Origin of the sequence: Nocardia sp. NPDC052566, assembly GCF_044547285.1 — a bacterium.
Taxonomy (GTDB): Bacteria; Actinomycetota; Actinomycetes; order Mycobacteriales; family Mycobacteriaceae; genus Nocardia.
Window position 1 is genome coordinate 475766 of the sequence record NZ_JBIUAF010000005.1, and the last position, 230686, is coordinate 706451.

Sequence of the window (230686 nt, forward strand, 5' to 3'; positions counted from 1 at the left end):
GTGCGGCGGGGGATCCGGTGCCTCGGCATCGAACCCTCGGTCAATGTGGGCGCCGCAGCGCGAGACAACCAGGTTCCCACGGTGACCGGATTCCTGGATCCCGAACTCGCCGTACGCATTCGGAACCAGGCCGGGCGGGCGGATCTGGTGGTCGCCAACAATGTCTACGCGCATGTGCCCGACCTGCTCGGCTTCACCCGCGCGCTGCGCGAACTACTCGCCGATGACGGCTGGCTGTCGATCGAGGTGCATCACGCGCTGAATCTGGTGCGGCACGGTCAATTCGACACGATCTACCACGAGCACTTCCAGTACTACACGCTGCTTTCGGCGCAGAATGCGCTGGCCACCGCGGGATTGACCGTCGTCGATGTGGAACTGCTCGAAACGCACGGCGGTTCGCTGCGCATCTGGGCGCGCCCGGACGAGGTCGCCGAGCCGAGGCCCTCGGTGGGCGAGGTACTTCAGCTGGAAGCCGATGCCGGATTGCACGAGGTCGACGGCTATCGCCATATGCGGACGCGCACCGAGGAAGTGCGCCACGAGTTGCTGCGGTTCCTGCTCGCGCGGCGCGCCGAAGGTAAGCGGGTGGTCGGCTACGGTGCGCCGGGCAAGGGCAATACGCTGCTGAACTACTGTGGTATCCGCGCGGACCTGCTCGAGTACACCGTCGACCGAAACCCTTACAAACACGGCAGATTCACGCCGGGTACCCGCATCCCGATCTATCCGCCGGATCGGATCGATGTGGATCGGCCCGATGTCGTGGTGGTGCTGCCGTGGAATCTCGAAAAGGAGATCACCCCGCAGTTGGGCCACATCGCGGCATGGGGTGGCGAGATCGTCTACCCGCTGCCCGATCTGCACCGCGCGCGACCCGGAGGCGGATCGCGATGAAAGTGGTGCTGTTCTGCGGCGGTTACGGCATGCGGATGCGCAACGGCAGCGACGACACGGTGCCGAAGCCGATGCAGATGGTCGGGCCACGCCCGCTCATCTGGCACGTCATGCGCTACTACGCCCACTACGGGCACAAGGATTTCATTCTGTGCCTCGGCTACGGCGGCAACCACATCAAGGACTACTTCCTGACTTATCAGGAGGAACGATCCAACGACTTCGTGATCCGCCGCGGCCGAGTCGAATTGCTACAGGCCGATATCAGCGACTGGACGATCACCTTCGTCGACACCGGCATCGAGTCGTCGATCGGTGAGCGGCTGCGCCGGGTGCGCGAGCATGTGGCGGGCGAGGAGTACTTCCTGGCCAACTATGCCGATGTACTCACCGACGCACCGCTGGATCGGATCGTGTCCGGCTTCGCCGCCTCGGGCGCGGCGGCGGCGATGACGATCGTGCCGCCGCAATCGTCGTTCCACTGTGTCGATGTGAACTCGGCGGGAGAGATCAAGACCATCACCCCCGTCTCGCAGATGCGGATCTGGGAGAACGGCGGGTATTTCGTGCTGACGCAAGACGTTTTCGCGCTGCTTCCGCCCGGCGGCTGTCTGGTGGAGGACGCCTGCGGCGCGCTGGCCGCGGAAGGCAGGCTCTTCGGCTATCAGCACCTCGGATTCTGGAAGCCCGCCGACACGTTCAAGGAGCGCGCCGAACTCGACGAGGGCTATCGGCGCGGCGACCGGCCGTGGATGGTGTGGGACGCACCGACTTCCGCGGGGGAGTGCCGATGATCGATCTGCACAGCGGGCGGATCAGCGAGATCGTGGTATTGGGCGCGCATTGCGACGATATCGCCATCGGTATCGGCGGCACGCTGTTGACCTTGGCGAAAACACAGGCGCCGCTGCGGATTCGGGCCCTCGTGCTGAGCGGGAACGGCACCGAGCGGGCCGGGGAGGAAGCGGCCGCGCTGCACGCGTTCTGCCCCGGCGGCACGGTCGAGCTCACGGTGCTCGACATTCCGGACGGTCGCGCCCCGGCGCACTGGAACCGAATCAAGGACGCGCTGCACGAGTTCCGCGTCGCCGCCGATCCTCAGGTGGTGTTCGCGCCGCAGTGCGCGGACGCGCACCAGGATCATCGGCTGCTCGCCGAACTCGTGACGACCGAGTTCCGTGACCACCTGGTGCTCGGCTACGAGATCGTCAAGTGGGAGGCCGACACCCCGCGACCGACGCTGTACCACCGGCTCGGCCTCGAGATCGCGCGGAGCAAGGCCTTACTGCTCGCCGAACACTATCCGTCGCAACGGGATCGGGACTGGTACGACGACGAGGCGTTCCTCGGGCTTGCGCGGCTGCGCGGCGTGCAGTGCCGTTCGACGTATGCGGAGGCCTTCGTCGTAGGCAAGGCCGTCATCACTTTCGGAGGTCGGTGATGCGCGTGCTGGTGACCGGGCATCAGGGCTACCTCGGCACAGTGATGGCGCCGATCCTGCGCCAGCGTGGCCACGAGGTGACCGGACTGGATACCGGATACTTCGCCGAATGCGTCCTCGGCGAGGTCGCGCCCGATCCGCCGACGCTGCGCCGGGATATCCGCGATGTCACCAGCGCCGACCTCGTGGGCTACGACGCGGTGATCCATCTCGCCGCGCTGTCCAACGACCCGCTCGGTGCGCTCGCGCCGCGCATCACGCACGCGATCAACCATGCGGCGTCGGTGCGTTTGGCCGAGGCGGCCAAGGCGGCGGGGGTGCGGCGGTTTCTGTACGCCTCGACGTGCTCGGTCTACGGCGCCGCGGGCGAGGAGTTCGTCGACGAGGACGCGCCGGTGCGCCCGCTGACCCCGTATGCCGAGAGCAAGGTGCGCGTCGAGGATGACGTTGCCGCGCTTGCGGATTCCGGCTTCTCGCCGGTATTCCTGCGCAACGCGACGGCTTTCGGCTTCTCGCCGCGGCCGCGCGCGGATATCGTGCTGAACAATCTGGTCGGCTACGCGGTGCTGACCGGTGTGGTGCGGGTGGCTTCGGACGGCACCCCGTGGCGGCCGCTGGTGCACGCCGCCGATATCGCCGACGCCTTCGCCACCTGCCTGACGGCGCCGACGGCAGCGATCCACGCCCGTGCCTTCAATATCGGCGCGGCATTCAACAACGCCTCGGTGGCCGAGATCGCCCAGACGGTGGTGGACGTCGTACCCGCCTCGCGGCTGGTTATCACGGGGGAGTCCGGGCCGGATCCGCGTTCGTATCGCGTCGATTTCACCAGGGCCGGTACGGAATTGGGCTTTCATGCGCGGTGGGGTGTGCGTGACGGCGCGGCGGAGCTGTATCGAGAGTACGGTGTGCGCCTGCTGAGCCCCGTCGACTTCTTCGAACGTTTCACCCGGTTGACGTGGCTGCAGCGGTTGCGCGATTCCGGTGGACTGGACGGCGAACTGCGTTGGGTGTCATGACGACCGGACGTGGTCGAGTGTGCCGAGGTTGCGTGAGCCCACTGCTGACCAGGGTGCTCGATCTCGGCAATGTCGCGGTGTCCGACGAGTTTCCGTTCGCGACGACGCCGGTGACCGCCGCGGAGACCGCCCACCCGCTGGCCATGGATCTCTGCGCAACGTGTGGTCTGGCTCAGCTGGCCGAGGACGACACGATGCCCGCGGAACCGCGCGGCGTCGAGCCGAGGGCGCTACGCGACCAGGCGGCCGACGCGGTGACCCGGGTGGCCGCGGCGGGCTGGCTGCGGGGCGCGACCGTACGCGAATTCGGCAGCCCGCACGGCGGCACCTGGCTGCCGCTGCTCGGCGCGCACGGGTTCGAATCCGTGGCCGGGCAGGCGGATCTCGTGCTCGACTGCTTCGGCGTCATACACGAACCCGACCAACGCGCCGCCTTCGCCGCCCGCGCCGCGGCCACCGCGCCGGACGGTGTGCTGCTGCTGCAATTCCACTCGCTGCGCGCGATCGTCACGGGCGGGCAATGGAATGCGTTGCGGCACGGGCATTTCGGTTACTACTCGCTGGGCGTGGTCGGACGGCTGCTCGCGACGGCCGAGATGAGTGTCGCCGCCGCGTGGGAGTTCGATCTCTACGGCGGCACCATCCTGGTCGCCGCCGTGCATGGCGGCGCCGCGCCGACCGCGGAGGTGATCCGCATATTCGCCGATGAGGCCGGCCTGTCCGACCCGCGCGTGGTCGGCGGACTCCAGCGTGCGGCGGATTACGACATTCGGTTCCTGCGCGATTGGCTGCTCGCGCAGGCCGCACTCGGCCGCCGGGTGTACGCCTACGGCGCCGCGTCGCGCGCGGTGGCGCTGTTCGCCGCGGCGGGTGTGCGCCGGGAACTGCTCGCGGGGGTCGCGGATGCCGCCTCGGCGAAACACGGCAGGCGCATGCCGGGTACCGATGTGCCGATCATTTCGCCCGAGGAACTCGTCGCCGCACGCCCCGATCAGGTGCTGCTCACGCTGCCCGATCTGTTGCCGGAATTATATGACGAATTCGCAGAATTGCGTGGGAAATGGGTCGTGCCGGGCGTCAGAGAAGGGCCGATCCGGACAACTGCCGCTTTGTGAGATGGATCATTGATTGCCGCTCGGGTTTTCGCGTACCCGAATAGCGAGGTAACTTGAAATTCGCCGGGTCTCTGGCGAATTCGTAAGAGGGGTAAAGAGAATCATGGCTATTCGAAAAGTGCTCGCAATTGTCGCGACCTCGATCATGATCCCGATGATCGGCGATGGCGTCGCGGGTGCGGTGGACGGCACCAACCAAATCGTCGACACGCAGCAGCGAACCGTGCGTGCCGTGTTGTTCGACACTCGAATCGCCGCTGTCCCACCGCTGGACGGAAATCCGACGACGCGCGAATGGTTCCACGACGGTGTGGTCGGCTTCGATATCTCCGGACCGAACGCCGATTCGTGGAAGGGAAAGATCACGATCGGTTATCAGGTCGGCTATCCCGCCGCGCTCACCGGCCGCCTGAAATTCGGCTACAAGACCCCCGGCCTCGGCGTGAACCTGGGTGGTACGGGCGGGCCGCAGTTCGCGCTGACGGATCTCATTCCCCAGGGCGGCATCGAAGCCGAGGTCAGCATCGGGCCGGGCATCAAGGAGATCGCCGTCGCCACCGGCGAAATCTCCGGTGCGAGTGGGCAGGTGCGCATCGCCGGGGTACACGGCACGGTGTCGGGGGTCGTCGGCCCGGCGAACATTCGCCCGTTCGTCTCGGTGACGACACCGACCGGCGACACGGTGGTCGCCTACGGTCCGATCTGGTCGTTGTGATGGAGACGCTTTCCATCTGCGTGCCCGCCTACAACGCCGAACGCACACTCGCGGCGACGTTGCAGTCGATTCTGCGCACGGACGACGAATTCGAACTCGTGGTGCTCGACAACGCGAGCACCGATAAGACCCGCGCGATCGCGGAGTCGTTCGATGATCCGCGCATTCGGGTGCATGCCAACGACGATATGCTGCCCATCGGCGCGAATTGGAATCGCGCCGTGCGGCTTTCGACCGGAAAACTCGTCAAGGTGGTATGCGCCGACGATGTACTGCTGCCCGGCGCGCTCACGGCACAGCTGAAGATCATGTCCGATCGGTCGATCGCGCTGAGTTCCGGCCGGTATCAGGTGATCGATGCCGAGGACGTGATCGTCGAATCCGGACTCGGCATCTGCGGGCTGGAAGGGCGTCGCGAAGGGCGGGATCTGATGCGGGCCATCGTGCGCGGCGGCCCCATGCAATTCGGGCCGACCGCCGCCGCGATGTTCCGCCGCAGCCATTTCGATCTGGTCGGCGGAATACGCGGTGATCTGATTTTCCCGATGGATGTCGACCTGTTCGCCAGGGTCGGTGCGTTCGGTGCGTTCTTCGGTATGCCGACGGTGCTCGCGGCCTGGCGGACGTCGCCGTTCAATCTGTGCAGCCGGACCTCGACGGTGAGCAAGCTCTCGGAGATGTTCCGCTTCCATCATCGGCTCGCGGCCGACTACCCGCAGGTCGTGCGGCAGCGGGACGCGCTGGCCGGCGATCGGCGCCTGGCGCGCGCCGCGATGGAACGCCTGCGTGTGCGCATGGCGACGGGCGTGTGGCACCCGAGCGGAGGGCCGCGTTGACCGGAGAGCCGCTGCGCATCCACATGACCGGCGCGGAGTGGTTCGCCTCCGCGCCGGGCGGTTTGAACCGCTACTTCACCGATCTGCATGCTGCACTTGCCCGCCGCGGCGACGCGGAGGTCTGTGCGACGGCATTCGGCGATCCGCCGCCGGGCGGGCGGTCATGGGGACCGGTCGGCGGTTCGACACTGCGCCGCGCGAGCCTGGCCTTCGCTGATCGTGGCGGCCGGTGTGCCCCAGCGGTTCTCGATCGCCACTTCTGTCTGTACGGGCCGCCCGCCGCCGGAGCGCGCGGCGGCAGGCTGGTCGTGCACTTCCACGGTCCGTGGGCGGCGGAGAGTCGCGCCGCAGGCGCCGCACCGGTGCACGCGCGGGCGAAATACGCGCTGGAACGTTTGCGCTACCGCGGCGCGGACCGCTATGTGGTGCTCTCGGAACGTTTTCGGGATCTGCTGGTCGCCGACTACCGCATCGAAGCGGACGCGGTGCGGGTGATCCCGCCCGGTGTCGATCTGGATCGGTTCCGGCCGACGCCGCGGCAGCCATCGGACGCCGAGCGCATCGTGCTGTGCGTGCGCAGGCTCGAGCGTCGGATGGGCATCGACACACTGTTGCGTGGCTGGGCGACGGTGGCCGACCAGTGCCCCGAGGCGCGGTTGGTCATCGTCGGAACCGGCACGGCGGAGCGGGAATTGCGTGACCTGGCGACATCCTTGGGACACACCGATTCGGTCGAATTCCTCGGGCGGGCGGGCGACGAGCAACTCGTGCGGCTGTATTCGCGCGCGCACTGCACGGTCGTGCCATCGGCCGCGCTCGAGGGTTTCGGGCTGATCGCGCTGGAATCGCTGGCCGCGGGCCGTGCGCCGATCGTGACCGACTGTGGCGGGCTGCCGGATTCGGTCCGCGGCCTCGATCCGTCCTTGATCGTGCCGGTGGGCGACGCCGACGCGCTGGCCGCGCGCCTTGTCGTCGCGCTGTGCGGTGCCGTGCCGACCCCGCGGCGCTGCCGCGCGCACGCCGAATCGTTCTCCTGGGATGTCGCGGCCGAGCGGCATATGGCCGTGTACGCGGAGCTGTGCCGATGATCAGAGCCTGCTTCCTCGTACACAGCGCCGCGCCCTCCGGCGCGGAACTGGCCACGCTGCGGTTGCTTTCGGCACTGCGACGGCCCGGACACCGCCGCATCGACACCGTGCTCTGCTACACCGAGGGCGGGCCGATGGTGCGCCGCACCCGTGACCTTGGAATCGAAACCTGGGTCGTCCGTGGACCTTTCGATTCCCGGACGCTGACGATCGATGGCGCCGATGTGCGCGGGCTGCTGCGCGCCTGCCTGGGGTTGCTGCGCACCGGCTGGACACTCGGCGCCGCGGTGCGCGATGGTGGGGCCACGGTGATCGTGGCGCAGAGCACGAAGGCGCTCGCGATGGGTGCGATCGCGGCCAGGCGTGCCCGCGTACCGCTGATCTGGCAGGTGCACGACCGCGTATCCGCCGAGTACTTCGGGCGCGGGCTGGCGCGGGCGATCCGGGGTTTCGGCTGGCTCGTCGCCGACGGCTACCTGGTCAACAGTTATTCGACGCTCGCATCGCTCAGCACCTGGCGCCGCAGGCACGCGGTCGCCTATCCGGGTGTCGAATCCGGCGGCGCCGCAGGCGAACAGCGCAGCGCGCAGCGACCGGCGGCGCAGACCGTGCTCGTCGTCCTCGGCAGGCTGACGCCATGGAAGGGACAGCACGTGCTGCTGCGGGCACTCGCCGAGGTGCGGACGCGGCCACGCGAGGTGTACCTCGTCGGCGGCACCTTCTTCGGTGAGGAGTCCTATCGCGCCGAACTGGCTCGGCTGGCCGTCGCGCTGGACATCCCGGTGCGTTTCACCGGTCACGTCGACGATCCGGGCGAATACCTGCGCCGCGCCGACATTCTGGTGCACTGCTCGGTGCTGGCCGAGCCCTTCGGGCAGGTCGTGGTCGAGGGGATGCGCGCGGGCTGCGCGGTGATCGCCACCCGCCCCGGCGGACCCGAGGAGATCATCGAGCCCGAACGCAGCGGGCTGCTCGTCGACGGTGGCGATCAGGCAGGGCTGACTCGCGCGCTGGACCGGCTCATCGGCGATCGGGCGCTGCGCGAACGATTGTCGGCCGCGGCCGTGGCGCGCGCCGCGCGCTTCGATATCGCCGAAACCGCGACCGTGGTCGCCGGGTTTCTCGACGGAGTGCGAGGCGCGCATGCCCGGTAATCGCCCGATCGTACCGAAGGTGCTGCGCGACAGGGGTATCGGCGGCGTACTGCGGGATATCGGCTACGTCAGCTTCGGCAAATACGGCCAGTATCTCGTCACGGTGGTCACCCTGCCACTGGCCGCGCGCGTGCTCGGCCCGCCGGGGATGGGGCTGCTCGCCATCGGCATGTCGGCGTATTTCGTCGGCACACTGGTGGTGGATCTCGGTATCACCGCCTTTCTCGCGGCCCGGGTACACGATGCGGCGCACAGCACGCGGGCCATCAACGAATTGCGGGGCAGCTACGCGGCGGTTCGCGCGGTGACACTGTCGATGATCGGTCTGGTCGGTCTGGTCGGCCTGGCGCTCGATGTGCCCGCATACACCCGGATGATCCTGCTCGGTCTGTTCGCGGGCGGGCTCTGGTCGCTGTCGGAGGACTGGCTGCTGATCGGTCAGGGCCGGTTCGGCGCCTCGATCCTCTATCAGTCGGTGGGTCGCATCGCCTATCTCGCGCTGCTCGTCGTGCTGCTGCCCAGGCACGCCACCGCGGCGATCGCGGTGCTGTGCCTGCTCGTCTCGTCGATCCTCACCGTCGCGGCGACCTGGCTGGACGCGTGGCGTACCTTCGGGCCGATGGGCAGGCCGCGGGATATCCGCGGTGTATTGCGCACCGGCGCACCGGTATTGACCTCGCGACTGCTGGTGACCAGCTACGGCCAGGGCGCGGCGGCGATATACGCGGGCATCTTGAACACCGCCGCGCTCGGTTTGTTCACCGCGGCCGACCGGCTGGTGCGCGCGGTCCAATCGCTGCTCGACCCCATCGGTTTCGCGTTGCTGCCGCGGATGGCGCGGCGCAGCGGCGAGGCCGGATTCTGGCGGCACTCGCTGCGGGCGCTCGGCGCCGCCGTCGGTGCCGCGGTGCTGGCGACCACGGTGATCTGGCTGCTCGCGCCGGTGGCGATCGGACTGGTCTTCGGCGCCGAGTTCACCGGCGCGGTACCGGTGTTGCGTGTCGAGGTGCTGATCCTGCCGGCGACGACGGTGAGCTCCTACATCACCACGGCGGTGCTACCGGTCCAGCAGGACACCCGGGGCGTGCTGATCGGCGCCGCCCTCGGCACCGGCGTCGCCGTGATCGCACTGCTCATCGCCCTGCGCACCCATTCGGTGTGGACACTGGTCTGTGGTGTGGTCGCGGCCGAATTCTCGGTCGCCGCCTGGTATCTGGCGCGGATGTGGCAACTGTCGCGGCGGAAGGCGGTGGCATGAGGATTCTCTACCTCGGCGACGATTGGCTCGGCAGCAACGCCCGCTCGCTGGCCGACGGATTCCGCAGGGCCGGACACGATGTCGTCGTCATCGACTCGACCGAGGTCACACTGCCGACGAGATTGTCCGTGCCGTGGTGGTATTCGAAGCTGGCGCGGCGGCGTGCGCCATGGCGCGTCGCCGCCGTGCACGAACGCCTCGAGGCGGCCGCGGCCGAATTCAAGCCCGACCTGTTGTTCGCCTTCAAGGCCGTACATCTCGATCAGCAGCGGTTGCTGTCCACGCCTGCGCCGCTGCGGGTGCACTACAGCCCCGACGATGTCGCCAACGCGTACAACACGACCCCGGACTACCTTGCGTACGAGCGCGATTGGGACATGGTCGTGACCACCAAGTCCTACAACGTCGCGGAGTTGCACGCACGGGGGGTCGCGGCCGCGTTGTTCGTCCGCAGCGCCTACGACCCCAGCCTGCACTATCCGTGCGCGCGCCGCGACACCCGGCGCTTTCTGGCCGGCTTCATCGGCGCCTGCCGTCCGGATCGCCGCGCGGCCGTGATCGAGCTGGCCGATACCTACGGTGAGCGACTGCTGGTGCGCGGGCCCGGCTGGCGGCGGGTGCCGTCGCTGCGCCGCACCGACGCGGTGCTCGGTGGCGCGGTCTACGGCGCGGACTTCTCGGCCGCGGTCGCCTCGGTGACCGCCAACCTGGTGCTGCTCAACTCCGACAATCGCGATACCCAGACCTGCCGCACCTTCGAAGTGCCCGCGGCGGGCGGTCTTTTCGTCGGTGAACGTACCGATGAACACGCCGCGCTGCTCGACGACGGCACCGAGTGCTTCCTGTTCTCGGAACCGGCGGAGCTGCACGACATCCTGGGGCGCTGCGCGGCCGATCCGGCACTGGCGAGCCGTGTCGCGGCCGCCGGATGCCGGCGCATTCGGACGGAATGGCACAGCTATGTGGACCGGGCCAGGGAGATCATCGATGCGCTCGGGTAGCGGTCAGCGTGTGTTCCGGACCGGTGCGCGATGAGCAACGGTGGCGAGATCGCGCTGATCATCGCGGGATTGACCGCGATGGTGATCGCCGCGTCGATGCTGCCCGGCGTGCTGCGCGTGCTGCTGATCGGTCAGTCCGTGTACTGGGGTATGTCATATGTGGCGCGGCCGCTGGTGTTGCTGTCGACGCGGCCCGCGCCCCACTTCGGTGACAATGTCGCCGACCCCCGCCTGGCCTCGCTCGGCTACGACCGCGCGATCGCGGGCGCATTGCAGCCGGTGGTGTACGGCGTCGGGGTCTACGCCGCACTCGTTGTGGCGCTGGCGATCTGGGTCAGGTACCGCGGCGCGATGGTGCGCGAGGTGCCGATGGCGGGTCATCCGGCGTTCTGCGCCACGCTCGGGATCTGCTACGTCGTCGGCTCGCTCGGCCGGGCGGCCTCGGTGGCCGCGGGCACGACCGCGAAGGCGGGGGAGGTCGAAACATCCAGTCCGATACTGGCATTGGTCACCCTGCTGGCCTCCATCGGGTCGCTCGGCTTGATCGCGCTCGCGCGCCCCGCCCGGGGCGCACACACCGTGCTGCTGATCGCCGGGCTGATGGCGGGTGAACTGCTGTGGACCGTCGCCATCGAATCGAAGACCCCGATCATGGGCGCGGCACTCGCCGTCGCGGTCCGCTTCGCGCTGACCGGCTGGAACCGCGCCAAGGCCGCCGGAGTCGCCGCGATTTCGGTGATCGGCATCGGCGCCTTCGGCTGGCTGCAGTCGCTGAAGGAATCGCCGTACCTGAAATCGCTGTCCACCGAGGTCAATTCCAGCTATCCACCGGCGGTGCAGCCGTTCTTGAGCCTGCTGCGGCGTTTCGATCTGCTCGAGGCCGCGACCGACGCCTACTACGCCGGGCCACACTCGTGGCTCACGCCGGGACAGGTCGTGCAGCACGGGCTGACCAGCCTGCTGCCCGCCCAGGTGCTCGGCGCGCCGAAGATGCAGGCGGGCACCGCGTGGGCGAGCGAGGTCCGCGGCGCCTCGGTCGATATGAACGGCCTCACGGTCTCGCTGGCGGAGGGAAATGTCAACGAGGGCTACGTACTCGGCGGCTACGCCGGGGTCACCGTCGGCGTCGTTTTCACCTTCGTCGTCCTGCTGCTGTGGGCCGCCGCGCTGTACAGCCGCCGGGTCGTTCCGGTGGTGCTCGGACTGGCGCTGAGCGAGATTCCGGTGGTCTTCGAGCGCGGCATCCTCGGCACCTTCGAGGTGGTCGGCAAATACCTGCAGGCCGTGGTGCTGGTGTGGCTCATCTACCAGGCGGTACTGGAGTACCAGCGCCGCAGGCGGTCGCTCGTGCCCGCGACCGGAGCGATGGCGATCGCGACATGAAGGACAGGACAATGACTTTGACCGACTATGGGCGGATCGCGCTGCGCCGCTGGCCGATCGTACTCGCCGGATTGCTGCTCGGGCTCGTCGTCGCCGCCGGATACGCGCGGACGGTGCCGGTCACCTATACCGCCTCGAGCACCATGTACGTCTCGATGGCGACGGGGACCTCGGTGAACGACTCGTACCAGGGTGGGCTTGCCGCGCAGCAGCGGGTGCGCTCCTACCTGGAGCTGGTCGGCAGTGCGAACGTCGCGCAGCGGGTGCACGACGAGTTGGGGCTCACGGATTCGGTGGATCAGGTGCGCGCCCGGGTGAGTGCGGCCTCTCCGCCCGCGAGCACACTGATCGTCATCTCGGCGCGCGACGGCACCGCCGACGGCGCGCGCCGCCTCGCCGACGCCGTCGTCGCCCAATTCCGCAGGCTGGTCGGGGAACTGGAGACGATCGAGCGCGATACCGCGCCCGCCGCGCGAGTCGCGGTGGTGGACAAGGCGAGGGAGCCGGTCGCGCCCGGCGGTGCGAAACCGTCGCGCCTGGTCGCGCTCGGCGCGGTCGCCGGGCTGGCACTGGGTTATCTGGCGGCCTTCGTCAGAGACCGGCTCGACGGCAGGGTGCGCACCGCGGACAGGCTGGCGGACGTGCTGCCCATCGCGGTGCTCGCGCGGATCGGCGGCGGGGGAGACGATGCGGCGCAGGTGCGGCTGCTGCGAACCCGACTGTCCGGCAACAACTCCACGGGCGGACCGCTGCTGCTCATCAGCCTGACCGCGGGCACAGGGGCCGAGGTACCGCTCGGGCTCGCCCGCTCGTTCGCCGCCGCCGGTGATTCGGTGGTGCTCGTCGACGCGGACGCCGGCGGGCGCGGCATCTCCGTGCTCCTGCCGGACGATTCGACGGCCGGACTCGCCGATGCGTTGCGCGCGGATACCCCGGCGGCCGATGTGGTAATCCCATGGCCGGAAGGCGATTTCAGCGTGCTGCCGATCGGTGCGGTGGACGCCGCGACGCCGGAGTTGCTCGCGTCGGCACGGTTCACCGCGGTGCTCGCGGAGCTGCGGCAGAAATTCGACGACGTCATCGTCTGCACAGGCGCCGCCGAGGAGGCGCGGGCGCTGGCGTCGCGCTGTGGACCGGCGATCGCGGTCGTCGATATCGAGCGGGCGCGGATCAGCGGGGTGGCCGCCGCGCTCGCCGCGTTCGGCTCGCCCGCCCCCCTCGGTGCGGTGGCGCTGCTGCGGCGCGGTACGCGGCTGCGCCGGACCGTCGAACGGATTCGCGAACGAACTCGGCAGGCAGGGAGGTCACGAACATGAGCGACGATTTCCTCGATCGGCGCGTGTTGCTCGCCTCGCTCGGCGCGGCCGTGACCGTGCCGATACTGGCCGCGTGCGCGGAAAGCGAGCCGGCCGCGCCCGCCGAGTTCAGGTCGCCACGGGGCGCCGAACCACCCGCGGGACGCAACGTGCGTGACTTCGGCGCGGTGGGCGACGGCAGGACCGACGACACCGACGCCTTCGCCAGAGCCGCGTCGGCGCCGAACCGGCCGGTGGCCCTCTATCTCCCCGCGGGCACCTACCGTGTGCGTTCCTGGCCCGAATTACCGGACTTCAGCAGTGTTTTTGGCGACGGCGGTGATGTGTCGACCGTACTGTTCGAGGAGAACGGGACGCTGATCGCGCTGAAGGATCGCCAACGGGTGCGGTTCGCCCGGTTCGCGGTCTTCGCCACCGGCACACAGGCGACGGCGGTTTCGCTGTCCAATTGCTTTCGCTGCACCTTCGATTCGGTGGTGCTGCGGGGTAATCACCTGAGCGGCAACTATCCGCGTTTCCTGCAGCAGCGCGGTGTGGTGCTCGACAAGAACACCGGCGGTACCACCTTCACCAACTGCGATATCAACAACTTCGGCTACGGGATCGTCACGTCGTGTATCCAGAACTACGTCACGGCGAGTAAATTCGCCAGCAACCACATCGGCGTGCTCGGCACCGGCAACGACCACAACGCCGGACTGTCGCTCGCCAACGTGGAATTCGTCTCCGATCTCGACCCGCGTACCACCACACAGCATGTGCGCGTCGACGGCGCGGCCAACGACTGGTGGCTGACGAACGTGTGGTTCGAGGGCGCCGACACCGCGGTGTCGATCGGTGATCCGAAGCGGGGCGGCCCCGCGCAGTTCGGTATGATCAACTGCAAGGTGGCGGCCAGGAAGGTCTGCCTGGACCTGATCTATTGCCGTCGGCCGTATCTGGCGAACATCCTGTTCGATCCGGACGGCGGCGAACCGCCCACCGCGCTGCGGATCGATCCGGCCACCTGCCAGGAGGGCACCGCGATCAATCTGCTCTCCGGCTCCGCCGAGGATATCGACCCGCGCGTCATCCCGGGTGGCTGGCAGGTGATCGGCTGCGGGCGCGGGCGCGGCGACCGATTCGCCGGAACGCTCGTCGCGCGCAGCGCGTCCGGTGCGGAACCCCTCCAGGCGCAAACCCCGCAGGGCGATATCGTGTCGGCCGTATTGCCCAGCGGCGCATGGTTATCCGATCGCAGCGATGCCGGGGTCATCCTCAAGGACGCGCAGGACGGCTATTGGCGGCTGGCCGTGACACCGGACGGCCAGATCACGACGAGCGCGCTCGGGCGCGAGCGGCCGCGGCGGTGAGCGCGATGGCGGTATCAGGGAACCCGCTGGCGCGGGTCCGGCTCGGGCCGGTGGCGCTGGACGGCGGTGTCGTCGTCTTGCGACGCATCCGGCTCGACGACTACGCCGAATGGCGTCGCATCCGGCTGCGGGACCGGGAGCGTATCGAACCCTATTGGCACAGTTCCGATCTCGACTGGTCGCAGCGGCACACCCAGCGGCAGTGGGCGCACGAATGCGTGATCGCCTCGGAACAGGCGTGGTCGGGACGCCGGCTGCCGCTGGCGATCGAGATCGACGGCCGCTTCGCCGGTCAGATCGAGCTCGGCTCGATCGACAGACGGTGCGGGACCGCGGAAATGGCGATCTGGCTCGATGCGCGGCAAGCGCGCAAAGGGTTCGCTCAGGTGGCCGCGGCGATGGTGTTCGACTACGCGTTCGGGCCACTCGGACTGACCCGGGTCACCGCGCCGATCTCGTCGGACAACGCCCCGCCCGCGCGGACCGCGGCGGCGGTCGGGTTGCGCAGGGAAGCGGTACTCGCCGAATACTTCGACGCGGGCGGAGGACGACGCGATCACGACCTGTGGGCGGCCACGCGCTCGACCGCGCCCGCGGCCGGCTACCTGGACAGATGGCTGGACGGCCCGGACACGCCACGCGCCGCGGCCGCCACCTGGTCCGGCCGCCCGCCCGCGGCGCGCAGATCTCCCGGTGGCGTGCTGCTCGCCAGGACCGTGCTGCGCCACGGTGCGAGCAGGCTGTGGCACCTGTTGGATGGTCTGCGACACGGCGAACAGGTGCGGCTGGCGGATCCGGAGCACGCCGAGGTGCTGCTGCGCAGCCGGGGCTGGTCCGATCGGCGATCGCTGCGTGGTGCGGTGGACATGGTGCGCGGCAGGAGTATTCGATCGGCGGACGGGCTGGTGCTCGTCGTCGAGGCCGGCGGTGTGCCGATCGGCGCCTGCGGACTGCGCGATCTGGACATGTTCGATCGCAATATCACCTTGTTCGTCCAGCTCGACCCGCATCGTGCCGACGTGCGGCTGCTGACCACGACGATCCGGCTGCTGCTCGGCTACGCGGCCGAGCACGGCATCGAACGTGTCGCGCTGACCGTCGAAGTCGGCGATTCGGCCGGCGCGGCGGCGGCGCAGGCCGCCGGTATGCGATTCGAGGGCACCGCGGCAGACCTGCGGGTGGACGGGCGCGAGCCCGGCGACTACCAGCTGTGGGCCTACCTCGCCCGGCACCAGTGAGAGGACCGACGATGCCGGACGCCACAGAGCTCATCGCTCAGCGAAGTTTCACCCGCAGCAATGAATTACAGGATCGGCTGCACGATCTCGTGCCCGGCGGCGCGCACACCTACGCGCGGGGCGCCGATCAGTATCCGGAGCGGATGGCGCCGATTCTGGTGCGCGGCAGCGGCTGCCGGGTCTCCGACAGCGACGGCAACGAATTCATCGAGTACGGCATGGGTTTGCGTGCGGTCACCCTGGGGCACGGCTATGGCCCGGTGGTCGCCGCGGTGTCGCGGGCCATCGCCGACGGCGTCGGCTTCACCCGGCCCACCGAACTGGAACTCGAAGCGGCACAGGACTTTCTGTCCCTCGTCCCCGGTGCGGACATGGTCAAGTTCGCCAAGAACGGTTCCGATGTGACCACCGCGGCGGTCCGGTTGGCCCGGGCGGTGACCGGTCGCGAGACGGTCGCGGTGTGCGCGCAGCCGTTCTTCTCGGTCGACGACTGGTTCATCGGCACCACCGTGATGGACAGCGGCATCCCGGCGGTGGACACGGTCCGCTTCGCCTACAACGACCTCGATTCGCTTGCGGGCGTGCTGAGCTCGTACGACGTGGCATGTGTCGTCATGGAGGCGGCGACCGCGGTGGCGGAGCCGGCGCCGGGCTATCTGGAAGGTGTTCGCGCACTGTGTGATCGGCATGGCGCGCTGCTCGTCTTCGACGAGATGATCACCGGCTTCCGCTGGTCGGCAGGCGGCGCGCAGCAGGTGTACGGGGTGGTGCCGGACCTTTCGTGCTGGGGCAAGGCCATGGGCAACGGCTTTCCGATCGCGGCGCTCGCGGGTAAGCGCGAATTCATGGAACTCGGCGGTCTGCGCACCGATCGCGATCGGGTCTTCCTGCTGTCCACGACGCACGGGGCGGAATCGGGCGGGCTTGCGGCGTTTTGCGCGGTGGCGCAGGCCTATTCGACGCTCGATCCGATCGGGCGGATGGAACAGGCGGGCAGGCAGCTGGCCGAGGGCGTGCGCGCGGTCGCGGACGAACTCGGGATCGGCGAGTATCTGCAGGTGCTCGGCCGCCCGTCCAACCTGGTATTCGTGACCCGAGACCGGGCGGGCGAACCCTCGCAGGCATTCCGGACGCTGTTCCTGCGGGAACTGCTGCGCGGCGGGGTGCTCGGCCAGTCGTTCGTCACCTCCGCCGCGCACACGCCCGCCGATATCGAGCAGACGGTCGCCGTCTGCCGCCACGCCGCGCACACCTATCTGCAGGCACTGGAGCAGGGCGATGTCACGGGCTTTCGGATCGGACGTCCGGTGGCGCCCGCGCTGCGGCGGCGCGCCGAACCGCGCCGGATCGAGGAGATGCGGCAATGACACCCCGTATCGCCCTCGTGCACGAACGCCTCACCGAATTCGGCGGCTCCGAGGCCGTCGTCGCGGAGTTCATGCGGACCTGGCCCGCCGCGCCGGTGTACGCGCCGATCGCCGACCAGGCCGGTATCCGCGCATTGCACGCGGCGGCGGGGGATGGGCACGCCGTGCACGACACCTGGCTCAGCCGTATCGGCGCCCGCTCGCACGCCCCACTGTTGCCGCTGGTGCCCGGCGCGATGCGACGACTCCCGCTGCGCGGCCGGTTCGATGCGGTCGTGGTCAGCCATCACGCCTTCGCCACCCAGGCGGTGTTCGCCACCGATGCCCCGGTGATCGCCTACGTGCACAGCCCGGCGCGCTGGGCATGGGATCGCGCGTTCCGCGCACAGGAGGCGGGTGGGCGGGCCGGTCAGCTCGCGCTCGCCGGACTCGGCGCGCTGGCGCGTCATCACGAGCGCCGCGCCGCGCCGCGGCTGGCGCACGTGATCGCCAATTCGCACGCGGTGGCGCGGCGCGTGCGCGACTGGTGGGGTCTGCCCGCGACGGTGATCAATCCGCCGGTGCGCGTGGACAGCTACTTTCCCGACCCGGCCGTGCGGCGCGAGGACTTCTACCTGTTCGCCGGTCGTCTGGTGCCGTATAAACGCGCCGACCTCGCGATCAGGGCGGCGAAGGCCGCAGGTGTCCGGCTGATCGTGGCCGGCGACGGCCGATTCCGGCCCCAGCTGGAATCGATCGCCGGGCCTGAGACCACCTTCCTCGGCGCGGTGCCCGACGTGATGCTGCTCGACCTGTTCCGGCGCTGCCGTGCGCTGCTGATGCCGGGTATCGAGGACTTCGGCATCGTACCCGTCGAGGCGATGGCCTGTGGCGCACCGGTTTTGGCGGTCGGTGCGGGTGGCGCGCTGGATACCGTCCGGCCCGGCAGCACCGGCGAGTACGTGCCGGGCGGCACCGACGACGAGGTGACGCGCGCGCTCGCGAAGCTGCTCGGCGAACACGACCCGGCCCGCTACGACCCGGCAGTGGTGCGCGCACATGCCGTGTCCTTCGCGCCGGCCGCCTTTCGCGCGCGGATCGCGACGGTCGTCACCGGCGTGCTCGACGCGAGCGGGGGATAGGCGGCCAACAGGGTGGGCCACGCGGTCGAGTCGCCCGAACCCCGCACCTCGGCGCACCGCCCGCCGGGACACTGGTGCGGTTGCCGCGAGTCATGGCGTGGCAAGTAGAACGGAGGAGAGAGCAAGGTTGGCAGCAGAGGGGTCGCGCGAACGGTTCGCCGCTCGCTTCGCCGCCTTGTTCGCCGCCGCGGGCGCACCGCCGGTGAAATCCGTGGTGCGACGGGCGAACGCCAGGATGACCGGTGGTGACACGCCGGTCACCGCGCAGCGCATCAGCGACTGGCGTCGCGGCAGTCACCTCCCCGCGTCGTTCGAGGTGTTGCTGCCGGTGCTCACCATCCTCAGTGCGGACGCGAAGGCCAGGACCACCGACGTGCGCGGCGATTCGGACCTGTTCGACTCCGTGATCTGGCGCGCCGACTGGGAGGCGGCACGCGCCGCCTCGTCGACGGCGGGTGAACCGCCGTATCGCGGCCTCGCGCCGTACCGCGCCGAGGATGCCGATCTGTATTTCGGTCGCGCCGCCGTGCGCGACGAGCTCGTCGCGGCGATCGAACAAGCGGGCGGCGCGGGCCTGATCCTGCTGCTCGGCGTGCCGGGCGCGGGTAAGTCCTCGCTGCTCGCCGCTGGGTTGTCCGGACACGTGCGGGGGTACACGCCGGTGCGGATGTGCCCCGGCGCCGATCCGGCCGCCGCGCTGGCAGCCGCGCTCGCCGAGGCGCCCGCGCACGGCCGGGTGCTGCTGTTGATCGATCAGGGTGAGGAGATGTTCAGTCGCTGCCCCGATCCGTTGCCGCGCCGCCGATTCGTCGAGGCGCTGCGCGAGCTGACCGTGGCGACCGACGACCCGCGCCAGGTGGCGGTGGTGATGGCGGTGCGCTCGGATTACTTCAACGATCTGCTCGAGTATCCATTCCTGTCCGGCGCGGTACACGACAGCTCGGTGTTCCTCGGGGCGATGTCGGACGATGAACTGCGCGAGGTCGTGCTGGAGCCTGCCGTCGCGCGCGGACTGCGCGTCGAACCCGCGCTGGTCGATGTCGTGCTGCACGATGTGGCCAGCGCGGCTTCCGAGGACGGCAGGGCCGCGCTGCTGCCGCTGCTGTCGCACGTGCTCGACACGACGTGGACGCGGCGGCGCGGCCGGACCATGACGCTGGAGGCCTACCGCGCGGTCGGCGGCATCGAGGGCTCGGTGGCCGCGGCCGCCGAACAGATGTGGGACGCGTTCTCGAAGAAGGAACGGCAGACGGCGCGTGGCGTGCTCATGGCGCTGACCCATATCGGTCCACGTTCGGTCACCCGGAACCGTTTGGCGCGTGAGACTCTCGTGCGGGAATCGCCGCGCCCCGAGCTGGCGGGCGCAGTCATCGAGCGCATCGTCGAGGCCAGGCTCGCGGTCATCCACAACGACGACGAGGTCGAGCTGCTGCACGACGCGCTGCTGCGGGCCTGGCCGCGGATGGTCGGGTGGATCGCCGACGAGCAGCAGTTCGCACTGGCCAGGCGCCGGGTGGAGGAGGACGCCCGCGCCTGGTTCGACGCGAACAAGCCGGTGGCGTCGCTGTATTCGCGCAGACGTCTGGCGGCGGTATCCGAATGGCTCGGCCGCGGTGGCGCACCCAACCCGGTCGTGCAGGAGTTCCTCGACGTCTCGCGGACCAGGCAGCGGCGGCGTACCCGGCGCCGCACGTGGCTGCGCGTCGCGGCGGCCATGCTGGTGGTCGTCGCGGTGATCGCCGCGGGCACCGCGGTCGTGCAGCACCGATCCGCGGTCGCCGATCGCATCGACGTCGCGGTGGGTGACCTCGTTTCCCAGTCACGCCAGCTCGGCGCCTTCGACCCGGCGCTGTCGGCTCGGCTGGCGCTGGCCGCCTACCGGTTGCGACCCGACAGCGCGGACACGCGGGCGCGGCTGCTCGCCACCCAGACCTACCCGACCGTCGCGACCTCGGCCGCTCAGCACTCGGGGCGCGTGTTCGGCCTGGCATCCAGTCCGGATCGCAACACTGTCGCCAGCGCGGGTGACGATTCGGTGATCCGGCTGTGGGACCTGACCGACCAGCGCGGCCCACGTCCCTGGGGCGAAGGGCTGCGCGGACACCTGGGCAGAGTCACCGCGGTCGCGTTCCGCCCGGACGGTGCGGTGCTCGCCAGTGCGGGTTCCGATGAGACGGTACGACTCTGGGATGTCAGCGATCGGGCGCGGCCCCGGCCGCTGGCGGTGTTCGGCACCGCCACGTTCAACCGGGCGATCACCTTCGCACCGGATGGGCGCACGCTGTTCGTCACGGGCGATAACGGGGCGCTGACGGCGCTCGATGTCAGCGATCCGGCGAATGTGCGTGTCCGGGTTTCGGTTCCGGTGCACGTCGAAATCGTCCGTGCGCTCGCCCTGAGTCCCGACGGCGCACTGGCCGCCACCGGCAGCGAGGACGGTTCGGTCCGGCTGTGGCGTGTCGACGATCCGGACCGCATCACCGCGGTAGGCGCACCGATCGTGGGTTCCGACGATGTGCTCACCGTCGGCTTCGGCCCCGGAAATCTGCTTGCCGCAGGCGATTCGGCGGGCAGGCTACGCACCTGGACGCTCGCCGATCCCACCGCGCCACGCGAATTCGGCACGCCGCAGACCCGGCACAGTGGTGCGCTGACCACCATGATGTTCGACGGCAGCGGCGGATTGGTGACCGGCAGCGTCGACGGCACCATGCAGACGTGGGATGTCACCTCCCTCGCGGGCCCTCGCCCGATCGGCGGCCAGTTGCGCGGAAACCACGGCGCGGTGCACAGTGTGCGATCGGCGACTAACGATCGCCTGGTCACGGCCGGAACGGACGGTCGGCTCCGCATCTGGACCAGGCCGCTCTCGCGACTTTCGGTGTCCTCGGACGCGGGACTCACCTCGATGGATCTGGACGCGGCGAGCACTCGGTTGGTGACCGGCGGCGAGGATGGCAGCTTCCAGGTGTGGACGCGCGGCGCCAACGACGATGTCGCGTTCGCCAGTCAGACCTCGGCGCAGCTGCCCGCGTCGCACGGCGTCCGTGTGCAACTGAGCGCGGACGGCAAGACACTGTCCGCCGCGGATCTGGAGGGCGGCAGTATCCGGCTGTGGGATATTTCCGAGCCCGCCCATCCGGTGCCGTTCGGACCGTCGCTGGTGCTGCCGACGAAGTACATCACCCTCAATCGCTTCAGCCCGGATGGCTCGCTGCTGGTGACCGGCAACGCGGACAACTCGCTGCGGTTGTGGGATGTGACGGATCGGCGGCGACCGCGCGCCTTTCCCGTTCCGCTGACCGGCCCGGCCCAGTCGATACGGTCGCTGGCGATCTCACCGGATGGCAACCTCGTCGCGGCGGGATCCAGCGATGCGACGATCTATCTCTGGGATATCGGCGTGCGCGAGCGGCCTGCGCTGGTCGCCCGGCTGACCGGTCATCACGCCGCGGTCAGCACCCTGGTCTTCGGCCGCGACGGCCGCTACCTGTTCAGTGGCAGCGACGACGAGACCATCCGGTCGTGGGATGTCGGTGATCCGGCGACCGCGAGGGTGGTGGGCACCGCACCGACGCTCAGCGCTACGGTCGCCACGCTCAGCCTGGATTCCCGCGGCGAGAAGCTCGCCTCGGCCGGGGAGAACCACTCCTTGCAACTGTGGGACGTCAGCGATCCGCGCGTGATCCGCTCGCTCGGCCGATCCATCTCGACCGATATCGGCTCGCGCTGGTTCATCCGCTTCGATACCCGCGATCCGCGCAGGCTGTTCGGTATCGGCGATCAGGTGGCCGAGCTGTGGACGATCGATCCCGCGGTGGTCGCGGCCGAGCTATGCCGCCGGGTGGTCGGGCTCGACGACGACAAGACCTGGCCACAGTGGGCGCCGTCGCGGCTCGGTGTCCGGCTCTGTAACTGAGCCTTCGTTTCTCCTCCGCGCGGTGGCGGTGTCCGGTTGATCTCCTGCGTGGCTGATCGGTCGTTCGCCCTGCCGTGCGGTGATTCCGGCTGATGCGCACCGAGCGGGGCAGTGGTGGATTCTTCGGTGAGCTTTGTTGCGTATCGATAACGGACTAGGCGTCGCTTAGTCAACCCTGTTCGGAATGTCAAGCAGATAGGCGTAAATATATCGTTAATCAAATCCGGTCCGGATTATCGCAATATGCGGCTCACCTGCAATAACGGCGAAGTTGCTGGAAGTTGGCTTGACCCTGAGGCAATGCTGAAGAACCATCGTCTCATCACCCGAAGTCGACTCGAGCTAGGGAAGAGTCCGCCCAAAAGATTCCATATGGAAGCAACTCGGGTGTGTTGCCGATAGAGTGCTCGACCGAAGGAGTCGTCCGAAAAATGGACATCTGTGATCCGCAGTTCAGCGCGGCCACCATTCCACCGACCATCCTGCTGCACCTGCACCGGCTCGTCACCGAGCGCGGTTTCGACACCGATCCCTGGTTCGCCGGGACGGGCGTGGTACCTGGACAACTCGACGGGCCGCAGACGCGGGTGTCCTACCGGCAGGCGACGACGATCATCCGGCGCGCATTGCGTGCGCTGCCGGACGGGCCGTGGGGTATCGAGGTCGGCGCGCGGAACGCGATCGTCGGTTTCGGCGTGCTCGGATTCGCGATGCGCTCCTGCCGCACTGGCGCCGAAGCCTTCGCGCTCGGCATCGAGATGCACCAGCTCGTCGGTAGCCTGCTCGATTTCGATCTGCACCGCGGCGCGGAGCTCAGCACGGTTCGGATCCACGAGCGCATCCCCGACCCCGAACTGCTGCGGTTCCTCACCGAGGAGGCGATGCTGACCACGCTGCTGTTCTCGCGGTCGGTGCTGGAGGACGAGGTCGTCCCGACGCGCGTGCGCATCGCCTATCCGGAACCGGCCTACGGTGAGCAGTACCGCGCATACCTGCGATGTCCCATCGAATTCGATGCGGGGATCACCGACGTCAGTTTTCCGAGTCAGCTGCTCGACCGGCCGATTCGAACCTATAACGAGGCCAGTCTGAACGCCTCGCTCGACGCCTTCAAGCGCATGGTCGAAGCCACCGAGGAGCGGCACGACACGGTCGCCTCGGTCGAGGCCATCCTCGGAGGGAATCTGCGCAAGGCGATGCCGATGGCCGAGGTGGCCGACCGGCTCTTCGTCACCGAGCGCACGCTGCGCAGGCAGTTGAGCGCCGCGAACGAGCGCTTCACCGATATTCGTGATCGGGTGCGCCAGCGCAGGGCGCTGTACCTGGTGCGCGAGACCGGCATGACGATCGCGCAGATCGCGGCCGAGACCGGGTACAGCGACGCGCGGGAATTCCGGCGCGCCTATGTGCGATGGAATGCCGAGCCGCCGAGTGAGACGCGCAAGTCGCGCGGGACCGGCCGCGCGGTCATCGGCCTCGCCGCCGAGCCGGGGCGTGCGGCGTCGTGACCGTGAACTAGCTGGGAATCAGCAGGTTTCGCAGCGGGGAGCCGGTGTGCGGCAGCCAGAGAGCCTGCGTCGGCACCTGCGGTGCGTCGGCCAGTGCGATGACGCGGACCCGTCCATCGTGGGCGGGTCCGGGGGCCGAGGTGACGAAGGCGATGCCGATATTGCCGGCGATCGCGAACAGTGGTGGCGTGTCGGCGACGGAGTGGACCGCCACCTGTGGTACGAAGCCCGCCACTCGGCAGATCCCGAGCAGGAAGTCGGTGTAGGCGGACGCGCCGGGTGGTGCGGCGACGAGTATCCGCTCGCCGCGAAGATCGTTCACGGTCAGCTGTTCGCGGTCGGCCAGCCGGTGGGTGGCGCCGACGGCCACCCGGAGCTGGTGCCGGGCGATCACCGCGCACGCGAGTCCCGGTGGTTCGACGACATCGCGGCGCAGCGCGAGATCGACCGACCCGTCGAACACCGCGGTGACCAACGCGTCGGGCAGCAGCTGCCACGCGGTCACCGAGGCCTCGGGCAAGGCGGCCCGCACGGGGTCGAGGAGTCGGTAGACCTCGTCGGCGGTGACCGGTGGCGCATGGCCGATCACGTAGGGATGGGGTGGTTCGCCGCCGGCGTCCCTGGTCTGGGTGATCAGTGCCTCGGAGGCCGCGAGCAGGATGCGCGTGCCGTCGCGCAGGGTGATGCCCGCCTGGGTCAGCGCCACGCGGCGCCGCGTGCGCTCGAAAAGTGTGACACCGAGCTGTCTTTCGAGCCGGCGTACCGCCATGCTCAACGCCTGCTGAGTGATGCGCAGTGTCTGCGCGGCCTTGGTGAAACTCAGTTGCTCGGCCACTTCGAGGAATTGTTCGAGTCGATACAGATCGAATGGTCTCTCGTGGGCACGATGCGAACCTGGGTCCATAACATCCACCTTTCTGCCGGACGCGGCGGGTGCTCGAACGGTTCGCCGAAGCGGGGGCCAAGTCAAGAACCGGCTCGGCGCGGTCCGCCTGCCTGTCCGCGTGCACCCCGAAGATGGCCGCCACCCCCCGCCGCCATGCGCAATTCGCCGGGCGCTCTGCTCAGTACGCGCCTTCGCCGCTGGTGACCGTACGTATCGTCTTGGCGATGATGGAAAAGTCCAGCCGCATCGACCAGTTGTCGACATAGAACGTGTCGAGTCCGATGGCTGCCGCGGGCGTCAGGTCCGAGCGCCCACTGACCTGCCACAGTCCGGTGATGCCCGGCTTGACCAACAGCCTGCGGCTGGCCACGGCGTCATAGGTCTCGACCTCGCGGCGCACCTGCGGGCGCGGTCCGACGACGCTCATATCGCCGCGCAGCACGTTGAGGAATTGCGGCAGCTCGTCGATGCTGAATTTGCGCAGCAGCCTGCCGATTTCGGTGATCCGGGGATCGTTCTTGAGCTTGAAGAACATCGGCGCCGCACCGTTGCTCGCGATCAGCGCCGCCATCTGGGCGTCCGCGTCGACATACATGGTGCGGAACTTGATCATGCGGAACGGCTTGCCGCGCAGGCCGATTCGCTCGGACAGATAGAAGACCGGTCCCTTGCTGGTCAGTTTGATCGCGACGGCGACGACGAGCAGGACCGGCAGCGTGCAGAGCACGGCGGTCAACGCGAAACAGCGATCGAAGATCATTTTGCGAATCGACATCGCACGGCTGTATTGCGGCTTATCGATCTGCACGACAAGCAGATCCGAGACGAAGCGGTTGGTCAGCCGGTCCTGTGCGATATCGGCGATACCCGGCGCGACGAGCAGGCCTGCGTCGACTGCCTCCAGATCCCAGGTGATGCGCCGGAAGTCGGTGGTGACGGCCGCGTCGGTGGCGACAACCGCCACTACGTCGGCGCCGGTGTGCCGTACCGCCTGCACTACCGAATCGGCGTCGCCGACCACCGGAATCGCGCGGTCGCCGACGCGGATATCGGCGTCGCCCCCGTCGCCCCTGCCGTCCGGTGTGCAGACCCCGACCACCCGGTATCCCGTACTGTCGCGGGCGAATTCGGCGGCCATGTCGTGCGCCGCGCCTTTGCTGCCGACCAGCAGTACCGAAGTCAGATACTCGCCGCGTGCCCGGCGCTGGGCGATATGCGTGCGCCACAGCCTGCGGCTGGCGATCAGTCCGAACAGGCCGAGCGGCAGGGCGATACCGAAATAGTCGCGCATGCCCCCGGTCTGCAGCACATGGGTGCCGATGGCGATGACGCCGAACAGGATCAGGGTGGCGGAGGTGACCGATCGGTATTCCGCGGTGCCGCTGCCGACGATCACCGTGGAGCGGGTGCCCCACAGCGCGAGACAAATCATCCACGCCACGGCGATGAGCGACGAGATGGGCAGGCTGCCCGCCTTGTCGGTCAGCTGCCATCGTAACGGGTTGTGCGTCGGTCCCTGAATGTGCAGCCACTGCGCGGCGGCCACCGCGATGAGCACGATGGCGAGATCGGTCACGAACAAGCGGCGAGCGAACTTCTCTTGCCATGAGATGCGTTCAGCGGATTCGGATGAGTTACCGGTGATCAGGTCGGAGCCGTGAATTTCGAATCCCAGTGACATGACGTACCTACTCGAGTCGGCGGGCGGTTTCGGAGAGGGTGGAACGTCGGATCGAAAAATGTCCGAATGGATCGAATCGGACATGCTGTCGAGGCGATGGATAATCGATACTGGCAGATGCTTCCGCGATTTGTGTCGAGTGTGGAAAGTATTGTGTCATGGATCACTCCAGAGGGTTTGCCTGCATATTAATTAACGGGGTAATGGTGGCGCTGAGCGGGGGTTTTGCGGACAACACTGTCGTTCGCCAACCGTTAGCTGAAGGACTGCTTAAAGGTCACTGCAGCCCTTCTCTTGGCGTTGTCGAGCATGTTGAATGACTATCGCGGAGCGCCAGTGTCGGCGCCCGGTCTGATCCCGAGCTTTTCTTCGCTGGAAGGTTCCCCCGATGACGGTAGATAAAATCGCAGTGCTGTTTCCCGGCCAGGGTGCTTATTTCGAAGGCGCGCTGGCGGAAGTAACTAATTCATATGCCGAAACCGGGGGGATTTTCGGTGAAATCGACGAGGTGGCGCAGCGGTTGTCGGGCGGCGCCATTTCCGGTCGGATATTCAACGCCGATGGCCAGGGCATCGACGATCTGCTGGAATCGGCGCCGGATCTGCTCCAGCTGGCGATGTACGGCACCTCGGTGGCCGCCTACCGCATGCTGCGCGCGCACGGACTCACGCCGGGTGTGCTCGTCGGGCACAGTTTCGGTGAGATCGCGGCGCTGGTGTGCGCGGGTGCGTTCTCGGTGGCCGAGGGCGCCGAGATCATCGCCCACCGCACCGCGGTGCTGCGTGCCGCGGGTGAGCTCGACGGGTACATGGCCGCGCTGAGTACCGATGTCACCAGGGCTGAACGGATCCTGCGGTTGATCGATGATCCGGACACGGTGGTCGCGGTCGAGAATCACGAGCGGCAGACCGTGATCTCCGGCAGGCGCAAGACGGTCGACGCGGCGACGGCCATCGCGGGTGTGCTCGGGCTCGGCATGGTCACACTGAAATCGCCGTATCCGTTCCACAGTCCGATGCTTGCCGATGCGGCCACCGAATTCGCCAGGCGCACAAGGCATATCCCGCAGCGCAGGCTGGAGGTCGAGGTCTATTCGCCGATCCTGGGCCGGGCGTACCGGGACACCGATGACTTCACCGCGGAACTGGCGGGTCATCTGACCACGCAGGTGCGCTTCGCCGACGCGGTGCGCAGCGTGCACGCGAGCGGTGTCGGCGCATTCATCGAATGTGGTGCGCTCGACGCCTTGACCAAGATCACCAAGCGGGTGCTCGCCGGACACGATCATCTGGCTCGGTCCGTGCTGCTGCCGACCTCCACCCTGTCGGTCGCGATCACAGAGCTGACCGACGCGGGCGTTCTGGCGACCGAGCGCCCCACCGACGCCATCCGGCTCGCACTCACCCCCGGTGTCGAGTCGGCCGAATTCGAGCGGCTGTGGGACGTCTGCGGTCCGCGCATCGCGCAGTTCGCGCGGTCGGAATTGCGGACAGCGGCGCGATTGCTCGACGTGGTTGACGCGCAAGAGGTTTTCGCGCCCGCCGACGCGGTGATGTATTCGAGGCCGACCATCGTGCCGGATCCGGTCGCGGCGCCCGCCGCGGCAGCGGCGCCGGTCACCGCACCGGCCGCACCGGAAGGCGGCAAGGAAAGACCGTCGCGTGCGGCATTGTTCGGCGAGTTGGTCCGCATATATGCCGACGCGCTGGAATATCCGCCGGAGGTCTTCGACGAGGAAACCGATCTGGAGGCCGAGCTCGGAGTGGACTCGGTCAAACAGACCGAGTTGCTCGGGCGGATCGGCGAGACCTACAACCTGGGGCCACTGCCCGCCGATTTCAAGCTCGGCGAGCACAACACCCTCGGTCGCATCGCCGACCTGATCGCGGCGGCGTAGGTGACGCGATGACGCGGATACTCGACGGAAAGATCGCACTCGTCACCGGCGGCGCGCGCAATGTCGGAAAGGCGATCGCGTTGCGGCTCGCCGCCGACGGCGCGGTCGTCATCATCAATCATTTCCGGTCACCGGCGCAGGCGCGGGCGACCAAGGCCGAAATCGAGGCCACGGGCGGTAAGGCGCATATCATCCGCGCCTCGGTGGCCAAGCGGGCGCAGCGCGATCGAATGTTCGACGAGATCGCGGCCGAATTCGGGGCACTCGACATCTTGGTGAACAGCGCGGCCGACGGCCGCCTCGCCGGATACGCCGATGTCGACGACGCGATGATCGATCGCGCGCTCGACACCAACCTCAAGGGCGGTCTCGGCTGCGCCCGGCGTGCGCTCGATCTGATGAAGGGCAGACCGGGGGCCAGCATCGTCAACGTGTCGACCCTCGGCGGCGGCCAGTTCGTGATGGCGAACTACCTTGCCTGTGGCCCGGCGAAGGCCGCGGTGGAGGCGATGACCCGATATCTGGCGGTCGAGTTCGCCGAATACGGCATCAGGGTCAACACCGCGGCCGCCGGCATGCTGGAAAGCGCTGTCGCCGAGCAGTTCCCGGACGCGGCGGCGATGCGGCGGGCGACCGTCGAAGCCACGCCGATGCGGCGGCTCGGCACCCCGGATGAGCTCGCCGCGGTGGTAGCGTTTCTCGCCTCACCGCAGGCGAGCTGGGTGACCGGCCAGGTGGTACTCGCCGACGGCGGGCTGTCCACCGGCGCCGCGCTGCTGTCGCCACCACGCGCCACGGTGCCCGACGGCGCCATCGACGGTGCGGCCGTGGTGAATTCGGCCGATACCGCCGTTGGTGATACCGATGTGGCCGATGCCGGCGAGTTCACCCACCACGACGACGAGGTGATCGCCGTAGTCGGCATGGGAATCACCGTCTCGGGCGCGAACGATCCCGCCGAATTCTGGCGTGAGCTCGTCGACGGCGACGAGCGTTTCGTCCATGTCCCACCGGACCGGTGGGACAACAGCAGCTTCCACGCCACGGACAAGTCCGCCCAGGACAAGACCTACTCCGAACATTCCGCGTTCATCACCGATTTCGTGCCGCATCCGGTACTGGCCGAGGAGCTGGCGTGCAGCGGGAAGACCGCCGACCAGGTCGAGTCGACCACTCTGTGGCTGCGGAATTCGGTACTGCAAGCATTGGATTCGGTAGTGCGGCGGCCCGAGGATCGGTACGGCTTCATCGTCGGCTACACCGCCGATGGCAACCAGCACGCCGAGGAGGCCACCGCGGTGACGGGTGTGCTGCAGCGCATGCGAAAGTCGCTGCGGCAGCGCGGTATCGATAACACCGACGCACAGCTGCGGACCATCGAGGCGCGACTGCTCGCCAGGTATCCGCGCAGCAGGCTCGCTCCGCAGCGGGCATTCCCGCACCAGGTCGGCGCGGGCGCGATGGCGGGCGTGCTGCCGGACGACACCGACATGACGATGGTCGACACGGCGTGCTCGTCCTCGCTGTACGCGATCGATATGGGCATCAAGGGACTGCTCGACGGCCGCCACGATATCGCGGTCTGCGGCGGCGCGTTCTCCCTCGGGCCGTGTGGCTCGGTACTTTTCGCCAAACTCAACGGACTCTCGTCCCGCGGCGAGGTGCGCTCGTTCGACGAGACCAGTGACGGGGTGCTGTTCTCCGACGGCGCGGCCACCGTCGTGCTGAAGACGCTGCGCCGGGCGCGCGCCGACGGTGATCGGATCCTGGGCGTGGTCAAGGCATTCGGCGCCTCGTCGGACGGCAAGGGCAAGGCGATCTACGCGCCGAGCGCCGCGGGCCAGGAACTCGCGATCCGGCGTGCCCAAGCACTGCCGGGCATGGCGGGAGTGATCCCGGACTGGGTGGTCGCGCACGCCACCGGCACCCCGGCGGGTGATCTGGCGGAGTTCACCACGCTGCGCACCACGATGGACGGCGAGAAGCCGGTCCAGATCACCTCGAACAAGTCGGTGATCGGCCACACCGGCTGGGCCGCGGGGACGACCTCACTGATCCAGGTGCTGCTCGGCTTCGAGCACGAGATGATTCCGCCGCAGCACCGATTCGAGCAGACACCACCGGAATTCATGATCGATGCCTGCAGCCTGGAGATTCCGAAGGTCGCGGTGCGCTGGCCCGCGGGCGGGCGTGCGCTGCGCACGGCGGCGGTGTCGGGCTTCGGTTTCGGCGGCACCAACGCCCATCTGGTGGTTCAGGAACCCGCCGCGGCCGCACAACTGCCGAGCGGGCCGAAGGCGTCGAAACCCGTTGCCGCGCCACAGCGTCTCGCCGTCGTTGCGGTGGCGGACCATCTACCGCCCGGCGGCGCGACGACATTCGGCGACCAGTACCCGCTGCCGACCATCCAGGAGGTCAAGCTGCCGCCCGCGCTGTTGCGCGCCGTCGACCGCGCTCAGCCGATGATCCTGGCGTGCGCGCGCACCATCCGTGCCGAACTCGGCGAGTTCTGGGACGACAACGCGGCCGAAACCGGCGTGGTATTGGGGCATTTCGGTGGCACAAGGAACGCGACGCTCTATGTCACCCGATGCTATGTCGACGACGTCGCGGCGGCATTGCACGGTGATCCTGACTGTGCGCGGATCCCGTGGCTCGACGAGGTCCTCGGCGATGTGGCCGAGGATGTCCGCGCGCTGGTGCCGCCCGCGAACGAGAACACCTTCCCCGGGATGATGCCCAATGTCATCCCGGCCCGGGTGGCGAACTACTTCGGCCTCAACGGTTTGAACATGACCGTCGACACCGGATTCACCTCCGCGGGGCGCGCCATCGAGGTCGCCGCGGGCTATCTGCGCGCGGGTGAGCTGCGGATGGCGTTGGTCGGCGGCATCAACGGCAATACGACGCCGGAACATCGGGAGGCGCTGGCGCGGCTGCTGCCGCCCGAGGCCGGGCTCGCGGAGGGCGCGTTCCTGCTCGCCGTGACCACCGAGGAGACGGCGAACAGGGCGGGGCTGCCGATCATGGGGTTCCTCGAGCCGGAACCCGAGGACGCTGCGGCGGATACCACCATCGAATGCGGCGCGCGAACCGGCGGGCGCGCCAATTATCTGGGCGGTGAAGGCGCGTTCGGTGTGCTCGCGGCGCTGCGTACCGTATCGGCGGGCGGATCGGCGCTGGTGCGGTGCCGAGGCGAGGACGGCGCGCCCGACCATTCGATTCGGGTGAGCGGGCCGGCCACGGGTGATGCGGCCACGGGCGTCGAGACCGACGCGCCCGAGATCGCACCGGAGTTCCTGGACGACAAGGCATTCCGTACCGCGGACGGCGTCACGGCCCCCACCAGGGTGGACAGCCACGCCTGGCAGCTCGAACCCGACCCCGGCGTCGTCGTCCGGCGGCCGACCACGTTTCTGCCCGATACGCCGACGCTGCTGCTGGTCGAGGATCCACGGATCCTGCTCGATCTGGTTACGCCGGAGGCGACGACGGTGTTGTCGACCAAGCCGGGCAAGGGCGTCGTCTATGTGCCCGAGGTGACGCCGGAGGCCGTCGCGGAACTGCTCGAGCAGTGTGACCATGGCGCCGACGTGCGGAATCTGCGCCTGCTCGTGGATGTTTCGGGCGCCGTGACGCCGCGGCGAACCGCCGACCTCGCCGCACTGCACGATCTGCTGTTCCTGGTCGCCAAGCAGCGCGCGGAGCAGCTGGCCGAACCGGACGCGTCGACGATCGCGGTGCTGTTCCACGCGATGGCGGGGAGCACGCCGCAACCGTACGCCGGTCTGTTCACCGGTGCGGTGAAGGTCGCCGCGCTGGAATGGCCGCGGAGTTCGACGTACGCGGTGGTCACCGACAAGGACGCGGTGGGTGCGGTCGGTGAGGCCGAGGCGGAGTCGGCGCTCACCCGCGGCCTGCCGATCGCCTACTACGCCGACGGTGTGCGCTACGGCTGCACGCTGACGGTGATCGAGGACGAGATCGACGTCACCGCCCGCCTCGGCCGGGATTCGGTGGTGGTCGCCGTCGGCGGCGGCCGCGGTATCACCGCGGAGCTGCTCGTCGCGGTGGCAGGTAACTTCGGCGGCCGGTTCTATCTGATCGGTACCACCGAGATAGCGGAGGTCCCGCAGCGCTATCGCGAGCTGGACGACGCCGAATTCGCCGGTGCGAAGCGGGATTACATGCGCGAACGGCTGGCCGAGGAGCCGTCGGCCAGCCCGCGCGCCATCAATGCCGAGTACGAGCGGATCGCCAACGCGCGCACCACGATCCGGAATATGGATCGGATGCGGGCGGCCGGCGCCGCGGCCGTCGACTACCTGGCGTGCGATATCCGCGATCGGGCGGCGGTCGATCGGGCGATGGGCCGGATCGGCGCGGAGGTCGGGCGGATCGACCTGTTGATCAACGCGGCAGGGCTCAACCGTTCCGCGCCCATCGCGGCCAAGGACTTCGCCGAGTTCCGGTTGATCCGTGATATCAAACTCCTCGGTTACACGAACCTGGTCGCGGCATTGCAGTCGTCGCCGCCGTGCAGGTGGTGCAATTTCGGTTCCCTGCTCGGCGTCACCGGGCAGCTCGGCGAGATCGACTACGCCGCGGCCAACGACTTCCTCGGCACCGCCGCCGTGCACAGCGCACAGGCCGTGGGGCGCGACGAGTTCACCATCGGCTGGACGCTGTGGGGCGAGGTCGGCTTGGGCGCGGGCGAGCTCATCAAGGCGTACTTCGAGAAGACGGGCCAGTACTCGAACATGTCGACCGCCGAGGGCGTGCATCACTTCGTCCGGCAGTTGCAATTGGGCGGGCGCCGACCATATGTCGCGCATCTGGGCACCGCGGAATACGGCGCGGCCGCCACGCTGCTGCCCGGATTCCTGACACCGATGTCGAGACCGTTCTACCTGGATCGCCTGCATTCCCGCGGCGAAAAGGACGGCAGGCCATGGGCCGTCTACGAACGCGACTTCGACCGGGCCACCGATGGCTATCTCGACGGGCATCTGGTCGGGGGCACGCCGACACTGCCGGGTGCGTTCGTCGCGGAACTCGCCCTGGAAGCGGCCGCCACACTGGTTCCGCGACGATGGGTGCACGCGGTCGAGGATCTGGTCTTCCACCATTTCCTGAAGCTGCCCCCGGCACAGCGCAAGGCGCGCAAGCGCATTCGCGCCGAGGTCGTCGACGACCGGCCCGATACGGGGACGGTGCGGGTGCGAGTCGAGGTCACCGGTGATGTCATCGCGCCCAACGGCACCGTATTGGTCAGGGACAAGCCACATTTCAGCGCCACCGTGCTGATGGCGAAGACCATGCCCGACGCGCAGCACTGGGCGCCCTGGTACCCGGCCGCCGAGCGGTCCGTCGCCGACCCGTACTACCGGGACGGGTCGCCGGTGCTGCTGAGCGGCGCCTTCGAATCGACCGTGGCGCACCGGCTGCATCCGCTGGGTAAGCGCTCGACGTACTCGTTGCGGTTGCCGCCCGGCGATCCGGTGTTCTCGCGCTTGCGTGTTCCGGTGATCCTGCTCGACGGTCTGCTGCGGACCGGTGTCCTCGCGGCGCCGGACGAGCACGGGCTGGTACCGATCGCGGCACCGCTGCGCATCGACCGGCTCGATCTCTACGAGTACACCAACGACGCACTGCTCGGCGGCGCCGGACCGATCGAGTTGTACGCCGTGGTGCCCGAGCATCCGGTACCCGGCGCACCGGAGAACCTGTTCGTCGCAGTGCGCCCGGATGGGCGAATCATCCTGGCGCTCAAGGGACTCGACTGGATCGTCACCGGACGGCTGAACATCGTCACCGGCGAGATCGCCGGCCCCGCCAACCCGAATTCGGAGGTCGAATGATATGTCGATGATCGACACCACGCCGCGACGGCTCGCTCCGGGACCGACCGCGCCGCATCGGATCCCGCTCAACGTCAAGTCCGTTCGTGGCAACGCTCCGGCGTTCTTCGAATCGCTGCGCCGCAAATTCGGTGACACGGTGCGCATGCCGGTCGGCATCTTCACCGTGACCTTCGCCTTCCACCCGGACGGCGTCAAACATGTGCTGCAGGAGAACAACGCCAACTACATTCGCGGCGTCGGATACAAGGCGTTCAAGATCTTCATGGGTAACGGCCTGCTGACCACCGACGGCGTCGATTGGCGCACCCGCCGGCGAACGGTCAATCCGCTGTTCCACCGCACCGCGATCGATTCGATGGTCACCACCATGGTGGACTCGACCAACGAGGTGATGCGGCGCTGGGAACAGCCGGGCGGCCGAGCCGGCGACATCATCCCCGAGATGATGCGAATCACCCTCGGCGCCCTGGGTGAAATCATGTTCGACACCGATCTCGAACTCGAGCAGGAACAGGTCGGCGTGGCGATGCGCGTCGCCATCGAGGCGATGGTGTACCGCGGCACGCTCCCGCAGTTGCTGCCCGCGTGGGTCCCGTTCCCGTCCCATCGGCGCACCGAACACGCGCGGGAAACCATGTACGCCATCGTCGGGCGCATCATCGAGGCGCACCGGACGGGCAGCCACGCCAATCGGCCGGATCTGGTGAACATGCTGCTGTCGGCGACCGATGACGCGGACCAGCCCACGTTCACCGACGACGATATCCGCGACGAGCTGATGACGATCTTCATGGCCGGTCACGAGACCACCGGCGCCGGATTGGCGTGGGCGCTGTACGAATTGGCGCACGCGCCCGATGTGCAGCGCAGGCTCTACGAGGAGACCGAGCGCGTGCTCGGCGGCCGCGACCCGGTGACGGCGGATCTGACGGATCTGGTCTACACCAAGCAGGTGACCGAGGAAGTGCTGCGGCTGCACCCGCCCATCTGGGTGTATCCGCGCCAGGCGGTGGCCGAGGACGAGGTGAACGGCTGGCACGTGCCCGCCGGTGAGTGCGTATTCATGAGTCCCTATGTCACCCAGCGACATCCGGACTTCTGGGTGACGCCGCTGCGCTTCGATCCCGATCGGTTCACCGAGGCGGCACAGCACGGCAGGCCGAAGTACGCGTACTTCCCGTTCGGTGGCGGGCAGCGCAAATGTGTCGGCGAGGCGATGGCCCTCACGCAGATGCACCTGACCCTGGCGATGATCGTCTCCCGGTTCGAGATCGAACCGGTCGCGAATACCAGCACGGATCTGGCGATCGCGGTGTCGCTGCGCCCGGTCGGCGGTATCGCGCTGCGGCTCGTGCCGAGGAAGTCATGACCACGCCCGCGCTCGAGCGCGCGACGGGCCTCGACTATCCCGACGACCGCACGGTGCTGCCCGTGCGCCGATTCGTCTGGCGGCCGAGGGAAGTGGCCGCGCTGCCGGACGACGTCAGTGACAAGCTGGCGGGCAGGCGCGTCGCGGTGATCGGTGGCGGCGCCGCGTCCGCGGCGAATGTGGTTACGGCGTTGGCCGCGGCCGGCGCACTGCCGGTGCGCCTCGACCCGGCGGCCGGTGACGACAGCGTCGCCGAGTTCTACGCCGCCGCCGGTGCGCTCGACGGCATCGTCGACTTGAATTACGAACGGCCGCTCGATATCGCGCGGCCGGATGGCTGGCAGCCGCACCTGCTGCAGACGGTCGCGTTGCTGCGGCACTGCTATGACGACTGGAGCACCGAGACCGACTGCGAGCGTCTGTTCTATGTCGCGCTCACCCGGCTGGACGGCAGGCACGGGTACTCCGGCTCGCGGATTGCCCAGCCGCTCGGTGGACTCTGGGCCGGCCTGGCGAAGAGCCTTCCCCGCGAATTCGACAACGTGAACATTCGCGTCCTGGACCTGCCGTCGGGCGCCGGTGCGGTGGACCCGGTCGATGCCGAGATGGCGGCGCTGCTGTGCCGAGAGCTGTACCGCTGGGGCTATTTCGAGATCGGGTATGCGGAGGGCGGGCGCTATACCCTCGTTCCGGAACAGGTCGACGTCCCGGATCCGGTGCTGGAGTTGGGATCCGGGGATGTGGTCGTCATGTCCGGCGGTGGCCGCGGCATCGGCTTGGCGCTCGCGCGCCGGTTGTGCCTGCGCTACGGCTGTCGATTGATCATCAGCGGCCGTAGCCCGGCCCCTGATCCGGACGACGAGCGAATCCTGTTCTCGGATAACGAATACAAGACCTACCGCGATCGCAGGCTCATCGAGGCCGCGAAGGCGGGCGCCCTGGCCGAGGTGCGCGCGGAACTCGCACGCGTGGAACAGAGTCGGGAACTGGCGGCCGAGCTGGCCGCGGCGCGCCGCGACGGGCTCGACATCACCTACCGGCGGTGCGATGTCGTCGATCCCGCGCAGGTGCGCGAGCTGCTGGCGGCGGCCGGGCCGCGACTGGCCGGCGTGGTGCACAACGCGGGGCTCGACGCACCGGTCCGGTTGCCCGCCAAGACTGCTGAGGTGGTCCGCGGCACGGTCGAGGTGAAGGTGACCGGGCTGTGCAACCTACTCGACGCTCTCGCCGAGCTGCCGCCGGTGCGATTCTTCAGCTCTGTCGGCTCGCTGTCCGGCCGCTGGGGCGGGATGGTGGGTCAGCTCGAATACGGTGCGGCCAATGACGCGCTCGCCCGGATCGGACTGTGGGCGGCCGCGCGGGCGGCGCAGTCCGGCCGCGCCGCGCGGGTGCCGGTGACCACCATGTGCTGGCCGACCTGGGAGCGGCTCGGCATCATCACCAATTACGAAGCGACGCTGGCCTATATGTCGGCTATGAAGGTCGACGACGGCCTCGATCACTGGGAACGGGAGCTGCTCGCCGACGATCCCGGTGAGCGAACCTTCATGGGCGAATCCGGCAAGGCGCTGCTGTTGCCCACGCTGCTGTGTGGCTATCCACCGAGCAGCGATGTCGCCGCCGTCGAGCAATGGGCCAACCGGTTGATACTGCTCGGCACGCCGATTCGTTTCGCGCGTGGCCGCGCGCTGGAGACCGAGATCGGCTTCGCCGCCGAGTACCTGCCCGCCTGCACCGATTTCCGGGTGGACGGCGCGCCTGCCATCCCGCTGAGCGTCCTGCTGGAATTCCTGCGCTCACTGGGGGATTGGGTGCAGCCGCACGGCGCGCCGCGGGCACTGTCGGCCATGCGGCAGGTGTGGATCGACCTCGCCGGGGTGCGGGCCGACGGTCGAGGAGCACACCTGCGCGCGAGTGCCGAGGGCGCGTGGACCGTGGATCGCACCTGGGTGGTGACTGTGCGGGTGACCCGGGGCGGCGCACTCGTCGCGCGCGGCGCGCTGTGCTACGGCACCGGTTCCGAAAACATTGTGGCCGAGAGGAATACGGAGCCCGCGCCGCGCGCCGGCGCACCGATCAGGGAGTTGCGCTGGAACGGCCAGGTGTTGCGAGTCGGCGCCTTGCCGACGGAAGCCGGCGGATCGGTGTGGGTGGAGGCCGACCGGCCGCGCGATCTCGTGTTCGCCGTACCGGCCCCCGCGCCGGAACTGCCGCTCAACCAGCTGGAGACGATGCTGCTCGCCGCGTATCGGCGCCAAGCGCCGGACCACGTGCGGCACTTGGACATCGCCGCGATAGACATCCTCGGACACGATCGCGCGACCTCGGGCCGGGTCGCGGGCGACGGCACGACTTTCGCCGCATATACCGAGGCCGGTCGGTTGCGGCTGGCCTTACATGGAACACGTTATGGGAGAGGGTGATTCGACTATGACCAGCATGCTCGAGTCGGCCGCGACCGACCGGGTCGAGGACCGTACCGGCCGATACTGCGTCATCGGCGCCGGCGCGTCGGGACTGACCGCGGCCAGGAACCTGCTCGAATACGGCTTCGAGGTCGACGTCATCGAGCGGTCCGCGGATGTCGGCGGCACGTGGAATGTGGAGTGCGCCACCAACAGTGCCTATCGGTCGCTGCACATGATCACCTCGAAGCCGTATATCCAGTTTCCGGACTTCCCGATTCCCGCGGACTATCCGACCTATCTGCCGCAGCACTACGCACAGCGGTATCTGCGTGCGTACGCGGAGCATTTCGGGGTAACGGCGCACATCGAGTTCGAGGCCGAGGTCGAGTCGGTGGATCGGTTCGACGGCGGCCCGGAGTGGATGGTGCGGGTGCGCGACGGCGCGGGTGTCGCGCAGCGCAGATACGGCGGGGTGGTCATCGCGAACGGTCACAATTGGCTGCCGAAGTATCCGCGGTATCCGGGCACATTCGACGGGCTGGTCCTGCACTCCGGGGAGTACAAGGCGCCGGATGTCCTGCGCGGCAAACGGGTTCTCGTCGTCGGGTCGGGGGTGTCGGCCTGCGATATCGCGGTGGAGAGCTCGCAGAACGCCGAGCGCACCCTGCTGAGCGTGCGGCGTGGCAACTACTTCTGGCCGAAGTTCATGTTCGGTATGCCCGCCGACGCGTTCTACGAATCCATCATGAAGCTGAACCTGCCGCGCACCGTGCGGCGCGCGTTCGGCTATCCGTTCCTGCGCATGAACATCGCGGGAAACCCGGTGAAATACGGTCTGCCACGGCCGGAGCACAAGATCTTCGACGAGCATTTCATCATCAACTCGACCCTGCTCTATCACCTCGGGCAGGGCGATATCGTGGTTCGCCCGGCGATCACCGAATTATGCGGGGACCGAGTGCGTTTCGCGGACGGGTCGGAGGAGGAGATCGATGTCGTCGTGTACGGCACCGGATTCCACAAGGCCGAATTCCCGTTCATCGACCGCAAACACCTGAACTTCGGTGACGGCCCGATTCCGCGGTTCCATCTACGCGCCTTTCATCCTGAGTACGACAACCTGTTCATGATCGGCTACTTCCAGACCTCGAGCGGCTATTGGCCGATAATGCACTATCAGGCCCAGATCATGGCCCGCTACCTGTACCTGCTGCGAACCGATCCACGGCGGGTCGCGGCCTTCCGCGACGCCAAGTCGGCGCCGATGTACGGGCAGCAGCTCAACGGCGGACTGCGGTTCTATCAGTCCGATCGCCATCTGGTGCAGGTCGAGCACTATTCATTCAGCAAGCGGTTGCGCAAGGTCGTATCGAGGCTCGCCGTCGATCCGCCGCACCGTGTGACGGTCTGAGGGGTATCCCATGTTCAGTGCAATCGGGCGATTCGTCGTGCGCAGGCCGCGGCAGGTGATCGTCGTCGCGTTGATATTCACCATTGCCGCAATGGCTTTCGGAGTGAGCACCATCACCAATCTGAAGCCCGGCGGATTCGTGCCGAAGGATGCGGAATCGCGGCGGGCCGCCGAATTCCTCACCGATCGGTTCGGGGCGGGCGAGGCCAATATGGTGCTCACACTGTCGAGCGCCCGCGGCGCCGACGCGCCGGAGGTGCGCATCGTCGCCGACGACATCACCGCGCGATTGCGGAGCGAGCCCGAGGTGAGCGCGATCAACTCCTACTGGGCGCTCCCGGCCGCGGCGGCCGCGCCGCTGCGCAGCGAGGACGGCAGGACCGCGCTGATCACGGCGCACGTCGCGGGCGGGGACAACGCGCCCAAGCGGGCGGCCGAACTCGCCGACGAATACAACGGTTCGGTGTCGGGCGTCGAGATCTCGGTCGGCGGTCCGGCGGTGGCGACCGGCCAGACCGATAATCAGGTCGCCGCCGATCTCATCGTCGCCGAGATGATCAGCGTGCCCATCACCGCGGTGCTGCTGATCATGATCTTCGGCAGCCTGATCGCGGCGCTGCTGCCGCTGATCGTCGGGGTGGTCGGCACCGCAACGACATTGGCGTTGCTCGGCGGGCTCGCCATGGTCACCGACGTGTCGGTCTTCGCGATGAATCTGACCACCGCGCTGGCCTTGGCGCTCGCCGTCGACTACTCCCTGTTCATCGTCAGCCGATACCGCGAGGAACTCGACAAGGGCGCCGAGGTGCAGGCGGCCGTGATCCGCACGGTGTCGACGGCCGGGCGCACCGTCGTGTACTCGGGTCTGACCGTTGCCCTTTCGATGACCGCGCTGCTGGTATTCCCGCAGTACTTCCTCAAGTCGTTCGCGTACGCGGGCGTCGCGGTGGTGTCGGCGGCCGTTGTCGCCTCGGTCGTGGTACTGCCCGCGGCGCTGGCCCTGCTCGGTCACCGGGTGAACATGTGGGATGTGCGGGCGTACGCGCGGCGGCGGTTGCGCGGCGAATCGGCAACCGCCCGGGCCCGAGTGCGACGCTCACGGTGGTTCCGGGCCGCCGCGTTCGCGATGCGGCATGCGGTGGCGACCACGTTGGTGGTTGTCGGCCTGCTGCTGTTCCTCGGCAGCACCTTCCTGTCGGTGCGGTTGGCCTCGGTCGACGACCGGATGCTCAACGACACCTCCGCGTCGAGCAGGCAGGTGGGCGAGCGGCTGCGCTCCGGATTCGCCGAGGACATGAGTTCGGTGGTGGTGGCGGCGCTGCCCGGATATCGCAGCGGCGTAGCGGGATTGGCGCAGTACGCCAGGGAGCTGTCCCAGGTTGACGGCGTCACCCGGGTGGTGAGCTCCGAAGGCGTTTTCGCCGGTGGTAACCGGGTTGGGCCGGGCAGGGCCGATATGTCGCGCGGGGACGACGCGTATCTGCTCATCGGCAGCGACACCGAACTGCACTCGGCGCCGAATGTGGCGCAGTTCGATCGGATCACCGGCATCGAGGCGCCGGCGCGGGTACTGTTCGCCGGCGCCGCCTCGGAGAATCGGGATATCCTCGCCGCGCTGCGCGGAAAGTTGCCGCTGGCGTTGACGCTGATCGCCGTCGCGACACTGATTCTGCTGTTCCTGTTCACCGGCAGCGTGGTGATACCGGTGAAGGCCCTTGTCATGAACATGCTTTCGCTGTCGGCGACCTTCGGGGCCATGGTGTGGATCTTCCAGGAGGGTCACCTCTCCGGCTTCCTCGGGTTCACGCCGACCGGATACCTGTTCCTGCCGATTCCGGTGCTGATGTTCTGCCTGGCGTTCGGCATGTCGATGGACTACGAGGTGTTCCTGCTCTCGCGGATCAGGGAGGAATGGCTGCGCGGCAATCGCTCTCATCGGGCGAACCTGCTCGCGATCGCCAACGGCCTGGATCGCACCGGCGGCATCATCACCGCCGTCGCCGCGGTGATGGCGGTCGTCTTCGCGGCGATGGTGACGGCGAACGTCGCGTTCATCCAGTTGCTCGGCTTCGGGCTCATGCTCGCGGTCCTGGTGGACGCGACCATCATTCGCGGCTTCCTGGTGCCCGCGGTGATGGCGATGTTCGGGCGGTGGAACTGGTGGGCGCCCCGCTCACTGGTCCGGCTGCACGACCGAATCGGCTTCAGCGAGAACTGATTCGGTTCACTCGGCCGTCAATACATATCCGCGTCCGCGGACGGTGCGCAGCAGCTGCGCACCGTCCGCGCCGAGCTTTCGCCGCATCGAGCAGACGAAAACCTCGACCAGATTGGTCTGATAGAAATTCGAACCCCAGACGGCGCCGAGTATTTGATTCTTGGACCTGGTCTGCCCCTGGTGCAACGCCAAATGGGCGAGAATCTTGAATTCGGTCGCCGTCAACGGGATCGGCGCGCCCGCCCTAGTGGCCTCCATCGCGGACATATCGATGACCAGATCGGCGACGGTGATCTTCGCATGGGTTCGCTTGGCCCGGCGCAGCAGTGAATCTATGCGCGCGCCGAGCTCTGCGACGGCGAACGGTTTGACGATGTAGTCGTCGGCGCCGGCCGTGAGGCCACGGACCCGCTCCTCGACCGCGCCGGTGCCGGACAGGATGACCGCGTGGGCGCCGGCATGGTGGCGTATCGCTTCGAGCAGGTCGCGGCCGCCCCACCGTGGTATTTCCGCATCGAATACGACGAGATCGGGGGAGAATATCGACAGATCCTGCTCGATGAGCTCACCGTGCTCCCGCGACAACACCACATGACCGCTGTCGACCAGATGATGCTCCAGCGATATCCGAATACTCTCGTCTTTCTCGACAAGCAGAATTCGAGACGACAATACCGTCACCAGTCACCCATCTGTCGGTCGTAGAGCCGAATACGGCTAAGCGATGATAACGCAAGGCCGCGAGCGTCCGGCATCTCGAAAACCCGGATTACGAGGTAGGCGTGGGACATTCGGCGATTTTGTCCGCCCGAGCCCCGTCCCGGTACCGCACTACCCGCACGGTCGTGGGGGGAGTCGCGGACAAACCAGGGCAGCCCGGGACAGCTTGTCGTCAGTCGATCCAGAGGCGGGGGTCGTTGGTGTCGACGAGGGTGCGGATTCGCGCTATCGCGTCGTCGGCCGGGAGGGACAGGCGGCGGCCGTCTCGGAGGCGAAGGGCGACAGTGCCGTTGGCCGCTTCGGCCTGGCCGATGATGACGTGGTATGGGACGAGGCGGTGGGTGCGGATGCGGGCGCCGAGGGTGCCGTCGTCCGCGCTGATCAGCTCGGTGCGCAGTCCGGCGGCTCGGCAGCGGTCACGCAGTTCCGCCGCGATGGGGTCCTCGGTGTCCGAGATCGGCAGGATGGCGATCTGGAGTGGGGAGAGCCAGGCGGGGAAGGCGCCGCCGTGCTGTTCGATCAGTTGGGCTACGGCGCGTTCGATGCTGCCGATGATGCTGCGGTGCACCATGACCGGGCGATGTTTGGCGCCGTCGGGGCCGATGTAGTGCAGGTCGAATTGTTCGGGCTGATGGAAGTCGACCTGGACGGTGGACAGGGTGGATTCGCGGCCCGCGTGGTCGGCCACTTGCACGTCGACCTTCGGGCCGTAGAACGCGGCCTCGCCCTCGACCGCCTCGTAGACCACCCCGGAGCGGTCGAGCATTTCGGCGAGCAGCTTGCTCGCGCGCTGCCACATCTGTGGCGCCGCAACGTATTTCCCGCCCGCGCCGGGCAGTGACAGCCGGTAGCGGGCCACGCTGATGCCCATGGCGTGGTAGGCGGAACGGATCATCGCCAGCGCGGCCGCGGCCTCGTCGGCGACCTGGTCCAGGGTGCAGAAGATATGGGCGTCGTTGAGCTGGATGGCGCGCACCCGCGCCAAACCGCCGACTACGCCGGACAATTCGGAGCGGTACATGCCGCCGAGTTCGGCCATGCGCAGCGGCAGTTCCCGGTAGCTGTGCGAGCGGGACCGGTAGATCACCGCGTGATGCGGGCACATGCTCGGCCGCAGCACCAGCTGCTCGTCGCCGACATCCATCGGCGGGTACATGTCGTCGCGGTAATGCGCCCAGTGCCCGGAGATCTCGTACAGCTCGCGCTTGGCGAGCACCGGCGAGTGCACATGCTGGTACCCGGCCCGCAGCTCGGCGGTGCGGATGTACTCCTGCAGGCTGTGGTGCACGATCGCGCCGTCGGGCAACCAGTACGGCAGCCCGGCGCCGATCAGCGGGTCGGTATCGAACAGGCCGAGTTCGCGGCCCAGTTTGCGGTGGTCGTACACGTGACTTTCCTCTCGGGAGAGGGCGAGTGACCACGCGAAAAAGCCCCGGGCACTCGCCCGGGGCTTGGCATCAGAGCATCGCTCAGCGCGCCGGGACGTAGTCCGGCGTCGTCGTGAACTGAGCGTGCTGCATGGCGAAAACGGTACACCCCGTGGGTGGGCCGGGCACAATCCGCCGGTCTTGCCCCCCGAATTGTTATGGCTCGCGAAGTACCGGGCGAGCCGGTTGGGTGATAGCGACAACCGATCACGATGAGGAGCTGTGCCTTGGAAGACCGTGCGACCGGGAACGACGAGCTGGCCGAGCGTCTGCGCGGACACCTGAGCATGCTCGCCGCCCAGGAGGTCGGTGTCGAGGACGATGTCTTCGAGCTCGGTCTGATCAACTCGCTGCGCGCGCTGGAGATCGTGCTGCACCTCGAGCAGGCCTACGGCATCGAGATCACCGTCGAGGACCTGGATCTCGCCAACTTCCGCTCCGCGGCCAGGCTCGCGCGGTTCGTCGAGGGCAAGCAGGCGGCCGGCGCATGCTGACCGGTGTCGAGGCACTGCTCGACCGGGCGCAGACCGAGGCCGCCGCGTGGGACCGGGACGGATTGCCCGGTGAGATCGTCGAATTCGCCGCGACATCGGGGTTGTTCGCCGCGGTCGCGGGGGCGGGTGCGCTCGATGCGCGCGAACTCGGTTCGCTCGCCGGGGAATTGGGCGCGCGATGCACCGGCCTGCGCTCCTTGCTGACCGTGACCGGAATGGTGAGCGCCGCCGTGAATCGCTGGGGGACAGCGGCACAGCGCGACGCCTGGCTGCCGAGGCTCGCCGCGGGTGCGCTCGTCGCCGGGTTCGCGGTGACCGAGCAGGACGCGGGCACCGATCTGACCGGCGTGCGCACCCGCTTCGACCGCGACGGCGGCGAATGGCGGATATCGGGCCGCAAGCTGTGGGTGACCTTCGGGCAGATCGCCGGTGCGCTACTGGTACTCGGCCGCACCGAGGGCGGCCTGGCCGCCGCGCTGGTGCCCACGAATGCGCGAGGTGTTCGAGTGGAGCCGGTGACCGATCCACTCGGCCTGCGCGGCAGCCTGCTGGCCAACATCGACTTCGACGCGGTCCGCGTCCCGGACGAAAACCTCATCGCACCAGCGGGTTTCGGGCTTTCGCACGTGGTGGCCACGGCGCTGGACCACGGCCGCTACACGGTGGCGTGGGGCTGTGTCGGCATGGCGCGCGCCTGCCTGTCGGATGCGGCCGCGCATGTGGCCCGGCGTCAGCAGAACGGCACCGCGCTGGCCGACCATCAGCTGGTGCGCGCGACGCTCGGCCGCGGCTGGGTCGAGGTGGAGAGCGCGCACGCCCTGTGCCTGCGCGCCGCCGACCTGCGCGCCCGTCGCGACAGCGGGTCGGTGCTCGCGACCATCGGCGCGAAGTACGCCGCCGCCGGGGCGGCGGCGCGGGTCGGCCACGATGCCGTGCAGCTGCTCGGCGCCGCGGGCTGCGCACCGGACGCCCGTGCGGGCCGGTTCTTCCGTGACGCCAAGGTCATGGAGATCATCGAGGGCCCGGCGGCCGTCGCCGAACTGCATCTCGGCGATCACGTGCTTGCCGCGACGAACCGGGCCGCGCGATGACGGGGGTACGCCTAGGTCCGGTCGCGACTTGGTTTCCGGACGGCAACGCGCTCGTTGCGGAGCTGCCCGAGCTCGCGACGCTGGACGAAGCCCGGCGCAAACACGCACTGGCGCTGGGCATTCAGCGTGTGCCCACCGCCGACGGCATCGGTGCGATCGATATGGCGCACCGCGCCGCGACCGAGGCGTTGCGCCAGGCCGGGCTCGACGCGGCCGATCTCGATGCCCTGCTGCTGGTGCAGGGGCGCGCGCCCGAGTACCTGCTCGCCTCGGAGGCGACCGCGTTGCAGTTCCGGCTCGGCGCGGACAAGGCGTTCACCGCGGGCGTCGGCGAACTCGGCTGCGTATCGATCGCGGCGGCGGTGGAAATCGGTGCGGCGCTGCTGCGTTCGGGCGGTCGATATCGCAACGTGCTCGTCGTCGCCGCGGCGACGACGCCGACCCCGGCGCGCTACCGGCCGCCGATGACCGTGCTCGGCGACGGCGCGGCCGCCGTGCTGCTCACCACCTCCGGACCCGGGACCTATGAGCTCGTCGACCACATCGTGCGCAGCAATGGGCGTTACGCCGATCTGTACCGGATCGACTACCGCGACGTGCCCACCGCGGACTGGGTGGAGCAGTGCGCGGACGAGGCGACGTACTCGTTCCGGCTCGCGGTCGAGAGCAGGCAGCGGTTCACCGAGATCAACGCGGAAATATTGGCGCGCAACAACTTACGCAGCACCGATGTGGCGGCCTATCTGATGCAGAACCTGAGCGCGGGCGCGATCGAGTTCTGGCAGCAGGCATTGGACGTGACCATCGATCCCGCCTGCGGCCGAAATCTGGCCCGCTACGGCCATCTCGGCCCGATCGATGTGCTGGTGAACGCTCAGGACGGCGCGGCGGCGCGTGCGCCCGGTGAGTATTCGATCGTGATGAATTCCGGACCGGTGGCCGCGTGGAGCAGTTGGCTGCTGCGCCGTCTACCGGATCCGGCGGGGGCGCAGGAGGTGCGGTGGACGTGGTGACGGTGAAATGCCTGGTCTGGGACCTGGACGACACCCTGTGGGACGGAACGGTTTCCGAGCGCGACGGCGCGGCGCCGAAACCGGCCGCACTGCGCGCGCTCGAAGCGCTCGACGGCCGTGGCATTCTGCACGCGGTCGCGAGCCGAGGGGAACCGGAGCTGGCGCTCGCGCATCTGCGCGCGCACGGTGTCGAGGACATGTTCTCCGCGATCGAGGTGGGTTGGGGGCCGAAATCCGAAGCGGTGCGGCGCATCGCCGCCGAACTCGGCATCGGCCTCGACACCGTCGCGTTCATCGACAACGATCCGGTGGAGCGGGCCGAGGTGGCCGCCGCGCATCCGCGGGTGCGCTGCTATCCGGCCGAACAGCTCGACACACTGCTCGATCTCGCGGAATTGAACCCGGCGGTGATCACCGCCGACGCGACGCAGCGCCGATCCCGCTACCGCGCCGAACGCGCGCGGCGCGACGATCTGCGCGAATTCGCGGGTACCGACCAGGAATTCCTCGCCTCGCTCGGCTTGATCATGACGGTGCGGCGAGCGGGCGAGGACGATCTGGCGCGCGCCAACGAGCTGACCGTGCGCACGCATCAGCTCAATACCACCGGCGTCACCTTCGACCTGGACGAGCTGCGCGCGCTGACGGTGTCCGACCGGCACGAGGTGCTGGTCGCCGAGCTGTCCGACCGGTTCGGCTCCTACGGCACCATCGGGCTGGCGGTGTCGGAGACGCGCGGCGATGACGCGGTGCTGCGCCTGCTGCTGATGTCGTGCCGGGTGCTCTCGCGCGGCGTCGGCACGGTACTGATCCGGCACATGATCGAGCGCGCCACCGCGGCGGGGCGGCGGATGGTCGCCGAATTCGTGCCGACCGAGGTGAACCGGGTGATGCTGGTGACGCTGCGGTTCGCCGGATTCGAGGTGATCGAGCCGGGCGAACAGCGAATGCTGCTCGCCTACAACGAGTCACGTGGGATGACCGGACCGGCGAACAACCACGTCGAGCTGCGGGTCGCCGACGAGGCGAGCCGATGAATGCTGTCGCGCGTGCGGGCGTACTGCCCGATCTGCTCGAACGTTTCGCCGACGCGCGCGACCGCGACGCGGTCGTCGTCGGCGATCATCGCCTGACCTTCGGTGAGTTGGACACCGCCACAGCGGCATTGGCGGCGCGGCTGAGCGGCGCCGGTCTCGGTCCCGGCCGCGTCGCTGTCATCCGGCTGCGGCAGAGCACCGACACCATGGTGGCGATGATCGCCGCGCTGCGCGCCGGCGGCGCCTGGTGCGTAATCGAGCCGGACTATCCGGACGCGTGGCTGCGCACGCTGCTGCGCGATATCGACTGCGGCGCAATCCTGTACGACGGCGCGACGGAAAGCGAGCTCGGTGCGGCGACGGCCGCGCTCGCACCGCCCGATCGAGTGCCGCCGGTGCTGGACATCCGCGCGGTGGACGGCCGCACCGGCCCGGTGGCGGATCGAGCGCCGGAACAGGCGCCCGCGTACGTGATCACCACCTCGGGATCCACCGGTACGCCGAAGGCGGTGGTGGTGAGCCGGGGCAACCTGGCGAATCTGGCCGCGTCGCGGAACTACCCGGTGCCCGAGGCGCTGATCACCTGCTCGGCGCTGCGGTTCACCTGGGACGGCGCCCTGATCCAATCGATCTGGACCCTGTGCCTGGGCGGCGCCGTCGTGCTGCCCGACCATCGCGGGCTGTCGGATCCGGAGGCGGTGGCCCGGTTGGTCCGCGACCGCCGGTGCAGCCATCTGTACGCGACACCCTCGTTCTATCGGCTACTGCTGCCGTATCTGGCCGGTGCGGAGGAGCATCTCGGCACGGTCGCGCTGGCCGGTGAGGTGCTGGCACCCGACCTCGCCCACCGCCATCGCGAGATGCTGCCCGGTGTCACGCTGATCAACGAGTACGGTCCGACCGAGGCGACCGGAACCGTTCTGGCCCACGAGATTTCCGGTGAGATCGGTGCCGTGGTGCCCCTCGGTGTTCCGCTCGGCCGGTCGGCGGCCTATCTACTCACCGATCGGCTCTCGGCCGCCGCGGACGGTGAACACGCCGATCTCGTGCTCGGCGGTCCACAGGTGGCCGACGGGTACGCGGGCAGGCCGGGGGATACCGCGGCTCGTTTCGTCGCGGATCCCTGCGGCGCCGGTGCCCGCATGTACCGCACCGGTGACCATGCGTCCCGGGATGCCAACGGCGACATCGTGTTCCACGGCCGGGCCGACGGTCAGGTGAAGGTGCGCGGCGCCAGGGTCGAATGCGACGCGGTGGCCGGGGTGCTGCGCGGGCATCCCGGACTTCGCGACGCGATCGCGTTCACGCTGCCCGACCGCGCGGGCGATCAGTTGCTCGCCGCCTGCTGGGTGGCCGACGACGCGGTGCTCGTGCCGCCCACAACCGCGGAGCTCATCGCCCATTGCCGTACGCACCTGCCCGCCTATTCGATTCCCGAACGCCTGCGACGGCTCGACTCGCTGCCGCTCGCACCGAGCGGGAAGGTCGACATCGCCGCGGTGCGCGCCGCGATGCGGGCCGTCACGGCGCGCGAGCGGGATCAGCGCCGCGCGCGCTGGCTCCCCGCACAGCGCGAGGTGGCCGAGATCTGGGACGAGGTACTCGAACACGACGATTTCGATCTCGACGATCCCTTCCTCGCCATCGGCGGAAATTCGTGGCGGGTCGTCGAACTGCACATCCGGCTGGAGCGCCGGTGGCCGGGCGCACTACGGGTCGGGCAGCTGTTCGACGAGGTGACGGTGCGCGCACAGGCCGAGATCGTTTCCCACGCACCGGAACTCGCGCCGACAGTGCCCGAACGGCCGGTCGTCTTCGAGCTGTGAGTCACCGGATTCCCACGGGTACAGAAAGAATCGACATGGAACGTGAGGATCGCGATATCGCGATCGTTGGTATCGGCGTGCGCTTTCCGGATGCCGAGGATCTGACGCAATTCCGCGCCAATCTGTGGGCCGGGCGCGACTCGATCGCGCCGATGTCCGAGCCGCGGGCGCAGCGGACCGGCGTGGATCCGCGTGCCGCGCGCCGACCGGCGGGCTACCTGGACGACGTCTCCACGTTCGACCACGAGTTCTTCGGCCTGTCCAAACACGAAGCGTCGCTGACCGATCCACAGCAGCGGCTGGCGCTCGTGGTGGCCGAGCGCGCGATCGCCGAGGCGGGCTACGCACCGTCGGTCCTGCGCGCGGTCGACACGGCGGTGGTTTTCGCGTCGTCGCCCGCGCCGCTGTACGGCGCCGCCGCCGGTGCGCACCCGCTCGGCATGCTCGGCAGCGCCGGATTCGGCGCGGCCGCGCGCATCGCCCACCTGCTCGGCCTGACCGGCCCGTGCTACGCGGTCGACAGCGGCTGCAACGCGGGTTTGCTCGCCGTCCATCACGCGTGCCGCGAATTGCGGCTCGGTACCGCGGAGTACGCGCTGGCGGGCGGCGTCAGCGTGCGTGCCTTCGGGATCGGCGCCGGTGAGGAGGCCGGTTTCGACGAGCTGGTCTCGGGCGACGGGCGGGTGCGCGCGTTCGATATCGCCGCCGACGGCACTGTTGTCGGCGAGGGCGGCGCCGCCGTGCTGCTGACCACGGTCGAGCGCGCCATCGCCGACGGCGCCCCGATCCACGCGGTGCTGCGCGGCAGCGCCACCGTGCACAACGGGCGCGCGGCCGCCACGATCAGCGCGCCGTCGGCGCGGGCGCAGGCCAAGGTGATCGCGGCGGCCTGGCGCGATGCCGGGCTGCCGCTGGAATCCGCCGGATATCTGGAGGCGCACGGCTCGGGCACGAGGCTCGGCGACGCCGTCGAGCTGGAGGCGATCGCGGCGACCTTCACCGGCCGCGCAGGCGCACCGCTGGCGATCGGCTCGGTGAAGACGAATATCGGGCACCTCGACCACGCCGCCGGAATCGCCGGCCTGGTGAAGGCGGTGCTCGCGGTGGAGCACGGTGAGCTGTATCCCTCGCTGCACTTCGAAAGGCCCACCGGCGGTATGGATCTCGCGGCCGCCGGGATCGAGGTGCTGACCGGTCCGCGGCACTGGCCGCAGCGGTACGCGGTGCGCAGGGCGGGGGTGAGCTCGTTCAGCCTCGGCGGCATGAACGCGCACTGCGTGGTGGAACAGCCACCGCGACAGCGGTCTTGGGCATCGACGTGGCCGGGGCGGACCCGGATGATCGGCGTCTCCGCGCGCACCGACGAGGCGCTGGCCCGGCTGTGCACCGAGCTGGCAGGCGCGCTGCGCGGCAGCGACCTCGCGCTCGACGATGTCGTGCGGACGCTGAACGACGGACGAGACCACCATGCGCGGCGTATCGCGCTGACCGTCACCGGCGTCGACGACCTCGCCGACCAGCTGACGGCGCGCAGCACGGCGATCCCCGCACCGGCATCGGGACGCATTCCCAAGGTCGTACTGCTGTTGTCGCCGGATGCCGAGGTGTCCGGCGGCGTCGCGCTGCCACCGGAGCTGCCCGCGCACGGTGCGGTGGCCGAACTGCTCGGGGCCCAGCTCGCCTTCCACGACGAGCTGCGCATGCACGGCGTCGGCATCGCGGCGGTGCTCGGTGCGGGCGTATCCCGGTACCTGGCTCGTCATCTCGCCGGCGCAGGGGAGCAGGTGGGCGCGGACGAGCTGGCGGCGGCCGCCGCCGACCACACCTTCGACGCCGACCGGTTGATCGCGGTCGCCAAGGAGTTGCTGGCGGACGGGCCGGTGCTCTTCGCGGAGACGCTGCCCGGCGGCAGCCTCGGCGCGCTGCTCGCGACCGTGCTCGCCGATGACGAGGACGCCGAAATCATTTGTCCACCCACCGTTTGCAACGGCCCGGCCGAGGTACTCGCGCGGCTGTACGAGCACGGCGCCGACCTGAATTTCGCGCTGGCCGGCCTGGAATCGGGTCGGCGAGTACGGCTGCCGGGGCATCCCCTGTCCGGTGCGCACTGCTGGGTGGACATCACCTGGCAGCATTCCGACTCCGCACCCGCGGCGGCGGTCGTAGCGAACATCGACGACCCGGTCGAATGGCTGCGCACCACGGTGGGCAGCCTGGTCGACGTCGATCGCGAGATCGCCTCGGACGACGACTTCTTCGCGCTCGGCGGCAATTCGATCCTGGCGCTGCAACTGCTCGACCGGATCACCGCCGCCTTCGGCGTGCGCCCGAAACTCATCGACGTCTACGAATATCCGACCATCGCGGAATTCGCCGCCTTCCTGACCACCGGCACGATCGCGCCGACCACTGGCCTGCCGCCGATCGTGCCGCAGGACGAGTGGGTGATCTCGTTCGGCCAGGCGCGCATGTGGTTCCACCATCAGCTCGATCCGGACACCACCCTGTACAACCTGCCGATCGTGATCCGGCTGGCGGGTGCGGTCGAGGTGGACGCGATCCGCGGCACCTTCGCCGATCTCGCACAGCGCCACGAGGTCGTGCGCTCGAACTTCGTCGACGCCGACGGTGTTCCCGCGCTGCGTATCCGGCCCGATCTCGGTGACTTCTTCCGCTTCGCCGACGTCAGCACCACGCCCGAACCCATCGCGGCCGCACGCGACTTGGTGGCCGAGGCGGGGCGGGTACGCTTCGATCTCGCGACGGATCCACTGCTGCGTGTGCTGCTGATCCGGCTCAGTGCCGACGAGCACGTCCTGCAGATCACCATGCATCACTCGGTGAACGACGGCGGCACACCACAGATCGTGCGCCACGAGCTCCCCGAGCTGTATCGCGCGCGAATGGAAGGCCGCGAGCCGAACCTGGCCCCGCTACCGGTGCAATATCGCGACTACGCGCGGTGGCAGCGGGATCTGCTGGCGGGCAACGCACTCGACGGCGAACTGCGCTACTGGATCGACCGGCTCACCGGCGCGCCCCGGCTGGACCTGCCGCTGGACAAGGTGCGCCCGCCGCGCAAGACCTTCGCGGGCGCGCTGCACATCTTCGAGATCTCCGTCGACGACCTCGCGGCGCTGCGGCTGCTGTGCCAGCGCGAATCCGTCTCGATATTCGTCGTCCTGCTCTCGGCGTTCCACCTGATGCTCGCGCGCTACAGCGGCCGATCCGACATCGTGATCGGCACGCCGACCACGGGCCGCAATCGTCCCGAATTGGCCGGGCTCATCGGCTATTTCAACAGCACGGTGGCCTTGCGCGTGGATATCGACGGTGCACCGGGCGTCGGTGAATGGTTGCGCAGCGTGCGTTCGGTGGTCCTCGACGCCCTGGAGCACCAGGAGATTCCGTTCGACCACGTGGTGCAGGCGCTCGGCGGTGAACGTGACCTGAGCCGTACGCCGATCTTCGATGTCTGCCAGATCCACCAGGAACTGCCCGCGGGCAACCGCGATGCCGAGGCGGTGACCGACTTCTTCGATCAGCACCGCACGGTGGCGAACCTGTTTCCCGGGATGCCGCTGGGCACCGCGAAATTCGACCTGACGCTGCTGACCATAGATCACGGCGACCGCTCCGTCATGGACGCGTGCATCGAGTACAGCACCGATTTGTTCGTCGAGGCGACGGTGGCCGATATGGCGCGTGCGTACCTGCGGATCCTGCGCGAGCTGGCCGACGCCGATCCCGCTCGCCCGATCCATGAGATCCTCGCGCCCGCAGTGGATTCGCCGCGGCTCGACTATCGGGCGCTGCTGGTGCCCGCCGACCGGCCGCGCCCGGCCGAGCCGCGCTATACCGCCGCCCGCGTCCGCCGCGACGCCGTGTGGTCGGCGACGAGCGATCTCGATGCGATCGTGCTCGCGGCGTGGGCCATGGTGCTCGGCTGGTACAGCGGCGAGGACGAGATCGATATCGATGTCGCGGTGACCGGCGGCTACCACCCGGTGCGTGTCGACCTCACCGACGATCCCACCCCGCGCGAGTTGTTCGCTCGGACAGGGCAACTCACTCGGGACGGTGCGGCGGCGCGTCTGCCGGTCCGCTACCTCGGCGGCCACGCCGCCGCATCGAGCGACGGGACAACGGCCGAACTGGCGCTGTCGGTGGACGCGTCGGATTCGCACGTAGCGCTGCGACTCGACTATGCGACAGAGCTTTTCGACGAGCCGACGGCGCACACCCTGCTCGCCGACCTACATCGGATGCTGGACGGGGTACTGCGCGAACCGGATCGCCCGGTCGCCGACGTCGCGCAGGACGCCATCGCCCGCGATATCGCCGAGCTCGAACAGAGCGCGGCGCAATGACCACGGAGGACCATCACATGACGATCGGTGTCGTCGGCGCGGGCACCATGGGCGCCGGTATCGCACAGTGCCTGGCGCAGTACGGGTTCCAGGTCGTGGTCGCCGAGTCCGATCCGGACGCCGTGACCAGGGCGCGTGCGGATCTGCGGCACCAGGTGCGGCTGGCGAGGCTGCTCGGCCACGGCGGCGCGGCCGATCCGGCCGTCGTACTGGAGCGCGTGCGGTGGGTGGACCGGATCGAGGCGATGGGCGCACTCGATGTCGTCATCGAGTCGGTGCCGGAACGCCCGGAGATCAAGGACGCGGTATTCGCCGCACTCGACCGGCACTGCGCCGCAGGCACGGTATTCGCCACCGGCACCTCGGCCATCCCGGTCGCCCGTCTGGCGCAACGGGTCTCGCACCCCGAGCGAGTGCTCGGACTGCACTTCATGAACCCGGCGCCGCTGACCGCCGCGGTCGAGGTCGTCCGCGGTACGCAGACGAGCGACGGCGCGCTGGCCACCGCGGTGGCGCTGGTCGAGGCGCTCGGCAAACAGGCGATCGTCGTCGGCGACGGGCCGGGCTTCGTGCTGAACCGGCTGCTGATGCAGACGATCGCCGCCGCGGCCGAGCGAGTAAGCGCGGGTACCGCCGATGCGGCGACCATCGACGAGATCTTCGAGAAATGCCTCGGCCATCCGATGGGCCCGCTGCGCACGGCCGACCTGATCGGCCTGGACAACGTGGCCGACACGCTCGAGGTGCTGCGCGCGGAGACCGGCGACGGCCGGTACGCCATACCGCGGGCGCTCGCGGAGCTGGTGGCCGCCGGTCGATTCGGACGCAAGACGGGACGGGGATTCCATGCTTATCGGTGACGAATCGCGCAGTGCTGCACTGAGCAGTGCCGAACTGAGCAGTGCCGAACTGAGATACCGGCAATCGGGCAAATGGTCGGCCGACCGGGCCTATTGGTCGACACGGCTGGCCGATGCGCCCCGGCCGGAACAGCCATCGGCCCTCGGGCCCACCGGGGTTCCCGGCTCGCTGCGGGTCACCATCGACGCCGCGTCGTTGACGCCGATCGCCCGGCGCGGCGGCGGTGGCACGGCGGCGGTGCTGCTCGCCGCGGTGGCCGCTTTCGCGCACCGGTGCACCGGTGCGGCCGAGATCGTGATCGCCTACCGCGCGGACGGTGCGCTCACGCCGATCCGGCTGGCCGTGACACCGCGAGATACGCTCGCGGCGCTGGCCGTTCGTGCCGGGGCCGAGTTGCGTGCGGCGCGGCGGCACCGGTTCCTGGCCGCCTTCGACGATCCGTGGCCGGAGCCGGACGCTCGGGTCTGGGGGCTGGTCGCCGAGGTGAACGCGGACGGGAACAACGGATTTCGTCCCGCCGAAGATTCGGCGCTCACCGTACTGCTGGACGATCGGCTCGCCGGACAGTGGACCGCCGACGTGCACGCGTCGGCGGGCGCCGTCGGACGCTTCGCGCGCTTGCTGAACTGGTGTGCCGGGCAACCGGATCGGGCGATCGGTGCGGCGGACCTCGACACCGCCGAGGAGCGCGACCGGCTCATCGAGTTCGGAAACACCACCGCGCACCCGGTGGATCCGGCGGCGACGCTGCTTCGCGCCTTCGAGGATCAGGTGCGGCGCACACCGGGATCGATCGCGGTGCGCGCGGATGGTCTCCTGCTCGACTACGCCGAATTCGCCGCCAGGGTGCACCGGCTGGCCCGCTGGCTGATCGACGCGGGCGTCGGACCGGAAACACTGGTCGCGGTGTCGATGGCGCGGTCGGTGGAACAGGTGGTCGCGCTCTACGCGGTGCTCGCCGCGGGCGGCGCGTACCTGCCGATCGATCCCGCCCATCCCGAGTCGCGCTCAGTCGGCGTACTGCGTGCGACACGCCCGGTGTGCCTGCTGACCCGATCCGGCGAACAGGCGCCCAAGGTCGACGGACTACGCGCCGTCGCGGTGGATGAGCTCGACACGGCCAGCTATTCCGTTGCCGCGGTGACCGATTCGGAGCGGCGCGCCCCACTGCGTCCGGACAATCTCGCGTACGTGATCTTCACCTCGGGTTCGACGGGCTCACCGAAGGGCGTGGCCGTCACGCACGCGGCGATCGTCAACCAGCTGGAATGGATGGCGGAACACCATCGCCTCGCGCCCGACGACGTGTACCTGCTCAAGACCGCGATGACCTTCGATCCTTCGCTGTGGGGCCTGTTCTTGCCGCTGCGGCTCGGTGCCGCGCTGGCGCTCGCTCGCCCGGACGGCCATCTGGATCCGGTGTACCTGGCGGAACTGATCGCGCGCGACCGGGTGACGGTCACCGATTTCGTGCCGTCGCTGCTGTCGGTGCTCGCCAGGCACCCGGCGATGTCGGCGCTCGGTACGCTGCGGCAGCTGTTCGTGATCGGTGAGCAGTTGCCGCCCGCGACGGTCGCGGCCGTCGGCGCCGGGGTGACCGTGCACAATCTGTACGGTCCGACCGAGGTCGCGGTGTCGGTGACCACGCACCGCAGCGACGCGAGCGACGCCGAGGTCGTCCCGATCGGCACACCCGCGTGGAATACCCGTGTCTACGTCCTGGATTCGAGCCTGCGGCCGACGCCGCCGGAGCTGGTCGGCGAGCTGTACCTATCCGGAATTCAGTTGGCGCGTGGCTATTTCGGCCGTGGCGCGGCGACGGCGGAGCGCTTCGTCGCCGACCCGTACGGCGGCGCGGGCGCACGCATGTACCGCACCGGTGACCTGGTGCGCCGGCGCGCCGATGGCGCACTGATTTTCGTGGGCCGGGCCGACTCCCAGGTGAAGGTGCGGGGCCAGCGCATCGAACTCGGCGAGATCGAGACGGCGCTGAGCGCGCATCCGGATATCGAACGCGCGGTGGTGATCCTGCGCGACGATCGGCTCGTCGCCTACCTGGTGCTCGCGCAGGGGCGGCAAGAACCGGCGCTTGCCGAATGGCTGTCCGGCAGGCTGCCCGCCGCCATGGCGCCCAGCGCCTTCGTCGTGCTCGACCGGATACCGCTGACCTCGAATGGGAAGCTGGACAAGCGCGCGCTGCCCGCACCGGTGGCTGATCTCCCCGAGTACCGGGCGCCCGCGGGCACCACCGAGGCGATGGTCGCCGACTCGTTCACCGACGTGCTCGGCATACCGCAAGTCGGCGCCCACGATTCGTTCTTCGCCCTCGGCGGCGACAGCATCATGTCGATCCTGCTGGTCGCCCGCGCGCGCGGCCGCGGTGTGCTGTTCACACCCCAGGACGTCTTCGAACAGCGCACGGTCGCCGGGCTCGCCGCGGTCGCGCGCACCGAGGGCGAACGCCGCGCCGACGTCCTCGCGGAACTGCCCGGCGGCGGTCTCGGCGAGATGCCGCTGCCGCCGGTGCTGCGGCACCTGATGGACCGTGCCGGCGGCCCCGAGCGGCTCGCCCAATCGCTGGCGCTGCGCTTGCCCACCGGAATCGACCGTGCGGCACTGGTTTCGACCCTTCGCACGGTCGTCGACCGGCACGACATGCTGCGCGCTCGCCTGTACCGGGAGTCGGGCGAGTGGCGACTCGCGGCCTCGGCCCCCGGCGCCGTCGACGTGGACGCACTGGTGCACCGGATCGTGCTCGATCCGCACGCGGAGACCGCCGCCGTGCTCGATATCGCGGCGGCAGCGCGGGATTCGGCGATCCATCGGCTCGATCCCGCGAACGGGATAGTGCTGCACTGTGTGTGGCTCGACCCCGAATCCGCCGACGCGCAGGGGTGGTTGATCATGGTGCTGCACCATGTGGCCGTCGACGGCGTGTCATGGCGAATCCTGGTCCCCGACTTGATATCCGCGTGGTCGCAGCTGCGGGCCGGGCGTATACCGGCGCTGCCTGCCCCCGGCACTTCGATGCGACGGTGGGCGCATGCGCTGACCGCCGAGGCGCACCGCGACGAGCGGGTCGCGGAGCTGACGCTGTGGCGCTCGGCGCTCGGCTCCGGCGAAACTCAGGTGGGGGAGCGGCCTTTCGATCCGGACATCGATCGGGCGTCGACGGTGCGGCACCGGAAGATCGAGGCATCGATCGAGCTCACCGCGCTGATCGACGCGGTCGGGCAGCGTCATCGGGCCGAACCACAGGAGGTGCTCGTCACCGCGCTGGCGCTGGCACTGGCGGCGTGGCGCGGCATCGGCGCCCGCACGCTGTGGCTGGAAAGCCATGGGCGCGAGCAGGAGGTGATCGACGGGGCGGACCTGTCGCGGACCGTCGGCTGGTTCACCACCGTCCACCCGGCACGGATCGACCTGGGCGGCATAGATATCGACGCCGCGCTGACGGGCGGGCCCGAGGCGCGTCGAGCACTACAGCGGATCAAGGAACAGCTGCGCGCGCTGCCCGATCACGGCATCGGCTACGGGCTGCTGCGCTACCTCAATGCCGAAACCGCGGCCCTGCTGCCCGCGTCCGCGACCGAGATCGGGTTCCGCTATCTCGGCAGGACGGCGAGCGGACACGCAGGCGGCTCGGCCTGGCTGCCCGCGGTGGAACTGTCCGAACTGCCCGAGCCCGCGATCGACGCCCCCGCCGCCGCGGCCATCGATGTGGCCGCGATCGTCGTCGACGACCGCTTGCACACCAGCTTCGCCTATCCGCGAACACTGCTGAGCGACAGCGATATCGGTGCGCTGGGCGAATTGTGGACCACGGCGCTCACGGCGCTGTGCGCGCCGGAGACCGCGCACGGCCACGGTGCGGGGCCGCTGGCCTCCGGCCGGACCTCGTCGGATCTGGCGCTGGTGCGGCCGGACCAGGACGAGATCGAGCGGTGGGAGCGGCGGTATCCGGGGCTGCTCGACGTATGGCCGCTCACCCCGCTGCAGGCGGGCCTGCATTTCCACGCGGTGCTGGCGCGCTCGTCGTTCGACGCCTACCACGTGCAAACCGTGTTCACCCTGACCGGTGCGGTCGAGCGGGCCCGGCTGCGGGATTCGTTGCAGTGCCTGCTGGATCGCCACGACAGCCTGCGCGGTGCGGTGGTGACCCGGGCGGACGGCACGGCGGTGCAGGTGGTGGTCGGCGCCGTGCCGATGCCGTGGCGCGAGATCGACCTGCGTGACCAGGCCGATCCCGAGGCGGCGCTCGCCGATCTGATCGACGCCGACCGCGGCGAACCGTTCCGCCTCGACACACCGCCACTGCTGCGTGGCATGCTGATCACGCTGCGCGACAACGACTTCCGCCTCATAGTGACCAACCACCACCTGCTGATGGACGGCTGGTCGATGCCGATCGTAGCGGCCGAACTACTGGCGCTGTACGCGGCGGATGCGGATCCCGCGGTGCTGCCCCCGGTGCGCGGCTACCGGGACTTCCTGGTGTGGCTGCGCCGCCGCGACACCGCTGCCGCCGCGCGGGCGTGGCGCGACGCGTTCGCCGACGGGGTGTCGCCGACGCTGCTTGCCCCGGAGGATCGCGGCCGCCGCATCGCCACGGCCGCAGGCCGATTCGACTGTGGTCTGGACGAGGCGGACAGCGCGCGGTTGCGTGCGCTGGCCGCCGCGCATCAGGTCACGGTCAACACCGTGCTCCAATGCGCCTGGGGCATAACGCTCGCCCTGAGCACCGGCCGCCAGGACGTCGTCTTCGGCACCACCGTGGCGGGTCGCCCCGCCGAACTGGCCGGTGTCGAATCGATGGTCGGGCTGTTCATCAACACCGTGCCGGTGCGGGTCCGGATACGCGAAGGCGACTCGATGGCGCAGCTGCTCACCCGGCACCAGGCCGACCAGACGGTGCTGGTCGCGCACCAGCACCTCGGGCTCCCCGAAATCCTCGACGCGGCAGGGCATACCGCGTTGTTCGATACCCTGCTGGAGTTCCAGTCCTATCCGCTCGACACCTCGGCGCTGGACGCCTACGAGGGTGTGCACGGTCTGTCGATCACCGATTTCGAGGTCAACGACGGCACGCACTACCCGATCACCCTGGTGGCCGCGTTGCGGCGGTCGCGGTTGTCGGTGCAGGTCGGCTATCTGCGGGAATGTTTCGACGAGCCGGCGGTGCGCACGCTCACCGACCGCTGGATGCGGGTGCTCGCCGCCATGGTCGCGAATCCGCGGGCTCCGATCGACTCGGTGATCTCCGCCGAGCCGCGCCGGATGCCGCAGGTGGGCACCGATATTCGCCGGTCCATCGATCCGGCGGCGACACTGCCCGCGCTGGTCGACGCGCAATGCGCGCGCACGCCGGACGCGGTGGCACTCGAATTCGACGGCGCCGTGCTCACCTACCGCGAGTTCGCCGATCGGGTACACCGCCTCGCACATTGGCTCATCGGATCCGGTGTCGGTCCGGAAACGATTGTCGGACTCTGTATTCCGCGCTCGATAGAGCTCGTCGTCGCCGTGCACGCTGTGGTCGCGGCGGGCGGTTGCTATGTGGCGCTCGACCCCGAGGATCCGAAGGAGCGCCACAAGCGGATCATCTCGGCGACGCGCCCGCTGTGCGTGCTGAGCCTCGGCCGGTCCACCGGCCTCGGAACACCGTGGGTGGTACTGGATTCGCTCGACCTGACCGAGTACCCGGTGTGGCCGGTATCGAACGCGCACCGGCGTGCGCCCTTGCGCGCCGCCAACACCGCGTATGTGATGTTCACCTCCGGGTCGACCGGCACGCCGAAGGGCGTCGCCGTCAGCCACGCCGCGATCGTGAACCGGTTGCTGTGGATGGCGGCCGAATATCCGGTGCGGCACGGCGACGCGGTGCTCCAGAAGACCCCGGCCACCTTCGACGTCTCGGTGCCGGAGCTGTTCGGGCCGTTGCTGACCGGAGCGCGGATGGTCATCGCCGCACCCGGCGGACACCGTGACCCCGGCTATCTCGCCGAGCTGATCCGGAGCGCGGGCGTGACCACCGCGCACTTCGTGCCAGGCCTGCTCGCCGCATTCCTCGCGAGGCCCGATGCGGCTGAATGCCGCAGCCTCACCCGCGTTTTCGCATCGGGGGAGCGGCTGTCCGCCGCCATCGCGCAGCGTGCGGTCGCCACCTTCCCGCAGGCCGCGGTGATCAACCTGTACGGGCCTACCGAGGCCGCGGTGGAAGTCACCGCGCACGAGGTGATCGAAACCGATACGCGCACGGTGCCGATCGGACTGCCGGTCTGGAACACCCGTGTCCACGTACTGGATTCGCGGCTGCGCCCGGCGCCTGTCGGTGTCGCGGGCGAAATCTATCTCGCCGGAGCGCAAGTGGCGCGCGGGTACCTCGGACAGTCCGGGCTGACGGCGGAGCGGTTCGTCGCCGATCCCTTCGACGCCGACGGCGCGCGGATGTATCGCACCGGCGATCTCGGCGCCTGGAACGCCGCGGGCGAGCTGGAATTCCTCGGCCGCAACGACGGTCAGCTGCAACTGCGCGGCAGGCGGGTGGAGCCGGGGGAGATCGAGGCGGCGCTGTGCGAACACGAGGGCGTCGCACAGGCCGTGGTGCTGCCGTGGCGCGCGCCGGGCGGTGACGACGACGTGCTCGTCGCCTATGTGGCGCCGGACGGGCGAGGAGGTACTCCGCAGGCCCAGCGCGCGCTGGTCGAGGAGTGGGCCAGGGTCCACGGAAGCCTGTACGACGATGGCGCGTCCGCACCCGGATTCGGCGCGGACTTCCGCGGGTGGACGAGCAGCTACACCCGGGCGCCGCTACCCATGGAGCAGATGCGGGAATGGCGCGACACCACGGTGGCGCGGATCCGTGCGTTGAATCCACGACGGGTGCTGGAGATCGGCGTCGGATCCGGTCTGCTGCTCGCACAGCTGGCGCCCGACTGCGCCGAATACGTCGCGACCGACGTGTCCGGCGCGGTCACCGAGGCGTTGCGCACCGCGCTCGGCGGGAGCCCGGAATGGGCGCAGCGCATCGCGGTGCACACCCGCCCCGCCGACGATTTCGACGGCCTGCCCGAATCGCATTTCGACACCGTCGTGCTGAATTCGGTGGCGCAGTACTTCCCGAGCGCGTCCTACCTGTCGTCGGTGATCGCCGGTGCTATGCGGGTTCTCACGCCGGGCGGCGCGCTGTTCATCGGCGACGTCCGCAACTTGACCTTGGCGCCCGCACTGGCCACCGGTATCGAAATGGCACGTACCACCGGCGATATCGATCCGGCTGTGCTGGCCGAGCGGGTGCGGCGCAGGCTGACCGCCGAGCGGGAACTGCTGCTGGCGCCCGAGTATTTCACCACGGTCACCGACGCGGATCCGGCGATCGGCGGCGTCGGCATTCACGTCAAGCGCGGCGCCGCGGACAACGAGCTCACCAGGTACCGCTACGACGTGGTGCTGCACAAGAATCCGGTGCAGGCGCGATCGGTGCGGTCCGCGCCGCGGCTCGACTTCGCCGGAATCGATACGCTCGCCGCCGAATTGCGCGCCAATCGCCCACAGGTGGTGCGAGTGAGCGGAATTCCGCACGCGGGGGTGCGAGCTGAGCTGGCGGCCGCCCAAGGCGGCGGCAACGCCGCCTCCGATGCCCCAGGCCTGTGGCCGGAGCAACTCCACCGGCTCGCCGCCGAATTGGGGCTCGCGGTGGTGGTGACCCTGTCGAGCACACCGGGACTGCTCGACGCGATCTTCACCGATCCGGCGATCGGCGCCGTGACCGATGGCTACCTGCCCGGTGACCGCACTCGGCATGCCAACGATCCCGCGGCTGCCTCGCTGGCCGCCGAGCTGCGGTGGTTCCTCACCGACCGGCTGCCCGCCGGGCTGGTGCCCGCGGCGTTCGTCGTGGTGGATCAGCTGCCGACCTCGGCGAGCGGGAAGCTGGACCGCCGCGCGCTGCCCGCGCCCGAATTCCCGCGCGGCGCCTACGAACCGCCGCACGGGCCGGTCGAGGCGGCGATCGCGGCGGCATTCGCCGAAACGCTCGGTGTCGCACAGGTCGGCCGCGCCGACGACTTCTTCGCCCTCGGCGGTCACTCGCTGACCGCGACCAGGGTGGTGAACCTGTTGCGCGGCGCCCTCGGCACGGAGGTGCCGATCGGAGAGTTGTTCGCCGCACCGACGGTCGCCGAATTGGCGGCACGGGTGGTGCTCGGCGGGCAGCGCCGCGATCGGCTCGTCCCGATGGCTCGTCCCGCACAGGTCCCGCTGTCGTTCGCGCAGCGGCGAGTGTGGTTCGTGCACGAATTATCCGACGGCGCACCGCTGTACAACATTCCGTTCGCACTGCGGCTGCGCGGAGCGCTCGATATCGGCGCGATGCGGGCGGCACTGGCCGATGTGGTGGCGCGCCACGAATCCCTGCGCACGATCTACCCCCAGGTGGACGGCCTTGCTTATCAGCACATCCTGTCGCCGGGCGCGGCGGCGGTCGACATCCCGCTGGTGGCGCTCGATCCGGCGGACCTGACGGCGGCACTGGCCGAGCGGGCCGGGCACCGCTTCGACCTGAGCGCCGACCTACCCTTGCGCGCCTGGCTGATTCGCCTGCGCGAGGACGAGCATGTGCTGGTCCTGGTGATCCATCACATCGCCGCGGACGGCTGGTCGATGGTGCCGCTGGCCCGGGATATGGCCACTGCCTACGCGGCCCGTGCGGCGGGCACGCCGCCGGGCTGGGATCCGCTGCCGGTGCAGTACGCCGACTACACACTGTGGCAGTGGGAACTGCTCGGCGCCGACAACAGCCCGACCCCGTTGCTCGAGGACCAAGTGTCGTACTGGCGAACCGAACTCGCCGCACTGCCGCCGCTGCGGCTGCCGATCGACCGGCCGAGGCCCGCGCGGCCGAGCGGGCTGGGCGGTCAGGTCGAGCTGGTGCTCGACGCCGAGTTGCTCAGTGCGGTCGAGCATTACGCGGCGGGCCGCAGGGCGACCACCTCGATGGCGCTGCAAGCGGCCTTCGTGGTGCTGCTGCGCCGGCTCGGCGCGGGCGAGGACCTCGCCATCGGCGGTCCGATCGCGGGGCGCACCGATACCGCGCTGACGGAGCTGGTCGGCTTCTTCGTCAACACCTGGGTGCTGCGCGTCGATCTGTCGGGCGATCCGTCCTTCGACACGGTCGTCGATCGGGTGCGGGCAAAGGCGCTGGCCGCCTACGCGAATCAGGACGCGCCGTTCGAGCGGCTCGTGGAATTGCTCGCTCCGCCCCGATCGAGGGGAACGCACCCGCTGTTCCAGGTGATGTTCGCGTGGCAGAACAATGCCGTTCCCGAGGTGGGCCTGCCCGGCGTACTAGCCACGCCCGTTCCCATTACCACCGGCACCGCCAAAATGGATCTGTTCTTCAACCTGAGCGCGCCGGCCGATCCGTCCATGCCCGCGGGCGGCGTGGTCGAGTACGCGACCGATCTGTTCGAGCGCGAGACCGTCGAAGCCATGGTGGCGCAGTATCTTCGGCTGCTCGCCGCGCTGGTCCGCGACCCGGAGCGCGGCATCGGCGCGCTCGATCCGGTTTCGGGCACCGACGCTCGATCCCTCACCGACGGGAGTTACACGTGACCGCCTCCGACGCCGACCGGCGCAGGCCGCTCACGGCCGCGCAGGCCGGAATCTGGTTCGCCCAGCAGCTCGACACCACCGGGCGGCGGTATGTGGTCGGCGGTCATCTGCACATCCGCGGCGCGCTCGACACGGACCTGTTCGAGCGGGCACTGCGGCACACGGTGGCCGGGAGCGAAACGATGCGGGTACGGTTCGCCGCTGAGGACGGCGCACCGGTCCAGGTACTGGAGGACGTGCGCGACTGGGTCTTGCGCAGGATGGACTTCGCCGACCGGCCGGATCCGCTCGCGGCCGCAGGGGCGTTCATCGATGCGGAGATGGACCGGCCCTACGACCTCACCGCGGCGCCGCTGTTCGACCACGCCCTGCTGCGGGTCGGCCCCGCGGATCACCTGTGGTTCATCAGGTTTCACCACATCATCTGTGATGGCGGCGCGATGGCGGCGTTCATGCGCAGGGTTTCGGATGCCCACCGCGCGCTGCGAGCCGGAGAAGCGTTGCCGGAGGGCGTATTCGACCGGCTCGACGCGCTGATCGACGAGGATGTGCGCTACCGGTCCGCGCATCGGTTCACCGCCGACCGCGATTTCTGGGCCGGACGGCTGGCCGGGCTGCCCGATGCCGCGATGCTCGCCGAGGACGGCGCGGGCGGCGCCGACGAATTCGTCCGCCACAGCGGCCATCTGGACCCGGACACGTGGAAGGCGTTGCGGCATCGGGCCGATGCCTACGGCGTGCGCTGGCCGGTGCTGGTGCTCGCGGCCACGGCGATCGCGCTCCAGGCCGACAACGGTGGCCGAGTGGTGGTGCCCGGCTTGACGGTTCCGGCGAAGCGCTCGTGGCACGCGCTCGGGATGACCGCCAATGTGGTGCCGCTGCGGCTCACGGTCGATCCGGCCGCGCCGCTGTCCGCGCTGGTGGACGCGGTCGGAGCGGAGAGCATGACGGTGCTGCGGCACCAGCGCTACCGATTGGCCGACATGCACCGGGATCTCGGCGCGCTCGACAGCGGGCGGCGGCTCGTCGGCCCCGTGGTGACCATCATGCCGATGGAAACGATGCGGGAGTTCGGCGGCCATCCGGCCGTCCCGCACGAGGGTTCGCCGGGCCGCACGGACGGGGTGACGATCGGCGTCTACGACAACGGTGAACCCGAGCTGCGCATCGATATCGATTCGGTGGCGGCGCGGCATACCGCGGCGAATCTGGCCGCCCAGCACGCACGGCTGCGCGCCGTCCTCGCCGCGATCGCGCACGCCGAACCGGACACCCCGATCGGCCGATTGCGGTACGACGCAGATGTTTCCGCCATCCCGGCCGTCCCAGCGGACACCGATGCCTGGCAGCCGCGCACACTGGTCGAAGCACTGCGGCACGGCGTGCGGACCTCGGGTGACTCCGCGGCCCTGATCCATGGCGAGGACGTTGTCACCTATCGCGAGCTCGATGAACGGTCGAATGGCCTGGCGGCCAGGCTCGTCACGCGCGGCGCGCGCCCGGGCGCTTTTGTCGCGGTCTTGCTGCCGCGGTCCATCGATCTGATCGTCGCTATGGTCGCGATCGTGAAATCCGGTGCGGCGTATGTGCCCTTGGATCCCGGGTATCCCACTCCGCGGCTGCGGATGATGCTGGACGAGGCCGCACCGGTGCTGGTGGTCACCGACGGCACGCACGGGGGAGTCCTCGCCCCGGCCGACCCCGTGGTGTCGATCGACGAGGGCGACTCGGGAGCGACGGTCGCGGTCGAGCCGCGACCGGACGATCCGGCCTACGTCATCTACACCTCCGGGTCGACGGGAACACCGAAAGGCGTTGTCGTCACCCATGATTCCGTCACCCGGCTGCTCGCTGCGACCCGCGGGGAGTTCGGCTTCGGCCCCTCGGATGTGTGGACGCTGTTCCACTCGACCGCATTCGACTTCTCGGTGTGGGAGATCTGGGGCGCGCTGCGGCACGGCGCGACGCTGGTGATCGTCGGCGAGCAGACCACGCGCTCACCGGAGGAATTCCTCGAACTGCTCGTCGCGCACCGGGTTACCGTCCTCAACCAGACCCCGGCGGCATTCGACCTGCTCACCACGACGCTGGCCGCCCGTCCGGAACTCGGGGCCGAGCTGGCGCTGCGGCTGGTGGTCTTCGGCGGCGACAAACTCGACGCGCGGCGGCTCGCGGGCTGGTTCGAGCGCTTCGGCGCGGCCGGGCCGCGCCTGGTGAACATGTACGGCATCACCGAGACCACGGTGCACGTGACCGCGGGTGAGCTCGGTGCGGACTCGGTGCGGTACCCGGGCAGCGTTGTCGGCCTGCCCATTCCGGGCCGGGCGGTGCGGCTGCTCGACACCGCGCTGCGTCCGGCGCCGCCGGGTCTGCCCGCCGAAATGTATGTGGGCGGCGAGAGTGTCGCGCGCGGCTATCTCGGCAGGCCTGGGCTCACGGCGGCGCGGTTCGTCGCCGATCCGGCGGGTCCGCCCGGTGCGCGCGTGTACCGCAGCGGCGATCTCGGGGTATGGCGTTGGCGCGGGCTGGAGTACCTCGGCCGGGTGGATCGGCAGCTGAAGATCCGCGGATTCCGCATCGAACCGGGTGAGGTCGAGGCCGCGCTGCGGGCCGTACCCGGGGTGAGCGCCGCGGCGGTGCGGGCCGCCGACCTGGGAACGGGCGACCGGCGGCTGGTGGCCTACGTGGTGGCGCCTGGGCTCGACGCGAGCCGAGTGCGCGACGAACTCGCGACGAGTCTGCCCGCGCATCTGCTGCCGTCGATCATCGAGCCGGTCGCGGCGCTGCCGTTGACGCCGAACGGAAAGCTCGACGATGCCGCGCTGCGGGCGCTGCGCCGAGCGGTCACCATGCCGTCGCGGCCGGAGGGCGAACCGGCGGCCACGGTGTACCGGCTGTTCGGCGAGGTGCTCGGGATCGGCGAATTCGACAGTGCGGAGGGCTTTTTCACCCTCGGCGGCGATTCACTGCTGGCGCACCGGCTCGCGGTGCGGATCAGGGCGGAGTTCGGCGTCGCCCTCACCCTGCGCGACCTGTTCGCTCGGCCGAGCGTCGCCGAACTCGCGGAGCTGATCGGCGGCGCGAACAGCGCGGCGCCACAGCCCGTTCCGGCCGCCGGTCCGCGGCCGCCGCGCCTTCCGCTGTCGTTCGCACAGCACCGGCTGTGGACGCTGTATCGGCTCGACCCGGCCGCGCCCACATATCACATCCCGTTCGCGGTGCGGATCCGCGGCGGACTCGATATCGAGGTGCTGAGCGCCGCCGCGGGCGATGTGCAGGCCAGGCACGAAAGCCTGCGCACGGTATTCACCGAGACCGACGGGCAGGTCTGGCAGACGGTGCTCGACGGCCCGCCCGCTCCGCTGTCGACGGTCCACGCGGGCGACCTGACGGCTCAGCTCGCGGACGAGGTCGCGCGCCCGTTCGAGCTGTCGTCCCGGCCACCGTGGCGTCTCGTCGTATTCGCCCGCGACAGCGGCGATCACGTGCTGCTCACGGTGCTGCACCACATCGCCGCCGACGAGCATTCGATGGGGGTGCTCGGGGCGGAGCTACGGACGGCATACGCCGCCAGGCTCGACGGTCACGCACCAGGCTGGGCGCCGATACCTATCCAGTACGCGGATTACACACTGTGGCAGCGCGATACGCTCGGCAGCGCGGACGATCCGGATTCGCCGCTGTCCGCCGAGCTCGCGCATTGGCGAAATACGCTGCGCGGCTTACCGGCCGGGTTGTCGCTGCCCTTCGACCGGGCCTCGACGGCGCTCACCCATCGCGGCGGCACCGTGCCGCTGCGATTCGACGAAGGGACGCGCGAGCTGATCGCGGCCCTCGCGGCGCGCCATGGCGCGACGGCGTTCATGGTGCTGCACGCGGCGGTGGCCTGCCTGCTCGGCCGCCTCGACGGCGGCACCGATATCGCCGTCGGCACCGTGACATCGGGACGGGACGCGGCGGGACTCGACGGGCTCATCGGATTCTTCGCCGAAACCGTGGTGCTGCGCACCGATCTGTCCGGCGATCCCGGCTTCGCGGCCGTCGTCGAGCGCGCCCGTGACGCCGATATCACCGCTTTCTCCCACCAGGCGCCGTTCGATCAGGTGGTGGCGGCACTGCGCCCCGAGCGCGCGATGGGGCAGCACCCACTGTTCCAGGCCATGGTGACCCTGCGTGCGGAGCGAGACCCCGTCCTGGACCCGGCGGGCCTGCGCGGTCGGCCGGTGCCGCTCGCGGCGACCCATGCGAAATTCCCGCTGCTGTTCGAATTCGCCTGGGGTGCGGGCAGTGTGGGCGGCGCACTGGAATACAGTGCGGAGCTGTTCGACCGCGAGACCGCCGTCGCGCTCGCCCGTGCCCTGCGGCTGCTGCTCGCCGCCGTGCTCGCCGACCCCGAAACTCCGTTCGCGGGCATGGAATTCCTGGACGCGGACGATCGGGCACGACTGTCGGTCACCGCCGAGGTGCGGAGCCCGGCGGCGCGGACACCGTCGGAGCCCGTCGATCCGGCCGTCGAGCAAGTGTTGCGCACGCTGGTCGCTTCGGTGCTCGGTGTGGACGACATCGGCGTGCACGACAGTTTCTTCCGGTTCGGCGGCGACAGCATCCTGGCCATCCGGCTGGTGAACCGCGCGCGGGCCGCCGGTGTGCTGATCACCCCGAAGGATGTGTTCGAACGGCAGACCGTGCGCGCGCTCGCGCGCATCGCGGCACCGGTCGCGGCGGTGCCGACGGATCCGCTGGCCGGTGTCGGACAGATCGAACCGACCCCGATCATGCGGGCGCTGCTCGACAATCCCACGCCCACAGCCGGATTCGGGCAGTACGTGATCGTGCCCGCACCGGACGGCGCGACCGAGGTGTCGCTGCGGGCCGCGCTCCAGACGGTGGTCGACCGCCACGACGCGCTGCGCATGCGGGTCGTCGGGGCGGCGGGACGGCGAGGTCTGGAGATCGGCGCGCCGGGCTCGGTGGCCGCGGGGCCGCTGCTGCGGCGGATCGAGACGGACGATCCCGAGGCTTGTCTGGACGACGAACGTGCCGCGGCCCGAGGCCGGTTGGCGCCCGAGGCCGGGGTGCTGCTCCAAGCGGTCTGGTTCGACGCGCGGCCCGGGCTGCTGCTGCTCGTGTTGCATCACCTCGCCGTCGACGGTGTCTCCTGGCGCATCCTGCTGCCCGAACTCGCCGCCGCCCACCACAGCGCCGCCACCGGAGCCGAGCTCGCGCTGCCGCCGGTGGTGACACCCCTTCGTGCCTGGGCCGGTGCGCTGGCCTCGGTGATCGTGCCGGAGGACGAGATTCGCTGGTGGACGCGGCTGGCGTCCGGTACGTCGTGGCTCGGCGACCGTGTGCTCGATCCGGCTCGCGACACCGTTTCCGCGGCCGAAATACACACGGTGACACTGGGTGTGGCACACACCGAGGCGTTGCTCACGCAGGTGCCGCATCGGTTTCACGGCACCGCCGCCGACATCCTGCTCGCGGCACTGTCGGTGGCGGCGGCGCGGTCGGCGGGCCGGGCGTGGGACGGTGTGCTCGTCGACGTCGAGGGACACGGCCGCGATCTCGACGCCGATGCGCTGGCGGGCATGGACGTCTCGGCAACGGTCGGCTGGTTCACGGTGATCCGCCCGGTGCGGCTGGACGTCGGCGTAGCGGACTGGGACACCATGGTGCACAACGGATCCGGGCTGGCCGATGCCGCGAAACAGGTGAAGGAGATGCTGCGCTCGGTGCCGGGCCGCGGCATCGGCCACGGGCTGTCGCAGCGCGGTGCGGTCAACGCGCCGTTCGGCTTCAACTACCTGGGGCGGCTCGGCGGCGAAACCGGTGCGCTCGGTGTGCGATTCGGCAGTGTGGCGGATCCGTCGATGGCGGTCTCCCATGCGGTGGAGATCAATGTCGCGGTCGACGAGACCGCCGAGGGGCCGGTACTGCGGGCCGAATGGGCATGGGCGCCCGGCGTCGTCGACGGTGCGGAGATCACCCGCCTGGCCGGCGATTGGCGAGCGGCGCTGACGGCCTTCGCCGTACATCACACCGATCCCGGTGGCGGGCACACCCCGTCGGACTTTCCGCTCGCGGAACTGAGCACCACCGAGCTGGCCAGGCTCGAAGGTGAATTCGGCGAGCTCGCCGACGTCCTTCCGGTCACCCCGCTGCAAGCCGGGTTGCTCTTCCACACGCTGTACCAGCGCGCCACCGAGGCCCGTGAGGACGCCTATGTGGTACAGCTCGTGCTCGACATGGAGGGTGTGCTGGACGAAGAGCGGTTGCGGGCCGCGACGGTCGCACTGCTGCACCGTCATCCACACCTCGGCAGCGCCTTCGTCGTCGAAGGTCTGGAACGCATCGTGGCCGTGGTGCCCGAGGGTATCGAACCGCCATGGCGGACAGTGGATCTGACCGATCTCGACGCAGCGGCGCGGGCGGCCGCCACCGAACGGACGCTGCGGGAGGAGCGCCGCCGGATCGATCCGGCGGCACCGCCGCCGCTGGCGTTCTGCCTGATCAGGACCGAGGCAGGCCGGTGGCAGCTGGCGTTCACCCATCATCATGTGCTGCTGGACGGCTGGTCCGTCGCCAATGTGCTGCGCGAGATGATCCTGCTGTACCTGGGCGCCGAATTGCCGCCAGCCCCACCGCTGCGCGACTATCTCGCGTGGCGGGCCACCCGCGACCGCGCCGCCGCGCAAGCGGCCTGGGCTGTCGCGGTGCGCGATTGCGGCCCGACCCGGGTCAGTCGCGCGGGCCGGGCAGGCTGGTCGGAGCAGCCCGAGGTACACGAGTTCAGCCTCCCCGATGCGCTGGCGGCGCGGCTGCTCGACCGTGCCGCGCGGGCGGGCCTGACGCTGAACACGATGGTGAACACCGCATGGGCGCTGGTGCTCGGCCACGTCACCGGCAGTCATGACGTCGTATTCGGCACCACGGTCTCGGTGCGTCCCGCCGAACTGGACGCCGAGCGGATGGTCGGATTGATGATCAACACCGTCCCGGTGCGGGTCCGGTTGCGGCCCGGCAGCACCCTCGGTGCGCTGGCCTCGGGTGTGCAGGCCGAGCGCGCGGCACTCTACGAACACGAACATCTCGGCCTGGACGAGATCGAGGAGCTCGCCGGCAGCGCCGAATTGTTCGACACCTCGGTGGTTTTCGAGAACTACCCACTCCAGGTCGACGATCTCGGTGCCGACGGCGCACTGCGGATGGATATGGCCGAGGTGTACGACCGGCCGCACTATCCGGTCGCCCTCGCGGTGGTGCCGCGCGAGGGGCAGCTGACCTTCCGGCTGTCCCTGCGCGCCGAACAGGTGGCCTGGTTCGGCGCGGCGGGCGAGTGGTGGGACCGGTTCCGCGCCGCATTGGCAGCGCTGTCCGATACGCCACAGCACACGGTGGCGGCCACCGACCTGCTGACCGGGGTCGAACGCGAGCTGGTGCTCGGGTGGAGCCGCGGGCCGGTGACCGAATCCGAAACCCGTTCGCTCGGCGTCGTTTTCGAGGACGTGGCCGCGCGGCATCCGGACCGGATCGCGATCCGCTCCGGTGCCACAGAGCTGACATATGGCGGGCTGAGTGACGAAGTGCGCCGTCTGGCAGGCTATCTGGCCGCGCGCGGCGTCGGCATGGGGACCGCGGTCGGCGTCACCCTGACGCGATCGATCGACGTTCCGGTGGCGTTCCTGGCGATCGTGCGACTCGGCGCGCTGATCGTACCGATCGATCAGCGCTTCCCGCCCGCACACCGGCGGACGGTGCTGGAGCGCACCGGGTCTCGTCTCGTGGTCGACCACGAGATGCTGGCCGACGCGGCGGCGAGCGATGCGCCGGCGGACGATATCGATGCCGTCGTCCCCGTCGACGCGCCCGCGTGCCTGATGTACACCTCGGGGTCGACGGGCGTGCCGAAGGGCGCTGCCGTCACCCATCGCAACATCCTGACGAGGGTGTTCGACCGCTTCTGTGCCGGTGACGGCAGTCGTGCCGAAGATGAGCGAATCCTGTTCCACTCGCCGCACTCCTGGGATTTCGCGACCTACGAGCTGTGGCTGCCGCTGCTGACCGGGCGAGCCATCGAGGTAGCACCGGCCGGAGATCTCGACGCCGCCGACTACGCCCGGCTGCTGCGGGATACCGGGATCACCACCGCGTCGATCTCGACCGGCCTGTTCGACCTGCTCACCGAGCAGATACCCGGCGACCTCGCCGGTTTGCGGCGGGTGATCGGCTGCGGCGCGGCGATGCCGCCCGGCGCGGCCGCGCGGCTACGCGCGGCGGGCGCCGAAGGCACGGTGCTCAACGGGTTCGGACCGGTCGAGGCGACGTTCTTCGCGGTGGCCCATCCGATTCCGCGCGACTACCGCGACGACGACGAGATGCCGATCGGGCGGCCCATCGACAATACGACGGCTGTCGTCCTGGATTCGATGCTGCGGCCGGTGGCGCCGATGGTGATCGGCGAGATCTACCTGTCCGGCGCCGGGCTGGCCGACGGCTACTACCACGCGCCCGCGGCGACCGCGGCACGGTTCGTGCCGAATCCGTTCGGCCCGCCAGGCTCGCGGATGTACCGCACCGGCGATCTCGGTCGCTGGGATCGCGGTGGCACCATGCATTTCCACGGCCGGATCGACCGGCAGGTGAAGGTGAGCGGATTCCGGGTGGAGCCCGCCGAGGTGGAGGCCGCGCTGCGGCGGCAGCCGGGGATCACCGCCGCGGTGGTCAGCGCGCGACCGGGCCCCGCCGGGACGACACTGATCGGCTATATCGTGGCGCGCACGCCGGTCGATCCCGATGCGGTGCGGGCCAGGCTGATCGAGGAGTTGCCGCGGTATATGGTGCCGTCGGCCATCGTGACGCTCGACGCACTGCCGCTGAACACCACCGGCAAGGTCGATTTCGCCGCACTGCCCGCGCCGTCGAGCGGGGGAGTGCGGCAGGCGCGCACCCCGCGGCAGCGGATTCTGGCCGAGATCTTCGCCGATGCGCTAGGCCTGCCCGAGGTGGCCGTCGACGACGACTTCTTCCTGCTCGGCGGAAATTCGCTGTCCGCCATGCGATTGGTCGGCCGGATCCGCGCGGCGCTCGGCCACGCGGTGACGGTGTACGACCTGTTCGAGGCGCCGACGGTCGTCGGCCTCGAGCAACGACTCGGCGCCAGGGTGGCCGCGTCGCCGGTCCAGCCCCGCCGAGATCGGCCCGCCGTGCTGCCGCTATCGCCTGCGCAGCAACGGTTCTGGGCAATCAACTACCTGGAGGCGCATCGACCGGACTATGTGATCGCGATGGCGGTCGAGTTCACCGGCGATCTCGATGTGCCCGCACTGCGCGCGGCCGTCGGCGACGTCGTGGCCAGGCACGAGGCGCTGCGAACGGTGCTGCCGTACACCGACACCGGGCCCGTGCAGCAGATCGTGCCCGCGGAATCGGTGCGCATCGGGCTGCGCGTCATCGATATCGCACCGGCGGACCTGGACGACGCGATCGCCGCCGAACTCGCGAAGGGTTTCGACCTGATGTCGGAACTTCCGGTGCGCGGCAGGCTGTTCCGGGTCGAACCAGAGCGGCACGTGCTGTTCATGATGTGCCATCACGTCGCCGTCGACGGCGAATCGCTGGCCATTCTGCGCCGCGAGATCGCCACGGCATACCTCGCTCGGCTCGGCGGCACCGCACCCGAATGGCGGGGCGCGGCAACGCAGTACGCCGACTACGCGCTCGCGCACCAGGCCGTTCTCGGGGACGAAGCGGACCCGGAGTCGGTGCTCGCGACGCAGGCCGCCCATTGGCGCACCACCCTCGCGGATCTACCCGGGGAGCTGTCGCTGCCGTACGACCGTCCACGGGCGGCGATGACCGACCGGACCGCCGACGCGGTCCCGATCGTCATCGACGCGCCGACCCACACCGTGCTGACCCGCACGGCCAGGGCAGGCGCGGCGAGCGTGTACACGGTGGTGCACGCCGCACTGGCCGCCACATTGACCGAAGCCGGTGCGGGGCACGATATCCCGATCGGCGTGGCCGTGAGCGGCCGCGACACCGACGAACTCGACAGCGTCATCGGCTGCCTGGTCGACCTCGTCGTCGTGCGCACCGACACCGGCACACCCGCGAGCGGTGCAGCGCTCATCCGCACGGTCCGCGACGGCCTGCTGACCGCGGTCGACAACAAGGACTATCCGTTCGATCGACTGGTCGAGACACTGAACCCGCCGCGCGTACCCCACCGTCACCCACTGGTCCAGGTCGCCGTTACATACCGCACCGAACCGGTTGCGCAGGAGGCTTTCCCAGGCGGTGCGCGCTACCCGCTACCCACTCGCACCGTCGAATTCGACCTACTCCTGGAACTCACCGAGCACGTCGAATCCGGCACCATCACCGGTGAACTCGTCTACCCCCGCCAACTGTTCGATCGACCGACGATCGACCGCTTGGTCGCGGCGATGCACACCCAGCTCGCGGCCCTCTCCGCGGAGTTCGCGATGTAGGGGCAGCGGTGGTGCGCTGGGCCGCGCCGACGGTGGTCTCGGTCGACGGGCGCGATTTCCTCATCGCTGATCGGTAGCGGCTCCCGCCAGGACGGCCTTCATGACCGCGCCCTCGGCGACCGCGGACAGTGCGTCGGTGCACTGGGTCAGCGGGAAGGTGGAGACGAGGGTCGGCAGGTCGAAGCGGGCGGCGAGGGTGGGCAGGAGGCGGACGTATTCGACCAGGTGGGCGCCGGTGAAGGCCCAGGAGCCCTTGACGTCCAGTTGCTGCCGGACGATGTGGTGCGGGTTGATGGATGTCGCGCCCGCGTCGGTGTACTGGCCGATGATCAGCACGGCGCCGCCGCGGCGGGCGAGGGAGATGCCCTGCTGGACGGCGGCCGGGACGCCGGTGCATTCGATGACCAGGTCGGCGCCGCGGCCCGCGGTGAGCTCGCGCGCCTGGTCGAGGACCGTGCTCTGGTCGGCGGCGCCGATGATGTCGAGATGGGTGTCGCCGATGCCGCAGGCCTTGGCGATATCGAGCCGGTGCGCCGGGCCACCCACGATGATCACCCTGGCCGCACCGGCGAGGTGCGCGAAGGCGGCCGCGGCCAGCCCGACCGGGCCGCTGCCCTGGACGATCACGGTCTCGCCGAGGCGGATCGGGCGGCGCTCGTACAGCGCGTGGATCAGCGTCGGGCCCGCGCACGCGAAAGACATTGCCGCCAGGTCGGATACGGCGTCGGGCACCGTGACGACGGTGGTGCCGGGATCGAGCAGGATGTAGTCGGCCCAGGCGCCGGACAGCGGTTCGGCGGTGGTCGGGCGGTTCACACCATAGGTCCGGCGCGATTCGCACAGCGTGGGTTCGCGATGCTGGCGGCACGGCACACAGACGCCGCAGGCGATCGAGGAAGCCCACATCACCCGATCACCCGGTTTCAGGTCCGCACCGAGCGCGTCGGTGGCCGTCGGCGACCCCAGCTCGTGGACGACGCCCAATCCCTCGTGGCCGAGCACGATCGGCAGCGGAATCGGCAGATGTCCCTGTTGCAGATGCAGATCGGTGCCGCAGACGCCGCCGTAGGAGCAGGCGATGACGATCTGCCCGGCATCCGGTCGCGGCACCTCGAATTCGCGGATCACCAGCGGTGCGCCGAACTGCTCCAGTGTCGCCGCGCGTGCTCGCCCGCTCATCCGAGATACCTTCCGTTCCAGTCGATCACCGTGCGCCACGCCTCGGCCGCGGGGCGGGAGGCGTCGACGCGGCTTCAGACTAATTGCCCGCCGTCCGTCATGGCAGTCGAACTGGGGTTCGCCCAGTGAACCGAGGGCTGGTAAGCGTTGTACATATCCGCAATGGTTGGTGAATCGGTTTCGCCGCAAGTGATTTCGAGGATGGGTCATGCTCGATCTGGACGAGTGGTTCGCGCCCGGTGGACTGGCGGAGTTCGCTCGAACTCGGCTCGGGCGGACGCCCTTCGTCGCGGCGGCACGGCCCGACTTGGCGCGGCGGCTCGGCGAGACGCTCGGCATCCGGTCGGCCGGTGATCTCTTCGCGCTGCGTGCGCCGGAGGTGACCGCGTGGCTGAACGGCCTCGACGGTGGGCTCACCGCGGCACCGGTCCCGATCGGCAGCGCGCAGCGGCTCCATGCCGCGGGTACGACGCTGCTGTTCAAGAACATCCACGAATTCGGCGAGCATGAACGGGCAATCGCCGGACAGTTGGGGTTGGCGGCGAGATCGGCCATGTTGCAGGTGTTCTGCAACCGGCAGGGAGCGGGCACCCGAATCCATTTCGACCCGCTCGATGTCATCAGCGTGCAGCTCACCGGCCGCAAGACCTGGCGGATCGCCCCCAATGACGCATGCAGGGAGCCGCTGGAAGGCTGGGCTCCCGGTGAGGACATCTATCCGCGGATGCGGACCTACGTCACCGAGGTGCTGCCCACCGCGATGCCCGCGGGAGCCACCGAGTATGTCCTGGAACCCGGTGCCGTTCTGCATGTTCCACGCGGCTACTGGCATGAGACCAGTTCCGATCGGGACTCGATATCGCTGCACCTGCTGCTTGTTCCGCCGTTGCGCATGGACCTGCTGATCACCGCACTGCGCAACGAACTCGCGCGATACCAGGAGTGGCGGGAGCCGATGTACGAAGCCGGAGCGGGGGACGTGGCCGCCGATCTGCCCGACTTCCGTTCCGCCGTCGCGCGACTCGACGCCATGGATCTGCGGCACCCACCCCGCCATGCGCACCCGGTGGGCACCGATACCCGATTCGTGCGCGCGGGGCAGGCGATGCTCGGCATCGACGCGGTGGCCGATGGCAGCGCGGGCATCACCGTCACCGCATACGGGCTCTACCGGAATCACACGGCCAGCATCGAAATGAGCGCCGACTTCCTCCCCGCGTGCCGCTGGGTGAACGACTTGCCGACCGGTTCCACGCTCGACGTCGCCGACCTGTTGCTCGCGGCGCCACAGCTCACCAAGTCCGAGGTGGGAAACCTGCTCGGCATCCTCGAACAGACGCGTCTGATCCGTCGACAGTAAATCCATGGAGGCACAACGATGTCCGATCCGATCATCAGCGAGACAGCCCGCGATGACGACAAGCAACTCGTGATCGTCGCGACCGAGACCACCGACGTCGATCCGCAGGAACTGACCGCGCTGCGCCCGGTGGGCGGCCTGGTCTTTTTCACCGAGTAGCCGATGGGTTCCACCACACTCGGACTGGAGACGTGGTTCGCCCCGCTCGGCATCGACGAGTTCGGGCCCGCGACCTGCGGTCGCCGACCGCTCTATGTCCCTCCGGATCCGGACGTCGCCGGTCGGGTCATGCGGGCGTTGGATATCGGCTCGGTGGACGAGGTACTGTCGTTCGGCGATGCCACGATGTTCGCCTGGTTCACCAAACTCGACGATCGGCAGACGGCGGCGCGCATCCCCACCGAGAGCGCCAGGCGGTTCTACGACGGCGGCACGACCATCTACGGCCCGGCGCGCTGACCCGCGGCCACTTCGATCCGGTCGACGTCGTCACCATGCAGCTGGCCGGACGCAAGACCTGGCGCATCGCCGCCAATACCTTTGCCCCAGTACCGAACTCCGGCTTCGCGCTGCGCGAACCGGTGCCGACCGGCATGCGCGCGTACGCGAGTGAGCTACCGCCCACCGAGATGCCGGGCAATGCGGAATCGTATGAACTCGAGGCGGGCGCGATCCTGCACATCCCGCGCGGCTATTGGCACGAGACCGGCTCCGATCGGGATTCGCTGTCGCTGCACATCCTGCTGCGGCCGACGACCCGGCTCGATCGCGCACTCGCCGCGCTGCGCAATGAGCTGATCCGCGACGAATCATGGCGCACGGCCGCATCCGCCTTGGCGGCAACGGATCTCGACGCACTGCGGGCCGCGGTGCGGCGGCTCGATCCCGCCGACCTCGGCCACCGTGTCAGGCCGGACGGGCCGATCGAGGCGGGCGACCGTGTCGCCCGCGCGGGCCAGGCCGCGCTCGGCATCGATGCCATCGCGGGCACGACCGCGCGGATCACCGTGACCGCCTTCGGCTTCCATCGCACCCGGACCACCACGGTCGACCTGGACACCGTCTTCGTCCCGGCCTGCCGCTGGATCGGCGCGCTGCCGACCGGCGCCACCTTCGGCGTCGCCGACCTGCTCGACCGTGGCCTCGCCGGCGAGCAAGCCGTGTCGCTCGTGCGCCTGCTCGAACAAGCCGGCCTGCTCCGGCGTCATCCTTGACGACGCCTACTCAGGGGGAGAAGTCTTGAGCAGCCCCGCGATTCGCGCGGTACCCGGTGCGCTGCGCCCGCCGGGACCCGGCCGGTATTCCACCGACTCCGCGGTCAGGTCGTCCCCGCACTGACGGCAGGTCACCGCGGCCTGGGTGGTGTGGTCGCAGTCGCGATGGTGCAGCAGCAGCGGTGGTCCCGCCGGCTCTGCCTCCCATCGATCGCCCCATGCCATCAGCGCGAGCAGGGCGGGCAGCAGGTCCCGGCCCTTCTCGGTGAAGACGTAGTCGAAACGGTCCGGTTGCTGTGCGTAGCGATGGCGGTGCAGCACATCGGCATCGACGAGCCGCTGTAACCGGTCGCTCAGCACGTTCGTCGCGATGCCCAGATCCTGTTGGATCTCGTCGAATCGGTGCAGCCCGACGGCGACATCCCGGAGCACAAGCAGCGCCCAGGCATCGCCGACGATCGCGGCCGAGCGAGCGATCGAGCACGCGATCCGGCCGAAGTCCGTTCTTGCCATATCAGTCCCTTGCTAGAAGCAAGTCAGCAGGTTAGCTTCAGTATATGTATCACGCTATCGTGCGGTCCCTGGTCCGGCGAACATGGCGCCGCGCCGGCGCGGGCGACTTCGGCGCGGCCGTCGCCATGGCCGCGCCCGATATCCGATTCCGCTTTCTCGGTGACACCCCGCTCGGTGCGGACGTGCGCGGGCGCCAAGCCTTCCGCGACTGGTTCGACACTTTCGAGCGACACCTGCCAGGTATCCGGCTCGAGCTCGAGGACGTCATCGCGAACGGCTGGCCGTGGCACACCACGGTGGCGGCGCGGCTACGGGTGCGTGGCACCCTCGCCGACGGAACGCCCTACCGCAACACCGCGATCCAATGGTTCACCCTGCGCTGGGGTCGCCTGACCGACGACCTGGTACTGGAGGACACCCTCGCGCTCGATGCGGCACTGCGCAGGCAGGACGCGGCGCGAACACCCGCCTGAGCGTCATTGCTCTATGGGCGACCAGCCGAATCCTCATGCGCGGTAAGTGATTCGCGCGGTCCGCCGGTAATGAACTCGACCATCTGATCGATGGCGCGGTCGGCCTCCGGAATCGGAAACAGCGGCCAGACATGCAGCATGCCGGGATACTCGTGCCACGTCAGCGGGAATCCCGCGCGGGATGCCGCCTGCCGCAACAGGTGTGCGTCGGCATTGAGGATCTCGCTGGTGCTGGTGAAGACGGCGACGGGCGCGAGACCGTCGAGGTTCCCGAACAGCGGGCTGACGATCGGGTCGCCCGGATCCAGCCCACCGGCGTATCTGTCGGCGAACGCTCGCAGCCCGCGCGCGGTGATGATCGAGTCGGTCCGGTCCAGCTCGGCGATCCGCGGGTCGGTGAGCGTCGCGTCCAGAAACGGGGAGAGCAGAACTATTCGCCCGGGCTGTGGCAGTCCGCGCGCCCTTGCCTGCAGTACCAGCGACAGCGCCACGTTGCCGCCGGACGAGTCGCCCATCACGGTCAGAGCGCCTGCGCCCCAACGGTTCACGAGATCCGCGTACAGCGGCAGCAGATAGGCGAAGACGCCCTCGGCGGTGTGCTCGGGCGCCAGCGGGTACATCGGCACGGTCACCGTGCAGCCCAGCCGCTGGACGAGCTTCGCGATGAGCTGCCAGTGCGGATCGGTGATCGAGATGGACCATCCGCCGCCGTGCAGGTAGAGCACCTGCCGATGGCCATCTCCGGTACGCGGGCCGACGATATAGACGCGTCGCCCGTCGAATTCCGCTTCGCGCACCGACATTCGCGCCACGAGCGCGCGCGGCGGCCTGGTAGGACCCTTCTTGCGATCCGCGGCGACAGCCCGCTCGATCCGCTCGGCACCGTCCCACGTGCGGCGCACGCGCATCCCCTTGACCATGATCGACAGCAGGTGTGCTCTGATACTTGGCATTTCGTTCTTCCCTGGGAGAGCGTCTCAGCGAGACAGGTACTTGTGCACGGCCGCGGCCGATCGACTGATCACGCCGACGTGCCCGTCGGGCCGGACGAGCACGTAGCTGCCCGGCGCGACGTCGTAACCGTCGGACGCCGACAGGGCGACCGCGGGAACGGAGAACTCGTCGACGGGAGCCTCGAACGCGAGGACGGTGTAGTCGGGTCCGCGGAAGGCGTCGAAAAGCCTTGTGCCGTCCGGCAAGACGCCATCCGGCGCCCGGTCGCCCGCGCGCAGCGTGCCGGGGTCGGTGCGGTCGTCGACCGCGAGCGGACCGCCCCGATAGGTGATATCGAGCTGGTGAATGGCAGGCGCCGCCGACCCGCCGCGGAAATCTTGCCGGTGCAGCTGGGTAGTGCGGCCGAGGACCTCGGCGGCGACCGGCATCCGTTCGGCCGCATAGGTTTCCAGGAGCGCCGGATCCGCGCCCCGATGAACGGCGGCGAGCTTCCAGCCCAGGTTGTAGGCGTCCTGCACCCCGGTGTTCAAACCCTGTCCGCCCGCCGAGGAATGGACGTGCGCGGCATCGCCCGCCAGCAGCACCCGTCCCACCCGGAACCGGTCGACCATGCGAATGTTGACCTGGTACAGCGAGATCCAGCGCAGGTCGTGCAGCTCGACATCGGTGCGGCCCGAGCGTTCGCGGCACAGCCGCCGTACCGCGTCCAGCGTCAGCTCCGGCACGTCGTCCGCCGCCATCGAGGCGACGAACTGGTAGTACTCGCTACCGGGCAGGTTCCACAGCGAGAACCGTTCGCCGATGTTCCCGGCCGCCGTGAGGATGTGGCAGAAACGGCCGTCCAGGCCATCGGCGCGCACGTCGCCGATGAGCGTGCGCTCGGAATCGAGTGTGTCGCCGTCGAAACCGACCCCGAGCGCCTTGCGGATCGTGCTGCGGCCGCCGTCGGCGCCGACGAGATAGGCCGCGGTGTGGTCGGCACCGGTCGCGGTGTGCGCGACGACCCCGGCGGAATCTTGTGTGACATCGACTATCTCGGTGTTCCACTCGATACTTCCGCCGAGTTCGAGGAACCGCTCGCGCAGGATCCGCTCGGTCACCCACTGTGGGATCAGCCAGGCATCGGGGTAGGGAATGGCGGGGGTGGCCGTCGGCGCGGGCACGCCGAGCATGTCGGCGACGGTGCGCTCCCACACCGCCTCCTGCCCTTGGTACAGGCGGAATTTCGGAAACGGCTCACCATTGGCCAGCACGGCATCGATGATCCCCAGATCGTCGAACACCTCGAGGGTGCGCGGCTGCAGCCCCTTGGCTCGTGAGCCGATGAACGGGCCGGTCGCCCTGTCGACCACGCGGCACGGCACCCCGTGCCGGGCCAGGTCGCAGGCCAGGGTGAGTCCCGTCGGCCCCGCCCCGACGATCAAGACGGTCATGACTGTTCCTTCCGGTAGAGCAAGACGAGCAGGACGTCGTCGACGAGCCTGCCGATGAAGTGGTCGTCGAAACCGGCGCCGATCAGCAACTGGCGCTGGATCATTGCCTCCGCGACGTCGTGGATGAGTTCGGCGTCGGTGTCCGCGGGCAGATCGCCGCGCTCGATCGCGCGGACAAGCGCGTCGTGGAACGGGGAGAGTTCCTCGTTCTCGATGTGCTCGCGCAGGGCGGCGGCCAGTTCCGCGTCGTGCCGCATGGCCGCCGCCAGCCCGCCGACGATCGCGGTGAACCGCTCCGACGATTTCGCGCGCAGGGCTTCCAGTACCGCGATCAGATCTCCGCGCAGCGTGCCGGTGTCCTCGATCGCCGCGTTGTGATCGGCGTCGTAGGCGTCGAGCGCCGCCTTGATCAGCTCCGCTTTCCCGCGCCATCGGCGATAGATCGTCGCCTTGCTCGCCTTGGCCCGCTCGGCGACGGCATCGACGGTGAGCGCGGGATATCCCCGCTCGGCGACGAGGTCGAGCGCGGCCGTCAGGATCGCGTCGACTCTTTCTTGTCCTCGAACCACTCTCGAAGTGTACGAAACGGTTTCGTACACTTCAAGCGTTTATCGATCTCTTCGGTGCGAACCGGGCAGTGGATGGTGTTGCACGGCAAAAACACTCGAAAAAGGGCGATTTCGCTGCGATAGAGTGGGCTATGCCCGAAGACGCGCATCAAGAATCAGAGGTGCGAATCGGAGCGGCCGCACACCCCGACCTGCTCTCGCTCGCTTCCCAGCTGTGCTTCGCACTGTATTCCACCTCGCGCTCGATGACCGCGGCCTACCGGCCCTTCCTCGAGGCGATGGAAGTGACCTATCCGCAGTATCTGGCGCTGCTGGTGCTGTGGGAACGCCCAGGCATCACGATGAAGGAACTGGGTGAGCGGCTGCGCCTCGACTACGGCACGGTGTCGCCCCTGATCCAGCGCCTGCAGGCGCACGGCCTGGTGGAGAGCGTGCGCAGCCCGCACGATCGGCGCGCGGTGGAGCTGTGCGCCACCGAGGCGGGCCTAGCCTTGCGCCATCAGGCGCGCGACATGATCGAATCGGTGTTCAATGCCATCGATTACCCGCTCGAAACGCTCATCGCACTGCGCGATCAGGTGAACGTGCTCGGCGCCAGGCTGGAAACCATTGTCGCCGAGCGCTAGTCAGGCGTCGAGGACCTTGACCTGACGCTGCACCACCGGCGGCTCGGTCGACCACGGGAAGTTGATCCAGCGGTCGGTGTGGCGCCAGACGTATTCGCAGTCCACCTCGGAGCGCGGCTTCTGGTAGATCACCGCGCACCGCACCTCCTTGACGTGGTCCTCGCAGAAGTCGCGGACCAGCTTGAGGGTGGCGCCGGTATCGGCGACATCGTCGGCGACCAGCACGGTGGCGCCGGCCAGATCGACCGCCTGCGGCACCGGCGGCAGCATGACGGGCAGGTCGAGGCGCTGATCGATGCCGGTGTAGAACTCAACGTTCATCACGTGCAGGTTCTTCACGTCGAGTGCGTAGCCGAGTGCGCCCGCGACGAACAGCCCGCCGCGCGCGATGGACAGGATCAGATCGGGCTCGAAGCCGTCCTCGGCGATCGTCGTCGCCAGTTCCCGGCTCGCCGAGCCGAACAAATCCCAGGTCAGCACTTCCCGATCCGCCATCGGACCCTCCATCCTCATCGACACCGCTGCGCAGGAGAGCATACGTCCGGCTATGCGCGGCGCTGCCGCCGAGTCGCTACTTGCCCGACAGCGCGCCGTAGAGTCCGCCGCCCGCTTCGGTGATCTTCCAGCCGCGATTCTTGTCCACGGTGACCTCGTAGTTCAGCGTCACCCGGCCGCCCTGCGGTGTCTGCAGATTGGTCACCTCGGTGTCGAGGAAGGCATCGACCTTGTATACGCCGCCGGACTCCGACATCACCACCGCCTTGATCGGTGTCGCTTTGGAGACCCACTGCAGCGGGGCGACGATCTGTTCGTAGCTGGAGGTGGTCGCGTCGAATTTCGCGGCCAGTTCCGGGGTGGTGTTCGTCTTCAGCCGGGCGACCCAGCCCTTGATATCGCGGTAGTCGATGGTCGAGCCGCCGACGGCGTAGTCCATCGCGACCTGTTCGGCGTGCGCGTCGTCGGCGGCGCGGTCGTCGCGGCCGGTCAGGTCGGCGCGGGTGGTGAAGTAGAGCGCGGCGAAGGTGATCGTCGCGATCAGCAGTGCCGCCATGGCGACGGCGGTGACGATGGTGGACACCCGGATCGAGATCCGGCGACCGGCGGGCGCGGCGGCTGTCTTCGGGGTGGCGTCGTTGTCCGTGTCATCGCTGGCCATGGGCCAATACTCGCACCTCGCGTCATGGGATCATTTTCCCGGTCGCCGAAGATTCGCTCAGAGCACGTTTTCCCAGCGGTCGAACTCGTCGGCGCGGGGCAGTGGCCCAGCCGCGGAGCGCGGGCTCTGGAAAACCATCACCGTGCGGGCCTGTGCGTCATAGGCGGGCCAGTCCGGTGCATTGCCCTTGGCGAATTCGACCCAGGTGCGGTGCATATCGTCGGCTACCTGCTGAGGTGGTACGTCCGTGCCGGTCATCATGGGCATGCCCGGGCTCGACAGCGTGTCGAAGACGAACGGGATCTCCAGCGCGTGACAGGCGCGCAGGCCGAGATGGGTCGTCTGCCAGGCGAATTCGTAGACGTGCGCGGTACCGCCCGCGGCGGTGGCCGCCTGCGCCATCCGGGTGGTCGGGACACGGAACGTCTGGTCGGACATGATCGCGGAGAAGATGTCACCGGGCGTGGCATCGGGGCGGTTGGCCGTGTAGACCGCCACGTCGTCGGGCGAGAGGCCGACGACGGCGGCGTAGCCGGCGAGGGTTTCGGCGGGGAGCGTCGCTGTGAGTCCCGGCGGGGCGGTGAACAGCCGGGATTCGTCGGCATTCGCGCCGACCAGTAGGGGGATCTCGCGTGCGGCACCCGCCGCGATCGCGTCGAGGGGACTGCTGACCAGACTCGCGCCATCGATGACGGGAGTGAAAGGCATGATGCCCTTGCCCGCGGCGATGACGGAGGCGCCCCAGCGCGCGGCGGTCTGACTGATGGCGAACTCGCCGACCTGCGCGCGCTCGGTCTTCAACAAGGTGGGCACCTCGACCGCGCCGAATTCGGCCGTGGTCGTGGCGATGCCGAGCCGCTCGGCGAGATCGGCGGCGACGCGGCGCGCGTCCTCGGGCAGCGAGGCGACCTTGCCATCGCTGCTCTGCATGATCGCGCGCTGGAACAGCCCGGCCGCCCCTGGCGCGGCGAACAGGTCGGCCACGCTCATCGACCCCGCGGATTCCCCCGCGACGGTGACCCGGTCCGGGTCGCCGCCGAACGCGGCGATGTTGTCGCGCACCCAGCGCAGCGCGGCCAGTTGATCGAGCAGTCCGCGGTTGGCCGGTGCGTCGTCGAGCAGCGCGTAGCCGATCGCGCCGAGCCGGTAGTTGATGCTGACCAGCACGACGCCGTCGCGGGCAAAGGCGCGACCGTCGTACATCGAGACCGCGCTGGAGCCGAATCGGTAAGCGCCACCGTGGATCCAGACCAGGACGGGCAGGCCGGATCCGCCCGGATCCGGGGTCCACACATTGAGGTTCAGGAATTCGCCGCCCTCGATGATCGGGTTCTCGAGAATGTCCTCGGTCGGCGGCCCGTAGCCCAATTGCGGTGCGGTGGGACCGAATCGGGTGGCGTCACGCTCGTCGTCCCAGGTCGGCGCCGGTCCGGGCGCCTGGAACAGTGCCGGGCCGACCGGCGCCGCGGCGTAGGGGATGCCGAGGAACGCGCTGACCGAATCGGTGCGCAGGCCACGGATCTTGCCTTGCGGCAGGGCGATAACTGGTGCGTCCATCGGAACTCCTGTCGGCGGCCCAGCCGCCGCTCGTCAATCAACCAGGCCCGTCGAAGATCTCACACGCGCGCCACGGCCGCCACCGCGTTCGTTAGGTTGGCTAGGTGCGTATCCAAGCCGGCCGGTGCGACCGGCGTGATCGGTGCCCGGCTGCTCGCAGGCGAAACGGTATGCGGGAAGTCAAGGGGTGCGGGTGGATTCGGGTCGGCTGTACGATCCCCACCTCATCGTTGGCAGGGGCCGGTGGAAACGGGTCGGTCGGAGTTGACGCGGTCGGCGAGGCGGTCGAGTACCTCGCTGAGGTTCATTGCGTAGCCGATGTGTGCGTTATCCGGGTCGACGCCGAAGACGACGCCCAGAACTCGGCCCTGTGTATCGATCAGTGGGCCACCCGAATTGCCCGATCGGATCGGCGCGGAGACCGCGTAGAGCTGCCGGGAGACGGTCGTCGAGCGGTAGATGTCGGGGACCGGACGGACGTCCCTGCTGCGCACGCGTGCCGCTGCGGCGGTGTAGCGCCCGCCCTCGGGATAGCCGACGACGATGGCGTCGGCGCCGGGATCGAGCGGTTGTGGTGCGACCGTGACGGCCGGTGCGGTGAGGCCGGGCACGTGGAGCACCGCGATATCGATCGACGGATCGAAGACCGCGACGGTCGCGGCTCGCGGTCCGTCCGGGGTGTCGACCGAAACCTCGGTCGCGCCCTCGACCACATGCGCATTGGTGAGCACTCGCTGGGGTGCGAGGACGAAACCCGTTCCGGCGAGGCGTCGCTCGCACTCGCCCGCGATATCGTGGATTCGCAGCACGCTGCGCTGCAGGTTCGCCGGAGCGGGGCCGGTGAGCACCGCCCGATTCGGTGGCGCGGCCGATGAAGCCGACTCGGGTCGCGTCCAGTCGTCGGCGCCGGCCAGACCGGACTCGCGCAACGGACCGGCGAGCTCGCTCGGCAGACCGGCCAGCCAGTACGGCGCGGCGCCGTCGACCGCCCGCACGATGCGCGAATCGCGCAGCCCCGCGGCCAGTCCCGGTTGCGCGGCGGCCAACGGCACAGCGAGCAGCCAGACCGTGAGCGGTACGGCGAGCGCCTGGACGCCGCTGCCCGCGATCGCGTCGACGCGCTGAACTACCCGCCCGCGCACCGTCGCGCGCAAAGCCAGGCCGAGCCGATCGCCGACGGCCTGCCCGGCCGCGACGACCCCGACCAACAGCGTCACCACGATCAGCAACCGGCCCGGGCCCGCGGCGACATGCGGCAGCAACCCGGCGGCGATCAGCGTCCCGGCGACTCCGCCGCCGACCACACCGAGAAACCCGAGCACGGCCACGATCGCGCCGCGTCGCCACCCCAGAAAGCCGGCGAACACAGTCCCCGCCAGCACCACAAGATCGAGCCAATTCGACAGCGTCAACGGCGTTCTCCCGGTAGCCCGACATCACCTGGTCCGCCGACCATGGTAAGCGGCCCCAGCGATCCCGCGACGCCCCCACAACCACACACCCCTTGCACAAGGTGCACACCCTTTGTACGGGTGTGAAGCTACGACAAAGGATGTGGACTAAGGAGGGTCGAAAGAGTTCCCGTGCCGCTAACTGCTGCCGTACTTCGAAACCCTCTCTCAGGGGCGCGGGCCGTAGGTGTTGAGGAGCAGTAGTGGGCCGTCGCCGAGGTTCGCGCGTGTGTCGAGGTCGAGGGCGGCGGCCAGGCCTTTTGCGGTGTAGACGGTTTCCAGGCGCAACCCGGCGGTGGCGGCGCGAGTGCGGGCGGTGACCGCTTCGGGGGTCTCGTGGCCGTAGCCGGGGCCGAGCCAGTCGCGGACCATTGTCACGTCGTCCGGGCGCAGGGGGTCGATGTCGAGTTGTGCACCGCGGGAGCGGAGTACGTCCGCGGACCGGTTGGCCAGCGCGACGATATCGGGCGCGTCGAGCGGGAGGGTGTCGTTGACGACGACGCCGAGGACGCGCGTGCGCAATCCGGCAATGCGCAGGCCGAGTGCCAGACCCGCCGCCGTACCGCCCGATCCGACCGCGGTCACCACCCGCGCCGGCTCCGGCAGTGCGCCCGAGGCGATCTGGGCGGCGAGCTCGAGCGCGCCTTCGACATATCCGAGCGCGCCAATGGGATTGGAGCCGCCCACCGGGAGGTAGTAGGGCAGGCGCAACCCGTAGCCGCCGTCACCGTAGGCGCCGTCGTCCTTGCACCACAGCGGATTACGGGTGCCGAGCGCGAGCTCGCGGACCGGGGTCGCGGCGCCGAGGCGCAGGAACGGCAGCGAGGTCGCGAGCTCGGGGAAGCGTTGGTGCAGTTGGGAATCGGGCACGGTGTCACCTCCGGTGATCGGCGAGGCCGAGCAGGGCGATGGATACCGCGCGCAGCCGGTCGATATCGCCGCGGATACCGGCGACGGAGTCGTTGTAGAGGAATGCCTCGCACAGGCGCACCAGAGTGTAGGCGAGCAGGGCACGGTCCAGCGGCGGCCGGTAGCCGTCCTCGGCCTCGGCGCGGGCGATCAGCTGGTCGGTTGCCGCGATGACCCGCGGCTGGACCGGGCCGTCCTCGGTGGTCAGCACGCGCAGGCCGGAGATCGGCTCGTTCTCGAAGTAGTGGCGGAATGCCGTGCTCGCCACCAGCCAGCGTGCGACGCGATCGAGCACGTCGATGATGCGCTCGCCGCCGGTGCTGCGGCATTTGGCGTCCGCCTTGGCGATCATGGTCTCGTATTCGATGGCCATCACCGTGCCGAGCAGTCCGTCGCGGGAGCCGAACCAGCGGTAGACCGAGGCGCGGCTCAGACCGAGCCGGGCCGCGATGGCCTGGACATCGACGCGTTCACCGGCCATGAACGACTGCCTGGCGAGTTCGAGCACCTCCTCGCGGGTAGCCGACGCGGGCCTGCCGGGGGAGCGGGACGGCGTTCGCTGCGCGGGGGTCACCCGACGAATGATACATCCACTGGGGTATGTACCGAACAAAGTCGGGGTCGAGACGATCTTACGACCCCGACTTCGGCAAGCCGCTCAGAACCAGGCGTCGCGCATCTCGCGGGTGGTCGGATCCGATCCGGCGAGCAGGTCGAGCGCGGGCCCGGTCTTGGGTAGTTCGACGCGGAAGAAGTACCGTGCCGCTTGCCGTTTGCCCTCGTGGAAGTCCTCGGTCGCGGTGCCGGTCGCCACGAACTGCTCCAGCCAGATCCAGGCGATCACCAGGTGACCGAACGCCTCCAGATAGTACGTGCTGTTGGCCAGCGCGGCCTCGATATCGCCCGATGCGAACAGTCCCGCGGTGACCTGTACCGTTCGCTGCCAGACCGAATCCAGCTGGGCCGCAAGCGCGGCCGCCTCGCCGCCTGCCGTATTCGCGGCGGCGACCGTCGCGGCGATCCTGGCGCCGAACTCCACCAGACCGGCGCCGCCCTGCTGGGTCACCTTGCGCGCCAGCAGATCCAGGCCCTGGATGCCGTGAGTGCCCTCGTGGATCGGGTTGAGCCGGTTGTCGCGATAGTGCTGTTCCACATCGTATTCACGGGTGTAGCCGTAGCCGCCGTGCACCTGGATGGCGAGGCTGTTGGCCTCCAGGCACCACTGCGACGGCCAGCTCTTGGCGATCGGGGTGAGCAGGTCGAGCAGCAGCGACAGCGTGCGCCGCTCTTCCTCGGAGTCGGTGGTGCGCTGCAGATCGACCAGGCGCGCGCAGTACAGCACCAGCGCGAGCGCGCCCTCCGCATAAGCCTTCTGCGCCAGCAGCATTCGCTTGACATCGGCGTGCTCGACGATCGGCACCTGCGGGCTCAGCGGATCGCGCGCCGCTTTCGACCGGCCCTGGGGGCGGGTGCGCGCATAGTCGAGCGATTTGAGATATCCGGTGTAGCCGAGCGCGGCCGCACCGAGCCCGACGCTGATCCGCGCCTCGTTCATCATGTGGAACATGTAGGTCAGGCCGTGGTGCGCCTCGCCGACCAGGTAGCCGACCGCGCCGGGCGCGCCGCCGGGAGTGCGGCGGCCCTCTCCGAAGTTCAGCAGCGTATTGACCGTGCCGCGGTAGCCCATCTTGTGGTTGATGCCCGCCAGCGCGACATCGTTGCGCTCGCCGATGCTGCCGTCGTCCTCGACCAGGAAGCGCGGCACGATGAACAGCGAGATGCCCTTGGTGCCCGCGGGCCCGCCCGGAATCTTCGCGAGCACCAAATGCACGATGTTCTCGCCCATTTCGTGATCGCCGCCGGAGATCCACATCTTGGTGCCGAAAAGCCGGTAGGTGCCGTCGGGCTGCGGTTCGGCCCTGGTCACGATGTCGGCCAGCGAGGAACCGGCCTGTGGCTCGGACAGGCACATGGTGCCGAAGAAGCGGCCGTCGAGCATCGGGCGCACATATCGGTCGACGTGGTCCGAGCTGCCGTGCGCGACAATCAGATTCGCATTGCCGGTGGTGAGGAAGGCGTAGCCGACGGTGCCGACGTTGGCCGCCATGAACCACGCGGCGCCGGCCTGCGCGATCGTGGTCGGCAGTTGCGCGCCGCCGAGGTCGTAGTCCAGTGTCGGGCCGACGAGTCCGGCCTTGGCGAACGCGGTGAGCGCCGTCGCGACCTCCGGGATCAGGGTGACCCGCTCGCCGTCGAAACTCGGTTCCTCGGCGTCGTTGCGCTTGTTGTGCGGCGCAAAGTATTTCGTGGCGAGTTGCTCGCTGAGCTCGAGGATGTCGTCGAACGTCTCGCGCGAGTGATCGGCATACCGTGCGCGTTTGGTGAGTTCCTCGACATTCAGCCACTCGTAGAGCAGAAAGTCCAGGTCGCGCCGTGAGAGCAGGGTGGAACGCATCCGGGGCGAATCCTTTCGGGACATGGTCGCCGCTGTCGCGGGGGTCACAGTCGATTCAGACGATACACGCACTGGGTTTCGTCTCAAACGGCCCACCGGGCGACCGAGCGACCGTTCGGGATGTTTCCCGGGAATTCGGCTCCGGAATCGACGGCGGCGGGCAATACTTGCGGTGAATTTCGCCCCAGGTGGACGCGGTCGGCGGCGCTCCGACGGGCTGCGCCCGCCCGCTGAAAGGTACTGCCCCATGGGAACTCTGGACAACAAGGTGGCCATCGTCTCCGGCTCCGGCCGTGGCATCGGGCGCGAGATCGCGCTGAAGCTGGCGAGTGAGGGCGCCGCGATCGTTGTCAACGATATGGACGCCGAACCCGCCAAGGAGACCGTCGCCGCCGTCGAGGCCGCGGGTGGGCGAGCCGTGTCGTGCATCGGCAGCGTCACCGACGCGGACTTCGCCGAGCGTTTCGTCGCCACCGCCGTCGAACAGTTCGGTGGCCTCGACATCATCGTCAACAACGCGGGTTACACCTGGGATTCGGTGATCCAGAAGATGACCGACGAGCAGTGGGACGCCATCCTCGACGTGCACCTCAAGGCCCCGTTCCGCATCCTGCGCGCCGCACAGCCGGTGATCAGCGGGCTGGTGCGGCGGGCCAAGGAGGCGGGGGAGCCGGTGCCGTGCCGCAAGGTCGTCAACATCTCCTCGCTCGCGGGCACCGGCGGCAATGCGGGCCAGGCGAACTACTCCTCCGCCAAGGCCGGCATCATCGGGCTGACCAAGGCGATCGCCAAGGAGTGGGGGCGCTACAACGTCACCGTCAACAGCGTCGCGTTCGGCATGATCAAGACCAGGCTCACCGCGCAGCCCGCGGGCGGCGGCACCATCGACGTGCAGGGTAAGGAGATCAAGGTCGGGGTCAACCCGCAGCTGCTGTCCGCGATGGAGCAGATGATCCCGCTGGGGCGCGCGGGCACGCCGAGCGAGGCCGCGGGCGCGGTGTACCTGTTCTGCATTCCCGAATCCGACTACGTCAGCGCGCAAACCCTGGTCTGCGGCGGCGGATTCAATCTCTGAGCTCGGTCACGGCACGAAAGAACACTCATGTATCTCACCCAGTCCCTGCACCGCGCCGTTCAGCAGCGGCCCGGCGATATCGCGACCATCTGCGGTGATCGCGTGCGCACCGTCGCCGAATCCGCCGACCGGATCGCCAGATTCGCGGGCGCGCTGCGCGAGCTCGGCATCGAGCAGGGCGATCGCGTCGGTATTCTCGCGCTGAACTCCGACCGCTATCACGAGTACTACCTCGCGGTGGCCTGGCTCGGCGCGGTGGTGAACCCGGTGAACATCCGCTGGAGCCCGGCGGAAATCATTTATTCGCTGCGGGATTCGGGCACCTCGGTGCTGCTGGTCGACGACGCGTTCGCCACCGCGATCGCGCCGATCCGGGCGGGCTTCGACGGGCTGCGCGCGGTGATATTCCTCGGTGACGGCGAACAGCCTTCGGAGACACTGTCCTACGAGCAGCTCATCGCCGGGCACGAGCCGATCGAGGACACCCGCACCGGCGGCGACGCACTGCTCGGCGTGTTCTACACCGGCGGCACCACCGGGCATCCCAAAGGTGTGATGCTCAGCCACAACAACGTCGTCGCCTCCGGAATGGGTTCGCTGGCCACCGGATTCGTGCTGTCCAAGGGTGGGCGGCTGCTGCACGCGGCGCCGATGTTCCATGCCGCGGATTTCGCGCTGTGGACCGTCGGCAATCTCGCCGGTGTCACCCACGTGACGGTGCCGATGTTCACCCCGAAGGGTGTGCTGCGGGCCATCTCCGAACATCGGACCACCGATGGGCTGCTGGTGCCGACGATGATTCAGATGCTGGTCGACGATCCCGACCGCGCCGACTACGACCTGAGCAGTATGCGCCAGTTCGTCTACGGCGCGTCGCCGATCTCCGAGGCCGTGCTGGAGCGGGCCATGAAGGCGTTTCCGGCGGCCGGATTCACCCAGGCCTACGGGATGACCGAGCTGTCGCCGATCGCCACCCTGCTCTCGCCCGCCGACCACGCCAGGCCGGAACTGCGCAGGGCCGCGGGCCGCGCCGCGCCGCATGTCGAGGTGCGGGTGGTCGACGAATTCGGCAACGAGGTGCCGCGCGGCACCGTCGGCGAGGTGGTGGCCAAGGGCGACAACGTGATGCTGGGCTACTGGAACAAGCCCGAGGAAACGGCCGCCGCGGTGCGCGACGGCTGGATGCACACCGGCGACGGCGGCCGGATGGACGAGCAGGGGTATGTCTTCATCGTCGACCGGCTCAAGGACATGGTCATCACCGGTGGTGAGAACGTGTACTCCATCGAGGTGGAGAACGCCGTCGCGAGCCACCCCGCGGTGGCCTCGTGCGCGGTGATCGGGATTCCCGACCCGCGGTGGGGTGAGCGGGTGCACGCGGTGATCGTGACGCTGCCGGGAAAGACGGTGAGCGAGGCGGAGATTCACGATCACTGCAAGGAGTTGATCGCGAACTACAAGGTGCCGCGCAGTGTGGCGTTCGTCGACGCGCTGCCGATCTCGGGTGCTGGCAAGATCCTCAAACGCGAACTGCGCAAGCAGTTCTGGGACGAAACGGATACCCAGGTTTCCTGAGGTGAACCGCGCCGAGGGGCACAGACTTTTCGGTCTGTGCCCCTCGTTGTGCGAAATCCGCTGACGCGCAATCGGTTCGGCGTTAGAATTTCTGGTACGGGTGATCAGTTCGCCGACAAGGGTGCTGATGTCGCCCGGTACGGTCGGCCACCCCGGCCGGATTTCGCGAGGCCATGTGGCCGAGTTCATCGATGAACATCCTGATATCAGCCGAGCTGCCGCTCGGCCGTGACAATTGCGCACGAAAAAGGTGATCCATCATGACATTCCCCGAAGGTGAGTTCTTCATCCAGAACGTATTCAGCGGTCTGGTGCTGGATGTGAAGGACGGCAGCGTCGAGGAGGGGGCGCCCATTATTCTCTGGGAGCGAAAGGAAAGCGATAACGACAATCAGCTCTGGCGGTACGAGAACGGATTCCTCATCAACCGGAAGAGCGGCCGCTGCCTGACGGTGAAGGGTGTCAGTGGCGGCGGTCAGATCAGGCCGGGCACGTTCGTCGTGCAGACCCAGCGCCGTGAGCCGCCGACCTCGATCAACCAGCTCTGGGCCTCGAATTACGACTACCTGATGCCCTACGATCCCAAGGTCTGTCTCAGCGCCAGGGATGACAGAGCCGATAAGGGCGCCGAGATGGTCGTCGATATGTTGATCGACTTCCCGAACAATGTCAGGCAACAGTGGATGTTCATCGAGAAGTAACTCCTTTCCACTCCTGAAAATACCCCGGCCACCCTGCTGCGGCGCGGTGTTCGTGCCGCGGCAGGGTGCGGCGGGATTATTTCGTGGAGCCGGTGGCGAGTAATTGGTCCAATCTGGCTGTGCAGACCGCGGAGAGATCGCCCATATTCAGATAGGTCTGGATGCGCAGCAGCGCAACGGAAAGTAGTACCGCGCCGAGAATTTCGTTGAAACGCAACCGTCGTACCGCCCAGCCGGTGGCGGCCTCGTATCGTGCGATCGCTTCCTCGCGGCTCGGTGTGCCGGGCAGGCGCGGCTTGCCGAGGAATTCGCTGGACACCCAGTCGGTGAGCAGGAGCCAGGCGAGATCGAATTCGTGGTCACCGAGATAGGCGACCTCCCAATCCAATGCGCCGAGGACCGAATAGTCCGCGGCGTAGAGAATATTCGACAGCCTGCCGTCGCCCCAGCAGAGGGTGAGATGCTCCGGCTGGTAGAGGTTGTCCTTCAGCCAGGCGATCGCGAGCTCGATGGTGTCCGGAATCCGCGGGCTCGCCCAGTGCACCGCCCAGTCGAGGTAGTGCACCGCCTGCTCGACGGGTTCGGCGCCGAACTTCGGCAGCCGAAGGAAGTCCAGCCGTAGCGCGGCCGGGTCCAGCTTGTGCAGCCGGGCCATGGTGTCGAGGCAGCCCCACCACATGGTCGTCCGATCGGCGGGTTCGGCGTCGAAGTACATGCCCTGTTCGTGGTACGGCGGAACGTCGCTCGGGGTGCGACCACCGTCGATGCGATCCATAACCAGATACGGGCTGCCGATCGCGCCGGGATCGGTATCGATCCAGCGCAGGGTCGGCACCGGGATATCCGTCGTCGCAAGACGTTTCATCACGACGAACTGGCGGCGCAGATCGTAGTCGGGGAACAGCGGTACCTCGGGCGGCCGGCGGAAGACGAGGCCCGTCGGCTCGTCGCCGATGCCTTCGACGGTGAACAGGTAGGTATCGGAGGCGAACCCATGCGCCGAGCGCTGCCAGTCGACGATCTTCGCCTGCTGTGCGTCCGGAATCCGTTGGCGGATAGCCGATTCCAGTAGGGGCGGGATTCGGTCGGGTGCGGGACGTTCGGGCATCGTCACCACCCCGTGTAGCCGTAGCGCGGATACCTGCCCACGCATACCATTTCGACGAGGCCGTGCCCGACCTTGTCGCCCATGCGCACCTCGCACAGCGATTCGCTGAGCAGGCTGATCGGCCGGACCTGGTCGAGATCGCCCGTATCGACGGTGAATCCGTCGCTGAACGAGGCGCCGCGCCACATGCCGGACGCATAGCCGCGGTATTCGTGGTAGCCGGCGAAGCCGGGCCAGAAACGGCAGCTCGGGCGCACCTCGATCACCGAGGTCCGCCGGTCGGCACGGTGCACGGTGAAGGTGCCGCCGGAGATCACCCGCAGGTCGGGTTCGAAGCGCAGCTCGTGTTCGACATCGATGATCGGCGTCGAATCACGACCGGTGGCGATCGGATACAGCACCTCACCCTCGAACTGCCAGCGTTCACCGGTGCTGGTCTCGCGCTGCGCGAAATGCACCAGCTCGTCCTCGAATTGGAAGATGCCCATGTAGTACAGCACCCCGTCGGGCGCCTCGGTGGGCTGGAGGCCCTCGCCCTCGCTCAGGCTGCCGCCGCCGGGACCGTGCCGCACGCCCCACGAGTGGTCGCGGCCGAACCACCACTGGTCCGGATCGATATCGATGCGCCTGCCGTCGATGTCGAGCCAGCCGGTGACCGTTCCGTTCTGGTAGTAGCGCCGGGCGTCCTCGCGGACCCGGCCGCGCGAGCGGTGGAAGGCGGGTGTCTGCTCGTAGGCCGGGAAGTCGCCGTGCAGGTCCAGCCGCAGGCTCAGGCCGTGCTCGTTGGGCGCCAGGGTCGCCCGGGTCGACAGCAGCGGTTCGGTCACCTCGTAGGTGTAGGGACCGACACTCCACGCGCCCAATGCCGCTCCGGGCGTGCGGTATTCGGTGGCGAGCCGGACCACCTTCGCCTGCTTGCCGCCGATCGTGACCATCGCGTAGGCGTCCATCACATTGCGATTCGGATACCGGGCCAGCCCGGTCATCACGCTGATCTCGCCGGATGTGTCGAAGCCGTACATGACGACCCGCTCGGTCCATCGCAGATCGCTCTGCGCGACGTGGTCGAACGTCGAAGCCAGCTGGTGACACAACATTTCGTCCTCAGGAACCAGCACGGGAACTCCCTTCCTCTGACGTGCCCGGCCAATGTATTACGTTGCACACCGCAACGTATTTGGTTTCGGGATTTCCGCCTGGTACGTTCCGTCGTGTGACCTCTCCCGCCGCCGCCAGGGCAGCCGCAGGCCGCCCGCGCGACACCCAGATCGATCGCTCCGTGCTCGGCGCGGCCCGCGCCCTCCTGGCGGAAGTCGGCTACCAGGAGACCACCATCGCCGCCGTTGCCCGCCGCGCGAATGTCGGCACCGCCCCCATCTACCGTCGCTGGCCCGGTAAGGACGCGCTGATCGAGGACGCCGTCTTCAGCTCCGAAACCCCTTGGCTCCCCGAGGAAACCGACGACCTGCACGCCGATCTGACCGCCTGGGCCCACGTCTTCCTCGCGCGCATCGCCGAACCCGCCACCCGGGCCGCCCTCCCCGGCCTGCTCTCCGCCTACCATCACGACCCGGCCCGCTACCGAGCCCTGCACGACCGGGCCGACCTCCCCGCCCGCCGAGCCCTCACCGCCCGCATCGCCTCGGCCGTCCCCGCCGAATCCGCCACCACGGACTTGGTTTTCGAAATCCTGGTGGCGCGGACCACGCTCCGCGGACTCACCCACGGTATGGCCGACGCCGAAACCTTCTGTGCCAGAACCGCCGACGCCCTCGCGGCCCTGATCGCCACCGGGGCGTAAAGCCGGACGGCCCGAACACCTTTCGGGGTTCGGGCCATCACCTCGGCGGAATCACCACGTGTGGTTGATGTTCCAGAAACGGGCCGGCTTGTTACCGATGACTCGGCGCAATACAGCGATCATGGCTGTTCACCTCCTTTCGCGGTACAGGGTGAACGGTCGTGGCGCCGCGGCGTTGGTGACGATCGGGCGCAGGTCGCCGCCGGTGACGCGCAGGCGGGCGCCGTCGGCGATCGCGGCGACCGTCTCGGTGACGAGGGTGTGCGCCACCGCCGCGCCCGCGCAGGTGAACGGACCGGCGCTGTACGGCAGGTAGAGGCCGCGGCCGTCGGGATCGCCCCAGCGTTCGGGCCGGAACACACCGGGCTCGGTCCACTGGGATGCGTCGTGGTGCAACAGGTATGGGCTGACCGACAGCATGTCGCCGGACTCGAAGGCGATGCCACCGAATTCGGCGGCGTGGGGGACGGGGCGGCCGACCATCCAGACGACCGGGCGATGCCGCATCGCCTCGCGCACCACCCACTCGGCGGACCAGGGCCACTCGGCGCCCGGCCGGTGCAGGCCGCCGAGCAGCAGTGACCAGGCCACCGAGTAGGCGACTGTTCCCACGATCGACCGGAACATCAAGACATACAGGTCGGCCACTCGCCGGTCGGCGATGTCGCTCGGGCAGGCATGGATGATCGCGTCGAGCACATCCTCCGGTTCGCCCGCGCTGGTTTCGCGGCGAGCGCGCACTTGCTCGGTCACCGCCTCGAACAGCCTGGCGCTCAACACTTCAGCCCAGGCGCGCTGCCGGATCCGTGGCGGCCGGATCAGCCCGGCACGGGCGGACCGTCCCATCAACCGCAGCAAGGCGGGGGAACTGTTGTGCCGCAGCATCAGATCGGCCGTGGACCGAAACGCCAGCTCGTTTCCCGTCATCGGCCAACGGCTCGCCACGGGCAGCTCGGCCACCGCCGACACCAACTGCTGACGGAATTCGCCCATCCGCGAACGCAAGACACGGCGAACGGCCCGGCCGAGATCGATCTGCGCCGCCCGCGACGGCAGCACCGTCCCGAAGAATCCGGACCCGCCATCGTTGAAAGCGCGGTCGTGCAACACCTTGTGCGCCAAAGCTGTATCGCTCACGCAGGCACCGCCCCACGGCAGCCGGAACACCCCACCCGGCGCCCGCCGGCTCAGAGTCTCCATGAACCCCAACGGATCTCGCCGAAACCCGCGCATTACCCCGATACCCATCGTCCTGCCCCTCGAACGATTCCTCCCACGTATTCGCGGGATGTCGCCAGCGTAGGTCGCTCAGCGGCATCGCCCCATGGCACACATTTGCCATTCACCCGGCCTGGCGAACCATCTGTCGGTCCGGATAATGGTGCACGCGAAGGTATTTCGGCGATTACCTGAGCTGCGCGACCAGTAGCCGCCTGGGCGCGAGGATGTTACGGCTCGGCGAGCACCAAGTCGTCCACTTCGTCTGTGTGGAAGCGGATGAACATGATTCGCTGTCCGGCGCTGGTCACCAAACACATGGCGATAGGCGGTGTGGCGATCGCGACCTTGCTGTACGAGTTCGTATTCGCGGGGCACAGGCGGGCATCGAGCGGGCCCGGCTCGACGGGGATGATTCCGGCGCCGTTGGTGGGCAGCGTGTTGTCGGCATCCACCAGCCGGAGATCCGGTGTTCCGTCGCCACCGCCGGGGTCGGCATCGACCGATGTGCCGACCTTGGCTTGGATACGCCTGCACGGTTTGACGCAGGGATGTCCTACGGGTGGGGTGACAGCTGCTCCAGGTGCGGGCGTCGGCTGGGACATCCCCGGATCGATGGGGAGGTTCTGTGGCGGCACGGCGCCGGACGATGCGTTGTGCCGTAGGCGCAGGTCGGGACCGATTGCCGCACCCACCAGGATCCCGGTGACGACCCAGGAAACCACGATCCCCACCGTGAGCCACACAGGGAATCGCCTGTCGTTCTTGGGATCCGGTGCGGGTTGCTGGACCAGGATCTGGAAGACGTCGCCGCGGTTGAACAGAGATTTGATCGATGCCTTCTGGGTAGCACGATCAATGGTCGACTCAGGGGGCGTTCGAGGAGGGGCGCTCTCCTCGTCGGGGCGTAGGTGATAGACGGAAAAGAACACGCCGAACAGACCTGCGAGCGGTCCGATCAAGCCGAACCACAGCAGGAGCTGATCGTGATCCTTCAGCGCCAGATACAACACCCATGCGACCGCCGCGACGGTGAGCACCGCCGCGGTGGCTGATCGGCCGAGCGAGAATCGCGCCATGCGGCACAGTATGAACCGCCGTGATCATCCGCCCCGCGCAGGGGCGCTGCTGGTGGATGGCGTGGATCTGCCAGGTGCTCAGTGGGGACAGTAGTGGGATGAGGGGATGGTTTTCGGGGTGGGGGGCGGGGGATTGGGTTAGTTTGCTGGCTATGAAGACCCGCTGGTCCGCCGCGTTCGGTGTCGTGATGTTGTCGTTGTCCGGACTGGTGGCCGGGAGTTCGGTGGCAACGGCCGCGCCCGCGCCGGTGACGTTGTGCGCGTTCACGCCGACGCCGGAGAATCCGGCGGCGCGGCCGGTGCGGCCGCCGCTGCCGGTGGCGCTCGGGTTCGGGACCGCCGATGTGACGTTCCAGTTCAACTACGGGCCGGTGACCGTGCGGCTCAACAGGGCCGGTGCGGCGCCGTGTGCGGTGCAGAATATGGCGAGCCTTGTGCTGCAACGGTTTTACGATCAGAGCCAGTGCTGGCGGCTCACCGACAGTGCGCGCCTCGGCGTTCTGCAGTGCGGCGACATCTACGAAGTCGAAATGGGCGGCCCCGGCTACAAATTCCCCGACGAGGTCGACGGCACCGAAACCTATGGCCGCGGCACCGTCGCGATGGGCAACCAGGGCCCCGGCACCAACGGCAGCGAATTCTTCATCGTCCACTCCTTCGCCAACATCCCCGCCGACTACTCGGTCCTCGGTCAGGTGGTGCAGGGAATGGACGTCCTCGACCGCATGGTCGCCGCGGGCATCACCCCCACTGAGCGCGGCCCCCGCGACGGTGAACCCGCCGCCCCGATCACCATCACGAGTGCCCGCCTGAGCTAGACCCCCGCCGCGGAGGCCGCGTCGGTCCGGAAGGTCTTGCGGTAGGCCAGGGGCGAGACGCCGATGGCCTCGTGGAGGTGCTGGCGCAGTGAGGTGCCCGTGGCGAAGCCGACCTCGCCCGCGATGGTCTCCACCGACAGGTCGGTGGATTCCAGGAGTTCGCGGGCGCGGAAGACGCGCTGCTGAATGAGCCAGCGTCCGGGGCTCATGCCGACCTCGTCGCGGAAGCGGCGGGCGAAGGTGCGGCCGCTCATGCGGGCACGGGCGGCGAGATCGGTCATGGTGAGCGGGTCGTGCAGGTTCGCCAGTGCCCAGTCGCGGGCGGCGGCGGTACCGGCGGCCGACGGTGGGGGCAGCGGCTGCTCGATGAACTGGGCCTGGCCGCCTTCGCGCCACGGCGGGATCACGCAGCGGCGCGCCACCATATTGGCCACCTCGCTGCCGTGGTCGCGGCGGATCAGATGCAGGCACAGGTCCACTCCCGCGGTGGCCCCGGCCGAGGTGAGCAGGTCGCCGTCGTCGACGTAGAGGACATCGGGATCCAGCGCCACGCGGGGAAAGGCGCGGCGGAAGTCCTCGCTGACCATCCAGTGGGTGGTGGCGGGGCGGCCTTCGAGCAGGCCCATGGCGGCGACGGCGATCGCACCCGTGCAGATGGAGACGAGCCTGGCTCCCGGCCGGATTCGGGACAGGGCATCCGAAACCGCTTGGGGCAGACCATTATCCAGAATCGACTGGACGTCGCAGGGCGGGATGACCACCGTGTCGGCGGACTCCAGGATCGAACTGTCGTGCGCCACCGCGATATCGAAATCGGAGCTGGTGCGCACCGGGCGACCGTCCACCGAGCAGGTGCGGATCTCATATCGGCCTTCCGCGGTGCCGAATACGCGATGGGGGATACCGAGTTCGAACGGATACACGCCGTCGAGAGCCAAGACGACGACCCGATGCGGCTGGAAGTCCTCGGTCTGCATGGCGCGATCATATCGAATAATGGCAATCCTGCCATTTTCTGATCGGTCGGCCACCGGCAGGCTGGAGGGCATGAGCGAATCGACGATCCCCACCACCATGCGAGCCATCAGCCAGGACGTACTCGGCGGACCGGAGGTGCTGCACGAGATCGAGCTGCCGGTGCCGGTGCCGGGACCGAGCGAGATCCTGGTGCGCGTGCGCGCCACCGCCCTGAACCCGACGGATTGGAAGCATCGCGCCATCTCGGGCCTGTTCCTGCCCGCGCCGCCGTTCGTCCTCGGCTGGGACGTGTCCGGCGAAGTGGTGGCGGTCGGCTACGGCGTCACGCTGTTCAAGCCGGGCGATGAGGTGTTCGGGATGCTGCCCTATCCGCACCGGCACGGGGCCGCCGCGGAGTACGTCACGGGACCGGCGCGCGCCTTTGCCCGCAAACCGGCCACTCTCGACCATGTCCAGTCGGCCGCCATTCCGCTGGCCGCACTCACCGCATACCAGACCCTGGTCGACACCGCGAATCTCCAAGCAGGACAGCGGGTTCTGGTCCATGCGGCGGCGGGCGGCGTCGGTCACTTCGCGGTCCAGATCGCCAAGGCGTGCGGCGCGCATGTGATCGGCACGGCCAGTGCGGTCAATCACGACTTCCTGCGCGGCATCGGCGCGGACGAGGTACTCGACTACCGGACAACGGATTTCGCCGACGTGGTGCGCGAGATCGACGTGGTGCTCGATCCCATCGACACGCCACACGCCATCCGGTCACTGCGGACCCTGCGCCCCGGCGGCATCGTGGTATCTATTCGCCCGACCGGCACCGAGGAACTGTTCGCCGCGGCCGAAAAGCTGGGCGTGCGTGCCGAAGCCATCCTGGTGGAGGCCGATCACGCGGGCATGGACGCCCTGCGCGAACTCGCCGAAGCCGGTGCCCTTCGCCCCGCCGTCGCCGCCACCTTCCCGCTCGCCGACGCCGCCAAGGCGCACGCGCTCGGCGACACCAACCGCACCGTCGGCAAGCTGGTCCTCACCGTCGACTGACCACTGGCGGGGCCTGTGCCGACGTGGGCTGATCCACGATGACCGAGCTTAGGGCGTGGTGTGGGCGGTGAGGTCGTCGAGGAGGATCATGACCTCGCCCTCGTGCTTGACGACGTCGGTCAGGTGGACCTTCAGGCCGACGAGGGTGGCGTTGGCGATCGGCGTGCCCGCGGTGTGGGTGACGCGCTGCCACTCGCCGTCCGCGGAGACCTTGCCGAGCAGGAGTGTCCGGTCGTCGCCGAGCGTCGCGGAGACGCGGATCGCCGCGTGGGGCGACCGGACCCACAGGTTCAGCGCGCTCAATTGCCCTGGGACGGTAATGGATCGGCCCGGCTTGGCCACCAGCTCGACCTCGAGATCGTCGGCGGCCGAGCGGACGAGCAGGACAAGGGCGCGGTAGTCGGCGCCCGCCGCGCCGTCGGGGTAGACACCGAGCGGCTTGCTCGGCGCGCCCTCCGCGAAGGTGGTGATGTGGGTGCGGTCCGCCCCCGCCCCCGCCAGCTCCCACCGATCCTTCTTCTCGAAGTCGTCCAATAGCACCTCGGCCGACGCGTCCGACATCCCCGCTATCCCTTCCTCCACACGGCGGTCCGGACCTACTCCGGCACCGCCCCAACCCTACAAGCGAACACTCCGTGCTCACGCCGCCCACACCGGCGCGAGATCGACGCCGGGCGGCGGGCGCAGTCGGCGCAGCGTGCCGTCGAAGAGGGTGGCGTAGAGCGCCCACCCGTCGCCGTCCGGCCCGATGCGCACCGAACTCGGCCCGGTCCAGCCGCCCGAAAGACCTTTGGCGATAACGCATGTCGCGCCGGTGGCCGGGTCGATGCGGTGGATCGTGCCCTCGAGGTGTGCGGCGGCGTAGATCGTGCCAGCCTGCGACATGGTGAGGTCATCGAGGCCGGGAAGACCCGGCACGGTCGCGACCACCGTCCATTGATCGGGCGCATCGAGCGGGACGCGAATGATCTGACCGGTGAACAGGTCATCGGTGTAGACGGCGCGGTGGTCGGGGCTCAGCGCCAGCCCCTCCGCACGCGGTACCGGCGCCCAATTGGGCTGGGCGACTCCTGATTCGTGTCGATAGCGGGTCAGGCCGGACGACGGGCCGCCTTCGGTGCCCACCCATGTCGTCAGCAGGTCACCATCCGGCAGCCGGAGCAAACCGTTGCCGCTCAGCGGCACTGGAGTCGTCAGCTGTCCGGTGGTGAGGTCGAGTCGTCGCAGCTGCCCGTCCCCGCGGGTGAGGATATACAGGCCGGTTCCCGCGAGTTGAAGTCCGCCGGGTGCGGCCACGTCGTCGGCGACCGTTCGCGCCTGTCCGGCGGAATCGACCTGGTACACAGTCGATTTACCGGACAGATAGAATCCGCCCCGGCCATCGGGTTCCAGATTCTCCAACTCGCCGAGTCCCTGCGCGACGGTGGCGACCTGCCAGCCGCCACAGTCGGCGGGCGGTGCGGCGTGCACCGGAGTGGCGGCTACGCCGGTATACGCCGCGATCGTCACGGCAGCCCAGAGCGGTCGAATTCCTTTGACCCACATCCCCATTCCGCCCAACCTACGTGACCGGCGGATCAGTGCTGTGGGTTCAGGAGGCGATCGTTGAGGTGTTGCCGGGCGGCCTCCACGTTCATCACCGTGTCCGCGGTCAAGGACGTGGTCAGGTCGGCACAGGCCTGGGCGGCCGCGGTGGCGCGGGGCAGCATGCGGTTTTCGTAGGCCAGGACGGCGCGGTCGAGGTCGGGATGGGTGGCGACGGCGGTCGCGAGATCCGCGCCGTCGAGCATGGCCAGGTTGGCGCCGATGCCGTACGGGGGCATCAGGTGGGCCGCGTCGCCGAGCAAGGTGATGCCGGGGACGTGATCCCAGGTGTGGCCGATGGGCAGGACATGCAGTGGGCGATTGATGAAGCCGCCGTCGGACTTTCGCAGGAGATCGAGCAGGCCGTCGTGCCAGCCGTCGAACACCGTGAGCAGGTGTGCGCGCACCGCCGAGGCGTCCTCGAGGTCGAGGCCCGCGCCGACATGCCAGTCGAGCGGGAGGCGGAGTCCGGCGTAGACGCGAATGTGGCCGCCGCTGTTGCGCTGTGCCGAGAGCATGGCGCCGCCGGACTTCGCCACCACGGTGCCGTTGCCGATCATGTGCGCCAGCGCGGGGTGGCGGGTGTCGACATCGTCGAGGAAGGTTTCGATGATGGTGTCGCCCAGATAGGTTGGGGTCGCGGCGGAGAGCGCCGGACGGATGCGCGACCACGCGCCGTCGGCGCCGACGACGAGATCGAAGTCCTCGCTCGCGCGCTCGGCGAAGTGCAGTCGCGCGGTGCCGTCGCCGACCGGGGTGACCGTGGCGGCCGCGTACCCCCAGCGAACGGTGTCGGGGGCCAGGGAGTTCAAGAGCAGGCCGCGCAATTGGCCGCGGTCGATCTCGGGTGCGTTGCCCGCGCCGTCGGTGGGCAGTTCATGGTGGATCAGCGCGCCGGACACGGCGTCGAGCCCGCGCAACTCCTGGCCTTCGGGGCGGGCCAGCGCGCGGAACTCCTCGAACAACCCCGCGACGCGCAGCGCGGCCTGGCCGGTGTCGACCTGGAGGTCGAGCATGCCGCCCTGCCAGCGGGCGTGCGCGGAGCTCTCGCGCTCGAACACGGTGACGCGGTGGCCGTGCTGTTGCAGGGCACGGGCACAGGTGAGGCCGCCGATACCGGCGCCGACGATCGCGATGTGCTGGGTGCGAACGGAATTCATGAGGTGGGAGCCCTTCGATTCGAAGACCGCGCCGGACGGAGCTCCGGCACAACGCCAGAAAACCACAACGACTCAAAACATGCAACGGTTCAACTTTCTTGCCCGATACATGTTTGCCGGGTACGGTGGCGGCATGACGGAGGCGATCGGGCGGCGCGAACGCAAGAAGGCCCAGACCCGCAAGGCATTGGCCGACGCCGCGCTCGAGCTGTTCCTCGATCGCGGGTATGACCAGGTCGGGGTGCGTGAGGTGGCCGATGCGGCGGATGTCTCGGTGACCACCCTGTTCAAGTACTTCCCGAGCAAGGAGGCGCTGGTCTTCGACCTCGACGAGGACATCGAGGCCGCGCTCGTCGCCGCGGTGCGCGAGCGCCCCACGGGCCGGTCGCTGCTGGCGGCATTGCGCGAGCACATCGTGACCCGGGCGAGCGCGGTATCCGACTCCGCACGAAATCAGGCCTTCACCCGCATGATCGAAGGCACCCCCGCGCTGCGCGAATACGCCCGCCGCATGTGGCTGCGCCACGAAACCGCTTTGGCGCGAACCATTGCCGAGGAAGTCGGCGCCTCCGAGAGCGACCCGTCCTGCGCCGCGATGGCTCGCTTCGCGCTCGAGGCGGTCGATCTGGCCCGCCGCCGTACCGACCCGCCGGGTGCGGTCGGCGCCGTCTTCGACCTGCTCGAAAACGGCTGGGCGGCAACCTATCCGGATCCCTGATCGGTCACGCTCGATAGACGGCCGCCGTGGCGACCAGGCAATCCGTCAGGTGGGCGACGGGTGTATTCGGTTGTCCCTGCGTGACCGCCCAGATCCGGCGGGGCGGCGGGACCGGTCGCAGCGGCCGGATCGCCACGTCGGGCGGCGCGGTGGTGAGCGCGGACGCGGGGATGAGCGCGATGCCGTGCCCGGCGGCGACCAGCGCCAACGTCGTCGGATAGCGGTTGGAGTCCAAGGTGACGAGCGGCGTGAACCCGGCTACACCGCAGATCGCCCGCAGCGATTCCGCGCAGGCGAAGGATGTTCCGCTGATCCACATTTCGTCGGACAGCGCGGCAATGTCGGCAACGGGCGCAGCGGCCAGCGGATGACCGGCGGAGAGTGCGAGTAGCAGCGGATCGTCCGGAAGTGGTTGCGCGGTCAGATGATCCAGGGCGATGGGATGCGCGGCGTAGTCGTAGGTGAGCGCGAGATCGGCCTTGCCGTGGCGGATCGCTTCCAATGCGGTGTCGGCGTCGCATTCGGTGAACTCGAACGACAGGGCCGGGAAGCGGCGCCGCCACGACGCGGCCGCGCGCGGCAGCAAGTGGGTACATGCGGTGGGGAAGGCGGCAATTCGCACGGTCGCAAGGTCGCCGGAGCGGATCTGGTCGAGTTCGCGCCTGGCATCCTCGGACGAGGCCAGCATCCGCAGCGCGTGTCGCAGGACAACCTCGCCCTCCGGTGTCAGCTGTTCGATCGCGATCTCCTACTGGCGATCACTCGACGCGATCGACGAGTGGCGCAGGCATGCCCGGCACGAACGGGCCAAGGAATTGGGCCGCTCGCGCTGGTTCGACCAGTACGCGACCAGGATCGCGCACGTGGTCGATGCCTACTGATCACGCCATTTGACCCAGCTCACTGGGGAATTCGGGCCGACGGTCTCGCGGCGCGTGGCTGGTGGGGTAGGCGGCGCGCAGGCGCTGCTGGGCGAGCGGCCCCGCGTCGAGGTGGTCGAGTCCGAGCAGCGCGGCCCCGAGAACCGGTGGGGCGACGACGATTCGGGGCTCGGCCAGTGGCGCCGCCGCGGCGAGCCGGGCCGTCACATTGTCGATCAGCAGCGGCTGACGGGCCGCGAGGACCCCACCGCCGAGGATGACCGGCGTCGGTTCGTCGAGCAGGTCGAGGCGGCGCAGCGCGACGAGCGCGAGGCGGGTGATCTCGTCGGCCTGCCGATCGATCAGCCGCAGCGCCGTCGGATCGCCCGCCTCGGCGGTGGCGAACAGGACGAGGACCAGTTCGTGCAGCCGCTGCTGTGGCAGCCTGCCCAGGTGCATCGCCTCGGCCACCGCATTGGCGCCAGGCAGCCCGAAATACGAGCCGATGGCGGCGGAAAGCGCGGTGGGGCCGCCCCTTCCGTCCTCGGCCCGCGCCGCATGCCACATCGCCGCCGCCGCCATACCGCTGCCGCCGCCCCAGTCACCGGTGAGCATGCCGAGTGCCGGGAAGCGGGCGGTGCGCCCGTCCGGAAGCAGTCCGACGCAATTGATTCCGGCGCCGCACACCACCGCGACCCCGCGCGGGCCGTCGGTGCCCGCGCGCAGCAGCCCGAAGGTGTCGTTCGCGACGCTCGCGGTGCGGCTCCACGGTCTGGCCGTGATGGCGGCGTGCAGCCGCTCTTCCTCGACGGGCAGATCGACATTCGCCATGCAGGCGCTCACATGGGTGGTGAACGGGCGGTCGGCCGTCAGCCCCGCCTGTTCGGCCAGCGCGTCGACCGCCGAGGCGAGCGCGTCGATGGCGCGATCCACCCCGTGCTCGTGGGGCTGGAACCCGGCGCCGCGCGCGCCGGCGAGGACGGTGCCGTCGAGGGTGACCAGCGCGATATCGGTCTTGCTGTTGCCCGCGTCGATGGCGAGGACACCGGGGACCTGCTCGGTCACGCCCAACTGAGGTATCCACGGTTGTGGGCGATCAGCCGATCGGTGAGCTGCTCGGCCAGTTCCCACTGGCCGATGAGCGGATGCGCGAACAGCGCGTCGAAGACCAGGTCGCGCCCGCCCTCGAGTGCCGCGCGCAGCGCGAGCTGCTCATAGGCGGTGACATGTGCGATCAGGCCCGAGTAGCGCGGCGGGACCGGCTGCTGCGGCAGCGGGCGCACCCCGGCGCCGTCCACCTCGGCGGGCACCTCGATCACGGCGTCGTCCGGCAGGAACGGCAGGGTGCCGTCGTTGCGGGCATTGACAACCTGCACCCCGGCGCCGGTGCCGTGCAGCGCGGCGAGCAGCTGGACCGCGGCCTCGGAATAGTAGGCGCCGCCGCGTTGCGCGAGCAGTTCCGGCTTGGTGTCCAGCGCCGGGTCGGCATACATCTCCAGCAGCTGTCGCTCGATGGTCGCGACCTCGGCGGCGCGAGAACCCTTGGCCCGCAACTCCTCTACGACGGTGTCGTGCTGGTAGTAGTACCGCAGATAGTAGGAGGGCACGCTGCCGAGGTGCTGGAGCAGCGGCAGCGGCATGCGCAGGTCGTCCGCGATCTGCGCACCGAAGTCGGCGATCAGCTTGGGCAGCGCCTCGTATCCGGTTGCCGCGCCGGGGTGATCGAGCACGGTGACCCCGCGCTCCCAGGTGAGATGGTTCAGGCCGACGTGGTCGAGCCGGACCAGCTCCGGCTCGACACCCAAGTGCTGCGCGAACTTTCGCTGCAGATGGATGGCCACGTTGCACAGGCCGACGGCCTTGTGCCCTGCGGTCTGCAAGGCGCGGGTGACGATGCCGACCGGGTTGGTGAAGTCGATGATCCAGGCGTCCGGGTTGGCGCGGCGCACGTGCTCGGCGATATCGAGCACGACGGGCACGGTGCGCAGTGCCTTGGCCAGCCCGCCCGCACCGGTGGTTTCCTGTCCGACGCAACCGCATTCGAGCGGCCAGCTCTCGTCCTCGTTGCGTGCCGCCTGCCCGCCGATCCGCAATTGGAGCAGCACCGCGTCCGCGCCGTCGACGCCCTCCGCGATCGAGGTGGTCGTGCTCACCACCGCCGGATGGCCCTGTTTGTCGAAGATCCGGCGCGCCAGCGCGGCGATCAGCTCCAACCGGTCCGCGGCGGGATCGATCAGTGTCAGCTCGCTGATCGGGAGGGTGTCGCGCAGGCGGGCGAAGCCGTCGATCAGCTCCGGCGTGTAGGTGGAACCGCCGCCGACGATCGCCAATTTCAGTGCGGGCATCAGCCTTTGACCCCTGTCAGTGTCACGCCTTCGATGAAGGCTTTCTGTGCGAAGAAGAAGAGGATGATCACGGGCGCCATCACGAGCAGGGTGGCGGCCATGGTGAGATTCCAGTTCACGTGGTGCGCGCCCTTGAACGATTCGAGGCCGTAGCTGAGCGTCCAGGCCGCCGGGTTCTCGCTGGCATAGATCTGCGGCCCGAAATAGTCGTTCCAGCAATAGAAGAACTGGAACAGCGCGACCGCCGCGATCGCGGGTTTGGCCATCGGCAGCACGATGCGCAGCAGGATCCCGACGTCGCCGCAGCCGTCGATACGAGCCGCCTCGAGGTAGTCGTCGGGGATGGTGAGCAGGAACTGCCGCAACAGGAAGATGGAGAACGCCTCGCCGAAGGCCAGCGGAATGATCAACGGCCACAGCGAGCCGGTGAGATGGAACTGCTTGGCCCACACCAGATACATCGGGATCACCGTCACCTGCGGCGGCAGCATCATCATCGAAACCACCGCCATGAGTGCCAGATTGCGCCCGCGGAAGCGAAACTTGGCCAGCGCGTAGGCGACCGGGATGCTGGACACGAGCGTGAGCAGGGTGCCGAGTCCCGCGTAGATGAACGTGTTGCGCCACCAGGTGAGGAAGCCGGGCGTCCGCCAGACCTCGAGGTAGTTGCTCCACTGCCACTGCGTCGGCCACAGATCGGAGGTGAGCGCCTGCCGGTCCGACATCACCGAGGTCAGGAAGACGAAGACGAACGGCAGGATGAACAGCAGCGCGAGGGCGATCGCGAACGAGTGCACGGCCACCCAGTTCAGCGCGCCCTTGCGGCGGGCGACCCTGATCTCGGCCCTGGTCGTGGCGACCGGCGCGGGCGCGACGGTTGTCGTCATCAATCCTCCTGGATGAAGCCGGATTTGCGCCGCAGCAGCAGCGAGGTGAAGGCCATCGAGATGACGAACAGGATCACCGCGACCACGCACGCCGAGCCGATATCGAAGCGCTGGAAGCCGAGGTTGTAGACCATCTGCGGCAGCGTCCAGGTGGATCCGTGCGGGTAGCCGGGTTCGAATTGCTCACCGGCGCCCGCGATCTTGCCGCTGGCCACCTTTCCGGCGACGATCGCCTGGGTGTAGTACTGCATGGTCTGGATGACGCCGGTCACCACGGCGAACAGCACGATCGGCGCGATATTCGGCAGCGTGACGTAGCGGAACTTGTGCCACGGGCCCGCGCCGTCCAATTCGGCCGCCTCGTACTGCTCCCTGGACACGTCGAGCAGTGCCGCGGTGAAGATCACCAGCAGGTCGCCGATGCCCCACAGCGCGAGCATGGTGAGCGCGGGCTTGGACCACTCCGGGTCGGTGAACCAACCCGGTTGCGGCAGACCGAGATTGCCGAGCAGGTGGTTGACCGGTCCGGTACCGGGGTTCAGCAGGAAGGCGAAGGCCACGGTGGCCGCCACCGGCGGGGCCAGGTACGGCAGATAGAACACCGTGCGGAAGAACCCCAGCCCCATCTTGATCTTGGTGACCAGCATGCCGAGCCCGAGCCCGAAGATCACCCGCAGCGTCACCATCACCAGCACCAGCCACAGCGTGTTGCCGAGCCCCTGCCAGAAGAACGGGTACTTGTCGATGACGTAGTCCCAGTTCTTCAGGCCGGTGAACGTCGGATCGGCGAACCCGTCGTACTTCATGAAGGAGAAGTAGACGGTGGACAGCAGCGGGTAGGCGAAGAAGAAGGCGAAACCGAGCAGCCAAGGCGAGAGGAACGCCAGGGTGCGCAGGGTCCGGCGGCGGCGCTTACGTTTCAGTGTTGCCGAGACGCGCTGCGCCGCCGGGACTTTCATGCTCGATGTCATGGACGAGGTCACTTGGCCTGAGCGATCGCCTCGTCGATCTCCTTTGCGGTGGCGGCTAATCCGGCGGCCAGGTCGTTGCGCTTGCCCGCCTCGAAGTCGTAGCCGAAGTTGCGCAGCGAGAGCTGGTAGGCGCCGCCGTTGATGCTGGCCGGCGTGGTCGAGGAGTACTGGTTCCTGGCGATATCGAGGAAGGTCTTGAAGTTCGGATCGGCGGTGAGCTTGGGCGAGACGAGCGCCTCGTTGGTGCTCGGCACGTTGTGGATGGCGTTGGCGAAGCTGACCAGCGCGTCGGTATCGGTGGTCAGGTACTTCACGAATTGCCATGCGGCCGTTTGCTTGCGGCTGGAGTTGGCGATGCCGACGATGGTGCCGGTCTGGTAGCCGCGGCCGTAGGTGGCCACCTGATCATCCGGGACCGGGAAAGGCGCGGTGGCCCAATCGAAGCCGACCTTGTCCTCGGCGAGCATGGCGGTGCGCCACTCACCGTCGAGCGACATGGCCACCTGGCCGGTGTGGAACGGATTCTTCGAGCTGAACTCCTCACCGAAGGTGGTGCGGTACTTCTCCAGCTTGTCGAACCCACCGAGCTTGGCGATCAGATCCTTCTGCCAGGTGTACATCGCGGCGATCTTCGGATCGGTGGCGATATTCGACTTGCCGTCCGGGGTGAAGTATTTCGCGCCGTACTGGCCCAGGAAGTGCATGGGCGTCGTCTCGTAGCCGTGGTAGGTCGGCATGAAGCCGAGCTGCCGGTAGCTGTCGCCCTCCGCGATGGTCAGCTTGACCGCGGCGGCCTCGAACTCGCTGAAAGTCTTGGGCGGTGCGGAGATTCCGGCCGCGGCGAACGCGGTCTTGTTGTAGTACAGGCCGTACGCGTCGCCGAGCAGCGGCAGCGAGCACTGATTGCCTTGGTACTGGCTGTAATCGAGCATCGCGGCCGGGAACGTCTTCGCCGGATCGATGCCGTCCTTCTTCAGGAACGGCGCCAGATCGGTCCAGACATTGGCGGAACAGAACTTGCCGACCTGGTCGGTGCTGAAGGAGGACACCACATCCGGCGCGTCGCGGCCACCCGCCCGCAGCGCCTGCTCGATCTTGTCGTCGGAGACGTTGCCGACCAGGTTGACGTGAATGTTGGGGAACCGCTGCTGGAAGGAGGCCACGTTCGCCTCGATGGCCTTCACCTCGTTGTCCTGGCTCCAGCCGTGCCAGAAGGTGATGGTGACGTCCTTGCCCTGGGCGGAACCGTCGTCGCCACCGCCGGAACTCTGCCCGGTACAGGCGCTGGCGAACAGCGCGACGGTGGTGCATGCGGTGAGGGCGGCGAGGGTGCGGGGTGAGGCTTTGCGCATGGTGACGGTTCTCCTGGGTGAATCAATGTGTCGAGAAGACGGTGTCCCTCGTGGTGGCCAAGGCACGTTGCAGCGCGCCGTGCAAGACCGGCGACCCTGGCACGGTGCTCGAACGCACCTCGGGCCGGGTGATGGTGAGCTCCGCCAGTGCGTCCTGGACCAGCGCGCGCAGCCGTTCGCCCCCTGCGCTCGGCACCGCGCCCGTCAGGATCACCACTTCCGGATCGACGACCGAGACGATCGAGGCGAGCCCGATGGCGAGGCGGTCGGCGAGTTCGGTGAGGAATTCCGTTCCGGCCCCGGCGGTTTCCAGCGCCTCCGTGACGGCGAGCGCGCCCGTCGGCGCGGTCAGCCCGTGCTTGCGCGCGAGCGCCAAAACAGCTGGGGCACCGGCCAATTGCTGGAATCCGCCGGAGTTCTTCCTGCGCACGTCGTGCACGATCGGCGCACCGGGCAGTGGCATGTAGCCGACTTCGCCCGCGCCGTTGTGGAATCCGCGATGCAACCGGCCCGCGATCACGATCGCCGCGCCGATGCCCTCGCCGGTCCACAGCGTCACGAAGTCCTCGCAACCCTGTGCCGCGCCGTGCGCCTGTTCGGCGATCGCGGCGAGGTTGACGTCGTTCTCGATGGATACCGAGGCGCCGATCGTCGCCTCCAATTCACCGACCAGCCTGGGGGAGTGCCAGCCCGGCAGGTGCGTGGCATAGCGCAGCCTGCCGGTGGCCGGGTCGAGCGCGCCGCCGATGCCGATCACCACGTCGCGCACCGCGCCCTGGGGGAGTCCGGCCAGGCCGACCGTCTCCGCCACCGCGTCCGCCACCCGCGCGATGGTGGCCGCGGCGGGCCAGCCCTTGGTCGAGACTTGATGTTCGGCGAGCGTCGCGCCGGTGATATCCGCGACGGCGAGCCGGATCTGCGTATTCGTCACGTCGAGCCCGGCCACATATCCCGCCGCCGGATTCACCTGGTACAGCTGCGCATTCGGGCCGGGGCCACCCGCCGAGGTGCCGACCGGAACCACCAGTCCGGCCGCCTCCAGTCGCGCGAACAATTGCGAGGCAGTCGGTTTCGACAATCCGGTCAGCGTGCCGATCTGCGTGCGGGACAGCGGACCGTTCGCGAGCAACAGCTCCAGCGCCGCGCGGTCGTTGATGGCCCGGAGCAGACTCGGTGTGCCGGCAAGGGTGTTTCGCGTGTTGGTCACGTGATGACCCTCCCTTGCCGGGTCCCCTCGGCGAACGTGCGGGTGAACTATTAGGAAACTTTCCAATTACTTTGAGGAGCGACTGTATGCCCGCGGGGACCGGCTGTCAATACGCTGTGCGACTGGGGGATTGGCGCAGAAGCGCGCCGGTTGCCCCGGGTGTCACGTCATCGGATCATGCCGCTCGATCGGTGACGGTTCGGGTGGCGATGGTGACAAGGGTGGCGTAGCCCATCGTGAAGCTGCCGCCTGCCGCATCGATGGCGGCGGCGACGCCCGCCAGGAGCCGTGACTGTGTGTCCGGCGGGAACAGGCTGAAGCCGCCCTGCGTCGGCACCTGGTCCAGCCATTCGTCGCGGGTGTAGGTGTGTTCCCAATCGAACCGCCACAGGTCGACGGCGTCGAAAGCGCCTGTCTCCCTGAGTCCGTCGGCCGCCTTGGTGGCCATCGCCGCGTATGCGTCGTGTGGGTTGGTGAGTGCGGTGTCGATGGACAGGTCGGGCAGCATCTCGCGATAGACCGCGGCAAAGGCCTGTCCCACCTCGCCTGGTGGTTGGCCACTGTTCCAGAACACGGCGAGACGGCCGCCTGGGCGTAGCGCCTGCGCTGCTTTCGCCGCGCCCGCGACCGGGTCGACCCAGTGCCAGGTCTGGCCGGCGACGACCGTGTCGAAGAGGCGGCCCGCCGGATCCCAGTCCTCGAAGGTCGAGATCTCGATGTCGGTGCCGTGTGTGCGGGCCCAGTCGGCCATTCGCTCGTCGGGCTCGACCCCGAGCACCGCGCAGCCCGCCGCCTGGAACAGCCTGGCCGCGATGCCGGTACCGCAGCCGACGTCGACGACATCGCGGCCGGGGCTTGTCGCGATGATCCGCCGGATCATCGCGTCGGGATAGGTGGGGCGGGTCCGGTCATACCGTTCGGCGTCCGTGCCGAACGATTCCGCGACCCGTCGGAGCTGATGTGGTTGGGGTGCAGGCGAATTCGCTGGCCCCGAAGAGAGTGTGGGCATGCGCCCACTTTAAGTGGGCACATGCCCACTCTGCAATAGTGGAGTCCGACGAAGGGAGAGGTTTCTGTGCCGACCGGGGTAGCCCTGCGCGACGTGCGCGCTCAGCTGTTCGATGCCGCCGAGCGTGTACTGCTGCGGGACGGGCCGAAGGCGCTGACCAGCCGCGCGGTGACCACCGAAGCGGGCTGCGCCAAAGGTGTACTGCACCGGCACTTCGCCGATTTCGACACCTTCCTCGCCGAACTCATCGAAGACCGCATCGCCCGCATCGGCGTTCAGTCCATCGACCTGTGCGAATCCGCGGGCACCGGCATCGTCGCCGACCACCTGACCGACGCTCTCACCGCGCTTTTCGGCTCCGTGGCGACCGCCATCATCGTCCTCATCACCTTCCACGACGGCCTGCGTGCCCGCCTGCGCGCGACCAGGCCGACGGGTGTCCCGCTGCTCACCGAGGCCGCCGCCATGATCACCGACTACCTCACCGCCGAACGCGACCTCGGCCGCATCGCCGCCGCCGCCGACGTCCAGATCCTCGCCATGACACTGATCGGCTCCGGCCATTTGGTATTCGCGGGCAGCGACGGCGCACCCGAGCCGGCCTCCGTCCACAAGATGGTGACGTCGGTCCTCGCGGGCGCGCTACCGAATCGGCGACGGAACTCGTAGTCGACAACCTTGCGCAGGGTGTTCATGCGTAAAGGTTCGGGAGCGGGCTTGTCGGTGGTGTTCTCTACGCTGCCGTGCATGATCTGTTCCTGGACTCGACTGCATGAACACCTCCATGCTCCTGTCAGCCCCCGCTCCCTCGAGTTGGTCACCGATGGGGGAAACACTCGCCCCTCGTCCGGCGACATGCTGCCCGTAACGGAGCTACGCGACTTGTCGGTCAGGAAGGCGTGAGGGAGTGTTCAGGCTCGATGGCGAGGTGGGCATCAGCTACCACCAGATCTACGTTGTGAGTGACCCCGACGGCATCAGCCCGGGGATGCATGGGGCGTTCGCCGGGCAGACCGGGGGACTGTGCGGCGCCGCGATACCCGGCGCGCTGTGGCTGACGACCGGGCTGCACTCCGGCAGCGTCGGCTTCACCGTCGAGGTGCGCGGCCAGGCTCCACCGCTCGATCCGGCCTGGGAAGACGTCGTCGAGGTTTCCTTCTGCCCGGTCTCGGATCGCACCCTCCTGATGCAGTGGGCAGGCGAGGACTTCTGGGAGCTGGACCTGAAAGAGATCGACTACCGGGTGCGGTACTGCGCGCAGGGTATGGACCAGGCACGGGAGGCGGACGTCAGACTCGACGGTGAGCCGATGCTCGACCGCTACCTGCTGCAGTTCTGGCCCGCCGCGCCCGAGCCGGACCGCATAGTGCGGCAGACCTCCAAGGAAGCGGCCTACTCGCACGACTACGCGCGTCGGCAATCACCGTCTCCCGCACTCGAATAGCGCGCGGAAGCCGAGTTCGTCTCCTCGGTCGTGGGTTGGTCGGTGAGGCGGAGGTTTCACCGCGTGGTGATGGCGTCGAAGTCGACCGGCAGGACGGCGGGGCCGCGCAAGGTGATGTGATCGCGGTAGACCGGCGGGTCGATGGCCAGCCGTGGGGATCGCACGCGGAGCGCGAAGCGGGTCAGCGCGATTCGGGTTTCCAGGCGGGCGAGCGGGGCGCCGAGGCAGAAGTGCGCGCCGAGACCGAAGGCGAGATGGCGGGTTTCGCGGGTGGGATCGAAGCGGTCCGGATCGGTGAAGACCGCCGGGTCGCGGTGGGCGGCGGCGTAGAACATCATGACCACATCGCCGCGGTGGATGTCGGCGTCGCCGATGCGCAGATCGGCGGCGGCGATGCGTGGCACCATCTGCACCGGCGGATCGAATCGCAGTGTCTCCTCGACGATTCCGGTGGCGAGCTCGGGATCCTCGCGTAGCGCGTCGAACTGTCCGGGGTTGCGCAGCAGCGCCAGCATCGCGTTGGCGATGAGGTTCACCGTGGTCTCGTGCCCTGCGACGAGCAGCAGCGCGCAGGTCGAGATCACCTCGTCGCGGGTGAGCTGATCTCCGGCGTCCTCGGCGGCGATGAGCTGGGACAGCAGATCCGACGCGGGGTGCGCGCGGCGATGCTCGACCAGATCGGCGAAGTAGCCGTAGAGATCCTGGCCGGCGCGGTCGATCTCGGTGCGTTCGGCGGCGGACAGGGTTTGCAGGGTGGGATCGAGACCGCGGGTCACCAGGCTCGACCAGCGGCCGAGCTGGGCTTCATCGGTGAGTGGGACGCCGAGCAGTTCGCAGATCACCGTGACCGGCAGTGGGTAGGCGAGCTCGGAGACGATATCGATCCATTTCGCGGCCGCGGTGCGGTCGAGCAGCTCGTCGACCAGCGCGGTGATCGTCGGGGCCAGTCCGGCAACGACTTTCGGGGTGAAGGCCTTGGCGACCAGCCGCCGCAGCCGGGTGTGGTCGGGCGGGTCGAGGAACAGGAACGACGGTTTGCGCCCGAGGCCTCCCCATTCGGGTTTCGGGAACTGTGACACCGCGAGCTCCGTCAGCGTCCGGTCCACACTGGCGGCCGGATGGCGCATCATCGCCTCGCAATCCCGGTAGCCGCTCAACACGACCAGTGGCAGCGCGCCGATCCGCAGCGGGCCCAGTTCCCGCAGCCGCTGATAGATGGGGTACGGGTCGGCACGGCTCGCGGGATCGAGCAGGCTCAGGAACACGCCGGTATCGGCGCCGGGGGTCTCGGTGAGCCGGGTGTGGCTGTGGTCGCCCGGATGGGTGCGGTTCATGACTGTTCCTCACAACTGCTGGTTTACACTTCACGCTGATGTGTTAGCACTGCCGAGTGTTAACACTTCGTAGTCGTATGTCAATAGTTGACTGGAAGAGGAGGTCGCCGTGTCTACCCCGATGGGTCCGTGGGGTCCACTGACCCTCGACACACCGCAGGCGCCCGACCGGACCGCCGACCGCCGCGAGCAGATCCTCGACACGGCCTGGGATCTGTTCGTCCGGCACGGTCTTTCGGCGACCTCGATGGCGCAGCTCGCCGCCGCGGCGGGGATCTCCCGGGTGTGGCTGTACCGGCACTTCGACAACCGCGACGCGGTCATGAACGCCCTCATCACCCGCGAAGCCCAGCGCATCCTCGCCGGCCTCGAACAGATCTCCTGGCCCGAGGACCCCATCCAGGGCTGCGTCGACTACATCAGCTACGGCATGGATTTCCTGCGCCACAACGAATTGCTGCAACCGCTGTTGCGTAGCGAACCCGCCGTGGTCCTGCCCTTTCTCACCACCGATGCGGGCCCTCTGTTCCGCACCGTCACCGACTGGGTCGCCGATCAACTCGCGCACTGGAGCGGCCTGCCCACCGGGAAACGCTTGCAGGTCGCCGAAATCCTCACCCGCACAACCTTTTCGATAGCGCTCACCCCCGTCGTCACCATCGACTTCGACGATCCCGCCACCCGCGACTCCGTCATCCGCGCGCTGGTCGCCGGACTTGTCAACGAAATCTGACCGACCCCGCGACCCGGGCCGCGCCCGTCGCGCAACACCCGGTGTGTCGGTTCTCCCCAGTTGTCCCCACTCGGGTACGGGGTGGACAGCGCCCCCGGCCGGTGGCCAGGATGGAGCCGGTGTGGGTGGATCGTGGAGAGCGATTGTCCACCAGTCGATTCCGTTGGCGGCGGCATGCGCCGGTGCGCGGTCGCATGCCGCCGTCGATTTGCTCGAAGGGGAGCGCGGTGTTCAGCACAAGGTTGTTCGTACGGGTCGCGGTGGCCGGAGCCACGGCGACGACGGTCGCGCTGGGCGGCGGTCCCGCGCAGGCGCAGGCGCCGACCACGGTCGCGCCGGAGGGGGCCGCGATCTACGCGACCAGCCAAGGGCCGCTGACCTTTACGGCCGGTCAGCTGACCGTCACCTGCGCCGAGTCCACCCAGGCCATCAATGTGCCGTGGTCCCCGGACAACCACAGCGACAACGGCCCGGTGACTCTGGAGGCCGGACCGATCTACGCCGAATCCTGCGCCACCAACCTGCCCGGCGTCACCGCCTACTGGCCGATGTTCATGGGCGGCTGGCCGATCGCGGTACAGAGCGGTGCGCCGATCGCCGCCACCATGACGATTCCCGACGGCGTGTACATCGAACTGCGCGGGGCACTGAAGTGCATCGTGAACATCGCACCGAACGGTCCTACCTCGCTACCCGGCACCGTCGCCAACGGCACTCCGCCGACGTTGACGTTCGACCACGCCTCCGTACCGGTCAAGACGACCGGCTCCGGCTGCCCCACGGCGACAACCGGATCCCTCACGGTCACCTACGGCTGGGTAAACTCCGTCGACCCGGCACAGCAGATCATTGTCAGTCCGTGATCGTGGCCGGATCCGGCACACTGGCGGGGTGATAGTTCGCCTGTGGAGAGCCACGATCGATCCCGGCCGCGCCGAGGAGTACGAGCGCTTCGCGAATGAACGCTCGCTGCCGATGTTCCGCTCCCACAGCGGTTTCCAGGGTTGCGCGTTCCTCCGCGACGGCGCCGACCGCACCGTGATCACCCTGTGGGCGAGTGCGGAGGATGCCGCCGCGCTCGAGATATCCGACCGCTACCGCGAGACCGTCGCCGCGATCATGGCCGCCGGGTTCATCCAGACGGCCGAGGAGGCCGTCACGGGGCAGGCCCTGGTCTGACAGACCGACTTCGATGTCATTCCCCGCAGGTGTCGGTGGGTGTCGGTAGCGTCTGGGGCGTGGACATTGGGGAACGTATCCAAGAGCTCGCCGATCGCATCGTGGCGCTGCGGGACGCCTACTACCAGGGCGCGCCGCTGGTGGCGGACGCCGAGTACGACGTGATCGAGGACGAGCTGCGCGGGCTGATCGAGGCGCATCCCGAGCTGGCGCCCGATCCGAATCCGCTGGAGCAGGTCGGCGCGCCCGCGGTGCTGCACGCACCGATCCGGCACTCGCGGCCGATGCTGTCGCTGGAGAAGGCGACCAAGCCCGAGCAGGTCGCGGCGTTCTTCGACCGTTTCCCCCGCCAGTCGGTGGTGGTGATGCCGAAGCTCGACGGCCTGTCGCTGGCCCTGGTGTTCGAGGACGGGCGGCTGGCGCGTGCGGTGACCCGCGGCGACGGCACCACCGGTGACGACGTGACCATGCTGGTTCGCGCGCTGGTCGACGGCGTGCCCGAACGGATCGACCCGCAGGGCCGGGTGGAGGTGCGCGGCGAGGCGGTCATGCTGCGTTCGACCTTCGCCGCCTACAACACGGCGCATCCGGACAAGCCGCTGATCAATCCGCGCAATGCTGCGGCGGGCACGCTGCGCGCGAAGGATCCGGCCACGGTCGCCGAGCGGCGCCTGCAGTTCTTCGGCTTCGATCTGGACGCCTCGGACGATGACACCGCGGTCGACCTGGAGGAGGGGCTGCGCGCGCTCGGTATCGCGGGCGCGCAGATGCGGCACTGCGACGACGCCGAGCAGGCGCAGGCGGCGATCACCGCGATCGAGCAGGGCCGCAACGATCTGGATTACGACCTCGACGGCGCGGTGCTGCGCCTGGCCGATCGAGATGCGTACGCGGCGGCCGGAACTCGCTCGAACTCGCCGCGCGGCGCGCTGGCGTTCAAGTTCGCCGCGGAGGAGAAGACGACCGTGCTGGCCGATGTGGTCTGGGATGTCGGCAAGACGGGCAAGATCGTCCCGGTCGCCTGGCTGGAGCCGGTGTTCGTCGGCGGCACCACGGTCACGAAGGCCACGCTGGCCAACCAGGAGGTGATCCGCGCCCGCGACATCAAGGTCGGCGACACCGTGCTGGTGCGTCGCGCGGGCGACGTGATCCCGTTCGTGGCGGGCGTACTCGACGCCGCCAAGCGCACGGGCGAGGAGCGCGAGATCGTGCCGCCCACCGCATGCCCCTCGTGCGGGCAGCCGGTGACCGAGCAGGGCAACAGCCGAGAACTGTTCTGTACCAACGTCGCCTGCCCCGCGCAGACGGTGCGGCGGCTGATCCACTGGGCGTCGCGTGCGGCGGCCGATATCGATGCCGTCGGCCCGGTGTGGATCGAACGCCTTGCCGAGGCGGGCATCCTGGAGGGCCCGTCGGACTTCTACACGCTGACCAAGGAGCGCCTGCTCGAGTTCGACCGCATCGGTGAGGTCTCGGCGGCCCGCATGATCGACTCGATCGATGCCAGCCGCCGAGTCGGCCTGCGCCGCGCGCTGATCGGCCTGGCGATCCCGATGGCCTCCGACGGCACCGCCGCGCGCCTGGCCCGCGCCGGATTCGGTTCCCTGGAGGAGGTCGCGGACGCGGGCGAGGAACGCCTTGTGGCAGTGGAGGATATCGGACCGAAGGTCGCCGCCTCCCTGGTCGCACACCTCACCCGTCTGCGCCCGGAGCTCGAGCGACTGCGCGAGGCGGGCGTCTCCCTCGACGTGCGCGAGGAGGACCTGCCCCCGGTGATCGCGGCGGGCGCGCCGCTGGCAGGCAAGACGGTGGTGATCACCGGCGCGATCAGCGACCCGCGCTCCGGCGAGAAGGTCGCCCGCCCGACATTTCAGCGCCTGTGTGAAAAGGCAGGCGCCACAGCGGCATCCTCGGTCTCGGCGAATACCGACATGCTCATCACCGGCGCGGGAGTCGGCGACAGCAAGCTGGCCAAGGCGGAGAAGCTCGGGGTCGAGGTGGTCGACCAGGGCGAGATCTGGAACCTGCTGATCGCCGCCCAGGTCGTCTAGACCTCGGGCCGGCTGAACATGTCGATCAGGCTCTGTGCCGTGCCGTCGAAGACGTTCTCGAAGAAGTCGGCGGCCTCGACGGCCATCCCGGTGTCGCGGGAGAACAGGGCCTGCTCGTACTCGGCGAATGCGGCCTCGACGTCACCCGGGTGCGCGGCCAGGGCCTTGCCGAGCTCGGCGCCGTCGAGCATGGCCAGGTTGGCGCCTTCCCCGTTGGGCGGCGCGAGGTGGGCCGCGTCGCCGAGCAGGGTCACGCCCGGCACCCGATTCCAGCGGTGCCCGGTCGGCAGCGCGTACTGCGGGCGCCAGATCGGTGCGGTGTCGGCGTCGGTGATCAGCGCGGTGAGTTCCGGCGCCCAGCCGTCGAATTCCCGCGCGATCCGCGCGGTCGCCGCGGCGGCATCGGTGAAATCGATGGCGGCGAACCAGTCCAGTGACCGTTCGAGCACCACGTAGGTATGCAAGGTGTCGCCCTTTTCCCGGTGCGCGTGGATCTGGCTGCCCGGCGCGGGCGCCATCAGCGAGCCGCCGCCGACGGCCTGCGCGGCGGCCGGGTGGCGGGTGTCGGCGTCGAACAGGTAGCACTCGACGAACGATTCGCCGGTGTACTCGGGTGTGGCGTCGGTCAGCAGCGGCCGCACTCGGGACCACGCGCCGTCCGCGCCGACGAGCAGATTCGTGACGACGGTGCCGCCGTCGGCGAAGGCGACCTCGTGGCGGCCATCGCCGAGGGCGCGAGCGCCGGTGACCTTGTGACCCCACCGGACGGTGCCCGCGGGGAGCGAGTCGAGCAGGAGCTGTCGCAGCTCGCCACGCTGCACCTCGGGGCGCCCGCCGGTGCCGTCGTCGGCCTTCTCGAGCAGCACGGCGCCGTTCGGGTCGAGGACCCGCATCGCTTGGCGGCCGTCCAGGATGAGGCCGCGGAATTCGTCCATCAGCTCGGCCGCCCGCAGCGCGAGTTGCCCGTTGTAGTCGTGGATGTCGAGCATCCCGCCCTGCGTGCGCGCTGCTGCGGAAGGCTCCGCCTCGTACACCGTGGCCGGGATCCCGTTGACGTACAGGACACGGGCGAGGGTCAGTCCGCCGAGCCCGGCGCCGATGATGGTTACTGGATTGCTCATGATGACGAGCGTGCGAGCCGGCGATTGCACCGGCCTTGCACCGCCCTTGCGCTAATGCGGCGGCGGCTCGGGCTCGGCTCGTCGATGCCGCGGTGGCCGTCTGTCGCGCATCCGTAAGTCGCGTCACCACAACCGTTTTGGCGTCCCGCAGATGGTGTCGGTGTGCGAACTATGACGTGAGTGCGCGCTCGTCCAGGCCGGAGTGGATATGCTCGCGGGGGTGATGGAAGGTCCTGTCTATGCGCTCAACCTGTTCAATGTGGCCGACGCGGAGGAATATCGCGCCTACTCACGTCGTTCGGCCGGTGAGGTCGAGGCGCACGGTGGGCGGGTGGTCGCGCTCGGGATGTTCCGGGAGAGCGTCGTCGGCGATATCGCACCGCGGCAGGCATTGATCGTCGTCGAGTGGGAATCCAAGGCGGCCTTCGACTCCTACCGCTCCGATCCCGCGCTGGCGGATCTGCACCCGCACCGCGAGAACGGAGCCGCCGACTACATCTGGCACCTGTTCGACCGCCTCGACGACTTGCGGCCACTGCTGCCGCGCTAGGCGAAACTTCAGGCCTGGTCGAGCAGCCCGCGGGCGTGGGCGGTGGCGGCCGCTTCGGTGCGGGTGGCGACGCCGAGTTTGGTGAGGATGCGCGAGACGTGCACGCCCGCGGTGTTGCCGCTGATGTACAGTTCGGCCGCGATCTGCCGGTTGCTGAGTCCCCTTGCGACCAGGCGCAGTACGTCGAGTTCGCGCGGTGTCAGGCCGGAGGTGGCCGGTGCGGCGACCTGAGTGTCGCCGACCCTGGAGTCGATGGCGAGCCGGGCACGGGCGGCGATCTGCTGGACGGTGTCGAGCAGGGGAGTCGCGGCCAGTTCGGTGGCGAGTGCGGCGGCGGATCGCAGGGCGGTGCGCGCGGCCGTCCGATTGCCCGCCGCCAGTTCGGCTTCGGCCGCACCGAGCAGGCTGGTGGCCTCCTCGTAGGGCTGGTGCAGCGCGCGCCAGCAGCGCACCGCCTCGTGCCAGTGGACGGATTCACCGGTGGTCACCGCGGTGAAAACGGTGCGGTGTGCCACGTCGACCGGTAGGGACCACGGCAGTGAGGTCGCCAAAGGTGCGGGGTCCATGGGTAATTCGGGAAGTTGTGCGGCCAGCACCAGCAGCGGCCACGCCTCGTGCGGATGACGCAGCGGTTCGTCGTCGGTGAGTGTGCCGGTCAGTATGCGCGCCGCGCGCCGGGTATCGCCCTGCTGCCACGCCAATCGGGTACGCAGAGCGCCCAATTCGAGTCGGTACTGACCCGTCCACTGGGAATCGCCGAGATGCTGTGCGGCGGAATCGGTGTAGGCAAGCGCCGTATCTATATCGCCGCGTGCCAGCAGGATTCGGGCGTGGCAGAGTTGCAGCGCCGCGGTGCTCAACGGTGGCATCGGGTCGGTGAGGGTGTCCTCGATCAGGCTCAGCGCCTCCGGCCAGCGGCCGAGCGCGGCAAGCACCTGCGCCCATTTGACGATGAGGATCGGTCCGCGCTCGGCGAACCGGAAGCTGTCGTGGGCGGCCCGGAGTCCCTGCTGGATGGTCTCGATCGCCTTCGCATAGTCGCCGGTGTGTGCCAGCGCGGCCGATTCCCAAGTGGCCACGGTGATCAAGGTCTGCGGGTCGGCGTCGGCAGCCGCGGCATGGGCGCGGGCGAAATGCTCCGTCGCGACGGGTGATTCGGTATCGGCGAGTGCGATATACGAGTGCGCGCGGGCAGCGAGTGCGGGCGCGCCGAGTCGTTCGGCGATCTCGAGCGCGGCGCGGGCGTCGCGCTCGGCGTCGCCGGTGTGGCCGGTGAACAGCGTCGTCGCGGCCAGCTCGGCGAGCACTTCGCCGCGCAACAGGGTCGGTGGATCGTGTGGCAGGAGCTCCAGTGCGCGCAGCAGATCGTCGCGGCCACCGCTGCCGGCCTGATTGCGTAGATACGCCCGCTGATAGTGCAGCCGCGCGGCGCGGCGCGGGTCGGCGGACGCGTCGACCAGTGCCAGTGCCGCATCGGCGGATTCGAGACCATGCCGCACATCGGTGCCGTGATAGGCGGCGTCGACGAGCTGTTCGAGGACCGCCAGCCGATCGGCCCCCACCCGCGCCTGGGGATCGGGTACCCGATCCCACAGTCCGAGCAGGCGATTGAGATGACGCAGTCGCTCCGGTTGCGCACCGGCGTTGTTCGCGGCCGCGGCGGCGGCCCAGGACGCTTCGAGGGCGAGCGGTAGATCACCGGCCGCTTCGGCGTGCAGGGCCAGCTCGGCACTGCGGTATTCGGCGGCAAGCAGATTCGGCCGCGCACGCAGTATCTCGGCCAGCCGTGCGTGCAGGCTACTGCGCTCGATCGGCAGCAGATCCTGGTAGGCGGCCTGGCGGATGAGGATGTGCCGGAACTCGTAACCGGTCTCCGTAGTACGCAGCAGATGATGATCGACCAACTGGCGCACCGCATCCCGCAGTACCGCCGGTGGCAGGTCGGCGGCGGCCGCGAGCAGTTCGTGCGCCACCGGCGATCCGGCGACGGCCGCGACCCGCAGCACGGTATGCGCGTCGGGCGGTAGCCCGGATTGCGCGGCGAGCAGCAGTTCGGTGAGCTCGGCGGGTGTGTCCTCCGGTGCGCCGCTGAGCGCCTCGACGAACAGCGGGTTGCCCGCGCTGCGCTCGAATACCCGTCCGATCAACCGTGGTTCGGGTTCACGGCCGAGCAGCGCGGCCAGTTGCCTGCCGACCTCGTGCTTGGTGAACGGCTCGGGCGTGAGGAATGCGACCCCTGGATTGCGGCGCAGCTCCGCGACCAGCCTGCGCAGCGCCGGTGCGCCCGCGGGACGAAAGGTGCAGACCAGCAGCACATTCTGTGCGGCGAGGTTCGCGACGAGAAAGGTGAGCAGTTCCCGGCTGGAATCGTCGGCCCAGTGCAGATCCTCCAGTATCAGCACCACCGGTCGCGCTGTCGCCAATTGTTCGAGCACCGTGAGGATTTCACCGAAGAGCCGCAACCGATCGAAGTCGTCTTCGGCCGAAGGTACTTCCGCACCGAGCTCGGGGAGCCAGCGCGCCAGCGCCGGGCGCGGCGACGGCAGCAGCGCGGCGAGCCGAGCCGCGCCCAGCTTGCGGACGAGTCCGCGCAGCACCGCGATGAACGGCGCGAACGGCACGCCCTCGTTACCGAATTCCGGGCACCGCCCGGTCACCACCAGTGCCTCGGCGCCGAGGCGCGCGACGAACTCGGCGACCAGCCGTGACTTGCCGATGCCTGCCTCGCCCGACACCAGCGCCGCATGGATCCGCGGGGCGGCGCTCGCGTCGAGCAGCGCCGACAACTCGCTGGTCCGCCCGACGAACGCACTACTCACCGCAACACTCACGAGCCGATCATGCCCGAAGATAACGAATTCTCGTGATTCGCGGTGCCCCTCTTTACCCGAAGTATTAGTCCCATGACGAACAACGAGATCCGCCCCTTCCGCATCGAGATCCCGCAGGCCGACCTCGACGATCTGCGCGCTCGCATGCAGCGCACCCGCTGGATCGACGAACTGCCGGGCACCGGCTGGGAGCGCGGCGTGCCGACCGCGTACCTGAAGGAGCTCGCGGGCTACTGGGCGGAGAAGTTCGATTGGCGTGCCGTTGAGACGCGGCTCAATCACTACCCGCAGTTCACCACCACCATCGACGGGCAGAACGTGCATTTCCTGCACATCCGCTCGGCCGTGGCGGACGCGACCCCGCTGCTGCTGATCCACGGCTGGCCGGGTTCGGTGGTCGACTTCCTCGACATGATCGGCCCGCTGGTCGATCCGAAGGCCCATGGCGACGCCGACGCTCCCGCGTTCCATCTGGTGATCCCCTCGCTGCCGGGGCACGGCTTCTCCGGCCCGCTCACCGAGGCGGGCTGGCACGACGGGAAGGTGGCCGGCGCGCTAGCCGAGCTGATGGCGCGGCTCGGCTACGACCGCTACGGCGTACAGGGTGGTGATCACGGCGCGTTCATCGCGCCGCGGCTCGGCCGCGAGCACAGCGAGCATGTGCTCGGCGTGCACGTGAACGCCCTGGTCACCTTCCCGACCGGCGATCCGGCCGATATGGCCGCGCTCACCGATGCCGAGAAGCGGCGCCTCGGCGCCATGAAGAAGTTCCAGGAGGACGGCTCGGCTTATATGCAGCTCAACGGTTCTCGTCCGGATACCATCGCGCAGCTGCTCGCCGATTCGCCGACCGGTCAGCTCGGCTGGATCGTGGAGAAGTACAAGGAGTGGACCGACCAGTCGCACGAGCTGCCCGAGCAGGCGATCGATGTGGACCGGATGCTGGCCGTCGTGAGCATCTACTGGCTCACCGATACCGCGCGCAGCGTGGCGAACTTCTACTACGAGCGGTTCCACGACGCGGCCATGTTCGCGCCGAAGCCGAAGGGCACGGTGCCGACCGGTGTCGCGGTGTTCACCACCGCCGATTTCGCCATCCGCCGTTTCGCGGAGCAGGCACACAACGTCACGCACTGGTCGGAGTTCTATGCGGGTGGGCACTTCCCGGCACTCGAGGTGCCCGAGCTGCTGACCGGTGACATCAGGGACTTCTTCGGCGGCCTGCACGGCTGATCGCGGAGCAAGCGGCAGGTAGTTACTCGCTACCTGCCGCTTTCGACGTGCCGGAGGCGCTAGAGTTGCGGTGCGTTGCGTTTGCTCCACATCCGGATCCGCGGAGTCGGTGGTGAAAGGGAGTTGACCTCATGGCGCGTCTGCCCTATCCGGACGATTCGGGGTTGCCCAAGGACCTGATCGCGCTGCGGCAGGCGCTACCCCGGCTGAATGTCTTCGATATGTGGTCGTATTCGGCGGGCACCATCCGGCCGGTGCTCGAGCTGGGCGCGGCGCAGTACGCGGCGCTGTGCGTGCCACGGCCGCGCCGCGAGCTGGTCACCCTGGCGGCCGCGCTCGCCGTGGACTGCGAGTACGAGTGGTTCCAGCATCTGGCGCCTGCCAGGGCCGCCGGCGTCACCGAGGACCAGCTCGACGCGCTGCGGCGCGGCGATTTCACCGCCGACTGTTTCAGCGAGGAGGACCAGGCCGCGCTCACCTTCGCGGCCGCGGTCCTCGCCGCGCCCACCGTCTCCGACGACATATTCACCAGCACCGCAGCCGTTCTCGAGCCGCGCCAGCTGATCGAGCTGGTCGGCCTCGTCGGCTACTACTGGATGCTCGGCCGCGTCGCCACTGTCTTCGAGGTCGAGAACGACGTCGCCCAGGGCACCGAAATCTACGACGCCGGGGTGAAACTGGCCCGCGGCGAGCGCTGACCAGAGGATTTGCGTCTCCCCCAAGGGGAGACGCCATGGTGTGCGTATGGACGACGACATGATGCTGCCGATCGGCGCGGTGGCCGAGCTGACCGGATTGACGGTCAAGGCGATTCGCTTCTACGCCGATCAGGAGATCGTGGCGCCGACCACCTACAACTCGGTCGGCTACCGGCTCTACGACGACGAGGCGGTCGCGCGCTTGGCGCTGGTGCGCACGCTGCGCGAGCTCGGCCTGGACCTGGCGGTCATCAAGCAGCTGCTGGAACGGCGGATCTCCATGCGGCAGGTGGCGGCGGCCCACGCCGACGCCATCGCCGTGCAGATCCGCACGCTGCAGCTGCGCCGCTCGGTGTTGCGCGCGGTGGCCGACCGGGGTTCGACACCCGAGGAGATGGCACAGATGCACCGATCGACCAAACTGTCCGACGCGCAACGGCGCAGGCTGATCACCGACTTCATCGACGACACGTTCGGCACCGCGGACGCGAATCCCGAACTGGTGGCGCTGATTCGGTCGACGATGCCCGAACTGCCGGACGATCCGGCGCCCGCGCAGGTCGACGCGTGGCTGGAACTGGCCGAGCTGACCCAGGACGCGGACTTCCGCGCCTCGGTCCGCCGGATGGCCGAATATCAAGCGGCCGAACGCGCCGGCGGTGACACCACCGGATTGCATCACGAGCTGACCGAAGCGGTGCGGACCTCGGTCGGCGCGGCCATCGCCGCCGGGATCGCACCGGCGTCGGCCGGTGCGATCCCGGTGATCGACGCCCTGATGGCGCGCTATGCCGCGACCTTCGACCGCCCCGACGACGACGCGCTGCGCGAGTGGGTGCTGCGGCGCCTCGATGTCGCCGGAGACGTTCGGGTGGAACGCTATTGGCAGTTGCTCGCCGCGATCAACGGGTGGCCGGAGCCCGAGGACCTGGCGCCGGTGTTCGCCTGGTTCGGGGCGGCGTTGCGCGCGCGGCGCTAAGTCAGGCCAGGTCGGCCAGCAGGGCGAGGATGGCGGCGGCCATGGCGGCGGGGTCGCCGTCGCCGGGCCGGAGCACCAGGTCGGGATGCTCCGGGGCCTCGTAGGGGGCGTCGATGCCGGTGAAGCCGCGGATCTCACCCGCTCTCGCCTTGGCGTACATGCCTTTCGGGTCGCGGGCTTCGCAGACCTCCAGTGGGGTGTCGACGAAGATCTCGAGGAAGGGCAGGCCCGCTTGTTCGTGGGCGGCGCGGGCGCGGGCGCGGTCCGCGGTGTAGGGGCTGATGAGCGAAACCACCGAGACCACACCGGCTTCGGCGAACAGCTTGGCGACTTCGCCGACGCGGCGGACGTTCTCGACCCGGTCCTCGGCGCTGAAGCCGAGGTCGGCGTTGAGGCCGTGGCGCAGGTTGTCGCCGTCGAGCAGGAATGCCGGGCGGCCGACGGCGATCAGCCTGCGTTCCAATTCGACCGCTACGGTGGACTTTCCGGAGCCGGAGAGACCGGTGAGCCAGACGGTGAGGCCGCGGGTGGCGCGCTCGTCGCGGCCGACGGCGGTGGAATGCCAGACCACCCGGGAGGCGGGCAGGCTCGGGCCGGTGATCATGCCCGCGGCGACGGTGTTGTTGGTGGTGTCGTCGACCAGGATGAAGCTGCCGGTCGCGCGGTTGCGGCGGTAGGGATCGAACAGCAGCGGCTGGCGGGTGCGCAGTTGGACGCGGCCGATCTCGTTGAGCGACAACGCTTCCGCGTTCTCATCGCGATGCAGGGTGTTCACGTCCAGTCGATAGTCGAGCGCGCGCACCTCGGCGGTCGCGGTGCGGGTGGTGTGCCGGAGGGTGTACGTGGCGCCGGGGGTGAGCGCGCCGTCCTCGGCGAACCAGCACACCATCGCGTCCAGATCGCGCCCGGTGTGCGGGCGGTTGGCCGGGCGGCATATCATGTCGCCGCGCGAGACGTCGATCTCGTCGGCCAGCTGGATGGTCACCGCCTGCGGCGGGAACGCCTCGGCCACCGGTGTGCCGCCCGGCCCCCAGATCGCGGTCACCGTGCTGGCGAATCCCGAAGGCAGCACGGTGATTTCGTCACCGGGCTTGAAGACGCCGCCCGCGACGGTGCCCGCGTAACCGCGAAAATCCTTGGCGTGCCTGCGGATCACGTACTGCACGGGGAAGCGCGCGTCGATCAGATTGCGGTCCGAGGCGATGTGCACCTCCTCCAGGTGGTGCAGCAGGGGAGTGCCCTCGTACCACGGCATGCTGGCGCCGCGGTGCACGAGATTCTCCCCGTGCAGCGCCGACATCGGCACGAAGGTCAGGTCGGCGACATCGAGTTTGCTGGCGAAACCGGCGAATTCCTCGCGGATCTCCTCGTATCGCTGCTGCGACCAGTCGACCAGATCCATCTTGTTCACGCACAGCACCAGGTGCGGAATACCGAGCAGGCTGGCCAGGAAGGCATGGCGGCGAGTCTGCTCCACCACGCCCTTGCGCGCGTCGACCAGGATCAGCGCCAGGTCCGCGGTCGACGCCCCGGTGACCATGTTGCGGGTGTACTGGATGTGGCCCGGTGTGTCGGCGATGATGAATTTGCGCCGCGGCGTGGCGAAATAGCGATGCGCCACGTCGATGGTGATGCCCTGTTCGCGCTCGGCGCGCAGGCCGTCGGTGAGCAGCGCGAGGTTGGGGTAGTCGTCGCCGCGGTCGCGGCTGGTGCGCTCCACCGCGGCGAGCTGATCGGTGAAGATCGTCTTGGAGTCGAACAGCAGCCTGCCGATGAGCGTGGATTTGCCGTCGTCGACGCTGCCGGCGGTGGCCAGGCGCAGCAGGGTTGTGCTCATCAGAAGTAGCCCTCTCGCTTGCGATCTTCCATGCCCGCCTCGGAGATCCGGTCGTCGGCGCGGGTGGCGCCGCGTTCGGTCACCCGGGCGGCGGCCACCTCGGTGACCACCTCGTCGGGGGTGGCCGCGGTGGATTCCACGCAGCCGGTGCAGGTCGCGTCGCCGACGGTGCGGAAGCGCACGGTGGCCTCGTACGGCTGCTCGCCGTCGAGGAGTTCCAGGAATCTGGTGTGCGCCAACAGCATTCCGTCGCGCTGTACGACGGGGCGCTGATGCGCGTAGTACAGCGGCGGCAGGTCGATGCCCTCCGCCGCGATGTAGCTCCAGATGTCGAGCTCGGTCCAGTTCGACAGCGGGAACACCCGAATATGTTCGCCCGCACGGTGTTTGCCGTTGTAGAGGTTCCACAGCTCGGGCCGCTGGCGGCGCGGCTCCCACTGCCCGTACTCGTCGCGGAAGCTGAACACCCGCTCCTTGGCGCGCGCCTTCTCCTCGTCGCGCCGGGCGCCGCCGAAGACCGCGTCGTAGCCGCCCTCCTTGATCGAGCGCAGCAGCGTCGCGGTCTGCAGCCGGTTGCGCGAGGTGCGCGGGCCGGTCTCCTCGGTCACCCGGCCGGCGTCGATGTCATCCTGCACCCGCCCGACGACCAGGCGCAGGCCGAGCCTGCGCACCGTCTCGTCGCGATAGGCGATGACCTCGTCGAAGTTGTGCCCGGTGTCGATATGCAGCACCGGGAACGGCAGCGGCGCGGGCCAGAAGGCCTTGGCCGCGAGGTGCAGCATCACCACCGAATCCTTGCCGCCGGAGAAAAGCAGCACCGGGCGTTCGAACGTCGCTGCGACTTCGCGGAAAATATGTGCCGACTCGGCCTCGAGCGTCTGGAGATGAGGCAGCTCGTAGGTGCTCGCCGTCGACTTCGCGTACTGGCTCACACCGCAAAACTAGAACACGTTTCGCTCAAAGGTCAATGGTTTGTGGACCGAAAGAATGTGGCTTGCGGCCACCGGATCTCAGTGTAACCGCGTCCGCGGCCGCGACGAGGGCAGTTGCGCGCCTTGATATTTCGGCGCCGGTGAGCGGCTTGCCGACATACATCGTGAGCACCATGTTCTGCCTGCCGTCGCCGCCGTAGGTGGGTGCGGCGAGCAGGCTGACCGGATGTTCCTTGCGCGGGCGCAGATCCGTGCCGAGATAGACGCGTTCGCCCAGGCTGGTGACCAATTCGGCAACGAGCTCGCGCAACTCGCCGGGCAGCTCACGCGCGGCGACACCGGCCAGCAGCGAGTACAGCTTGCGACCCGCCACGGTCAGGCTCTCGACCAGGTAGCCGCGCTCGCGGCACTCCGCGACGACCTGGCGCAGCCTGGCCTCGTCCTGTCGCAGCGGCACCGCGGGCGGGGTGGCCAGCCAGCTGTCGAAGGCGGCGTCGGTATCCCACAGCACGTACATCAGGCCGACCGGCGGCGCGAAATGGTAGGCCGCACCCACCTTGACCAGGCCGGGGCCGGTGCTTTCCAGCACCATGATCTGCTCGCCGACCACCGCCGACGCGGTGCAGGTGGTGCGGTACCGCGCGGTGAGCTCGTCGAGTTCGGCGCGGGCGAGCGCGGCGATGGCGAAGCTGTCCTGGGCCACTCGGCCTGCGGCGATGAGCGCGGGGCCGAGGCCGTAGGTGCGGGTGTGGGCGTCGCGGACCAGGTAACCGCCCGCGGTGAGCTCGGTGAGGATGCCGAGGCAGGTCGGCTTCGCCATCTCCAGTTCGCGGGCGAGTTCGGACAGGCCGAAGCGCTTGCCGCGCTGCTCGACGAGGTAATCGAGCAGGTGCACCACCCGTTCGGTTGGCGCGGATCGGCGGGCGACCATGGACAACTCCTAGAACACGTTCTAATCTGACCGATAACGAAATGTACCAGAGCGGTACATATTTGGAACAGCCATTCGTAGGGAGTATCTCTTGCTGACTGAGCCGTTCGCGGAAGCCATCGCCGCCGCCGAGCAGATCATCACCGGCGCACCGCATATCCGGACCGAGCAGGACCTGGTGGAGGGCTACGACTATCTGGCGGGCAGCATCCGCGCGGCCTTGCAGATGGCGTGGGCCTACGAGCGCGACTTCCCGTTCTTCGTCCAGTCCACCGGTCCGTACACGAAGATGGGCCTGGACAACCCGGACACCCTGTACTTCCATTCCTATCTGCGACCGGACGCCGAATACGTGGTGACGGGAAAGCGCGGCAGTACCAGGGATCTCAGCTTCCAGGTACTCAACGGCGACTACTCGCCGGTCGACGTGCCCGACAGCCTGACCGCGTTCGACGACCGCTCGGTGGATATCGCCGCGGACGGTTCCTACGAAATCCGTTTCGGCCCGGGCGAAGCCAGGCCCGGATATGTGCACCTCGCGCCGGATTCGGCGATGCTGGTCGTCCGCGAGGTCTACAGCGACTGGGCGACCGAGAAGCCGGGCACCATCCGGATCCAGCGGGTCGACCGGATCGGTGACGCGCCACCGCCGCTGACCGAGGATCTACTCACCAAGCGCTACGGCGTCGCGGGCAAGATGCTGATCTCGCGCCTCAATACCTTTCTCGCTTTCCCGAAGTGGTTCTATCTGAACCTGCCGGTGAACACGATGACCGAGCCGCGCTCGACGCCGGGCGGGCTCACCACGCAGTTCTCCTCGGCCGGGCACTACGAGCTCGCCGACGACCAGGCGATGATCATCACGGTGCCGAAATCCGATGCGCCGTATCAGGGTTTCCAACTCGGCAGCATGTGGTACCTGTCGCTGGACTACATCAACCACCAGACCAGCCTCACCGCCGATCAGGCGCACGTCGATCCCGACGGGATGATCCGCCTGGTGGTCAGCGAAACCGATCCCGGCCTGGCGAATTGGATCGAACGCACCGGACATGCCCGCGGCTACGTGCAGTTCCGCTGGCAGCGGCTGGCCAGGGAGATGAAGCCCGAGGACGGGCCGACGGTGGAGGTGGTGCCGGTCGGTGAACTGGCGCGGCGGCTTCCGTATCACGAACAGCAGCGCGTGACGCCCGAAGAATGGCGCGCGCGGATCGCGGCACGGCAGATCGCCGTCGCGGAAAGGATGCTCGGCTGATGTTGTTGCAGGACAAGGTAGTTGTCGTCTCCGGTGTCGGCCCGGGGCTCGGCCGCGCGATCGCGGTGCAGAGCGCCCGCGCCGGCGCCGACATCGTGCTCGCCTCGCGCACCGAATCGCGGCTGACCGAGGTGGCCAAGGAGATCACCGAACTCGGCAGGCGCGCGGTGGTGGTGCCCACCGATATCAACGACGAGGCGGCGGCCGGTGCGCTGGTGGAAGCGTCGCTGAGCGCGTTCGGCCGGGTGGACACCCTGGTGAACAACGCGTTCGCGATCCCGCCGATCGTGGACCTGGCCGATGTCGAACTGGATCAGGTGCGCGCCGGCTTCGAGACGAATGTGCTTGCCGCGCTGCGGTTGACGCGGCTGTTCATTCCGGCGCTCACCGAGACCAAGGGCTCGGTCGTGATGATCAATTCGGCGGTGCTGCGGCATTCGCGGCGCACCTTCGGGCCGTACAAGATGGCGAAGGCGAGCCTGCTCGCGCTGGCGCAGAGCCTGGCGACCGAGCTCGGCCCGACGGGTGTCCGGGTGAATTCCGTTGCGCCGGGCTATATCTGGGCCGACAACCTGAAGTGGTACTTCAACTATCTCGCCGAACAGCGCGGCATCACCGCCGAAGAGGTCTACGCGGAGACCGCGAGGACCATCGATCTGCGCAAGCTGCCCGAGCCCGACGAGATCGCCGACGCGGTGGTGTTCTTCGCCTCGTCGCTGGCGCGCGCCGTCACCGGCGCCTGTCTCGACGTCAACGGCGGCGAATACCACCACTAGCCCGAGTAGTGAAGAGGGAGAACATGATCGGCAGGGATGACGTCGGCACGATCGACGATCTGCACGCCTCGGCGACCAAGGTGGTCGGCTTGGACGACTTCGGGGACACCGGATATCGCGCCGGGCTGGAGGTGCTGCTCGACTCCTACGTCAAGGACGCCGAGCTGACGCCGTTCGGCAACAAGGTGAATCGCGCCTTCCTGCGCGGTGCGCTGATCGCCCGGCTGCTGAGTGAATCGGCGTGGCAGCGTTTTCCGGAGCATGCCGAGGTCGCGATCGACCGGCCGATCTTCGTCACCGGCCTGCCGCGTTCGGGGACGACGGCCGTACATCGGCTGCTGAATGCCGATCCGGCGCACCAGGGCCTGGAAATGTGGCTGACCGAGCTGCCGCAGCCACGCCCGCCACGCGAGACCTGGGCGGCGAATCCGGTGTATCAGCGGATCGAGGCCGCGTTCGAGAAACATCACGTGGAGCATCCGGAATTCATGGGCGTGCACCATATTTCGGCCGACCAGGTGGAGGAGTGCTGGCAGCTGCTTCGGCAGTCGGCGATGTCGGTGTCCTATGAATGCCTGGGGTATCTGCCCGGCTATTCGGAATGGCTGCGCGAACAGGACTGGACCGACGCCTACCGCAGGCATCGGCGCAACCTGCAGCTGATCGGCCTGCCGGACGCGAATCGCCGCTGGGTGCTGAAGAATCCGAGCCACCTGTTCGCACTCGACGCCATCTTCGAGGTGTATCCGGACGCGCTGGTCATCCAGATGCATCGCGATCCGCGCACCATCATCGCTTCGGTGTGCAGCCTCAACGAACAGGCTTCGGCCGGTTGGTCGGACAAGTTCCGCGGTCCGGTGGTCGGCGCGACGCAGCTGGACCTGTGGGCCCGCGGCGCCGATCGCTTCCTGGCGGATCGGCAGCGGCACAATGCCGCCCAGTTCTGCGACGTGTACTACGGCGATTTCGTCGCGGACCCGATCGGTACGGTCGAATCCATCTACCGTCGTTTCGAGCTGACCTTGACCGAGGGCGCGCGCACCGCGATGACCGCACTTCACGCGGAAAGTACGTCGGGCGCGGCCCGTCCCGCGCACAAGTACACCCTCGAGGAGTTCGGTCTCACCGCCGATCGGGTCGACGCGCGGTTCGCTGCCTATCGGGCGGCACACTTTCCCGGAAAGTGATCTCGGTCGGTCGTGTAACACACCGCCGTCCGCCGCCGATGTGGGTCCCAAGGGGGCGGGCCGTCAAAGGCCCAGGCGCCGAGAGGGATTCATGGATGTCGACCTATCACGCCGGTCGGCGCGGCGGCCGCGGCAGCGACGATGGTTCCGCTATGCCCGCGCGATAGCGGGCGCGCTGACGGCGCTGCTCCTGGTGATCGGCGCGCTGTACCTGCTCCCCGGCGTCCAGCAGGTCAGGCCGCTGCCGGTGTCGACACCGGTCACCTCGGTGCCCGGCACCGTCGCACCGTCGACCGGCCTGCGCATGTGACCTCAGGCCTGGCCCGGGTTGAGCACGATGAACAGGCCGTGCGCTTCGGCGCACAACCGGTCACCGTCGTGCAGTGTCGCGCGGACGAAAACCTTACGGCCCTCTTGCCGTTCGGCCCAGGCGTGCAACGTCAGTTCGGTGTTGAGCGGCGTGACGGAGCGATAGTCGACGGTGAGCGAGGCGGTGCGGGTCACCGCGCCCGCGTGCACGGCGGCGGCCATGCCGAGCAGATCGTCGAAGCCCGCGGCGATCTGGCCGCCGTGCGCGGCGGCATTGCCACCGAGATGAAAGGTGCGGAAGGTGAGGCGAGCGTCGACGCCGTCGCGATCGGCGCGGTCGACGAGGAACGGCGGCAGCGTGATGTTGCCGCGGGCGGGCAGGTCGATCCTGGTCCAGGTGGGTGCGGACCACTCGTCCACGACCGCGGCGTCGAGCTTGTCGTTGAGCTGCTTCAGCAGGTCGATGGTTTCGATGGCCAGCTCGTCGGTGGGGCAGGCCAGACGGGCGCGGTCCATCAGGCCGCGCACCTGCTCGATGAACTCGCCGTAGTGCGGGCCGCCGCGCGCGATATCGATATCGCGCGCGCTCCGGGCGTTGATCAGCTCCGTCATCGGCCGGAACGCGCCCTCGTGATGCTCCTCGCTCGGCAGTGGATCCGCGCCGGCGTGCTGTGTGCTCATAGAACCAGTTATAGGTTGCTCGCCGTACGCTCGGGCGGGCGGGGTGCCGGTGCCCGGCGAACGGCCCGGCAGCGCCTATAAGCTGACTCGCTATGGCGATCTCGGCGGTGGTGTTCGATATGGACGGTGTGCTCGTCGATTCCGAGCCGGTGTGGGAACAGGTGCGGCGCGCTTACGTCGCGGCGAAGGGCGGGCGCTGGCTCCCCGACACCCAGCACCGGCTGATGGGCATGAGCACCGGCGAGTGGGCCGCCTATCTCAGCGGTGACCTGCGGGTCGGCGAGTCACCCGAGCAGGTCGCGCGCGACGTGATCGCCAAGATGGCCGAGCACTACGACCGCGCCGTTCCGGTACTGCCCGGTGCGGTGGCCGCGGTGCAGCGGATGCACGAGCGCTGGCCGCTCGGCATCGCGAGCTCGTCGCCGCGCGCGCTCATCGATGTCGTACTCGAGCGCCTCGGCCTCACTGGCTATTTCTCGGTAACCCGATCGACCGAGGAGGGGCATCGCGGCAAACCGGCGCCCGACGTCTACCTTACGGTCGCGCAGTCCCTCCATCAGCGGCCGGATTACTGTGCCGCGGTGGAGGATTCGAGCAACGGCGTGCGCTCGGCGCATGCCGCGGGCATGCGGGTGATCGCGGCGCCGCGCCCCGAATATCCACTCGCGGCCGATGCCGCCGCGCTGCCCGCCGCCACCATCACCGGCCTCGACGAGCTCACCTACACCCACGTGGCCGGGGAGCAGTGATCAGCGCCGGTACGAGGTGAGCAGGGTGCGCGCGGTCGCGGTGAGATCGTCGGCGAGCCAGCCGGGCAGCTTCGGCGCGTGCGCGTGGCGGCGCAGCGCGGCGTAGGGCAGGTCGATCACGGCGCGGCTGATGGCGTCGAGTTCGCGCTCGCCGTCGGCACCGAGCAGCTCGGCCGCGATCCAGCGGATCCGCGCGACCAGCGGAGCGTTCATGGTGTCGAGGCGGGTGCGGAAGTCCGCGTCGGGGCCGCCGTCGAGCAGATCGCTCGGCCGCAGATTCAGCAGCAGCATTGCGTCGTCGGGTAGTTCGGTCGCGAATTCGATGCTGGCGCGTGCCATCGCGACGCCCGCTTCGACCGGATCGGTCTGCTCGCCCGCGGCGATGGCGCGTTCCTGGAAGCGCTCCAGGGCGCGCAGCCACGCGGCGGTGAGTACGCCGTTGCGGTTGCCGAACCGGTGATACAGCGTGCCCACCGGGGCGCCGCTCGCCTCGGCGATGGCCGCGACGCTCGCGGCGCGCGGACCGTCGGTGAGCACCAAAGTGCGTGCTGCGTCGAGGATCACGTCGGTGGAGTGCTTGCGGGGCGGGGCCATGTACTAGTACGTTCCTTCTATATGGAGCGTTTATCCTACATCGATGAGCATGCCAGATCGGTCGACGCGAATCGCGAGCGGGCCTGGAAAGCATTGCTGACAACCATGTGCAAGGACCCGGCCGATCCCTCGACGGTGCCCGCGGGTTTCGTCCTCGATTCCGCGGAAGCGCCCGCGCGTTTGGCGTTGCAGGGCAGGCACTGGTTCGCGAAGTACGCCTTGATCTTCGAACTCGACGAGGACGGCCCGAGCCGCACCACGGTGCGCGCGCGGAGCTGGGGTGATTTCCCCGGCCCGCACGGCAAGATCTACCGCGCGCTGGTCATCGGTTCCGGCGGCCACGTGCTCATGGTGCGCATGCTGCTCCGCCGGATCGCGGCCGCCGCATGATCCCCGGCATGAACTGGGGCGCGACCGAGGCCGAATGCGCGCGATCGCTGCCCTGTGACGGCCTGCGACCCCGTGCGGTGCAGGTGGATCGGGCGATCAGCATCGCCGCGCCGCGAGACCTCGTCTATGCCTGGCTCTGCCAATTGCGCAAGGCGCCCTACAGTTACGACCTGCTCGACAACCTCGGCCGCCGCAGCCCGCGGCACCGCGATCCGAAGCTGACCGAACTCGCACCGGGACAACGGTTCATGTTCGCGTTCGATCTGGTGTCGTTCGAACCGGGGGCGCACATCACGCTGGTCGACGGAAAGCTCGCCGTCACCTACGCGGTGTTTCCCGAAGGCGAAGGCACGCGCCTGGTCGTCCGGGTCCGCTGGGGTGGCGTGCCACGACCGCTGGTCCGCCTCTTGGCCCTCGGCGACCTGCTGATGATGCGTAAACAACTCTTGACGCTGAAGGAACTGGCCGAGGCCGAGGCGGCCACGGTGGCGCGGCCGTGACACGGCGCTGAACTGGGCGTAAACCGTTGCCACCCTCGGAAATAACGGGTCGCCGGGGATGCTGAGCGGTCGGTATGGTGGCCTGGCGACCATCGAGGACGAGGGGGAGAGACCGTGAATTTCCGTGTGCGCGAAGTCGATCTGGCCGCGTTGAACACGTTGACGAAGTACCCGTCCATCCAGACCTACCATGCGCTCGACCCGCGCAACGGGCGGCTGGTCGACGACCGGATCGAATTCGACGGGCCGGTGATCGGCACGGAGAAGGTGGACGGCACCAACGCCAGGATCATCTCGCTGCCCGGCGGCGGCTACATCCTCGGCAGCCGCGAGGAATTGCTGTATGCCAAGGGCGATCTCATCGGCAACCCGGCGCAGGGCATCGTCGCGGCGCTGCGCGGGCCTGCCGATGCGCTCGGCCCGATGCGCGAGGACGTGATCGAGGTCCGCTACCTCGAGGTGTACGGCGCCAAGATCACCGCAGGGGCCAAGGAGTACACCGGCACGCGCGCGGTCGGATTCCGGCTGTTCGACCACATTCGCGTACCCGACTACGCCGACCTGCTCGCGCGCCCGCGTGCCGTCATCGCCGAATGGCGCGAGTCCGGCGGGCAGCGCTTCCTGGCCGAGCCCGATCTGCTCAAAGCCGCGGCGGACGCCGGAATCGACGTCACGCCACGGCTTTTCACGCTCGAGGCGGCCGCGCTGCCGACGGGGATCGATGAGATGCGCGCCTTCCTGCGCGCGCACCTGCCGCGGACCCGCAGCGCACTCGACGCGGGCGCGGGCGGCAAACCGGAGGGGATCGTGCTGCGCACCGGTACCCGCTCGCGGATCGCCAAGGCCCGCTTCCAGGATTACGATCGCACGCTGCGCGGCCGCTAGTTCGCCACGATGCCCGCGGTGCGCGCGGCGACGAGCCACGAGGGGAATTCGGCGAGCAGATTCTCGTAGAGCACCTGGTCGGTGATGCTGCGCGGATGCGGGCCCGCGGCGAAGAACCCGGCGTTGTCGACGGCGCGCCGGTCCGGCACCGGCAGGTCGTCGAGCTTGTGCAGGAAGTCGAAGCCGTCGTCGCCGAATCCGATGAACTGCCAGAAGATCGGCAGCGTCGACGCGGCGCACAGCAGGCGTTCCGCGGCCGGTTTCGAGGTCGGCCCGCCGTCGGTCTGGAAGACGACCAGCGCGGGATCGGTTGCGCCGCTTGCCAAGTAGTGGTCGATCACGCGCTCCATGGCGAGGTGGTAGTTGGTGCGGCCGAGCCTGCCCATCCGCTCGTGCAGCGCGTTGATCCGGCCCTGGTAGTTGGCCAGCGCGAACTCGTGCATGCCGTCGATCTCGGTGCTGAAGAAGACCACCGGCACGGTGCCGTCGTCGTCGAGATTGACCGCGAGGCTCAGCACCTGTTCGGCGAGGCGCTGGACCGCGCCGCTGCGATAGTGCGTGCGCATGCTGCCGGAGCGATCTAGCACGAGGTACACGGCGGCCCGCTGCCCGGCGAGCGCCCGCTTCTCCAGGCTGACGCGCGCGGTCTTGACCATGTCGACCAGACCCGGCGCGGTGGCGCGGATCTTTTCCATGTCGATGGGGACAGAGGTGGGCCGCTTCGTGTAATCGATTGCCACGCAGGCCAATTTAGGTGGCGAGCGCACTCGCGGCAACCAAGGGTGGGTTAGTAGTCCAGGCGGGACGCGCGTGCGCGTGCGGTCCAGCGGCCCTGTGCGTGGTGCACGTCGACCGGATAGTCGAACGCGACAGTGACATTCGCGGTGGTGAGGGTGTCGCGGGCGGCGCCGGCGGCGACGGTGCGGCCGTCGGCGATGAGCAGTGCGTGGGTTGTCGTACTCGGTAGCTCCTCCAGGTGGTGGGTGACCAGAACCGAGGCGACCTCGGGATGGGTGCGGTCGAGCGCGTCGATGGTTTCCAGGAGTTGTTCGCGCGCCGCGAGATCCAGGCCGGTGGACGGTTCGTCGAACAGCAGCAGCCGCGGTTCGGCGATCAACGCGCGCGCGATCAGGGTGCGGCCGCGTTCGCCCTGGGACAGCGTCGGCCAGATCTCGTCCGCCTTACCCTTCAGGCCGACGGTGTCGATCATGGCGTCGGCGCGGCGGATGTCGTCCGCGGCCGGTGTCCAGCGCATCGGGGTGTCGATGGTCGCGGTGATGCCGGTGAGCACGACCTCGCGCACGGTCAGCGGATACCGCAGCGGGTGACGGGGATTCACGTGCCCGATGGAGCGGCGCAGCGGCGCCAGCTCCACCCGGCCCAGCTGCGCGCCGAGCACGCGCACCGTGCCGGACGTGGGAAAGGTTACGGCGCCGCAGAATCCGAGCAGGGTGCTCTTGCCCGCGCCGTTCGGCCCGAGCAGCGCCCAGTGCTCACCGGCGTGCACCGTGAGCGAGATGCCGTCGATGATCTGCTTGCCCTCGCGACGGAACGTCACGTCGGCCAACTCCAGTACCGGTGTCATGAATTCTCCTGTGCTGTTCACGTGAACGCCTGCTTCAGCGTGGATAGGTGCGCGCGGCTGAGTTCGGCGGCGGCGGCGGGCTTGCGGTGCGCGATGGCGTCGACCAGCCGGATGTGCGCCTCGTGGTCGGCGGCTTCCGACGGCACCGGGCGGATCTTCAGCATGTCGATCATGGCTAGTCGTAGTCGGGGCAGGAAGGTGTCGAACAGCTGGGTGAGCACCTCGTTGTGCGCGGCAACGAGGACGGCGCGATGGAAGGCCATATCGGCGTCGACGTGCTCGGCCACCGGTTCGCCGCGTGCCTCGCGCGCGGCCAGTGCGCGGCGCAGCGTGCGCAGGTCGGCGGGGGTGCGGCGCTGGGCGGCGAGCGCGGCGGCCTCGGCCTCGATCGCGATGCGCGCCTCGATCACCGAGGCGATGGTGGCGCGGCGCAGCACCACGTCCCAGTCCTCGGTGACGTCGAGCGCCGTCACGAAGACGCCAGCGCCCTGGCGGCTGCCGAGCACGCCCTTGCCCGCCAGTTCGCGCACCGCCTCGCGCAGCGTCGAACGGCCGACGCCGAGCTGCGCGGCGAGCGTCGTCTCACCCGGAAGCCGGTGTCCCAGTGGCCATTCCCCATCCTTGATGCGGGCGAGCAACAGCTCCGCCGTCTGCGCGGCCAGTGGGTGGCGGCGTACTTGCTCCACCATCAAACCTCTCTACTTGTCTGAGGAGTTGTGTATAGTCTACCCATCATGACGCAGTGGATGCTCCTCCTTAGCCGCCACGGCGGGGCCTGAACGACCGGCCGCCCGCCGTGGGGCTTCGTCGTGGCCGGTCACCACTGATTTCGTGACGGCTAGGACCCGAACCATGAGCGTTTTCCCCACCATCGACACCCCGGCAGGCGCCATCGCGCACGGCGCACCGCGCTGGAACCGGCAGCGGCACTCGCAGATGCCGTCGCACCGCTACCGCGACGTCTACGCCCGCGTGAATGTGCCACTCGTCGAACGGGTTTGGCCGAATGCCAGGATCGGCAAGGCGCCGCTGTGGGTACCGGTCGATCTGCGCGACGGCAACCAGGCACTGGCCGAACCCATGGACCCGGCACGCAAGCGCCGCTTCTTCGAACTGCTGATCGCCATGGGCTACAAGGAGATCGAGGTCGGCTACCCGTCCGCCTCGCAGACCGACTACGACTTCGTCCGGCTGCTCGCCGATACCGACCTGGCGCCGCCGGACGTGACCATCGTCGTATTCACTCCGGCACGACGGGATCTCATCGAGCGCACCGTCGCATCGATCCGCGGCATCCGCAACGAGGTCGTCATCCACATGTACACCGCGACCGCCCCTGCCTGGCGGACCATGGTGCTCGGCAAGGATCGTGACGAACTGCGCGAGCTGATCACGGCAGGCGGGCGCGATGTCCTGGAATTCGCCGGTGACCTGCCAGGTGTCCGATTCCAGTTCTCCCCTGAGGTTTTCAACCTCACCGAACCCGACTACGTGCTCGACATCTGCGACGGCATGACGCGGTTGTGGGACGCGACCCCGGACCGCCCGGTCGTGCTGAACCTGCCCGCCACCGTCGAGGTCGCCACCCCGAACGTCTACGCCGACCAGATCGAATACATGCACCGCAATCTGTCCCGGCGCGACAGTGTCATCCTGTCGGTGCACCCGCACAACGATCGCGGCACCGGCATCGCCTGCGCCGAACTGGCGGTACTCGCGGGCGCCGAGCGGGTGGAGGGCTGCGTCTTCGGCAACGGCGAACGCACCGGCAATGTCGATATCGCGACGCTGGCGCTGAATCTGCATGCGCAGGGCATCGATCCGATGATCGACTTCTCCGATATCGACGAGATCCGCCGCACCGTCGAATACTGCACCCGCATGCCGATCCACGAAAGACACCCCTACGTAGGCGATCTCGTACACACCGCGTTCTCCGGCACACACCAGGACGCGATCAAGAAGGGGATGGCCGAACATCGCGCCCGTGCCGCCGCCGAGGGTGAGCCGGAGCGGGTGGTGCCGTGGCAGGTGCCGTATCTGCCCATCGATCCGGCCGATATCGGCCGCAGCTACGACGCCGTGATCCGGGTGAACTCGCAATCGGGCAAGGGCGGCATCGCCTACTTGCTGCAGACCGAATACGGCCTGGACCTGCCCCGGCGTTTGCAGATCGATTTCGCCCGCCACGTGCAGACCCATACCGACGACACCGGCCTGGAGATCACCGCGGCCGAGCTGCACGCCCTGTTCGACGCCACCTACCTGGCCACCGCCGAGCCCGCCGCGATCGTGCTGAAGGATTGGCACACCAGCGGCGACGGCGACACCACCATCACACTCACCATCGACGGGGCGACCGGCACCACCGAACACCGCACGGTCGGCCCGGTCGAGGCGCTGACCGAGGCGCTGGCCAAGGCGGGCTACCCGATCGAGGTGCTCGCCCTCACCCAGCAGTCGATCACCTCGGGCAACGCGAGCACCGCGATCACCTACCTCGAATACCGCAGCGGCGAGCACACCGGATGGTCGTGCGGCCGCAGCGAATCCGTGCTCGCGGCCTCGCTCGCGGCCGTCATCCACGCGGCCAACACGAGAGGGTAGCCCCGTCGGGATTGCGACATCTTCGGCAAAACGCCCGGCGGCGGGGCGGGGCATGCGAAGGTAATCGGCGTGGTGCGGCACGTTTCTGGAAACCTCCCCGCCGAAGTGACGAGCTTCATCGGGCGCGGGAGCGAGGTAGCCGCAGCCAAGAAGCTGCTGGCCAGTACCCGGCTGCTGACGCTGACCGGGCCGGGCGGTGTCGGCAAGACACGGTTGGCGCGCCGGGTCGGCGAGGCGGTGCGCCGCGCGTTTCCGGACGGGGTGTGGCTGGTCGAGGTGGCGCTTGTCGACGACGGTGAGCTGGTGGCGCTGAGCGTCGCGCAGGCGCTCGGGCTGCGCGACGACACCAGCGCACCGCTCGCCGCGCTGACCGATTTCCTCGCCGACAAGAACATGCTGCTCATCGTCGACAACTGCGAGCATCTGATCGACGCGTGCGCGGCGCTGGTGAACCGGCTCATCGCCACCACCGCGCACGTGCGGATTCTGGCGACCAGCCGGGAACCGCTCGGGGTGGCGGGCGAGCAGGCGCTGCCGATCGCACCGCTGCCGGTGCCCGAGGTCGACGCGGACTCCGGTGCGGTGGCCTCGGGTGACAGTGCGGCGCTGCGGCTGCTCGTCGACCGCGCCGCGGCGGCCGATCCCGAATTCCGGGTCGGCGACGCGAATCGGGATGCGCTCGCCGCGATCTGCGTTCGCCTGGAAGGGATTCCGCTCGCGCTCGAGCTGGCGGCGCTGCGGCTGCGCGTGTTCACCCCCGACCAGGTGCTCGAACGCCTCGACGACGCGCTGCGGTTGCTCACCACCGGCCTGCGCACCGCACCGCGCAGGCAGCAGACACTCGAGGCCGCGATCCGGTGGAGCTATGACCTGTGCACCACCGGCGAACAGCGGCTGTGGGAACAACTTTCGGTATTCGCCGGTGGTTTCGACCTCGATGCCGCCGAGGCGGTGTGCGTGATCGAGCCGCCCGGCGCGCTGATCGATGCGCTCAGCGGCCTGGTGGACAAATCCGTGCTGAGCTATCGGCAGAACAGTCATCGGCACGACAGCGACGGCACCGGCCGCTACACCATGCTCGAGCCGCTGCGCCAGTTCGCCCTGGCCCGGCTTGCCGCGCACGATGGCGAACGCGCCGTGCGGCTGCGGCACCGCGACCACTATTACGCCGTCGCGCGGCGTGGCCGCACCGCGTACTGGGGTGGCGAGGATGTCGGCTGGTTCCGCGATGTCACCCGCGAGCACGCGAATCTGCGTGCGGCGCTGCGGTTCTCGCTGGCCGACCCGGACGGCGCGCATCGGGCGCTGGAGATCGCGGCCGAACTGCGTCCGTTCTGGGAGCATTACCGGTTCCTGCTCGAGGGCTATCGCTGGCTGCTCGAGGCGCTGGACAAGGATCGCGCGCACACCGCCGACCGGGCCCGCGCGCTCGCGGCCGCCTCGGTCATCGCCGCGATGCTCTCCGATACCGAATCGGCCGCACGCTACGTCGACGACTGCGTCGAGATCGCCACCGAACTCGGCGCGGCGGAAAACCTGGTCGAGGCCGAATTACTCTCCGCGCTCCTGGCTTTCGCGTCGGGCGATCCGGCGCGGGCGCTCGATCTCGCGGAGACCGCCGCCGCGCATGCCGACGACTGCGCGCACCGCGGCGCCGCGATGGAAAGCCTCGCATTCGGTTATGTCTGCGCGCTGGTGCTGGAGGATCCGCGCGCCGGCGCGCTCGCCGCCCGATTCCTGCGCGCCGCCGAACGGCACGGGTCGCATCTGCTCGGCGGCCTCGCGCACTGGGCGGTCGGCACGAATCACTGGCGAAAAGGCGAGCAGGACAAGGCAATCGGTGCGCTGCGCCGGGCGGTTGAGCTGTTCCGGCTGTTCGACCGCTGCGTGTGGACCGCGTCCGGATTCGACGGATTGGCCTGGGTGGCATTCGCTTCCGGCGATCCGGTCCGTGCGGCCCGGTTGATGGGCGCGGCGGTCACGGCGCGGCGCGGCAGTACGCAGCGCCTGGCGCACGCGATGACCGAGGTGGTCGGCGACAAGGTGCGCCTGCAGGTGCAGGAGAAGCTGGGAGACAAGGACTTTCGCGCCGCATTCGACGGCGGCGCCGCGCTCGGGCTCGACGAGGCGATCGACTACGCGCTCGGCGCCGAACCCGCCGCGGCGCCACCGTCACCGCGATCTGCCGCGGCGGGCATCCTCACCCGGCGCGAGAAGGATGTCGCCCGGCTGATCGCCGCCGGATACAGCAACAAGCGCATCGCGGGCGAACTGGTGATCTCCATCCGCACCGCCGAAAGCCACGTCGACCACATTCTCACCAAACTCGGATTCAGCTCGCGCACACAGATCGCGGGCTGGGTGAGCGCCAACCTGGCCTAGCGGTCAGTCGCCGGTGGCGCCGTCGATGCGTTCCCGCAGGAAGTCGGCGTGACCGTTGTGCCGCGCGTACTCCTCGATCATGTGGACATAGATCCAGCGCAGGTTGTACACCCGGTCTGAACGCCGGTGGTGTTCGAAGGTGTCCTCCAGCGACATATCCGCGACCGCGGCGTCGGCGAGTTTGATCTCGTCCTGGAAGGCGGCGAGCGCGGCGGCCGGATCGGCGTCGGCGATATCGTCGAAGTCGCCGTCCCGATTGTCTTCGCTGCTGTACAGGTAGGGCAGCGACGCACCGGCCGCGGTGAGCCGGAACCAGCCGCGTTCGACCTCGGTCATATGCCGGACCAAGCCTAGCAGCGACAGGGTCGACGGTGCGACACAGCGCTGCTTGAGCTGTTCGGCGTCGAGGCCGGAGCATTTCCACAGCAGCGTCTGGCGGTGCAGGTCGAGCCACGCCTGCAGCATGGTTCGCTCATCCGCGATATACGGCGGATCGGTGCGCTCGACGTCGGGTGCGGTCCACATCACGAGGGGAGGGTAGCGCGCGAGTGCGGGGGAGTGCGCGGTGTTTTCCGGCGAAGGGTGGGTCACGGCGGACATTGTTCGGTCCGGTGCGATGGAAACCGTCCAGTACTGCGGAGAGTGCCCGGATAGCCCACCGAGCGGATCACAAACCCCCGGTGCGGAAATCGATGACGGCGCGCTCGAACGTGAATCAGCACGGTGCCTGCCGTTGCTCCATGACGGCAGCGAAGGCGCGGATGAGATCGGATTCGGTGCCGGTGCGCCAGACGAAACCCCATGTGCAGGCGGGTGCGTCGGCCAGCGGGACATAGGTGACATCGGGCCGGGCGTAGTAGTGCAGGCAGTGTTCCTGCACCGTGGTGATCGCGCGGCCCGCGGCGATCATCGTGAGGATCTCCTGGAAGGTCCGTACCTGCGGACCACGCCGGATCGGCCGTCCCGACGGTGTGTGGAACGGGACCATGGCCTCCTGCCAGTAGGCAGGCACCTCGGGGCCGAGGCCGAATACGGTGTTGTCGCCCAGATCTTCGAGCGTCGCCTGCTCCGCGCTCGCCAGCGGATGGTCCGCGCCGACGGCCAGCCATACCGGCTCGCTGAACACGGTGGGGCCGACGGTCAGATCGGGTTCGTGCACCGGCAGCCACATCAGCTGCACGTCGACCTCGCCCGCGCGCAGCGGCCCGAACGGGTCGGAGAAGTGGATCTCGCGCACATCGAGCGACACCTCCGAGTACGCGGCGGTGAACGCGTCCAGCTCCGCGCGGATGACGTGTCCGAGCGCCCCCATCAAACCGAGGACGAGGGTGTGGCCCATGCCCTGCGCGGTGGCGTTGGCGCGGGCGACGGCGGCCTCGATCAGCTGATAGCCGCGTTGCAGATCCTCGCGCAGCTGCTGCCCGATGGGCGTGAGCACGACGGTCCGGCTGGTGCGCAGGAAAAGCGGTGCGCCGATGTGGCGTTCCTGCTTCTTGATCGCGTGGCTGACCCTGGACTGGGTGACGTGCAGCCGTTGCGCGGTTCTGCCGAAGTGCAGTTCCTGCGCCAGCGTCAGGAAGATCTCGATATCCCGCAGCTCCATTGATACCCCCGAGGTCACGCTTCGATGACCGCTGGGTCATCGAAGCATTCAACCATGCGGGAAAGGTCATGGTGCCTTGCGGGATTCGTCGTTGATCTTGTTGTGGCCCGGCCGAGAAGGTGGAAAGGCCCGGAACATCAAGGGTCCGGCGCATTTCCATCGCTTCATCTGGGAGACGACAGTGACTCTCGTATACCTGGCCTCGGCCCTGCTGATCGGCGGGCTGCTCGCCGTGCAGGCCTCGGTCAACCTGCAACTGAACAAGGCGGTCGGCACGCCCTACGGTGCGTCCACCGTGCAGCTGGGGATCTCCGCCGCGCTGCTCGCGCTCGTCGCCGGAATCGCCGGCGGCTTGGGCGCTTTGGGCGGCCTCGGCGAGGTCGCCGCGCACGAACCGTGGAAGTTGTTCGGCGGCATCGCCTCACCGATCTACATCACCAGCGCGATCCTGCTGTTCCCGCGGCTCGGCGCGCTCGCCTCGGTCGGATTGTTCGTCACCGGGCAGATGTTCGCCTCGATCGTGCTCGACGTCGGCGGACTGCTCGGCGTCGAGGCGCGGCCGCTCGGCGCGGGCATGGTGCTCGGCGCGGCGGCGGTGCTCGCCGGGATCGTCGTGGTGATCCGCAGCCAGCTGTCCGGGAACCAGGGGCAGACGTCGGCGGCCGATCGTGCCGGGTGGATCGTGCTGGGGCTCTTCGCCGGTGCGGTGCTGCCGGTGCAGGGCGCGGTGAACGCCGCGCTGCGCAAGGACCTTCGCGATCCGTTCGCGACCGGAACATGGTCGTTCATCGTCGCGACCGCGACCATCGCGATCGTGCTCGTCGTGCTGATGACGAGCGGGCGTACGCCGCGTCCACAGCTCGCGCCGCTGAAAAGCGTGCCGTGGTGGGGCTGGCTCGGCGGTGTCGCCGCGGCCACCTATGTGACGGTGACGTTCACCGTGATTCCGCATATCGGCGCGGCCACCACCATCGCGCTGACGGTCACCGGCCAGCAGCTTGCCTCCGCGGCGATCGATCACCGCGGGTGGTTCCGGTTGCCCGCCAAGCCGATCACCGCGGTGCGGCTCGGCGGCCTGGCGGCACTGATCGCCGGATGCGCACTGGTGCAGCTGGCCTAGCCGGCGGTGCAGCCGTAGCAGACGATGGCGCTCAGTGCTTCCGCTCGCGCACGGCACCGGGAACCGGCATCCAGGTGGCAGACGGCGGCTTCCCACTCAGTGGGACTCGGGGCGACCGTGCGCCGCCCGGCTGGCAATGGTGTGTGAACGGCGTCACTATCACCAGTGTCGGCGCCTGAGTGGGGAGAGTAGATGCGGGTCCTGGTCACCGGAGTCACCGAACCGAGTGGTTGCGCGGTGGCGCGCATGCTGGTGGCCGCCGGGCACGAGGTGGCCGGGCTGGACCGGCGGTGGCACCGATTCGTCGATCCACGGGTGCGGTTCATCGAGGGTGATCCGGCGGACGCGGCGGTGTGCGCGCGAGCGGCCGCCGGATGTGCCAGCGTGCTGCATCTGGCAGGTGCCGGCGTCGGGACGATCGCGGTCGCCGCGCGCGATGCCGGTGTGCGCGTGGTGATTCCGGTGGTCGCGGGTGTGCGTTCGGCGGGCATGACCGATACCGAGGCAGGGGAGATGTTGCACCGCGTGGGCGCCGACAGCCTGCTGGTGCGCACCGCCGCGGTGGCGGGGCGGCGGATCGATCAGCAGACCCGGCGCGCGCTGGAACCGATACTCGGATCGCGGACCTCCTCCGAGGGATATCAGTTGCTGCACACCGATGATCTGGAGCGGTTCCTGGTGCTCGCGGCGACCTCGCAGCGCACCGGCACCGTCGAACTCGCCGCATCCGGCATCGTCACGCCCGAGCAGGTGCGCGGCATGCTGCGCGCGAGCGGCGTGCGCTACTCGGCGTGGGTGCCGGGCTGGTCGACCCGCAGGCCGCTGCTCGATCCGACGGCGGCACAGAATGATTGGGGCTTCCGCTGCGGCTGGACCGCGCCCGAGGTGATCGCCGACCTGGTGCGCGGCATGATCGGCCGCAAGCCCGACGGCGGCGGATTCCGCACCCGGCGCGGCGCCATCCCACTGCCCGCACACGTGATCCCTTCTGGCGGGGGCACTTCCGATCATCACAAGCTGGAAAGCGTCGACTGGGTCGACCCTGCCGATCCGGTGGATACGGCGACCAGTACGTCCGATGCGCTGTCCGGCCCGCTGACGCCACTGACCTTCGACCTGCACGCTGGGGCCATCCGGCTGGCCGACGAGGCGATGGGCACGATCGCGTTGCAACCGCCCGGCAAGCCGCCGATGCCTGCGGGATTGGCCGGTGCTGCTACCACTTTCACCGCTATCGTGCGAAGGGTCGCCATGGCGCGGCGCTTCCGCGACACCGCCGAACTCGTCGACGCGGCCTCGCGCGCGGAGACGCTGAACGCCAGCGAGATTCGTGCGCTCACCGATGCGCAACTGCATGTGCGGGCGCTGCTGTGGCGCGACCGGCTGCATCAGGCATGGCAAGCCGCGTCCATCGAGGTCATGCTGACCGGGGCGGCGACCGCTGCCCACGCGTGTGGCAAGGGCGCGGGGGAGGTGCCCAGGGAACGCGCCCGAGACGCCGTCGCCCGCATCACCCACTGCCTGCACCTGGCCGTGCGCGAGCGGGCGGTCAGGCTGGTGCGCGCCGGGCGGCTCATCGACAGCGAGGACGCCTGCTACCTGACCCTGGACGAAATCTTCACCGTCCCTGCCGATGTCGCGGAGCGGGTGCGGCGCAGGCGCGCGGAACCGATCCGCAGGCACCGTCACCGTGCTGCCAGGCATCGTTCGTGAATGTGCACTCAGGTACGTTCCACTCGACCGTTGCCGACGCGCTTGCACGCTCGTGATACCGCGCCGACACGGAACGGGTCTCAGGCGGAGCTTCCGTCGGGATGCTCGATTGTGCCGAAACCTCCGATGCGAACAATGACCAGGTCCACGACACCCCAAACCAGGCCCCGATAGATCGCGCCGTTCGGATCATCCGGTGAACGCATACCATCCGGCCCGGCCGCCTCGACGCACGCCTCCGCAGCCGACTCCGTGACCGCACGAAAATCCAGGTCGAAGGAGTCGTCGATCGCCGCCCCCATCGTCTGCAGCCGTGCGGACAGGTCACCCAGACGGTCGGCCACCTCGTGCCTGCCGATTTCCGTCATGCGTCTTCGGCTGTTCGCCAGCAGCTCGGCGAGATCGGCCAACGCCCGGTCGACCGCGGCGGGATCCTTCACCAGCCGCGCGAGGCGATATCCGTTGACGATGAAAGCCACTGTGCCAGTGTGGCATCCGCACGAACATCGGCGGCGGTTCCGTAGATTGCTACTTTCCGCACAGCGCCCACTTCGGGTATTGCACGACACCGCCACGGCACACGAATTCGCGGATGGTGTGCTCGCGCTGGTACTGCTGCCCCTGGTCGACACAGTCACCGTAGCGCGTGTACCAGTTGAAATAGGAGTAGTTGCCGAGCGCCTTGCAGACACACCTGCCTTCTCGGCCCGCATCCGTGCTGCCGCACGAGTCCATGCCTTCCGGTTCGGCCTGAACCTGCCCCGGTGCGTCCGCATAAGCGGGAACCGTTCCGGTGAGGGCCAGCATTCCGATTCCGATACCCATGACCGCTGCACGAAGACCCATGTCGCTCCCTATCGCCCGAGGATGTCCGATCCCATTCGGTCGGCGACCGACGAGACCGGTTCTCCCCTTTGACCGCTGGCGCGTCCGGGATGTGACGGCAGGCAACGACCCGTACTCGATCGCCCGCTACCGCGAGCACCGGCCCGTCCTCGCCCACGCGGCCGAATCATGGCTGCGCTCACCGTCACTCCTCGCCGAGACGATGGAGAACGTCTGTGAGAGCGTTTTCGTCGTCGTGGAGGCCGACGAGCACCGCGGTCATGGCGCTGACGCCGGGCTCCCGGACGATGAGACCGTCGCTACACCAGAAGTATGAGCCCCCACCGTATTCGCCGGTCTCGGACCAGCGCGCCATCAGCCTGTCCACTTCCGCGATGGTGAGCATCGTCGCGCTCCACCGTGAACCATCGGGCAGACGCACCTCGACGTCGACGTTCTCCACGCGTTCGGGGTTCTCGCCGCTGCCGATGATGAACTGGACGTCGAACGACGTGGTTCGGATGTGGTAGGAGATTCCGTCGAAATCGTGGGACAGGACGGTCGTCGAACTGGACACCACGAACATAGTACGAGCGTCCTCGGCACCCGCCACCCCGCGCACTCACCCCCGTCCTGGAAGTGCGGACAGCCAACGGGGACACGGTTTGCGGCAGACCCGAAACGGTGCCGGCCGGGATCGTGTTGCGATCCGCGAAAGGTGATGTCGCGGTGGGGTTCCCGGACATCGCCGGTCTACGCCCGGTGCTGGACTGCCCGGCCGTTCAGCTCCCCGTGGCCTGGAGAAAGGTGCCCGCGTGCAGGGTGGTGCCGAAACCCGGGGCGAATTCGCCGTATTCGTAGAGGAGTTCGCCGTTGACGAGCGTGGCGGCGACGGCGCGGTCGTTGCGGTTGACCATGCGGTGCAGGCCGTCGATGCCGGGGAAGGGGGCTTCGGCGTATTCGGCGCTCGCGCCGGTGAATCCGGACGGGTCGATGACGGTGATATCGGCGCGGGCGCCTTCGGTGAGGCGGCCCGCGTCGAGGCCGTACCAGTCGGCGAGTTCGCCGGTGAGGCGGTGGACGGCCGTTTCCAGCGGCATGAACTTGCGTTCGTGGACGCGCTCGAGCAGGCGAAGGCCGAAGTTGTAGAAGGCCATATTGCGCAGGTGTGCGCCGGAATCGGCGAAGCCGAGCTGGACGACGGGGGAGGTCTGTAGCCGGTCGAGGACATCGGCTTGGTCGTTGGCGATCACTGTGCGCCAGCGCAATTGGGTGCCGTGCGCGACGACCAGGTCGAGCAGGGCGTCGGCGGGGTGGATGCCGCGCGCGTCGGCGACCTCGCCGAACGACCGGCCGACCACGTCCGGTTCGGGGCAGGCCATGATCTCGGCGTCGTAGAGGTCGCGGTGCCACACGCGTGGGCCGTATTTCTTGGCCAGGTCCTTGCGGAACTGCCTGCGGTAGGACTCGTCGGCGAGTAGTTCGCCGCGCTTCATGACATCCCTGATGTTCAGCGCCGCGACACCGGCGCCGAACTCCTCGAAGATGACCAGATCGATGCCGTCGGCGTACACCTCGAACGGGACAGGCAGGTGCTGCCACCGGAATTGGGCCGCGCCAACGGTATTCGCGAGCCGGGCGGCGGTGGTGGCGGCGCGGGCGACGGTGCGGTCGGCCTTCACATCCATGCCCGCGATGAGCGTCGTCTTGAGCGGTTTGCGGAATCGGCCCGCGCTCTGCGCGAAGTAGCGGGCGATCTCCAGCCGCGACGTCAGATTCGGGGTGCTCTGATGGATCCGATTCCGCTGTCGCAGAATGCGATTGAGCGCGCCGTATTCACGCCAGGTGGCATAGGTGGACGGTAGCTGCCTGGCCGGGAAGCGCGCGCCCTCCAGCTTGGAGAACGAGCTGCGGATGGTGGAGAGCCCGAGGAATCCGGCGTCGAGCGCATCGGTGAGCATCCGTCGCATGCGTGCGAGCTCGGCATCGGTCGGCTTCGCGTGCGTGTCCACCGCGCGACCCAGCCCCATCACCGCCACCCGGATATCCGAATGCCCGAGCAGGGCAGCCACATTGGCCCCCAGCGGCCGCCCGGCGAGCGCCGCCGCATAGGACTTCGGATCGTCCCAGTTCTTGTGCTCCTTGACCGCCGCGTGCACCGCGTCCCACGGCAGCGCCTCCACCCGTGCGAACATGTCCGCGCAGTCGTCGGCCTCCGAATACACCGTGGACAGTGAGCAATTCCCGATCACCACGGTGGTGACACCGTGCCGCACCGATTCCCCGAGCCCGGGACTGCCGAGCACCTCGGCGTCGTAATGGGTATGCACATCGAGCATCCCGGGCATCACCCACTTACCCACCGCATCGATGACCCGCTCACCATCCAGCGGCTCCCCGGCACTGACCGCGACAACCTTCCCGCCGCTGACCCCCACATCAGCGACCCGCGCGGGCGCCCCCGTCCCGTCGAAGACCGACCCGCCCCGGATCACCACATCGCAGCGCGTCATCGCAGCCCCTAACCTTCAGCGTGTATCCGGTACTCCGGGTATCTCATACATCGTCGCACGAACCGGGAGATTCCTCACCGGGTGTCCGCATCGGCGGCTCTCGGCCATGTCACGCCGGCGACGAATCCGCCGCTATCCGGCGGCGCGCGCGTATTGCACGCGGATGTGGTGGCCGGGACCGGGGTCGGTGGGTGCGGGGATTTCGGCGGTGGTGCGGGCGGGCCAGGGTGGGGGTTCGGGTTTGCCGCTCAGGGCCCAGGCGGCTTGGCGGGCGGCTCCGAGGGCGACGTATTCGTTCGGTGTGGGGACCGTGATGGTGGTGCCGAAGATTTGGGCGGCGATTTCGGCGACCAGGGGGGAGCGGGCGGCGCCGCCGATGAGGAGGATGCGGCCGATGGGGGCCGCGGTGGGCTGGAGGTGGTCGAGGGCGTCGGCCATATTGCAGAGCATGCCTTCGTAGGCGGCGCGGGCGATGGTGCTCGGCCGCATGGTTTCCGGGCGGAGGCCGTGCAGGCTGCCGGTGGCGTGCGGGAGGTTGGGGGTGCGTTCGCCGGTGAGGTAGGGGAGGAGGACGACGCCACCGGCGCCCGGGACGGACTGGCGCGCAAGGGTTTCGAGTCGCGTGAGGTCGACGCCGAGTAGGTCGGCGGCGGAGTTCAGTACCCGGGCGGCGTTGAGGGTGCAGACCAGGGGGAGGTAGGCGCCGGTGGCGTCGGCGAATCCGGCGACCGCGGCGGTGGGATCGGCGCTCGGGGTGGCGGTGCGGGCGTAGACGGTGCCGCTGGTGCCGAGCGAGACGACGACATCGCCGTCACCGATGCCGAGACCGAGTGCGGCGCCGGCATTGTCGCCGGTGCCCGCGGCGATCAGCGCACCGGATGCGGTGTGGCCGACCACTTCGGCGGGTCCGGCGACCCGGGGTAGCGCCGGTGTGCGGCCGCGGAAGGCAAGGGCGAGTAGGTCTTCGCGATAGTCGCCGGTGGCGGGCGACCAGTAGCCGGTGCCCGAGGCGTCGCCGCGGTCGGTGGTCGGCTCGGCCGAGGCCTGCCCGCGCAGCCGCCAGGTCAGATAGTCGTGCGGAAGCACTACGCGCCGTGTGCGATCCGCCGCCTCGGGCTCGTTGTCGGCCAGCCAGCGCAGCTTCGCCACCGTGAACGCGGCGAGCGGCACGCTGCCGACCGCCGTCGCCCAGGCCTGCGGTCCGCCGAGTTCGCCGACGAGCTGGGTGGCCGCGAAGGCGGAGCGAGTGTCGTTCCACAGCAGCGCGTCACGTACCGGGCGGCCGCCGTCGTCGAGTGCGACGAGCCCGTGCTGCTGCCCGGCCACCGCGATGGCATCGACACGGTCGAGCAATCCGTCGCCCGCCGAACACAGTGCGGCCCACCAGGCTTCGGGATCGACCTCGGTGCCGTCCGGATGCGGCGCCTGCCGCTGGGCCAGTACCGCACCGTTTTCGGCGTCGCAGACGACGATCTTGCAGGACTGGGTGGAGCTGTCGACGCCCGCGACCGTGCTCACGATCCGGGCCGGATCTGAATCTTGCGGCCGCTACCGGACCGGAATGTCTTCAGCGCGCTGTCGAATTCGTCGAGCGCGAACCCGTGCGTGATCATCGTTTCGGCGTCGACCGCGCCCTTGGCCAGCAGTTCGACGGCGCGGCCGAAGCTGTGCAGCACCGCCATCGAGCCGAGGATGGTGATCTCGTCGTTGTAGATCCGGAACGGTGAGATCGAGGCCGTCGCCGTGCCGGGCGCGACGCCGAACTGCTGATACACCCCGCCGCGGCGCACCCTGGTGAGCCCGTCCTCGATGGCGGCGAGCGCGCCGGTGCAGTCGATGACGATCTCCCAGCCCTGCGGGCGATCGAAGGCGTCGGCGGAGGCGGCGGTCGCGTCGGCGCCGAGCGCACGCGCCACCTCGAGTCGTGCGGTGTTGAGGTCGACCACCGAAACCGACGCCGCGCCCGCCGAATTCGCCAGTTGCAGCATGAGCAGTCCCATGGTGCCCGCGCCGTACAGCAGGTAGTGCGCGCCGAGGGCGCGGGGCAGCACGTCGAAGGCGTGCACCGCGCACGACAGCGGCTCGACCAGCGCGCCGTGCGTGGTGCTGACGTGATCGGGGAGCCGATAGCAGTTCGCGGCGGGCACCGCGACGAATTCGGCCATCGCGCCATCGACGGTATCGCCGATCGCGCCCCACCGCTCGCACAGGTTGCCGCGCCCGATCGCGCAGTAGTGGCAGGCGCCGCAGAACAGTGACGGGTCGACCGCGACCCGGTCTCCGCGCCGGACACCGGACGCCGCCGCCCCGACTTCGACGATCTCCCCGGCGAATTCGTGGCCGGGCACGATCGGATACGGTGTCGGCGGGAATTCACCGTCGACGATGTGCACGTCGGTACCGCAGATGCCGACGGCATCGACCCGGACGACGACCTCGCCCGCTCGTGGCACCGGATCCGGCACGGTCTGCACGGAGTATCGGCCTGGCGTCTCGATCAGTACGGCGCGCATGAGATCTACCTTGCACCCGAATACACCCGGCCCGTCGCATTTCGGCGGGGCCATCGGGCACACTTGCCCGGTGACCGACGACCGCGGCGAGCCTGACGACCTGCGCATTCACCTCGGCGACGAGGAGTTGTCGCAGGTGACGAAGCCTGCGCTCGGCGCGGCGCTACACGGCGAGCACCCGCGCCTCGCGCTCGATCGCGGCGCGCACGAACACATCCAGGCGCGCCTGCTGCCCGACGGCGTCTACGAACTCGAATACCGGACGGGCGAGCCGGGCGAGCGTTTCCAGCTCTACACCTCCGATGCGGTGCTGGTGCGCGACGTGCTGTGGGCGTGGCTGGACGGCGACCCGTGGTGGCACGACGCGGTCGCGTGGTATCCGATCGATCCGGCGATCGCCGAATTGGCTTCGGTCCGCGACGAATTGACCGATCTACTGGACGGGCTCTCGGTCATGGACGATATGCGATCGAGCCTGGACGACGCCTTCGCCCGGGTCGACGAGCTGATGAACGACGACCTGATGAACGACGACCTGATGAACATCGACGATCCGGAGTGATCAGTTGCGGTAGTACCACGCGGTCGTGCTGATCTCGGCGTCCGCCAACGGCAGATACGCCTTGTCTTCGTCTTCGCGCCAGCCGAGCGCCTGCACGGTGACCCGCAGTTCCCTGTCGAAGCAGATCGGATCGCGCACATGCCAGCGGTACATGCCGAATCGCTGCTCGGGCCGGTAGATGTCGCCCGCGGGCAGCACCTGGTGCAGGCCGAGATACGCGGTCGAATAGGGGCGATACGTGCCGTCCATATCGAAATTCCATGCGCCACCGAAGTAGTCCTCGGTGCCGGTACCGCAGATGGTCGGATGCTCGGTATCGCCGTCGAGGTAGAACTTCAGCTCGCCCTCACCCCACCAGCCGGGTGCGCCGGGCCGGATGGCCAGATAGGTGCCGACATACCGGCCCGGTCCGGCCACGGTGTCCAGGATCGTATGCACCGCAGGGTTTCCGAGCGGGTCGCTGCACCGGCGGCGCGCGTAGAGATATCCGGCGGAGTAGGGGACGTCCTGCTCGGTGTAGGTGGCCTGGTAGTACACCGGCACCGTGCGATCGCCGTTGTTCTGCAAGGTGATTCGCGCGCGGCGGCGAAAGGGCATGGGCCAGTAGCTGTTCAGCCCGCCCGCGGGCGCGACGACGATCATCTCCGAGTCGACGAGGGCCAGCTCGCCCCAGGCGTTGCAGAAGAAATCACCGAGCGGGACCTCGACGGCGGGCTCGGCGGCGTCGTCCCACTGCATACGCAAAGTGAGCAGGCCGAGTACGGAGCGGTCGGTGGTGAGCCAGAGGTGGCGGAAGACGCCGGGCCCGGAAACATCGGCGAGCGTGGCGTTTTCGCCGGGGGCGAGATCGATGGACGGCGAGACCTTCCAGCCGACGCCGAGGTCACGGGCGGCATCCGCGCCGGTTCCCCGCACCGCGCGGGCACCCCCACCGGGTGCGCCGGTGGGGTTCTCCGCGCTGACCGACCGGGTGCGTGCGCCGTCGAGGCGCCACAGCTCGGTCATCGCCGTCCCGCGATCACAGTCCGGGCCAGCCGTAATCCGCGGGACCGGCGACGCTCGCCTGACGCGGCGCGCCTACCGAGCTCGGGCTCGGTGTCGAACTCGGCGGCGGCGCGGGCTGTTCGGCCTGGTGCTGCTGCGCCGCCATCTGCCGCCTGACCTCGTCCATATCGAGCCAGATGACCTGCTGGAGGATATCTTCGAGCTGGTCGGCGGGCAGGAAGCCGGGCTGGGAGAACACCAGCAGGCCCTCGCGGAACGCCATCAGCGTCGGGTACTGATCGACACCGGCCATCCCGGTCAGCGCGGGTTCGGCCTCGGTGTCCACCTTGGCGTGCACGATCTCCGGATGCGCCTCCGAGGATGCTTCGAACACGGGCGCGAAGTGGCGGCACGGGCCGCACCAGCCCGCCCACCAGTCGACGAGCACGATGGGATTGCTGCTGATCACGGAGTTGAAGTTGTGCTGCGTCAAGGCGAGTGTCGCCATCATGTCCTCCCGATGCGATCCGGTTGCCTCGGCGGACCGCCATTTCCAACAAGCAACCAAGGATCCTCGCACAGCGCCATGGGGCAGGTGCGCCAATGGCGCAATCGCGCCGTGTCGCGTTGGCGCTATTTATCGGCCACGCTGTTGCCCGGCCAAAAAATGCGCTGTGTCCCTTGTCGATTCGTACAGGTTCCGATAGTGCGAGTAATACTGCCCGTACGCCGCGAAGCGCTCCCGATCGGGGTCGACCGTGGCGATGATCGGGTTCCATCCCGACGTGTCGAGGCCCCCGGATTCGGCCGCGAGCAGCGCGTTCCCGAGGCAGGCGCCGATGGTGTCGGCGGGGAGGTGCTGCGGCAGGCCGGTCACATCGGACACGATCCGCGTCCACAGTCCGCCCTTGGTGCCGCCGCCGACCGCGACCAGGCGCGGGGCGGGCCCGCCCGCCTGGGCCATCGTCTCCAGATTGTGCCGCACACCGTAGGCGATCCCTTCGAGCACGGCGCGATACAGTTCGGCGCGCCCGTGGGCGAGGGTGAGCCCGGCGACGATGCCGCGTGCGTGCGGATCGAACAGCGGTGTGCGTTCACCGGCGAAGTAGGGCAGCAGGAGCAGGCCGCGGCTGCCCGGCGGCACCTCGGCGGCCTCGGTGAGCAGCTCGCTGAAATCGCCGCCGACGAGTTTGCGCAGCCACTCGGTCACCGCGCCCGAGGTCGCCATGCCCGCGGCCACCGTGTAGCTGCCCGGCCAGGTGCCACACGTGCCCCAGAGTCCGGGATGCGGCCGCAGATCGGTGAGCACCTGCACCAGGAACATGGTGGTGCCGTACATGACCATCGCGTCGCCCGGCGCGCGGACACCGACACTGGCCGCCTCGGCCCACGCGTCGATGGTGCCGGTGGTCACCGGCAGCCCGGCCGGAAGTCCCGTCGCGGCCGCCGCTTCCGTGGTGACCCGGCCGACTATCTCAGTGGGCCAGGCCAATTCGGGTAGCGCAAGTCCGGGCGCGACGTGATACGCCCAGTCGGCGGCCCAGGTCCGCATGCGCAGGTCGTAGAGCGGAACGCATTGGCTCGCCGACTGATGGTCGAGCACGTATCTGCCGGTGAGCCGGTGCACCAGAAAGGAACTCGCCATCAGGAACATGCGGGTCTTCGCGACCACCTGTGGTTCGTGCCTGACCAGCCAGCGCAGCTTCGGGCCGACGGCCTGGCTGGTGAGTGGGGAGCCCGACCTGGCCAGGATGTTGTGCGGGCCCAATTCGGCGTTGAGCTCGGCGATTTCCACGGTCGCCCTGGTGTCGACGCCGTACAGGATCGCCGGGCGCAGCGGCTGCCCGCTCGCGTCGGCGGGCAGCAGGCACGGGCCTATCCCGCTGACGGCCAGCGCGTCGACCTGCTCGCCCTCGTCCGGCGCCTTGTCCAGCAACTCGCGGGTGACGGCGAGGAAGTCGGCCCACCAGACGGTCTCCGCGTCGTGCTCGACCCAGCCGGGCTGTGGCGTCGAGACCTCGTGCGCGCGTTCGGCTTTGGCGACGACGCTGCCGTCGGCGCGCACCAGCACGCCCTTGGAGCTCGCGGTGCCGATATCGATGCCGAGGAACATCAGCGTGCGAACTCGTCGAGGGTGACGCCGAGCAACTCGCACGCCGCCCGCACGGTGGCGCGGTGGTCGCCGGGTACCGCGTGGATGTGGTTGGCGCCGAAGCGGGACAGGAAATCCTCCGCGCGCGCGTCCAATCGGGCGAAGGCGTGCGGCCACTCCCAGGTCGACTGCTTCATCAGCGATTCGTTCGTCGCGTCGTCGTAGTTCTCGAATTCGCCGAGCATCAGCTGCATTCGGTAGTCGCCGTCCTTGCGGGTGAGCCGCGCCAGCGTCATCTGTCCCGGCGCGGCGAGGTGGTGCACGGAGGCGCCGCCTGCGGGGAAGAAGAACACCTCGGGATACAGGTGCACCTTGGCCAGATTCTCCGCCGGTTCGTCGCTGCGCGCGGCGAACCACGTGGCGTGCTGACCGGAATTGCACAGATCCCAGATATCGCGGTCGGCGTGATAGTGGCGCACGTCCGCGAAAAGCACCGGGGTGTGGGCGATCTGCTTGAGCAGCTGCATGGTGAGCGCGCCGTCCATATCGGCTTCGGTGGCGCAGACATGCGTCGGTTTGGGGCCGTTCCAGTCGTACGGATCGTTGAGGATGGCCTCGGTGATATCCATGGTGGCGAAGTACTGGGTGAGTTCGGGCTGGCCCTTGATACCGGAGAAGTCCAGCCGCCAGTCCGAAATCAGCTCGCGCACCGCGAGATACGAGCTGATCTGGCGCTCCAGCAGTTCCGGGGTGAGTTTGACGCCGTCGTAGTGCACACCGGCGGCGTGATGTTCGAGCCACTGGCGGGCGGCCTTCACCTCGGTGGCGTCGGCGAGTTCGGCGCGGCGCACGATCTCCCACTGATCGATCTCCTCGACATCGATGCCGAAGAGCCGCTGCCACTGATCGGTATTGGCGACCGCCGTGTTCATGCCCATCGGGCGGCCGCCGAACCGGCCGAAAGTGCTACCGCGCAAACCGGATACGGCCGCCGCGGCGGTGGCGCGCACGCCGATCGCCGCGATCAGCTCCGGATCGGCGGGATCACCCCACAGCCTGGTGTGCGCCCGCCCGATCTGATCGAGCGCACCACCCGCCGCCAGCATGCCGACCATGCCGGGCTGCACCGGATCGATATTCGACAACAGCAGCAGCGGGCCGGGCGTCGCACCCGCCGCGAGCATGGTGAAGTGCGGAAACGCCCACACCGCGTAGTGCAGTACGGTCAGGTCGACACCCGCGGCGGCGACCTGACGGGCCACCGAACTGGCAAGTGCGTTGTCGCTGAGCGGTTCCGCGCCGCGTACCACCTCGTGCCCGGCCGTGGCCAGCGCGGCGACGAGCCGATCCTCGGTGGCACTGATGAAGTCCGCGATCCCCCCGTGCACATAGTCGCGACCGTCGGAAACGCTGATAACGCCGATACGGGCCATGCCGGTCCCTCCCCGCAGGTGGGTGGTCGGATTCTCGACTCGCTCAACAGATACCAGCCGCGCGCGGCCCACAGGCGCGATTCTCCGGAAATCGTCACCGGCCCGCGCGCGTCACGGCGTGCCCATCGCGACCAGCTCGGCGGTCCGGTCGTGCAGCTTGCGCGCGGCATCGACATCGAAGTCCTTGCCCGCCAGCCGAAGCCGAGTCTTGCGCCGGAACGCGGCGAGCGGTTCGGCGGGCGGGTGATCGATCAGGGCGCTGATCGGGACGATGGCCTTGCGCACCGGCTGTCCGATGACCGCCGCCACCGCATTGGTGAGAACGCGCTGAGCGGTGGGCAGCGGTTCCGCCATCGCGGTGCGCACCATGAGCGGGTTGTAGAGCACGTATCGGGTGCGTGCTCGCGGATGGCGTTGCGGAAAGGCGACGCCGAGCAGATCAATGCAGCGCGAGGCCTGGAACGCCGCCCGATGCCCGCTGTAGCCCTCGCGCAATTGCAGGTCGTCCCAGGAGATGGTGCCCGGCATTCCACCGGGGCCACCGATATTCATGATGACCGGCGCGTCGGCGCGTTCGAGTGCGTCGAAGAGGCCGTGGCCGAATACGTACCGGCTGAGATAGGACAGGGCGAAGGTGTATTCGAGGCCGTCCTCGGTCTCCTCGCGCCGGGGGCGGAAGCGTTGCGTGCCGAACACCACGCCGTCCACCACCTCGGTCTCGGCCGCGATATCGGCCAGTGCCCGGTGCATTCCGGTGAGTGTGCTGAGGTCGGCGCGCAGGAAGACGGCGCGGTCGGCGGCGCCGAGCCCGGCCGCGTCGGCCAGAAATGCCTCGCCCTTGCGCGCGGTGCTCGCGACGGCGATGACGCGGTCGCCGCGTTCGAGATAGTGCAGGCCGAGCCCCTTGCCCATGCCGTCGGTGCCGCCGGTGATCACGAGTGTTCGCATCGAATCGCTTCTCCTCGAAGGTGTTTCGTACTGGTCACCGGCCGGTGCATTCGAGGTTAGGAAGCCGTTCCCGGCTAAGTCAACATTTGGTGACTTAGGATGACTTCATGGCCGACACCGCTCGCCGCCGCGATCGCGCGGCCACCCGGTCCGCACTGCTCGACGCGGCCCGAATCCGCTTCGCCCGGTATGGATTCGATGCCGTCGGCGTCCGGGATATCGCCGCCGACGCCGGGGTCGATCCCGCGCTGGTGTTCCGCTACTTCGGCTCCAAGAAGCGCCTGTACGCCGAGGCGATCCGGGTCGAGATACCGAAAGGTGTTACCGCCGACCGGCATCGGCCGGTGGTCTCGATCGCCGATGCGATGCTGCGCGATGTGGTGTTCGACGAGTGGCCCGAATTCGGGGGCGAACACCCGCTGTTGGCGATGTTGCGCTCGGCGGGCCACGAGGGTGTCCGTGACGACCTGCGCACCCAGCTGTGCGAGGGCTATCTCGGCGACATCGCCGAGCGGCTCCCGGTCGACGATCGGCAGCTGCGCGCCGAATTGATCGGTGCGCTGCTGCTCGGTATGGGCGTCATGCGGTCGGTGGTCGGGTCACCCGCGTTGACCGAGGCGTCGTTCGACCGGACCCGGACCCTGGTCGCTCGCATGGTGGGCGCGCTGAGCGGCGACGTCAGCGCGGAACGTCGATTCCGGCACGGGGATTCGGGAAGGTGAGCGGCGCCAGGCGCACGCCGCCCTGGCCCCAGCCCGCGCTGGTGATCCACCAGCGGCCGTCGTGCTGTACGAGTTCGGCGGCGTGGGCGGCGATATGGCCGACCTTGTCGCCGATGCGGAAGCGAAAGGGGTTGTCGCTGCGGAAGACATCGGTGCCGACGTAGCGGGGGCGCGGGCCGATGAACAGGTACCAGGAGCTGCCGTGGCGGACGACGTACGGTGACTCGGTGTTGCCCGCCTCGGTGCCGACGGTGGGGTCGGTGTAGGCGATATGGCGCTCACCCCAGTGCACGAGATCGCTGCTGAGGCGGTAGGCGACCACGTGGTGCCCGCCGTGCGCCGCGCTCGTCGCGCAGTAGTACATCACCCATTTCTCGCCGATGCGCAGCACCATCGGATCGCGTGCGTCGTAGCCGTCGCGGAACAGCGGTCCCCTCGGGTGACGGGTCCAGTGCCACAGGTCTTTCGAGGTCGCGAGATTGATCGCCGCCCTGGTGCGATCCGCGCCGCCGCCGGCGTAGAACATGAAATGCCGTCCGCCGGAGGTGATCACGAACGGCGCCCACAGGTGCGTCTCGCCGTACTCCTCGTCGACGGTCAGCACGGCGGCGCGCTTGCGCCATGGGCCGTGGAGGTCGGTGGCGGTCGCATGGGCGAACTCGATTTCATGGAAGGGATCGGCGGGCTCCGGATGGGTGATCCCGAACAGGTGCCATCCGCCGTCCTCGGCCCGGACGAGGGTGTGGTCGTTGATGTACCACTCGCGATCGGCACCGGCGCTGGGGTCGTAGACCTTGGCGAACGCCCCCGCTCGCACCACTTCCCGCGTCACCATACCGACCATCATCCCGCCCCACCCGCACTCCGTTCGCGACTCGCCCACCCCCCGCGGCGCCCTTCCTCGCGCGCGAATTCAACCTGCGTGCGGCAGCGGACGTTATCCCCAGCCGGGTGGTTCTTCGCGCGGGAGTTGCGTACTTCGCGCGGGTGATCAGGGGTGCGAGGTTGCCAACTCACGCGCGAGGACGGGGTCCGCGCGGCGGGGTTGGTGCGCGGAGCGGGGGAGTTGTCCACAGATGCGGAGGGAGGGGTAGCGGTGGGGGCGGGGGGTTGGGAGAGTTCAGGGGTGGACGGGGATGGGGTGGTTCGGCGGGCGGAGGCGCTGGCGGCGGGGTTCAGTGACGCGGAGCTGCAGCGGTTTGTGGCACGCGGCACGTTCGAACGGATTCGGCCGGGGGCGTACTGTCGCGCGGGTGTGCTCGCGGATCTCGGGGTCGAGGGACGGCACGCCCTCGGGGTGCGCGCGACCGCAGCGGTGGTCGGGAAGGGATGCGCGGCGAGCTATGAGTCCGCCGCGGTGTTGCTGGGGCTCGAGTTGTGGCGGGCCGACTTCCGGCGTTCCCACTTCACCGTTTCCCGATCGGGCGGCGGCCGCCGGACTGCTCGACTGCATCTGCACGCTGCCGCGTTCGATCCGGACGAGGTCGTCGAGGTCGATGGTATTCCGGTTCTCGGGCCGACGCGCACCGTCATCGATCTGGCGAGGTCCTTGCCGTTCGAAGAGGCCGTCGTGGTCGGGGACGCCGCCGTGCGTAAATACGACCTCCGCCATGAGGATCTGCATTCGGCCCTGGCACGTCGGCCGCATCGGCCCGGTGCGGCACAGGCCCGCCGAGTGATCGACTTCCTGGACGGGCGGAGCGAGAGCGTCGGCGAATCCCGCAGTAGGGTCCGGATGAGTCGCCACCACCTGCCTACTCCCGTCCCCCAGTACACCGTCCTCGACGCACAGGGAAAGTTCGTAGCACGCGTCGACTTCTACCTCCCGGACCACGGTGTGATCGGCGAATTCGACGGCGCTGCCAAATACGGCCGACTCCTGAAGCCGGGCCAAACCCCAGGAAACGTTGTCTACCAGGAAAAGCTACGCGAGGACCGCCTCCGCGACCTCGGCTACGAAATTGTCCGCTGGACCTGGTCCGACCTGGACACCTTCCACCACGTCGCCACCCGCTTCCACCGCGCCATGGCCCGCGCCCACCGTTGAACTCCGCCAGTGGACTTCGCGCGCGAATTGCGATCCTTGCGCGCGTGATCGGGGCTGTGAAGATGGGAACTCGCGTGCGAAGACGAGCGAGGGAACCCAGGGGGGAGCGGGAGCTAGTGGGGGCGGGCGGTGGTGAGGCGGCGGCGGAGGGTGGCTCGGCCGAAGCGGGAGTCGGTGAAGTGGGAGCCGTAGACGCCTAGGGCGAGAACGCCCGTGACGAGGATGATTACGCCCGGTAGCCAGTCGATGTGCCAGAAGGCGGCGACTACGCCGCTGAGGGAGCTGAACAGGGCGAGTGGCTTGATGGCCTCGTCGGTGATGTTCGAACGCACCGAGGGATCGTTGGTTTGCAGGTCGCCGAGCAGGATCAGCACGGCGAGCAGCGGCAGCGCGACGGCGAAACCGATCACGGAGATCTTGCCCGCGATATCGAGCGGATCGGCGGTCAGGAAGCCTTGGAGGATGACGACCCCGATGGCGATCATGCCGCCGTACATGAGGTTGTTCTGTTTGGCCCAGCTCTGCCGCTCCGCAGGTGTGGCCAGCTGTTCGTAGTTCTCTTCCTCAGCCATGCAGGCGACCCTACTGGACTTTCGCTCAGCTTCCGGGTGTGCTGAGACGTCCTGGTGACCGAGACGGCACGTACGCGCCACCCCGCTGCCCAGGAACCCGGCGCGGTCGCGGCACCGGCCGGTGCATGGTCACCGTCGACGGTGACGCCGGGGCTGGTCTGGCCTGCGGAGGTGTCCGGGCGGGTGGTACTCGACGACGTGCGCAGGCTCGCCGACCGGCCGGGATCGATCGCGCACAAGCGACCGAAACCCGCTCATCGGCAATGGATCCGGCGGACCATGGACGAATGAACTCCCGGACCCTTCCGGTGCACGACCTGCTATATCCGATCGGTATCAGCGGCACCGAATTCCAGTACACCCCAGCTCCTTTCACCGGCGACACCCCCGCCGAATCCCGTCCGGAATCCGGCCTATCGCGCCTGATCGCACCGCGCCTGTCCCGCTGCACCTCTCGGCTCGCGCGCATCGCCGAGGGCGAGCATTCCTGGGCGGGGCGTCCGGTCATGGACAGCTATCACACCGTGTGGTTCGAGTTGCACGAAGACCTGATCGGGCGGTGCGGCCCGATCCGGGCCGATGAGGCAGCGGCGGGCCGGGCGCACTGACGATCATGTATACCGATAGTGCCCAACGGCGATGGGTGGAATTCGCCGAAATCGATAATGCCCGCGATCTGGGCGGGCTTCCGGTAATCAGCGGTGGGACCACGCGTTTCGGCGTTGTCTACCGATCGAGCACGCCGCAGCAGCTCAGCGAGGCGGACCTGGGGTTGCTCGTCGGCCGGCTCGGGCTGCGCACGGTGGTCGACCTGCGCAACCCGGACGAGGCCGAGCGGGAAGGCCACGGCAGGCTCGTCGGCACCGCGGTGCGGTTGGTGAATCTGCCGGTGCGCAAGGCGGATCAGGCCGAGGCCAATCCGGCGGAGCTGGTGCCGGGCGGACACGAAGACGATCTCATCGGCCTGTATCGCGATCTGCTCACCGGCAGTACCGCTTCCATGGTGTCCGCGGTGCGCCTGATCGCCGACGTCGACCATCATTCGGTCGTCTTCCATTGCGCCGCGGGCAAAGACCGGACCGGCATCATGGCCGCGATGCTGCTCGACGCGGTCGGTGTGCCCGCCGAGGCCATCGCCGCCGACTACGGCCTCACCGCCGAACGCATGGAACGCATCCGCACCCGCCTCGACGCGCTGCCCTCCTACCACGGGCTGCCGCCACTGAGTACCGGGATCCTCGCGGTGCACCCGGAAGTCATCGTCGACTTCCTGACCGATTTGCACAGCACGCACGGGGGCGCGGATCAATGGCTGCTCGCCAACGGCCTGACCACGGATGAGCTGACCCGGCTCCGTGAAGTGCTGATCGACCGCTGACCCGATCCGCCGGATGGGGCCGTGCTGCGAGCGCTCGGCGACAACGCAACGGGCCCCGGGGCAGCTCAGCGGGGTGCGTATACGCGGCGCTGCTCGGCTGAGCGGACACTTTTCGTTCCGATCGGCTCGATTCGAGTGGAAATCGGCGAAGAGTGTCCGTGCGGCAGAGGAACAGGCCCTAGTCGCCCGTGCCGAACCAGTCCAGGGTCTGCCCGTGCGGGCCGGTATAGGCGAGGGGAATACCGTTGCGGGCCAGGATGAATTGGCGGCGGGATTCGATGGCGGCGTTCGGCGGGACGGGGCGGTCGAAGGGGATGATCTCGTTGCCCTCGTTGGTGATCCAGGTGCAGCGCAGGGCGCGCATGGTGTCCAGGAATCGGATGCGCGCTTCGGGGTCGAGGTAGAGCAGGACGGCACTGCCGAAGACGATGACGTGGGCGTCGCGCGGTGCGGCGTGCACCAGGTCTGCGATGGTGTCGTTGAGGTCGCCCGCGACCAGGTGTGGCGGGTCCTGCCGGGCGATGGCGACCGCGCCGCGCAGGCGCTCGAGGCGGTCCTGCTGTTCGGGCCAGACGAGGCATTCGAGCCAGCGCATGTCGTCGGCGTCGGTGACATCGAGCGGATCGAGGTCGACTCCGGCCCGGTACATCACCTGCGGAAGGGTTTCCGGGATCGGTGGGTGGCCAGAGGTCGTGCAGGTCAGCACCACCGGAGACGGGCCGCCGTCGGGGTCGATGGCGGCGCTGTCGTAGCGGTAGCTGTATCGGTCCGGGTACAGGCACAGTCCGGCGGAGGCGCCGATCTCGATGAGCGCCACCGGCGCACCGGAATTCATCGCCAGGGCGGGCAAGAGCGTTGCCGCGCGGCCCGCCTCGTTGGTCTGCGTGCGATGGGTCATCGCGATCTCGCTGACCTCGGGCCATTTGGCGCTCAACCAGTCCCTGAACTCGGGAAACGGCCCGAGCGGGACACCGAGGTAGCGCGCCGCGCCGAGGATCAGATTCGGCTGCCGCTTGGCCTCCGGCAGCTGGTCGATGAGTGCGAGCAGCTCAGGGGCGTCGGCGATGCCGTGGCACCACTGCTCGTACAGCGGCGAATAATCGCGCGTCTCGAGCTCGGCGAATCGACGGTAGCGGTGCGCGGTATCCATGGCACGACAGTACGACTGCGCTTACGCCAGGGCGGGTCGGCGTTCGGGTGCGTAGCGTGTGCGGGATGACGCTGTCGGTGCAGGAGCGGCTGGAGATCGCCGAATTGATCGCGTGGCATGGGCATCTCGTGGACGCGGGTGAGCTCGATCGGATGGACGAGCTGTGCACCGAGGACGTGATCTACGACCTGACGGACTTCGGTGCGGGTGTGCTGCAAGGGATTCCGGCCTTGCGGGCGGCCGCCGACGCGCTCGGCGACGCCAATCCGGTGGGGCATCACGTCACGAACGTGATCGTCACCGAGATCGATGGTGCGATCGTGGTCCGGTCCAAGGGAATCGGTGTCAACGCCGACGGAACCTGCGCGAGCGTTGTCTACCGCGACGTGGTCGTCAGCACGGGGAACGGGTGGCGCATCGCCCATCGCACCGTCACCGCACGCCGTGCACCGCTCGGCCGCTGAGATCCGAGATCTGCCACCCGCTCGATAGGGTCGCCGCCCACCCCGATCCCGCAGGCCGAGTGGCTTCCGATCCCGGCTACCGATTGCCTTGGTGCGTCCCGACTGTGGCGCCGCACGTCGGCAGGGGCGGCCACACCACCATTTGCGGTGTGCGGGGGCTCGGGCGTTGCTATCGTCTCGGCTTGTCGGGTACGTACGGCGCGCACGTGGCGCCGGTGTGCCGGTGGAAGGGCAGGGTTCGGTGGGGCCGGAGAAGGAACGGGCGGCCGTCGCGGCGGAGGCTGCGGATGCCGCGGTGATTCCGGGGGAAGTACCCGATGTGGTTGCGCCCGATGCGGATCGGGCTCCCGTTATCGAGGTCGACGACGAGGAGCGGCCGGCACGGGTATTGAGCGGCTGGACCGAGCGCGCCGTCGCGACGGCGGCGTTCGCGGTGGCGATTCTGGTGCTGTGGCAGGTGTTCCGGCCGCTGGCGCAGGGGAGTCAGTACTACCTGGTGGTGTTCCTCGCGGGCACGTTGCCGGTGGTATTCCTCGCGTACCGGTCCGGTGTGCGGTGGCTGGATCGGGGTGAGCTACCCGGCGTCTTCGACTGGGTGCTCGCGGTCGTCGCGGTGTTCGTATGCCTATATCCGGTGCTGCCGTGGGCAATCGGCTCGGGTGGCGGCGGATACAACGCCTTCCTGGATCGGCAGGGACTGTTGGATCCGATGGACGTCGTCATGGGCGCCGTGCTGCTCGTGCTCATCCTCGAGGCCTGCCGCCGCACGACGGGCTGGGTGCTCCCGGCGGTCTGCCTGGTCTTCCTCGCCTACGGCTACTACGGCGGGCTGTTACCGCAACAGTGGACGATCGCCCACGCCGGACTGGATTTCGGTCAGATCGTCGACGCGCTCTACAACTCGGGCAGCGGGTTCTACGGCACCCCACTGGATGTCGCGGCGACCTACATCGTGCTGTTCACACTCTACGGCGCGGTACTCGAATTCTCCGGCGCCGCACAGTTCTTCGTCGACCTGTCGGTCTCCGCCTTCCGCAGGTCGCGCACCGCGGCCGGACGCACAACGGTCGCTTCGGGTTTCCTGCTCGGTACGGTCTCGGGCTCCGGCACCGCGACCGCCGTCAGCGTCGGCGCGGTGACCTGGCCGATCCTCAAACGCGCGGGCTATCCGCCCGAGCAGGCGGGCGGCATGCTCGCCGCCGCGGGCGTCGGCGCCATCCTGTCCCCGCCGACGCTCGGTGTCGCCGCCTTCATCGTCGCCGAATACCTCGACGTCTCCTACGTGACGGTGCTCGGCTGGGCGATGATCCCCACGCTGCTCTACTACCTCGGGATCCTGCTCGCGGTGGAGATCGATGCGCGCAGGCTCGGCACCAGACCGGTCGATATCGCGAGCACGTCGATCTGGCGGCTGCTCGCCCGGTTCGGCTACCACTTCCTGTCGCTGATCGCGATCGTTGTGCTGTTGCTGATCGGGGTGAGCGCCACCCGCGCGGTCGTGTACGCCACCGCGCTCGCGTTCGCACTCACCTTCTTGGACAAGCGAACTCGCACGGCCGGGTTATCGCCGCGCCGGGTGTTCTACGCGCTCGGCAGTGGCGTGCGCTCGGCGCTGCCGGTGGTCGCGGTCTGTGCCTCGGCGGGTGTGATCACCGCGATGACCACCAAGACCGGTCTCGGTGCGCAGCTCGCCGCGCTGCTGGTGCGCGCGGCAAAGGCGTTGTCCGACAACCACACCGTGGTGCTGGCGGCCACGGTGGTGTTCGCGGCCGTCGCGCTGGCGCTGCTCGGTCTCGCGGTGCCGGTGACCGCGTCGTTCATCATCGGCTGGGCGATCATCGGCCCCGCGCTGCTCGCACTCGAGGTGCCGCCGCCCGCCGCGGCCATGTTCGTCTTCTACTACTCGGTGCTGTCGGAGGTGACGCCGCCGACCGCACTGGCCGCCGTCGGCGCCGCGGCGATCACCGGCGCGCGCACCGTCGCGACGATGTGGCAGGCGCTGAAGTACGCGCTGCCCGCGTTCCTGGTGCCGGTGGTGTTCGTGCTCACCGGCCCCGGCGAATACCTGCTCGGCCACGGCCCGATCCTCGGCGTGCTGTGGACGACCGCGGTGGCCTGCCTCGGCGTCGGCGCGCTCGCGGCCGCCACCGGCGGCTGGATTCTCGGTGTCGGCCCGGCCAGGGCGCCCGCGCGGATGCTCGCGGGCTTCGGCGGGCTGATGCTGCTGTACCTGGAACCGGGGGCGCTGATCGCGGGCATCGCCGCGCTCGCCGCCGCCGTCGGGATCACTCTGCTCGATCGAAGGAGGACGACATGAGAAGAGTTGTGAAGGTAGCCGCCGTAGCACTATTGGCGGTGGGGTTGATCGCGGGCTGTGGGGGACGCCGTGACGCCCCGAAGAGCGACGCGGGCGCGCAGGTGAGTTGTGAGGTGAAGCAGGACACCAGGATCGGCATCGCCACCGGCAACGCGACCGGTGTGTACTTCGCCCTCGGCAATGCCTACGCCGACCAGATCTCGCAGGCGACCGACGGCAAGGTGAAGGCGACCGCCGCCGAAACCGGTGCGTCCGTGCAGAATATCCAGCAGCTGGTGGCCGGCAACTATCAGGTCGCCTTCTCCCTCGCCGACAGCGCCGCCGACGCCGTGCTAGGCACGGGCGGCTTCGACGGCAAAAAGCAACCGGTGCAAGCACTCTCGCGGCTGTACCCCAATTACACCCAGGTGATCGTGCGCAACGGGGCCGGCATCAAATCGGTCGCGGATATGCGCGGTAAGCGGGTCTCCACCGGTTCGCCGAAATCCGGCACCGAGGTGATCGCGCAGCGTGTACTGCAAGCCGCGGGCCTGAATCCCGACGGCGACATCTCGGCCCAGCGCCTGGATCTCACCAAAACTGTCGACGGTATGAAGGACGGCTCGATCGACGCCATGTTCTTCTCCGGCGGCCTGCCGACCCCCGGCATCACCGACCTGTTCACTTCGGCCAAGGACAAGGTCGCCTTCCTCGACATCACCGACCAGCTCGCCGGCATGAAGAAGATCAGCCCCGTCTACGAGGCGGGCACCATCCCGGCCGCCACCTACGGCCTGACCGCCGACGCGAAAACCATCGTCGTCCCCAACGTGCTGCTCGTCCGCGACGATGTCGACGCCAACCTGGCCTGCGTCCTCACCAAAACCCTCTTCGACCGCAAACCCCAACTGGAACAGGCCAACTCCGCCGCCAAGGGCATCACCCGCGAGAACGCCCGCAACACCGACCCGGTACCCCTGAACCGCGGCGCCCTCTACTTCCTGAACAAGTAGCACGGCAACTGCTCGCCGACGGCGAATCCGAGGATGCCGAGCGCGACTGTGCGCAAACCTACTTCGCACGCAAACGTGACCTTCGTGCGTGATGGCACCCACTGCAATTCGCGCATGACCACGGCAGCTTGCACCCTCTTCGCGCGGGATGTGCTCCTCGCATCGCGATTGCGCGCCCACTGCGGTTCGAGCGCGGCGATCCGGACTTGCGTGTCGCGGCCCTCGTGATTGGGTCAGGCGGTTGTGAGGGCGGTGGTCAGTGCGCGGGCGGCAGCGAGGGTGGCGGTGATGTATTCGGCGCGTTCGGGTTTGGTGGTCGAGGTGCGGAGTGGGCCGAGCTGGACCTCGTAGGCGGCGGTGCCGGTGGGGGCGAAAACCGGGGCGGCGAGGTAGGCGAGGGGGAGGGCTGCGTCGGAGTCCAGTTCGGCCTTGGTGAACGGGCGTGCGGTGAGTGTGGCGAGTTGGCGGAGGGCGCGGGTGCGTAGCTGAGGTTGGGGAAGTTCGGTTCCCATTGCGCTGAGTAGATCGGCGAGTAGTTCGACGGTGCCCGCGTCGTCGGCGCGCGGGCGGAAGACGGCGATGCCGCGATCGCGGACCAGCGAGAGCAGCGAACCCGCTGTGCGGCGGTCGGATTCGGGTGCGGTGTTGAGCCAGGTGTTCTGCTCGGCGGCGCTGCGCCACGGCATCACGCTCGCGCCCGCCGGGAATTGCAGTGGAATGCGGTGTCCGACCGGGATTCCCGGAACGACGCGGTCGGTGCCGTGCCGGACGTCGAGCACGGTGAGGCGGTCCGGCTCGATCCGGCTGAGCGTCGCGCCGCATCCGGTGCGTTCGGTGAGTGTTTCGAGGATGTCACCGACACTGCTCGGCAAGACGGGTCCGCGCAGCCCGGCCAGTGCGTGCCCGAGTCCGTAGCCGCGGTTCGGATCGCGCAGTACCCAACCGGCCGCATCCAATTCGGCCAGAATCGCGGTCGCGGTGGCGCGCGCGATATCGAGCCGATCGGCGATGGCGGCCACGCTGATCGGCTCGGGTGTCGCGGCGAGCAGCGAGACGATATCGATGACCCGGCGCGTGGGCGGCGACGGTGAGCGCTCGGCAACCAGCAGCGGTTCCGGCGTCGGTCGGTGCATGGCGAACCCCTTGTGTGCGGTGGGTGAACGACTCTACGATGACGAATATTACGACAGTTGACGTCGGATATTCGACAACGTGTGTGCGGGCGAGGAGTCGCCGAGCGTCGTCGCCGATTCGACGGCCGCACCCGGTCGGCTCCGCCGACCCGACGACTCAGGACGCGGCACGATGAGGGAGCACGAATGATCCTGGACAGATTCCGCATAGACGGTCAGGTCGCCGTCGTCACCGGCGCGGGCCGCGGCCTGGGCGCCGCGATCGCGGTCGCGTTCGCCGAGGCGGGTGCGGATGTGGTGATCGCCGCACGCACCGAGAGCCAGCTGGACGAGGTGGCCGAACGGGTCGCCGCGGCCGGCAAGCGCGCCCACACCGTCGCCGCCGACCTGAGCGACCCGGACGCGACCGCCGCGCTGGCCGCCACCGCCGTCGACCAGTTCGGCCGTCTCGACATCGTGGTCAACAATGTCGGCGGCGCGATGCCGTGCCCCCTGCTCGACACCACCCCCGACGCACTCGTGCAGGCGTTCAACTTCAACGTCACCAACGCGCACGCCCTGATCCGCGCGGCCGTCCCGCGCATCATCGACACCGCGGGCGGCGGCTCGATCGTCAACATCACCTCGACCATGGGCAGGCTGCCCGGTCGCGCTTTCGCCGCCTACGGCACCGCGAAAGCCGCACTCGCGCACTACACTAGGCTCGCGGCGCTGGATCTGAACCCGCGCATCCGGGTGAATGCCATTGCGCCGGGCTCGATCCTGACCTCCGCGCTGGAGATCGTCGCGAGCAATGACGCCATGCGCACCGAACTCGAAGCCAAGACCCCGCTGCACACCCTCGGTGATCCCGAGGACATCGCCGCCGCCGCACTATATTTGGTTTCGCCCGCGGGCAGGTACGTCACGGGTAAGGTGCTCGAACCGGACGGTGGCCTCATCGCTCCGAACCTCGACCTCCCGATTCCGGATCTGTGACATGACATATCGCGTAGTGCAATGGGGGACAGGCAATGTCGGCAGACACGCGCTGACCGGCATCATCAACAATCCGGACCTGGACCTGGCCGGTGTATGGGTGTCCGGCCCGGCGAAGGGCGGGGTGGATGCGGGAGTCCTTGCCGGACTGGACCATCCGGTCGGCGTCAGGGCGACCACCGATCCCGACGCCATCCTGGCCGTGAAACCGGACTGCGTCGTCTACTGCTCGATGACCGACAACCGCCTGCTGGAGGCGATCGAGGACCTGCGCTGGCTGCTGTCGGCGGGCATCAATGTGGTGGCGTGCGCGCCGGTGTTCTTCCAGTACCCCTACGGCGTCTTGCCGGACAATCTGCTGAAGCCGATCCAAGAGGCCGCGGCACAGGGCAATTCGTCGCTGTGGGTGAACGGCATCGACCCCGGCTTCGCCAACGATCTCCTGCCGCTTGCGCTCGCGGGCACCTGCCTGCGGGTCGAGCAGCTGCGCTGTATGGAGATCGTCGACTACGCCAGCTACGACAACCGTGAGGTCATGTTCGACATCATGGGTTTCGGCAAACCGCTCGACGAGACGCCGCTGCTGCTGCAGCCGGGCGTCCTGTCGCTGGCCTGGGGCGGCACCGTGCGTCAGCTCGCCGCGGGCATCGGCGTCACGCTGGAGGCGGTCACCGAGACCTACGAGCGGATCCCGGCACCGGAATCGTTCGATATTCTCACCGGTCACATCGCCGAAGGCACCGCCGCCGCACTGCGTTTCGAGGTGCGCGGCACGGTGGGCGGTGAGCCGGTGACGGTGCTGGAGCACGTCACCCGGCTGCGCCCCGACCTGTGCCCCGACTGGCCGCAACCGGCCCATCCCGAGGGCTCCTATCGGGTGGAGCTGACCGGTGACCCGAACTACGCGCTGGACCTGGTCACCTCCAGCGCGCACGGCGACCACAACTACGCGACCCTGCTCGCCACCGGCATGCGCATCGTGAACGCGGTGCCTGCGGTGGTCGAGGCAGCGCCGGGCATCCTGACGGCGCTCGACCTCCCGCTGATCACCCGCCCGGCGGTGCGCCTGCCGTGATCGACGGAACCTACTGTGTCCCAAGGGCTTCGAGTGCCCTGTCGATATCGGTGGCGTCGTTGTAGAGGTGGAAGGCGAAGCGCAATCCGCCATTGCGCGCCGAGGCGATGACACCCGCCTGCTCCAGTCGATCCGCCTCCGCGCCCGCGCCGGGCACCGCGACGATCGCCGAATCGCCCGGCACGGGGTGATAGCCGCGCTCGATCAGCCCGTTGCGGAAGCTCTCGGCCAGTTCGAGGTTGTGCGCCCCGATCTTCTCGACGGTGAGCTCCTCGATCAGTTCGAGGCCGGACACTGCCGCGACGACGCCGAACCAGTCCGGCGTGGCATCGAAGCGACGGGCGGTGGCGGGCAACGCGATCGGGTTGTACAGCTCGGCCCACGCGTCCGCGGCGGCATACCAGCCCGGCCCGACCGGGCGAATGTGCCCGCCCGCCTCCGGCCCGACCGCGAAGAAGGTCACGCTGCGCGCGCCGATCAGCCACTTGAACGTCGCGCCGACCCAGTAGTCGGCATCGGCGAAGCGCAGCGGCAGCCAGCTCGCCGCCTGCGTGGCATCGGCGAGCAGCCGCGCGCCGTTGGCCCTGGTGGCCTCGCGCAGCACCGCCATATCGGTCACCCGGCCGTCGGCCGACTGCACCACGCTGACCACGACGAGCGCCGTCTCCGGCCGCACCTCCGCGGCCAGCCGCTCCAGCGGCACGAAGCGCACGGCGAGATCGCCGCGGTGTACGAAAGGCATGGAGACCGAGGAGAATTCGCCCTCGGCAAGCAGTACTTCGGCGCCCGGCGGCAGCGCCTGCGAGACGGGCGCGATCATGCCTGCCACGTTGGCGCCGAGCGCGATATCGTCGGCGGTCGCGCCGTCGAGCAGCCGGGCGAATCCGGCGCGCAGCTGTGGCACCAGGTGATCGTGGATCATCGGTCCGCCGCGCCCGGCCGCCCAGGTGGTGGTGGCTTCCTGGAGTGCGGCGGTCGCCCTGGCGGGCGGGAGCCCGAACGAGGCGGTGTTGAGGTAGGTGGTTTCCGGGCTGAAGTCGTGCGGCGCAAGGGAAGACATACTCGCAGCATCCGCCGGCCGCCGGGCGCCGTCCAGCGCCAGCGGCCGAATAGTGGACCGAATTCGAGACGGCCCGACCGCCGCGCCCCCCCGACCGGCCGCGGCGCCGAAATGTTCCGTCGATCGAATTCCTAACTGTCCCTTAGGGAAACCGCCCGGAAAACGCTCGGAGCCGGCGTGGCGGCTCGGGCAGAATTCGACGGGTGGAGAATGGGATGAAGCGTGATGCCGATGCGGTCGACGAGGTGCACGACGTCACGGAATTTCGGGATGCGGGTGAATGCCGCCTGACCCCGGTGGTGGAATTGGATGCCGACGCGGCGCTTGCCGTCGTCATCGCTTTGCGCGGTGTCGTTCGTGACGCGCACGGCGCCGATGCCGCCCGCGCGCGGGACGGCGACGGCGTCGTCCGGGCGCAGAGCTTCGAGGAGGGCGACGTCTATCTGCTGGACAAGCCGTTCGACGGCTTCTCCGCCGATCGGTACCTGATGGATTTCGGCGATGTCGGCGATGTCGACTTCTGCGCGCGGATGCACCTGCACACCGGCCCGCGTTTCGTGCGAATAATGACAGGGCCGGACACCAGGATTCGGGTGTGCAGTTTGTCGCCGTTCGATATCGGATACGTCGACGGCGTGACACCGTTCCGGCTGCAGTTGTTCACCGACATATTTCCCGACGGCCCCGACGAGATCGAACTTCCGCGGTACAACGCCATTGTTCCGGAGAATTCCTGGGTCGATATGCAAATACCGCGCGGCGTCTCCCATCAGTTCAACGCACTCGGCCCGTACGCCGTCATCGATTCGATACACCCCGAGGAGTCGATCGAGGTGTTCCGGGAGAAGATGGCCGGACTCCAGATGGCGGCGCAGACCATCTACCTGGCCGAGGAGCTCCCTGCGGCCGACACCTGCGCGAAGTTGCCCGCGCAGGTGTGAGTTCAGGCCGGATGCCTGCGCTGCAGCGTCTCTTTCATCACCTGGGCGCCGCGTTCGACGCGGGCGCGGACCTGTTCGGCGATATCGTGCGGCAGCACGTCGGTGATCCACACCAGCCTGCTGCGCCCGGCCGTATCGCCGAGGACCTGGAAGGACGCGTGGTGGTGGGTCACCGGCAGCCGGAATCCCTCGATCGCCGAATAGGCGAGCCTGCGGTTGCCGTCGTCGACGGTGACGATCAGCTCACGGATCACCGCGCCGCCCGGCATGGTGAGAAACCGGATGTCGCCATCGATCCGGGTATCGAGGACGTACTCCGGCAGCAGGCGCTCGTGTACCGCCCCGATATCGCGCAGCGCGGCCCAGACATGTTCGGGGGCAACGTCGATCAGTGTCTCGTGTCGGATGGTGGCCATTGCCGACGAGCTTACTGGTCGGCCGGTGCTGCCCAGATATTGGACAGCAGTCGGTAGCTCGGTGTGTCGGCGAGCGCCTGCATGGATTCGTAGATGCGGCGGTAGCCGGTGGCGGTGATCCGCCAGCGGCCGTCGTCGTCGCGGCGGTAGGTGTCGGCGTAGTAGCCCGCGCCGCGAATCAGCACGCCGTGCTCGGTGGCGATCACCGTGTCCTCGAAAAGCCAGGAGCCCGAGGCAATCTCGCCGTCCACGGTGATTTCCGGATGGTTCGCCACATGGGTGGTGAGCACCGAGGGGCCGAGGTTGTCGCGCATGAACGCGGTGATCGCGGCGCGCCCGTCGAATTCGAGCGGCTTACCGAGCGCGTGCGTACCGTAGCGGCCGACCGCGTCGACGGCGAGGGTGTCGGCGAACTCGTCCCACTCCTTCAGGTCGAGCGCGCGGAAGTAGCGGTACTTGAGTTGGCGGATGGCTTCGATGGCGGCGAGGTCCATCCCCTGACGATAACCTGTTCTAGTTCTGTCCGGTCGCCTGTCGCGCGAGCCCGTCGAGCACTGCCGCCCGCGCCGCCGGAACTTCGATATCCATGCGCACCGAATCGGGTTCGGTCGCAGCGAAAGTGAAGGTGAAGAACGAACAGCAGCCCGCCTCTTTCGCGGCCAGTTCCCTGGCCGTCGTCTCGTGGGCGCCGTCCAGCTCCAGTCGCAGCAGTGTCGGAGACATCCGCTCGACGTCGCGGACGGCCGCGGCGAACAGATCGGCGAACTCGGCCACGCGCAGCGGCTGATCGGCGGTGGGCAGGGTGCACGCATCCCGCGGCGCCCAGAGGAGATTGTTGTCCGCATCGAGCACGATGGTCACCTCGCGAAGGATATCGACATATATCGAAAGGGTAGCTCCGCCGGGCACGCCGGGCAATCCCGCTTCCGGCCGCTGCTCGCCGAGCGCTTCAATGGGTGCCGTGCGGCGCGATGACAGGGGCGCTGTCGGGCGCGACCACGCGGTAGCGCAGCATCATCTGGTGGTCCTCGTGATCGCCGAGGTGGCAGTGCCACACATAGCCGCGTAGCGGCGCGCCGTGGTGATCCATGGCGAATTCGCGGTCCGGGTCGAAACCGAGTTCGGCCTCGGTGGGGAAGCGCACCAGGATCTTCGTGACCTGGAACGGTGGACAGTGCACGGTGTCCTTCCAGCCGGTCTCGTGCGGTCGTGGACCGGCCATGGCGCCGAGCAGGAACGGTTCGGCATCGGGTGTCCAGCGCACCGCGGGCGGCGGGCTCGGATAGGCCAGTTTGTAAGCGAACGGGTTGTACCCGTGGCGGCCGAGCACCTGGAACCGCACCAGGTGCAGATGCAGTGTGTGCGCGGTTTCGGTGACGTTCACCAGGTTCCACTGCTCGACCGCGCCCTGCTCGGGCATCTCGATATCGTCGGAATCGAAGGTCAGGTTGTTGAGGTTGAACGAAAGTCCTGGCTGACGCGGTTCGAGCGGCTCGTTCATCGTCGCGGTGCGCACCAGGGTGACCTCGTCCCGTGCGATCGGCACCCGGGCCGGTGGCAGGCCGGGCGCACCGCGCAGCACGGCGGGTACCGGAGCGTCGAAGGCCGGGCGCTCGTCGACGGTGAACGACATGACGTTCGGGACCAGGTGCGAACCGTCGGCTTGCGCGAAAATGGTGATCTGCGCGTCGTTTCGGAGTTCGACCCGCTCGCCGGGCGCCATACCGGAGAAGTCGACGAGCAGGTCGTAGCGCTCACCCGGCCCGATCAGCAAGGCGCGCACCTGTTGCGGACGGTCGAGCAGGCCGCGGTCGCTGCCGATCACCCAGAACGGCATGCCGTTGGCGAAGAACACGTGGAAGTCGTTCATGACGGCGGCATTCAGCATCCGGAAGCGGTAGAGCCCGCGACCCACCGTGAGATTCGGCCACGCCTTGCCGTTGACGCACAGCACATCGCCGGCGAACCCACCGCCGCGCAGATTTCGCGGCAGCATCATCGAAAGGTGCACCCGCTGTTCGCCATCCGGGTAGAACAGCTTGTCCTGCAGGATGAGCGGAATCTCGAAGTCGCCGCTCGGCAGGCCGAGCGGATTGTCCGGCAGGCCGGTATCCCATTCGTCGCGCACCCAGTACATGCCCGCCAGACCGGCGTAGATGTTGAGCCGGGTGATGCCGACCGCGTGGTCGTGGTACCAGAGGGTGGCCGCGTCCAGGTCGTTGCCGAAGTCGTAGGCCTGTTCCTGGCCGGGGGTGAAGGTGTGCAGCGGATGGCCGTCGCTGTCCGGGGGATTGGGCCCGCCGTGCAGGTGCACCACGATCCTGGCCTGATGCAGATCCGCCGGTGCGGTGCCGTGCACGTCGAGATCGATATCGCCGGCGAACAGGTGCTCGCCGAGTTCGTTCGCGAAAACCGTTCGGGGCAAGGGTGTTCCGGCCCGCACCTCGATGGTCGGGCCGAGGTGGGCCTGCCCGTCGAAGCCCCAGGAGCGGGCGGCGGGCAGGTCGCGGTGGAACGCGTGACGGCCCTCGCGGATCGCGATGGTGCCGCCGGGCCCGCGGCGCGGCGGTATCGGCAGTTCGTCGGCATAGGGCGCGAGCGGCGGCGAGCGGAAGACCAGTGGGATGCCCGAAATCGTTGGCGGCCACGGTAATTCCGGCTGATCGGCACGCGCGGCCGGTGCCCATGCTGCGGCGAGTGGCGACAGCAGTGCGGCCCGCAGGAAGGTGCGGCGGTGAAGACTGCTCATCGCGCCATCACCGGTGGCGCGCGTGTGCCGGGCGGGAACTGCATGGAACGACGATTTCGGTACTGCGAATGTGGCTGATATCAGTCTATTCGGTGATCGGGTCGCACAGTATCGGTTCCTCGGCGCGGGCGCGTGGAACCTCGCGCTGTCAACGGCGAATTCCGGCTACCGAGAAGATCCGTAGTGTTCTCCGTAGTTTCCGGGATTCGGCTCCGGCGCGGCGACGGCACTGTGATGGGGGACACAAACTGGCGTGCCGAAAGTGCACATGCCTAATCGAAATACTTCTAAGCTGTATGAGCTGCACACTGGAGGTTGCCATGACGGTCGAGGTCTTGACGGAATCGGGTCGCGCGACCGCCGCTCAGCCGCCGGTCTCCATGATCGAGCGAATGACGCTGATACTAGACGCTTTCGACGGCTCGACGCCTACACTCACGCTGCTCGGCCTCGCCGAACGCACCGGCCTGCCGCGCTCGACCGTGCACCGCATCCTCGACCAGATGATCCGGCTGCGCTGGCTCGCGCACGCGCCCGGCGGCTACCGGCTCGGCATGCGCCCGCTCGAACTGGGCGGACTCGCCGCCGATCACAACGAGATTCGCGATGTGGTGAGCCCGCTGCTGCACGACCTCAGCCAGCGCACCGGCATGGTCGGCCACCTCGGCGTGCTCGACGGGCGCGAGGTGCTCTACCTGGACAAGGCGGGCGGTCGTGGCACCGTGCACATTCCGACCCGGCTGGGCGGCCGGATGCCCGCACACGCCACCGCGCTCGGCAAGGCGCTGCTCGCTTCGCTGGAACCGAGCATCGCTGAATCCGCGTTCCGCGAGCGCCTGACGCCGCTGACCCCCCGAACACTGTGTGACAGTGCGGAATTGCACCGCGAGCTGGCCCGTATCCGCGGCCGCCAATGTATCGCCGTCGACAACGAGGAGTGCGTCACCGGCATCTCCTGTGTCGCCGTGCCGATTCGCGGCCGCGGCGCCGCCGTCGCCGCGCTCTCGCTGTCGGGCCAGGTCGGCGGTGACCGCCCGGCACTGGATACCGCACGCCTGGCGCGCGTCCTGGTCGAGGTGGCGCACGAAGCGGGCCGCGCACTGTTTCCACGGCACGCGCGCTGGCGCTGAATCCGGCTACGCGATCGTCCGGAACTGGCAGACTGGGCGGAGAACGAGCGTCACCCGGTAGGAGTGCGGCGTGCTCTACAGCGACGAACACCAGCAGTTCCGTGCGCTCGTGCGGCGCTACGTCGACGAGAAGATCAACCCGCGTGTCGACGAGTGGGAGCGCACGGAAACGATGCCGCTGCACGAGATCTTCGCCGAGATGGCGAAACTCGGCATGCTAGGACTCGAATACGATCCGGCCTATGGCGGCCAGGGTGCCGATCACCTGTTCACCATGGTGCTGTGCCAGGAACTCGGCCGGGTCGCGCACGGTTCGTTCCCGATGGCGCTCGGCGTCCAGGTCGCCATGGCGACGCCCTCGCTGCACGCGCACGGCAGCGAGGAACTCAAGCAGGAGTATCTGACGCCGGCCATGCGCGGCGAAATGGTGTGCGGTGTCGCGGTCACCGAACCGGAGGCCGGATCCGATGTCGCGGGCATCCGTACCCATGCCCGCCGCGACGGTGACGACTGGGTGATCAGCGGCTCGAAGATGTTCATCACCAATGCCGTGCACGCCGACTGGCTGTGCGTGCTCGTCCGCACCTCCGCCGAGGGCGGCTATCACGGCATCAGCCAGATCATCGTGCCGACCGATACCGCCGGATTCCGCGTCGACCGCAAGCTCGACAAGCTCGGCATGCGCGCCTCCGATACCGGGCTGCTCACCTTCGACGAGGTGCGGGTCCCGGTGCGCAACACCATCGGCGAGATCGGCCGCGGCTTCCAGCAGCAGATGTCGCAGTTCGTGATGGAGCGGATGTTCGCCGCCTACAGTGTGCCGATCACCTGCGCGATGGAACTGCGGCTCACCCGCGACTACGCCAGGCAGCGCACACTGTTCGGCCAGCCGCTCTCGGCCAACCAGTATCTGCAGTACACCTACGCCGAGCTGGCCGCCAGGGTCGACATGTTGCGCGTGTACACCGAGACCACCGCGCGTGCCTACGCCGACGGCGACGACGTCACCCGGATGGCCACCATCGCCAAGCTGGAGGCCGCGCGCCTCGGCCGTCAGGTCGCCGACTGGTGCCTGCAGGTGCACGGCGGCATGGGTTATATGGAGGAGAACTGGACCGCACGCGCCTACCGTGACAGCCGCCTGCTGAGCATCGGCGGCGGCGCGGACGAGGTCATGCTGCGGGTGCTGTCGATGATGGACGGCTTCACCGGCTGAGCACGCGGGGATTCGGTGCCCCACCTGACGGCGCCGCGGACCGGCCGGGGAGACTTGGTGGCCGGGGTAGCCGACAGGAGATGGATATGGGTTGGATCGCGGCAGGCTTGCTGGTGGAGGGGACGCTCGACGACTACGAGCTGGCTCTGCTGCCGGGAGCTCCGCAGCCGACCGGCGAAAGCGCCTCGGGCTCCGAGGTTTTCAGCAGCGAATTCGGCGGCGACTACGCGGTCGCGACGGTCGGGGAGTGGACGGTGCTCGCCGATCCGGATATGCGCGCCGCCTACGACCTGTCCTCGCCGCTGTTCACCGAGGGCCGCAGGGTGCTGGTCTTCGTCGCGCACGGCGTCGCGAGCACCTATGCCATCGACTGGTACGTCGACGGTGTCAGCGTCCGCAGCATCATCGACGCCGAGGGTGAGCGCGCGGTCGACGACGGCGACCCGATCCCGGAGGAAGCCGGTTTCGCCGTACTGGACGAGGATGCCGTCTTCGCGCTGATGCACCGCCTCACCGGCATCACCTTCGGCCAGGTCACCGACGCGACCTACCGGCCGCTCGGCAATACCCAGCCGATCGCCGACGACGAACAGCTCGACTGACGGATCAGCGAGTTACGCACGCGCGGACGGCATTACCCGATATATGCCTAAGCGATATAGTCCTGTCGTGACCGAAGCGAAGTCCGCCGCGGCGGCCGGGGCGCCCGACCTGCCGACCACCAGCTGGGCCGTCCTCGGCATGCTGTCGCACGCCGAGGAGCTGTCCGGCTACGACCTGAAGAAGTGGGCCGATCGGAGCCTGCAATTCTTCTACTGGAGCCCTTCGTTCAGTCAGATCTATGCCGAGCTCAAGCGTTTGGAGAAGCACGGCTACGCCGCCTCGCGCACGGTGCGGCAGGACGACGGTGTGCGCGGCAAGCGCATGTACTCGATCACCCCGCAGGGCCGCGCCGCGGCGGCGAGCTGGGTCGATCACGCACCGGTGGAGGCGCCGGTGCTCAAGCACAGCGTGATGCTGCGCGCCTGGCTCGGTCACCTCGCCGAGCCGGATCGGTTGCGCGACATCCTCACCGAGCACATCGGTTACGCGGAGAGGATGCGCGAGCTCGCCGAGGCGGATGCCGAGGGTACGGACGAGAATCAGGAATCGGCCTACCCTGGAGCCGTGCTGCGCTGGTGCGTCAAGCATTACGAGGCCGAGCGCGACCTCGCGCGGGAACTGCTCGCCGATGTGCAGAAGCTCGCCGCGGCACCGCGGGTGCAGCAGCGGGCGAAGCAAAAATAGGGGTTCGGTCACCGAGATTTCACTTTCTATTTCTAGTAGAAACATATCTACTGGAAATATGAGCACCGAATCCTGGCACCTCGATCGCGTCGAGACGGCGCTCGCCGCGCTCGCTTCCGGCGGCATGGTCGTCCTGGTCGACGCCGAGAACCCGGACAGCACAGGCGATCTGGTGCTCGCCGCGGCCGCGGCGACGACCGAGTCGGTCGCCTTCATGATCAGGTACACCAGCGGCATGCTGTGCGTCCCGCTGCCCGGCGTCGATCTCGACCGGTTGCGGCTGCCGCTGATGGCACCCGCGCACGAGGCCACCGCGGGCGACGCCTACGCCGTCGCGGTGGACGCGGCGTCCGGGGTGAGCACGGGAATCTCGGCGCTGGATCGTGCGCGCACCGTGCGACTGCTCGCGGATCCACGCACTGCCCCAGCCGATTTGACCAGGCCCGGCCATGTGCTTCCGCTGCGCGCGCATCCGGACGGCGTGCTCGGGTGTGCCGGTCGCGCCGAGGCGGCCGTCGACCTGACCCGGCTCGCCGGGCTGCGGCCCGCCGGCGTCATCGCCGAGGTGATGCGCGACGACGGCGAGCAGGCGCGGCTACCCGAGCTGGCCGAGTTCGCACATACCCACGGCCTGCCTATCGTCTCGATCGCCGGACTGATCGATCACCGCCGCCGGGTGGAGGGCGGGCTCACCAGGGTGGTCGCGACCAGGCTGCCGACCGGGCACGGCGAGTTCCAGCTCGTCGGCTATCGCGACGAGCTCAGCGGAACCGAAACCCTCGCACTGATTTTCGGGCGGCCCGCGGGCGAGGATGCGCTGGTGCGGCTGCATCCGGAATGTCTCATGGGTGATGTACTCGGTTCACTGCGCTGCGACTGCGCCGAACATCTCGACGCGTCATTGCGGACCATCGCCGGGGAAGGCAGCGGTGTGGTCGTCTATCTGCGTGGGCAGCAGGGCCGCGGTCTCGGCCTGCTCGACAAGTTGCGCGCCTACGAATTACACGACCGCGGTGTCGACGGCCCCATCGGCCGGTCGACGGATGCGCGCCGTTACATCACCGCGGCGCAGGTATTGGCGGAGCTCGGTATCCGCTCCGTCCGCCTGCTCGACGACGACTCGACGGTCGCCGCGGGTCTGGCCGCGCAAGGTGTTGCGGTCACCCACCGAACGCCCCTGCTGCCCAACGCAACCGAGCTGAGCGCCTGACACCAGCGGGACCTTGGCGCGACCGAACAGTTTCCGGCGCGCGCCGGGGGTGTCCAGTCGGATGCTCCCGATTTGCCCCGCGCTTGCCGAATCGTGCTTGTTTCACTGCGTAGATTTTTCGTTCGGTGCCTGTGCGGTCGGTTCTGCTGGTTTGCTGAACGGGACAGGATGGACAGTCCGCAGGGTTGGTGAGCCGGAGTCGGGGAGCGATGCACCGGATACCGATACAGCAGCGCCACTTCCGCTCGGGTTGGTTGTGGTCGACGCTCGGTGTGGTTGCCGTGGCCGGCGCTGTCGTCTGGCTGACCCATCCCGAACCGGATCGATGCGAGGCGGCGCCCGCCGTCACCCAACCGCCCACGTCACCGCCCATGCTCGCGCCGCCGGTCGCGACGCAGGCGAGCCCGCTGCCGACGGTGGAGCCGCAGCCGGTGGTCGCCGGTGAGGCGCGGTACTACGCGTTCAGTTCGGGCGTCGCGTGTTCGTACGAGCCCCTGCCGCTCGACGGCTTCTACGTCGGCATGTCCACACCGGAGTACGGGCGGGCCGAGCCGTGCGGCGCCGTCCTCGACATCCACGGCCCGCGCGGCGACGTCCGCGCGCTCGTCGTCGACCGTTGCCCGGGATGTGCTCCGGGACAACTGGATTTGAGCACCGCCGCCTACGACCAGATCGCCGACCGGCACGACGGCGTCGCGAAAATCACCTACAGCGTGGTGCGCAATCCGGATCCGCCGCCGGAACTGCACTACGAGGTGAAGCCCGATGCGTCGCCGGAGTGGTTCGCCATCCTGTTCACCGGCACCGGAAATCCGCTGCGGGAGGCCGCGATCCGCCCGGCCGACGGCGGACCGTGGCAGGACCTGACGCGCGGGATGGACAACTACTGGACCGTCTCCGGCGCGGGCGGCGGCCCGTTCGCCGCGCGGGTGACCGATATCCACGGCAATCAGGCCGAGGTATTCGGCATTTCGCTGGAGCCGGGCCTGCGCCCGACCGGTGCGCACCTGTATCTCGTGCCGCCACCGCCGACGAGCAGCCTCGCCCCGATCACCTCGCCGAGTTCCTTTGCCGCCGCGCCGAAACCGCAGCCGGGCGTCACCCGGCCGACCGGCTGCCGCTAACGCAGCCGCGCCGCGATCGCCCGGCCCGCGGCGCGCCCGGAGAAGATGCAGCCGCCGAGGAAGGTACCCTCCAGCGCGTTGTAACCGTGTACGCCACCGCCGCCGAAGCCCGCGACCTCGCCCGCCGCGTACAACCCCGGGAACGGGCTGCCGTCCGGATGCATCACCTGCGATTCCAGATTGGTCTGCAATCCGCCGAGTGTCTTGCGGGTCAGGATGTTCAGCCGGACCGCGATGAGCGGCCCGTGCGCGGGATCGAGGATGCGGTGCGGTTTGGCCACGCGCCCCGCCTTGTCGCCGATGTACTGGCGCGCGTTGGTGATCGCCGCCAGCTGACCGTCCTTGGAGTACTTGTTGACGACATCCCGGTCGCGCGCGACGATCTGGCGCTCCAGCGCGGCGAGGTCGAGCTGTGGGCCGCGCGCGATCTTGTTCATCCCGTCGACCAGCTCGCGCAGCGTATCGGCGACCACGAAGTCGACGCCGTGCTGTTTGAACGCCTCCACCGGACCCGGCGCGCCCTTAGCCACCCGGCTCTTGAGCGTCAGCTTGAGATCCTTGCCGGTGATATCCGGATTCTGCTCCGAGCCCGAGAGCGCGAACTCCTTCTCGATGATCGACTGGGTGAGCACGAACCACGAGTAGTCGTAGCCGGTCGCCAGGATCTCCTTCATCGTCGCGTTGGTGTCGAAACCCGGGAAACACGGTGCGGGCAAACGCTTTCCGTTGGCGTCGAACCACATCGAGGACGGGCCGGGAATGATCCGGATGGCATGGTCGGGCCAGATCGGATTCCAGTTGACGATGCCTTCGGTGTAGTGCCACATGCGATCCCGGTTGACGATCGCGCCGCCCGCTGCCTCGGTGATGCCGAGCATCCGCCCGTCCACGTGCGCGGGCACGCCGGAGATCAGCGTCTCCGGGCACGGACCGAGCCGGTTCACCGGCCAGTTGCGCCGGATCAGCTCGTGATTGTGCCCGATGCCGCCGGAGGTGACGATCACCGCCTTGGCGCGGAATTCGAACTCGCCGACCACATCTCGTGACGAGGCCCGGCCGCGCTCGAGTTCGCTGTCCTCGAGTACGCTGCCGCGCACCCCGACGACCGTGCCGTCCTCGACGATCAAGTCGTCGACCTGATGCCGGAAGCTGAAGCCGACCAACCCCCGGCGCTCACCGTCGAGTACGGGTTCGGCGAAGACCCGCACCACCTCCGGTCCGGTGCCCCAGGTCAGGTGGAAGCGCGGCACCGAGTTGCCGTGCCCGTCGGCGAAGCCGCCGCCCCGCTCGGCCCAGCCGACCAGTGGTGTCACGCGTAAACCCAAGTCGTGCAGGTAATCCCGCTTCTCGGTGGCAGCGAACCGGACATACGCCTGCGCCCACTGCCGCGCCCAGAGGTCCTCGTCCTCGCGGTCGAAGCCCGCCGAGCCGAGCCAGTCCTGCATGGCAAGCTCGTAGGAGTCCTTGATGCCGAGGCGCCGCTGTTCCGGACTGTCCACGAAGAACAGCCCGCCGAGCGACCAGAACGCCTGCCCGCCGAGGTTGTCGCGGTTCTCCTGGTCGAGGACGTGCACCTTGCGGCCCGCCTTGACCAGCTCATGGGTGGCGACGAGTCCGGCGAGGCCCGCGCCGACCACCAGAACGTCCGCCTCTTGCGCGAATTGGGGGCTGCAGTTGGACATGTTGATCCTTAGTTGGAGGGTGCGGTGCTGTAGGCGAGTACCACGTGGCAGAACAGATCGATGCGCCGCTGCCCGACCCGGCGGCTGCGCGGTTCGAGCAGCACCTGAACGGTGGTGCCGTCGTGCACGGCCACCAGCGCCTGGCCGAGCGCGGCGGGATCGGGCACGGTGCGCCCGGCGCGGGCGAGCGCGGCGACGATGGTCGGCATGAGCGCGTCGACGATGGCCGCCTCGCGCGCCGCCATCACCCGGCGCAGTTCCGGGGTGCGCAACGCGTGCGCGGTGAATTCGGCCGTGATGCGATACCAGGCCTCGTCGATCGGCACGGCACGGGTCAGCCGATCGACCGCGGTGCGCACATCGGTGACCCGTTCGACGGAGATCTCGTCGAGGGTGGCCCTGACATCGGTGAGCAACTGTGCCGAGCGTTGCTCCCACATGGCGAGGAACAGCTCGTCGAGCGAGCCGAAATTGGAGTAGAACGCGCCACGGGTGAAACCGGCGCGCTCGCACACCTTCTCGACGGTGGACCGGCCGAAGCCCTCATCGGCGAACGCCTCGTAGGCGGCGGTCAGCAGCCGATTGCGGGTCTCGGCACGGCGGCGGGTCACGCGCTTCACGGGTGACGTCATCGCGGACCTCCTCGGCCGATGGCCGGACGATCTCGCTGATGGAGACATCGGCCAACGGATACATCAATGTATTCGATACATAAATGTATCAGACGGGTAGCGGCTCGTCGCGGATATCCGAGGGCTAGCGTGAGTGGCGTGAGCGCCACGCATCCCAGGCCCCCGCACCCGGCCCGGCCTCGCCACCGGGGTGCGGGACAGTACGGGGAATCGCCGATCGCGGGTGGGCGATGATCGCCTGGCGCGCGCGGCGACCGGGGCCGATCGGCGACGGGCCGCTGGATCTGGTGCGCGAACCCACCCCCGAGCCCGGTGCCGGTGAACTCCTCGTACGGGTGCTCGCGTGCGGTGTGTGCCGCACCGATCTGCATGTGGCCGAGGGGGATCTGCCGGTGCACCGAGCCGGTGTCGTGCCGGGGCACGAGGTGGTCGGGGAAGTGGTCGCGGTCGGGTCCGGCGTCGACGGCGCCGACGCGGTGTCGGTGGGGGACCGGGTCGGCATCGCGTGGCTGCGGCATACGTGTGGCGTCTGCCGCTATTGCCTGCGCGGCGCCGAAAACCTATGCCCCCGTTCGCTGTACACCGGGTGGGACGCCGATGGCGGATATGCCGAATATGCCACCGTCCCAGCGGATTACGCGCTCGGCCTACCGCCGGGCTACACCGACGCCGAACTCGCGCCGCTGCTGTGCGCCGGCATCATCGGCTATCGCGCGCTCGAACGCGCCGCCGTACCGCGGGGCGGGCGGCTCGGCATCTACGGTTTCGGCGGCAGCGCGCACATCGCCGCGCAGGTCGCGCTGGCCCGCGGCGCCGAGGTGCACGTGATGACCAGGGATCCGGCCGCGCGGCGGCTGGCCGCCGAGCTGGGCGCCGCGTCGGTGCAGGGCGCCGCGGATCCGCCTCCGGCGCCACTGGATTCGGCGATTCTGTTCGCACCGGTCGGTGCGCTGGTGCTGCCCGCGCTGGCGGCGCTCGATCGCGGGGGAGTGCTCGCCGTCGCCGGTATCCACCTCAGCGATATACCGCCGCTGAACTATCAACATCATTTGTTCCAGGAGCGCGAAATTCGCTCGGTCACCGCCAACACCCGCGCCGATGCCCGCGAATTCCTCACGCACGCCGGTGTTCACCGCATAGCGGTGACCACTCGCGGGTATTCCCTCGGTACGGCGGATCGGGCGCTGTCCGACCTCGCGCACGGACGATTCACCGGCGCAGCGGTTCTCGTTCCATAGGAAAGACCGCCGAGGACACGATTCGGGCTTGAGTCGATATCGCTTACGTCGAGTTGCTCGACGGGCATCCACGCCATTCTTACCATCGCAGATATAGCCCAGTGGCGCTTGTCATTGACAAGCGTCACTGGGCTTCTCACAACGGCGTGAGCGGGTGATCACGATGGGCAGCCGAAAGGTAAATTCGTTCGAGAAGTGGCGTGTGGTAAGGGCATTCACTGTGCTTCTGCTTGCCGCGGGAATCGGCACAGCGACGGGTCTCGGTACCACGGCATGGGCGAATCCATGTACCGATATCGACTTCGTCGTCGCGCGAGGTACGGGGGAACCCGGCTGGCTCGGCGCGCAGGTCGGCGATCCGCTGTACGGCGCACTGCTGGAAACACTTCCGGTCAGCGCGTCCGCGTACGGGGTGAACTACCCGGCGGATCTGACGAACGCTTCCTCGGTGAGCGACGGAACCCGCGATATGACAAACCATCTCGTTCGGCAGCACGCGATGTGCCCGGACCAGCGGTTCATCCTCGCCGGCTACTCGCAGGGCGCCGCGGTGACGCACGGCGTGCTCGGTACCGGCGTCGTGACCCAGCTGTCCGGCATCTACGTGATCCCGCCCGAGGTGGGCGCGCAGGTGGCGGCGGTGCTGCTCTTCGGTGATCCGATCAAGCTGCTCGGCTGGGGCGTGCCGGGGGAATACGGCTGGCGCACCGCGAATTACTGCGCGGGCGGTGATCCGGTGTGCGGCGGCGGAATTGATCCGACCGCGCATACGAACTACGGCGCGTTCGTCTGGAACGCCGCGTGGTTCGCGGCGAGCCGGGTCTGAGACCGGAACCGGGAAATCCGGGCGGCGGGTCCGGCCGATTGGTCGGACCCGCCGTTGCCGCGCGTTCCGCTCGCGGCGCCGGCGGCGATGTGCTGCACTGGAATACAGAATTTGCCAGCATGCGTCGACATGAAATCGGGTGCGTCGTGATGGGTCCGCGCTACACAATGATCAAGGGACACTTCTATCTGTTCTATCCGGATTTGCCGGCACAGGGTCCGGAGCCCGACGGCGATACCGTGACATTCCTGCCCGACAACGACGATCTGGTCTGGGCGCTACGGCGTTTCAGCGGCACGCCGCCGGATCGCCGCCATCTCGGCGCCTACAACATTCGATTCGAAGGCATCGACGCGCTGGAAACGCATTATCTGGGCCGGCACCAGAATGCCGAATTCGCCTATGCGGCCCGCGATGCGATGCTGGCCCGGCTCGGCTTCACCGGCGTGGTGTTCGAGCCCAATCTGCCCAACAAGGTGAAATCCGCAGCGGTGCATCCGCTGCGCGGCGTCGTCTACGCCAACGGCATCGAGAGCAACGGCCGGATACTCGGGCTGGTGCCGCCCGCCGGTACCGAGCCTGCCGCCGAGGAGGACGGGTCCGCCGTCTTCATCGACACCGAGGCGCTGGCGGGCACGGTCAATGCCGGGCTGATCGCCGACGGGCTCGCCTACGCCGAGCTCTACGGCACGATGCCGATCGATCTGGTGGATCGGTGCGCCGCGGCGGTGAAATCGGCGCGCGCCGCGAGCGCGGGCTTCTGGCCGCACGAGAGTTTCGGCGTCGGCAAGGCAGCCAAGATCACCTCGCTCACGGACCTGCCCGCGCTGGTCTGCTTTCCGAAGATGTACCGGCGGCTGGTGTCCTACTTCCTGGCCGATCCGGGGCGCGACCTGTCCGGGTTCGATGCCTGGGTGCGCGCGGACGTGATCCGCCGCGACGATGTCGTCGGCCTGCCGACCAGGGAACGGGGCAACCTGCACGATGTCTACTCCGTCGACGGCGACGAGATCAGCCTGCGGTTCCTGCCCGAGGATCTGCTCTTCGAACCCGATCCGCCGCACTGAGGTTACGAACTCAGCATCCGGACCAGCCCGTTCAGCCGTGCTTCGGCGTTCGATGCCGGTAGGCGGCCGTCGCGGGTGAGAGTGCTCACCCCGTGGAGCGTGCTCCAGAGGAGCTCGGCCCTCGTGCCCGCGTCCACGCCGTCGTCGACCACCGCGGCCAGGGCGGCGAAGGCGTCGCGGAGTTCGGGGGGTGTGTTCTCGGTGGCGAACTCGGTGCTGATCTCCAGCGTGAACATCGCCTGGTAGGTCGCCGGATTCTGTTGTGCGAACTCCAGATACGCCTCGATGGCGGCACGGAGTCGCCCGTCCGGCGCGGCATCGGCGGTCGCGATCGTGACCTCGTCGGCCAAGCGACGGCAACCGTCGACGGCCACCGCGTTCACGATCGCGGCCCGGCCGCCGGGGAAGTGGTCGTAGAGCACCGGCGCGCTGTACTCGATGTGATCGGCGAGGCGCCGGATGGTCACCGCGGGCCAGCCATCCTGTTCGGCGATCCGCGCCGCGGCGTCGACGATCCGTCGCCCGCGCTCCTCGCGGTCCCTGGCCTTGCGTTCGTGTCGGCTCACCTTTTCATCCTAACTGTGTTAGATTCTCTACCACTGTTCCTAACAGTGTTAGATGTACGAACGGCGTTAGAGAGAATCTCATGGCACACCTGGTCGGACTCGCCCTCACTTGGATCGGCGCACTGGGCATCATCGGCATCGGCCTTGCCTACCTGATGAAGAACGAGAAGAACGCCGCGGGATTCGGCCTGCCGGTCCTGCCCGCGCCGGAGGCGCGGGGCTGGTGGCAGGTGAAGGGCATTCGCGATATCGCCACCGGCGTGGCGCTGATCGTCTGGATCTTCCTCGCGCCCGATCAGCTCGGCTGGCTGATGCTGGTGCTCGCACTCATCCCGGCGGGCGACTGCACGATCGTGCTGCGCAACGGCGGACCGGCGATGACCGCGTTCGGGGTGCACGGCCTCACCGCCGCCGCGATGGTGCTCGCCACCGTCCTGCTCCAGGTCGGCTGACCGCCCCGCCCCTCGAGAACGCACCCCACAGAACGGATTTCACCATGCTCAGCACAGCAACCCAGCTCGTCGCCATCCTCGCGATCCTGGCCAACGCGGTCGTCTACGGTGTCGACACCGGCGCGGCGGTCATGAACCGCGCGGTCTACACCCATCTCGACGACCGCACCGTCACCATGGTCGCGGGCTGGGGCCACTACTACGGCGACAAGCGCATGCCGATCTTCGGCGTGAGCGGCGTCGTCACCGCGGTGCTGACCGCCGTGCTCGCGGCGCTGGCCGGACATACCGGCGCCGCTGTCGCAGCGGGTATCGCGGTTGCCGCGCTGGTGATTTGGCTCGCCATCTACGTGCGCGTCGCCAAGCCGGTGAACACCGCGCAGACCGCCGCCGCGCAGTCGGGCGATATCCCGCCGAATGCCCGTGCGCTGCAAGAGAAGTGGGACAGCGTCATCACTGTGCGGGTCGCGCTGCAAGTGGTCGCGATCACCGGCCTGGCCGCGACCGTCGCCCTGATATGACGGTGCGCCCGAGCGGCGGGAGCCCGTCGCTCAGTGCTTGCGCACCGTGGTCGCGCGGTAGCGAAAACCGTCCTGCCGCACGGCCTCGGGCGAACTGATCGCGCCCCAGCCCTTCTCGGGTTCGAAGAATTTCACGGTGCCCTCGGCCATCTGTCGATGATCGCACCGTTGGTATCGGCGCCCACGGCTGAGAGCCGTGGGCGCCGTTTGCTATTACCAGTGCAGGCCGGGCACGATCCTGGCCATGCGGGCGGCCGGGCTCGGCAGTGCCATCAGCGGGACCGCCACGGGGGCGAGCAGTGACAGTGGATTGCGCCCGGGAGTGGACTCCGCCGACTCGGGCTCGGTGTCGGCCGCCGGCTCCTGCGCCTTCTTCTTCGCGGAAGCGCCCTGTGCCGCACGGGATTCGCCGAAGAGGCGGAAGCCCTGGTGCATGATCGTGCGCTTGACCGACGGCATCAGCAGCTCCACCGCCTGGGCGAAGGTGCCCACCGGGGTGTCGATGCGATGCGGGCGCTCCTCGAGCGCGCGGATCACGATGGCGGCGGCCTGGTCCGGATCGGGCAGCGGCAGCGCCTTGTACAGGTCCGTCGGCGCGATCATGGGTGTGCGCACCAGTGGCATCCGCACCGAGGTGAAGGTGATGCCCGCGTCGCGGTTCTCCACGGCCGCGATCTCGCTGAAGTTGTCCAGCGCCGACTTGCTCGCCACGTAGGCGGCGAAGCGCGGCATCTTGGTCTGCACCGCGATCGAGGAGATGTTCACGAAGTGCCCGAAGCGGCGCGCCCGCATGGACGGCAGCAGCGCGAGGATCAGCCGGACCGCGCCGAAGTAGTTGACCGCCATGGTCCGCTCGAAATCGTGCATGCGGTCGGTGGAGTTGGCCACCGCGCGCCGGATCGAGCGGCCCGCGTTGTTCACCACGTAGTCGACGTGCCCGTGATCGTCGAGCAGCGTGCGCACCAGCGCGTCGACCGCCTCCGGATCGGTGATGTCGCACGGATAGGCCTTGGCGACACCGCCATCGGCGGTCACCGCGTCCGCGGCGGCGACCAGGTCCTCGCGGCCGCGCGCCACCATCAGCACGGTGGCGCCGCGCTTGGCGACCGCGTGCGCGGTGGCCAGGCCGATGCCGGAGGACGCGCCGGTGATCAGCACGACGCGCCCGCTCAGCGGATCGCCGGTCTCGACGGCACGGCCACGGTGCGGGTCGAGGTGTTCGCTCCAGTACTCCCACAGCCGCGCGGCATAGCTGTCGAACGACGGCACCGGCGTACCGCGCAGCTGGGCGCGGGTGGAATCGGAGATGAACTCGGCGGCGAACGAGGTGTGCGGTGCGACCTCGGCCGGAATTCCCATCTGCGACAACAGGAAATCGCGCACGGTGGGCACGCCGGGCAGGTGCGAGAGCCCGCTGAGCGCGCGCCCGCTGCCGGGCACCGGTCCGATCCCGGCCGGTGCGCCCGCCGCGGCGGCCAGCGCGTTGTAGACCCGGCCGAACGGCTGCGGCTCCGGGTTCACCAGGTGGAAGGTGCGCCCATCCAGTCCGGGCTTGCGCACCAGTTCGACCATCGCGCCCGCGACGTAGTCGACGGGCACGATATTGGTCGAGCCCAGGTCCGGCAGCGGCATCGGCAGCTCGGACGGCAGCGCGGCCAGCTTGGCGATGGCCGGGAAGAAGTAGTACGGGCCGTCGATCTTGTCCATCTCGCCGGTGCGCGAATCGCCGACGACGATGGCGGGCCGGTACACCCGCCAGCGCACCCCGCGTGCCTCGCGGACCAGCTTCTCCGCCGCGAATTTGGTGCGGTGGTACGGCGATTCGAGCCGCTGGCCGAGATCGAAGTCCTCCTCGAAGAACTTGCCCTTGTGATCGCCCGCCACGGCCACCGAGGACACGTGGTGCAGCGTCGCGCCGAGCTCGCGGGCCAGCCCGACAACCGCCCTGGTACCAGCGACATTCGCGGCGTGCGCGGTGTTCTCGTCGGCGGTCATGTCGTAGACGGCGCCGAGATGGATGATGTGCTCGGCGGCGGGCGCGTCGCCGTCGAGGCCGAGCCGTTCGGCGGTCAGGTCACCGGGGAGCGCGAAGACGCGATCACCGCCCCGCCAGCCCGCCGCGAGTTCGGCGAACTTCGCCAGCGATGCCGTGCGCACCAGAATGTGCACGATGGCATCGGGTTCTTTGTCGAGCAACCCCTGCACAACTCGTCGTCCGAGAAAACCCGTACCGCCCGTCACGATGTAGGAAACCATCGCCCCTCTCCTGCTGTTCACTCGAACCAAGTTGTGGCACAACGCCATCCGGCATGCAGCAGTGAATGCGGATTTGAATGATTCGGCGCCGGCGCGGGCAACCAGGCGCGGGTGACAGCGGTCGGGCCGAAAGTAGGAACCCCTTCGTCCTGACTCGTAAGTAGGTTAATCGGCGCCGATCGATCCGGGCAAGCCGCAACCGGTTCTAGTCGCTGTGGGAATGGTCACCATCGGCGCAGGTCAAAGGGTATGTGTAACAAGGGTTTCCATCTACCGCACTACTGGACGCGTGACCAGTTCTTGGGTGGCATCGGTCAGAACATCAAGTTGAGGATGGCGAGGAGGAACAGTGTGCCGGTGCCGCCGAGCACCGTGCCGACAATCGGCAACGCGCGCTGGGGATTCGGATACTTGCCCTCGCGCACGATGCCGATGATGCCGAGGGTGAGCGCCAGCGGCGAGGTGATGCCGCAGCAGATGCCGAGCGCGCCGAAGACGACCGACAGGATGCCGAGCGCATCGCTGCTATGGGCGGGCTGGGGCGCCTGCGGGAGTACATAGAGCGGTTGGAAGACCGCGGGCTGCGGATGCGGTGGCAGGAGCACCGGCGGCGCCGCGATCACCTGTGTCGCGTCGCGTACCGGCGGGCAGTCGGGAAAGCGTGCCGGGGGAAGTTCGCTCATCGCCTCCGCGAGATCGCCGTAGGTGCGCGCGCTCAACGCCATGCCGATGCGGGTACTCAGTTCCTCGACATCGAGGCGGCCCGCCTGGAAATGCGTTTTGAGCGCGTCGACCACTTCCTCCCGATCGGCGTCCGACGCACGATAATTCGGGGCGGCGGTGAAAGGATCCATGAAACACCCCCGGTGATACTGATGGGAACGTCTTTGTTCCCCACGATCCTAACGCCGCGCGTGGCCGGGATTATTCGCGGGAGACGAGGGTCACGCGCCGCTATTTCTTGTCGACGCGGGCAGGCTGGGATTGCAGTGGGCGGTCGCGCAGATATGCCTCGAGCGCGTCGAGATCCACCGGACCGACGGCTTTGTCCGCGCCCTCGGTGAAGACCGAGAAACCGTCGCCGCCGGAGGCGAGAAAGCTGTTGGTCGTCACTCGGTACGGCGCAACGGGATTGAGCGGCTGTCCGGCGATCCGGACGCTGTCGGCGACCACCTTGGCGCCCTTGGGTGCGGAGTCCACATAGGTGTAGGTGATGCCCGCGGGGGACAGTACGGTCGGTTTGCTGGCGTTGTTCCACTGCTGCTCGAGCAGCCGCAGCAGTTGCTGGCCGGACATGGTCAGCGTGACCACCTGATTGCCGAACGGCTGCACCGTATAGATGTCACCGTAGGTGATCTGCCCGGCTTTGAGGTCGGCGCGCACACCGCCCGGATTCATGAACGCGACGACGGCCGCCGCGGGCGGTGCGGTGGTCGCGGTGAGCATCGCGTCGGCGATGATGTCGCCGAGCGGGGATTCCCCGGACGGGCCCGGATTGTGCGACAGCGCCGCCGCGGTCGTGCCGACCACCCGCTCGGCGCGCGGTTTCGCCTGGCCCGCATAGAAATCGACGAGCGTGGTCGTCGCGGTATCCGGGGTGACCTCGCGGGTCACCACCCGGTTCACCGCCGAGGCCTGCACCCCGGTGGCGCCGAACTTCAGCGTGATATCGGTGATCAGCCTGCCGTAGGAGGCGGCCTGAGTGACCACCTTGCCGTCGATGGTGCAGACATACGGCTGGTGGGTGTGCCCGGTGACCAGTACCCGGACCGCGGGATCGGTGCCCTTCGCCAGCGCCGTGACGTTCTGGGTGATGTTCGCGCATCCGTTGTAGTCGACCGCGGCGTCCGGCGCGGTTTGCTGCACGCCGCCGTCGTGCAGCAGCGCGACGATCGTCTCGGCACCCGCGGCCTTCATCTCGGGCACGTACTTGTTGATCGCGGCGGTCTCGTCGCCGAAGGTGAATCCGCGGATTCCCTCGGGGAAAACGATGGTCGCGGTTTCCGGGGTGACGGTGCCGACCACGCCGATCTTGTGCCCGCCGATCGTGAGCATCGTCCACGGCCTCAGCGCGGGCGGCAATTGACCCGCCGCGTCGGTGACATTCGCCGCGAGATACGGGAATTTGGCCCCGGTGAACGGCGTGCCGGGCGAACATCCGTCCGGTGCGCAGCCGCCCTGCTGAATGCGTGCCAATTCCAGGACACCGTCGTCGAATTCGTGATTGCCGACCGAGGAGGCCGCCATTCCGACCGAATTCATGAACGAAACAGTCGGTTCATCGTGGAACAGTCCGGAGATCAACGGGCTCGCCCCGATATTGTCGCCCGCCGCGACCACCGCGCTGGCCGGATAGGTCGCCTTCAAGCGTGCGAGGTGGGTGGCGAGATAGACCGCGCCGCCCGCGTCGTACCCGGCGATCTTGCCGGTCGATCCGGTGGGTGGTTGCAGATTGCCGTGCAGGTCGTTGAGCGCGAACAGATGCACCTCGCCCGGCTCCGCGCCGCGTAGATCGTTGGTCGAGATCAATGGCACCACGTCGGGCACGGTCGATTTCGCAGGCCCCCCGTTCGTGTCCGGAGTGGTCGCGCACGCCGCGACCAGCACCACACTCACGAACCCGGCAACAACCACAGCCATGCGACGGTGCGCTCTCATGGGTTCGAGGGTCGCATGCCCACGGCGCGGACGCATCCCATACCGCGGGCGTTGCCGGGATCGGCCGCGCGTGTCGCGCGCGGCTAACCGGCGCGTACGGCGCCGACGGCGTTTGCGATATTCGTGCGGAAGGCGCTGCGGGAGAACGTGATCGCGTGCGCGCGAATGGTCGCGGGGGAGTAGACGGCCGGATCGAAGTGGCGCATGGCCGTCGCCAGGGACGCGACGACCGCCGCGTCGGGACCCGGCGGGAGGTGCTCGCCGGTACTGCCGGGGATGACGGTGTCGAGTGCGCCGCCTTCGCCGATGGCGAGCACCGGCGTCCCGCAGGCCATCGCCTCGACCGGGATGATGCCGAAATCCTCGATGCCGGGCATGAGCAGGGCGCGGCAGCGGCGGAGCATGTCCTGCAACACCTCGTGCGAGGTGACCCCGAGGAAGGTGGTCTCGGGTCCCGCGATGGCGTCGAGGTGTGCACGGAAGCGGCCGCCGCCGAGCACGACCAGGCGGCAGCCCGCCCGCCGCGCGGCCAGGATGGCGAGGTCGGGGCGTTTGTAGGGGACCAGGCGACCGGCGAAGAGGAAGAAGTCCGCGCGGTCGACGGCCGGGTCGGGGGTGAACCGGTCGATGTCGACGGGCGGATTGATCACGGTGGCGGGCAGGTTCCACCAGTCGCGCACGCGGGCGGCGACGGCCGCGGAGTTGGCGATCACCTCGGTCAGTCGCGGCGCGGCCTGGAGTTCGGCGCGGCGTGCGAGGTGACCGAGGGCGGACAGCGCGAGCTGACCCGCCCGGCCGCCCCCCTCGTTGGCACGGAACTCCGGATCCCACGCCCAGCGCGCCGGGCTGTGCACGTAGGCGATGGCCGGGGCGTCGGTGGCGAGCGCGGCCTGGATGGCGAAGGCGTGGTGGCTGATCAGCACCACATCGAAGCGGTCGCGCAGCGGCAACCGGCGCAGTGCGCGCGGCACGAAGGGCAGCAGCGGGGCGTGGGAGCGGCGGCCGGTCGCCGCGTGCGCGCGGCTCAACCAGGTGTCGTGCACGGTGTTCAATGGCGCGCGGACCACCTCCGGATTCACGATCGGCGCGAAAACCTCGGCGTCCGGCCATGTTTCGACGAACTCGCCGACCACCGCCTCGGATCCACCGAACTCGGTGAACCGTTCGTGCACGATCGCCATCCGCAACCCGCTCATACTGTGTCCTTTCTCGGCATGAGCGGGGCCCTGCGTGGTAACGCGAGCTGCCTCCTCCGGGCCTGACCGCTCATGCTGTGTCTTTTCTCGGCATGTCTCTCATTCGCGCCCGAGTTCCCTTCGCGCCCGGCCTCTTTCTTCGCGCAGCGCGCCCCGGTCACACGCCGAGGCGGCGCGGCGCGGCGTGGCGGCGGATGGCGGGCGCGACCGGACGGCCGACGAGCAGCCCCTCGACCGTCCCCTGATCGATCGCCTTGGCATACACAGCCGCCGCTTCCCGGCAGGCCGCGACGGTGTGCTCGATATCGGCATCGGTGTGCGCGGCGGAGGTGACAAAGGACTGTCCGAGCACCCCGCGTTCGAGCAGCTCTTGCAGGAACAGGGTCCGGAACGCCTGTGAGGGCGCACCGTCCGGCCCGCGGGTGACGAAGATCAGGCAGGATGGCCGCCCCATCACCTGGAGGTACTCGGCGATCCCGAGGTCGGCGGCAATCGCGTTGACACCGGCGGCGAGCAGCTCGCCCGCGTGTTCCATCCTGGCAACGGGATCGGTGGTGGTGTACGCGCGGGCCACGGCGCGGAAGGCGGCCAGCGCACCGGCTTCGGGTCCGTGCGTGGTGGACAGCAGGAAGACGCGATCGCGGTCGGTGCGCAGCCCGCCGAGTTCCATCAGCTCGCGCCGGCCGGCCAGCGCGGAGATGGGGAAACCGTTGCCCATCGCCTTACCCCAGCAGGACAGGTCGGGCCTGATGCCGTACACCGCCTGCGCTCCGCCCGCGGACCAGCGGAAACCGGTGATCATCTCGTCGAAGACGAGCAGTGCGCCGTAGCGATCGCACAGGGCGCGGACACCGTGGAGGTAGCCGGGTTCCGGCTCGTGCAGCGCGGTGGCGGCCTCCATGACCACCGCGGCGATCGCGCCGCTGTTCAGCACGGCGGTCAGCGACGGCAGATCGTTGTAGCGGAAACGCACGGTGCCCGCGGCGGTCTCGGCGGGGATGCCGCTGTTCATCTCGGTGCCGCCGATGAACCAGTCGTCGACGGAGAAGAACGGCTGATCGCAGACGGCGACGGCGGTGCGGCCGGTCGCCGCGCGGGCCAATCGCACGGCCGCGGTGGTGGCGTCGGAGCCGTTCTTGGCGAATTTCACCATATCGGCGCCGGGCACCAGGTTCAGGAAGTCCTCGGCGGCACGGACTTCCAGTTCGATCGGGCGGCTGAAGCTGACGCCGTCGGCGATGGCGCCCGCGACCGCGTCGAGCACCGGCCGGTAGCCGTGGCCGAGGGTGACCGAGCGCAATCCCATGCCGTATTCGACGTACCAGTTGCCGTCGGCGTCCCAGACCCGGCATCCGCTGCCGCGCACCAGGATCGGCGCCATCTGTTCCGGATACTGGTCGGCGCCGCGTGCGTAGGTGTGCGCGCCGCCGGGGACGAGATCATGTAGTCGGGCCTGCAGCTCGTTGCTGCGGGTGAAATCACGCCGACCGGGCTCATGCTCCATGATGGGCTCCTGCAGAGGGTGTCGCGCGCACATAAGCCCCGAACCGCATCCGCCGGTGCGCGATAGGTTGTTCACATTCACTGTAGGTCCGCCGGGCCGGAATGTCCGCGCAAAGACATCCGATGCACGACGATGACCATTGCCGCACAACATCTTTCACCAATGCGCAGCCGTTGCCGGTATTTCGTCGCGAACTGGTCGGTCCGGTCATCGCCACTCCCGCTCGCGCACAGTACATTTCACGGATCTACGGAGGGCCGGGATCGCTGGTTCGATTCGAGGGTGATCGCCCACAGCTCGTGGTCGGCGCGGCGGCCGGTGGGGCCGACGTGGTCGCGCATCGTGCCCTCCCGCGTCATCCCGAGGCGCGCGGCGACACCGCTCGTCGCGGCATCGTCCACCGCGACGGCCATCGACACCCGTTGCAGTCCGAGCCGGGTGAACGCATGGTCGAGCAGCAACCGCAGCGCCGTCATCCGCACCAGATCATCGGTCTCGGCGTCGGTCCACGCGTGCAGCTCTGCGTTGTGGTCGAACATGTCGAGGTCGAACAACCGGCATTCGCCGCGGAACGCGCCGTCCACCTCGATCGCCAGCACCAGTCCGGACGGCGATCGCAAACCGGCACGGGCGCACAATGATTCGCGCAGCCACCGGCGGCGGCCGTAGCGCCGCTTCGCCGCGTTCCGGTCGGCATCAGGGGTCAGCTCACGATGGTGCAGCTTCGCCGCACGCCACGCGGTCCGGTCGGCGCGGGTCCGGTCGCGGACGACGACCATCGGCGGACCGTGATCGACCAGCCGGATCGGCGCCGTGGGCAGGAGTGGATCGAGCGCGTGCCGTGCGCGCCCGGCGCGGTATCGGGCGCGGGCGGTCAGTACGGTCAGCGGCGACAACGTATGTGCACGGGCCGGTAGCTCATCCGGCAGGGCGCGCGCCGGAGCCTCCGGTGCGAGCACGGCGACCGACGGCTCCGCGTCCGTCGCCGACTTCGCGCCCTCGGCAGGGTCGAGGGCCCGTGGCGCTCCCCGTTGATCGACCGCGACGCCCGCGTCGGCGGTCACGGGCTGTGCCGCAACCGGTTTCGATACGACGGCACAGTGCTCGAGCCACTTGGGCGTGAACCCTTCGGGCGGCACGTCCGCGCGGATCACCGCCCACAGATCGTGATCGCGCCGCGCGCCACCGCTGTCGAAATATCGGGCCATCAACGCCTCGTGCCGGAATCCGACCACCTCCGCGCCCCGCGTCGCGCCGATATTCTCCGGCGAAATAGGTGCGGTGATCCGACGCAGTCCGGCGGACCCGAATCCGTAGTCGAGCAGCATGGCCACCGCCAGCGCACCGATCCCGTGCCGTGCGACCCGCGCGTCGACCCAGATCCCCATCTCCGCCGAGCCGACGGGCTTGTCCAGCGAGCCGAGCTCGATCTGTCCCGCGAACGCGCCGTCCACCTCGATCGCGAGCGACAGCCGCCGCCCCGCGCGCGCGTCCGCCCGGATCATGGAACATTCACGGACCCACAGCTTTCCGGTGTGCCGCGCGGCCCAATCCAGCGGCGAGCTGTACCAGTACGGTTCGATGTAGGCGCGGTCACGCAGCCTGATCTGCCGCCATGCCGCGAAATCGGCGAGCTCCGGCGGCCGCAGCAGCACCGAGCGACCGGCCAGCTCGACCGGACCGAGCCGGACCGTGGCGAGTGAGGGGCGACGGGTCCGCATGGCCGCTCACTCGTGCGGACGTTGACGGCCGAGCGAACTGGTCTTCAGCGCGCCGTCGGTGCCGACCGTGACGCGCCAGAACGCCCCGGCCGCGTCCTTGAGGACGATGCCGCCCTCGGCGCGATCGGAAAGCCAAGTGCCACCGGCCGTTACGGCGGAGCGCACGGCGCCGTCGGCGGCCTTGGCCTGGAAGATGTCGTCGTTGCCCGCGGGCTTGGCCTTGGCGATGACGGTGCCCATGAACTCGGGTGAGATCATGCTGGTGCGGCCCTGCACCTGCCAGTGCGGCGGGAAGACGCCGGGGCCGATATCGTCGGCGGCACTGGAGATCAGGTTCACCGCCGTGCCCTCGGGACAGCCCTTCGGGTCGATGCGCAGTTCGATCGGCGGCTTGTCCAGTTCCTCGTCGAAGCGCACGTTGGCCAGGAAGGGCTGGCGGCAGTAGATCAGATCCAAACCCACCGAGCGCGCGGCGATCTTGCAGTTGATCATGCCGAATTGGGCGGGGCCACCGCGGTCGAGCGCGCCGACGGACAGCGCGATCTCGGCGCCCTCGAACCACACGTTGGTCAGCCACCAGTCGTTGGCCGCGCCGTCGACGACGAGATGCCGGTCGGTGGTGTGCGGATCCTGATCGGAGACGAATTCGACATTGGTGAGCGCCAATCCGGCGTTGTGGTCGTTGCCGGTGCCGAGCACGCTGATGTAGTTGCTGGTGAATTTCGACGCGGTGACGTAGTTCTGGATGCAGGAGGTGACCAGGCCGAAGCCGAAATTGTTGATATCGCAGTTGAGGAACGCCGTGCCGCCGGTATTGGCCTCCAGGACGACGCCGCGCTGCTGTAGGTAGCGAGGATGGTTGTCGCTCAGGTGATTTCCGCGGATCACCACCGCGTCGAAGGAGCAGCGGAAACATTCCGACAGCACGACGGCGGTGGACTTGGGGCCGGACATGAAGATGCCGAGCCGGGCGAAGCGCACCCGGTTGCGCTTGCGCAGCGCGATGAGCGTGGTGTCGGTCTCGCACATCACGATCGACACATCGGCGCCGTCGCCGAGTATCGTCGCGAAGTCCGGCATGTCCGGCCACGCGGTGACCTTGTAGCGGCCTGCGGGGAGATAGAGCACCAGCGGCCGGTCCTTGACCGCGGCCGCGGCGGCGATGGCCGCGGTGTCGTCGGCCGTACCGTCGCCGACTGCGCCGAAGTCGCGCACATTGCGGGCGGCGGGCGCGTCGGTGACATGCGGCGAACGGAATTCGACGCCGGGCGCGTCGGAGGCGGTACACGCGGCGAGCGGCAGTGCGACCGCGGCTCCGAGCGAGGCGGCGAGCATCCGTCGTCTGTGCACGGAATCCTCGTGCCCACCCGTTGCCCGATCACCGCCCCCCGCCGAATCGCTCCGCGATGCTCGGATCATTTGCGTCTCCCCACAAGTCGCAGCAGCCGGTTGCCGGGCTGGCTGTACGCTACCGCGCCCGTGAGCGGGTTGTCCCCGAATGTGGCCAGCGCACCGCGCAATTGCGGTGCGGTGGTGGCACCGAGCGCGACGACGCCGACGCTGTGCTCGCACAGCGGCGCCACCGCGATGGCATCGGCGGAGTGCGCCACCGGTGCGGTCTGCATGAGCACGTGGTCGTAGTCGGTGCGCAGTTTGGCCACGATGGCGGCGAAGCGGTCCGAGGCGAGCAGATCCGAGGTCTGCGGATCGACCTCACCCATCGGCAGCAGCGTGACGCCGGTCTGCGGCCAGCCGATCAGTGCGTCGGCGACCGGAGCGGCCCCGGAGAGCACGCTGGCCAGCCCGGCCGTCCGATCGGTCGAGACTCCTCGGGAGACACCGCGTCTCGACGTATCCGCATCGATGAGTACCACGTGGCGGCCGGTATCGGCGAGCGCTTTGGCCAGCGCGGTGGTGACCTCCGGCTCGGACTCGCGCGACAAGCTCGTCACCAGCACCGTCGACGCGTCGCCCTCCTGGAGTAGCCGGGTACGGAGCCTGCGGGTTTCGTCGACGGCGCCGGGGCGGCCCGCATCGATGATGCCGAGGATCGGCACCGGCAGTATCGCCTCGAGATCATTGGAGGTGCGCAAGGCGCGGTCGGTGCGATCGCGGGCGAAGGCGGCCAGCGCGCCGAGCACCAGACCGGCGAGCAGCCCGAGCGCGAGAATGCGGCTGGTCTGCGGACTCGTCGGCGCGCCGGGCAGTTCGGCCTTGTCCACCACCGCGACCCTGGCCGCGGGGGCGGCGTTGCGTTCGATGGTCTCCAATTCGGCGATGAGCGCCCGGAATTGGGAGACGACGGCGTCGGCGAGCGTACGCGCGCCCTCGGCCGTCGCATCGGTGACCGTGATGATGACGATGGTGGTCGCGGGCGGCGAGACCGCCTTGATCCTGCCGCGCAATTCGGCGACCGACATGGTCAGCCCACGATCGGCGATGACGCGCTTGGCGACCTCCGCGCTGCTGGCCAGATCCATATAGGATCGGACGCGCTGCTGCGCCGCCAGCCCGCCCTGGTAGGAGTCGTTCACCGAGGTTCCGGTCGCCATCGAGACGTACATGCTGCTCGAGGCGGTGTAGACCTTCGGCGAGCTGCGCACGTACCCCGCGGCCGCGACCGCGCACACCGCCGCGACGACGACGATGATGAGCCAGCGTCGTCGCGCGATATGCCAATAGTCGACCAATCCCATTATCCGGACCCCCTTTTCACGAGGTTGACAGCCCCGACGACATCGGCGTCCGCGCGCGGCGGCGGCTCGGGCAGAGCGCGCCGCCGGTACTCGCGGACCACTAGGTAGATACCCCAGGCGAGCACGGCGGCCTGCAGGAATTTGCCGACGTTCTCCATGCTGCCGAGGATGCCGCGCTCGAATAGCGCGGAGGCGCCGGTGAGCGCGAGCCCGAGCACCACGATCGGGAAGTGCCGCGAATACAGCGCGCGCGCCCAGAACAGCAGCAACCCGAAGGTGAAGGCGGCGCCGACGACGACACCGGGATAGCCGCCGAGTACGTAGCCCTCGTTGAGATTGCCCTCGGCCAGCGACACCGTCACCCTCGATAGGTCGACCGAGGCGCCGCGAATGTCGGTGGCCCACGCCGTGCCCGAGCTGAACTTCGTGGTGCCGAGCAGCTGGGCCGGGATGAGACTGCGCAGGGCGTGCCCGGCGACTTGATCGGGCGTGAGCCAGAATCCGGGGCCGTGATAATAGGCGTCGGTGGCCGCCTCGAGCAGATCGAAGCGGCGGAAGATGCTCATGAACGGCCGCACCACCGCCGGATACCCGGAATCCGACAGTGCGGCCTCACTTTTGGCGACCTCGGTCTTCTTCAGCGATTGCAGCCAGCCGAAGCCGCCGATGCCGACCACCGCGATCAGCGCGACGCCGACCGCGCTCACCCTGGTCCAGCCCAGAATGGCGAAACGGAGCGCCAGCGCGAGCGCGGCGCCGATGATCGGGGTCTTGGACTGCACGACCGAGGTCCAGCCCAGTTCCACCAGCAGCAGCCCGCCGATGACGAGCGCGGCCGTGTGGCGCTGCGCGGGGCGGAGGAAGATGATCAGCCCCAGCGAGGCGATGGTGGCGAGAATGGCGACGAAGTTGAGGATCGGATTGGCGGCGTCGACATCGCCCGCGCTGCCGATGGCGCCGGTGGCGATGGAGGCGGCGCGGCCCAGCAGTCCCACCGCGTACATGACGGCGAGCGCGGGCACCAGGTTCGCGTCCGCGAGCAGTGCGGGCGGGCCGCCCGCGGGCCGTGCGCGTCGCCAGAGGACATAGGCGACAACGAGTCCCGCGTACACCCACAGCCCGAACACCACATGCCGCAGCACCAGTTCGACGCCGCGGTCGTAGCCGAGTTCGGCGAGCCGCGGATCGGGGATGTTGTCGCCGTAGCGCGGTTCTGGTTGCACCCACAGCAGCACAAGCGGTCTCGCGACATAGGACAGCGACCAGAAGGCGGCCTGCGCGATCAGGAAGACCCGCGCCACGCCGGGTAGCCAGAGCGCGGCGAACGCGATGGTCGCGAGCGCACCCGCCACCAGGAAGACCTCGGCGCCCGGTGTCATGGCGGATCCGCGAGCGCGCCGATGATCTCGCGCGCCCGGTCGACGTATCGGTGCCCGTCGGCCTCGATCCTGCGTCGTCCCGCGTCGGCCACCGCGGCGGCCTTGCCGGGATGCGCGGCGCACCAGGTGAGGATCTCGTGGAGCTCGCCGGGCTCGGTGAACAGGAAACACTCCGCGGTGTCCTGGAGCAGCTCGGCGTGCTCATCGGTGCGCGCGCCGACGAAAAGACCACCGGCGGCGGGTACTTCGAAGGTGCGGCAGGTGTGGGTATCGCGGTTGTCGGAGTTGAGCAGCACGAGGTTCGCGGTGACGGCGGCGATCAGCTCCGAATACCGTTGCCCGTACACCGGTCCCGCGACATGCGCACGGGTGCCACGCAATTCGGGAACCCGGCGCCAGCCGGGTCCGGCGACGAGCACCCGCGTGCCATACCTCGTGGCGAGTTCGACCATGTCGGCCCGGCGATCCGGCCTGCACACGCCGACGAAGCCGACCAGGTACTCCCGGCTGCCGCGCCGCGCGGCCGGATGATGCCATGCCGGATCGTAGGCACTGCGCACGAAGGACACCGCCCGCACGCCACGCGCGATCAGCTCGGGCACATTGTGCCGCTTGGTGGTCACGATGAGATCCCAGTCCCGTTCGTGCGCAAGGTATTCGGGGCTGATATTGACCGGATTCGCGACATCGTCGGGGCTGTAGTGCACATGCCGGGCGGCGGGCGTCTCCAGCAACCTGCGCTGATCGAGGTGGACGCCCTTGAAGACGAAGACCAGATCCGGACGGAAAGCCGCGGCGGCACGGTCGATCTCGGCGTGCACGGCCGCGACCCGCCATGGCGCGCGCTGCCGCGCCACCTTGCTGTAGACCCACGGCGGCGACAGCCGGGCAGGCAGCGTCACCGGGGTGGAGTCCACGACGACCACCTCGTGCCCGGCCTGGCGGAACCCGTCGGCGAGGGAGTGGGCATTGCTGCCCACCCAATCATCGCCGACGAACAGGATTTTCACTCAGCGCCCCTCCTCACGCATCAGGACTATCGCCGGACGGGCGGTGAACGGTACAGTCCGCTCGCGCACGATCAGCCGCCGGATGCGGGCGAGATACCAGCAGGCCACCGTCCATTCGACGATCACGCTGGCGTACACCAGCGTCCACACCGAATGCGTGCGGAAGGCGATGCCGAGGGCGACCGCCGCGACGCAGGTGCCGAGGATCGCGCCGATCAGCACCCCGGTGGTGTCCTGGCGCACCGGCAGCACCGCGGTGGTGACGAACGAGGTGACGGTGGTGGCGGGCAGCATGACGATCTCCACCCGCAAAAGCCCGACCGCGCCGGTGAAGTCGTCGCCGAAGATCAGCTGGACCAGCATCGGCGCGGTCAGCCAGACCACCACCGAGGCGAGCGTCGCCGCGCAGACGCACGCGGCCAGCGCCTGCAACGACCGGCGCCAGAAGTTCTCGGCGGCGCTGCGCCGCGCCATCCGCGGCAGCAGCGCGAAACCGATGGGGTCCAGGGTGGATTGGATCGCGCGCACCAGCCGATCGCCCGCCGAATACAGGCCGAGCGCGACGGTGTCGAGCACCGCGGAGTAGACCGCCGCCGCACCCTGCCCGTAGATCGTCACCAGCAACCGTGAGGTGAGAACCGGTGCGCCCGTGCGTAATACGCCGCGAAACAGCCGGGGGCGCGCGGGCGGGCCGAAGGTGCGCAGCGAATCCCACCAGGTGAGCGCCACCGTCGGAATCGAGGAGACGAGCAGGCAGCCGAGCGCCACCTGCGCGCTCGGCATCCGCGGCAGCAGCGCGACGAGCAGCGCCAGATAGCCGATGCGGCCGACGGCCTGATACGCCGTCGACGTGCCGAACCGGCCCTGCCCGATCAGCAGCCAATCCTCGGAGACGGACCAGAATCCGCCGGCGAACAAGCCGAGCAGGATCATGTCCACCTGCACCGGCGCGTGCGCCACCCAGCTGACGGTCAGCGCGGCGCCGATGACGCCGAGGGTGCTCGCGCGGATGGCGAGATAGTCGCCGCGCAGCTGATTGATCTGGCGCAGCCGGTCGGCGCCGGTATCGCGCTCGTCGTGCACCCGTGCCGCGAGGAAGGAGGTGATGCCGAGATCGACGAGCAGCGATCCGATGAAATACGAGGACATTCCGATGGCGAGCAGGCCGAGCCCGTGGCTGCCGAGCACCCGTGCGATGAGCGGCACCGTGACCAGCGTGATGACGTACTGGCCGTACTTACCGAAGGTGACGTAGCCGATATCGCGGACCACGCCGAGCACGCCGTGGCGTTGATGCAGTCCGCCGCCTGCCTTGCCGCGTTTGCCGTCGCGCCTGCGGTGGACGCCGGGGGCGGCGGGCGGGTCGCTGGGGGTGGTGCGGCCGAGACCGTGTTCGTGTTCAGGCATTCGGAAATCGCTCCTGCGGATGATGTCGGCCCGCAGCCCCATTGCTATGCGTGACGCAAGTGCCGGTGTCGCCGTGTGCGACGGAATCGAGGAAGGCGGCGACGATGCGCGCGGTGGCGGTGATGTGGAAGTCCTTGGCGCGCACCGTGGCCGCCGCGGCCAGCCGGATGCGCAGGGCCTGATCGCCGATGAGCGTGTCGAGTGCGGCGGTGAGCCGGCGCTCGTCGCCCGCGTCGACGAGCAGGCCGTTGATGCCCGGTTCGACGATCTCGGCGGGACCGCCAGGCCCCGAGGCGATGACGGCGCATCCCGCGGCCATGCCCTCCACCACCACCTGACCGAACGGTTCGGGCAGCACCGAGCAGTGCACCAGCACATCGGCCTCGCGCACATAGCGTTCCGGGTCGTCGACGTGACCGGTGAAGGTGACCGGGAGCCGCAACCGCGCGGCGAGCTGTTCGAGCTCGGCGCGGTAGGGCTCCTCGTCGAAGAAGGTGCCGCCGATCAGGAATACCTGGCGCGGGCGCAGTTTCGCGGCGGCCACCGCGCGCAGCAAGACGTCCTGGCCCTTCCACGGCGTGAGCCGGCCGACGACCGCGACCACGGTGTCGGCGGGTGCGCGCTGGACGTGCTCGGTGTACTCGGTGGGCTCGACACCGGGATAGGCGACGGCCGCGGGCTTGCCGCCGGTGCGCAAGGTGGCCATGGTGGTCCGGCTGTTGGCGAGATAGCCGTCGGCGCGGCGGCCGAGCAGCCGGATCACCAGTGTCGGCAGCCTGCCGAAGTAGTCGGCCGAGATGCGGTCGTGCACTTGCCATATCAGCGGTATCCGCGCGCGCCGCGCGGCGACCAGGCCCATCACCAGCGCCTTGGTGCTCTCCGCGACGATCACCTCGGTGCCGAGCTCACGTGCGAGCGCGCCGAGCGCCGCGCCGAGCCGGAGCAGGCCCGCGAATCCGGCGAGCAGGCGCAGCGGACCCGAGCCGATGGTCATCGCGCGGCTGTCGAATCCGCCGCGCACGACCCGTGTTTCGACGCCGCGTGCGCGCATGCGTTCGACCATCGGGCCGTCCTCGGTGTAGGCCATGGCGACCTCGGCGAGCCGCTGTTCGCGCAGTGCCGCGAGCAGGCGCAGCGTCGCCAGTTCGGCGCCCGAGGGCGCGGCGGTGTGCGCGAGGAACAGGGCCCGGATCATCGCCGGATTTCCTGATACATCGCCAGGTGCCTGGCCGCTGTGACATCCCAGGAAAAGGTCTCCGCGTGCGCGCGGCATTCGGCGGCCGTCGGCGTCTTGCCGTGCAGCGCGGCCGCGATCCGCGCGGCGAGCGCTTCGGCATCGCCGGTGGGCACGATCAGCGTGGGATCGAGCCCGCGCACCGAATCCGGCAGCCCACCGCATTCGGTGACCACGGGAGCGCGGCCCGCGGCCAGCGATTCCAGCGCGATGAGGCCGAATCCCTCCAGCGCGGTCGTCGGCACCACCGTCAGCGCGGCCTGTTCGTACAGTTCGGTGAGCCGCGCGTCGTCGACATGCCCGGCGAAGATCACCGAATCGCCGAAACCGGCGGCCGCGGAGCGCAATTCGGCCTCCGCGGTACCGGTGCCGACGAGCACGAGGCGCGCGGCGGGATGGTCGGCGCGAATGGCGGGCCAGGCGCGCAGCAGCACATCGATGCCCATCCGGTGTTCCAGCCTGCGCACGCACAGCACCGTTGTCGCGTCGGCGGGTTTCGGTGTCATCCGGAACCGGTCGAGGTCGACACCGGGCGCGATGACGCTGATCCGCTCCGCGGGCACCAGGTAGTCGGCATTGAGCAGATCACGAAAGTGGTTGGACAGCACCACGAATCGCTCCGCGCGGGCGTAGCGGGCGCGCTCGAGCAGATATTTGGCGCGCACCGCGAGCGCGCCCGCACCGGCCACCCTGCTCTCCGCCGCCCACGGCCCGTGGAAGTGCACGACAAGCGCCGTCCCGCCCGCGGCCGGTGGCCCGTAGAGACAGAAGTGCCGATCCAGGATGTCGGCGCCTGCCGCACCGCGATCGCGCAATGCGATACCGGCCCGGCGTGGCGTGGAACCTCCAGTGGCGCCCCAGCTTCGGGCACCGTCGGGTGCGGTCCCGAACGCGGCCGCCGACACCGAGACCCCCGGCTGCCGCGCCAGCGCCGGGTACAGCTCGGTGAAGTACCGATTGAGCCCGCCCGGCGCCGACCCGAACCATTCCGCACCCGTCATATGCACCCGGAGTGGCCGGGTCCCTGCCGTCACCGCGGCCCCCTGTCGTGACGAAGAGGGCGCGCACCCTCTCGGCGAACTCGCTTATCCCCCGAGAAGTCTAAGTGACACGCCTCATTTCCGGTCGCCCCTCGCTATCACCGTGACCCCATCGCAGCTACCCGAGGTCGAAGAGGTTGGGTTGGCCCGCGCGGTAGCGGGCGGCGTCCATGGTGCGGAGAGGGTCGAAGGCGGGGAGGGATTCTCGGGTGTAGAGGCGGGCTCGTGGGGCGGGGGAGCCGGTGGCGTCGAGGATGGCGTTGACGGCGGTGCGGGCGGCCTCGCTGGCGCCCTCCATGGTGGCCAGGTCGAAGTTGGTTCGGACGTAGTCGGCGGCCAGGACGAGGTTGGGGATGCGGGTGGCGGCGGTGGGGCGGTCGGCCCAGGAGCCGATCGTATTGACAAGCAGGGGTTCGTCATTGGCGTTGCGGCCGTCGACGGAGGTGATGCCGGGGTCGAGCATCCACTCGCGGACGATGCCGTCCTTCAGCTGGGTCTTGCCGTCGTCGTTGAGCGCGGCGGTCATCTGCGCCCAGGTTTCCTGATAGATCTGCTCGCGCGTGCACTCCTTGGCGGTCTTGCCGAACAGGATGCCGGGGGTATCCCAGTCGGCGATATCGATGGTGAGGCCGTCGACGATGGATCCGTCGCCGTAGGTGGCGGCGTAGTCGACGTTCCAGAAGGCGCGCTGGGTATAGGAAGTCAGCCGCCACGGCGCGTCGAGGTAGATGTTGTAGCCGGCGCCGAGCTCGAGTTTCTCGGTGACGAACATCTGCATGCCGGTCATCCAGTCGACGGTGAGCGCGTCCATCCGGCCCAAACCCGGGTCCAGCGCGCGGATTTCGGGGGACCAGAGCTCGCGCGCCCGATCGGTCGGCACGGCGCACACGTACCAGTCGGCGGTCTCCACCCGGGCCGAGCCGTCCGGGCCGGTGATGCGCGCGCCCGCGATCCGCCCGTCCGCGACGGTGAATTCGTCGAGCGCGTGGCCGGGATGGAAACGCACACCGAGCCCGCGCAGCAACGCGATCCACGGATCCAGCCACGCCTCGTTGGTCGGGCCGTTGAGCACCTCGTATACCTTGGGCCCGCCGGTGAGCTCGCGCAGCAGGGCCAGGAAGAAGCCCTCCATCATGTTGCCCATGGTCCTGGTGCTCGCCACATATTCCTTGGCGGCCACCAGCGCACGGGTGAGCCCGGTCGCGGCGAGCGCCTGGAACTGCGCGGATCGCGTTGCCGCACCGACGAAATCCCACCAGCTGACGTGTTCCCACTGGCCGAACCGCCGCTCCTCGCACGAGGTCAGATACGTGAGCACCCGCCCCGCCATGTGGAAGGCCTCGGGCAGCGGGATCAGGTTGTTCTTCATGAACACCTCGACGAGGATGCGCTGCAACCCTTCCGGCGTGCGCGCCTGTGCCGGATCGAAGTAGAACCCGAACATCAGCGGGAACCCGTCGGGCAGATTGTGCGCGCGCGGATAGCGCGGATCGTTCACCGAGAACGGCACCAGGTTGTCGTAGACGGTCTTGCCGGAGGCCAGCGGAATCCGGCGCATGGTGTCGTGGACGTGGTGATAGAAGGAGGTGAAGCCGCGTGCGCCGTGTTCACCGGGCAGCGGCGCGCGGCCGCCGGATCCGGTGCCGGGCAGGGGGATGGTGCGTGACTTGCCGCCGAGTTCCTTGCGATCGAAAACGGTGACCTGGAAACCGCGTTCGGCCAATTCGTGGGCCGCGGTGAGCCCGCCGATGCCCGCGCCGAACACCGCGACCCGCGTGCCGGTCGGCGCGGCGGACGCGGGCGGCAGGCCCGTCGCGGCCAGGCCCGCGGTCCCGGCGATGGCGGCGGCGCCGCGCAGCAGCGTGCGCCGGGACAGTGCGCCGTCACGATCTCGAGTTGTCATGGTCCGCCCCTTCGGCAATTCTGACTATCTCGATCGTCATATTTAGCAGAAAGTGCGAGACATTGGGAGACAATGCGTCTATGGCAATCAAGGTGGGCCGATGAGCGAGGGGCGCACCTATCGCGGCGTCGGCAAGGCCGAGCGGATCGCGCTACGCCGCGCCGCGCTGCTCGCCGCGGGCCTGGAATTGTTCGGCACCAGGGGATATGGGTCCACCGGGGTGAAGGACCTGTGCCGCGCGGCCGGACTGACCGATCGGTATTTCTACGAATCGTTCACCGGCACAGCGGATCTGTTCGCGGCGGTCTTCGACCGCGTGATCGAGGAGCTGTTCGCGGCGGTGTCGCGCGAGGTGGCCGCCGTCGAGCCGATCGGGACCCGCAAACTGCGCGCGGGCATCGGCACCTTCCTCGCCGCGCTGGCGGCCGATCCGCGCACGCTGCGCGTGGTGTTCACCGAACCCAACGGCGCGGGCGCCGAACAGCGGCTGCGCGACGCGATGTGGCGCTTCGCGAAGCTGGTCGCCGCGACGGCGAGTGCCGCACGGCCGGAACAGGATCCGCCCGCACCGCAGGTCGACATCTACGCGCTGTCGGTGGTCGGCATGCTGGAGCGGGTGATCGTCGAGCGGCAGGGCGGCAGGCTCGAGGTCGCCGTCGACGAACTCGTCGACCACTGCACGACTTTCGCCGCCTCGGCACTGCGCGCGCTGTATCCGCGCTGAGCTGCGCGGACTCGGCGTACGCTGGCTGGCAGTCGGCCGGTGAGGTACATTTCACACCGGGTTCGTGCTCGGCACGAGCCGACCCGCGGGGGCTGGCGGGAGGACTGACACTGTGGGTACCGTGCGTTCCGTGGCCGAGCGGCCGGGACTCGCCGAGCGCGAGATCCGGATCCTCGTCGAGAACGGTGAGTACTGGCTGCGCAATCGCGGTGACATCGCCATGATGGTGATCACCGTAGAACGCCTGCGACAACGCTGGCCGCACGCGCGCATCGGGGTGCTGACCCATCAACCCGCCGTGCTGCGCGCGCTGCTGCCGCAGGCCGAACCGATCTGCGGCCCGGATTGGACCTGGGGCGGCGACGGGTTCGCGGCGCGGCTGTCGCACACGGCCGCAACGAAACTCGGCGGACCCGCGGCGCTGTGGTGGCGTGCGGCCACCGACGGTCCGAAGGATCGGGTGCGCGCACTCCGCGACGCCCGGCGCGAGCCGCCCGAACCCGAACCCGGCGATCCCGTGTTCCCGGTGGAGATTCCCCTCGCGGTCGCCCAGGCCTCGCTGGTGCTCGCCCTCGGCGGCGGCTATATGACCGACGTCGATCGCTATCAGGCGCACCGCACCATGAATCTGCTGGAACACGCTGCCGCGCTCGGCATTCCGACGGCGCTGATCGGCCAGGGCCTCGGCCCGCTGCGCGATCCGCAGCTGCTTGCCCGCGCGGAGAAGGTGCTGCCGCACGTGGATGTCATCGCCTTGCGGGAGGGCAGGCGCGGACCGGAGCTGCTCGCCCGCCTCGGCGTCGACCGGGACCGGGTGCTCGTCACCGGAGACGACGCGGTCGAATTCGGTTACCGGCTGCGCGATCCGCGCATCGGCGGCGAGATCGGGCTGTGCCTGCGGGTGGCGGACTATTCGAAGGTGAGCGCGGCGGCGCAGGCCACGCTCGGCACGGTGGTGCGCGCGAGCTCGGTGCGGCTCGGCGCGGGCGTCGCGCCGCTGATCATCTCCGAATACGCCTCCGAGGACCGCCGTTCCACGCTGCCGCTGCTCGAGGGCGCGGCCAAGGCGCTGCCCGCGGTCGGCCGCGGCGGCACCGCCCACGACGTGGCCCGCCAGGTCGCCGGATGCAGGCTGCTGGTGACCAGTGCCTATCATTTGGCGGTTTTCGCACTGGCGCAGGGCATTCCGGCGATCGGCATCACCGCGTCGGAGTACTACGACGACAAATTCCACGGGCTCGCCGCCATGTTCGGCGCCGGGCTGCGGGTGGTTCATCTCGACGATCCCGACCTCGAGCAGGTGCTGACCGGTGCCATCGGCGAGGTGTGGGACCAGGCGCCCGCACTGCGGGATGCCTTACAGCAGAAGGCCGCCGAGCAGATCGACGCGAGCCGCGCCGCGCTGGAGCGGGTCTGCGGGCTCGTGGAGAACGGACCCGTTCGTGTCAGGGGCACATCACTAGGGGGATAACCGATGCAGGACACACTCTCGATCTGCGTGCCGGCCTACAACTCGGCGCGCACGCTGGCCACCACGCTGCGCTCGGTGCTCGATCAGGACGCCGATTTCGAGCTGCTCGTGCTCGACAACGCCAGCACCGACGACACCGGCGAGATCGCGCGCTCGTTCGGCGATTCGCGCATCAGGGTGCTGCGCAACGACAGCGTGCTGCCCATCGGTGACAACTGGAACCGGGCGATCCGCGCCTCGACCGGCACCCTGGTGAAGGTGGTCTGCGCCGACGACGTGCTGCGGCCCGGCGCGCTGGCCGCCCAGCTCGCGGTGATGGCCGACGGGTCGGTGGCGATCTGCTCGGGCCGCTTCGAGGTCATCGACGAGCAGGGTGAGCTGCTGGAGACCGGCCTCGGGCTGGCCGGACTGCTCGGCAGGCGGGACGCGCGCACGCTGGCGCGCACCATCGTCCGGCTCGGCCCCGCGGAATTCGGGCCGACGGCGGCGGCCATGTTCTACCGCGAGCATTTCGACAAGGTCGGCGGGCTGCGCGGTGATCTGGTGTTCCCGATGGACGTCGACCTGTTCGCGCGGGTCTGCTCGTTCGGTGAATTCCACGGGATGACCGATATCGTCGCGGCCTGGCGCAATTCGTCGTTCAACCTGTGCAGCCAGACCTCGACGGTCAGCAAGCTGACCGATATGTACCGCTTCCACCACCGCATCGCGGGCGACCATCCGGAGCTGGTCGGCCGCGGCGATGTGCTCGCGGGGGACACCAGGCTGGTGCGGGCGGCGTTGCACCGCTTGCGCGTTCGCACCGTGGCGACCGTCCGCAACCGCCCCGATCTGCTCTGACACGGCGAGGGTGGCGCCCGGTACCCCCGGCGCCACCCTTCGTCTGTGCGAGCCGTTCAGATGGTCCAGAGCCGCCCGTAGGTGATGACCGTGTCACCGCTGGAGCTGACCACCCGGACGAACGGCCGGATGGTGGTCTGGCCGAGGACACCGGTGACGGTGCCGTGGAAGCCGGACATCCGGATGAAGCCCTCGACGCCGGAGATGTCGCCGCCCGCGCATTCGATCGTCTGGATGCCGGGGCCGAAGCCGACCTCGAGCTCGAGGCCGAGCCGGGGGATCAGGCCGTCCAGCTTCAGCAGCGCGCCGTTGTCGCCGCCGAGATCCATGCCGAGTCCCGGTGTGTACCACTGGAACTTGATCTTGCCGTTCAGCGTGGCCGGGTAGCCGACCTGATAGCCGATGGTGATGTGGCCGGTCCAGTCCTCGGCCCTGGGGCCGGAGATACGGTAGGCGGCCTCGCCCGCGTGGAACCACTCCCTGGTCAAGGGATTTCCGTCCAGCGGGGGGACGAAATCGATGCGCGTATCGGACTGGATCGCCTCGATCGCGCGGTCGCCGTGATCGACGATCGTGCTCGTACTGTCTATCGCCGCGGTAGCGGTGCCGTTGCCCAGTACGAGTCCGGTGGCCGCGACCGTCGCGATCGCGAACATCCGGATGCCCCGGCAACGGAGCTGATCAGAATCCCTCATCGTTTCCCCTCGTCCGTGACCCTTCGAGCGCCCTGCCGCGCTCGACGCCCGCCCCCCTCAGACTCGGGGGCACCAAGCCCCCTTAATCGTTGCGGTGCTCCGATCATGCGTAAATGAAATATGTCATATCAACATTTGCTGGACCCGCTGGCAACAATTCGGCAGTGCCGCAGTGACTTTCACGCAATCGGTGACGGCTCGGGGCCTCCGGGGCCATCGATCACCCATCGCTCCGCGAGCCGGGGCAGGCTCGCGCTGACCTCGGGGAACAGATCCGGCAGCATGAGTAGGACGAAATCCGGTGCGGCCGTGTCAAGTTCGTCCGGTGTGATGATCGGAATGTCGGTGCCGGGCATGCGGCGTCCGTGTTTGGCCGGTGACGCGTCGGCGACGGCGGTGATCAATCCGCGGTGCAGCCCGGCCGATTCGAAGACCGCGACCGCGCGCGAGGCCGCGCCGTAGGCGTAGATCCGGTGACCTTTCTCCGTCATCGCGGTGAGCCAATTCCGGAGCTGGGTGGCGTGCCTTGTCGCGGCGCGCTGAAGTGCCTGTGCCGCAACGGGAGTGATGTACGCGGCTTCATCGTCGAGTACCGTGCGAACGGCGGCGCCCGGTTCGTGACGACCGTGCCGGGCGGCGATCAGCACGGTGCCGCCGTAGAGCTCGAACCGCCACGCGGTGGTCACGGACATCCCGGCATCACGCAGCAAACGCCGCAGCGCGGCCAGCGAATAGTAGGCAAAGTGCCCGTGCCTCAGCGCGTTCCACTGACGCGCCGAGACGATCGTGGCCAGCGAGTGATACTGGATCAGTAATGTACCGTCCGGTTCGGTGGCGGCGGCACGTTCGAGAAATGCGGCCTGTTGGTCCGGTTCGTGCATGATGCCGAAGCAATCCAGCACGATATCCGCGCGCCCGCCCACCTCGGTGAGACCGCGCGCGGTCAACAGCGGCAGCCAGCTACCGCCGTGCGGGCTGCCGAATTCGCGCACGGTGGCGCCGCGCAACAGACCGTCGGCAGCCACCGATGCCACCGCCTCCGCGGCCTGCTCGCGCAGGGCCCGCGGTTCGACACCGCGCGGCTCCTCGGCGCCGGTGTCGTCCTCGGCCAGCTGCGCCAAACCGCATGCCGCACACAGGTCCATGCGCAATGCGTGCCTGGGTTCGTCGACGGGGGCGGTGGCAGGCGGGAAGTGATCCGCCGCCGCCACCCTGCCGAGATCGAGCACCGTCGCGAGCTCATCGCCCGCGCACCCGCGGCACCGCCCAGCCGCCACGCCGTCCTCCTGCGCCGTCGTCGTTTGCCGGGCACGCTCGGATCCCCGGACGAGCGTGCCCGCCCTCCATGGTGCCCGCGGATCGGCGCCGAGGCGAGTACCGAGACGCCGCTCCGCGACGCTCGGTCCGGCGCGAAGCGACCTCCGGCCGCTGCGAGTGCCGAGACGCCGCTTCGCGACGCTCGGTCCGGCGCGAAGCGACCTCCGGCCGCTGCGAGTGCCGTGACGCCGCTTCGCGACGCTCGGTCCGGCGCGAAGCGACCTCCGGCCGCTGCGATCGTCAGGCGCTCGTCGGCGTGCCGATCCGGCGCATCGTCGCGTCCAGAACACCGGTGTCGCGCAGCTTTTCGAGATGGGGCAGCCGGGTGAAGCGCTCGAAGAACGCGTCACGGGTGAGCCCGCAGGCGACGTATTGCTCGTACAGTTCGGTCGCGCCCGCGGCAACGCTCCACCACGCGCGGTAGCCGATGGCGTTGCGCGCCGCCGTGAAATCGACGCGGTAGGAGCGCGGATCCGCCCCGCTCTCGCCGGTGATCATCAGCCGGGAATCGGGCACGGCCGCCACCACCGCCTGCGCGATATCGGCGACGGTCAGATTGTTCTGCTCGCTGCCGATATTGAAGGCGCGGCAATGGATCGCGTCCACCGGCGCGGTGAGGCAGGTCGCGAAGGCCCAGGCGATGTCCTTGGCGTGCACCAGCGGACGCCACGGCGTGCCGTCGGAGAGCACCTTGACCTCGCCGGTGAGCACCGCGTAGCCGACGAGGTTGTTCAGCACGATATCGGCCCGTAGTCGCGGCGAGAAGCCGAATGCCGTGGCGTTGCGCAGGAATACCGGTGCGAAGCCGGAATCGGCCATGGCCGCGACATCGTCCTCGACCCTGACCTTGCTCTCCGCGTACGGCGTGATCGGGCGCAGCGGCGCGTCCTCGGTGACAAGCCCGTCGCCCGCCGCGCCGTAGACCGAGCAGGTGGAGGCGTACAGGAAGCGGTGTACGCCCGCCTCTTTCGCGAGCCTGGCCAGTCGCACCGAGGCATGATGGTTGATGTCGTAGGTGATGTCGGGGGCCAGCGCGCCGAGCGGATCGTTCGACAGCGCCGCCAGGTGGATCACCGCGTCGAAATCGGCGAGCTGTGCCGCGGTCACATCGCGTAGGTCGACCATGAGGCCGGGCGGGTCGGCGGGTGCTTCGCCGAGCACGCAGTCGGCGAAGAAGCCCGCGTCGAGCCCGACCACCTCGTGGCCGTTGGCCCGCAGCACCGGCACCATGACGGTGCCGAGATATCCCTGATGTCCGGTGACAAGCACCCGCATGCTCAGTGTCCTCCGAAGTCGATGATGGCCTTGTCCACGACGAACGCCTCAGCGTGCCGCGCGTGGCACTGCACCCCGCGCAACCGGGACAGCGCGAGGAACGACTGCTCGTCGAACCAGTCCCGATCCGCCTGGGACGGATAGCGTTTCAGCAGCAGCCGCGCCTTCTCCTCGGCGAGCTCCTGGGTGAGCGGGTGGAAGAATGTCGGCGTCGGCGTATCGCACTCCCACTTGAGGATCTCGTAGCCGAGCACCAGCTGATCGCGGAACTCGGTCGGCACCAGCTCGGCGAGCAGCCGATGATCCTGATGGGCGTCGCGGCGCTGCGGCGCGAACACCACATCCGGATCGGTGCCGACGCGAAAGTTCTTCAGCGCGCCCTTGATTCGGTCCCAGTGCGCGGGTGCGCGCGCGTCCGGAATATCGAGCACGGTGAGGTCGAGCTCGGCGCCGGGACAGAAATCGGCCAGCGCCGCCCGTTCCTCGTCCTCGCGCGCGGTGCCGCCGCCCGAGAGGACGAGTGCGTGCACCCGCAGCCTCGGCCGGGCGCGGCCCATGGCGAGCAGGGTCGCGCCCATCCCGATGGCGATATCGTCGCAGTGCGCGCCGAACACCGCGATCTCGGTGACCGAACCCGCGGTCAGCCGAATCACGCGTGCTCCCAGACCATCCAGGGCCGGACTCCGGTGCGGTAGCCGTTGTCGAGGTCGGCGCGCTCCTTGAAGGTGTCGGCCGGCTTCCAGAAACCGAGGTGCTGATAGCCGAAGAGCCTGCCCTGCCCGGCCAGCGTGCCGCACGCGTCCGCGACGAGATCCCCGCCGGGGGGCAGCAGATCGAAGACCTCGGGGGTGAGCACGAAGTAGCCGCCGTTCTCCCACAGCGGCAACCGCGAGACCGGCATGATTTCCTTGACCTCGCCGGTCGGCGTGATGTCCACGCAGTGGAATGAGGACTGTGGCGGCACCACCATCATCGAGGCCGCCGCCTTGGACGCGGTGAATTTCTCGATCATTTCGTCCAATGGCGCGTCGGTGAGCACGTCGGCGTAGTTGGCGAGGAAGTACCGCTCGTCCTCCAGGTAGGGGCGGACGCGCCGAAGTCGTTCGCCGATAGGGGATTCCACGCCGGTGTCGACGAAGGTGATCGACCAGTCGCTGATATCGGTGCGTAGTAATTCGACCCTGCCGTCGCGGATGACGAAGTCGTTGGACACCGATTCCTCATAGGTCAGGAAGAAGTTCTTGATGTGCTCCGCGCCGTAGCCGAGGCACAGGACGAAATCCTTGTGCCCGAAATGTGCGTAATATCGCATTACATGCCAGAGCAGTGGTCGCGGACCGACCAGTTGCATCGGTTTCGGAATCATGTCGTCGCTGCCGTCACGCATTCGCATGCCGTAGCCGCCGCAGAACAGCACAACTTTCATCGTGCGTGCCTCCCCGTGATGATGTCTGAGTGTGGATTGTCGTGCCGATCGGCGTGATGCAGAGTGGGTAGCGGATAGATCAATTCGGCGCCCCATTCGGTGATATGCCGGAGTTGGGCCGTGATCTCCGCTTCGAGATTCCACGGCAAAACGATCACCACGTGCGGGCGATCGAGCTCGATGCGCTCGGGCGGATGGATCGGAATCCTGGTGCCCGGCGTGAATTTTCCGTGTTTGTACGGATTGCGGTCAACGGTGTACGCGAGCAGGTCGGGCCGGATACCGCAGTAGTTGAGCAGAGTATTGCCCTTGCCCGGCGCGCCGTAGCCGACGACGCGCTTGCCCTTGTCCTTGCAGTCGAGCAGGAAGCGCAGCAGATCGTGGCGCACCCGTTCGGCGCGCGGCGCGAGTTCGAGATAGCCGTCCAGGCGGTGCAGTCCTGCCCTCTCCTCGAGCTCGAGCACCTCCCACACCTGTGCGCTCGGCGCGCTGGCGACCGCGTCCGGGCGCGCCCACACCCGCAGCGAACCACCGTGTGTCGGTAGCAATTCCACGTCGACAACGGTCAGGCCTGCCGTGGCCAGCGCACGCTGGGCCGAGAGCAGTGTGTAGTACTGGAAGTGCTCGTGATAGATGGTGTCGAACTGACCGAGCTCGAACAGGTTCAGCGCGTGGTGCACCTCGATGGAGAGCCAGCCGTCGTCGGCCATCAGCATGCGCAGCGACCGGGTGAAGCCGCGCAGGTCGGGCACGTGCGCGTAGACGTTGTTGGCCACCACCAGATCCGCGGGCCCGTGCTCGGCGCGCAGCGCGGCCGCCGACTCCTCGTGCAGGAAGGTGGTCGCCGTCGGCACGCCCGCCGCGCGGGCGGCCGCGCCGACGTTGACCGACGGTTCGATGCCGAGGCAGGGGATGCCCGCGGCGACCGCGTGCCGCAGCAGATACCCGTCGTTGCTCGCGACCTCGATCATGAACGAGTCGCCGTCGAGCCCGAGCCGTTCGATGGCGTGCTCGACGAATGTTTCCGCGTGCCGCACCCAGCTGTCGGAAAAGGAAGAATAGTAAGCGTATTCGGTGAAGGTTTCTTCCGGTGTGATGAGCGCGGGGATCTGCACGAGTAGGCAGTCCGCGCACACCCTTAGGTGCAGTGGATAGGTCGGCTCGACGAGATCGAGTTCCGTGGCCGACAGGAACTTTTCACACGGCGGTGTCGCACCGAGGTCGAGGACGCTAGAGAGACGCTCGGAATCACACAGTCGACAGTGCAACGGGGGCCCCACCTTCTACCGAGAAAGTCGATCGACCGGCGTTGAGCCGGAACATTGGAGACTTCGGCTTGATCCAGTGAGACGTTACAACGGTATGCCCCCATGTCGCTGGCGAAATCTACTGGGTGAGACGAAGTTTCGAGGAAATTCTTCCTGGTTTTCCGGGGCGGCGTCCCGGCGGCTATCGGGTTCGTTGGTGGTAACGTCGCGATTGCCTTGTGGCAGAGGTGGAACCACCTCGTTCGACGGCGGAAAGATTCCGGGGATCGCGGGGTTGCAAACCAACCGTTCCCATGTTGGCAAATTTCTGGAATACGAAGCGGCCCATCCCATTCGGTGTGTGAAACGGATTGTGTTCTGTAACAATCGCGTTCTGACTGCCGACTGAGAGAGCAACCCCAGGCAGTCGAACAGGCCGAGGGTCCGGTCGATGGGGATCGGGGGCGAAGAATTCTCTCCTAGGGGGAGGTGTGTGTTCAATGAGCTTCGAGCTCGCGGACGACGACAAGCTGGATATCGCACCACCATCGCGGTCACTACCGCGATCCGAGCGTGAGCGCTGGCAGAGCGAGTACGTCAGACGGCTCGGCGCAACGGATTTCGGCGTGATCGTGGCCGCCGTCGGGCTGGCCCAGGTCATCCGGTTCGGCGGGCCCGCCGCGCCGCCGCTGGCCTGGCATCTGCCGTACGAGGTCGGCTACACGGTGGTCTCGGTGCTGCTCGCGCTGGCATGGGCCGGATTCCTCGCGGTGAGCAACACCCGCTCGCCGCAGGTGGTCGGCAGCGGAGCGGAAGAATACCGGCGATTGGTCTCGGCGACGCTGCGACTGTTCGGCGGTGTCGCGATCGCGTCGCTGATTTTCCAGATCGAGTTCGCCCGTGGCTATTTGGCGATCGCGCTGCCGCTCGGCCTGCTCGGGCTGATGCTCAGCAGGCTGGCCTGGCGCAAACACGCGCGGGCGCGGCGCGGGCGCGGGGAGTACCGGTCAAGGGTGCTTGTCGTCGGCTGTCCCGAAGCGGCGCGGGCGATGGCGACCGCGTTCTCGCGCGATCCGGCCTGCGGTTACCGTGTGGTCGGGGTCTGCGTTCCGGACGGAACCTCCGGAACTACCTACGAATTCGAGGCGCTCGGGCGGACGTTCTCGGTGGTCGGCGACGATCGCTCGGTGCTCGACGCGGTGCGCCGCTGCGGGGCCGACACCGTCGCGGTGACCGCGACCGATCATCTCGGCCCGATCGAATTGCGCAGGATGGCATGGGAACTCGATCCGCTCGGGGTCGAGCTGATCGTGGCGCCCGGCGTCGTCGATATCGCGGGCACCAGGCTGACCAACCGCCTCGTCGCGGGCGTGCCGATGCTGCATATCGCGCGGCCGCAATACGATCGGGCGAAATCGGTCGGCAAGGCCATCTTCGACGGATGCTTCGCGGCCGCGGTCCTCTTCTCGATCCTGCCCGCGCTGCTCGGCATCGCGCTGGTCGTCAAGCTGAGCAGTCCCGGGCCGGTGTTCTACTACTCGGAGCGAATCGGGCGCGGCGGCAAGCCGTTCCGCATGATCAAGTTCCGCAGCATGTACGCCGATGCGGATGCCCAGGTGGCCGCGCTGATCGCAGGCAACGGCGGCAACCCGGTGTTCTTCAAGATGAAGGACGATCCACGGGTGACGCCGATCGGCCGGGTGATCCGCAAGTTCAGCCTGGACGAGCTGCCCCAGTTCCTCAACGTGCTGCGCGGTGAGATGAGCGTGGTCGGCCCGCGCCCGCAGGTGCGGCGCGAGGTGGACAGCTACGACGGCGACATGCGGCGCAGGCTGCTGGTGAAGCCGGGCGTCACCGGGCTGTGGCAGGTGAGCGGCAGATCCAATCTCTCCCTGGAGGATTCGATGCGCCTGGACCTGTCCTACGTGGAGAACTGGTCCATGGTGCTCGACCTGCTGCTCATCGCCAAGACCATCGGCGCGGTCGCGCGCGGGGAGGGTGCGTACTGATCAGGCCACCGGGAACCGCGCGCCCAGCGCGCGGAAGACCGCCGTGTTCAGATCGAAGGCGTGCTGCGCCTCGGTGAGCACGCGGTCGCGCTCGGCCTCGTCCAGCGGCATGCTGTCGAGCTGCGTGCGGTACTCGCGCTTGAAGGCGGCCGGGTTGCCGATGTCCTCGAAGACGTAGAACCGCACGCCGTCACCCTTGTGCGGCAGGTCCCACAGTTTCTCCGCGGAGTTGCGGATGATCTGTCCGCCGGACAGATCGCCCAGGTAGCGGGTGTAGTGGTGCGCGATGAAACCGGCGGGCCAGTCGCGGGCGCACTCGTCGACGCGGGCGGCGTAGGCCGCGGTGGCGGGCAGCGGCTCCAGCCGGTCGCGCCAGTCCGGGCCGTCGAGATGGGCCAGGTCACGCTCCAGCTGTGCGGTGCGCGCGAGTTCGGGGCGGATGAACGGCCCGGCGATCGGATCCTCGGCCAGCGCCGCGTCGCGGCCCTCCAGCGCGCGGTAGATGAACCACAGCTGGCCGGTGAGGCCGAGGTAGGCGGTGATATCCAGCTTGCCGCCGAGCAGATCGCCGACGAAGCTCGAGTTCTCCGCGTCGGCGTGCTGCTGTGCGGTGGCCGTGCGGATCATCGTGGAGAACGGAGTCGTGTCCGTCAGCGTTTCCGTCATGCCCAAACCACCTCACCTTTAGCCGCGTCATCTCTACCAGCGGGTTCTGCCACTACTTTGGCTACCCTAACTGTTCTTCCGACGATACGGTCCGCCACGGTGTCCGGCATCCATCGAAAGGTGTAAAACACGGTCAACCGTTCGATAAGCCCTGCTCGGCGGCGGTGTGGTGGTTGTGCCGCGTGTCACCGGCCGCACGCTCGTATGGTAGAACTTGTTCTAGTTTCGGCGATGGGAGCGTACGGTGCGGTACGGAATTGTGTTGTTCACCAGCGATCGGGGGATCACGCCCGCCGAGGCGGCACAGGCCGCCGAGCAGAACGGCTTCGACACCTTCTACGTGCCCGAACACACCCACATCCCGGTGGCGCGCACCGCCGCGCATCCGCGCACCGGCGACGCCACCCTGCCCGACGACCGCTATCTGCGCACCCTCGATCCGTGGGTCTCGCTCGCCACCGCCGCCGCGGTGACCAGCCGCATCGGCCTGTCCACCGCGGTGGCGCTGCCCGCCGAACACCACCCCATCACGCTCGCCAAGACCATCGCCTCGCTCGATCACCTGTCCGGCGGCCGGGTCAGTCTCGGCGTCGGATTCGGCTGGAACACCGAGGAACTCGCCGATCACGGGGTGCCGCCGAACAAGCGCCGCACCGTCCTGCGCGAACACCTGGATGCGATGCGCGCCATCTGGACCGACGAAGAAGCCAGCTACACAGGGCAGTTCGTCAGCTTCGGCCCGAGCTGGTCCTGGCCGAAGCCGGTGCGCAAAGGCGTCCCCGTCTACCTGGGCGCGGCGGGGACCGAACAGTCCTTCACCTGGCTGGCGAAAAACGCCGACGGCTGGATCAATACGCCGGGGGAGGGCGATATCGACGCGAAAATCGCCATGCTGCACCGCATCTGGCGCGAACACGGCCGCGCGGGCCGCCCCGAGATCATCCTGCTCGCGGGCCGCCCCGATCCGGCCCAGCTGGCCGCATGGTCCGAATCGGGTGTCACCGAAGCCGTTTTCGGGATGCCCGACAAGTCTCCGGATGACGTGCGCGCCTACCTCGGCCGTCTCGCCGGGAAGCTCGGCAGCATCGCGCCCTGATCCCGGCACTGCCTCGGCTGCCGCCGAATCACCCTGTGCGGCAGCCTCGGCCGTGGACTACTGCGTCGCAGCCTGGCGGCGCGGCAACTTCCAACCCGGGCGGGGGAAGTGGCAGGTGTAGCCGTCCGGGTAGCGCTGCAGGTAGTCCTGATGTTCGGGCTCGGCCTCCCAGAACGTGGGCGCCGGGCTCAGCTCGGTGACCACCTTGCCGGGCCACAGGCCCGAGTCGTCGACATCGACGATGGTCTCCAGCGCGACGCGCTTCTGCTCGTCGTCGACGTAGAAGATCTCCGAGCGGTAGCTCGTGCCGAGGTCGTTGCCCTGGCGATCCTTCGTCGTCGGATCGTGGATCTGGAAGAAGAATTCCAGCAGCGCACGGTAATCCGTCTTCGCGGGGTCGTAGACGATCTCCACGGCCTCGGCATGGCCCGGGTGATTGCGGTAGGTGGGGTGATCGTTGCGGCCGCCGGTGTAGCCGACGCGGGTCGAGAGCACACCGGGCTGCTTGCGGATCAGCTCCTCCATACCCCAGAAGCAGCCGCCTGCCAGAATCGCCTTGCGTGTGTCGCTCACACGTCCTCCTTCGTGAAGAGAGTCTTGTACTGTCCGTAGCCTGCCGCCTCGAGCTCGTCGAGGTGGATGAATCGCAGCGCGGCGGAATTGATGCAGTACCGCAGGCCGCCCGCGTCACGGGGTCCGTCGGTGAACACATGCCCGAGGTGGCTGTCGCCGTGCACCGATCGGGCCTCGGTGCGGATCATCAGATGACTGAAGTCCCGCTTCTGGACGATGTTGGCGGCATCGATCGGCTTGGTGAAGCTCGGCCAGCCCGAACCGCTGTCGAACTTGTCGACCGAAGCGAACAACGGCTCACCGGACACCACATCCACGTAGATACCTGGCTCGTGGTTGTCCCAGTACTCGCCGGTGAACGCCCGCTCGGTGCCGTTCTCCTGCGTGACGTGGTACTGGTCGGGCGAGAGCGCGGCCACCGCCGCGGGATTCCGGTTGTATTCCTGTGCCATATGACCTCCTCGGTTCGGCTACCCGTACAACGAGGGGCCCGGTGCGGAAAGTCCCCCGCGGGCTCGGCGTCATACTTCGGTCACTTCTCACCATCGTCGCCGAAGACGAGCCGGATGAAGGTCTCGGTGTGGCGATGAATGTCATCGCGTGCCTGTGCGCGGTCATGGGTCGTTGCCTCGGCGTGCAGGTGCAGTACCCGGGTCAGGCCGATGAAACCGGTGAAGGACATCGCCAGGTCCTCCGGTGCGGCGCGGTTCGCCGGGAGTAGACCCGCGGCGATCCAGCGCTCGAACAGCAGGCTCACCTGAGTTCGCATGGCCGAGACCGCATTCCGCAGGGCCGAGCTGTGCAGTAGCCCGTCGCGCGCCATCATGCTGATCAGGAGCCTCCCGTCGTCGCTGTCCCACTCGCGCAGTGCGGTGCGCACGAGTTCGCGCAGGTACTCGGGCGGGTCGGTGTCGGCGCGGGCGGCGGCGTCGCGGCCGGTCACGTCCAGCGGATTCTTGGGACCGAGCGTGGACAGCACGGCATCGAAGATCGCCCGTTTGCTGTCGAAATGGGCGTAGAGCACGCTCTCGCTCAACCCGACCTCGCGCGCGATGGACCGGATCGAGGTCCCCGCATAGCCGTTGCGGGCGAACAGTCGCAGTGCGGCGGACATGAGCTCGGCCTTGGTGTCGCCGGCATCCGCCTTCCGCGGCCGCCCCGGCCCACGCCGTGGTGTCGTCATCGGGCTTCCGTGCCTCCTTCGAGAGGGATACAATTAATCGATCGCTCGATTATTTTATACCGAAAGTAGGGACACCATGACCGTCGACTGGCGAACGCACACCAATCCACCGGCCCCGTATGTCGAGCCTGCGCCATACGGCTACCTCTATCTCGGATTTCGCGTCGACCCGCCGCGCCGAATCCCGTTCGTGCCGCGCAGTTCCCGGCGTCGCGAGGCACTGCGCCGATGCCAGGACCTGACCCGCCGGCTGCAAGCGCTCGATGAGGTGATGTCAGCCAGGGCCTATCGGGCGGTGGTGATCCAGCCATCGAGCACCAGCCCGCGCTTCGACGTGATCGTCCTGATCGAGACCACCGCACCGGACACGATCGCCACTGTGCAGGCCGACCCGGCGTTCCAGCAGTTGGGCGCCGATTTCGTGATGACCGCCCGCAACATCAGGCGCCTCGGCGACATCGACAGCTCGCCCTCGGGCACCTTCCTGTTCAACCACTTCACCGCCGACGACGCGGACCGCGCGCTGCGCTACTTCGACGGCGTCGCAGGCTGGTTCAGCCACGACGCCAAGGTCGACGACATCGCACTCCTCGGCCCCCTCGACCCAGCCCCCTACGTCTTCGTCAACCAGGTACGACTCCCCGGCACCCTCGCGGAATTCGTGCTCGCGCTCCTGCGCCCGAACTTCCGGCACTCGGTCTACCGCAAAATGACCGGAAACCGCGTCGGCTTCGCCTCCATCATCTGCAAACCCGTCTGACGGCCGAAGGGTTTCGCCACGTCCAACCATCGGCGTCAGTGCAGTCGTAGCAGGCCGGCGTCGGTGGTTCGGAATCTACCCGTTGGCCCATCCGCGCCCGATCATGTCAAGCACCGAAATTCATGGGCTTGGTCCGGGTTTGCGGCGTGACATGCTTGCACGGTTAATTGTTGGGAAATCCATTGTGGAAGAAGGTTTTTACTGTGACTGTCACCAGCCGGACAGGTCTCGCGCTCGCGGCGCTCGGTGCAGCAACCTGCGCGGTGGTACTCGGCGCACCTCAGGCCGGTGCCGCGGTTACCAACCTCGAGATCGTGCAGAACGGCGCGGGCTGCTCCTACACCATCACCGCGACCGCGCGTCCGGGTACCGCGGTGTCATTCTTCGACGCCGATGCCAAGGGTTTCGGCACCCGCGACTCCTTCCAGCCGAATACACCCGCGGTTGACGCCTCCGGGAAGGCGACCACCACCTGGAAGCCGGGCACGATGGGGCAGCACTCGATCCTCGCGCAGGAGTCGCCGACCAATGACGCCACCTTTACCCAGATAGTCAACGTCGATCAGAACCCCACCTGCGGCAAGCCGTCGACGGGTAGCGCGGGTATCCCGGGTATCGGCTGATCCGAAAGGCCGCACCCGGCAGTGCGTACTGCCGGGTGCTTTCTCGCCGTCAGCTGATCAGGGGTGCAGAACTGTCGCGCGTGAAGTACCCGGCACACGGCTATCGGCGGTAGGTCGACACGGGGACGGTGCGCGGTAGCGCTATCGTTGCCGACGGAACTGGTCGGCGAGTGGGAGGCGGGTGGTGTCGCGGTGAGTACCTCGCATGATGGTCCGGTTGGCATGCCTGAGCAGGGCGGAAGCAGGTTTTCGCCGCCCGCGGTCGCGGCGGTGCTCGTGGTCGCGCTCGCGGTGATGATCGTGGTCGGGGTGGTGGCGTGGAAGGCGCGGGCGGAGGTGGTCGCGGGGACGGCGCTGCCTGCCGACGCCGCCGGTCCCGGTGTTCCGGCGGGGGTGACCGCGAACGGGGCGATCCGGATCGGTGATCCCGGAGCGAAGGTGGTCGTGCGGGTGGTGATGGATTTGCAGTGCCCGGCCTGCCGACGGTTCGAGAAGGCCAACGGTGCGGTGCTGGAGCGGGCGGCGAAGAGCGGTACCGCCGCCGTCGAATACAACGTCATCTCGTTCCTGGATCGCGCGTCCACGACCGAATACTCCTCTCGCGCAGGCAATGCGGCGTTCTGCGTCGCCGCGTCGGGCAGCGCGAACTTCCAGAAGTGGCTGGAGACGATGTTCGAGGAGCAGCCCGCCGAAGGCGGTGCCGGACTCCCCGACAGCAAGCTGATCGACATGGCCAAGGGCGCCGGATACACCGATTCCGCTGTGGCCCAATGCATTACCGGCCGTCAATACGACCAGTTCCTCGACAAGACCACCAAGGACGTACTCGCCGGTGACGTGAAGGGCACGCCCACCGTCTTCATCAACGGCAAAAAGGTCGATTCCAGCAGCGCGATCTACAGCGAGGGCGGCCTCGGCCCGGTGATCGAGTCCGCCGCACGCTGAGACCTGTCTCCTTCGGTCGCCAATCCTGAAGACGCGCAGGTAATGTCGTAGAATGTTCGATGGGGCGGTCGAGGTCGGTATTCAAGCGTTCATGCACGGTGACGAAGACCAGGACGACGAGAGCATCGTGAGTCGGCTCGAAGCGCAGGGGGTCGCGACCTGGCTGGCCGAACGTCTGCTCGTCTTCCTGCCGATCGCGTTCGGCCGGTACCTGTTGCGCGAGAGTGCTTTTGATCCGAACTTCATCGATGGGGAGGTGGCCCGCCCGCTCGACGGCGACCCCGTGTACCGGTCGGCCTGGGCCAGGGCGCACACAGCGGGGCGAGCGGAGATGCAGCGGATCGGTCTGCGCAGTGCGGCGGTCGACCTGGCCAATCAGCTGCTGCACGACGGTACGTCGAGCCTGAGCGATCTGGTGTTCACCGCCGACCTGCTGTCCGCACCCCTGCCCCCGCTGGGCCCCGATGGCGGCGGCGTACCTTCACCGCGCGATCTCTTCAGCAAAGCACTTGCCGAGCATGGCTTCCCGGTTACCGAGACCGATGGCGCCCTGCACTGCGGCCCGCTGACCATCGACGCGCGATTGTTCCCACGGGAGTCGCCACAGGGAATCATCGCCCAGCTCGATTTCGAGGTCAGCGGCCCTGGGCTGGCGGCCGCTTCCGTACTCGAAAGCGTTGCCGGATACGGTCAGACCTGGCAGGAAGCCATCTCCTCGGCCGCCGCCAAATTCCTGCGCGGCAGCCTGCATCCGCTGATCGCGGCGCTCATCGACCGGGCCGGCGGCGGCGACCAGGTGCACTGGGAGCGCTTCGAGCATCCGGGCAGCCCATTCGACCTGTGCATCGGTCCCCAGCTGATCTACTTCTCGCCCAACGCGACGATCGAGGCCGGGCCACTGCTCGACGCGTTGCTGCACAGGCTGCGCGCGGAAACGCTGACCCAGCGGATCCATTGGCTACGGGTGTTCGTCAGCACCGACGAGGGCCGAATACAGGTCAACGAGGTGCTGCTCGACAACGAGCCCTGGCCCGCGGGCGAGGCCACGGTCGCGGCCGCACCAGTCGGCCAGGAGTTCTGCGCCATGCGGACATT

General features: G+C 68.7%; 192 protein-coding genes and 1 pseudogene (2 of these 193 cut by a window edge). 101 read left to right on the top strand and 92 right to left on the bottom strand.

All coding sequences use genetic code 11. The features are described 5' to 3' along the window. The 19 genes from ACIG5A_RS27130 to ACIG5A_RS27220 all read left to right on the top strand — a co-directional run. On the top strand, positions 1-897 hold the 3' portion of the coding sequence (locus tag ACIG5A_RS27130) for a class I SAM-dependent methyltransferase (protein WP_397244873.1). It extends 345 nt beyond the left edge of the window; the window shows 897 of its 1242 coding nt (coding positions 346-1242); its start codon lies off the left edge, out of view; the stop codon is at positions 895-897. Beyond that, the gene (locus ACIG5A_RS27135) at positions 894-1691 is read left to right on the top strand and encodes a glucose-1-phosphate cytidylyltransferase (RefSeq protein WP_397244875.1); all 798 of its coding nucleotides are present in this window, start codon (positions 894-896) and stop codon (positions 1689-1691) included. The genes ACIG5A_RS27130 and ACIG5A_RS27135 overlap by 4 nt, the downstream gene beginning before the upstream one ends. Continuing rightward, positions 1688-2338: a PIG-L deacetylase family protein gene (locus ACIG5A_RS27140; protein WP_397244877.1), complete on the top strand. Its 651-nt coding sequence runs from the start codon at positions 1688-1690 to the stop codon at positions 2336-2338. Before ACIG5A_RS27135 ends, ACIG5A_RS27140 begins: the two co-directional genes overlap by 4 nt. Then, positions 2338-3357 carry an NAD-dependent epimerase/dehydratase family protein gene (locus ACIG5A_RS27145; RefSeq protein WP_397244880.1) on the top strand — a complete coding sequence of 340 codons (1020 nt, stop codon included), beginning with the start codon at positions 2338-2340 and terminating at the stop codon, positions 3355-3357. Before ACIG5A_RS27140 ends, ACIG5A_RS27145 begins: the two co-directional genes overlap by 1 nt. Then, on the top strand, positions 3354-4472 hold the full coding sequence (locus ACIG5A_RS27150) for a transferase (RefSeq protein WP_397244882.1): 1119 nt from the start codon (positions 3354-3356) through the stop codon (positions 4470-4472). The genes ACIG5A_RS27145 and ACIG5A_RS27150 overlap by 4 nt, the downstream gene beginning before the upstream one ends. 103 nt (positions 4473-4575) lie before the next feature. Beyond that, positions 4576-5187 (top strand): MspA family porin, encoded by a 612-nt coding sequence (locus tag ACIG5A_RS27155; RefSeq protein WP_397244884.1) that lies wholly within the window; start codon positions 4576-4578, stop codon positions 5185-5187. Next, complete coding sequence (locus ACIG5A_RS27160) at positions 5187-6023, top strand: glycosyltransferase family 2 protein (RefSeq protein ID WP_397244886.1); 837 nt, start codon at positions 5187-5189, stop codon at positions 6021-6023. The genes ACIG5A_RS27155 and ACIG5A_RS27160 overlap by 1 nt, the downstream gene beginning before the upstream one ends. A 23-nt stretch (positions 6024-6046) precedes the next feature. Further along, the gene (locus ACIG5A_RS27165; protein ID WP_397245918.1) at positions 6047-7111 is read left to right on the top strand and encodes a glycosyltransferase family 4 protein; all 1065 of its coding nucleotides are present in this window, start codon (positions 6047-6049) and stop codon (positions 7109-7111) included. Further along, entirely contained in the window at positions 7108-8265 is a 1158-nt protein-coding gene (locus ACIG5A_RS27170) for a glycosyltransferase family 4 protein (protein ID WP_397244888.1), read from the top strand. Before ACIG5A_RS27165 ends, ACIG5A_RS27170 begins: the two co-directional genes overlap by 4 nt. After that, positions 8255-9523 carry a lipopolysaccharide biosynthesis protein gene (locus ACIG5A_RS27175; protein WP_397244890.1) on the top strand — a complete coding sequence of 423 codons (1269 nt, stop codon included), beginning with the start codon at positions 8255-8257 and terminating at the stop codon, positions 9521-9523. The genes ACIG5A_RS27170 and ACIG5A_RS27175 overlap by 11 nt, the downstream gene beginning before the upstream one ends. Next, the gene (locus ACIG5A_RS27180; protein ID WP_397244892.1) at positions 9520-10524 is read left to right on the top strand and encodes a glycosyltransferase; all 1005 of its coding nucleotides are present in this window, start codon (positions 9520-9522) and stop codon (positions 10522-10524) included. Before ACIG5A_RS27175 ends, ACIG5A_RS27180 begins: the two co-directional genes overlap by 4 nt. Positions 10525-10554: 30 nt before the next feature. Beyond that, positions 10555-11907, top strand: coding sequence for a hypothetical protein (locus tag ACIG5A_RS27185; RefSeq protein ID WP_397244895.1), 1353 nt, complete (start codon positions 10555-10557; stop codon positions 11905-11907). 11 nt (positions 11908-11918) lie between these two features. After that, entirely contained in the window at positions 11919-13223 is a 1305-nt protein-coding gene (locus tag ACIG5A_RS27190; RefSeq protein ID WP_397244897.1) for a protein tyrosine kinase, read from the top strand. Then, a complete protein-coding gene (locus tag ACIG5A_RS27195) occupies positions 13220-14575 on the top strand; it encodes a glycosyl hydrolase family 28-related protein (protein WP_397244899.1) in 1356 nt (451 codons plus the stop codon). Before ACIG5A_RS27190 ends, ACIG5A_RS27195 begins: the two co-directional genes overlap by 4 nt. Positions 14576-14580: 5 nt before the next feature. After that, complete coding sequence (locus ACIG5A_RS27200; RefSeq protein WP_397244901.1) at positions 14581-15813, top strand: GNAT family N-acetyltransferase; 1233 nt, start codon at positions 14581-14583, stop codon at positions 15811-15813. 11 nt (positions 15814-15824) lie between these two features. Continuing rightward, complete coding sequence (locus ACIG5A_RS27205) at positions 15825-17180, top strand: glutamate-1-semialdehyde 2,1-aminomutase (RefSeq protein ID WP_397244903.1); 1356 nt, start codon at positions 15825-15827, stop codon at positions 17178-17180. Beyond that, complete coding sequence (locus tag ACIG5A_RS27210) at positions 17177-18301, top strand: glycosyltransferase (protein WP_397244905.1); 1125 nt, start codon at positions 17177-17179, stop codon at positions 18299-18301. Before ACIG5A_RS27205 ends, ACIG5A_RS27210 begins: the two co-directional genes overlap by 4 nt. 127 nt (positions 18302-18428) lie before the next feature. Continuing rightward, positions 18429-22220 (top strand): WD40 repeat domain-containing protein, encoded by a 3792-nt coding sequence (locus tag ACIG5A_RS27215; protein WP_397244907.1) that lies wholly within the window; start codon positions 18429-18431, stop codon positions 22218-22220. 431 nt (positions 22221-22651) lie between these two features. Continuing rightward, positions 22652-23728 (top strand): AraC family transcriptional regulator, encoded by a 1077-nt coding sequence (locus ACIG5A_RS27220; RefSeq protein ID WP_397244909.1) that lies wholly within the window; start codon positions 22652-22654, stop codon positions 23726-23728. Between the two features lie 7 nt (positions 23729-23735). Here the strand turns inward: ACIG5A_RS27220 and ACIG5A_RS27225 are convergent, their stop codons facing one another. Both ACIG5A_RS27225 and ACIG5A_RS27230 read right to left on the bottom strand, forming a co-directional pair. Further along, complete coding sequence (locus ACIG5A_RS27225; RefSeq protein WP_397244911.1) at positions 23736-24632, bottom strand: LysR family transcriptional regulator; 897 nt, start codon at positions 24630-24632, stop codon at positions 23736-23738. Between the two features lie 160 nt (positions 24633-24792). Next, positions 24793-26295 (bottom strand): sugar transferase, encoded by a 1503-nt coding sequence (locus tag ACIG5A_RS27230; protein ID WP_397244914.1) that lies wholly within the window; start codon positions 26293-26295, stop codon positions 24793-24795. Positions 26296-26683: 388 nt separating this feature from the next. Between ACIG5A_RS27230 and ACIG5A_RS27235 the strand changes: the two genes are divergently transcribed. Genes ACIG5A_RS27235 through ACIG5A_RS27260 form a run of 6 tightly spaced genes read left to right on the top strand, consistent with a single transcriptional unit; the run spans position 26684 to position 41462 of the window. Then, positions 26684-28192: an acyltransferase domain-containing protein gene (locus ACIG5A_RS27235; RefSeq protein WP_397244916.1), complete on the top strand. Its 1509-nt coding sequence runs from the start codon at positions 26684-26686 to the stop codon at positions 28190-28192. 8 nt (positions 28193-28200) lie between these two features. Next, entirely contained in the window at positions 28201-34053 is a 5853-nt protein-coding gene (locus ACIG5A_RS27240) for an SDR family oxidoreductase (protein WP_397244918.1), read from the top strand. A gap of 7 nt (positions 34054-34060) precedes the next feature. Further along, a complete protein-coding gene (locus tag ACIG5A_RS27245) occupies positions 34061-35425 on the top strand; it encodes a cytochrome P450 (protein WP_397244920.1) in 1365 nt (454 codons plus the stop codon). Further along, a complete protein-coding gene (locus ACIG5A_RS27250) occupies positions 35422-37848 on the top strand; it encodes a KR domain-containing protein (RefSeq protein ID WP_397244922.1) in 2427 nt (808 codons plus the stop codon). The genes ACIG5A_RS27245 and ACIG5A_RS27250 overlap by 4 nt, the downstream gene beginning before the upstream one ends. A 7-nt stretch (positions 37849-37855) precedes the next feature. Beyond that, entirely contained in the window at positions 37856-39244 is a 1389-nt protein-coding gene (locus tag ACIG5A_RS27255) for a flavin-containing monooxygenase (protein ID WP_397244924.1), read from the top strand. A 10-nt stretch (positions 39245-39254) separates the two neighbouring features. Beyond that, positions 39255-41462, top strand: coding sequence for an MMPL family transporter (locus tag ACIG5A_RS27260; protein WP_397244926.1), 2208 nt, complete (start codon positions 39255-39257; stop codon positions 41460-41462). Between the two features lie 6 nt (positions 41463-41468). Here ACIG5A_RS27260 and ACIG5A_RS27265 read toward each other — a convergent pair whose 3' ends face one another. Together ACIG5A_RS27265 and thrS are read right to left on the bottom strand one after the other, a co-directional pair. Next, positions 41469-42143, bottom strand: a complete 675-nt coding sequence (locus ACIG5A_RS27265; protein ID WP_397244928.1) for a response regulator transcription factor — start codon at positions 42141-42143, stop codon at positions 41469-41471. Between the two features lie 211 nt (positions 42144-42354). Further along, positions 42355-43890: a threonine--tRNA ligase gene (gene thrS / locus ACIG5A_RS27270; RefSeq protein ID WP_397244930.1), complete on the bottom strand. Its 1536-nt coding sequence runs from the start codon at positions 43888-43890 to the stop codon at positions 42355-42357. Here thrS and ACIG5A_RS27275 point away from each other — a divergent pair. The 9 genes from ACIG5A_RS27275 to ACIG5A_RS27315 are packed head-to-tail and all read left to right on the top strand — an operon-like array spanning position 43837 to position 74406. Beyond that, complete coding sequence (locus ACIG5A_RS27275) at positions 43837-44103, top strand: acyl carrier protein (RefSeq protein ID WP_397244932.1); 267 nt, start codon at positions 43837-43839, stop codon at positions 44101-44103. The two genes, thrS and ACIG5A_RS27275, sit on opposite strands and share 54 nt — an antisense overlap. After that, positions 44097-45194 carry an acyl-CoA dehydrogenase family protein gene (locus ACIG5A_RS27280; protein WP_397244934.1) on the top strand — a complete coding sequence of 366 codons (1098 nt, stop codon included), beginning with the start codon at positions 44097-44099 and terminating at the stop codon, positions 45192-45194. Before ACIG5A_RS27275 ends, ACIG5A_RS27280 begins: the two co-directional genes overlap by 7 nt. Further along, entirely contained in the window at positions 45191-46207 is a 1017-nt protein-coding gene (locus tag ACIG5A_RS27285) for a 3-oxoacyl-ACP synthase (protein ID WP_397244936.1), read from the top strand. The genes ACIG5A_RS27280 and ACIG5A_RS27285 overlap by 4 nt, the downstream gene beginning before the upstream one ends. Beyond that, a complete protein-coding gene (locus ACIG5A_RS27290; protein ID WP_397244938.1) occupies positions 46195-47244 on the top strand; it encodes an HAD-IIIC family phosphatase in 1050 nt (349 codons plus the stop codon). The genes ACIG5A_RS27285 and ACIG5A_RS27290 overlap by 13 nt, the downstream gene beginning before the upstream one ends. Further along, positions 47241-49070, top strand: a complete 1830-nt coding sequence (locus tag ACIG5A_RS27295) for an amino acid adenylation domain-containing protein (RefSeq protein ID WP_397244940.1) — start codon at positions 47241-47243, stop codon at positions 49068-49070. The genes ACIG5A_RS27290 and ACIG5A_RS27295 overlap by 4 nt, the downstream gene beginning before the upstream one ends. A 35-nt stretch (positions 49071-49105) precedes the next feature. Beyond that, positions 49106-53440: a condensation domain-containing protein gene (locus tag ACIG5A_RS27300; RefSeq protein ID WP_397244942.1), complete on the top strand. Its 4335-nt coding sequence runs from the start codon at positions 49106-49108 to the stop codon at positions 53438-53440. A 17-nt stretch (positions 53441-53457) separates the two neighbouring features. Continuing rightward, positions 53458-54300, top strand: a complete 843-nt coding sequence (locus tag ACIG5A_RS27305) for a 3-hydroxyacyl-CoA dehydrogenase family protein (RefSeq protein WP_397244944.1) — start codon at positions 53458-53460, stop codon at positions 54298-54300. Further along, positions 54287-63913, top strand: coding sequence for an amino acid adenylation domain-containing protein (locus ACIG5A_RS27310; RefSeq protein ID WP_397244946.1), 9627 nt, complete (start codon positions 54287-54289; stop codon positions 63911-63913). Before ACIG5A_RS27305 ends, ACIG5A_RS27310 begins: the two co-directional genes overlap by 14 nt. Continuing rightward, on the top strand, positions 63910-74406 hold the full coding sequence (locus tag ACIG5A_RS27315) for an amino acid adenylation domain-containing protein (RefSeq protein ID WP_397244948.1): 10497 nt from the start codon (positions 63910-63912) through the stop codon (positions 74404-74406). Before ACIG5A_RS27310 ends, ACIG5A_RS27315 begins: the two co-directional genes overlap by 4 nt. A gap of 60 nt (positions 74407-74466) precedes the next feature. On the opposite strand, the gene ACIG5A_RS27320 is transcribed toward ACIG5A_RS27315, so the two are convergent. Continuing rightward, positions 74467-75585 carry a zinc-binding dehydrogenase gene (locus ACIG5A_RS27320; RefSeq protein WP_397244950.1) on the bottom strand — a complete coding sequence of 373 codons (1119 nt, stop codon included), beginning with the start codon at positions 75583-75585 and terminating at the stop codon, positions 74467-74469. A gap of 208 nt (positions 75586-75793) precedes the next feature. Here ACIG5A_RS27320 and ACIG5A_RS27325 point away from each other — a divergent pair, with 208 nt between their 5' ends. From ACIG5A_RS27325 to ACIG5A_RS27340, 4 genes are read left to right on the top strand one after another with little or no spacing between them, the layout of a single operon-like run. Beyond that, positions 75794-76945: a JmjC domain-containing protein gene (locus ACIG5A_RS27325; protein WP_397244952.1), complete on the top strand. Its 1152-nt coding sequence runs from the start codon at positions 75794-75796 to the stop codon at positions 76943-76945. An 18-nt stretch (positions 76946-76963) separates the two neighbouring features. Continuing rightward, complete coding sequence (locus ACIG5A_RS27330; protein ID WP_397244954.1) at positions 76964-77104, top strand: hypothetical protein; 141 nt, start codon at positions 76964-76966, stop codon at positions 77102-77104. 3 nt (positions 77105-77107) lie between these two features. Continuing rightward, the gene (locus tag ACIG5A_RS27335) at positions 77108-77404 is read left to right on the top strand and encodes a hypothetical protein (protein ID WP_397245952.1); all 297 of its coding nucleotides are present in this window, start codon (positions 77108-77110) and stop codon (positions 77402-77404) included. Next, positions 77401-78159, top strand: a complete 759-nt coding sequence (locus tag ACIG5A_RS27340) for a JmjC domain-containing protein (RefSeq protein WP_397245920.1) — start codon at positions 77401-77403, stop codon at positions 78157-78159. The genes ACIG5A_RS27335 and ACIG5A_RS27340 overlap by 4 nt, the downstream gene beginning before the upstream one ends. A gap of 6 nt (positions 78160-78165) precedes the next feature. On the opposite strand, the gene ACIG5A_RS27345 is transcribed toward ACIG5A_RS27340, so the two are convergent. Further along, on the bottom strand, positions 78166-78672 hold the full coding sequence (locus tag ACIG5A_RS27345; RefSeq protein ID WP_397244956.1) for a winged helix-turn-helix transcriptional regulator: 507 nt from the start codon (positions 78670-78672) through the stop codon (positions 78166-78168). A 44-nt stretch (positions 78673-78716) separates the two neighbouring features. Between ACIG5A_RS27345 and ACIG5A_RS27350 the strand changes: the two genes are divergently transcribed. Then, positions 78717-79145, top strand: a complete 429-nt coding sequence (locus tag ACIG5A_RS27350) for a nuclear transport factor 2 family protein (protein WP_397244958.1) — start codon at positions 78717-78719, stop codon at positions 79143-79145. Positions 79146-79156: 11 nt separating this feature from the next. On the opposite strand, the gene ACIG5A_RS27355 is transcribed toward ACIG5A_RS27350, so the two are convergent. Genes ACIG5A_RS27355 through ACIG5A_RS27365 form a run of 3 tightly spaced genes read right to left on the bottom strand, consistent with a single transcriptional unit; the run spans position 79157 to position 82101 of the window. After that, positions 79157-80098, bottom strand: a complete 942-nt coding sequence (locus ACIG5A_RS27355; protein WP_397244960.1) for an alpha/beta hydrolase fold domain-containing protein — start codon at positions 80096-80098, stop codon at positions 79157-79159. Positions 80099-80122: 24 nt separating this feature from the next. Beyond that, positions 80123-81532, bottom strand: coding sequence for an FAD-dependent monooxygenase (locus ACIG5A_RS27360; protein WP_397244963.1), 1410 nt, complete (start codon positions 81530-81532; stop codon positions 80123-80125). Continuing rightward, the gene (locus ACIG5A_RS27365) at positions 81529-82101 is read right to left on the bottom strand and encodes a TetR/AcrR family transcriptional regulator (protein WP_397244965.1); all 573 of its coding nucleotides are present in this window, start codon (positions 82099-82101) and stop codon (positions 81529-81531) included. Before ACIG5A_RS27365 ends, ACIG5A_RS27360 begins: the two co-directional genes overlap by 4 nt. Before the next feature lie 68 nt (positions 82102-82169). Between ACIG5A_RS27365 and ACIG5A_RS27370 the strand changes: the two genes are divergently transcribed. After that, positions 82170-82727: a MarR family winged helix-turn-helix transcriptional regulator gene (locus ACIG5A_RS27370; RefSeq protein WP_397244967.1), complete on the top strand. Its 558-nt coding sequence runs from the start codon at positions 82170-82172 to the stop codon at positions 82725-82727. Here the strand turns inward: ACIG5A_RS27370 and ACIG5A_RS27375 are convergent, their stop codons facing one another. From ACIG5A_RS27375 to ACIG5A_RS27405, 7 genes are all read right to left on the bottom strand, one after another. After that, a complete protein-coding gene (locus ACIG5A_RS27375) occupies positions 82728-83222 on the bottom strand; it encodes a phosphoribosyltransferase (protein WP_397244969.1) in 495 nt (164 codons plus the stop codon). It abuts the gene before it with no gap. Positions 83223-83298: 76 nt separating this feature from the next. Beyond that, positions 83299-83883, bottom strand: a complete 585-nt coding sequence (locus ACIG5A_RS27380; RefSeq protein WP_397244971.1) for a hypothetical protein — start codon at positions 83881-83883, stop codon at positions 83299-83301. Between the two features lie 57 nt (positions 83884-83940). Beyond that, a complete protein-coding gene (locus ACIG5A_RS27385) occupies positions 83941-85440 on the bottom strand; it encodes a carboxylesterase/lipase family protein (protein ID WP_397244973.1) in 1500 nt (499 codons plus the stop codon). Between the two features lie 224 nt (positions 85441-85664). After that, a complete protein-coding gene (locus ACIG5A_RS27390; protein ID WP_397244975.1) occupies positions 85665-86852 on the bottom strand; it encodes a MarP family serine protease in 1188 nt (395 codons plus the stop codon). 207 nt (positions 86853-87059) lie between these two features. Then, entirely contained in the window at positions 87060-87761 is a 702-nt protein-coding gene (locus ACIG5A_RS27395; RefSeq protein WP_397244977.1) for a pyridoxal-phosphate dependent enzyme, read from the bottom strand. A 4-nt stretch (positions 87762-87765) separates the two neighbouring features. Beyond that, positions 87766-88374, bottom strand: a complete 609-nt coding sequence (locus tag ACIG5A_RS27400; RefSeq protein WP_397244979.1) for a QsdR family transcriptional regulator — start codon at positions 88372-88374, stop codon at positions 87766-87768. An 84-nt stretch (positions 88375-88458) separates the two neighbouring features. Further along, a complete protein-coding gene (locus ACIG5A_RS27405) occupies positions 88459-90255 on the bottom strand; it encodes an acyl-CoA dehydrogenase (protein ID WP_397244981.1) in 1797 nt (598 codons plus the stop codon). Positions 90256-90502: 247 nt separating this feature from the next. Here ACIG5A_RS27405 and ACIG5A_RS27410 point away from each other — a divergent pair, with 247 nt between their 5' ends. The 3 genes from ACIG5A_RS27410 (at position 90503) to ACIG5A_RS27420 (ending at position 93606) form a co-directional block, all read left to right on the top strand. After that, on the top strand, positions 90503-91330 hold the full coding sequence (locus tag ACIG5A_RS27410) for an SDR family NAD(P)-dependent oxidoreductase (RefSeq protein WP_397244983.1): 828 nt from the start codon (positions 90503-90505) through the stop codon (positions 91328-91330). Positions 91331-91357: 27 nt separating this feature from the next. After that, positions 91358-92905, top strand: a complete 1548-nt coding sequence (locus ACIG5A_RS27415; protein ID WP_397244985.1) for a long-chain-fatty-acid--CoA ligase — start codon at positions 91358-91360, stop codon at positions 92903-92905. A gap of 260 nt (positions 92906-93165) precedes the next feature. Further along, the gene (locus ACIG5A_RS27420) at positions 93166-93606 is read left to right on the top strand and encodes an RICIN domain-containing protein (RefSeq protein WP_397244987.1); all 441 of its coding nucleotides are present in this window, start codon (positions 93166-93168) and stop codon (positions 93604-93606) included. A 76-nt stretch (positions 93607-93682) separates the two neighbouring features. Here ACIG5A_RS27420 and ACIG5A_RS27425 read toward each other — a convergent pair whose 3' ends face one another. Next, a complete protein-coding gene (locus tag ACIG5A_RS27425; RefSeq protein WP_397244989.1) occupies positions 93683-94714 on the bottom strand; it encodes a phosphotransferase family protein in 1032 nt (343 codons plus the stop codon). Between the two features lie 2 nt (positions 94715-94716). Next, positions 94717-95832, bottom strand: coding sequence for a hypothetical protein (locus ACIG5A_RS27430; protein WP_397244991.1), 1116 nt, complete (start codon positions 95830-95832; stop codon positions 94717-94719). Positions 95833-95927: 95 nt separating this feature from the next. On the opposite strand from ACIG5A_RS27430, the gene ACIG5A_RS27435 reads away from it, so the two are divergent. Next, positions 95928-96515: a TetR/AcrR family transcriptional regulator gene (locus tag ACIG5A_RS27435; protein ID WP_397244993.1), complete on the top strand. Its 588-nt coding sequence runs from the start codon at positions 95928-95930 to the stop codon at positions 96513-96515. 129 nt (positions 96516-96644) lie between these two features. Here the strand turns inward: ACIG5A_RS27435 and ACIG5A_RS27440 are convergent, their stop codons facing one another. After that, positions 96645-97715 carry a cytochrome P450 gene (locus ACIG5A_RS27440; RefSeq protein WP_397244995.1) on the bottom strand — a complete coding sequence of 357 codons (1071 nt, stop codon included), beginning with the start codon at positions 97713-97715 and terminating at the stop codon, positions 96645-96647. Between the two features lie 248 nt (positions 97716-97963). Then, positions 97964-98812: a hypothetical protein gene (locus ACIG5A_RS27445; RefSeq protein WP_397244997.1), complete on the bottom strand. Its 849-nt coding sequence runs from the start codon at positions 98810-98812 to the stop codon at positions 97964-97966. Between the two features lie 152 nt (positions 98813-98964). Here ACIG5A_RS27445 and ACIG5A_RS27450 point away from each other — a divergent pair, with 152 nt between their 5' ends. Next, positions 98965-99630 (top strand): peptidylprolyl isomerase, encoded by a 666-nt coding sequence (locus ACIG5A_RS27450; RefSeq protein ID WP_397244999.1) that lies wholly within the window; start codon positions 98965-98967, stop codon positions 99628-99630. Here the strand turns inward: ACIG5A_RS27450 and ACIG5A_RS27455 are convergent. After that, positions 99627-100607, bottom strand: a complete 981-nt coding sequence (locus ACIG5A_RS27455) for a GlxA family transcriptional regulator (protein WP_397245001.1) — start codon at positions 100605-100607, stop codon at positions 99627-99629. The two genes, ACIG5A_RS27450 and ACIG5A_RS27455, sit on opposite strands and share 4 nt — an antisense overlap. A 70-nt stretch (positions 100608-100677) precedes the next feature. On the opposite strand from ACIG5A_RS27455, the gene ACIG5A_RS27460 reads away from it, so the two are divergent. Next, positions 100678-101640 carry an NADP-dependent oxidoreductase gene (locus ACIG5A_RS27460; protein WP_397245003.1) on the top strand — a complete coding sequence of 321 codons (963 nt, stop codon included), beginning with the start codon at positions 100678-100680 and terminating at the stop codon, positions 101638-101640. A gap of 48 nt (positions 101641-101688) precedes the next feature. Here the strand turns inward: ACIG5A_RS27460 and ACIG5A_RS27465 are convergent, their stop codons facing one another. The 3 genes from ACIG5A_RS27465 to ACIG5A_RS27475 form a co-directional block, all read right to left on the bottom strand. Continuing rightward, on the bottom strand, positions 101689-102201 hold the full coding sequence (locus ACIG5A_RS27465; protein WP_397245006.1) for a hypothetical protein: 513 nt from the start codon (positions 102199-102201) through the stop codon (positions 101689-101691). 78 nt (positions 102202-102279) lie between these two features. Beyond that, positions 102280-103191 (bottom strand): SMP-30/gluconolactonase/LRE family protein, encoded by a 912-nt coding sequence (locus tag ACIG5A_RS27470; RefSeq protein ID WP_397245008.1) that lies wholly within the window; start codon positions 103189-103191, stop codon positions 102280-102282. 26 nt (positions 103192-103217) lie between these two features. Then, positions 103218-104384: an FAD-dependent oxidoreductase gene (locus ACIG5A_RS27475; protein ID WP_397245010.1), complete on the bottom strand. Its 1167-nt coding sequence runs from the start codon at positions 104382-104384 to the stop codon at positions 103218-103220. A gap of 133 nt (positions 104385-104517) precedes the next feature. On the opposite strand from ACIG5A_RS27475, the gene ACIG5A_RS27480 reads away from it, so the two are divergent. After that, positions 104518-105102 (top strand): TetR/AcrR family transcriptional regulator, encoded by a 585-nt coding sequence (locus ACIG5A_RS27480; RefSeq protein ID WP_397245012.1) that lies wholly within the window; start codon positions 104518-104520, stop codon positions 105100-105102. A gap of 4 nt (positions 105103-105106) precedes the next feature. On the opposite strand, the gene ACIG5A_RS27485 is transcribed toward ACIG5A_RS27480, so the two are convergent. The 8 genes from ACIG5A_RS27485 to ACIG5A_RS27520 all read right to left on the bottom strand — a co-directional run bounded on the left by ACIG5A_RS27485 (position 105107) and on the right by ACIG5A_RS27520 (position 113733). Beyond that, positions 105107-105790 carry a LysR substrate-binding domain-containing protein gene (locus ACIG5A_RS27485; RefSeq protein ID WP_397245014.1) on the bottom strand — a complete coding sequence of 228 codons (684 nt, stop codon included), beginning with the start codon at positions 105788-105790 and terminating at the stop codon, positions 105107-105109. A 193-nt stretch (positions 105791-105983) separates the two neighbouring features. Next, positions 105984-107027 (bottom strand): N-acetylglucosamine kinase, encoded by a 1044-nt coding sequence (locus tag ACIG5A_RS27490; RefSeq protein ID WP_397245016.1) that lies wholly within the window; start codon positions 107025-107027, stop codon positions 105984-105986. Continuing rightward, positions 107024-108307 carry a 6-phospho-beta-glucosidase gene (locus tag ACIG5A_RS27495; RefSeq protein WP_397245018.1) on the bottom strand — a complete coding sequence of 428 codons (1284 nt, stop codon included), beginning with the start codon at positions 108305-108307 and terminating at the stop codon, positions 107024-107026. The genes ACIG5A_RS27490 and ACIG5A_RS27495 overlap by 4 nt, the downstream gene beginning before the upstream one ends. After that, positions 108307-109194, bottom strand: a complete 888-nt coding sequence (locus tag ACIG5A_RS27500) for a carbohydrate ABC transporter permease (RefSeq protein WP_397245021.1) — start codon at positions 109192-109194, stop codon at positions 108307-108309. Before ACIG5A_RS27500 ends, ACIG5A_RS27495 begins: the two co-directional genes overlap by 1 nt. Next, the gene (locus tag ACIG5A_RS27505; protein ID WP_397245023.1) at positions 109194-110165 is read right to left on the bottom strand and encodes a carbohydrate ABC transporter permease; all 972 of its coding nucleotides are present in this window, start codon (positions 110163-110165) and stop codon (positions 109194-109196) included. The genes ACIG5A_RS27500 and ACIG5A_RS27505 overlap by 1 nt, the downstream gene beginning before the upstream one ends. 8 nt (positions 110166-110173) lie before the next feature. Beyond that, a complete protein-coding gene (locus ACIG5A_RS27510) occupies positions 110174-111517 on the bottom strand; it encodes an extracellular solute-binding protein (RefSeq protein WP_397245026.1) in 1344 nt (447 codons plus the stop codon). A 22-nt stretch (positions 111518-111539) separates the two neighbouring features. Next, the gene (locus ACIG5A_RS27515) at positions 111540-112724 is read right to left on the bottom strand and encodes an ROK family transcriptional regulator (protein ID WP_397245028.1); all 1185 of its coding nucleotides are present in this window, start codon (positions 112722-112724) and stop codon (positions 111540-111542) included. Between the two features lie 175 nt (positions 112725-112899). Then, positions 112900-113733 (bottom strand): class I SAM-dependent methyltransferase, encoded by an 834-nt coding sequence (locus ACIG5A_RS27520; protein ID WP_397245030.1) that lies wholly within the window; start codon positions 113731-113733, stop codon positions 112900-112902. A gap of 66 nt (positions 113734-113799) precedes the next feature. On the opposite strand from ACIG5A_RS27520, the gene ACIG5A_RS27525 reads away from it, so the two are divergent. Continuing rightward, positions 113800-114402, top strand: coding sequence for a TetR/AcrR family transcriptional regulator (locus ACIG5A_RS27525; protein WP_397245032.1), 603 nt, complete (start codon positions 113800-113802; stop codon positions 114400-114402). Positions 114403-114640: 238 nt separating this feature from the next. Beyond that, positions 114641-115177 (top strand): hypothetical protein, encoded by a 537-nt coding sequence (locus ACIG5A_RS27530; protein ID WP_397245034.1) that lies wholly within the window; start codon positions 114641-114643, stop codon positions 115175-115177. 56 nt (positions 115178-115233) lie between these two features. On the opposite strand, the gene ACIG5A_RS27535 is transcribed toward ACIG5A_RS27530, so the two are convergent. Beyond that, complete coding sequence (locus tag ACIG5A_RS27535; RefSeq protein WP_397245037.1) at positions 115234-116511, bottom strand: cytochrome P450; 1278 nt, start codon at positions 116509-116511, stop codon at positions 115234-115236. A 109-nt stretch (positions 116512-116620) separates the two neighbouring features. Between ACIG5A_RS27535 and ACIG5A_RS27540 the strand changes: the two genes are divergently transcribed. The 4 genes from ACIG5A_RS27540 to ligA all read left to right on the top strand — a co-directional run bounded on the left by ACIG5A_RS27540 (position 116621) and on the right by ligA (position 120474). Continuing rightward, a complete protein-coding gene (locus tag ACIG5A_RS27540; RefSeq protein ID WP_397245039.1) occupies positions 116621-117244 on the top strand; it encodes a TetR/AcrR family transcriptional regulator in 624 nt (207 codons plus the stop codon). Positions 117245-117471: 227 nt separating this feature from the next. Further along, positions 117472-118107: a hypothetical protein gene (locus ACIG5A_RS27545; RefSeq protein ID WP_397245041.1), complete on the top strand. Its 636-nt coding sequence runs from the start codon at positions 117472-117474 to the stop codon at positions 118105-118107. A gap of 28 nt (positions 118108-118135) precedes the next feature. Next, positions 118136-118423: an antibiotic biosynthesis monooxygenase family protein gene (locus ACIG5A_RS27550; RefSeq protein ID WP_397245043.1), complete on the top strand. Its 288-nt coding sequence runs from the start codon at positions 118136-118138 to the stop codon at positions 118421-118423. A gap of 59 nt (positions 118424-118482) precedes the next feature. Then, positions 118483-120474: an NAD-dependent DNA ligase LigA gene (ligA, locus tag ACIG5A_RS27555; RefSeq protein ID WP_397245045.1), complete on the top strand. Its 1992-nt coding sequence runs from the start codon at positions 118483-118485 to the stop codon at positions 120472-120474. On the opposite strand, the gene ACIG5A_RS27560 is transcribed toward ligA, so the two are convergent. Next, positions 120471-121595, bottom strand: a complete 1125-nt coding sequence (locus ACIG5A_RS27560) for an FAD-dependent oxidoreductase (protein ID WP_397245048.1) — start codon at positions 121593-121595, stop codon at positions 120471-120473. The genes ligA and ACIG5A_RS27560 overlap by 4 nt on opposite strands. A gap of 223 nt (positions 121596-121818) precedes the next feature. Here ACIG5A_RS27560 and ACIG5A_RS27565 point away from each other — a divergent pair, with 223 nt between their 5' ends. Next, the gene (locus ACIG5A_RS27565) at positions 121819-122145 is read left to right on the top strand and encodes a DUF1330 domain-containing protein (RefSeq protein ID WP_397245922.1); all 327 of its coding nucleotides are present in this window, start codon (positions 121819-121821) and stop codon (positions 122143-122145) included. A gap of 8 nt (positions 122146-122153) precedes the next feature. Here the strand turns inward: ACIG5A_RS27565 and ACIG5A_RS27570 are convergent, their stop codons facing one another. Continuing rightward, on the bottom strand, positions 122154-124976 hold the full coding sequence (locus ACIG5A_RS27570; protein ID WP_397245050.1) for an ATP-binding protein: 2823 nt from the start codon (positions 124974-124976) through the stop codon (positions 122154-122156). A gap of 72 nt (positions 124977-125048) precedes the next feature. Between ACIG5A_RS27570 and ACIG5A_RS27575 the strand changes: the two genes are divergently transcribed. The 3 genes from ACIG5A_RS27575 to ACIG5A_RS27585 all read left to right on the top strand — a co-directional run bounded on the left by ACIG5A_RS27575 (position 125049) and on the right by ACIG5A_RS27585 (position 127886). Next, positions 125049-126209 carry an epoxide hydrolase family protein gene (locus tag ACIG5A_RS27575; RefSeq protein ID WP_397245052.1) on the top strand — a complete coding sequence of 387 codons (1161 nt, stop codon included), beginning with the start codon at positions 125049-125051 and terminating at the stop codon, positions 126207-126209. 131 nt (positions 126210-126340) lie between these two features. Continuing rightward, the gene (locus tag ACIG5A_RS27580; RefSeq protein ID WP_397245054.1) at positions 126341-126907 is read left to right on the top strand and encodes a carboxymuconolactone decarboxylase family protein; all 567 of its coding nucleotides are present in this window, start codon (positions 126341-126343) and stop codon (positions 126905-126907) included. Between the two features lie 46 nt (positions 126908-126953). After that, complete coding sequence (locus ACIG5A_RS27585) at positions 126954-127886, top strand: MerR family transcriptional regulator (RefSeq protein ID WP_397245056.1); 933 nt, start codon at positions 126954-126956, stop codon at positions 127884-127886. Between the two features lies 1 nt (position 127887). Here ACIG5A_RS27585 and cysC read toward each other — a convergent pair whose 3' ends face one another. From cysC to ACIG5A_RS27600, 3 genes are read right to left on the bottom strand one after another with little or no spacing between them, the layout of a single operon-like run. Further along, a complete protein-coding gene (cysC, locus tag ACIG5A_RS27590) occupies positions 127888-129723 on the bottom strand; it encodes an adenylyl-sulfate kinase (RefSeq protein WP_397245058.1) in 1836 nt (611 codons plus the stop codon). Further along, positions 129723-130655, bottom strand: coding sequence for a sulfate adenylyltransferase subunit CysD (cysD, locus tag ACIG5A_RS27595; RefSeq protein WP_397245060.1), 933 nt, complete (start codon positions 130653-130655; stop codon positions 129723-129725). Before cysD ends, cysC begins: the two co-directional genes overlap by 1 nt. Before the next feature lie 25 nt (positions 130656-130680). Continuing rightward, complete coding sequence (locus ACIG5A_RS27600; RefSeq protein ID WP_397245062.1) at positions 130681-131586, bottom strand: helix-turn-helix domain-containing protein; 906 nt, start codon at positions 131584-131586, stop codon at positions 130681-130683. Between the two features lie 91 nt (positions 131587-131677). Here ACIG5A_RS27600 and ACIG5A_RS27605 point away from each other — a divergent pair, with 91 nt between their 5' ends. The 4 genes from ACIG5A_RS27605 (at position 131678) to ACIG5A_RS27620 (ending at position 135114) form a co-directional block, all read left to right on the top strand. After that, entirely contained in the window at positions 131678-132841 is a 1164-nt protein-coding gene (locus ACIG5A_RS27605; RefSeq protein WP_397245064.1) for a hypothetical protein, read from the top strand. Continuing rightward, complete coding sequence (locus ACIG5A_RS27610; protein WP_397245066.1) at positions 132841-133617, top strand: SDR family oxidoreductase; 777 nt, start codon at positions 132841-132843, stop codon at positions 133615-133617. Before ACIG5A_RS27605 ends, ACIG5A_RS27610 begins: the two co-directional genes overlap by 1 nt. A gap of 23 nt (positions 133618-133640) precedes the next feature. Beyond that, positions 133641-134804: a sulfotransferase family protein gene (locus ACIG5A_RS27615; protein WP_397245068.1), complete on the top strand. Its 1164-nt coding sequence runs from the start codon at positions 133641-133643 to the stop codon at positions 134802-134804. Between the two features lie 91 nt (positions 134805-134895). Next, positions 134896-135114 (top strand): hypothetical protein, encoded by a 219-nt coding sequence (locus ACIG5A_RS27620; RefSeq protein WP_397245070.1) that lies wholly within the window; start codon positions 134896-134898, stop codon positions 135112-135114. Positions 135115-135116: 2 nt separating this feature from the next. On the opposite strand, the gene ACIG5A_RS27625 is transcribed toward ACIG5A_RS27620, so the two are convergent. Then, positions 135117-135794, bottom strand: a complete 678-nt coding sequence (locus ACIG5A_RS27625; protein ID WP_397245072.1) for a PaaI family thioesterase — start codon at positions 135792-135794, stop codon at positions 135117-135119. Between the two features lie 92 nt (positions 135795-135886). Between ACIG5A_RS27625 and ACIG5A_RS27630 the strand changes: the two genes are divergently transcribed. After that, entirely contained in the window at positions 135887-136543 is a 657-nt protein-coding gene (locus tag ACIG5A_RS27630) for an HAD family hydrolase (RefSeq protein ID WP_397245074.1), read from the top strand. Here the strand turns inward: ACIG5A_RS27630 and ACIG5A_RS27635 are convergent, their stop codons facing one another. Next, positions 136544-137137, bottom strand: a complete 594-nt coding sequence (locus ACIG5A_RS27635; RefSeq protein ID WP_397245076.1) for a TetR/AcrR family transcriptional regulator — start codon at positions 137135-137137, stop codon at positions 136544-136546. It abuts the gene before it with no gap. Between the two features lie 21 nt (positions 137138-137158). Here ACIG5A_RS27635 and ACIG5A_RS27640 point away from each other — a divergent pair, with 21 nt between their 5' ends. The 3 genes from ACIG5A_RS27640 (at position 137159) to ACIG5A_RS27650 (ending at position 138912) form a co-directional block, all read left to right on the top strand. Next, the gene (locus ACIG5A_RS27640; RefSeq protein ID WP_397245078.1) at positions 137159-137527 is read left to right on the top strand and encodes a hypothetical protein; all 369 of its coding nucleotides are present in this window, start codon (positions 137159-137161) and stop codon (positions 137525-137527) included. An 8-nt stretch (positions 137528-137535) separates the two neighbouring features. Beyond that, positions 137536-138027 carry a hypothetical protein gene (locus tag ACIG5A_RS27645; protein ID WP_397245080.1) on the top strand — a complete coding sequence of 164 codons (492 nt, stop codon included), beginning with the start codon at positions 137536-137538 and terminating at the stop codon, positions 138025-138027. Between the two features lie 114 nt (positions 138028-138141). After that, positions 138142-138912 (top strand): RNA ligase family protein, encoded by a 771-nt coding sequence (locus tag ACIG5A_RS27650; protein ID WP_397245082.1) that lies wholly within the window; start codon positions 138142-138144, stop codon positions 138910-138912. Here ACIG5A_RS27650 and ACIG5A_RS27655 read toward each other — a convergent pair. The 3 genes from ACIG5A_RS27655 to ACIG5A_RS27665 are packed head-to-tail and all read right to left on the bottom strand — an operon-like array spanning position 138909 to position 141186. After that, a complete protein-coding gene (locus ACIG5A_RS27655; RefSeq protein ID WP_397245084.1) occupies positions 138909-139652 on the bottom strand; it encodes a vWA domain-containing protein in 744 nt (247 codons plus the stop codon). The two genes, ACIG5A_RS27650 and ACIG5A_RS27655, sit on opposite strands and share 4 nt — an antisense overlap. Before the next feature lie 47 nt (positions 139653-139699). After that, entirely contained in the window at positions 139700-140497 is a 798-nt protein-coding gene (locus tag ACIG5A_RS27660; protein ID WP_397245086.1) for an ABC transporter ATP-binding protein, read from the bottom strand. A 17-nt stretch (positions 140498-140514) separates the two neighbouring features. Continuing rightward, the gene (locus ACIG5A_RS27665) at positions 140515-141186 is read right to left on the bottom strand and encodes a FadR/GntR family transcriptional regulator (protein WP_397245088.1); all 672 of its coding nucleotides are present in this window, start codon (positions 141184-141186) and stop codon (positions 140515-140517) included. Between the two features lie 247 nt (positions 141187-141433). Between ACIG5A_RS27665 and ACIG5A_RS27670 the strand changes: the two genes are divergently transcribed. Next, complete coding sequence (locus ACIG5A_RS27670; RefSeq protein ID WP_397245924.1) at positions 141434-143104, top strand: 2-isopropylmalate synthase; 1671 nt, start codon at positions 141434-141436, stop codon at positions 143102-143104. Between the two features lie 69 nt (positions 143105-143173). Beyond that, positions 143174-145486 (top strand): ATP-binding protein, encoded by a 2313-nt coding sequence (locus tag ACIG5A_RS27675; protein WP_397245090.1) that lies wholly within the window; start codon positions 143174-143176, stop codon positions 145484-145486. A 3-nt stretch (positions 145487-145489) separates the two neighbouring features. Here ACIG5A_RS27675 and ACIG5A_RS27680 read toward each other — a convergent pair whose 3' ends face one another. Next, on the bottom strand, positions 145490-146077 hold the full coding sequence (locus ACIG5A_RS27680; protein ID WP_397245092.1) for a DinB family protein: 588 nt from the start codon (positions 146075-146077) through the stop codon (positions 145490-145492). A 124-nt stretch (positions 146078-146201) separates the two neighbouring features. Beyond that, positions 146202-147089, bottom strand: coding sequence for a LysR family transcriptional regulator (locus tag ACIG5A_RS27685; protein WP_397245094.1), 888 nt, complete (start codon positions 147087-147089; stop codon positions 146202-146204). 181 nt (positions 147090-147270) lie between these two features. Between ACIG5A_RS27685 and ACIG5A_RS27690 the strand changes: the two genes are divergently transcribed. Together ACIG5A_RS27690 and ACIG5A_RS27695 are read left to right on the top strand one after the other, a co-directional pair. Then, complete coding sequence (locus ACIG5A_RS27690; protein WP_397245096.1) at positions 147271-148209, top strand: DMT family transporter; 939 nt, start codon at positions 147271-147273, stop codon at positions 148207-148209. A gap of 192 nt (positions 148210-148401) precedes the next feature. Beyond that, on the top strand, positions 148402-149922 hold the full coding sequence (locus ACIG5A_RS27695; RefSeq protein ID WP_397245098.1) for an NAD-dependent epimerase/dehydratase family protein: 1521 nt from the start codon (positions 148402-148404) through the stop codon (positions 149920-149922). A gap of 80 nt (positions 149923-150002) precedes the next feature. On the opposite strand, the gene ACIG5A_RS27700 is transcribed toward ACIG5A_RS27695, so the two are convergent. From ACIG5A_RS27700 to ACIG5A_RS27725, 6 genes are all read right to left on the bottom strand, one after another. Then, positions 150003-150362, bottom strand: coding sequence for a hypothetical protein (locus tag ACIG5A_RS27700; RefSeq protein WP_397245100.1), 360 nt, complete (start codon positions 150360-150362; stop codon positions 150003-150005). Positions 150363-150450: 88 nt separating this feature from the next. Beyond that, positions 150451-150768, bottom strand: coding sequence for a hypothetical protein (locus ACIG5A_RS27705; RefSeq protein WP_397245102.1), 318 nt, complete (start codon positions 150766-150768; stop codon positions 150451-150453). Positions 150769-150952: 184 nt separating this feature from the next. Next, positions 150953-151333, bottom strand: coding sequence for a hypothetical protein (locus ACIG5A_RS27710; RefSeq protein WP_397245104.1), 381 nt, complete (start codon positions 151331-151333; stop codon positions 150953-150955). Positions 151334-151529: 196 nt separating this feature from the next. Beyond that, positions 151530-153260 (bottom strand): amidohydrolase family protein, encoded by a 1731-nt coding sequence (locus ACIG5A_RS27715; RefSeq protein WP_397245106.1) that lies wholly within the window; start codon positions 153258-153260, stop codon positions 151530-151532. 132 nt (positions 153261-153392) lie between these two features. Beyond that, a complete protein-coding gene (gene xylB, locus ACIG5A_RS27720; protein WP_397245109.1) occupies positions 153393-154778 on the bottom strand; it encodes a xylulokinase in 1386 nt (461 codons plus the stop codon). Next, entirely contained in the window at positions 154775-155773 is a 999-nt protein-coding gene (locus ACIG5A_RS27725; RefSeq protein ID WP_397245111.1) for a zinc-dependent alcohol dehydrogenase family protein, read from the bottom strand. Before ACIG5A_RS27725 ends, xylB begins: the two co-directional genes overlap by 4 nt. A 70-nt stretch (positions 155774-155843) precedes the next feature. Here ACIG5A_RS27725 and ACIG5A_RS27730 point away from each other — a divergent pair, with 70 nt between their 5' ends. Continuing rightward, a complete protein-coding gene (locus ACIG5A_RS27730; RefSeq protein WP_397245113.1) occupies positions 155844-156335 on the top strand; it encodes a hypothetical protein in 492 nt (163 codons plus the stop codon). Here ACIG5A_RS27730 and ACIG5A_RS27735 read toward each other — a convergent pair whose 3' ends face one another. From ACIG5A_RS27735 to ACIG5A_RS27755, 5 genes and pseudogenes are all read right to left on the bottom strand, one after another. Beyond that, on the bottom strand, positions 156336-157340 hold the full coding sequence (locus ACIG5A_RS27735; protein ID WP_397245115.1) for a glycoside hydrolase family 172 protein: 1005 nt from the start codon (positions 157338-157340) through the stop codon (positions 156336-156338). A gap of 133 nt (positions 157341-157473) precedes the next feature. After that, positions 157474-157827 (bottom strand): annotated as a pseudogene (locus ACIG5A_RS27740) (thioredoxin family protein); the annotation flags it as partial. A 129-nt stretch (positions 157828-157956) separates the two neighbouring features. Next, on the bottom strand, positions 157957-159432 hold the full coding sequence (locus tag ACIG5A_RS27745) for an FGGY-family carbohydrate kinase (protein ID WP_397245117.1): 1476 nt from the start codon (positions 159430-159432) through the stop codon (positions 157957-157959). Further along, positions 159432-160844: an L-fucose/L-arabinose isomerase family protein gene (locus ACIG5A_RS27750; protein ID WP_397245119.1), complete on the bottom strand. Its 1413-nt coding sequence runs from the start codon at positions 160842-160844 to the stop codon at positions 159432-159434. Before ACIG5A_RS27750 ends, ACIG5A_RS27745 begins: the two co-directional genes overlap by 1 nt. 111 nt (positions 160845-160955) lie before the next feature. Continuing rightward, on the bottom strand, positions 160956-161792 hold the full coding sequence (locus ACIG5A_RS27755; RefSeq protein WP_397245121.1) for an SDR family NAD(P)-dependent oxidoreductase: 837 nt from the start codon (positions 161790-161792) through the stop codon (positions 160956-160958). Positions 161793-161899: 107 nt separating this feature from the next. On the opposite strand from ACIG5A_RS27755, the gene ACIG5A_RS27760 reads away from it, so the two are divergent. Then, a complete protein-coding gene (locus ACIG5A_RS27760) occupies positions 161900-162514 on the top strand; it encodes a TetR family transcriptional regulator (protein WP_397245123.1) in 615 nt (204 codons plus the stop codon). Here the strand turns inward: ACIG5A_RS27760 and ACIG5A_RS27765 are convergent. Beyond that, complete coding sequence (locus tag ACIG5A_RS27765; RefSeq protein ID WP_397245125.1) at positions 162471-163349, bottom strand: glycosyl hydrolase family 32; 879 nt, start codon at positions 163347-163349, stop codon at positions 162471-162473. The two genes, ACIG5A_RS27760 and ACIG5A_RS27765, sit on opposite strands and share 44 nt — an antisense overlap. A 291-nt stretch (positions 163350-163640) precedes the next feature. Between ACIG5A_RS27765 and ACIG5A_RS27770 the strand changes: the two genes are divergently transcribed. Beyond that, positions 163641-164561 carry a type IV toxin-antitoxin system AbiEi family antitoxin domain-containing protein gene (locus ACIG5A_RS27770; protein WP_397245127.1) on the top strand — a complete coding sequence of 307 codons (921 nt, stop codon included), beginning with the start codon at positions 163641-163643 and terminating at the stop codon, positions 164559-164561. 113 nt (positions 164562-164674) lie between these two features. Here ACIG5A_RS27770 and ACIG5A_RS27775 read toward each other — a convergent pair whose 3' ends face one another. Then, positions 164675-165133 carry a hypothetical protein gene (locus ACIG5A_RS27775; RefSeq protein WP_397245129.1) on the bottom strand — a complete coding sequence of 153 codons (459 nt, stop codon included), beginning with the start codon at positions 165131-165133 and terminating at the stop codon, positions 164675-164677. Positions 165134-165187: 54 nt separating this feature from the next. On the opposite strand from ACIG5A_RS27775, the gene ACIG5A_RS27780 reads away from it, so the two are divergent. From ACIG5A_RS27780 to ACIG5A_RS27790, 3 genes are read left to right on the top strand one after another with little or no spacing between them, the layout of a single operon-like run. Beyond that, complete coding sequence (locus ACIG5A_RS27780; RefSeq protein ID WP_397245131.1) at positions 165188-165424, top strand: hypothetical protein; 237 nt, start codon at positions 165188-165190, stop codon at positions 165422-165424. After that, positions 165421-165741: a hypothetical protein gene (locus tag ACIG5A_RS27785; protein WP_397245133.1), complete on the top strand. Its 321-nt coding sequence runs from the start codon at positions 165421-165423 to the stop codon at positions 165739-165741. The genes ACIG5A_RS27780 and ACIG5A_RS27785 overlap by 4 nt, the downstream gene beginning before the upstream one ends. Positions 165742-165746: 5 nt before the next feature. Continuing rightward, positions 165747-166511, top strand: a complete 765-nt coding sequence (locus ACIG5A_RS27790; RefSeq protein ID WP_397245135.1) for a tyrosine-protein phosphatase — start codon at positions 165747-165749, stop codon at positions 166509-166511. Positions 166512-166689: 178 nt separating this feature from the next. On the opposite strand, the gene ACIG5A_RS27795 is transcribed toward ACIG5A_RS27790, so the two are convergent. After that, on the bottom strand, positions 166690-167661 hold the full coding sequence (locus tag ACIG5A_RS27795) for a DUF2332 domain-containing protein (protein ID WP_397245138.1): 972 nt from the start codon (positions 167659-167661) through the stop codon (positions 166690-166692). Positions 167662-167726: 65 nt separating this feature from the next. Here ACIG5A_RS27795 and ACIG5A_RS27800 point away from each other — a divergent pair, with 65 nt between their 5' ends. The 3 genes from ACIG5A_RS27800 to ACIG5A_RS27810 all read left to right on the top strand — a co-directional run bounded on the left by ACIG5A_RS27800 (position 167727) and on the right by ACIG5A_RS27810 (position 171434). Continuing rightward, on the top strand, positions 167727-168125 hold the full coding sequence (locus ACIG5A_RS27800; protein ID WP_397245140.1) for a nuclear transport factor 2 family protein: 399 nt from the start codon (positions 167727-167729) through the stop codon (positions 168123-168125). 319 nt (positions 168126-168444) lie between these two features. Next, positions 168445-170442 carry a TRAP transporter permease gene (locus tag ACIG5A_RS27805; RefSeq protein ID WP_397245926.1) on the top strand — a complete coding sequence of 666 codons (1998 nt, stop codon included), beginning with the start codon at positions 168445-168447 and terminating at the stop codon, positions 170440-170442. After that, the gene (locus tag ACIG5A_RS27810) at positions 170439-171434 is read left to right on the top strand and encodes a TAXI family TRAP transporter solute-binding subunit (RefSeq protein ID WP_397245142.1); all 996 of its coding nucleotides are present in this window, start codon (positions 170439-170441) and stop codon (positions 171432-171434) included. The genes ACIG5A_RS27805 and ACIG5A_RS27810 overlap by 4 nt, the downstream gene beginning before the upstream one ends. Before the next feature lie 233 nt (positions 171435-171667). On the opposite strand, the gene ACIG5A_RS27815 is transcribed toward ACIG5A_RS27810, so the two are convergent. After that, positions 171668-172567, bottom strand: coding sequence for a helix-turn-helix domain-containing protein (locus ACIG5A_RS27815; RefSeq protein ID WP_397245144.1), 900 nt, complete (start codon positions 172565-172567; stop codon positions 171668-171670). A gap of 186 nt (positions 172568-172753) precedes the next feature. On the opposite strand from ACIG5A_RS27815, the gene ACIG5A_RS27820 reads away from it, so the two are divergent. Further along, a complete protein-coding gene (locus ACIG5A_RS27820) occupies positions 172754-173545 on the top strand; it encodes an SDR family oxidoreductase (protein ID WP_397245146.1) in 792 nt (263 codons plus the stop codon). 1 nt (position 173546) lies between these two features. After that, entirely contained in the window at positions 173547-174620 is a 1074-nt protein-coding gene (locus tag ACIG5A_RS27825) for a diacylglycerol kinase (protein ID WP_397245148.1), read from the top strand. Positions 174621-174630: 10 nt separating this feature from the next. On the opposite strand, the gene ACIG5A_RS27830 is transcribed toward ACIG5A_RS27825, so the two are convergent. Further along, the gene (locus tag ACIG5A_RS27830) at positions 174631-175680 is read right to left on the bottom strand and encodes an aminotransferase class V-fold PLP-dependent enzyme (RefSeq protein ID WP_397245150.1); all 1050 of its coding nucleotides are present in this window, start codon (positions 175678-175680) and stop codon (positions 174631-174633) included. 215 nt (positions 175681-175895) lie between these two features. Here ACIG5A_RS27830 and ACIG5A_RS27835 point away from each other — a divergent pair, with 215 nt between their 5' ends. Beyond that, positions 175896-176621: a hypothetical protein gene (locus ACIG5A_RS27835; protein WP_397245152.1), complete on the top strand. Its 726-nt coding sequence runs from the start codon at positions 175896-175898 to the stop codon at positions 176619-176621. Between the two features lie 2 nt (positions 176622-176623). Here the strand turns inward: ACIG5A_RS27835 and ACIG5A_RS27840 are convergent, their stop codons facing one another. The 4 genes from ACIG5A_RS27840 to ACIG5A_RS27855 all read right to left on the bottom strand — a co-directional run bounded on the left by ACIG5A_RS27840 (position 176624) and on the right by ACIG5A_RS27855 (position 179786). Next, the gene (locus ACIG5A_RS27840; RefSeq protein ID WP_397245154.1) at positions 176624-177037 is read right to left on the bottom strand and encodes an SRPBCC family protein; all 414 of its coding nucleotides are present in this window, start codon (positions 177035-177037) and stop codon (positions 176624-176626) included. An 11-nt stretch (positions 177038-177048) separates the two neighbouring features. Next, positions 177049-177531 (bottom strand): nuclear transport factor 2 family protein, encoded by a 483-nt coding sequence (locus tag ACIG5A_RS27845; protein ID WP_397245156.1) that lies wholly within the window; start codon positions 177529-177531, stop codon positions 177049-177051. 19 nt (positions 177532-177550) lie between these two features. Further along, a complete protein-coding gene (locus ACIG5A_RS27850) occupies positions 177551-177898 on the bottom strand; it encodes a hypothetical protein (RefSeq protein WP_397245158.1) in 348 nt (115 codons plus the stop codon). A gap of 88 nt (positions 177899-177986) precedes the next feature. Beyond that, the gene (locus tag ACIG5A_RS27855) at positions 177987-179786 is read right to left on the bottom strand and encodes a multicopper oxidase family protein (protein ID WP_397245160.1); all 1800 of its coding nucleotides are present in this window, start codon (positions 179784-179786) and stop codon (positions 177987-177989) included. A 392-nt stretch (positions 179787-180178) separates the two neighbouring features. Between ACIG5A_RS27855 and ACIG5A_RS27860 the strand changes: the two genes are divergently transcribed. From ACIG5A_RS27860 to ACIG5A_RS27885, 6 genes are all read left to right on the top strand, one after another. Then, the gene (locus tag ACIG5A_RS27860; protein ID WP_397245162.1) at positions 180179-180916 is read left to right on the top strand and encodes an IclR family transcriptional regulator; all 738 of its coding nucleotides are present in this window, start codon (positions 180179-180181) and stop codon (positions 180914-180916) included. Positions 180917-180986: 70 nt separating this feature from the next. Further along, positions 180987-182132 (top strand): acyl-CoA dehydrogenase family protein, encoded by a 1146-nt coding sequence (locus ACIG5A_RS27865; RefSeq protein WP_397245164.1) that lies wholly within the window; start codon positions 180987-180989, stop codon positions 182130-182132. Positions 182133-182218: 86 nt separating this feature from the next. After that, entirely contained in the window at positions 182219-182734 is a 516-nt protein-coding gene (locus ACIG5A_RS27870) for a hypothetical protein (RefSeq protein ID WP_397245166.1), read from the top strand. 67 nt (positions 182735-182801) lie between these two features. Further along, the gene (locus ACIG5A_RS27875) at positions 182802-183419 is read left to right on the top strand and encodes a PadR family transcriptional regulator (RefSeq protein WP_397245168.1); all 618 of its coding nucleotides are present in this window, start codon (positions 182802-182804) and stop codon (positions 183417-183419) included. A gap of 58 nt (positions 183420-183477) precedes the next feature. Continuing rightward, positions 183478-184629 (top strand): 3,4-dihydroxy-2-butanone-4-phosphate synthase, encoded by a 1152-nt coding sequence (ribB, locus tag ACIG5A_RS27880; RefSeq protein ID WP_397245170.1) that lies wholly within the window; start codon positions 183478-183480, stop codon positions 184627-184629. Between the two features lie 281 nt (positions 184630-184910). Continuing rightward, positions 184911-185753, top strand: coding sequence for an expansin EXLX1 family cellulose-binding protein (locus tag ACIG5A_RS27885; RefSeq protein WP_397245172.1), 843 nt, complete (start codon positions 184911-184913; stop codon positions 185751-185753). Here ACIG5A_RS27885 and ACIG5A_RS27890 read toward each other — a convergent pair. After that, positions 185750-187435, bottom strand: a complete 1686-nt coding sequence (locus tag ACIG5A_RS27890; RefSeq protein ID WP_397245174.1) for an FAD-binding dehydrogenase — start codon at positions 187433-187435, stop codon at positions 185750-185752. The two genes, ACIG5A_RS27885 and ACIG5A_RS27890, sit on opposite strands and share 4 nt — an antisense overlap. An 8-nt stretch (positions 187436-187443) precedes the next feature. After that, positions 187444-188067 (bottom strand): TetR/AcrR family transcriptional regulator, encoded by a 624-nt coding sequence (locus ACIG5A_RS27895; RefSeq protein WP_397245177.1) that lies wholly within the window; start codon positions 188065-188067, stop codon positions 187444-187446. Between the two features lie 230 nt (positions 188068-188297). Between ACIG5A_RS27895 and ACIG5A_RS27900 the strand changes: the two genes are divergently transcribed. From ACIG5A_RS27900 to ACIG5A_RS27910, 3 genes are all read left to right on the top strand, one after another. Continuing rightward, positions 188298-189305: a zinc-binding alcohol dehydrogenase family protein gene (locus ACIG5A_RS27900; RefSeq protein ID WP_397245179.1), complete on the top strand. Its 1008-nt coding sequence runs from the start codon at positions 188298-188300 to the stop codon at positions 189303-189305. A gap of 220 nt (positions 189306-189525) precedes the next feature. Continuing rightward, positions 189526-190131 (top strand): cutinase family protein, encoded by a 606-nt coding sequence (locus tag ACIG5A_RS27905; protein ID WP_397245181.1) that lies wholly within the window; start codon positions 189526-189528, stop codon positions 190129-190131. Positions 190132-190250: 119 nt separating this feature from the next. After that, the gene (locus tag ACIG5A_RS27910; protein ID WP_397245183.1) at positions 190251-191198 is read left to right on the top strand and encodes a hypothetical protein; all 948 of its coding nucleotides are present in this window, start codon (positions 190251-190253) and stop codon (positions 191196-191198) included. A gap of 2 nt (positions 191199-191200) precedes the next feature. On the opposite strand, the gene ACIG5A_RS27915 is transcribed toward ACIG5A_RS27910, so the two are convergent. Beyond that, complete coding sequence (locus tag ACIG5A_RS27915) at positions 191201-191764, bottom strand: TetR/AcrR family transcriptional regulator (RefSeq protein ID WP_397245185.1); 564 nt, start codon at positions 191762-191764, stop codon at positions 191201-191203. Between the two features lie 80 nt (positions 191765-191844). Here ACIG5A_RS27915 and ACIG5A_RS27920 point away from each other — a divergent pair, with 80 nt between their 5' ends. Both ACIG5A_RS27920 and ACIG5A_RS27925 read left to right on the top strand, forming a co-directional pair. Continuing rightward, positions 191845-192216, top strand: a complete 372-nt coding sequence (locus ACIG5A_RS27920; RefSeq protein WP_397245187.1) for a DUF4267 domain-containing protein — start codon at positions 191845-191847, stop codon at positions 192214-192216. Positions 192217-192260: 44 nt separating this feature from the next. Next, positions 192261-192737, top strand: coding sequence for a DUF1772 domain-containing protein (locus tag ACIG5A_RS27925; RefSeq protein WP_397245189.1), 477 nt, complete (start codon positions 192261-192263; stop codon positions 192735-192737). Between the two features lie 213 nt (positions 192738-192950). Here the strand turns inward: ACIG5A_RS27925 and ACIG5A_RS27930 are convergent, their stop codons facing one another. From ACIG5A_RS27930 to ACIG5A_RS27995, 14 genes are all read right to left on the bottom strand, one after another. After that, positions 192951-194993, bottom strand: coding sequence for an SDR family oxidoreductase (locus ACIG5A_RS27930; RefSeq protein ID WP_397245191.1), 2043 nt, complete (start codon positions 194991-194993; stop codon positions 192951-192953). Positions 194994-195307: 314 nt separating this feature from the next. Continuing rightward, complete coding sequence (locus tag ACIG5A_RS27935; RefSeq protein WP_397245193.1) at positions 195308-195847, bottom strand: DUF1707 and DUF4190 domain-containing protein; 540 nt, start codon at positions 195845-195847, stop codon at positions 195308-195310. Positions 195848-195947: 100 nt separating this feature from the next. Further along, positions 195948-197633, bottom strand: coding sequence for a bifunctional metallophosphatase/5'-nucleotidase (locus tag ACIG5A_RS27940; RefSeq protein ID WP_397245195.1), 1686 nt, complete (start codon positions 197631-197633; stop codon positions 195948-195950). A 101-nt stretch (positions 197634-197734) separates the two neighbouring features. After that, complete coding sequence (locus ACIG5A_RS27945) at positions 197735-198847, bottom strand: glycosyltransferase (protein ID WP_397245197.1); 1113 nt, start codon at positions 198845-198847, stop codon at positions 197735-197737. A 157-nt stretch (positions 198848-199004) separates the two neighbouring features. Next, on the bottom strand, positions 199005-200351 hold the full coding sequence (locus ACIG5A_RS27950) for a glutamate-1-semialdehyde 2,1-aminomutase (protein WP_397245199.1): 1347 nt from the start codon (positions 200349-200351) through the stop codon (positions 199005-199007). Between the two features lie 239 nt (positions 200352-200590). Next, positions 200591-202072 carry a GNAT family N-acetyltransferase gene (locus tag ACIG5A_RS27955; protein ID WP_397245201.1) on the bottom strand — a complete coding sequence of 494 codons (1482 nt, stop codon included), beginning with the start codon at positions 202070-202072 and terminating at the stop codon, positions 200591-200593. 6 nt (positions 202073-202078) lie between these two features. Continuing rightward, positions 202079-203407, bottom strand: coding sequence for a glycosyl hydrolase family 28-related protein (locus ACIG5A_RS27960; RefSeq protein ID WP_397245928.1), 1329 nt, complete (start codon positions 203405-203407; stop codon positions 202079-202081). 80 nt (positions 203408-203487) lie between these two features. Then, entirely contained in the window at positions 203488-204768 is a 1281-nt protein-coding gene (locus ACIG5A_RS27965; RefSeq protein WP_397245203.1) for a GNVR domain-containing protein, read from the bottom strand. Further along, complete coding sequence (locus ACIG5A_RS27970; protein ID WP_397245206.1) at positions 204768-206147, bottom strand: hypothetical protein; 1380 nt, start codon at positions 206145-206147, stop codon at positions 204768-204770. Before ACIG5A_RS27970 ends, ACIG5A_RS27965 begins: the two co-directional genes overlap by 1 nt. After that, positions 206144-207157: a glycosyltransferase gene (locus tag ACIG5A_RS27975; RefSeq protein ID WP_397245208.1), complete on the bottom strand. Its 1014-nt coding sequence runs from the start codon at positions 207155-207157 to the stop codon at positions 206144-206146. Before ACIG5A_RS27975 ends, ACIG5A_RS27970 begins: the two co-directional genes overlap by 4 nt. Then, positions 207158-208564 (bottom strand): lipopolysaccharide biosynthesis protein, encoded by a 1407-nt coding sequence (locus ACIG5A_RS27980; protein WP_397245210.1) that lies wholly within the window; start codon positions 208562-208564, stop codon positions 207158-207160. After that, positions 208557-209759, bottom strand: coding sequence for a glycosyltransferase family 4 protein (locus tag ACIG5A_RS27985; protein WP_397245212.1), 1203 nt, complete (start codon positions 209757-209759; stop codon positions 208557-208559). The genes ACIG5A_RS27980 and ACIG5A_RS27985 overlap by 8 nt, the downstream gene beginning before the upstream one ends. Continuing rightward, positions 209756-210799 (bottom strand): glycosyltransferase family 4 protein, encoded by a 1044-nt coding sequence (locus ACIG5A_RS27990; protein ID WP_397245930.1) that lies wholly within the window; start codon positions 210797-210799, stop codon positions 209756-209758. Before ACIG5A_RS27990 ends, ACIG5A_RS27985 begins: the two co-directional genes overlap by 4 nt. A gap of 157 nt (positions 210800-210956) precedes the next feature. Then, entirely contained in the window at positions 210957-212741 is a 1785-nt protein-coding gene (locus ACIG5A_RS27995; RefSeq protein WP_397245214.1) for an FAD-dependent oxidoreductase, read from the bottom strand. Between the two features lie 100 nt (positions 212742-212841). Here ACIG5A_RS27995 and ACIG5A_RS28000 point away from each other — a divergent pair, with 100 nt between their 5' ends. The 3 genes from ACIG5A_RS28000 to ACIG5A_RS28010 all read left to right on the top strand — a co-directional run bounded on the left by ACIG5A_RS28000 (position 212842) and on the right by ACIG5A_RS28010 (position 215776). Further along, entirely contained in the window at positions 212842-213465 is a 624-nt protein-coding gene (locus ACIG5A_RS28000) for a TetR/AcrR family transcriptional regulator (protein ID WP_397245216.1), read from the top strand. 130 nt (positions 213466-213595) lie between these two features. Continuing rightward, the gene (locus ACIG5A_RS28005) at positions 213596-214936 is read left to right on the top strand and encodes a polysaccharide pyruvyl transferase family protein (RefSeq protein WP_397245218.1); all 1341 of its coding nucleotides are present in this window, start codon (positions 213596-213598) and stop codon (positions 214934-214936) included. Between the two features lie 3 nt (positions 214937-214939). After that, a complete protein-coding gene (locus tag ACIG5A_RS28010) occupies positions 214940-215776 on the top strand; it encodes a glycosyltransferase family 2 protein (RefSeq protein WP_397245220.1) in 837 nt (278 codons plus the stop codon). 56 nt (positions 215777-215832) lie between these two features. Here the strand turns inward: ACIG5A_RS28010 and ACIG5A_RS28015 are convergent, their stop codons facing one another. The 6 genes from ACIG5A_RS28015 to ACIG5A_RS28040 form a co-directional block, all read right to left on the bottom strand. Beyond that, on the bottom strand, positions 215833-216471 hold the full coding sequence (locus tag ACIG5A_RS28015) for an MspA family porin (protein WP_397245222.1): 639 nt from the start codon (positions 216469-216471) through the stop codon (positions 215833-215835). 179 nt (positions 216472-216650) lie between these two features. Next, complete coding sequence (locus ACIG5A_RS28020; protein ID WP_397245224.1) at positions 216651-217748, bottom strand: methyltransferase domain-containing protein; 1098 nt, start codon at positions 217746-217748, stop codon at positions 216651-216653. 280 nt (positions 217749-218028) lie between these two features. Next, positions 218029-219063, bottom strand: coding sequence for an NAD-dependent epimerase/dehydratase family protein (locus ACIG5A_RS28025; protein WP_397245226.1), 1035 nt, complete (start codon positions 219061-219063; stop codon positions 218029-218031). 2 nt (positions 219064-219065) lie between these two features. Beyond that, complete coding sequence (locus ACIG5A_RS28030) at positions 219066-219716, bottom strand: PIG-L deacetylase family protein (protein ID WP_397245228.1); 651 nt, start codon at positions 219714-219716, stop codon at positions 219066-219068. Then, the gene (locus tag ACIG5A_RS28035; protein ID WP_397245230.1) at positions 219713-220489 is read right to left on the bottom strand and encodes a glucose-1-phosphate cytidylyltransferase; all 777 of its coding nucleotides are present in this window, start codon (positions 220487-220489) and stop codon (positions 219713-219715) included. Before ACIG5A_RS28035 ends, ACIG5A_RS28030 begins: the two co-directional genes overlap by 4 nt. Continuing rightward, positions 220486-221757, bottom strand: a complete 1272-nt coding sequence (locus ACIG5A_RS28040; RefSeq protein ID WP_397245232.1) for a class I SAM-dependent methyltransferase — start codon at positions 221755-221757, stop codon at positions 220486-220488. The genes ACIG5A_RS28035 and ACIG5A_RS28040 overlap by 4 nt, the downstream gene beginning before the upstream one ends. 479 nt (positions 221758-222236) lie before the next feature. Here ACIG5A_RS28040 and ACIG5A_RS28045 point away from each other — a divergent pair, with 479 nt between their 5' ends. Then, a complete protein-coding gene (locus tag ACIG5A_RS28045; protein WP_397245234.1) occupies positions 222237-223745 on the top strand; it encodes a sugar transferase in 1509 nt (502 codons plus the stop codon). Here the strand turns inward: ACIG5A_RS28045 and ACIG5A_RS28050 are convergent, their stop codons facing one another. Beyond that, positions 223746-224411, bottom strand: coding sequence for a heme oxygenase (biliverdin-producing) (locus ACIG5A_RS28050; protein WP_397245236.1), 666 nt, complete (start codon positions 224409-224411; stop codon positions 223746-223748). It abuts the gene before it with no gap. Between the two features lie 244 nt (positions 224412-224655). On the opposite strand from ACIG5A_RS28050, the gene ACIG5A_RS28055 reads away from it, so the two are divergent. Beyond that, the gene (locus ACIG5A_RS28055; RefSeq protein WP_397245238.1) at positions 224656-225507 is read left to right on the top strand and encodes an LLM class F420-dependent oxidoreductase; all 852 of its coding nucleotides are present in this window, start codon (positions 224656-224658) and stop codon (positions 225505-225507) included. A 57-nt stretch (positions 225508-225564) separates the two neighbouring features. Here the strand turns inward: ACIG5A_RS28055 and msrA are convergent, their stop codons facing one another. The 3 genes from msrA to ACIG5A_RS28070 form a co-directional block, all read right to left on the bottom strand. Further along, positions 225565-226080 (bottom strand): peptide-methionine (S)-S-oxide reductase MsrA, encoded by a 516-nt coding sequence (gene msrA / locus ACIG5A_RS28060; protein WP_397245240.1) that lies wholly within the window; start codon positions 226078-226080, stop codon positions 225565-225567. After that, positions 226077-226532, bottom strand: coding sequence for a peptide-methionine (R)-S-oxide reductase MsrB (msrB, locus tag ACIG5A_RS28065; protein WP_397245242.1), 456 nt, complete (start codon positions 226530-226532; stop codon positions 226077-226079). Before msrB ends, msrA begins: the two co-directional genes overlap by 4 nt. Before the next feature lie 80 nt (positions 226533-226612). After that, positions 226613-227263, bottom strand: a complete 651-nt coding sequence (locus tag ACIG5A_RS28070; protein WP_397245244.1) for a TetR/AcrR family transcriptional regulator — start codon at positions 227261-227263, stop codon at positions 226613-226615. A gap of 76 nt (positions 227264-227339) precedes the next feature. Here ACIG5A_RS28070 and ACIG5A_RS28075 point away from each other — a divergent pair, with 76 nt between their 5' ends. The 4 genes from ACIG5A_RS28075 to ACIG5A_RS28090 form a co-directional block, all read left to right on the top strand. Further along, positions 227340-228023, top strand: coding sequence for a hypothetical protein (locus ACIG5A_RS28075; RefSeq protein WP_397245246.1), 684 nt, complete (start codon positions 227340-227342; stop codon positions 228021-228023). A 203-nt stretch (positions 228024-228226) separates the two neighbouring features. Continuing rightward, on the top strand, positions 228227-228646 hold the full coding sequence (locus ACIG5A_RS28080; RefSeq protein WP_397245248.1) for a hypothetical protein: 420 nt from the start codon (positions 228227-228229) through the stop codon (positions 228644-228646). A 222-nt stretch (positions 228647-228868) separates the two neighbouring features. Then, complete coding sequence (locus ACIG5A_RS28085; protein WP_397245250.1) at positions 228869-229591, top strand: DsbA family protein; 723 nt, start codon at positions 228869-228871, stop codon at positions 229589-229591. 52 nt (positions 229592-229643) lie between these two features. Next, a protein-coding gene (locus ACIG5A_RS28090; protein WP_397245252.1) for a DUF6348 family protein crosses the window boundary here: on the top strand, positions 229644-230686 show its 5' portion. It continues 22 nt past the right edge of the window; the window shows 1043 of its 1065 coding nt (coding positions 1-1043); its start codon is at positions 229644-229646; its stop codon lies off the right edge, out of view.

What these genes read in the sequence shown, in the direction of transcription:
- ACIG5A_RS27630 (WP_397245074.1), top strand. Translation starts at nt 135,887, where the DNA reads ATGGCGATCTCGGCGGTGGTGTTCGATATGGACGGTGTGCTCGTCGAT.
- ACIG5A_RS27640 (WP_397245078.1), top strand. Translation starts at nt 137,159, where the DNA reads ATGGAGCGTTTATCCTACATCGATGAGCATGCCAGATCGGTCGACGCG.
- ACIG5A_RS27785 (WP_397245133.1), top strand. Translation starts at nt 165,421, where the DNA reads ATGAACTCCCGGACCCTTCCGGTGCACGACCTGCTATATCCGATCGGT.
- ACIG5A_RS27165 (WP_397245918.1), top strand. Translation starts at nt 6,047, where the DNA reads ATGACCGGCGCGGAGTGGTTCGCCTCCGCGCCGGGCGGTTTGAACCGC.
- ACIG5A_RS27970 (WP_397245206.1), bottom strand. Translation starts at nt 206,147, where the DNA reads ATGACACCGGGCGCCGAGGTCTTCCTGGTGGCGGGTGCGCTCGCGACC.
- ACIG5A_RS27225 (WP_397244911.1), bottom strand. Translation starts at nt 24,632, where the DNA reads ATGGACCCAGGTTCGCATCGTGCCCACGAGAGACCATTCGATCTGTAT.
- ACIG5A_RS27560 (WP_397245048.1), bottom strand. Translation starts at nt 121,595, where the DNA reads ATGAGCAATCCAGTAACCATCATCGGCGCCGGGCTCGGCGGACTGACC.
- ACIG5A_RS28045 (WP_397245234.1), top strand. Translation starts at nt 222,237, where the DNA reads ATGAGCTTCGAGCTCGCGGACGACGACAAGCTGGATATCGCACCACCA.
- ACIG5A_RS27450 (WP_397244999.1), top strand. Translation starts at nt 98,965, where the DNA reads ATGAAGACCCGCTGGTCCGCCGCGTTCGGTGTCGTGATGTTGTCGTTG.
- ACIG5A_RS27240 (WP_397244918.1), top strand. Translation starts at nt 28,201, where the DNA reads ATGACGCGGATACTCGACGGAAAGATCGCACTCGTCACCGGCGGCGCG.
- ACIG5A_RS27255 (WP_397244924.1), top strand. Translation starts at nt 37,856, where the DNA reads ATGACCAGCATGCTCGAGTCGGCCGCGACCGACCGGGTCGAGGACCGT.
- ACIG5A_RS28070 (WP_397245244.1), bottom strand. Translation starts at nt 227,263, where the DNA reads ATGACGACACCACGGCGTGGGCCGGGGCGGCCGCGGAAGGCGGATGCC.
- ACIG5A_RS27615 (WP_397245068.1), top strand. Translation starts at nt 133,641, where the DNA reads ATGATCGGCAGGGATGACGTCGGCACGATCGACGATCTGCACGCCTCG.
- ACIG5A_RS27710 (WP_397245104.1), bottom strand. Translation starts at nt 151,333, where the DNA reads ATGTTCGTGGTGTCCAGTTCGACGACCGTCCTGTCCCACGATTTCGAC.
- ACIG5A_RS27475 (WP_397245010.1), bottom strand. Translation starts at nt 104,384, where the DNA reads ATGAATTCCGTTCGCACCCAGCACATCGCGATCGTCGGCGCCGGTATC.
- ACIG5A_RS27645 (WP_397245080.1), top strand. Translation starts at nt 137,536, where the DNA reads ATGAACTGGGGCGCGACCGAGGCCGAATGCGCGCGATCGCTGCCCTGT.
- ACIG5A_RS27705 (WP_397245102.1), bottom strand. Translation starts at nt 150,768, where the DNA reads ATGGGTCTTCGTGCAGCGGTCATGGGTATCGGAATCGGAATGCTGGCC.
- ACIG5A_RS27310 (WP_397244946.1), top strand. Translation starts at nt 54,287, where the DNA reads ATGCTTATCGGTGACGAATCGCGCAGTGCTGCACTGAGCAGTGCCGAA.
- ACIG5A_RS28050 (WP_397245236.1), bottom strand. Translation starts at nt 224,411, where the DNA reads ATGACGGAAACGCTGACGGACACGACTCCGTTCTCCACGATGATCCGC.
- ACIG5A_RS27375 (WP_397244969.1), bottom strand. Translation starts at nt 83,222, where the DNA reads ATGGCGGATCGGGAAGTGCTGACCTGGGATTTGTTCGGCTCGGCGAGC.
- ACIG5A_RS27815 (WP_397245144.1), bottom strand. Translation starts at nt 172,567, where the DNA reads ATGCACCGACCGACGCCGGAACCGCTGCTGGTTGCCGAGCGCTCACCG.
- ACIG5A_RS27910 (WP_397245183.1), top strand. Translation starts at nt 190,251, where the DNA reads ATGCGTCGACATGAAATCGGGTGCGTCGTGATGGGTCCGCGCTACACA.
- ACIG5A_RS27135 (WP_397244875.1), top strand. Translation starts at nt 894, where the DNA reads ATGAAAGTGGTGCTGTTCTGCGGCGGTTACGGCATGCGGATGCGCAAC.
- ACIG5A_RS27980 (WP_397245210.1), bottom strand. Translation starts at nt 208,564, where the DNA reads ATGCCTGAACACGAACACGGTCTCGGCCGCACCACCCCCAGCGACCCG.
- ACIG5A_RS27440 (WP_397244995.1), bottom strand. Translation starts at nt 97,715, where the DNA reads ATGGAGACTCTGAGCCGGCGGGCGCCGGGTGGGGTGTTCCGGCTGCCG.
- ACIG5A_RS27960 (WP_397245928.1), bottom strand. Translation starts at nt 203,407, where the DNA reads ATGCTCGCCGCCTCGCTCGGAGCCGCGGTCGCACTGCCGCTCGCCGCG.
- ACIG5A_RS27840 (WP_397245154.1), bottom strand. Translation starts at nt 177,037, where the DNA reads ATGGCCACCATCCGACACGAGACACTGATCGACGTTGCCCCCGAACAT.
- ACIG5A_RS27345 (WP_397244956.1), bottom strand. Translation starts at nt 78,672, where the DNA reads ATGGCAAGAACGGACTTCGGCCGGATCGCGTGCTCGATCGCTCGCTCG.
- ACIG5A_RS28010 (WP_397245220.1), top strand. Translation starts at nt 214,940, where the DNA reads ATGCAGGACACACTCTCGATCTGCGTGCCGGCCTACAACTCGGCGCGC.
- ACIG5A_RS27800 (WP_397245140.1), top strand. Translation starts at nt 167,727, where the DNA reads ATGACGCTGTCGGTGCAGGAGCGGCTGGAGATCGCCGAATTGATCGCG.
- ACIG5A_RS27625 (WP_397245072.1), bottom strand. Translation starts at nt 135,794, where the DNA reads ATGAGCACACAGCACGCCGGCGCGGATCCACTGCCGAGCGAGGAGCAT.
- cysC (WP_397245058.1), bottom strand. Translation starts at nt 129,723, where the DNA reads ATGAGCACAACCCTGCTGCGCCTGGCCACCGCCGGCAGCGTCGACGAC.
- ACIG5A_RS27470 (WP_397245008.1), bottom strand. Translation starts at nt 103,191, where the DNA reads ATGGGGATGTGGGTCAAAGGAATTCGACCGCTCTGGGCTGCCGTGACG.
- ACIG5A_RS27870 (WP_397245166.1), top strand. Translation starts at nt 182,219, where the DNA reads ATGGGTTGGATCGCGGCAGGCTTGCTGGTGGAGGGGACGCTCGACGAC.
- ACIG5A_RS27380 (WP_397244971.1), bottom strand. Translation starts at nt 83,883, where the DNA reads ATGGCCAGCGATGACACGGACAACGACGCCACCCCGAAGACAGCCGCC.
- ACIG5A_RS27955 (WP_397245201.1), bottom strand. Translation starts at nt 202,072, where the DNA reads ATGCGGACCCGTCGCCCCTCACTCGCCACGGTCCGGCTCGGTCCGGTC.
- ACIG5A_RS27825 (WP_397245148.1), top strand. Translation starts at nt 173,547, where the DNA reads ATGACATATCGCGTAGTGCAATGGGGGACAGGCAATGTCGGCAGACAC.
- ACIG5A_RS27205 (WP_397244903.1), top strand. Translation starts at nt 15,825, where the DNA reads ATGCCGGACGCCACAGAGCTCATCGCTCAGCGAAGTTTCACCCGCAGC.
- ACIG5A_RS27220 (WP_397244909.1), top strand. Translation starts at nt 22,652, where the DNA reads ATGGACATCTGTGATCCGCAGTTCAGCGCGGCCACCATTCCACCGACC.
- ACIG5A_RS27260 (WP_397244926.1), top strand. Translation starts at nt 39,255, where the DNA reads ATGTTCAGTGCAATCGGGCGATTCGTCGTGCGCAGGCCGCGGCAGGTG.
- ACIG5A_RS27820 (WP_397245146.1), top strand. Translation starts at nt 172,754, where the DNA reads ATGATCCTGGACAGATTCCGCATAGACGGTCAGGTCGCCGTCGTCACC.
- ACIG5A_RS27300 (WP_397244942.1), top strand. Translation starts at nt 49,106, where the DNA reads ATGGAACGTGAGGATCGCGATATCGCGATCGTTGGTATCGGCGTGCGC.
- ACIG5A_RS27320 (WP_397244950.1), bottom strand. Translation starts at nt 75,585, where the DNA reads ATGAGCGGGCGAGCACGCGCGGCGACACTGGAGCAGTTCGGCGCACCG.
- ACIG5A_RS28025 (WP_397245226.1), bottom strand. Translation starts at nt 219,063, where the DNA reads ATGCGGGTGCTTGTCACCGGACATCAGGGATATCTCGGCACCGTCATG.
- ACIG5A_RS27285 (WP_397244936.1), top strand. Translation starts at nt 45,191, where the DNA reads ATGACGGGGGTACGCCTAGGTCCGGTCGCGACTTGGTTTCCGGACGGC.
- ACIG5A_RS27845 (WP_397245156.1), bottom strand. Translation starts at nt 177,531, where the DNA reads ATGGACCTCGCCGCCATCGAAGCCATCCGCCAACTCAAGTACCGCTAC.
- ACIG5A_RS27195 (WP_397244899.1), top strand. Translation starts at nt 13,220, where the DNA reads ATGAGCGACGATTTCCTCGATCGGCGCGTGTTGCTCGCCTCGCTCGGC.
- ACIG5A_RS28015 (WP_397245222.1), bottom strand. Translation starts at nt 216,471, where the DNA reads ATGAGGGATTCTGATCAGCTCCGTTGCCGGGGCATCCGGATGTTCGCG.
- ACIG5A_RS27810 (WP_397245142.1), top strand. Translation starts at nt 170,439, where the DNA reads ATGAGAAGAGTTGTGAAGGTAGCCGCCGTAGCACTATTGGCGGTGGGG.
- ACIG5A_RS27695 (WP_397245098.1), top strand. Translation starts at nt 148,402, where the DNA reads ATGCGGGTCCTGGTCACCGGAGTCACCGAACCGAGTGGTTGCGCGGTG.
- ACIG5A_RS27950 (WP_397245199.1), bottom strand. Translation starts at nt 200,351, where the DNA reads ATGGAGCATGAGCCCGGTCGGCGTGATTTCACCCGCAGCAACGAGCTG.
- ACIG5A_RS27765 (WP_397245125.1), bottom strand. Translation starts at nt 163,349, where the DNA reads ATGGTGACGCGGGAAGTGGTGCGAGCGGGGGCGTTCGCCAAGGTCTAC.
- ACIG5A_RS27665 (WP_397245088.1), bottom strand. Translation starts at nt 141,186, where the DNA reads ATGGTGGAGCAAGTACGCCGCCACCCACTGGCCGCGCAGACGGCGGAG.
- ACIG5A_RS27235 (WP_397244916.1), top strand. Translation starts at nt 26,684, where the DNA reads ATGACGGTAGATAAAATCGCAGTGCTGTTTCCCGGCCAGGGTGCTTAT.
- ACIG5A_RS27735 (WP_397245115.1), bottom strand. Translation starts at nt 157,340, where the DNA reads ATGACCGAGCTGTGGCGCCTCGACGGCGCACGCACCCGGTCGGTCAGC.
- ACIG5A_RS28085 (WP_397245250.1), top strand. Translation starts at nt 228,869, where the DNA reads ATGCCTGAGCAGGGCGGAAGCAGGTTTTCGCCGCCCGCGGTCGCGGCG.
- ACIG5A_RS27190 (WP_397244897.1), top strand. Translation starts at nt 11,919, where the DNA reads ATGACTTTGACCGACTATGGGCGGATCGCGCTGCGCCGCTGGCCGATC.
- ACIG5A_RS27935 (WP_397245193.1), bottom strand. Translation starts at nt 195,847, where the DNA reads ATGGATCCTTTCACCGCCGCCCCGAATTATCGTGCGTCGGACGCCGAT.
- ACIG5A_RS27465 (WP_397245006.1), bottom strand. Translation starts at nt 102,201, where the DNA reads ATGTCGGACGCGTCGGCCGAGGTGCTATTGGACGACTTCGAGAAGAAG.
- ACIG5A_RS27180 (WP_397244892.1), top strand. Translation starts at nt 9,520, where the DNA reads ATGAGGATTCTCTACCTCGGCGACGATTGGCTCGGCAGCAACGCCCGC.
- ACIG5A_RS27505 (WP_397245023.1), bottom strand. Translation starts at nt 110,165, where the DNA reads ATGACATCGAGCATGAAAGTCCCGGCGGCGCAGCGCGTCTCGGCAACA.
- ACIG5A_RS27385 (WP_397244973.1), bottom strand. Translation starts at nt 85,440, where the DNA reads ATGGACGCACCAGTTATCGCCCTGCCGCAAGGCAAGATCCGTGGCCTG.
- ACIG5A_RS27350 (WP_397244958.1), top strand. Translation starts at nt 78,717, where the DNA reads ATGTATCACGCTATCGTGCGGTCCCTGGTCCGGCGAACATGGCGCCGC.
- msrB (WP_397245242.1), bottom strand. Translation starts at nt 226,532, where the DNA reads ATGGCACAGGAATACAACCGGAATCCCGCGGCGGTGGCCGCGCTCTCG.
- ACIG5A_RS28035 (WP_397245230.1), bottom strand. Translation starts at nt 220,489, where the DNA reads ATGAAAGTTGTGCTGTTCTGCGGCGGCTACGGCATGCGAATGCGTGAC.
- ACIG5A_RS27945 (WP_397245197.1), bottom strand. Translation starts at nt 198,847, where the DNA reads ATGAGCGGGTTGCGGATGGCGATCGTGCACGAACGGTTCACCGAGTTC.
- ACIG5A_RS27245 (WP_397244920.1), top strand. Translation starts at nt 34,061, where the DNA reads ATGATCGACACCACGCCGCGACGGCTCGCTCCGGGACCGACCGCGCCG.
- ACIG5A_RS27830 (WP_397245150.1), bottom strand. Translation starts at nt 175,680, where the DNA reads ATGTCTTCCCTTGCGCCGCACGACTTCAGCCCGGAAACCACCTACCTC.
- ACIG5A_RS28000 (WP_397245216.1), top strand. Translation starts at nt 212,842, where the DNA reads ATGAGCGAGGGGCGCACCTATCGCGGCGTCGGCAAGGCCGAGCGGATC.
- ACIG5A_RS27565 (WP_397245922.1), top strand. Translation starts at nt 121,819, where the DNA reads ATGGAAGGTCCTGTCTATGCGCTCAACCTGTTCAATGTGGCCGACGCG.
- ACIG5A_RS27360 (WP_397244963.1), bottom strand. Translation starts at nt 81,532, where the DNA reads ATGACCGTCTTGATCGTCGGGGCGGGGCCGACGGGACTCACCCTGGCC.
- ACIG5A_RS27775 (WP_397245129.1), bottom strand. Translation starts at nt 165,133, where the DNA reads ATGGCTGAGGAAGAGAACTACGAACAGCTGGCCACACCTGCGGAGCGG.
- ACIG5A_RS27925 (WP_397245189.1), top strand. Translation starts at nt 192,261, where the DNA reads ATGCTCAGCACAGCAACCCAGCTCGTCGCCATCCTCGCGATCCTGGCC.
- ACIG5A_RS27355 (WP_397244960.1), bottom strand. Translation starts at nt 80,098, where the DNA reads ATGCCAAGTATCAGAGCACACCTGCTGTCGATCATGGTCAAGGGGATG.
- ACIG5A_RS27425 (WP_397244989.1), bottom strand. Translation starts at nt 94,714, where the DNA reads ATGCCCGAACGTCCCGCACCCGACCGAATCCCGCCCCTACTGGAATCG.
- ACIG5A_RS27930 (WP_397245191.1), bottom strand. Translation starts at nt 194,993, where the DNA reads ATGGTTTCCTACATCGTGACGGGCGGTACGGGTTTTCTCGGACGACGA.
- ACIG5A_RS27620 (WP_397245070.1), top strand. Translation starts at nt 134,896, where the DNA reads ATGGATGTCGACCTATCACGCCGGTCGGCGCGGCGGCCGCGGCAGCGA.
- ACIG5A_RS27990 (WP_397245930.1), bottom strand. Translation starts at nt 210,799, where the DNA reads ATGACGGGTGCGGAATGGTTCGGGTCGGCGCCGGGCGGGCTCAATCGG.
- ACIG5A_RS27725 (WP_397245111.1), bottom strand. Translation starts at nt 155,773, where the DNA reads ATGCGCGCCGTACTGATCGAGACGCCAGGCCGATACTCCGTGCAGACC.
- ACIG5A_RS27330 (WP_397244954.1), top strand. Translation starts at nt 76,964, where the DNA reads ATGTCCGATCCGATCATCAGCGAGACAGCCCGCGATGACGACAAGCAA.
- ACIG5A_RS27455 (WP_397245001.1), bottom strand. Translation starts at nt 100,607, where the DNA reads ATGCAGACCGAGGACTTCCAGCCGCATCGGGTCGTCGTCTTGGCTCTC.
- ACIG5A_RS27140 (WP_397244877.1), top strand. Translation starts at nt 1,688, where the DNA reads ATGATCGATCTGCACAGCGGGCGGATCAGCGAGATCGTGGTATTGGGC.
- ACIG5A_RS27760 (WP_397245123.1), top strand. Translation starts at nt 161,900, where the DNA reads ATGGCCGACACCGCTCGCCGCCGCGATCGCGCGGCCACCCGGTCCGCA.
- ACIG5A_RS27685 (WP_397245094.1), bottom strand. Translation starts at nt 147,089, where the DNA reads ATGGAGCTGCGGGATATCGAGATCTTCCTGACGCTGGCGCAGGAACTG.
- ribB (WP_397245170.1), top strand. Translation starts at nt 183,478, where the DNA reads ATGAGCACCGAATCCTGGCACCTCGATCGCGTCGAGACGGCGCTCGCC.
- ACIG5A_RS27790 (WP_397245135.1), top strand. Translation starts at nt 165,747, where the DNA reads ATGTATACCGATAGTGCCCAACGGCGATGGGTGGAATTCGCCGAAATC.
- ACIG5A_RS27495 (WP_397245018.1), bottom strand. Translation starts at nt 108,307, where the DNA reads ATGCCCGCACTGAAATTGGCGATCGTCGGCGGCGGTTCCACCTACACG.
- ACIG5A_RS27855 (WP_397245160.1), bottom strand. Translation starts at nt 179,786, where the DNA reads ATGAGCAGTCTTCACCGCCGCACCTTCCTGCGGGCCGCACTGCTGTCG.
- ACIG5A_RS27635 (WP_397245076.1), bottom strand. Translation starts at nt 137,137, where the DNA reads ATGGCCCCGCCCCGCAAGCACTCCACCGACGTGATCCTCGACGCAGCA.
- ACIG5A_RS27230 (WP_397244914.1), bottom strand. Translation starts at nt 26,295, where the DNA reads ATGTCACTGGGATTCGAAATTCACGGCTCCGACCTGATCACCGGTAAC.
- ACIG5A_RS27155 (WP_397244884.1), top strand. Translation starts at nt 4,576, where the DNA reads ATGGCTATTCGAAAAGTGCTCGCAATTGTCGCGACCTCGATCATGATC.
- ACIG5A_RS27325 (WP_397244952.1), top strand. Translation starts at nt 75,794, where the DNA reads ATGCTCGATCTGGACGAGTGGTTCGCGCCCGGTGGACTGGCGGAGTTC.
- ACIG5A_RS27420 (WP_397244987.1), top strand. Translation starts at nt 93,166, where the DNA reads ATGACATTCCCCGAAGGTGAGTTCTTCATCCAGAACGTATTCAGCGGT.
- ACIG5A_RS27995 (WP_397245214.1), bottom strand. Translation starts at nt 212,741, where the DNA reads ATGACAACTCGAGATCGTGACGGCGCACTGTCCCGGCGCACGCTGCTG.
- ACIG5A_RS27405 (WP_397244981.1), bottom strand. Translation starts at nt 90,255, where the DNA reads ATGCGTTCCACCCTGCTCTCACGGCGCGACCTGGACTTTCTGCTCTAC.
- ACIG5A_RS27795 (WP_397245138.1), bottom strand. Translation starts at nt 167,661, where the DNA reads ATGGATACCGCGCACCGCTACCGTCGATTCGCCGAGCTCGAGACGCGC.
- ACIG5A_RS27755 (WP_397245121.1), bottom strand. Translation starts at nt 161,792, where the DNA reads ATGCGAACACTCGTGATCACCGGCGGCACCGACGGCATGGGCAAGGGG.
- ACIG5A_RS27200 (WP_397244901.1), top strand. Translation starts at nt 14,581, where the DNA reads ATGGCGGTATCAGGGAACCCGCTGGCGCGGGTCCGGCTCGGGCCGGTG.
- ACIG5A_RS27890 (WP_397245174.1), bottom strand. Translation starts at nt 187,435, where the DNA reads ATGTCCAACTGCAGCCCCCAATTCGCGCAAGAGGCGGACGTTCTGGTG.
- ACIG5A_RS27745 (WP_397245117.1), bottom strand. Translation starts at nt 159,432, where the DNA reads ATGTTCCTCGGCATCGATATCGGCACCGCGAGCTCCAAGGGCGTGCTG.
- ACIG5A_RS27145 (WP_397244880.1), top strand. Translation starts at nt 2,338, where the DNA reads ATGCGCGTGCTGGTGACCGGGCATCAGGGCTACCTCGGCACAGTGATG.
- ACIG5A_RS27520 (WP_397245030.1), bottom strand. Translation starts at nt 113,733, where the DNA reads ATGCCCACACTCTCTTCGGGGCCAGCGAATTCGCCTGCACCCCAACCA.
- ACIG5A_RS27305 (WP_397244944.1), top strand. Translation starts at nt 53,458, where the DNA reads ATGACGATCGGTGTCGTCGGCGCGGGCACCATGGGCGCCGGTATCGCA.
- ACIG5A_RS27610 (WP_397245066.1), top strand. Translation starts at nt 132,841, where the DNA reads ATGTTGTTGCAGGACAAGGTAGTTGTCGTCTCCGGTGTCGGCCCGGGG.
- ACIG5A_RS27175 (WP_397244890.1), top strand. Translation starts at nt 8,255, where the DNA reads ATGCCCGGTAATCGCCCGATCGTACCGAAGGTGCTGCGCGACAGGGGT.
- ACIG5A_RS27965 (WP_397245203.1), bottom strand. Translation starts at nt 204,768, where the DNA reads ATGGGATTGGTCGACTATTGGCATATCGCGCGACGACGCTGGCTCATC.
- ACIG5A_RS27985 (WP_397245212.1), bottom strand. Translation starts at nt 209,759, where the DNA reads ATGATCCGGGCCCTGTTCCTCGCGCACACCGCCGCGCCCTCGGGCGCC.
- ACIG5A_RS27415 (WP_397244985.1), top strand. Translation starts at nt 91,358, where the DNA reads ATGTATCTCACCCAGTCCCTGCACCGCGCCGTTCAGCAGCGGCCCGGC.
- ACIG5A_RS27500 (WP_397245021.1), bottom strand. Translation starts at nt 109,194, where the DNA reads ATGACGACAACCGTCGCGCCCGCGCCGGTCGCCACGACCAGGGCCGAG.
- ACIG5A_RS27535 (WP_397245037.1), bottom strand. Translation starts at nt 116,511, where the DNA reads ATGAACCGCACCCATCCGGGCGACCACAGCCACACCCGGCTCACCGAG.
- ACIG5A_RS27580 (WP_397245054.1), top strand. Translation starts at nt 126,341, where the DNA reads ATGGCGCGTCTGCCCTATCCGGACGATTCGGGGTTGCCCAAGGACCTG.
- ACIG5A_RS27410 (WP_397244983.1), top strand. Translation starts at nt 90,503, where the DNA reads ATGGGAACTCTGGACAACAAGGTGGCCATCGTCTCCGGCTCCGGCCGT.
- ACIG5A_RS27185 (WP_397244895.1), top strand. Translation starts at nt 10,555, where the DNA reads ATGAGCAACGGTGGCGAGATCGCGCTGATCATCGCGGGATTGACCGCG.
- ACIG5A_RS27585 (WP_397245056.1), top strand. Translation starts at nt 126,954, where the DNA reads ATGGACGACGACATGATGCTGCCGATCGGCGCGGTGGCCGAGCTGACC.
- ACIG5A_RS27445 (WP_397244997.1), bottom strand. Translation starts at nt 98,812, where the DNA reads ATGGCGCGATTCTCGCTCGGCCGATCAGCCACCGCGGCGGTGCTCACC.
- ACIG5A_RS27280 (WP_397244934.1), top strand. Translation starts at nt 44,097, where the DNA reads ATGCTGACCGGTGTCGAGGCACTGCTCGACCGGGCGCAGACCGAGGCC.
- ACIG5A_RS27715 (WP_397245106.1), bottom strand. Translation starts at nt 153,260, where the DNA reads ATGACGCGCTGCGATGTGGTGATCCGGGGCGGGTCGGTCTTCGACGGG.
- ACIG5A_RS27900 (WP_397245179.1), top strand. Translation starts at nt 188,298, where the DNA reads ATGATCGCCTGGCGCGCGCGGCGACCGGGGCCGATCGGCGACGGGCCG.
- ACIG5A_RS27150 (WP_397244882.1), top strand. Translation starts at nt 3,354, where the DNA reads ATGACGACCGGACGTGGTCGAGTGTGCCGAGGTTGCGTGAGCCCACTG.
- ACIG5A_RS27210 (WP_397244905.1), top strand. Translation starts at nt 17,177, where the DNA reads ATGACACCCCGTATCGCCCTCGTGCACGAACGCCTCACCGAATTCGGC.
- ACIG5A_RS27335 (WP_397245952.1), top strand. Translation starts at nt 77,108, where the DNA reads ATGGGTTCCACCACACTCGGACTGGAGACGTGGTTCGCCCCGCTCGGC.
- ACIG5A_RS27295 (WP_397244940.1), top strand. Translation starts at nt 47,241, where the DNA reads ATGAATGCTGTCGCGCGTGCGGGCGTACTGCCCGATCTGCTCGAACGT.
- ACIG5A_RS27835 (WP_397245152.1), top strand. Translation starts at nt 175,896, where the DNA reads ATGAAGCGTGATGCCGATGCGGTCGACGAGGTGCACGACGTCACGGAA.
- ACIG5A_RS27160 (WP_397244886.1), top strand. Translation starts at nt 5,187, where the DNA reads ATGGAGACGCTTTCCATCTGCGTGCCCGCCTACAACGCCGAACGCACA.
- ACIG5A_RS27480 (WP_397245012.1), top strand. Translation starts at nt 104,518, where the DNA reads ATGACGGAGGCGATCGGGCGGCGCGAACGCAAGAAGGCCCAGACCCGC.
- ACIG5A_RS27510 (WP_397245026.1), bottom strand. Translation starts at nt 111,517, where the DNA reads ATGCGCAAAGCCTCACCCCGCACCCTCGCCGCCCTCACCGCATGCACC.
- ACIG5A_RS27575 (WP_397245052.1), top strand. Translation starts at nt 125,049, where the DNA reads ATGACGAACAACGAGATCCGCCCCTTCCGCATCGAGATCCCGCAGGCC.
- ACIG5A_RS27670 (WP_397245924.1), top strand. Translation starts at nt 141,434, where the DNA reads ATGCCGTCGCACCGCTACCGCGACGTCTACGCCCGCGTGAATGTGCCA.
- ACIG5A_RS27750 (WP_397245119.1), bottom strand. Translation starts at nt 160,844, where the DNA reads ATGGCCCGTATCGGCGTTATCAGCGTTTCCGACGGTCGCGACTATGTG.
- ACIG5A_RS27460 (WP_397245003.1), top strand. Translation starts at nt 100,678, where the DNA reads ATGAGCGAATCGACGATCCCCACCACCATGCGAGCCATCAGCCAGGAC.
- ACIG5A_RS27250 (WP_397244922.1), top strand. Translation starts at nt 35,422, where the DNA reads ATGACCACGCCCGCGCTCGAGCGCGCGACGGGCCTCGACTATCCCGAC.
- ACIG5A_RS27170 (WP_397244888.1), top strand. Translation starts at nt 7,108, where the DNA reads ATGATCAGAGCCTGCTTCCTCGTACACAGCGCCGCGCCCTCCGGCGCG.
- ACIG5A_RS27860 (WP_397245162.1), top strand. Translation starts at nt 180,179, where the DNA reads ATGACGCTGATACTAGACGCTTTCGACGGCTCGACGCCTACACTCACG.
- ACIG5A_RS27660 (WP_397245086.1), bottom strand. Translation starts at nt 140,497, where the DNA reads ATGACACCGGTACTGGAGTTGGCCGACGTGACGTTCCGTCGCGAGGGC.
- ACIG5A_RS27920 (WP_397245187.1), top strand. Translation starts at nt 191,845, where the DNA reads ATGGCACACCTGGTCGGACTCGCCCTCACTTGGATCGGCGCACTGGGC.
- ACIG5A_RS27940 (WP_397245195.1), bottom strand. Translation starts at nt 197,633, where the DNA reads ATGGCTGTGGTTGTTGCCGGGTTCGTGAGTGTGGTGCTGGTCGCGGCG.
- ACIG5A_RS27895 (WP_397245177.1), bottom strand. Translation starts at nt 188,067, where the DNA reads ATGACGTCACCCGTGAAGCGCGTGACCCGCCGCCGTGCCGAGACCCGC.
- ACIG5A_RS28075 (WP_397245246.1), top strand. Translation starts at nt 227,340, where the DNA reads ATGACCGTCGACTGGCGAACGCACACCAATCCACCGGCCCCGTATGTC.
- ACIG5A_RS27600 (WP_397245062.1), bottom strand. Translation starts at nt 131,586, where the DNA reads ATGGTCGCCCGCCGATCCGCGCCAACCGAACGGGTGGTGCACCTGCTC.
- ACIG5A_RS27485 (WP_397245014.1), bottom strand. Translation starts at nt 105,790, where the DNA reads ATGCTGGCCTCGTCCGAGGATGCCAGGCGCGAACTCGACCAGATCCGC.